General features: G+C 36.1%; 236 protein-coding genes, 10 tRNA genes, 1 rRNA gene, 3 pseudogenes, 5 riboswitches and 3 other annotated features (1 of these 258 running past the window's edge). Of the genes and pseudogenes, 172 read left to right on the top strand and 78 right to left on the bottom strand.

The genetic code is table 11. From position 1 onward, the window contains the following. The first annotated feature begins 235 nt into the window (after positions 1–235). The 10 genes from rrf to KHA93_RS18730 all read left to right on the top strand — a co-directional run bounded on the left by rrf (position 236) and on the right by KHA93_RS18730 (position 1,255). A 5S ribosomal RNA gene (gene rrf / locus KHA93_RS18685) occupies positions 236–351 on the top strand. Positions 352–363: 12 nt separating this feature from the next. Beyond that, positions 364–438: transfer RNA gene (locus tag KHA93_RS18690), tRNA-Asn, on the top strand. A gap of 1 nt (position 439) precedes the next feature. Then, positions 440–512 (top strand) — tRNA-Thr (locus KHA93_RS18695). Between the two features lie 20 nt (positions 513–532). After that, positions 533–607, top strand: a tRNA-Glu gene (locus KHA93_RS18700). Between the two features lie 35 nt (positions 608–642). Then, positions 643–718 (top strand) — tRNA-Val (locus tag KHA93_RS18705). A gap of 4 nt (positions 719–722) precedes the next feature. After that, positions 723–798: transfer RNA gene (locus tag KHA93_RS18710), tRNA-Thr, on the top strand. A gap of 19 nt (positions 799–817) precedes the next feature. Then, a tRNA-Tyr gene (locus tag KHA93_RS18715) sits at positions 818–902 on the top strand. Positions 903–965: 63 nt separating this feature from the next. Continuing rightward, a tRNA-Gln gene (locus KHA93_RS18720) sits at positions 966–1,040 on the top strand. Between the two features lies 1 nt (position 1,041). Next, positions 1,042–1,114 (top strand) — tRNA-Lys (locus tag KHA93_RS18725). Positions 1,115–1,179: 65 nt separating this feature from the next. Then, positions 1,180–1,255: transfer RNA gene (locus KHA93_RS18730), tRNA-Ala, on the top strand. 9 nt (positions 1,256–1,264) lie between these two features. Here KHA93_RS18730 and KHA93_RS18735 read toward each other — a convergent pair. Continuing rightward, the gene (locus KHA93_RS18735) at positions 1,265–1,921 is read right to left on the bottom strand and encodes a hypothetical protein (protein ID WP_213112093.1); all 657 of its coding nucleotides are present in this window, start codon (positions 1,919–1,921) and stop codon (positions 1,265–1,267) included. 163 nt (positions 1,922–2,084) lie between these two features. Here KHA93_RS18735 and rocF point away from each other — a divergent pair, with 163 nt between their 5' ends. Next, positions 2,085–2,981: an arginase gene (gene rocF / locus KHA93_RS18740; protein ID WP_213112094.1), complete on the top strand. Its 897-nt coding sequence runs from the start codon at positions 2,085–2,087 to the stop codon at positions 2,979–2,981. Positions 2,982–3,013: 32 nt separating this feature from the next. Here rocF and KHA93_RS18745 read toward each other — a convergent pair whose 3' ends face one another. Beyond that, the gene (locus KHA93_RS18745; protein ID WP_213112095.1) at positions 3,014–3,181 is read right to left on the bottom strand and encodes an aspartyl-phosphate phosphatase Spo0E family protein; all 168 of its coding nucleotides are present in this window, start codon (positions 3,179–3,181) and stop codon (positions 3,014–3,016) included. A gap of 202 nt (positions 3,182–3,383) precedes the next feature. On the opposite strand from KHA93_RS18745, the gene sigW reads away from it, so the two are divergent. The 5 genes from sigW to glmM all read left to right on the top strand — a co-directional run bounded on the left by sigW (position 3,384) and on the right by glmM (position 8,237). Then, a complete protein-coding gene (sigW, locus tag KHA93_RS18750; protein ID WP_213112096.1) occupies positions 3,384–3,947 on the top strand; it encodes an RNA polymerase sigma factor SigW in 564 nt (187 codons plus the stop codon). 50 nt (positions 3,948–3,997) lie between these two features. After that, positions 3,998–4,588, top strand: coding sequence for an anti-sigma factor family protein (locus KHA93_RS18755; protein ID WP_213113034.1), 591 nt, complete (start codon positions 3,998–4,000; stop codon positions 4,586–4,588). A gap of 197 nt (positions 4,589–4,785) precedes the next feature. Beyond that, the gene (gene cdaA, locus KHA93_RS18760) at positions 4,786–5,616 is read left to right on the top strand and encodes a diadenylate cyclase CdaA (RefSeq protein WP_213112097.1); all 831 of its coding nucleotides are present in this window, start codon (positions 4,786–4,788) and stop codon (positions 5,614–5,616) included. Then, complete coding sequence (locus KHA93_RS18765) at positions 5,609–6,853, top strand: CdaR family protein (protein WP_213112098.1); 1,245 nt, start codon at positions 5,609–5,611, stop codon at positions 6,851–6,853. Before cdaA ends, KHA93_RS18765 begins: the two co-directional genes overlap by 8 nt. A 34-nt stretch (positions 6,854–6,887) precedes the next feature. Further along, on the top strand, positions 6,888–8,237 hold the full coding sequence (glmM, locus tag KHA93_RS18770; protein ID WP_213112099.1) for a phosphoglucosamine mutase: 1,350 nt from the start codon (positions 6,888–6,890) through the stop codon (positions 8,235–8,237). 307 nt (positions 8,238–8,544) lie between these two features. Here glmM and KHA93_RS18775 read toward each other — a convergent pair whose 3' ends face one another. Then, the gene (locus KHA93_RS18775; RefSeq protein WP_213112100.1) at positions 8,545–9,384 is read right to left on the bottom strand and encodes a flagellin N-terminal helical domain-containing protein; all 840 of its coding nucleotides are present in this window, start codon (positions 9,382–9,384) and stop codon (positions 8,545–8,547) included. A gap of 116 nt (positions 9,385–9,500) precedes the next feature. Then, positions 9,501–10,607, bottom strand: coding sequence for a 5-methyltetrahydropteroyltriglutamate--homocysteine S-methyltransferase (locus KHA93_RS18780; RefSeq protein WP_213112101.1), 1,107 nt, complete (start codon positions 10,605–10,607; stop codon positions 9,501–9,503). Between the two features lie 172 nt (positions 10,608–10,779). Next, positions 10,780–10,884: riboswitch (SAM riboswitch) on the bottom strand. A gap of 158 nt (positions 10,885–11,042) precedes the next feature. Between KHA93_RS18780 and KHA93_RS23750 the strand changes: the two genes are divergently transcribed. Further along, the gene (locus KHA93_RS23750) at positions 11,043–12,149 is read left to right on the top strand and encodes a GGDEF domain-containing protein (RefSeq protein ID WP_213112102.1); all 1,107 of its coding nucleotides are present in this window, start codon (positions 11,043–11,045) and stop codon (positions 12,147–12,149) included. Here the strand turns inward: KHA93_RS23750 and KHA93_RS23955 are convergent. From KHA93_RS23955 to KHA93_RS18810, 6 genes are all read right to left on the bottom strand, one after another. Next, a complete protein-coding gene (locus tag KHA93_RS23955) occupies positions 12,146–12,274 on the bottom strand; it encodes a hypothetical protein (protein ID WP_490710554.1) in 129 nt (42 codons plus the stop codon). The two genes, KHA93_RS23750 and KHA93_RS23955, sit on opposite strands and share 4 nt — an antisense overlap. Positions 12,275–12,381: 107 nt before the next feature. Then, complete coding sequence (locus KHA93_RS18790) at positions 12,382–13,521, bottom strand: hypothetical protein (RefSeq protein ID WP_213112103.1); 1,140 nt, start codon at positions 13,519–13,521, stop codon at positions 12,382–12,384. Between the two features lie 11 nt (positions 13,522–13,532). Further along, positions 13,533–14,795, bottom strand: coding sequence for an ABC-2 transporter permease (locus KHA93_RS18795; protein ID WP_213112104.1), 1,263 nt, complete (start codon positions 14,793–14,795; stop codon positions 13,533–13,535). A gap of 5 nt (positions 14,796–14,800) precedes the next feature. Continuing rightward, positions 14,801–15,676 (bottom strand): ATP-binding cassette domain-containing protein, encoded by an 876-nt coding sequence (locus KHA93_RS18800; protein ID WP_213112105.1) that lies wholly within the window; start codon positions 15,674–15,676, stop codon positions 14,801–14,803. Between the two features lies 1 nt (position 15,677). Next, positions 15,678–16,439 carry a hypothetical protein gene (locus tag KHA93_RS18805; RefSeq protein ID WP_213112106.1) on the bottom strand — a complete coding sequence of 254 codons (762 nt, stop codon included), beginning with the start codon at positions 16,437–16,439 and terminating at the stop codon, positions 15,678–15,680. Then, the gene (locus KHA93_RS18810; RefSeq protein ID WP_233711224.1) at positions 16,432–16,989 is read right to left on the bottom strand and encodes an RNA polymerase sigma factor; all 558 of its coding nucleotides are present in this window, start codon (positions 16,987–16,989) and stop codon (positions 16,432–16,434) included. Before KHA93_RS18810 ends, KHA93_RS18805 begins: the two co-directional genes overlap by 8 nt. Before the next feature lie 198 nt (positions 16,990–17,187). On the opposite strand from KHA93_RS18810, the gene KHA93_RS18815 reads away from it, so the two are divergent. Continuing rightward, a complete protein-coding gene (locus tag KHA93_RS18815) occupies positions 17,188–17,796 on the top strand; it encodes a hypothetical protein (RefSeq protein ID WP_213112107.1) in 609 nt (202 codons plus the stop codon). A gap of 43 nt (positions 17,797–17,839) precedes the next feature. Here KHA93_RS18815 and KHA93_RS18820 read toward each other — a convergent pair whose 3' ends face one another. Further along, positions 17,840–18,385 carry a short-chain dehydrogenase gene (locus tag KHA93_RS18820; RefSeq protein WP_213112108.1) on the bottom strand — a complete coding sequence of 182 codons (546 nt, stop codon included), beginning with the start codon at positions 18,383–18,385 and terminating at the stop codon, positions 17,840–17,842. Between the two features lie 329 nt (positions 18,386–18,714). Here KHA93_RS18820 and KHA93_RS18825 point away from each other — a divergent pair, with 329 nt between their 5' ends. Continuing rightward, a complete protein-coding gene (locus KHA93_RS18825) occupies positions 18,715–19,170 on the top strand; it encodes a GNAT family N-acetyltransferase (protein ID WP_213112109.1) in 456 nt (151 codons plus the stop codon). A gap of 55 nt (positions 19,171–19,225) precedes the next feature. Here KHA93_RS18825 and KHA93_RS18830 read toward each other — a convergent pair whose 3' ends face one another. From KHA93_RS18830 to KHA93_RS18840, 3 genes are read right to left on the bottom strand one after another with little or no spacing between them, the layout of a single operon-like run. Further along, a complete protein-coding gene (locus tag KHA93_RS18830) occupies positions 19,226–20,200 on the bottom strand; it encodes a bile acid:sodium symporter family protein (RefSeq protein ID WP_233711225.1) in 975 nt (324 codons plus the stop codon). A 21-nt stretch (positions 20,201–20,221) separates the two neighbouring features. After that, complete coding sequence (locus KHA93_RS18835; protein WP_213112110.1) at positions 20,222–21,247, bottom strand: DUF2332 domain-containing protein; 1,026 nt, start codon at positions 21,245–21,247, stop codon at positions 20,222–20,224. Beyond that, positions 21,222–21,497 (bottom strand): hypothetical protein, encoded by a 276-nt coding sequence (locus KHA93_RS18840; RefSeq protein WP_213112111.1) that lies wholly within the window; start codon positions 21,495–21,497, stop codon positions 21,222–21,224. The genes KHA93_RS18835 and KHA93_RS18840 overlap by 26 nt, the downstream gene beginning before the upstream one ends. A gap of 73 nt (positions 21,498–21,570) precedes the next feature. On the opposite strand from KHA93_RS18840, the gene KHA93_RS18845 reads away from it, so the two are divergent. After that, on the top strand, positions 21,571–21,975 hold the full coding sequence (locus tag KHA93_RS18845) for a VOC family protein (RefSeq protein ID WP_213112112.1): 405 nt from the start codon (positions 21,571–21,573) through the stop codon (positions 21,973–21,975). Next, a complete protein-coding gene (locus KHA93_RS18850) occupies positions 21,972–22,454 on the top strand; it encodes a tetratricopeptide repeat protein (protein ID WP_213112113.1) in 483 nt (160 codons plus the stop codon). The genes KHA93_RS18845 and KHA93_RS18850 overlap by 4 nt, the downstream gene beginning before the upstream one ends. 20 nt (positions 22,455–22,474) lie before the next feature. On the opposite strand, the gene KHA93_RS18855 is transcribed toward KHA93_RS18850, so the two are convergent. Together KHA93_RS18855 and KHA93_RS18860 are read right to left on the bottom strand one after the other, a co-directional pair. After that, on the bottom strand, positions 22,475–23,263 hold the full coding sequence (locus KHA93_RS18855) for an HAD family hydrolase (protein ID WP_213112114.1): 789 nt from the start codon (positions 23,261–23,263) through the stop codon (positions 22,475–22,477). Between the two features lie 15 nt (positions 23,264–23,278). Further along, positions 23,279–24,298, bottom strand: coding sequence for a S66 family peptidase (locus tag KHA93_RS18860; protein ID WP_213112115.1), 1,020 nt, complete (start codon positions 24,296–24,298; stop codon positions 23,279–23,281). Positions 24,299–24,442: 144 nt separating this feature from the next. Here KHA93_RS18860 and cypC point away from each other — a divergent pair, with 144 nt between their 5' ends. The 16 genes from cypC (at position 24,443) to KHA93_RS18940 (ending at position 39,272) form a co-directional block, all read left to right on the top strand. Beyond that, positions 24,443–25,699: a CYP152 family fatty-acid peroxygenase CypC gene (gene cypC, locus KHA93_RS18865; RefSeq protein ID WP_213112116.1), complete on the top strand. Its 1,257-nt coding sequence runs from the start codon at positions 24,443–24,445 to the stop codon at positions 25,697–25,699. Between the two features lie 450 nt (positions 25,700–26,149). Continuing rightward, on the top strand, positions 26,150–27,952 hold the full coding sequence (gene glmS, locus KHA93_RS18870; RefSeq protein WP_213112117.1) for a glutamine--fructose-6-phosphate transaminase (isomerizing): 1,803 nt from the start codon (positions 26,150–26,152) through the stop codon (positions 27,950–27,952). A 503-nt stretch (positions 27,953–28,455) separates the two neighbouring features. Continuing rightward, positions 28,456–29,025: a helix-turn-helix domain-containing protein gene (locus tag KHA93_RS18875; RefSeq protein WP_213112118.1), complete on the top strand. Its 570-nt coding sequence runs from the start codon at positions 28,456–28,458 to the stop codon at positions 29,023–29,025. A gap of 245 nt (positions 29,026–29,270) precedes the next feature. Then, positions 29,271–30,488 (top strand): CynX/NimT family MFS transporter, encoded by a 1,218-nt coding sequence (locus KHA93_RS18880; RefSeq protein WP_213112119.1) that lies wholly within the window; start codon positions 29,271–29,273, stop codon positions 30,486–30,488. A gap of 199 nt (positions 30,489–30,687) precedes the next feature. Continuing rightward, complete coding sequence (locus KHA93_RS18885; protein ID WP_213112120.1) at positions 30,688–30,924, top strand: universal stress protein; 237 nt, start codon at positions 30,688–30,690, stop codon at positions 30,922–30,924. A gap of 698 nt (positions 30,925–31,622) precedes the next feature. Beyond that, entirely contained in the window at positions 31,623–31,925 is a 303-nt protein-coding gene (locus tag KHA93_RS18890; RefSeq protein WP_213112121.1) for a hypothetical protein, read from the top strand. Between the two features lie 108 nt (positions 31,926–32,033). After that, the gene (locus tag KHA93_RS18895; RefSeq protein WP_213112122.1) at positions 32,034–32,312 is read left to right on the top strand and encodes a TIGR04104 family putative zinc finger protein; all 279 of its coding nucleotides are present in this window, start codon (positions 32,034–32,036) and stop codon (positions 32,310–32,312) included. Between the two features lie 84 nt (positions 32,313–32,396). Next, on the top strand, positions 32,397–32,630 hold the full coding sequence (locus tag KHA93_RS18900; RefSeq protein ID WP_213112123.1) for a YczI family protein: 234 nt from the start codon (positions 32,397–32,399) through the stop codon (positions 32,628–32,630). 442 nt (positions 32,631–33,072) lie between these two features. Then, positions 33,073–33,729: a TetR/AcrR family transcriptional regulator gene (locus tag KHA93_RS18905; protein WP_213112124.1), complete on the top strand. Its 657-nt coding sequence runs from the start codon at positions 33,073–33,075 to the stop codon at positions 33,727–33,729. Between the two features lie 75 nt (positions 33,730–33,804). Then, a complete protein-coding gene (locus KHA93_RS18910) occupies positions 33,805–34,539 on the top strand; it encodes an ABC transporter ATP-binding protein (RefSeq protein ID WP_349772313.1) in 735 nt (244 codons plus the stop codon). Next, entirely contained in the window at positions 34,532–35,239 is a 708-nt protein-coding gene (locus tag KHA93_RS18915; RefSeq protein WP_213112125.1) for an ABC transporter permease, read from the top strand. The genes KHA93_RS18910 and KHA93_RS18915 overlap by 8 nt, the downstream gene beginning before the upstream one ends. 5 nt (positions 35,240–35,244) lie before the next feature. Beyond that, positions 35,245–35,457: a hypothetical protein gene (locus KHA93_RS18920; RefSeq protein WP_213112126.1), complete on the top strand. Its 213-nt coding sequence runs from the start codon at positions 35,245–35,247 to the stop codon at positions 35,455–35,457. Between the two features lie 159 nt (positions 35,458–35,616). Then, complete coding sequence (locus KHA93_RS18925) at positions 35,617–36,036, top strand: GNAT family N-acetyltransferase (RefSeq protein WP_213112127.1); 420 nt, start codon at positions 35,617–35,619, stop codon at positions 36,034–36,036. Between the two features lie 564 nt (positions 36,037–36,600). Beyond that, positions 36,601–37,611, top strand: a complete 1,011-nt coding sequence (locus KHA93_RS18930; protein ID WP_349772314.1) for a serine hydrolase domain-containing protein — start codon at positions 36,601–36,603, stop codon at positions 37,609–37,611. Continuing rightward, entirely contained in the window at positions 37,608–38,741 is a 1,134-nt protein-coding gene (locus tag KHA93_RS18935) for a phosphotransferase (protein ID WP_213112129.1), read from the top strand. Before KHA93_RS18930 ends, KHA93_RS18935 begins: the two co-directional genes overlap by 4 nt. Positions 38,742–39,053: 312 nt before the next feature. Beyond that, positions 39,054–39,272 (top strand): hypothetical protein, encoded by a 219-nt coding sequence (locus tag KHA93_RS18940; protein ID WP_432806326.1) that lies wholly within the window; start codon positions 39,054–39,056, stop codon positions 39,270–39,272. Between the two features lie 236 nt (positions 39,273–39,508). On the opposite strand, the gene KHA93_RS18945 is transcribed toward KHA93_RS18940, so the two are convergent. Then, positions 39,509–40,324, bottom strand: a complete 816-nt coding sequence (locus KHA93_RS18945) for a class I SAM-dependent methyltransferase (protein WP_213112130.1) — start codon at positions 40,322–40,324, stop codon at positions 39,509–39,511. A 581-nt stretch (positions 40,325–40,905) separates the two neighbouring features. Between KHA93_RS18945 and KHA93_RS18950 the strand changes: the two genes are divergently transcribed. Then, positions 40,906–41,679: an SDR family oxidoreductase gene (locus KHA93_RS18950; RefSeq protein ID WP_213112131.1), complete on the top strand. Its 774-nt coding sequence runs from the start codon at positions 40,906–40,908 to the stop codon at positions 41,677–41,679. 355 nt (positions 41,680–42,034) lie between these two features. On the opposite strand, the gene KHA93_RS18955 is transcribed toward KHA93_RS18950, so the two are convergent. Further along, positions 42,035–42,208, bottom strand: a complete 174-nt coding sequence (locus tag KHA93_RS18955) for a hypothetical protein (RefSeq protein ID WP_213112132.1) — start codon at positions 42,206–42,208, stop codon at positions 42,035–42,037. A 402-nt stretch (positions 42,209–42,610) separates the two neighbouring features. On the opposite strand from KHA93_RS18955, the gene KHA93_RS18960 reads away from it, so the two are divergent. The 4 genes from KHA93_RS18960 to KHA93_RS18975 all read left to right on the top strand — a co-directional run bounded on the left by KHA93_RS18960 (position 42,611) and on the right by KHA93_RS18975 (position 47,414). Further along, complete coding sequence (locus KHA93_RS18960; protein WP_213112133.1) at positions 42,611–44,953, top strand: glycerophosphodiester phosphodiesterase family protein; 2,343 nt, start codon at positions 42,611–42,613, stop codon at positions 44,951–44,953. 411 nt (positions 44,954–45,364) lie between these two features. Beyond that, a complete protein-coding gene (locus KHA93_RS18965) occupies positions 45,365–46,090 on the top strand; it encodes a hypothetical protein (RefSeq protein WP_213112134.1) in 726 nt (241 codons plus the stop codon). Further along, a complete protein-coding gene (locus tag KHA93_RS18970; protein ID WP_213112135.1) occupies positions 46,087–46,842 on the top strand; it encodes a hypothetical protein in 756 nt (251 codons plus the stop codon). Before KHA93_RS18965 ends, KHA93_RS18970 begins: the two co-directional genes overlap by 4 nt. Positions 46,843–46,940: 98 nt before the next feature. Further along, entirely contained in the window at positions 46,941–47,414 is a 474-nt protein-coding gene (locus KHA93_RS18975) for a GNAT family N-acetyltransferase (RefSeq protein WP_213112136.1), read from the top strand. Positions 47,415–47,650: 236 nt separating this feature from the next. On the opposite strand, the gene KHA93_RS18980 is transcribed toward KHA93_RS18975, so the two are convergent. After that, a complete protein-coding gene (locus KHA93_RS18980) occupies positions 47,651–48,001 on the bottom strand; it encodes a VOC family protein (RefSeq protein WP_213112137.1) in 351 nt (116 codons plus the stop codon). Between the two features lie 113 nt (positions 48,002–48,114). Between KHA93_RS18980 and KHA93_RS18985 the strand changes: the two genes are divergently transcribed. From KHA93_RS18985 to KHA93_RS19000, 4 genes are all read left to right on the top strand, one after another. Next, positions 48,115–48,621: a TetR/AcrR family transcriptional regulator gene (locus KHA93_RS18985; RefSeq protein ID WP_213112138.1), complete on the top strand. Its 507-nt coding sequence runs from the start codon at positions 48,115–48,117 to the stop codon at positions 48,619–48,621. A gap of 115 nt (positions 48,622–48,736) precedes the next feature. Continuing rightward, on the top strand, positions 48,737–49,060 hold the full coding sequence (locus KHA93_RS18990; protein ID WP_213112139.1) for a hypothetical protein: 324 nt from the start codon (positions 48,737–48,739) through the stop codon (positions 49,058–49,060). Positions 49,061–49,691: 631 nt separating this feature from the next. Beyond that, positions 49,692–50,300 carry a TetR/AcrR family transcriptional regulator gene (locus tag KHA93_RS18995; RefSeq protein WP_213112140.1) on the top strand — a complete coding sequence of 203 codons (609 nt, stop codon included), beginning with the start codon at positions 49,692–49,694 and terminating at the stop codon, positions 50,298–50,300. Between the two features lie 324 nt (positions 50,301–50,624). Then, positions 50,625–51,524 (top strand): glycosyltransferase, encoded by a 900-nt coding sequence (locus tag KHA93_RS19000; protein ID WP_349772315.1) that lies wholly within the window; start codon positions 50,625–50,627, stop codon positions 51,522–51,524. A gap of 135 nt (positions 51,525–51,659) precedes the next feature. On the opposite strand, the gene KHA93_RS19005 is transcribed toward KHA93_RS19000, so the two are convergent. From KHA93_RS19005 to KHA93_RS23915, 3 genes are read right to left on the bottom strand one after another with little or no spacing between them, the layout of a single operon-like run. Next, the gene (locus KHA93_RS19005; RefSeq protein ID WP_213112142.1) at positions 51,660–53,234 is read right to left on the bottom strand and encodes an alkaline phosphatase family protein; all 1,575 of its coding nucleotides are present in this window, start codon (positions 53,232–53,234) and stop codon (positions 51,660–51,662) included. A gap of 36 nt (positions 53,235–53,270) precedes the next feature. Next, positions 53,271–53,468: a YkoP family protein gene (locus KHA93_RS23910; RefSeq protein ID WP_432806327.1), complete on the bottom strand. Its 198-nt coding sequence runs from the start codon at positions 53,466–53,468 to the stop codon at positions 53,271–53,273. Continuing rightward, entirely contained in the window at positions 53,458–53,604 is a 147-nt protein-coding gene (locus tag KHA93_RS23915; protein ID WP_432806328.1) for a YkoP family protein, read from the bottom strand. The genes KHA93_RS23910 and KHA93_RS23915 overlap by 11 nt, the downstream gene beginning before the upstream one ends. A 235-nt stretch (positions 53,605–53,839) precedes the next feature. Here KHA93_RS23915 and KHA93_RS19010 point away from each other — a divergent pair, with 235 nt between their 5' ends. Next, positions 53,840–54,553 carry an endonuclease/exonuclease/phosphatase family protein gene (locus KHA93_RS19010; protein ID WP_233711226.1) on the top strand — a complete coding sequence of 238 codons (714 nt, stop codon included), beginning with the start codon at positions 53,840–53,842 and terminating at the stop codon, positions 54,551–54,553. A gap of 70 nt (positions 54,554–54,623) precedes the next feature. Here KHA93_RS19010 and KHA93_RS19015 read toward each other — a convergent pair whose 3' ends face one another. Both KHA93_RS19015 and KHA93_RS19020 read right to left on the bottom strand, forming a co-directional pair. Next, a complete protein-coding gene (locus KHA93_RS19015; protein ID WP_213112144.1) occupies positions 54,624–55,457 on the bottom strand; it encodes an SPL family radical SAM protein in 834 nt (277 codons plus the stop codon). A gap of 43 nt (positions 55,458–55,500) precedes the next feature. Next, on the bottom strand, positions 55,501–56,727 hold the full coding sequence (locus tag KHA93_RS19020; protein WP_213112145.1) for a multidrug effflux MFS transporter: 1,227 nt from the start codon (positions 56,725–56,727) through the stop codon (positions 55,501–55,503). A gap of 135 nt (positions 56,728–56,862) precedes the next feature. Here KHA93_RS19020 and KHA93_RS19025 point away from each other — a divergent pair, with 135 nt between their 5' ends. Beyond that, positions 56,863–57,120 (top strand): hypothetical protein, encoded by a 258-nt coding sequence (locus KHA93_RS19025; protein ID WP_213112146.1) that lies wholly within the window; start codon positions 56,863–56,865, stop codon positions 57,118–57,120. After that, positions 57,120–57,503, top strand: coding sequence for a retropepsin-like aspartic protease (locus KHA93_RS19030; RefSeq protein WP_213112147.1), 384 nt, complete (start codon positions 57,120–57,122; stop codon positions 57,501–57,503). Before KHA93_RS19025 ends, KHA93_RS19030 begins: the two co-directional genes overlap by 1 nt. Positions 57,504–57,841: 338 nt before the next feature. Here the strand turns inward: KHA93_RS19030 and KHA93_RS19035 are convergent, their stop codons facing one another. Then, the gene (locus tag KHA93_RS19035; RefSeq protein ID WP_213112148.1) at positions 57,842–58,714 is read right to left on the bottom strand and encodes a phosphotransferase; all 873 of its coding nucleotides are present in this window, start codon (positions 58,712–58,714) and stop codon (positions 57,842–57,844) included. Between the two features lie 340 nt (positions 58,715–59,054). Continuing rightward, positions 59,055–59,522 carry a CcdC protein domain-containing protein gene (locus KHA93_RS19040; protein WP_213112149.1) on the bottom strand — a complete coding sequence of 156 codons (468 nt, stop codon included), beginning with the start codon at positions 59,520–59,522 and terminating at the stop codon, positions 59,055–59,057. A 630-nt stretch (positions 59,523–60,152) separates the two neighbouring features. Between KHA93_RS19040 and KHA93_RS19045 the strand changes: the two genes are divergently transcribed. Beyond that, complete coding sequence (locus KHA93_RS19045; RefSeq protein ID WP_213112150.1) at positions 60,153–60,740, top strand: hypothetical protein; 588 nt, start codon at positions 60,153–60,155, stop codon at positions 60,738–60,740. Between the two features lie 240 nt (positions 60,741–60,980). Here the strand turns inward: KHA93_RS19045 and KHA93_RS19050 are convergent, their stop codons facing one another. Then, positions 60,981–62,879, bottom strand: coding sequence for an endonuclease MutS2 (locus KHA93_RS19050; RefSeq protein ID WP_213112151.1), 1,899 nt, complete (start codon positions 62,877–62,879; stop codon positions 60,981–60,983). A 731-nt stretch (positions 62,880–63,610) separates the two neighbouring features. On the opposite strand from KHA93_RS19050, the gene KHA93_RS19055 reads away from it, so the two are divergent. From KHA93_RS19055 to KHA93_RS19075, 5 genes are all read left to right on the top strand, one after another. Continuing rightward, entirely contained in the window at positions 63,611–64,252 is a 642-nt protein-coding gene (locus KHA93_RS19055; protein WP_213112152.1) for a helix-turn-helix domain-containing protein, read from the top strand. A gap of 320 nt (positions 64,253–64,572) precedes the next feature. Further along, positions 64,573–65,643 carry a beta-carotene 15,15'-monooxygenase gene (locus KHA93_RS19060; RefSeq protein ID WP_349772316.1) on the top strand — a complete coding sequence of 357 codons (1,071 nt, stop codon included), beginning with the start codon at positions 64,573–64,575 and terminating at the stop codon, positions 65,641–65,643. A gap of 590 nt (positions 65,644–66,233) precedes the next feature. Next, a complete protein-coding gene (locus KHA93_RS19065) occupies positions 66,234–66,689 on the top strand; it encodes a MarR family winged helix-turn-helix transcriptional regulator (RefSeq protein WP_213112153.1) in 456 nt (151 codons plus the stop codon). 132 nt (positions 66,690–66,821) lie between these two features. Beyond that, complete coding sequence (locus tag KHA93_RS19070) at positions 66,822–67,760, top strand: ring-cleaving dioxygenase (protein WP_213112154.1); 939 nt, start codon at positions 66,822–66,824, stop codon at positions 67,758–67,760. A 21-nt stretch (positions 67,761–67,781) separates the two neighbouring features. Then, positions 67,782–68,390, top strand: coding sequence for a flavin reductase family protein (locus KHA93_RS19075; protein WP_213112155.1), 609 nt, complete (start codon positions 67,782–67,784; stop codon positions 68,388–68,390). A 181-nt stretch (positions 68,391–68,571) separates the two neighbouring features. On the opposite strand, the gene KHA93_RS19080 is transcribed toward KHA93_RS19075, so the two are convergent. Continuing rightward, positions 68,572–69,918: an MFS transporter gene (locus KHA93_RS19080; protein WP_213112156.1), complete on the bottom strand. Its 1,347-nt coding sequence runs from the start codon at positions 69,916–69,918 to the stop codon at positions 68,572–68,574. Positions 69,919–70,041: 123 nt separating this feature from the next. Then, entirely contained in the window at positions 70,042–70,713 is a 672-nt protein-coding gene (locus KHA93_RS19085) for an ArsR/SmtB family transcription factor (protein WP_213113040.1), read from the bottom strand. Between the two features lie 369 nt (positions 70,714–71,082). On the opposite strand from KHA93_RS19085, the gene KHA93_RS19090 reads away from it, so the two are divergent. Both KHA93_RS19090 and KHA93_RS19095 read left to right on the top strand, forming a co-directional pair. Then, positions 71,083–71,505 carry an SRPBCC family protein gene (locus KHA93_RS19090; protein ID WP_213112157.1) on the top strand — a complete coding sequence of 141 codons (423 nt, stop codon included), beginning with the start codon at positions 71,083–71,085 and terminating at the stop codon, positions 71,503–71,505. Positions 71,506–71,660: 155 nt separating this feature from the next. Beyond that, on the top strand, positions 71,661–72,860 hold the full coding sequence (locus KHA93_RS19095; RefSeq protein WP_213109032.1) for an IS256 family transposase: 1,200 nt from the start codon (positions 71,661–71,663) through the stop codon (positions 72,858–72,860). Positions 72,861–73,124: 264 nt separating this feature from the next. On the opposite strand, the gene KHA93_RS19100 is transcribed toward KHA93_RS19095, so the two are convergent. Continuing rightward, entirely contained in the window at positions 73,125–73,580 is a 456-nt protein-coding gene (locus KHA93_RS19100) for a GNAT family N-acetyltransferase (protein WP_213112158.1), read from the bottom strand. 182 nt (positions 73,581–73,762) lie between these two features. Here KHA93_RS19100 and KHA93_RS19105 point away from each other — a divergent pair, with 182 nt between their 5' ends. Further along, a complete protein-coding gene (locus tag KHA93_RS19105) occupies positions 73,763–74,587 on the top strand; it encodes a dihydrodipicolinate synthase family protein (RefSeq protein ID WP_213112159.1) in 825 nt (274 codons plus the stop codon). Between the two features lie 148 nt (positions 74,588–74,735). Here KHA93_RS19105 and ileS read toward each other — a convergent pair whose 3' ends face one another. Next, positions 74,736–77,831: an isoleucine--tRNA ligase gene (ileS, locus tag KHA93_RS19110; RefSeq protein ID WP_213112160.1), complete on the bottom strand. Its 3,096-nt coding sequence runs from the start codon at positions 77,829–77,831 to the stop codon at positions 74,736–74,738. 52 nt (positions 77,832–77,883) lie between these two features. Next, positions 77,884–78,122, bottom strand: a binding site (T-box leader). Between the two features lie 197 nt (positions 78,123–78,319). Beyond that, positions 78,320–78,754, bottom strand: coding sequence for an Lrp/AsnC family transcriptional regulator (locus tag KHA93_RS19115; RefSeq protein WP_213112161.1), 435 nt, complete (start codon positions 78,752–78,754; stop codon positions 78,320–78,322). A 196-nt stretch (positions 78,755–78,950) separates the two neighbouring features. Between KHA93_RS19115 and KHA93_RS19120 the strand changes: the two genes are divergently transcribed. After that, complete coding sequence (locus KHA93_RS19120) at positions 78,951–80,117, top strand: YkvI family membrane protein (RefSeq protein ID WP_213112162.1); 1,167 nt, start codon at positions 78,951–78,953, stop codon at positions 80,115–80,117. Between the two features lie 9 nt (positions 80,118–80,126). After that, positions 80,127–81,101 (top strand): agmatinase, encoded by a 975-nt coding sequence (gene speB, locus KHA93_RS19125; protein WP_213112163.1) that lies wholly within the window; start codon positions 80,127–80,129, stop codon positions 81,099–81,101. Positions 81,102–81,279: 178 nt separating this feature from the next. Here speB and KHA93_RS19130 read toward each other — a convergent pair whose 3' ends face one another. From KHA93_RS19130 to KHA93_RS19155, 6 genes are all read right to left on the bottom strand, one after another. Further along, the gene (locus KHA93_RS19130) at positions 81,280–83,082 is read right to left on the bottom strand and encodes a beta/alpha barrel domain-containing protein (protein WP_213112164.1); all 1,803 of its coding nucleotides are present in this window, start codon (positions 83,080–83,082) and stop codon (positions 81,280–81,282) included. Between the two features lie 48 nt (positions 83,083–83,130). Then, positions 83,131–83,424 (bottom strand): RNA polymerase alpha subunit C-terminal domain-containing protein, encoded by a 294-nt coding sequence (locus KHA93_RS19135; protein ID WP_213112165.1) that lies wholly within the window; start codon positions 83,422–83,424, stop codon positions 83,131–83,133. A 137-nt stretch (positions 83,425–83,561) separates the two neighbouring features. Continuing rightward, positions 83,562–84,317, bottom strand: a complete 756-nt coding sequence (locus KHA93_RS19140) for an AAA family ATPase (RefSeq protein ID WP_349772317.1) — start codon at positions 84,315–84,317, stop codon at positions 83,562–83,564. A gap of 175 nt (positions 84,318–84,492) precedes the next feature. Then, positions 84,493–84,651 carry a hypothetical protein gene (locus tag KHA93_RS19145; protein ID WP_213112167.1) on the bottom strand — a complete coding sequence of 53 codons (159 nt, stop codon included), beginning with the start codon at positions 84,649–84,651 and terminating at the stop codon, positions 84,493–84,495. Between the two features lie 44 nt (positions 84,652–84,695). Then, positions 84,696–85,220, bottom strand: a complete 525-nt coding sequence (locus KHA93_RS19150; RefSeq protein ID WP_213112168.1) for a MerR family transcriptional regulator — start codon at positions 85,218–85,220, stop codon at positions 84,696–84,698. A gap of 45 nt (positions 85,221–85,265) precedes the next feature. Beyond that, complete coding sequence (locus KHA93_RS19155; RefSeq protein ID WP_213112169.1) at positions 85,266–86,135, bottom strand: Hsp33 family molecular chaperone HslO; 870 nt, start codon at positions 86,133–86,135, stop codon at positions 85,266–85,268. Between the two features lie 242 nt (positions 86,136–86,377). On the opposite strand from KHA93_RS19155, the pseudogene KHA93_RS19160 reads away from it, so the two are divergent. The 4 genes and pseudogenes from KHA93_RS19160 to KHA93_RS19175 all read left to right on the top strand — a co-directional run. Further along, positions 86,378–86,760: pseudogene (locus KHA93_RS19160) on the top strand (DinB family protein); the annotation flags it as partial. 529 nt (positions 86,761–87,289) lie between these two features. Next, a complete protein-coding gene (locus tag KHA93_RS19165; RefSeq protein WP_213109032.1) occupies positions 87,290–88,489 on the top strand; it encodes an IS256 family transposase in 1,200 nt (399 codons plus the stop codon). Positions 88,490–88,637: 148 nt separating this feature from the next. After that, entirely contained in the window at positions 88,638–89,876 is a 1,239-nt protein-coding gene (norA, locus tag KHA93_RS19170) for a multidrug efflux MFS transporter NorA (protein WP_213112170.1), read from the top strand. 60 nt (positions 89,877–89,936) lie between these two features. Next, complete coding sequence (locus KHA93_RS19175; RefSeq protein ID WP_213112171.1) at positions 89,937–90,779, top strand: MerR family transcriptional regulator; 843 nt, start codon at positions 89,937–89,939, stop codon at positions 90,777–90,779. A gap of 138 nt (positions 90,780–90,917) precedes the next feature. Here KHA93_RS19175 and KHA93_RS19180 read toward each other — a convergent pair whose 3' ends face one another. Then, a complete protein-coding gene (locus KHA93_RS19180; protein WP_213112172.1) occupies positions 90,918–91,499 on the bottom strand; it encodes an LOG family protein in 582 nt (193 codons plus the stop codon). Positions 91,500–91,584: 85 nt separating this feature from the next. Between KHA93_RS19180 and KHA93_RS19185 the strand changes: the two genes are divergently transcribed. From KHA93_RS19185 to aspS, 6 genes are all read left to right on the top strand, one after another. Beyond that, positions 91,585–91,902: a MazG nucleotide pyrophosphohydrolase domain-containing protein gene (locus KHA93_RS19185; protein ID WP_213112173.1), complete on the top strand. Its 318-nt coding sequence runs from the start codon at positions 91,585–91,587 to the stop codon at positions 91,900–91,902. Positions 91,903–92,530: 628 nt separating this feature from the next. Then, positions 92,531–93,934, top strand: coding sequence for a glycoside hydrolase family 76 protein (locus KHA93_RS19190; protein ID WP_233711228.1), 1,404 nt, complete (start codon positions 92,531–92,533; stop codon positions 93,932–93,934). 285 nt (positions 93,935–94,219) lie between these two features. Beyond that, the gene (locus tag KHA93_RS19195; protein ID WP_213113042.1) at positions 94,220–94,861 is read left to right on the top strand and encodes an O-methyltransferase; all 642 of its coding nucleotides are present in this window, start codon (positions 94,220–94,222) and stop codon (positions 94,859–94,861) included. Between the two features lie 437 nt (positions 94,862–95,298). Then, entirely contained in the window at positions 95,299–95,787 is a 489-nt protein-coding gene (locus KHA93_RS19200) for a DinB family protein (RefSeq protein WP_213112174.1), read from the top strand. Between the two features lie 134 nt (positions 95,788–95,921). Then, a complete protein-coding gene (locus tag KHA93_RS19205; RefSeq protein ID WP_213112175.1) occupies positions 95,922–96,812 on the top strand; it encodes a PhzF family phenazine biosynthesis isomerase in 891 nt (296 codons plus the stop codon). Positions 96,813–96,920: 108 nt separating this feature from the next. Next, positions 96,921–97,130 (top strand) — a binding site (T-box leader). A 104-nt stretch (positions 97,131–97,234) separates the two neighbouring features. Beyond that, positions 97,235–98,533, top strand: coding sequence for an aspartate--tRNA(Asn) ligase (aspS, locus tag KHA93_RS19210; protein ID WP_213112176.1), 1,299 nt, complete (start codon positions 97,235–97,237; stop codon positions 98,531–98,533). A gap of 64 nt (positions 98,534–98,597) precedes the next feature. Here the strand turns inward: aspS and KHA93_RS19215 are convergent, their stop codons facing one another. Both KHA93_RS19215 and pssA read right to left on the bottom strand, forming a co-directional pair. Continuing rightward, positions 98,598–100,742 (bottom strand): bifunctional metallophosphatase/5'-nucleotidase, encoded by a 2,145-nt coding sequence (locus tag KHA93_RS19215; protein WP_213112177.1) that lies wholly within the window; start codon positions 100,740–100,742, stop codon positions 98,598–98,600. 450 nt (positions 100,743–101,192) lie between these two features. Then, positions 101,193–101,684, bottom strand: a complete 492-nt coding sequence (pssA, locus tag KHA93_RS19220) for a CDP-diacylglycerol--serine O-phosphatidyltransferase (RefSeq protein WP_213112178.1) — start codon at positions 101,682–101,684, stop codon at positions 101,193–101,195. Positions 101,685–101,893: 209 nt separating this feature from the next. Between pssA and wrbA the strand changes: the two genes are divergently transcribed. From wrbA to KHA93_RS23920, 11 genes are all read left to right on the top strand, one after another. Next, positions 101,894–102,505, top strand: coding sequence for an NAD(P)H:quinone oxidoreductase (gene wrbA, locus KHA93_RS19225; RefSeq protein WP_213112179.1), 612 nt, complete (start codon positions 101,894–101,896; stop codon positions 102,503–102,505). 275 nt (positions 102,506–102,780) lie between these two features. Beyond that, on the top strand, positions 102,781–103,107 hold the full coding sequence (locus KHA93_RS19230; protein ID WP_349772362.1) for a VOC family protein: 327 nt from the start codon (positions 102,781–102,783) through the stop codon (positions 103,105–103,107). 424 nt (positions 103,108–103,531) lie between these two features. Continuing rightward, positions 103,532–104,005 carry a glutathione peroxidase gene (locus KHA93_RS19235; protein WP_213112180.1) on the top strand — a complete coding sequence of 158 codons (474 nt, stop codon included), beginning with the start codon at positions 103,532–103,534 and terminating at the stop codon, positions 104,003–104,005. Positions 104,006–105,359: 1,354 nt separating this feature from the next. Then, on the top strand, positions 105,360–105,725 hold the full coding sequence (locus KHA93_RS19240) for a hypothetical protein (RefSeq protein WP_213112181.1): 366 nt from the start codon (positions 105,360–105,362) through the stop codon (positions 105,723–105,725). Positions 105,726–106,214: 489 nt separating this feature from the next. After that, on the top strand, positions 106,215–106,934 hold the full coding sequence (gene aac(2')-IIb, locus KHA93_RS19245; RefSeq protein ID WP_213112182.1) for a kasugamycin N-acetyltransferase AAC(2')-IIb: 720 nt from the start codon (positions 106,215–106,217) through the stop codon (positions 106,932–106,934). Positions 106,935–107,080: 146 nt separating this feature from the next. Continuing rightward, complete coding sequence (locus KHA93_RS19250) at positions 107,081–107,395, top strand: hypothetical protein (RefSeq protein ID WP_213112183.1); 315 nt, start codon at positions 107,081–107,083, stop codon at positions 107,393–107,395. Positions 107,396–107,409: 14 nt separating this feature from the next. Next, on the top strand, positions 107,410–107,781 hold the full coding sequence (locus KHA93_RS19255; protein WP_213112184.1) for a helix-turn-helix domain-containing protein: 372 nt from the start codon (positions 107,410–107,412) through the stop codon (positions 107,779–107,781). 105 nt (positions 107,782–107,886) lie between these two features. Further along, positions 107,887–108,024: an RAxF-45 family protein gene (locus tag KHA93_RS23665; RefSeq protein ID WP_349772318.1), complete on the top strand. Its 138-nt coding sequence runs from the start codon at positions 107,887–107,889 to the stop codon at positions 108,022–108,024. Positions 108,025–108,177: 153 nt separating this feature from the next. Next, a complete protein-coding gene (gene abc-f, locus KHA93_RS19260; RefSeq protein ID WP_213112185.1) occupies positions 108,178–110,052 on the top strand; it encodes a ribosomal protection-like ABC-F family protein in 1,875 nt (624 codons plus the stop codon). Positions 110,053–110,423: 371 nt separating this feature from the next. After that, positions 110,424–110,711, top strand: a complete 288-nt coding sequence (locus KHA93_RS19265) for a CD3324 family protein (protein ID WP_213112186.1) — start codon at positions 110,424–110,426, stop codon at positions 110,709–110,711. A gap of 218 nt (positions 110,712–110,929) precedes the next feature. Next, positions 110,930–112,488, top strand: a protein-coding gene (locus KHA93_RS23920; protein WP_432806324.1) for an IS3 family transposase whose coding sequence is annotated in 2 segments (ribosomal slippage) — positions 110,930–111,563 and positions 111,563–112,488 — 1,560 coding nt in all. Because the reading frame shifts where the segments join, the coding sequence is not laid out codon by codon here. Positions 112,489–112,601: 113 nt separating this feature from the next. Here KHA93_RS23920 and KHA93_RS19275 read toward each other — a convergent pair. Both KHA93_RS19275 and ant(6) read right to left on the bottom strand, forming a co-directional pair. Beyond that, positions 112,602–113,579: a ribose-phosphate diphosphokinase gene (locus KHA93_RS19275; protein WP_213112187.1), complete on the bottom strand. Its 978-nt coding sequence runs from the start codon at positions 113,577–113,579 to the stop codon at positions 112,602–112,604. Between the two features lie 243 nt (positions 113,580–113,822). Further along, entirely contained in the window at positions 113,823–114,680 is an 858-nt protein-coding gene (gene ant(6), locus KHA93_RS19280; RefSeq protein ID WP_213112188.1) for an aminoglycoside 6-adenylyltransferase, read from the bottom strand. Positions 114,681–114,880: 200 nt separating this feature from the next. Here ant(6) and KHA93_RS19285 point away from each other — a divergent pair, with 200 nt between their 5' ends. Next, the gene (locus tag KHA93_RS19285; RefSeq protein ID WP_213112189.1) at positions 114,881–116,605 is read left to right on the top strand and encodes a methyl-accepting chemotaxis protein; all 1,725 of its coding nucleotides are present in this window, start codon (positions 114,881–114,883) and stop codon (positions 116,603–116,605) included. A 112-nt stretch (positions 116,606–116,717) separates the two neighbouring features. Here KHA93_RS19285 and KHA93_RS19290 read toward each other — a convergent pair whose 3' ends face one another. After that, positions 116,718–117,596 (bottom strand): cation diffusion facilitator family transporter, encoded by an 879-nt coding sequence (locus KHA93_RS19290; RefSeq protein ID WP_213112190.1) that lies wholly within the window; start codon positions 117,594–117,596, stop codon positions 116,718–116,720. Positions 117,597–117,897: 301 nt separating this feature from the next. Here KHA93_RS19290 and KHA93_RS19295 point away from each other — a divergent pair, with 301 nt between their 5' ends. The 8 genes and pseudogenes from KHA93_RS19295 (at position 117,898) to KHA93_RS23620 (ending at position 122,478) form a co-directional block, all read left to right on the top strand. Beyond that, positions 117,898–117,999, top strand: coding sequence for a YjcZ family sporulation protein (locus KHA93_RS19295; protein WP_213112191.1), 102 nt, complete (start codon positions 117,898–117,900; stop codon positions 117,997–117,999). A gap of 134 nt (positions 118,000–118,133) precedes the next feature. After that, positions 118,134–118,208: pseudogene (locus KHA93_RS23925) on the top strand (YjcZ family sporulation protein); the annotation flags it as partial. A gap of 553 nt (positions 118,209–118,761) precedes the next feature. Continuing rightward, on the top strand, positions 118,762–120,204 hold the full coding sequence (locus tag KHA93_RS19305; RefSeq protein WP_213112193.1) for a sensor histidine kinase: 1,443 nt from the start codon (positions 118,762–118,764) through the stop codon (positions 120,202–120,204). Continuing rightward, complete coding sequence (locus KHA93_RS19310) at positions 120,197–120,886, top strand: response regulator transcription factor (protein ID WP_432806329.1); 690 nt, start codon at positions 120,197–120,199, stop codon at positions 120,884–120,886. The genes KHA93_RS19305 and KHA93_RS19310 overlap by 8 nt, the downstream gene beginning before the upstream one ends. Positions 120,887–121,015: 129 nt before the next feature. Then, the gene (locus KHA93_RS19315) at positions 121,016–121,507 is read left to right on the top strand and encodes a hypothetical protein (RefSeq protein ID WP_213112195.1); all 492 of its coding nucleotides are present in this window, start codon (positions 121,016–121,018) and stop codon (positions 121,505–121,507) included. A 27-nt stretch (positions 121,508–121,534) separates the two neighbouring features. After that, a complete protein-coding gene (locus KHA93_RS19320) occupies positions 121,535–121,936 on the top strand; it encodes a DUF6220 domain-containing protein (RefSeq protein WP_213112196.1) in 402 nt (133 codons plus the stop codon). A gap of 5 nt (positions 121,937–121,941) precedes the next feature. Continuing rightward, positions 121,942–122,145 (top strand): SHOCT domain-containing protein, encoded by a 204-nt coding sequence (locus KHA93_RS19325; protein ID WP_213112197.1) that lies wholly within the window; start codon positions 121,942–121,944, stop codon positions 122,143–122,145. A gap of 210 nt (positions 122,146–122,355) precedes the next feature. After that, complete coding sequence (locus KHA93_RS23620; protein WP_267917541.1) at positions 122,356–122,478, top strand: hypothetical protein; 123 nt, start codon at positions 122,356–122,358, stop codon at positions 122,476–122,478. Positions 122,479–122,697: 219 nt separating this feature from the next. On the opposite strand, the gene KHA93_RS19330 is transcribed toward KHA93_RS23620, so the two are convergent. The 3 genes from KHA93_RS19330 to KHA93_RS19340 all read right to left on the bottom strand — a co-directional run bounded on the left by KHA93_RS19330 (position 122,698) and on the right by KHA93_RS19340 (position 124,348). Continuing rightward, on the bottom strand, positions 122,698–123,090 hold the full coding sequence (locus KHA93_RS19330) for a VOC family protein (protein WP_213112198.1): 393 nt from the start codon (positions 123,088–123,090) through the stop codon (positions 122,698–122,700). A 490-nt stretch (positions 123,091–123,580) separates the two neighbouring features. Next, positions 123,581–123,859 (bottom strand): DUF2277 domain-containing protein, encoded by a 279-nt coding sequence (locus KHA93_RS19335; RefSeq protein WP_213112199.1) that lies wholly within the window; start codon positions 123,857–123,859, stop codon positions 123,581–123,583. 39 nt (positions 123,860–123,898) lie between these two features. Beyond that, positions 123,899–124,348: an Rrf2 family transcriptional regulator gene (locus KHA93_RS19340; protein WP_213112200.1), complete on the bottom strand. Its 450-nt coding sequence runs from the start codon at positions 124,346–124,348 to the stop codon at positions 123,899–123,901. Between the two features lie 206 nt (positions 124,349–124,554). On the opposite strand from KHA93_RS19340, the gene KHA93_RS19345 reads away from it, so the two are divergent. The 3 genes from KHA93_RS19345 (at position 124,555) to KHA93_RS19355 (ending at position 126,643) form a co-directional block, all read left to right on the top strand. After that, entirely contained in the window at positions 124,555–125,196 is a 642-nt protein-coding gene (locus KHA93_RS19345) for an NAD(P)-dependent oxidoreductase (protein ID WP_213112201.1), read from the top strand. Between the two features lie 235 nt (positions 125,197–125,431). Next, complete coding sequence (locus KHA93_RS19350; protein WP_213112202.1) at positions 125,432–126,184, top strand: DUF5694 domain-containing protein; 753 nt, start codon at positions 125,432–125,434, stop codon at positions 126,182–126,184. A 12-nt stretch (positions 126,185–126,196) separates the two neighbouring features. Then, positions 126,197–126,643 carry a DinB family protein gene (locus tag KHA93_RS19355; protein WP_213112203.1) on the top strand — a complete coding sequence of 149 codons (447 nt, stop codon included), beginning with the start codon at positions 126,197–126,199 and terminating at the stop codon, positions 126,641–126,643. 202 nt (positions 126,644–126,845) lie between these two features. On the opposite strand, the gene KHA93_RS19360 is transcribed toward KHA93_RS19355, so the two are convergent. From KHA93_RS19360 to KHA93_RS19370, 3 genes are all read right to left on the bottom strand, one after another. Further along, complete coding sequence (locus KHA93_RS19360; RefSeq protein WP_213112204.1) at positions 126,846–127,055, bottom strand: hypothetical protein; 210 nt, start codon at positions 127,053–127,055, stop codon at positions 126,846–126,848. A gap of 201 nt (positions 127,056–127,256) precedes the next feature. Beyond that, positions 127,257–128,279 carry a nuclease-related domain-containing protein gene (locus tag KHA93_RS19365; protein WP_233711229.1) on the bottom strand — a complete coding sequence of 341 codons (1,023 nt, stop codon included), beginning with the start codon at positions 128,277–128,279 and terminating at the stop codon, positions 127,257–127,259. Positions 128,280–128,606: 327 nt separating this feature from the next. Next, positions 128,607–129,803: an MFS transporter gene (locus tag KHA93_RS19370; RefSeq protein WP_213112205.1), complete on the bottom strand. Its 1,197-nt coding sequence runs from the start codon at positions 129,801–129,803 to the stop codon at positions 128,607–128,609. A gap of 76 nt (positions 129,804–129,879) precedes the next feature. Continuing rightward, positions 129,880–129,980: riboswitch (purine riboswitch) on the bottom strand. A gap of 346 nt (positions 129,981–130,326) precedes the next feature. On the opposite strand from KHA93_RS19370, the gene KHA93_RS19375 reads away from it, so the two are divergent. From KHA93_RS19375 to hisA, 3 genes are all read left to right on the top strand, one after another. Beyond that, entirely contained in the window at positions 130,327–130,908 is a 582-nt protein-coding gene (locus tag KHA93_RS19375; protein WP_213112206.1) for a YdeI/OmpD-associated family protein, read from the top strand. After that, complete coding sequence (locus KHA93_RS19380; RefSeq protein WP_213112207.1) at positions 130,905–131,429, top strand: DinB family protein; 525 nt, start codon at positions 130,905–130,907, stop codon at positions 131,427–131,429. The genes KHA93_RS19375 and KHA93_RS19380 overlap by 4 nt, the downstream gene beginning before the upstream one ends. A gap of 123 nt (positions 131,430–131,552) precedes the next feature. Then, entirely contained in the window at positions 131,553–132,311 is a 759-nt protein-coding gene (gene hisA, locus KHA93_RS19385) for a phosphoribosylformimino-5-aminoimidazole carboxamide ribotide isomerase (RefSeq protein ID WP_213113045.1), read from the top strand. A gap of 116 nt (positions 132,312–132,427) precedes the next feature. On the opposite strand, the gene KHA93_RS19390 is transcribed toward hisA, so the two are convergent. Next, a complete protein-coding gene (locus KHA93_RS19390; protein ID WP_213112208.1) occupies positions 132,428–133,270 on the bottom strand; it encodes an aldo/keto reductase in 843 nt (280 codons plus the stop codon). Positions 133,271–133,422: 152 nt separating this feature from the next. Here KHA93_RS19390 and KHA93_RS19395 point away from each other — a divergent pair, with 152 nt between their 5' ends. Further along, entirely contained in the window at positions 133,423–134,541 is a 1,119-nt protein-coding gene (locus KHA93_RS19395) for an AbrB family transcriptional regulator (protein WP_213112209.1), read from the top strand. Positions 134,542–134,623: 82 nt separating this feature from the next. Then, positions 134,624–134,857 (top strand): hypothetical protein, encoded by a 234-nt coding sequence (locus tag KHA93_RS19400; protein ID WP_213112210.1) that lies wholly within the window; start codon positions 134,624–134,626, stop codon positions 134,855–134,857. A 146-nt stretch (positions 134,858–135,003) separates the two neighbouring features. On the opposite strand, the gene hflX is transcribed toward KHA93_RS19400, so the two are convergent. After that, entirely contained in the window at positions 135,004–136,257 is a 1,254-nt protein-coding gene (hflX, locus tag KHA93_RS19405) for a GTPase HflX (RefSeq protein WP_213112211.1), read from the bottom strand. Positions 136,258–136,785: 528 nt separating this feature from the next. Beyond that, positions 136,786–137,016, bottom strand: coding sequence for a DUF2651 family protein (locus tag KHA93_RS19410; protein WP_213112212.1), 231 nt, complete (start codon positions 137,014–137,016; stop codon positions 136,786–136,788). 192 nt (positions 137,017–137,208) lie between these two features. On the opposite strand from KHA93_RS19410, the gene KHA93_RS19415 reads away from it, so the two are divergent. Continuing rightward, entirely contained in the window at positions 137,209–137,364 is a 156-nt protein-coding gene (locus KHA93_RS19415; RefSeq protein ID WP_213112213.1) for a hypothetical protein, read from the top strand. Positions 137,365–137,437: 73 nt separating this feature from the next. Next, positions 137,438–137,662 (top strand): hypothetical protein, encoded by a 225-nt coding sequence (locus KHA93_RS19420; RefSeq protein WP_213112214.1) that lies wholly within the window; start codon positions 137,438–137,440, stop codon positions 137,660–137,662. 578 nt (positions 137,663–138,240) lie between these two features. Here KHA93_RS19420 and KHA93_RS19425 read toward each other — a convergent pair. From KHA93_RS19425 to KHA93_RS19435, 3 genes are all read right to left on the bottom strand, one after another. After that, positions 138,241–138,771, bottom strand: a complete 531-nt coding sequence (locus tag KHA93_RS19425; protein WP_213112215.1) for a GNAT family N-acetyltransferase — start codon at positions 138,769–138,771, stop codon at positions 138,241–138,243. Positions 138,772–138,915: 144 nt separating this feature from the next. Further along, the gene (locus KHA93_RS19430; RefSeq protein WP_213112216.1) at positions 138,916–140,097 is read right to left on the bottom strand and encodes an MFS transporter; all 1,182 of its coding nucleotides are present in this window, start codon (positions 140,095–140,097) and stop codon (positions 138,916–138,918) included. Positions 140,098–140,099: 2 nt separating this feature from the next. Beyond that, complete coding sequence (locus KHA93_RS19435) at positions 140,100–140,516, bottom strand: MarR family winged helix-turn-helix transcriptional regulator (RefSeq protein WP_213112217.1); 417 nt, start codon at positions 140,514–140,516, stop codon at positions 140,100–140,102. Between the two features lie 150 nt (positions 140,517–140,666). Between KHA93_RS19435 and KHA93_RS19440 the strand changes: the two genes are divergently transcribed. The 8 genes from KHA93_RS19440 (at position 140,667) to KHA93_RS19475 (ending at position 146,192) form a co-directional block, all read left to right on the top strand. Beyond that, positions 140,667–141,056 (top strand): VOC family protein, encoded by a 390-nt coding sequence (locus KHA93_RS19440; RefSeq protein ID WP_213112218.1) that lies wholly within the window; start codon positions 140,667–140,669, stop codon positions 141,054–141,056. 104 nt (positions 141,057–141,160) lie between these two features. Next, a complete protein-coding gene (locus KHA93_RS19445; RefSeq protein WP_213112219.1) occupies positions 141,161–141,688 on the top strand; it encodes a GrpB family protein in 528 nt (175 codons plus the stop codon). A 1-nt stretch (position 141,689) separates the two neighbouring features. Next, complete coding sequence (locus KHA93_RS19450; protein WP_213112220.1) at positions 141,690–142,754, top strand: nucleotidyltransferase domain-containing protein; 1,065 nt, start codon at positions 141,690–141,692, stop codon at positions 142,752–142,754. Positions 142,755–142,796: 42 nt separating this feature from the next. Next, positions 142,797–143,228, top strand: a complete 432-nt coding sequence (locus tag KHA93_RS19455; protein WP_213112221.1) for a YhfM domain-containing protein — start codon at positions 142,797–142,799, stop codon at positions 143,226–143,228. 63 nt (positions 143,229–143,291) lie between these two features. Then, positions 143,292–143,963: a ribose-5-phosphate isomerase RpiA gene (gene rpiA / locus KHA93_RS19460; protein ID WP_213112222.1), complete on the top strand. Its 672-nt coding sequence runs from the start codon at positions 143,292–143,294 to the stop codon at positions 143,961–143,963. A 32-nt stretch (positions 143,964–143,995) separates the two neighbouring features. After that, complete coding sequence (locus KHA93_RS19465) at positions 143,996–144,478, top strand: GNAT family N-acetyltransferase (protein WP_213112223.1); 483 nt, start codon at positions 143,996–143,998, stop codon at positions 144,476–144,478. Further along, the gene (locus tag KHA93_RS19470; RefSeq protein ID WP_213112224.1) at positions 144,475–145,776 is read left to right on the top strand and encodes a WD40/YVTN/BNR-like repeat-containing protein; all 1,302 of its coding nucleotides are present in this window, start codon (positions 144,475–144,477) and stop codon (positions 145,774–145,776) included. The genes KHA93_RS19465 and KHA93_RS19470 overlap by 4 nt, the downstream gene beginning before the upstream one ends. Positions 145,777–145,790: 14 nt before the next feature. After that, positions 145,791–146,192: a DUF6157 family protein gene (locus KHA93_RS19475; RefSeq protein ID WP_213112225.1), complete on the top strand. Its 402-nt coding sequence runs from the start codon at positions 145,791–145,793 to the stop codon at positions 146,190–146,192. Positions 146,193–146,357: 165 nt separating this feature from the next. On the opposite strand, the gene KHA93_RS19480 is transcribed toward KHA93_RS19475, so the two are convergent. Then, the gene (locus tag KHA93_RS19480) at positions 146,358–146,726 is read right to left on the bottom strand and encodes a YybH family protein (RefSeq protein ID WP_213112226.1); all 369 of its coding nucleotides are present in this window, start codon (positions 146,724–146,726) and stop codon (positions 146,358–146,360) included. Between the two features lie 86 nt (positions 146,727–146,812). Then, positions 146,813–147,059: a binding site (T-box leader), on the top strand. A 47-nt stretch (positions 147,060–147,106) separates the two neighbouring features. Here KHA93_RS19480 and KHA93_RS19485 point away from each other — a divergent pair. From KHA93_RS19485 to KHA93_RS19560, 16 genes are all read left to right on the top strand, one after another. Beyond that, positions 147,107–148,099, top strand: coding sequence for a tryptophan--tRNA ligase (locus tag KHA93_RS19485; protein WP_213112227.1), 993 nt, complete (start codon positions 147,107–147,109; stop codon positions 148,097–148,099). A 222-nt stretch (positions 148,100–148,321) separates the two neighbouring features. Then, positions 148,322–149,314: a phosphotransferase gene (locus KHA93_RS19490; RefSeq protein ID WP_213112228.1), complete on the top strand. Its 993-nt coding sequence runs from the start codon at positions 148,322–148,324 to the stop codon at positions 149,312–149,314. A gap of 42 nt (positions 149,315–149,356) precedes the next feature. Further along, entirely contained in the window at positions 149,357–150,100 is a 744-nt protein-coding gene (locus KHA93_RS19495) for a class I SAM-dependent methyltransferase (protein ID WP_213112229.1), read from the top strand. A gap of 315 nt (positions 150,101–150,415) precedes the next feature. After that, positions 150,416–150,901, top strand: a complete 486-nt coding sequence (locus KHA93_RS19500) for a P-loop nucleotide/nucleoside kinase family protein (RefSeq protein WP_213112230.1) — start codon at positions 150,416–150,418, stop codon at positions 150,899–150,901. Between the two features lie 193 nt (positions 150,902–151,094). Continuing rightward, positions 151,095–151,841 (top strand): class I SAM-dependent methyltransferase, encoded by a 747-nt coding sequence (locus tag KHA93_RS19505; RefSeq protein ID WP_213112231.1) that lies wholly within the window; start codon positions 151,095–151,097, stop codon positions 151,839–151,841. A gap of 614 nt (positions 151,842–152,455) precedes the next feature. Beyond that, on the top strand, positions 152,456–153,265 hold the full coding sequence (mutM, locus tag KHA93_RS19510) for a bifunctional DNA-formamidopyrimidine glycosylase/DNA-(apurinic or apyrimidinic site) lyase (protein ID WP_213112232.1): 810 nt from the start codon (positions 152,456–152,458) through the stop codon (positions 153,263–153,265). A gap of 12 nt (positions 153,266–153,277) precedes the next feature. After that, entirely contained in the window at positions 153,278–154,123 is an 846-nt protein-coding gene (locus KHA93_RS19515) for a deoxyribonuclease IV (RefSeq protein ID WP_213112233.1), read from the top strand. Positions 154,124–154,255: 132 nt separating this feature from the next. Continuing rightward, complete coding sequence (locus KHA93_RS19520; protein ID WP_213112234.1) at positions 154,256–154,393, top strand: hypothetical protein; 138 nt, start codon at positions 154,256–154,258, stop codon at positions 154,391–154,393. Between the two features lie 179 nt (positions 154,394–154,572). After that, positions 154,573–155,550 carry a Gfo/Idh/MocA family protein gene (locus tag KHA93_RS19525; RefSeq protein ID WP_213112235.1) on the top strand — a complete coding sequence of 326 codons (978 nt, stop codon included), beginning with the start codon at positions 154,573–154,575 and terminating at the stop codon, positions 155,548–155,550. 85 nt (positions 155,551–155,635) lie between these two features. Continuing rightward, entirely contained in the window at positions 155,636–156,196 is a 561-nt protein-coding gene (locus tag KHA93_RS19530; RefSeq protein WP_213112236.1) for a nucleoside/nucleotide kinase family protein, read from the top strand. A 22-nt stretch (positions 156,197–156,218) separates the two neighbouring features. Further along, positions 156,219–156,857 carry a carbon-nitrogen hydrolase family protein gene (locus KHA93_RS19535; RefSeq protein WP_213112237.1) on the top strand — a complete coding sequence of 213 codons (639 nt, stop codon included), beginning with the start codon at positions 156,219–156,221 and terminating at the stop codon, positions 156,855–156,857. Positions 156,858–157,002: 145 nt separating this feature from the next. Beyond that, positions 157,003–157,134, top strand: a riboswitch (FMN riboswitch). A gap of 143 nt (positions 157,135–157,277) precedes the next feature. Further along, a riboswitch (FMN riboswitch) is annotated at positions 157,278–157,410 on the top strand. A gap of 146 nt (positions 157,411–157,556) precedes the next feature. Next, a riboswitch (FMN riboswitch) is annotated at positions 157,557–157,688 on the top strand. A 147-nt stretch (positions 157,689–157,835) separates the two neighbouring features. Beyond that, the gene (gene ribD / locus KHA93_RS19540) at positions 157,836–158,918 is read left to right on the top strand and encodes a bifunctional diaminohydroxyphosphoribosylaminopyrimidine deaminase/5-amino-6-(5-phosphoribosylamino)uracil reductase RibD (RefSeq protein WP_213112238.1); all 1,083 of its coding nucleotides are present in this window, start codon (positions 157,836–157,838) and stop codon (positions 158,916–158,918) included. Positions 158,919–158,927: 9 nt separating this feature from the next. After that, positions 158,928–159,566, top strand: coding sequence for a riboflavin synthase (gene ribE, locus KHA93_RS19545; RefSeq protein WP_213112239.1), 639 nt, complete (start codon positions 158,928–158,930; stop codon positions 159,564–159,566). Between the two features lie 19 nt (positions 159,567–159,585). Continuing rightward, complete coding sequence (locus KHA93_RS19550) at positions 159,586–160,776, top strand: bifunctional 3,4-dihydroxy-2-butanone-4-phosphate synthase/GTP cyclohydrolase II (protein ID WP_213112240.1); 1,191 nt, start codon at positions 159,586–159,588, stop codon at positions 160,774–160,776. Between the two features lie 12 nt (positions 160,777–160,788). Further along, on the top strand, positions 160,789–161,253 hold the full coding sequence (gene ribH / locus KHA93_RS19555; RefSeq protein ID WP_213112241.1) for a 6,7-dimethyl-8-ribityllumazine synthase: 465 nt from the start codon (positions 160,789–160,791) through the stop codon (positions 161,251–161,253). Positions 161,254–161,423: 170 nt separating this feature from the next. Further along, on the top strand, positions 161,424–162,404 hold the full coding sequence (locus KHA93_RS19560; RefSeq protein WP_349772364.1) for a ketoacyl-ACP synthase III: 981 nt from the start codon (positions 161,424–161,426) through the stop codon (positions 162,402–162,404). Between the two features lie 221 nt (positions 162,405–162,625). On the opposite strand, the gene KHA93_RS19565 is transcribed toward KHA93_RS19560, so the two are convergent. Beyond that, positions 162,626–163,534: an EamA family transporter gene (locus KHA93_RS19565; RefSeq protein WP_213112243.1), complete on the bottom strand. Its 909-nt coding sequence runs from the start codon at positions 163,532–163,534 to the stop codon at positions 162,626–162,628. A 178-nt stretch (positions 163,535–163,712) separates the two neighbouring features. On the opposite strand from KHA93_RS19565, the gene KHA93_RS19570 reads away from it, so the two are divergent. The 3 genes and pseudogenes from KHA93_RS19570 to KHA93_RS19580 all read left to right on the top strand — a co-directional run. Continuing rightward, positions 163,713–164,699 carry a zinc-dependent alcohol dehydrogenase family protein gene (locus tag KHA93_RS19570; RefSeq protein ID WP_349772319.1) on the top strand — a complete coding sequence of 329 codons (987 nt, stop codon included), beginning with the start codon at positions 163,713–163,715 and terminating at the stop codon, positions 164,697–164,699. A gap of 316 nt (positions 164,700–165,015) precedes the next feature. Continuing rightward, complete coding sequence (locus KHA93_RS19575) at positions 165,016–165,564, top strand: NADPH-dependent FMN reductase (RefSeq protein WP_213112244.1); 549 nt, start codon at positions 165,016–165,018, stop codon at positions 165,562–165,564. 167 nt (positions 165,565–165,731) lie between these two features. Continuing rightward, positions 165,732–167,297 (top strand): annotated as a pseudogene (locus KHA93_RS19580) (IS1182 family transposase); the annotation flags it as partial. A 108-nt stretch (positions 167,298–167,405) separates the two neighbouring features. Here the strand turns inward: KHA93_RS19580 and KHA93_RS19585 are convergent. Next, complete coding sequence (locus tag KHA93_RS19585; RefSeq protein WP_213112245.1) at positions 167,406–168,152, bottom strand: DUF3784 domain-containing protein; 747 nt, start codon at positions 168,150–168,152, stop codon at positions 167,406–167,408. Between the two features lie 121 nt (positions 168,153–168,273). Between KHA93_RS19585 and KHA93_RS19590 the strand changes: the two genes are divergently transcribed. The 5 genes from KHA93_RS19590 (at position 168,274) to KHA93_RS19610 (ending at position 172,178) form a co-directional block, all read left to right on the top strand. Then, positions 168,274–169,266: a D-alanyl-D-alanine carboxypeptidase family protein gene (locus KHA93_RS19590; RefSeq protein WP_213112246.1), complete on the top strand. Its 993-nt coding sequence runs from the start codon at positions 168,274–168,276 to the stop codon at positions 169,264–169,266. Between the two features lie 108 nt (positions 169,267–169,374). Beyond that, positions 169,375–170,295, top strand: a complete 921-nt coding sequence (locus tag KHA93_RS19595) for an aldo/keto reductase (protein WP_213112247.1) — start codon at positions 169,375–169,377, stop codon at positions 170,293–170,295. A 224-nt stretch (positions 170,296–170,519) separates the two neighbouring features. Next, positions 170,520–170,828, top strand: coding sequence for a hypothetical protein (locus KHA93_RS19600; protein WP_213112248.1), 309 nt, complete (start codon positions 170,520–170,522; stop codon positions 170,826–170,828). Between the two features lie 64 nt (positions 170,829–170,892). Further along, positions 170,893–171,426, top strand: coding sequence for a hypothetical protein (locus KHA93_RS19605; RefSeq protein ID WP_213112249.1), 534 nt, complete (start codon positions 170,893–170,895; stop codon positions 171,424–171,426). A 143-nt stretch (positions 171,427–171,569) separates the two neighbouring features. Beyond that, a complete protein-coding gene (locus KHA93_RS19610) occupies positions 171,570–172,178 on the top strand; it encodes a LysE/ArgO family amino acid transporter (protein WP_213112250.1) in 609 nt (202 codons plus the stop codon). A gap of 6 nt (positions 172,179–172,184) precedes the next feature. On the opposite strand, the gene KHA93_RS19615 is transcribed toward KHA93_RS19610, so the two are convergent. Beyond that, positions 172,185–172,721, bottom strand: coding sequence for a putative ABC transporter permease (locus KHA93_RS19615; RefSeq protein ID WP_213112251.1), 537 nt, complete (start codon positions 172,719–172,721; stop codon positions 172,185–172,187). 139 nt (positions 172,722–172,860) lie between these two features. Between KHA93_RS19615 and KHA93_RS19620 the strand changes: the two genes are divergently transcribed. Beyond that, complete coding sequence (locus tag KHA93_RS19620) at positions 172,861–173,211, top strand: VOC family protein (RefSeq protein WP_213112252.1); 351 nt, start codon at positions 172,861–172,863, stop codon at positions 173,209–173,211. A 116-nt stretch (positions 173,212–173,327) separates the two neighbouring features. Here KHA93_RS19620 and KHA93_RS19625 read toward each other — a convergent pair whose 3' ends face one another. Then, positions 173,328–174,245, bottom strand: coding sequence for a M15 family metallopeptidase (locus KHA93_RS19625; protein ID WP_349772320.1), 918 nt, complete (start codon positions 174,243–174,245; stop codon positions 173,328–173,330). Between the two features lie 299 nt (positions 174,246–174,544). Here KHA93_RS19625 and KHA93_RS19630 point away from each other — a divergent pair, with 299 nt between their 5' ends. The 8 genes from KHA93_RS19630 to pgmB all read left to right on the top strand — a co-directional run bounded on the left by KHA93_RS19630 (position 174,545) and on the right by pgmB (position 186,146). After that, positions 174,545–176,365 carry a PTS sugar transporter subunit IIA gene (locus KHA93_RS19630; RefSeq protein WP_213113048.1) on the top strand — a complete coding sequence of 607 codons (1,821 nt, stop codon included), beginning with the start codon at positions 174,545–174,547 and terminating at the stop codon, positions 176,363–176,365. A gap of 30 nt (positions 176,366–176,395) precedes the next feature. Beyond that, entirely contained in the window at positions 176,396–178,612 is a 2,217-nt protein-coding gene (gene bglX, locus KHA93_RS19635) for a beta-glucosidase BglX (protein ID WP_213112253.1), read from the top strand. Positions 178,613–178,736: 124 nt separating this feature from the next. After that, positions 178,737–179,705 (top strand): LacI family DNA-binding transcriptional regulator, encoded by a 969-nt coding sequence (locus KHA93_RS19640; protein WP_349772321.1) that lies wholly within the window; start codon positions 178,737–178,739, stop codon positions 179,703–179,705. 172 nt (positions 179,706–179,877) lie between these two features. After that, positions 179,878–181,101, top strand: coding sequence for a sugar ABC transporter substrate-binding protein (locus tag KHA93_RS19645; RefSeq protein WP_213112255.1), 1,224 nt, complete (start codon positions 179,878–179,880; stop codon positions 181,099–181,101). Positions 181,102–181,479: 378 nt separating this feature from the next. Further along, a complete protein-coding gene (locus tag KHA93_RS19650; protein WP_213112256.1) occupies positions 181,480–182,355 on the top strand; it encodes a carbohydrate ABC transporter permease in 876 nt (291 codons plus the stop codon). Next, positions 182,355–183,191 (top strand): carbohydrate ABC transporter permease, encoded by an 837-nt coding sequence (locus KHA93_RS19655; protein WP_213112257.1) that lies wholly within the window; start codon positions 182,355–182,357, stop codon positions 183,189–183,191. Before KHA93_RS19650 ends, KHA93_RS19655 begins: the two co-directional genes overlap by 1 nt. Before the next feature lie 23 nt (positions 183,192–183,214). Beyond that, complete coding sequence (locus KHA93_RS19660) at positions 183,215–185,506, top strand: glycoside hydrolase family 65 protein (protein WP_213112258.1); 2,292 nt, start codon at positions 183,215–183,217, stop codon at positions 185,504–185,506. Then, on the top strand, positions 185,499–186,146 hold the full coding sequence (gene pgmB, locus KHA93_RS19665; RefSeq protein WP_213112259.1) for a beta-phosphoglucomutase: 648 nt from the start codon (positions 185,499–185,501) through the stop codon (positions 186,144–186,146). Before KHA93_RS19660 ends, pgmB begins: the two co-directional genes overlap by 8 nt. A 44-nt stretch (positions 186,147–186,190) precedes the next feature. Here the strand turns inward: pgmB and KHA93_RS19670 are convergent, their stop codons facing one another. The 3 genes from KHA93_RS19670 to KHA93_RS19680 form a co-directional block, all read right to left on the bottom strand. Next, positions 186,191–186,667: a hypothetical protein gene (locus tag KHA93_RS19670; RefSeq protein WP_213112260.1), complete on the bottom strand. Its 477-nt coding sequence runs from the start codon at positions 186,665–186,667 to the stop codon at positions 186,191–186,193. Then, the gene (locus tag KHA93_RS19675) at positions 186,664–187,410 is read right to left on the bottom strand and encodes a CPBP family intramembrane glutamic endopeptidase (protein ID WP_213112261.1); all 747 of its coding nucleotides are present in this window, start codon (positions 187,408–187,410) and stop codon (positions 186,664–186,666) included. Before KHA93_RS19675 ends, KHA93_RS19670 begins: the two co-directional genes overlap by 4 nt. A 70-nt stretch (positions 187,411–187,480) precedes the next feature. Then, complete coding sequence (locus KHA93_RS19680) at positions 187,481–188,254, bottom strand: arylamine N-acetyltransferase family protein (RefSeq protein WP_213112262.1); 774 nt, start codon at positions 188,252–188,254, stop codon at positions 187,481–187,483. A 346-nt stretch (positions 188,255–188,600) separates the two neighbouring features. Between KHA93_RS19680 and KHA93_RS19685 the strand changes: the two genes are divergently transcribed. The 17 genes from KHA93_RS19685 to KHA93_RS19765 all read left to right on the top strand — a co-directional run bounded on the left by KHA93_RS19685 (position 188,601) and on the right by KHA93_RS19765 (position 206,657). Further along, the gene (locus KHA93_RS19685) at positions 188,601–190,520 is read left to right on the top strand and encodes a heavy metal translocating P-type ATPase (protein ID WP_213112263.1); all 1,920 of its coding nucleotides are present in this window, start codon (positions 188,601–188,603) and stop codon (positions 190,518–190,520) included. A gap of 417 nt (positions 190,521–190,937) precedes the next feature. Continuing rightward, positions 190,938–191,237, top strand: coding sequence for a hypothetical protein (locus KHA93_RS19690; protein WP_213112264.1), 300 nt, complete (start codon positions 190,938–190,940; stop codon positions 191,235–191,237). A 26-nt stretch (positions 191,238–191,263) separates the two neighbouring features. Beyond that, positions 191,264–191,704, top strand: a complete 441-nt coding sequence (locus tag KHA93_RS19695) for a hypothetical protein (protein WP_213112265.1) — start codon at positions 191,264–191,266, stop codon at positions 191,702–191,704. Positions 191,705–191,869: 165 nt separating this feature from the next. Further along, a complete protein-coding gene (locus KHA93_RS19700; protein WP_213112266.1) occupies positions 191,870–192,352 on the top strand; it encodes an SRPBCC family protein in 483 nt (160 codons plus the stop codon). Positions 192,353–192,494: 142 nt separating this feature from the next. Then, positions 192,495–193,187, top strand: a complete 693-nt coding sequence (locus KHA93_RS19705; protein WP_213112267.1) for a response regulator transcription factor — start codon at positions 192,495–192,497, stop codon at positions 193,185–193,187. Positions 193,188–193,368: 181 nt separating this feature from the next. Beyond that, complete coding sequence (locus KHA93_RS19710; RefSeq protein ID WP_233711231.1) at positions 193,369–195,354, top strand: sensor histidine kinase; 1,986 nt, start codon at positions 193,369–193,371, stop codon at positions 195,352–195,354. Between the two features lie 305 nt (positions 195,355–195,659). Beyond that, positions 195,660–196,868 (top strand): two-component system regulatory protein YycI, encoded by a 1,209-nt coding sequence (locus KHA93_RS19715; RefSeq protein WP_213112269.1) that lies wholly within the window; start codon positions 195,660–195,662, stop codon positions 196,866–196,868. Continuing rightward, positions 196,865–197,632 (top strand): hypothetical protein, encoded by a 768-nt coding sequence (locus KHA93_RS19720; protein WP_213112270.1) that lies wholly within the window; start codon positions 196,865–196,867, stop codon positions 197,630–197,632. Before KHA93_RS19715 ends, KHA93_RS19720 begins: the two co-directional genes overlap by 4 nt. Next, a complete protein-coding gene (locus KHA93_RS19725; RefSeq protein ID WP_213112271.1) occupies positions 197,625–198,491 on the top strand; it encodes a hypothetical protein in 867 nt (288 codons plus the stop codon). The genes KHA93_RS19720 and KHA93_RS19725 overlap by 8 nt, the downstream gene beginning before the upstream one ends. A 4-nt stretch (positions 198,492–198,495) precedes the next feature. Further along, the gene (locus KHA93_RS19730; RefSeq protein WP_349772322.1) at positions 198,496–199,131 is read left to right on the top strand and encodes an ABC transporter ATP-binding protein; all 636 of its coding nucleotides are present in this window, start codon (positions 198,496–198,498) and stop codon (positions 199,129–199,131) included. Positions 199,132–199,319: 188 nt separating this feature from the next. Further along, positions 199,320–199,673 carry a PadR family transcriptional regulator gene (locus KHA93_RS19735; RefSeq protein WP_213112273.1) on the top strand — a complete coding sequence of 118 codons (354 nt, stop codon included), beginning with the start codon at positions 199,320–199,322 and terminating at the stop codon, positions 199,671–199,673. Further along, the gene (locus KHA93_RS19740) at positions 199,654–200,157 is read left to right on the top strand and encodes a DUF2812 domain-containing protein (RefSeq protein ID WP_213112274.1); all 504 of its coding nucleotides are present in this window, start codon (positions 199,654–199,656) and stop codon (positions 200,155–200,157) included. Before KHA93_RS19735 ends, KHA93_RS19740 begins: the two co-directional genes overlap by 20 nt. Positions 200,158–200,325: 168 nt before the next feature. Further along, on the top strand, positions 200,326–200,565 hold the full coding sequence (locus KHA93_RS19745) for a helix-turn-helix domain-containing protein (RefSeq protein WP_213112275.1): 240 nt from the start codon (positions 200,326–200,328) through the stop codon (positions 200,563–200,565). A gap of 302 nt (positions 200,566–200,867) precedes the next feature. Beyond that, positions 200,868–203,150, top strand: a complete 2,283-nt coding sequence (locus KHA93_RS19750; protein ID WP_213112276.1) for an ATP-dependent DNA helicase — start codon at positions 200,868–200,870, stop codon at positions 203,148–203,150. 312 nt (positions 203,151–203,462) lie between these two features. After that, a complete protein-coding gene (locus KHA93_RS19755) occupies positions 203,463–205,628 on the top strand; it encodes a YhgE/Pip domain-containing protein (RefSeq protein WP_213112277.1) in 2,166 nt (721 codons plus the stop codon). 83 nt (positions 205,629–205,711) lie between these two features. Next, positions 205,712–205,873 (top strand): hypothetical protein, encoded by a 162-nt coding sequence (locus KHA93_RS19760; protein WP_213112278.1) that lies wholly within the window; start codon positions 205,712–205,714, stop codon positions 205,871–205,873. 67 nt (positions 205,874–205,940) lie between these two features. Further along, a complete protein-coding gene (locus KHA93_RS19765) occupies positions 205,941–206,657 on the top strand; it encodes an EcsC family protein (RefSeq protein ID WP_213112279.1) in 717 nt (238 codons plus the stop codon). A gap of 37 nt (positions 206,658–206,694) precedes the next feature. Here the strand turns inward: KHA93_RS19765 and mprF are convergent, their stop codons facing one another. After that, the gene (gene mprF, locus KHA93_RS19770; protein ID WP_349772323.1) at positions 206,695–209,232 is read right to left on the bottom strand and encodes a bifunctional lysylphosphatidylglycerol flippase/synthetase MprF; all 2,538 of its coding nucleotides are present in this window, start codon (positions 209,230–209,232) and stop codon (positions 206,695–206,697) included. 165 nt (positions 209,233–209,397) lie between these two features. Further along, positions 209,398–210,015 carry a TetR/AcrR family transcriptional regulator gene (locus KHA93_RS19775; protein ID WP_213112280.1) on the bottom strand — a complete coding sequence of 206 codons (618 nt, stop codon included), beginning with the start codon at positions 210,013–210,015 and terminating at the stop codon, positions 209,398–209,400. 118 nt (positions 210,016–210,133) lie between these two features. On the opposite strand from KHA93_RS19775, the gene KHA93_RS19780 reads away from it, so the two are divergent. Then, a complete protein-coding gene (locus tag KHA93_RS19780; protein WP_213112281.1) occupies positions 210,134–212,374 on the top strand; it encodes an MMPL family transporter in 2,241 nt (746 codons plus the stop codon). 39 nt (positions 212,375–212,413) lie between these two features. On the opposite strand, the gene uvsE is transcribed toward KHA93_RS19780, so the two are convergent. Continuing rightward, positions 212,414–213,379, bottom strand: coding sequence for a UV DNA damage repair endonuclease UvsE (gene uvsE / locus KHA93_RS19785; RefSeq protein WP_213112282.1), 966 nt, complete (start codon positions 213,377–213,379; stop codon positions 212,414–212,416). Positions 213,380–213,725: 346 nt separating this feature from the next. On the opposite strand from uvsE, the gene KHA93_RS19790 reads away from it, so the two are divergent. The 3 genes from KHA93_RS19790 (at position 213,726) to mnmH (ending at position 216,407) form a co-directional block, all read left to right on the top strand. Beyond that, positions 213,726–214,091, top strand: a complete 366-nt coding sequence (locus tag KHA93_RS19790; RefSeq protein ID WP_349772324.1) for a carboxymuconolactone decarboxylase family protein — start codon at positions 213,726–213,728, stop codon at positions 214,089–214,091. Positions 214,092–214,275: 184 nt separating this feature from the next. Continuing rightward, positions 214,276–215,325, top strand: coding sequence for a selenide, water dikinase SelD (gene selD, locus KHA93_RS19795; protein ID WP_213112283.1), 1,050 nt, complete (start codon positions 214,276–214,278; stop codon positions 215,323–215,325). 20 nt (positions 215,326–215,345) lie between these two features. After that, positions 215,346–216,407, top strand: a complete 1,062-nt coding sequence (gene mnmH / locus KHA93_RS19800) for a tRNA 2-selenouridine(34) synthase MnmH (RefSeq protein WP_213112284.1) — start codon at positions 215,346–215,348, stop codon at positions 216,405–216,407. Positions 216,408–217,465: 1,058 nt separating this feature from the next. Here mnmH and KHA93_RS19805 read toward each other — a convergent pair. The 4 genes from KHA93_RS19805 to KHA93_RS19820 all read right to left on the bottom strand — a co-directional run bounded on the left by KHA93_RS19805 (position 217,466) and on the right by KHA93_RS19820 (position 219,349). Continuing rightward, positions 217,466–217,699, bottom strand: a complete 234-nt coding sequence (locus KHA93_RS19805; RefSeq protein WP_213112285.1) for a hypothetical protein — start codon at positions 217,697–217,699, stop codon at positions 217,466–217,468. 299 nt (positions 217,700–217,998) lie between these two features. Further along, on the bottom strand, positions 217,999–218,547 hold the full coding sequence (locus KHA93_RS19810) for a DUF4352 domain-containing protein (RefSeq protein WP_213112286.1): 549 nt from the start codon (positions 218,545–218,547) through the stop codon (positions 217,999–218,001). 12 nt (positions 218,548–218,559) lie between these two features. Next, positions 218,560–218,913, bottom strand: coding sequence for a DUF4064 domain-containing protein (locus tag KHA93_RS19815; RefSeq protein ID WP_213112287.1), 354 nt, complete (start codon positions 218,911–218,913; stop codon positions 218,560–218,562). A 76-nt stretch (positions 218,914–218,989) separates the two neighbouring features. Then, positions 218,990–219,349 (bottom strand): helix-turn-helix domain-containing protein, encoded by a 360-nt coding sequence (locus KHA93_RS19820; RefSeq protein ID WP_213112288.1) that lies wholly within the window; start codon positions 219,347–219,349, stop codon positions 218,990–218,992. Positions 219,350–219,582: 233 nt separating this feature from the next. Here KHA93_RS19820 and KHA93_RS19825 point away from each other — a divergent pair, with 233 nt between their 5' ends. Continuing rightward, positions 219,583–219,771 (top strand): hypothetical protein, encoded by a 189-nt coding sequence (locus tag KHA93_RS19825; protein WP_213112289.1) that lies wholly within the window; start codon positions 219,583–219,585, stop codon positions 219,769–219,771. An 8-nt stretch (positions 219,772–219,779) separates the two neighbouring features. Here the strand turns inward: KHA93_RS19825 and KHA93_RS19830 are convergent, their stop codons facing one another. Then, complete coding sequence (locus tag KHA93_RS19830; protein WP_213112290.1) at positions 219,780–220,043, bottom strand: excalibur calcium-binding domain-containing protein; 264 nt, start codon at positions 220,041–220,043, stop codon at positions 219,780–219,782. Between the two features lie 451 nt (positions 220,044–220,494). On the opposite strand from KHA93_RS19830, the gene KHA93_RS19835 reads away from it, so the two are divergent. Further along, positions 220,495–220,584: transfer RNA gene (locus KHA93_RS19835), tRNA-Ser, on the top strand. Positions 220,585–220,595: 11 nt separating this feature from the next. Here KHA93_RS19835 and KHA93_RS19840 read toward each other — a convergent pair. Next, positions 220,596–221,054: a DinB family protein gene (locus tag KHA93_RS19840; protein WP_213113051.1), complete on the bottom strand. Its 459-nt coding sequence runs from the start codon at positions 221,052–221,054 to the stop codon at positions 220,596–220,598. 108 nt (positions 221,055–221,162) lie between these two features. Next, positions 221,163–221,510 (bottom strand): hypothetical protein, encoded by a 348-nt coding sequence (locus tag KHA93_RS19845; RefSeq protein ID WP_213112291.1) that lies wholly within the window; start codon positions 221,508–221,510, stop codon positions 221,163–221,165. 171 nt (positions 221,511–221,681) lie between these two features. On the opposite strand from KHA93_RS19845, the gene KHA93_RS19850 reads away from it, so the two are divergent. From KHA93_RS19850 to KHA93_RS19875, 6 genes are all read left to right on the top strand, one after another. Beyond that, a complete protein-coding gene (locus tag KHA93_RS19850; protein WP_213112292.1) occupies positions 221,682–222,422 on the top strand; it encodes a DUF2161 domain-containing phosphodiesterase in 741 nt (246 codons plus the stop codon). Between the two features lie 23 nt (positions 222,423–222,445). Next, positions 222,446–223,396, top strand: coding sequence for a hypothetical protein (locus KHA93_RS19855; protein ID WP_213112293.1), 951 nt, complete (start codon positions 222,446–222,448; stop codon positions 223,394–223,396). A gap of 231 nt (positions 223,397–223,627) precedes the next feature. Then, positions 223,628–224,749, top strand: coding sequence for an MGDG synthase family glycosyltransferase (locus KHA93_RS19860; protein ID WP_213112294.1), 1,122 nt, complete (start codon positions 223,628–223,630; stop codon positions 224,747–224,749). Then, the gene (locus KHA93_RS19865) at positions 224,749–225,357 is read left to right on the top strand and encodes a DedA family protein (RefSeq protein WP_213112295.1); all 609 of its coding nucleotides are present in this window, start codon (positions 224,749–224,751) and stop codon (positions 225,355–225,357) included. The genes KHA93_RS19860 and KHA93_RS19865 overlap by 1 nt, the downstream gene beginning before the upstream one ends. After that, positions 225,354–226,145, top strand: a complete 792-nt coding sequence (locus KHA93_RS19870) for a patatin-like phospholipase family protein (RefSeq protein WP_213112296.1) — start codon at positions 225,354–225,356, stop codon at positions 226,143–226,145. The genes KHA93_RS19865 and KHA93_RS19870 overlap by 4 nt, the downstream gene beginning before the upstream one ends. A 138-nt stretch (positions 226,146–226,283) precedes the next feature. Next, on the top strand, positions 226,284–226,709 hold the full coding sequence (locus tag KHA93_RS19875) for a hypothetical protein (protein ID WP_213112297.1): 426 nt from the start codon (positions 226,284–226,286) through the stop codon (positions 226,707–226,709). Between the two features lie 212 nt (positions 226,710–226,921). On the opposite strand, the gene KHA93_RS19880 is transcribed toward KHA93_RS19875, so the two are convergent. From KHA93_RS19880 to KHA93_RS19895, 4 genes are all read right to left on the bottom strand, one after another. After that, a complete protein-coding gene (locus tag KHA93_RS19880) occupies positions 226,922–227,929 on the bottom strand; it encodes a DUF5050 domain-containing protein (RefSeq protein ID WP_213112298.1) in 1,008 nt (335 codons plus the stop codon). Between the two features lie 554 nt (positions 227,930–228,483). Continuing rightward, complete coding sequence (locus KHA93_RS19885) at positions 228,484–228,711, bottom strand: hypothetical protein (RefSeq protein WP_213112299.1); 228 nt, start codon at positions 228,709–228,711, stop codon at positions 228,484–228,486. Between the two features lie 3 nt (positions 228,712–228,714). Continuing rightward, the gene (locus KHA93_RS19890) at positions 228,715–229,035 is read right to left on the bottom strand and encodes a YbjQ family protein (RefSeq protein ID WP_213112300.1); all 321 of its coding nucleotides are present in this window, start codon (positions 229,033–229,035) and stop codon (positions 228,715–228,717) included. An 83-nt stretch (positions 229,036–229,118) separates the two neighbouring features. Then, positions 229,119–229,505, bottom strand: a complete 387-nt coding sequence (locus tag KHA93_RS19895; protein ID WP_213112301.1) for a VOC family protein — start codon at positions 229,503–229,505, stop codon at positions 229,119–229,121. A 181-nt stretch (positions 229,506–229,686) separates the two neighbouring features. On the opposite strand from KHA93_RS19895, the gene KHA93_RS19900 reads away from it, so the two are divergent. Together KHA93_RS19900 and KHA93_RS19905 are read left to right on the top strand one after the other, a co-directional pair. Then, positions 229,687–230,190, top strand: a complete 504-nt coding sequence (locus KHA93_RS19900) for a DinB family protein (protein ID WP_213112302.1) — start codon at positions 229,687–229,689, stop codon at positions 230,188–230,190. Between the two features lie 89 nt (positions 230,191–230,279). Further along, positions 230,280–230,686 carry the beginning of a polysaccharide deacetylase family protein gene (locus KHA93_RS19905; RefSeq protein ID WP_213112303.1) on the top strand. Its footprint extends 859 nt past the window's final position, so the window shows 407 of its 1,266 coding nt (coding positions 1–407); the start codon lies at positions 230,280–230,282; the stop codon falls past the right edge of the window.

Raw genomic sequence — 230,686 nt, forward strand, 5'->3', positions numbered from 1 at the left:
ATGAGATTTCCCATCGCGCAAGCGAGTAAGATCCCTGAAAGATGATCAGGTTGATAGGTCCGGTGTGGAAGTGTGGCGACACATGGAGCTGACGGATACTAATCGATCGAGGACTTAATCAACAAACAATCAAGTTTTGGTTTGCTTTCTCTATATCTGGTTTTGAGGGAATGAAAAATTTTCTCTTGAAAAATCTATAAAACATATTATAATAAAATATGTCGATTATGAATTGTCTGGTGACGATGGCGAAGAGGTCACACCCGTTCCCATCCCGAACACGGAAGTTAAGCTCTTCAGCGCCGATGGTAGTAAGGGGCTTCCCCTTGCAAGAGCAGGACGTTGCCAGGCAAGACCTATCATTCCGCAGTAGCTCAGTGGTAGAGCTATCGGCTGTTAACCGATCGGTCGTAGGTTCGAATCCTACCTGCGGAGCCATGCTTCCATAGCTCAGTTGGTAGAGTGCATCCATGGTAAGGATGAGGTCACCGGTTCAAGCCCGGTTGGAAGCTTCCACGAGAATATATGATATGGCCCCTTGGTCAAGCGGTTAAGACACCGCCCTTTCACGGCGGTAACACGGGTTCGAATCCCGTAGGGGTCACCATTTTTAATATAGCTTTGTGCATATGTACAATAAATGGAGGATTAGCTCAGCTGGGAGAGCATCTGCCTTACAAGCAGAGGGTCGGCGGTTCGATCCCGTCATCCTCCACCATTGTGCCGGCCTAGCTCAATTGGTAGAGCAACTGACTTGTAATCAGTAGGTTGGGGGTTCAAGTCCTCTGGCCGGCACCATTTTTTTTTTTTTTATTTCGGTGGGGTAGCGAAGTGGCTAAACGCGGCGGACTGTAAATCCGCTCCCTCCGGGTTCGGCGGTTCGAATCCGTCCCCCACCACCATTTTAATAAAGATGGATACTTATATGATTAAAGGGTATTATACATAATATAATTTTCATCCGATGGGCTATAGCCAAGCGGTAAGGCAACGGACTTTGACTCCGTCATTCGTTGGTTCGAATCCAGCTAGCCCAGCCATGAGCCATTAGCTCAGTTGGTAGAGCATCTGACTTTTAATCAGAGGGTCGCAGGTTCGAATCCTGCATGGCTCATCATTCATCTCGTTAACAGTTGTCTTGAATATTCAAGGCTTCTTTTCGTTATTTACCTTTTTTAAGGGGCCTTAGCTCAGCTGGGAGAGCGCCTGCTTTGCACGCAGGAGGTCAGCGGTTCGATCCCGCTAGGCTCCACCAATAACAATTTCAAAAATAATACGGTCCTGGACGTTGTTCAGGGCTTTTTCTTTTATAAAAGGATTGCCACGGATACAATGCCGCATTAAAAACGATCCACTGAAACAGTGTCAACATAACTCCAAACTGATCATAATCCAAAAGCCTTAAAGTAAGTAGTTGCAACGGAAAGATAAAGAAAAAAATAGTCAAGAGTGTTCTGTTAGTCCTTATCCAAAGTATTTTTTTCTTTGAACTCTTTTTCTTTAAATCACGAATGATCCAAATACAACTCAAGCTAAGAAAAAGTAAATCGAGTGGAAATAGGATTTTTCCCACAGCAAATTCTGTGCCTAGAGTGTCCCCCTTAAAATAAATTGTTTCTGCAGAATAGAACATTGCACCGGATTCGATCACTAGCAGCAAAAGCCATATAAGCAACATCCAATGGAAAGGTTTTTGAGCTCCACGCCATCCCATATAGACGACAGATAATAATACAGCTACAAAAAAGAGTAATAGCCAATAATCGCCATAAATCCCCTTTCCACCTATCCCAAGCCAACCTGACCATATGTACGAGGAGCCATCAAATAAACCTCTGATAATAGGTAACCAAAATGTGAATCCACTTATTACTACATATAATAGAATTATGTGTAATAGAAAATCGGGCTTCCACTTCATTCAAATATCTCTCCTTTTGATTTTTGTACTATTAGCTTATTTCCACTTTCAAAAGATGTTTACCTCTATTTTGCAATGTATATATATACAAAAAAATGTTGAGTTGAGCCATTGGCATTAAAAAAGTTATGATTATCATAAAAAGGGGCTAGGAGGAAAACCTATGAAAAAAATTTCAATATTAGGTGTTCCCATGGATCTTGGACAAACACGAAGAGGTGTCGATATGGGACCTAGTGCAATTCGATATGCAGGTGTTTTAAACCGACTTAAGAAATTAGATTATGATGTTGAAGATATAGGGGATATCGTCGTAAAAGTTGATAATCTTGAAGAAGATAATCATACAACATTAAAAAATTTGAAAGCGATTGCAAGAATAAGTGAAGAAATCGCTCATTCGATTCAAACTATCATTGAAAATAAACGTTTTCCGCTATTATTTGGCGGGGACCATAGCATAGCCATAGGTACAATTGCTGGTATTAGTAAATTTTATGAAAATCTCGGCGTTATTTGGTTTGATGCTCATGGCGATTTAAATACAGAGGAAACCTCTCCATCAGGAAATATTCATGGAATGCCACTTGCAGCAAGTATGGGCTTTGGCCATCCAGCCCTTACGGGCATTAGAGGATATAATCCGAAGGTAAACCCAGAAAATGTCGTGATTATCGGTGCGAGGGATCTTGATAAAGGGGAAAGAGAGCTTATTAAGAGTAAAAATATTAAGGTTTTCACGATGCATGAAATTGACCGTTTAGGAATGACGCGGGTAATGGAAGAATCCATTCATTTATTAAAAAAGAGAACGGATGGTGTTCATTTATCCGTTGATTTAGATGCTCTTGATCCTCATGATGCCCCTGGAGTTGGAACGCCAGTTTTAGGAGGAATCAGCTATCGGGAAAGCCATTTAGCAATGGAGATGCTTGAAGAAACAAAACTTATTACTTCCGCAGAATTCGTGGAAGTCAACCCGATTTTAGATGAACGGAATAAAACAGCTGAAGTCGCTGTTGCCTTGATGGGTTCATTGTTTGGCGAAAAATTATTATAAAAAAATATTGCAGTGGCATGTAGGTCGTTGGATTATCGCTTCCCTGGCCTACACACCACTGCTTGATATTTATTTAATAGTTTGTCTAATTCGTAGCTTAGTTTTACTACACGTTCATCCAAAAAAGAGGAAGATAAGCCAAGTTTCACCATTTTACTACGATGAGATTCAATTTTTACTAATAAGTCTTCTGTATCCAATCCCTCAAGCCTCCCGCATATTATTTATCATCTGTATATCCATTTTACAAAATATTAAACAAGTTACGGCGAAATTTGTTAAAATAGAAGTAATGTGATTTTTTGTCGAGAAAAAATATAAATGGTCATTATAGTGTGTGAAACCTTTTTAATATTCATACGTATGAATGGATAACCGCATAGAGCGGGAGGTAGAGAGAGAATGGATGTAATTGTAAATCAAAGAATTAGGGATGTATTAAAGGGCGATCAGGAAGCATTTGGGGAAATCGTTGAATTATTTAAAGATAAGGTATTTCAGTTATGCTATCGAATGTTAGGGAATCGACATGAGGCAGAAGATATCGCACAGGAAGCATTTGTAAGAGCATACGTGAACATCCATAGTTTTAATCAAGGAAGGAAATTTTCCACATGGCTCTACAGAATTGCAACTAATCTCTGCATCGATCGTATAAGAAAAAAGAAGCCCGATTACTTTCTAGATGCCGAGCTGGCTGGAACGGAAGGTTTGACGATGTATTCTCAAATCGCTGCTGAGGGGAAATCTCCTGATTCCGAAGTGGAGACGATGGAACTTCAAGAAATTGTTCAACAGGAAATATTGCGACTCCCTGATAAGTATAGGGTTGTAATTGTATTAAGATATATTGATGATCTGTCATTGAATGAGATCAGCGAAGTCTTGGAAATGCCGCTCGGAACGGTCAAAACCCGAATACACCGTGCGCGGGAAGCACTTCGAAAACAGTTGAACAATTTGTAGGAAAGGTGAGAAGGAAAGTGAAGGCTTGTCCTGAAGAGATTATTCTCTATATGCAAGAGTCTTTAGATAGTGATCTGTCTCATGAAAAAGAGCAAACATTAAAGGACCACTTGCAAAAATGCCCCGATTGTCAAAAACATTTTCAAGAGCTAAAAAGAACGGTAGCTTATATAAAAAGCCCGTCACATATACGAGTGTCCAGTGGTTTTACTGCCGATGTCATGGCAAGATTACCGAAGGAAAAAAGCAGTGCTGGCGTAAAGCGCTGGTTGCGTAATCATCCCATTTTAGCAGCAGCTTCTTTATTTTTAATTCTTATGGCTGGAAGCGTATTGAACATATGGAATGATGATCAAAAATTTTCTGTTACAAAACAACCTAATCTAATAGTCGAAAATGATACAGTGATAGTCCCAGAAGGTGAAGTAGTAAACGGAGACATTACGATAAAGAACGGAAACCTCCGAATTGAGGGAAAGGTTAACGGTAATGTGACCATCATTAATGGAAAACGATATATGGCCTCAGCAGGGGATGTTACAGGAGATATAGAAGAAATCAATGAACTATTTGAATGGCTCTGGTATAAAATTAAAGACGGTGGCAAAAAAGTCATAAACCTGTTTGAGGAAAAATCATAAGGAAGAAGAGGATTGCATGCAGCAGTCCTTTTTTTCATGGAGAAGTGGTTAGCTATAACGAGTCCCATTGTGTGAATCCTATTTACCTTCTGTCAAGTAGTTGGTTTATCAGAATATATGTTATAATGGATTAGTTATTATCCATACTTTTAATATAAAGCAATTCTCAATTTGAATAAATAGATGGAGGAAAGAACATGCCGTTTGCAGATCTTACCATCTTGGGTGTTTTATCCCACGTAGTCGATATTTTCCTCGTTTGGTACGTTATATATAAAATGATTATGTTTATCCGCGGCACTAAAGCCGTCCAACTGTTAATAGGGATTTTAGTCATTACCCTTATTTGGATTTTAAGTGGTGTATTTCATCTAAATACACTAAACTTTTTAATGGAAACAGTGATGACATGGGGTTTTTTAGCGATTATTATCATCTTCCAGCCTGAGTTAAGGCGTGCACTTGAGCAGCTTGGGCGCGGAAAGTTTTTTGCAAGAAGCGGTATCCATGAAGAGGAAGAGCAAAAGCAAAGACTGGAAGCTATTATAAATGCTGTCAATTATATGGCGAAAAGAAGAATCGGTGCCCTTATTTCGATTGAAAAAGAAACGGGGATGGGCGATTATATTGAAACTGGAATTCCTCTAAATTCAAATTTGACTCATGAACTGTTGATTAATATTTTTATACCGAATACACCCCTTCATGATGGAGCGGTTATCATACAAAAAACTCAAATCGCAGCTGCGGCCTGTTATCTTCCTTTATCTGAGAGTCCGTTTATTTCTAAGGAACTGGGGACAAGGCATAGAGCAGCACTAGGTATCAGTGAAGTGACGGATAGTTTAACGATAGTGGTTTCTGAGGAAACGGGTGGAATTTCCGTCACAAAAAATGGTGAATTACTACGGGATTTATCATTAGAGCAATTCCAAGTAGTTTTAGAAAAAGAGCTTACAGATGAAACTAAAACTAAACAGTCTTCCTCATCAATCTGGAAAAGAAGGGAGAAGACAAAAAATGGATAAATTTATGGAAAATCCATGGTTTGTCAGAATTATATCGATGCTTTTGGCGATTTTGCTTTTTGTTACGGCAAATGATTATTTTGGTGGAACAAAACCAGGAACCAACCCAAACGAAATGGAAAATGCAAATGCCGATACGATAACAAACGTACCCGTTGAAGTATATTATGATTCCGAAAATCTTGTCGTCACAGGGATTCCTCAAACGGTGGATGTCAAGATTGAAGGGCAGCGTCGGTTTGTAGAAGCTGCGAAAAGGCAAAGGGATTTTACAGTATATATTGATTTATCCGACGCTCAAATTGGAAGGCATCGGGTTCAATTCTTATTCAAAGATATATCTGATAAATTAAAGGTCACGATTGAACCGGCGTATGCAGATATTTCACTTCAAGAAAAAGTAACAAAGGAATTTGGGGTTGAAGCAGAATTTAACCGCAGTATTCTTGCAGAAGGATTTGAAGCTGAACGGCCTGAAATAGAGCCTAAAACAGTGAAAATTACTGGGGCAAAGGATGACATTGAAAAAATATCCTATGTGAAAGCAACCATTGATGCAAGTGGTTTAATTAGTGACACGATCAAACAATATGCAAAAGTAACCGTTCTTGACCGAGATTTGAACAAGCTTGACGTTATCGTCGATCCTGAAACTGTTTTGGTGACCATACCGGTGACAAACCCGAGAAAAAACGTACCCGTTAAGATTAATACGACTGGTACGCCACCGGATGATATTCATATTAAAACAATCAGTACGGTAACACCTGAAGTAATGATATTTGGCCGAACGGAGATTTTAAAGGACGTTGATGAGGTCGAGGTAACAGTTGATGTGAGTGGTATTCGCGAAGACACCGAGCTCGAAGTCCCAATTAAATATCCACTTGGTGTTAATAAAATTACACCAGATAAAATAAAAGTTAAAATTTTGACAGAGAAAAAGCAGGAAGAAAAAACATTAAAGGATATAAAAATTGAAAGCAAAGGCCTTAATGCAGATTTAAATATGGAGCTATTATCACCAGCAAATGGAACAGTTTCTCTAAAAGTTAAAGGTGAAAAGGACAACCTAGAAAAGGCTCTTGACAGTGATTTTCATATATTTTTGAATTTGGATGGCCTTACTGCCGGCGACCACGAAGTTAATCTTGTAGTAGATGGTTTAAAAGATGTGCAATGGGAACTATCGAATAAAAAGGCGAAAATTCGCTTAACAGAAAAGGAAAATGTGTAAATGAACATTGTTCGAAGAAGGAGCGATAGATACAATGGGTAAATATTTTGGAACTGATGGAGTAAGAGGGGTAGCAAATTCGGAGCTGACGCCAGAGTTGGCTTTTAAATTAGGTCGCTTTGGAGGTTATGTTCTAACAAAAAACTCAGAACGCCCTAAAATTCTCATCGGCCGTGATACAAGGATTTCTGGCCATATGTTGGAAGGGGCTCTTGTATCAGGATTGTTATCCATTGGAGCAGAGGTCATGCGTTTAGGTGTAATTTCTACACCTGGCGTGTCCTTTTTAACGAAAGCATTAGGAGCACAGGCCGGCGTCATGATTTCTGCTTCACATAATCCAGTCGCAGATAATGGTATCAAATTTTTTGGACCAGATGGTTATAAATTGTCCGATGAACAGGAAGAAGAAATCGAGCAATTACTTGATTTAGAAGAGGATACCTTACCTCGACCGGTTGGGAAAGATCTTGGACTTGTAAGTGATTATTTTGAAGGCGGACAAAAATATTTGCAATTCCTTAAGCAAACCGTTGATGAAGATTTCTCTGGGATTCACGTTGCACTTGATTGTGCACATGGAGCGACTTCGTCATTGGCCACCCATTTATTTGCAGATTTGGAAGCAGATATTTCAACGATGGGTTCAACTCCAAACGGCTTGAATATTAATGATGGAGTCGGATCTACTCATCCAGAGGCGCTAGCTGCATTTGTAAAAGAAAAAGGTGCAGACGTAGGACTAGCGTTTGATGGCGATGGAGATCGCGTTATCGCGATTGATGAAAATGGTGACATAGTTGACGGCGATTATATTCTTTACATATGCGGAAAACATATGAATGCAGAAGCTCGACTTAAACAATCCACTGTAGTTTCAACTGTCATGAGTAATCTCGGATATTACAAAGGCCTTGAAGAATTAGGCATTAACAGTGCTCAAACTGCCGTGGGTGATCGGTATGTCGTTGAAGAAATGAAAAACAACGGCTACAATCTCGGAGGAGAACAATCTGGTCACATCATTTTCCTTGATTACAACACAACAGGAGACGGACTTTTAACAGGACTTCAACTTATTAATATTATGAAGCTTACCGGAAAACCACTTTCAGAACTTGCAAAAGGTATGAATAAATATCCGCAAAAGCTTGTGAATATCCGAGTAACAGATAAATACCATGTGACTGACAACGAAAAAGTAAAAGAAATTATTAAACAAGTAGAATCTGAAATGAACGGAAACGGACGAATCCTCGTACGCCCATCCGGTACAGAGCCTCTTGTCCGTGTAATGGCAGAAGCACCGACAAAAGAAGCATGTGAAGATTATGTGAATCGCATTTCGGCAGTAGTAGAAGCGGAAATGGGATTGCCAGAGTAATAATGATAGAAGATGCAATAGAGTATAGTTGATGCTCTATTGCATTTTTTTGTTATTTCTAAATGAAATACTTGAGCAGTCGCCGTATAGAGTCTTGGGAAAGGTAACCAATCGCGCCCATCTCTCCTCATTTCTAGCCTGAAAGGGCACGCGAGAGCTCCTTGTGCAATCAACATTTCGAGAGAAAATTGATCACAATTCCAATTTGATCGCGAATCGCGTTATTAAAGCCTTTCAATACAAAACCGCTTGCTGAACAAGTATAAATGCACGAATCTCCAGATTCCCAAATTTGTATTTATAAAAATTACTTCAATTTATAATTGTCTCCGTTAATCTTTAATAATTGTAAAATCGAATACGCTTGTTGCATATGCAGGCTCATTACATATTGATTTGCTTGTAATAAAATATTCGCTTTCGTGTAATTCATGATTTCCTTTGCGATGTCTGCATCTCGAATTCTTGATTCCGCAGCAATGAGGTTTTCCTCCATGTTCATTGCGTTGTTATAAGCATGTTCCAGCCTGTTCATATAAGCCCCTATTTTGGAGCGTTCGGAAGAAACCTTTCGAATGGCATCGTCCAGCTGTGACATTGCTTCATTTGCTTTATCACGGGTATTTATGGAAAGGTCATTTATCCCTATCGCCCCAGCACTCATATCCCCAATCGACATTTCAATATATTGCCCGGCATTCGCTCCAGCTTGAATACGAATAGAGTTTCTCGAACCATCAAGTAAAGGCATGGAGTTAAATTGAACATCCTTCGAAATTCGTTGTATTTCTTTTTTTAGCTCTTCAAATTCCAAAGCTAATGCTTCCCGATCTGCATCTGTATATGTATCACTTGCAGCCTGCACGCTTAATTCTCTCATTCTTTGTAAAATAGCATGAGTTTCATTTAATCCGCCTTCCGCCGTTTGCAGCAAGGAAATCCCATCCTGGATATTCCGTCCTGCCATATGGAGACCACGAATTTGCGCACGCATTTTTTCCGATATTGCCAGTCCAGCAGGATCATCACTTGCACGATTAATCCTCATCCCTGATGAAATTCGCTCTAATGACCGCTGCGATATGGCGAGATGCCGATTCATTTGATTGATCATTGATAAACCAGTACTATACCATTTTCCCAGCATATTTCTTGCTCCTTTCATCAAAGATATATGGCATTTTGGATAATATCGGCATTTTTTACAAATTATGAAGTAAAAAACCTGGAGAATATGCCTCTCCAGGTTTTTATTAGCAATGCTTATCCCCAAATTTCTTTTGCAATTTCAACGATATATTTCAATTTTTCCCATTGTTGTTCTTCAGTTAATTTATTTCCATGGTGTGTTGAGGCAAATCCACATTGTGTGCTTAAACAAATCTGCTCTAATGGAATGTATTGGGATGCTTCTTTTATTCGGGCAATGACCGTATCCTGATCTTCTAACTCACCTTTTTTGGATGTTAAAACACCTAGAACGACTTTTGCTCCTCCTCGAGGAATATATTCCAAAGCTTTGAAATCCCCTGAACGCTCATCATCATATTCTAGGAAGAACCCGTCCACTTTTTCCTTCGCTAATAAAGTTGGTGCAATTAGATCGTAGCTTCCGGAAAATGCCCAGTTGGATCGATAGTTTCCACGACATAGATGGGTTGTAATATATAAGTCATCTGGTTTACCTTCCAATACGCCGTTTACGACACGGAGGGCTAAATCAATTAAATACTCCCTTGAAAAAGCTCCATCATGAAAAGGAATATCTGGAGAGGAAAGTCCCGCAATATACACATCGTCTAATTGTAAATAACGAACTCCTGCATCATAAAAAGCCTTTATCGCATCACGATATGCTTGGATGACATCATTTGCGTATTCTTCAATGTCAGGATAAATGTTTTCATTGCGGATTCCGATATTAAATAATTGGTTTGGGCTTGGAATCGTTTGTTTCGCAACCGCACGGCCACCGACAATTTCATTAAATTCAATAAAATCTTTTACATGCGGGTGATCAGGGTTGAACGAAATTTTTCCGATATTACGGATATTGTATCTTTCCGTTTCTTCATTGCCACTAAAAATATAGCCCACGTCAGGCACATATCCTTCGATTCCGTTCAAATGCTCAAGGAAATCGGTGTGCCAGAATCTACGTCTAAATTCTCCATCTGTTACTGCTTCTAACCCAACTTCAATTTGCTTATCGACAATTCGTTTAATTTCTTGTGTCTCTACTTCACGTAATTGGTCTGCTGTGATGGTTCCTTCTTGAAAATCCTTTCTTGCCTGATGCAAGTTTTCCGGTCTTAATAAACTTCCTACTTGATCTGCTCTAAAAGGGGCTTTTACTAAAGTTTTTGTCATAGTTCATTTCTCCTTTTTATATAAAATGTAATACGATTAAACGAGTTAAGTCGCAATTAGCGACCACCTCCTTGCCAATGTTGTCTCGAACCTTTTAACCGTCATGCTATTCAGCCTCCAGCCATAATAAAAAGGACCTTCTAGAAAATAGAAGGTCCTTATAAAGAACATCTTCTTATCTTCTAGGTTAAAAACCTATTGGAATTAGCACCGGTGCCGTAAAGGTCGGTTGCTGAGACTTCATTGGGCCAAATCCCTCCATCTCTCTGGATAAGAACGAACTATAAAATTTTTGAATTAGTTAATGTATCCTACTCTAATACAGAAGAAGAAAAAGTGCAAGGAAAAAAATAGAACTTTTATTATTTTCAAATATTAGATACAATGGGTATTAATACATAAGACTTTTTACCTATGAAGATAGGAGTGGGTATAGTGGAAAATGAAAGTGTTATTCGCACTGCATCTTTAGTTCGTGATATTGTAAATGCACTTTGGATTATTGTGGGAATATATGTGATTGCCACAAGTATGGACGCATTTTTCACTAATAAAGATAAGTGGCTGTTTGTTCAATATGTGATTATCTATCCCGCTATCTTTATGATGATGACAATGGGGATACTCGAAATATGTATTAGAAAGATAAAAAATCATATCGAGTACATTGTGGTTTTAGGAATTAATATTTTGGCAAGCGTCATCATTTTTACGCTATATGAAAAGCCAATCCTTATTTTTCTTCTAGTTTTCCCTGTACTAGTTTCATTATATTTTTACAAACGAAAACTATTAAAATTTGCTTGCATTACTGGAATCCTATCAGGTGTGCTTATTTATGTATTATCCGAACAAGTTCGTATGCATTTTCAACACTCGGATATGATTATTATGATTGCTGTTGTACTTGGAATATCACTGTTAATTAGCAGTTTAATGAAGCATAGCCTTCGAATTTCGAATGAGCTATTAAAAACGACAAAGGAAAAACAATATTTATTTTCACAAAACATCCATATGGAAAAGCTTACCCGCATGGACCCAGTCACTGAGCTTTATAACCATCGCTCCTTTCATGAGTATTTAGAGACATTATTGAGAATAGATACAATCGACCAATTGGATATGCATATTGCTGTTTTGGATATCGATAATTTTAAAAAAATTAATGATACATATGGCCATCAAATGGGGGATTTGGTCATTGTGGAAGTAGCAAAACAAATTAAATCTTTTATGGAAAACGATGATTTTGCTTTTCGTTACGGCGGGGAGGAATTTGCCGTCATTAATATCGGCTTATCGACCGAGGAGTTTTTAGAAAAAATGGAAAACATTCGATTAGGAATATCTAAGGTATGCATGAAGGAATTAGAGGACCATTGTGTAACCGTCAGTATAGGGCTGCAAAAATTATTGCCGGGAATGAGCAAGGATCTCTTATTTAATGGAGCAGATACTTCTCTTTACATTGCCAAAAAATCGGGGAAAAACAAAGTAATCGTGAATTCAGTAGAACGAGCGCCGGAGGGAGCTATTTAAAAAGATTTGAAAAAAGTGTTTAAGATGATAAATATAAAAATGCTAGAGGCTAAGAAGATTGCATCTAATGTCTTTCTAGATTCTTTCTTTTGTCGCATTTTTTCTTTATAATCTAATCTCTTAATAACCTCCTAGAAGTAAGAAGAAGTATAATACTATTTCTATAATTTATGAAAAAAACCTTTAAGCACTGCAAAAACGCCAAGGGGAGATGTCCCTCTTGGCGTTTAGCTTATAATACGATATCTAGTTTCTTTTCCCTATTCCATATAAATACGACGGAGCCAATTACGATTCCAATCAATGCAATATAACAAGCCGGGACAAGCCATATAGGAAGCCACATGCTGATGATGAGATTAAGCAAATAGCGTATACCGAAAATGAGCAGCGCTAATATGATGGGTACTTGTATACCAATAAGTGCAATAAAGCTTGGAACAATATTGGAAATGCCCATGGACACCAAAGTTAATAGGAATCCCAACACATAAATGGCGAGAGTTGAAAGCAGGATATATTGGAAAAACGTTAGGTTATACCAAGAGCCCCCGCCTATAAACGAGTTAAGAGGGACTTCGAAAAAAATCGAAGGGTTGTTTAATGAGTAAATACTTAAATAGATGGCAAGCAACCCAGTCATGACAATAAATGCAGAAATGAGCCCAGCAGCAAGCTTCCTCATAAAAATAGATCGTCCAATTTTAGACGTGTATTGTAAATCAACTAGATTTCTTGTTCGATCACTAAGAAAAATAGGGGAGATAACAAGTACAACGCTAATTAAAACGGCAATCGCAATATTCGTAATAATATCTTTAAAATTCATTAAGGAAACTTCCGGGTATAGATCAAATTGTCCAGTTCGTTTTAACGTAATTAAATGTTTTTGTCCGATGGAATCAGCTCTGTTTATTTCATTATTAATAATCATTTCTTGGTCTTGATGGAATTCTAGTAATCTTTCCCGCTCTTGGAGTTCCCAGAACAAATCAACCTCTTCTCCAAAGATGACTTTCTCACGAAGTTTCATTTGAACTTCGTTGCTACGGTCCATATTTTCAAATTCCTCGTATGATTGAACGCCAACCTTTTTAAAATCCTCTCTACTCTGAAAGAATTCATCTGCTTTCCGTACTTCTTCTTCGTATTTCTTTCTAAAATTAGCTTTTTCAGATTCATCCATTTCGGGTCCGTAGTTTTTAACCATTTCCGCACCAATGCGATAAGAATCTAAGGCTGGCCTCCCATTCGGGAAATGTTTAATATTAAAATCAATTAGAAAATAATATAAAATCAAATTAACAAAAGCTAAAACGAGGAGTATTTTCCAGTTTAATATTTTTCGAATTTCTAGTAATAAGATCTGCATATCATTTCCCCTTAAGAGATATCTTGTTTCGCGAATTTTTTCAAAGATACGTAACAAAAAATGATGAAAATCGCTGTCCATGCTGCAACGGTGCTTACTTCATAGTATTTAAACATCGTGAGCCCACCAGTCCCCATCCACCATTGATGAGGATTTAATACGAGACTGGATAAATTAAATCCCGCGAATAATTTTAACTGTAAAGAGCCTGGTATAAAGGCTGGTAAAATAAACAAAGCAATAAAAATAACAGCAAATAAGATAAATGTAAAATAGCTGTTCTTCAGCATGACGGATAAACTAAAAGTAAAAGTTGAAAACAATAGCATGCAAACATAAGAAACGATAATTGCTAAAAGCAGATAGGTCAAAAAGGAGAAATTCCACCAAGATATGTACGGGAAATTGTACTCCCAATTGAATCCACTGCTAATCGCCGTTTTCCATAAATAAGAATAATCAAACACGAAAAAATACGAACCAAGTGTCACGAAGAGCAAGAAAATCGTTATGATGGAGGTCACGCTTAAGGACGCAATTAGTTTATCAATCATGAGCTTCCTACCTCTACGTGCTGTATAGGTTACAAGTTGGGTTCGATTTTCAAATTCGAAATTCGTAATCAAGGCAGTCGAAAGTACGATTAAAATCATCGCTTCAATCAAGACGGTTATTAATAAAGTGCGAAATAATAGGCTATGCATGGCGTATGGCTTACCCGCAAAAAACCAGTGCATGTATTCCCTGTTCTTTTTCAATTCTTCAAAACGAGTTGAAAACTTTATGTATTCATTCCTAAGCGTTTCGGCAGCAGTACCACTCAGTCGATAACCATTTATTGCTTTTTCGCCCATCATATTTATAATAAATTCTGCATAAGTCGGATCTAGTGACTTTGCCATACCAACATACATTTCTTTCAAGTGCAGCTCGTAAAAAGATTGAAGCTCTTTTGATGTAAATAGATCTTGATTCTCATAGCTTAATTGAGCAAAAAAGTCTGAAGCATGCTCAAATGTTTGCCCGGATTTTTTTTGAGTAACGGAATTCAAATGGGACAATCCCGGCTGCAAATCATCTTCCAGCTTTAAAAGAGATTCATCCGTAATCTTTGTTCCATATTTTTTAGCAATTTGATTAACAACGCCCAATTCCTCTTTAAAATCAGAAGAATCATATACTAAAAAGACATTCCAAGCGGAAAATAAAAGTAATAATGAAAGTATGATTGGTGAGGCGAGCGCTTTTTTACTTTCCAAAAAAATAATTCTCATGATGCTCACACTTCCACTTGCAAATCATCGCGATATTCATATAAAAAGACATCTTCCAAATGTGGAATTACCGGCACCCAATCCTTGTCCATTTCACCTTTATGAACAAAGCGCACTAACACATTTCCGCGTTCTTGTTTTTCACCAATAAGAGCATATTTTTTTCGAAAGGCCTCCAATTCATCATTCGAGATGGCTGTTTCATAAATGAACCCATCCAGCGTATCGCAAATAGATTGGACAGTGTCTTTAAACAGAAGCTCCTGATTTTTTATCATAATTACTTGATTAGCAATTGATTCAATATCCGAAACGATATGGGTAGAAATGATGATCAGACGGTCTCGAGATAATCCGGTCAGAAGCTGACGGAATCGCGCCCGTTCTTTCGGATCGAGGCCAGCTGTCGGCTCATCCAGAATCAATATTTTCGGGTCATTTAATAGTGCCTGGGCGATGCCAACCCGCTGAATCATCCCACCGGAAAACTTCCTCATTTTTTTATTGGCGACATCACTGAGCGCCACTTTTTCGAGTAGCTCATGAATGATAGGAAGTGCCGCTTTTTTATCAATCCCTTTTAGAGCGGCAAGATACAATAAATACTGTTTCGGTGAGTAGTGCTTATAAAAGCCGAAGTTTTGCGGCAAATAACCAAGGATATCGCGATAATCCTCATTGAGGTCGACAATATTTGTTCCGTTATAAAGGATTTCTCCTTTTGTTGGGGAAATGAGCGTTACGAGCATTTTAATCAATGTCGTTTTCCCGGCACCGTTTGGAGCAAGAAGCCCATAAATTCCTCTATCAAATTCAAGATTAATTTGTTTTAAAGCAGTAAAATCTCCATATTGTTTACTAACATCTTTTACGACCAACATATTAAAAAACTCCCTCCGCTGGCTTCATTCGGACCAGCTTGCTTAAGTAAAGAAGATACAAAATTAGGCTGCTAGCAAGGACGATTCCATAGACAATAATCGGAATGGTCATCAAAAAATGAATATAAGCTTTATTGTTTAATAAACTTATGAGGATATTGAATCCAATCCAACCTCCTCCAACCTTAAGGGCAGCAAACCCAGAACGGCCCTTCATGAAAACCGTTAGAAAAATAACCGAAAACAAGAATAGAGCCGTTGTTGAAATCATAAACGCTCTGAAAAATTGTAGCGTGTCAAACATAGAAACAAGTGAAACGATGCTTACAGTGTTCACGATGATGGATATTACACTGAAATTGAACATCCGAAAGGCTGCCACTTGATACAGGTTATATTTTGCAACCATCTCTACTTCGAAGGTTGCACTATGCTTTTTATAGAAAAGGTCATAAAGTGAAAGTGCCATAAAAAGGAGCGGCGAGATCAAAAAGACAAATCCATACACATCTTTTTCATTAACATTTGATGGCTCGGTAATCGTAAGGAATAAAAAAACTAAGACAGCCAGAGCGGATAATGTAATCAAAATTCCATCCCGCGGATTTATAAAAAGATATCGAAATCCGATTTCTTTATATAAATTCAGTAGAAAAGAAGGGAAAGATTCGTTTCTTTTCACTCCAGCTCTGACAATCGTGTTTATTTCTTTTTGAATGATTTCATCATCAGGCATAGGAATATGGAATTTTTCTTTATTCATGATGATGCACCTGCATTTCCTTTTTAATGAGTTTGATTGCTGCATAATACCTTGTTTTTACTGTTGAAAGTGGAGCTTGTACCATTTCAGCAATTTCCTGAAGTGTATACTCCCCAAATAGCCTTAGGCGGACAATTTGCTGTGAACTTGTCTCTAATTCGTTAATAATAGAGGTAATTTGTTCAACGTCCTCTTTGTATTCAAAGGAGATCGTCATATCCTCGGATCCTTCAAAATCGAGTCCCTCTATTGAATCTGTAAGTTTCCGATATTGATAGTTTTTTGAACGGAAGTAATCAACTAGTCGATTAGATGCGATTTTGTAAAGCCAAGTCCTAAAAGAAGCTTTTTTTTCATCGAATTGTCCAATTGACTTCAATACACTGATGAAAATTTCCTGAGTTAAATCAAGAGATAGGTCAGAATCAATCGTCTGCTTATATACAAATGCATACATTTCCCGATAGTATTTAGAGATCAGTTCATTGGCGGCTTCATGGCTTCCATTTTTCTTTATTTTCTTAATCCAGCGCTGTTCTTGTTTCATCATCTCACTGCCTTCTAACCATATATTCGTAAGCAGGGGAAAAAAAGTTTTAATAAAATCAAATAAATATTATCTTACTAATGTTTAAAAACAAAAGCACATAAAAAAGAAATTGTAAACTTGGGATTAAATGTTAAAATTTATATAGTGTAAAAATTGGGGAATATTCATTGAGTTAAGTCTGTTTAAGGGGGATGGAAAATGAAGAATATTAAAGGGATATCAATCAAAATCGTTGTCGTACTACTAATCATTTCTTTGTTTTATAATTTAAAACTTATGAAAAGTACGAGAGAATTGAAAAATGAACTATACTTAACGAACAGAACTGTACTACAAGGAGATTTTACTTCCCTGTTAAAAACGATGAATAGATCCATTTCAAATAATAAAATATATATAGGAGAAAAGGGAATTGTAAAAGATTATTATGAAAGAGACTTGAGGGAAATATCTAGTACCTTACTAGATTTATCTCGTTTTCGTAGTTCAGCCTATTCTATTGACGCTTCACCTTTGCGAGATATATTAAATTCTTACACTGAATTTTTGGATTCATTACATAAGCGACAAGAAAAAAATCAAAATGATTCAGAACAATATATTGATTTAAATTCAAATGATTTAGAGGGAATTACTATAATAAAAGAAACAATGGAGGATCTTTTAAATATAATAAATAGTGATCAGGGAAATAAAGATAGATGGATTAATATATTGCAGGAATTCACGAATTACACCAAATCCAAGGAATTTGAAGAAAAACGATTAAAAATCGAGGAATTAAATAAAGCGTTGACCCAAGATTAAAAAACTAACAAAAGTGCCAGACTTCTTATGGCACTTTTGCTTTTTAAGGTCTCATATCCCAAGGTTCTACCGTTCCAATGATATGGAGAGGTTGGTCTTGTGTGATGGCTTTTATGACTCCAGCCGATATTTCCTGATGCGTTAGCCAGCGAGAGCGGTTATGTTCAATGATAAATCCAAGCTGAATCTGTCTGTAAAGGCAGGAATCAGGAACTTTTACACCATTAATGACTTCTTGTAAATTCGTGCTGCTTCCCAAAATGTGAAAAAGTTTCCAAGGCTGCTCAAATAGATTGTTTTCTTCAGCGATGATTGGAATTGCATGGCCCGCACCAGAATGAATCCAAGCAACTACCATATCGAAAGGACCGTTCATTTCTATTAATTTCTTAATTTGAGCCTTAAACAAATCTTCATCTCGATAATTGACCAAAGCAGGCGTAATCGCTGCTGGACGGTCCGCCCGCTTAATAAGTTCATCCATCCGCGCTTTGTTCCGACCAATAACAGAAACACGATAATCGTTAGCAAGAAATAAGGAGACATCGGCCAACATTCCGGTGCCGCCAACGACGAGGGCGTGTTTCAATATAAATCACCTCTCACGAATAAATCCTATGAATTTTTGACTACTGATAACGGAAAGGGCAATTAACAAAGGGACTATTATAAATATAAAGATTAAATTGAAGGAAGATTCAACTTCAATCCCAATCGTGTTAACAGCAAACTGGAGTATTTTAAAATATAGAAAAAAGAACACAACACTTAGGAACACTTTTGCTAAGGGCATGGTTTCACCTACATTATCATTATATTAACTATAGTGTGGCAGAAAAGTCTGCAAACTTCAATCTAGCTTATGGTCATTTTAGGTATTATCATAGTGTTAAAGCATGAACGAAAGAAGATGAGAAAATGGAAGTAAGCATTACAAAGGATTACGGGCTAATAGCCATCCTTAATAAATCCGTTCATGAACTACATGTCGAGTTGTATCCTAATTATTTCAATGAATATGATTTTGATAAGGTTAGGAGCTTCTTAGAGGGCATCATCCAAAAGGACAATCAGTTATTTTTACTTTTAAAAAATGAGAATGAGACTCTAGGGTATGCATGGATTGAAATTAAAGAATACGAGGAAAATGTCTTTAAAAAAGGATATAAATCGGTCTATGTTCATCAACTGAATGTTTTAAAACCTAATCGAGGACTGGGTTCAATATTAATGGATAAGATCTATGAAATTGCTAGGGAGCACGAGATTGAATTGGTTGAACTTGATTATTGGGCTAAAAATCAGGTAGCGGAGAGATTTTATCAAAAGCAGGGGTACGTAAAATATCGGGAGTTTTTATATAAGAGGTTGTAAATAACTAAGTGGTAAATCTGGTAGAAAATATTCTACTAGATTTGCCACTTTTTAGTTAGACAGATATTATTTCATATTTCATTTTATATTTTTCAACGACTTTACTATACAATGATGCTAAAACTTGTTGAAATAGCATACCGAATACAACTGGCATCGCTACTTTCGCAGGGAAATAAGTTGTGGCTACAATGACTCCGATAGCGATGTTTCGCATTCCTCCGATAAATACAAAAGTTGTGACAACCTGTGTGTCTTTCCAAAGTAAATGTCCAATGATTAGAGCCATGGCATAACCGGACGCAGCGATGAAAAGGACGAGAAGAATGACACCAACTAATTCCCAAGTAATTTGTTTCAAATATGGGGCAATAGTGCTACTGTTAATCATGACAACGCCAAACAAACATAGCTTAGAGAATGGAGCAAGCTTTGTACCAAGGGACGCTTGTATATTTCCTTTCGTTAGTTCGTTTAACAGTACACCTACTACAGTCGGTAATACAATCATCCATAGTAAATCCAATATGAGTGAGGATGTATCAATAGCAATAGTTTCCCCAACAATAAGATGCAGTAAAGCAGGCATCATGAGTGGGGATAGCAATGTATCAATCAAAATAATCGATAAACATAGAGGAAGATTGCCTCGACAAATATTTACCCAAATTACACTAGTAACGCCTGTTGGTACAGCTACCGAAATAACAAAACCAATCGTCAGTAAATGATCGTCAAAAATGATGGTTGATAAAAAATACGCCCAAATCGGCATGATAATATGTAAAAAAGCGATGCTGCACAAAATAATGACTGGATGTTTTGAAAAGCTTTTAACATCTTTAAGGTTCATACTTAAACTACTGGAAAACGTCATAAACGCAAATAACCCTGAAACTAAAAATAATAGATGAACGCCAATATTTTGAAACAATACACCGAGTACTAAGCTCAGAGGTGTCAAAATCGGCAGCCATTTTTGAAGCCGTTTATTCAAGTTGTCTAACAATGTCAATTCCTTCTTCTTCATTGGATTAGCTTAAAAATAATCTTAGTGCAGTCCCCACTCAAACCATCTTCCATGCCCATCTGTATCCCCGATAATATGTTGTTCTTCACAGCCGTTCACGTAGGAATCAAGATGTAGTTTGCGGTCCCATATATTGTTGTAGAGATGAAATACATCCCTTTGGGTGCCTAGTTTTTTAACAATATTGATGAGTTGATGCTTTAATTGTTCAGGCATTTGATTCGCCACATGAGTATGGAAGATGCAAATGGCACTATCTTCAGGAATCTGCTTAGCAATCTCAGGTAATAACGAAACCCCATCTCCTTCAATTAATTCCACTGGATTTTCGATAAAAACTTGGGCTGCTTTTTCAAAAAGTAATACTCTTTCACAATGTTCAGGCCAAATGAGAGACTTAAGCCAAAGCTCATTTTCTGGATTCATAATATCACAAACATGAAGATCTAATCCGACTCTAGACGCGACAGGTGGAATATTTTCCAGGTAAGCTGGAATTTTTCCACTCCTAATTTCCGAAGTGATTTGCATTTTAGATTGCTTATTTCCATATACAATCCCGTTGCCATAGGAATAGCTATACTGATCCCATAACAACTGAAGTCCAGCACTCGTTCCAATTTCTATTAAGGACAATGGCGTTTTCACTTTTTCATACATATAGCAAAAGCTAGGATACAAATACGCGCTGCGTCGTACTTCATTTGTCTGAACTCGCTTCGATTGCAGTAGCTCAATAATTTCACTTTTAAAAGCTAGGCAGAAATCCTTAAAATGAGGAAAAACGCCTTCTAGATTCAGCGGTTGTTCCACCAAACTAGGGTAATATTCTTTCAACGGATGCTTGAGACCCGATTGTAAAAGGTAATGGACAGCTCCTAAAAATAAATTAGGAATCGGTTGGCCTTCCTTTGCATGAAAGCTTAGCTCAAGCAAGCCTTGGTCTTCGGAGATTTTTAATGACAAGAATTCATATAACGGGTATGAACCTTTACACTCACGTTCTGCAAAGGTTTTAAATCTATTGGATAGTTGAGTGATCTCCATTTTTGCCTCCTTTAGATTTTTTGAAAAAGAAAATTAGAATCCCACAGATGAAGAAAACTCCTATAAAGGTAAAAACGAAAAAGAGAGGGTCTGCAGCGTACCCAAATGCAACTTCAGAATCCAATCCGACCGCGTTTTCTATATTAGGTGTATAATTTTTAGTAAGAATATAGCCATATAGAATTGACCCACCAAAGTATAATAAGTGAAGCACTAAGGAGGCTAGTAATGCTTGAATTAAGGTCTTCATATGTGATACACCTTTCGAAATAATATATATCTAGTATAATATTCCTCATTAAGAAAAAACAGGTGATAAGATTATGATCCATCATATTGAGTTATATGTTTCAAATTTGAAAAATTCCATAGAATTTTGGGGTTGGCTCCTTGAAGAGTTGGGGTATAGTGTCTACCAAAAGTGGGAAAAAGGCCAAAGCTGGAAGCACGGAGAAACGTATATTGTTTTCGTACAGACGGAAGAGCGGTTTTTAGATATTCCGTATCATCGTTGCCGTGTAGGACTTAACCATCTCGCATTCCACGCTCGTTCCCGTGAACATGTGGACGAAATGACCGCCAAGTTAGAAGAGATGAAGGTAAAGATCCTATATAAAGATAAACATCCATTCGCAGGCGGGCCTCAACATTTCGCGGTGTATTTTGAAGATCCAGATAGGATAAAAGTAGAGCTTGTAGCACCTGGGAGTGGAGGCGAGAACAAATGAAACAGCTGGAAGAAGCGATTGAACTTCGAAATAGTGGGAAACATGTAGAAGCGAATGAACTTCTTGTTGGTCTTGCTGGAAAGTTCCCAAATGATGCCGAGGTCCAATATCATTGTGCTTGGAGTTTCGATGTATTAGGCAAGGAAGCTGAGGCTGTTCCCTATTATGAATCAGCTCTAAAATTAGGGTTAAATGATTCAGATGCAAAAGGTGCATACGTAGGATTAGGCAGTACATATAGAACACTAGGAGAATATGAAAAAGCAAGGAAAGTACTAGAAGAGGGCATAACTCGGTATCCAGATTATCTTGCTTTAAGAGTTTTTCAAGCAATAACACTATACAATGTAAAAGAGTATGAAAAGGCAATGGAAATGATATTGCTAACCCTCACACAGACGAGCTCTGATGAATCTATTCAATCCTATAGAAAAGCAATTGAATTTTACGCTAAAAACTTAAACGAAATATGGAAATAACAAAGGTTGTCGATTTCACATTAATCGACAACCCTAATTGTTTTTAAACCATTATAAACACCTGAATCCGTGACGGCAGTTGTTTTCCGGTTTCCATACGCGAACAAATTAGGATTAGCGTTGCCCATGGCAAAGCCTTCCCCAACAGCTGATAACATTTCCATATCATTCATTCCATCGCCAAAAGCAATGGCCGCTTCTTTTTGTATCTCCATGATTTGCAGCACTTTTTTTACAGCTTCTCCTTTATTGACCGTATCTCGGATGACGTCATAGCAATGTCTCAAACCATCGACATTTACTTGTGAAAAATGGTAGCTAGAATCAATTTCGTATAATTCAACTTCCTCCGGTTTTAAATTGATTAACGTCGCACCTAATATTTGATCAGCGACATCTGTTGTGAACAATTCATTATATTTTGTTTGGAATTTTTCAATGAAAAGGTCCACATGTGGCGAATCCATTGAAGTAAAATAGTTTTTTTCGCTCGTATATAGGACGATTTCGTGTCCATGCTTTTTAGCAATTTCTATAAAACCTAACACAATATCACAGCTCATAGGTTCATCTACAATTGTTTCACCGTGATATTTAGCAAGTGCTCCATTATAGCCGATGAAGGAATCGACATTCAGCTCCTCCGCAAGATCAGAAATTTCATGGAGCGGCCTTCCGGTTGCTAGAAAAACTTGAATCCCCTTTGATTGGGCTTGTAAAATCGCATTTTTAGTTGATTCCTCATATGTGTGGTCTAGTTTTAAAATAGTGCCATCTATGTCTAAAAATAACGCTTTATAGTCTGTCATCAGTTTCTCCTTTAGCTATTTTAATTCCATTTTAACAGATGCTAGCCCATTTTCGACTTTGACCTCCGCTTTAGCTCCATTGACGAGAGTAATTTGCGGTGGGACATGGCCAATGTCCGCATCATATATAATCGGCAATCCAGTCATTTGAGAGAGTCGTTCCATCGCATCAAAAGTAGAAAAACCATTAACTTCTTCTCCAGCAGAAGTCCGCCCAAAAATGATTCCACTAGATTGTTCGAACCACCCAGCATAGTGAAGTTGCAACAATGAACGATAAAAATCGGTTGCGCTCATTTCACAGTTTTCTAAATACCAAAGGATCTTTTCATTCTTCACATATTTTTCCCGAAAAGATTTTATATTTGCATATGGTGTTCCAACCAAATTTTGCAGTGTATCGATACATCCTCCAAGAAGCCTACCATCCACATTAAGGGGTTTCCCATTCAGTGTTTTCCAACTTGTTGGTGTATCCAACTCATATACATAAGGATTTGGTTGTTTATCATGATTCCATTCAGATTGATATTTTTCAGAAGAAGATTGAATAATCGTATCGCCTTCGGTTCCCGTGAGCACATCCATAAACTTCTTCGTTGTTTCGTCCCATTCATTGCTTCTTAGATCAACTAAGTTTGTCCCGTGGGCTGTTGCAATTCCTGTTATGACCGTAATCGCAAATAATAGAGTACTAGTATCAGAGTATCCTAATATCCACTTTGGCTGAATCTGGTCCCATTGAATAAGTGGGAGAATTTCCATCAGAATTTCTCCACCCCATGGTGGAATAATCGTCTCAATATTTGAGTCTTGCAGCATATAGTTCAATTCCGCTGCACGAATGCTTGCTTCTGCTGAAGCTGTCTTTTCGTTAGTCCATGGAGTTTTTCCAACCTCGACTTTAAAGCCGCGTTTTTTAAATTGTTCAATGCCACCGGCTAATATAGGGTGTAGTGCTTCGGGTACACCAGAAGAGGGAGCGGTGATGCCTATTGTACCTCCAGCTTTTAACGGTTTTGGATAACGAATCATCGTAATCTCTCCTCTCTAATTGAGACTATTTTAGTGTATTAGCCAAGTAAAAGAAAGAGTTCAATCCAAAAACGTTTTCTAGGGAGTAATTAGGGAAGACTTTACAAAGAATAAGTTATTATCTTGTAAATGGAGATGGAACAAATGTCGAATGTTAATCCAATGCCACGTGAAGAAGGTTTGGATCATACGCTGAGCCTTGCGAGAGAAGGATATTTGTATATCCCGAACAGACGGCATAGTTTTAATTCTGATATTTTTGAAACTCGCTTGCTTGGAAAAAAGGCCATTTGTATGGGTGGTACGGAAGCGGCAGAACTTTTTTACGATGAAGAAAAATTTATGAGACAAGGTGCGGCACCCAATCGAGCATTGCAAACATTGTTTGGGGCGAAAGGTGTTCAAACCCTAGACGGGCCAGAACATAAGCGTAGAAAGGAAATGTTCATGTCGCTTATGTCTCGGGAAAGAATCGAGGAATTAATTCATTTAATTAGAAAAGAGTGGGAGTCCGAAGTATCTAAATGGGAAGGAATGGACCAAGTTATATTATATAAAGAAGTCCAGGAAATATTGTGTAGGGCTGCATGCCAGTGGGCTGGTGTACCCATTCAAGAGAATGATATAAAGGAGCGGACAAAAGAGTTTGGATCGCTATTTGAATCGGTCGCTGCCATTGGGCCAAACCATTGGCTAGGAAGAGCAGCCCGTAATAACGTTGAAAAGTGGATCGGGGAACTGATAGAAGAAGTTCGCAATCACAATTTAAAGCCATTAGAAAATACAGCGTTACATGCATTTTCTTGGCACCGTGATTTAGCAGGCAATCTGTTAGATACCGAAGTTGTAGCAGTGGAAGTCGTGAATATTATTAGACCAATCATAGCCATTTCCATTTTCATTAATTTCACTGCACTTGCCATTCACCAATATCCAGATAAAAAAGCAAAGATTCAATCAAGTGATGAAAAATATACCGAAATGTTCGTCCAAGAAGTACGCCGTTTTTACCCTTTCTTTCCTTTTATAGCAGCAAAGGTAAAAAAAGATTTTATATGGAAAGGATATAAGTTTGATGTCGATACGCTAACGCTGCTTGATTTGTATGGAACAAATCATGACCCAACTTTATGGGACAACCCAGGATTGTTTAATCCAGAACGTTTTTCTAAATGGAAAGGCGGCCCATTTTCCTTCATTCCCCAAGGGGGCGGCGACTATCTTACAGGACATCGCTGTGCTGGTGAGTGGATTACTGTTGAAGTGATGAAAGCAGTTGTTGATCAATTAATAAACAAAATGGAGTATCGAGTTCCCGAGCAAGATGTAAGTTTTAGTTTGGTCAGTATGCCAAGCATTCCAGCCAGTAAGTTCGTGATTAATCATGTAAAAAGGAAATAATTATAAGCAGACATTCCAGCTGTCTGCTCCTTTGATTTGGAAAAATTTACTCCCAACTAACTTCATATTTTCATACATTATCATTGACCAGGAAAAAATATTTATAGTATGATATTCCTGTTTCGTTTTTTTAGTCATACATAGAAAGGAGCATCGTTAGATAGGATTATAAAGCGCCAGAACTAATCGACGCGGTTATAGGGCAGAAAACATTCACAAGCTTTATGTTTATCATTCCGTATGTAAGATTAGTTGACGAGGTGGAGGTTTATCGAACGTTCGGCGGATGCCTCCCGACTGTGACACACAGTCGAAATTTCTTTCTCAAATCACTGAGGCGACTCGGTGGACAAAAGAAAGAGAATGTGCACATACAGAAAAATAAAACAGAGATAAGGGGGCAAGTATGCCCCCGTGCAGGCTTGCCTCCTTATGTAGGAGGAAAAACTTATGTGCGGCATTACAGGTTATATTGGAAATCTTGATTCGAAAGAAATTTTATTAAAAGGCTTGGAAAAGCTTGAATATAGAGGGTATGATTCTGCGGGTATTGCATTGAGCAATGAAAGTGGCGTCCATATTTTTAAAGAAAAAGGACGGATTGCCGATTTAAGAAGTGCCGTGGACGGAGAATTATTTGCACAGGCTGGAATCGGGCATACCCGCTGGGCGACACATGGAGTACCAAGTCGTTCTAATGCTCATCCCCATCAAAGTACTTCAGGTCGTTTTACTTTAGTTCATAACGGAGTCATTGAAAACTATACATTGTTGCAGCAAGAATACTTACAAGGTGTTTTGTTTCAAAGTGACACTGATTCTGAAGTGATTGTCCAACTCATCGATAAGTTTGCGGACGAAGGAATGAACGCAGAAGAAGCGATTCGTAAAACTTTGACGTTATTAGAAGGATCCTATGCGATTGCTATTATCGATTCGGAAAATATGGATACGATTTTCGTTGCGAAAAATAAGAGCCCGTTACTCGTCGGTGTCGGAGATAGCTTCAATGTAGTCGCGAGTGACGCCATGGCCATGATTCAAGTAACAGATACGTACATTGAATTGATGGATCGAGAAATGGTGATTTTGAAAAAAGATCATGTGACGATTAAAAACCTTGCTGGAGAAGTAGTTTATCGCGATCCATATAAAGCGGAAATTGATGCGAGTGATATCGAAAAAGGGACATATCCTCACTATATGTTGAAAGAAATAGATGAACAGCCTCTAGTGATGAGAAAAATCATTCAGGCATACCAGAATGAAAATGGGGAACTGGAAATCGTAAATGACATATTAGAAGCTGTTAAGGATTGTGACCGCATCTATATTGTTGCTTGCGGAACGAGCTACCATGCAGGACTTGTCGGAAAACAATTCATTGAGAAGATGGCGAAAATTCCAGTTGAAGTTCATGTCGCAAGTGAATTTAGCTACAATATGCCACTTCTATCTGAAAAGCCGCTGTTCATTTTTATTTCTCAAAGTGGAGAAACAGCGGACAGTCGAGCGGTTTTAGTTCAAGTAAAAGAAATGGGCTATAAAGCTTTAACCATTACCAATGTTCCTGGATCAACGTTATCACGTGAAGCAGACTTCACGATGCTTCTTCATGCGGGACCAGAAATTGCTGTAGCCTCGACAAAAGCTTATACTGCACAAATTGCCGTATTAGCCATCCTTGCAAATGTAACAGCTACATCCCGTGGGTTGAAACCGGGATTTGACCTAATCCATGAACTCGGAATCATCGCAAATGCCATGGAAGCCCTCTGCGATTCAAAAGAAGAATTTGAACATATTGCAAGTGAATTCTTGCCATTTACACGCAACTGCTTCTTCATTGGGCGTTCCCTTGACTACTTCGTTTGCCTAGAAGGTGCCCTAAAGCTAAAGGAAATTTCCTATATCCAAGCAGAAGGTTTTGCTGGTGGCGAACTCAAACACGGAACGATCGCTTTAATTGAGGACGGCGCACCTGTCATTGCATTGGCAACACAAGAAAACGTCAACTGGAGCATCCGTGGCAACGTAAAAGAGGTCGTCGCCCGCGGTGCGAACCCATGCATCATCTCAATGGCAGGACTCGAAACAGACGAAGATCGTTTCGTCCTACCAGCCGTAAATGAATTACTAACACCTCTTATCTCTGTCATCCCACTCCAACTCATCGCCTACTACGCATCCTTGCATCGTGGTTGCGATGTCGATAAACCTAGGAATCTTGCGAAAAGTGTGACGGTGGAGTAGGGATAAAATATATATTAGATTTGATATCTCTCTGCTTTATAGTTGGTTCTCATGCTATATAGTTCTTCCCCAATGCTAATTTCTTGGTATCCAAACGGCAAAGGAATCAGGGAAGAGCAGCGAGCAGATTATTATATAATCAATCGGTTTTTTCAATCAGAAATCAATCAAAATTCAAGGCTGGATCCAATAGTGGTCCAGTCTTTTTGTTTTGTTCAATATCTTTCCAATCCCTTGTCCAATAAGGATTCAATCCTCTTTTTTCTCAATGTTTTTCTTTCAAATATCCAGTTGTTTTACTCAATGTATAAAGCCGTAAAATTTCTGGTGTAACCCAATATTATTATGAGAGTATGTATATTTTATTACACTAAATACGTATAGTTATAAACTATAATATATAATTTAGTTTGTTTATTGTTACTTTGTAAAATATAATATATAGAGTGTTAATAATACATTTGCTTTGTATTTTTCCTTGAGATTACATATGGAGGATTAAAATGAATATAGAAACAGATGATCCAAAACAAGTTGTTCTTCAGCTTGGAGCAGCACTTAAAAAACTGCGTAAAGAAAAGCGGTTGAGTCTTGAAGATTTATCGGAAATATCGGGCGTGAGCAAGCTGACACTTGGAAATATAGAACGTGGAGAGACAAATCCGACAATCGGAATGTTGTGGAAGGTTTCAAAAAGTCTATCTATCCCACTCATGGCTTTATTTTCAACCGAAAACAGTGTGAATGTGTCTCGAGCCGGGAGTGGGTTAAGAATTGCTGGCGATGGGGGAAATTGGATAATTGAGCCGATTTTTCAAAATGCAAATAATGAGATGGAAATATATCGTGCATATTTACAACCAAATAGCTCATATTATCCAGAAAAACATCACCACAATACTACGGAACTTGCTACAGTAATGTCAGGAACAATTACAATTAATGTTAATAATGAGTCATACACCCTAAATGAATATGACTCCATTAGTTTTGCTGCGAATGGAACACATTCATATACAAATAACACTGACAATGTTGTTGTTCTCCATATTTTATTGAAATATGGTATTTAATAACCTTTCCCACAGCTTATACTACTGCCCTCTATCAACAAAATGATAGGGGGTTTATTCTTTTATTGGAATTAAAAATAATGGACATATCCAGTATTCTATATTATAGTATATATTATTCATAAAAAAGTATATTATATTATATATCATTCTGTTCAAGTGCCAAAAAACATCAGTATATAATGAATTAGTAAAAAGCAAATACTATTCAATAGACACTTGATAAAAAAACTAGGGGGAAAATCATGAGTAATCAACATATTAAATCAAATCCAGCTGTTCGCAAATCAGCAGTTTGGATGATGATTGTAGGTATTATATTTATTGCATCTAATTTACGTGCCCCGTTAACTTCAGTGGGACCTTTAGTAGGTCTTATCAGGGACGATATTCATATTTCAAATACAATGGCTGGTATGATCACCACGTTACCCTTATTAGCTTTTGCACTTTTTTCACCTATTGTGCCTAAATTAGGACGGAAATTTGGTGTAGAAGTAGTTATTCTAATTTCCATCATCTTTCTTACTTTAGGGATTATTTTACGTTCCTTGTCAGGAGTGGCTACTTTATATATTGGTACTACTGTTCTTGGATTAGCCATTTCTGTCTCTAATGTATTATTGCCTAGTCTTATTAAAAGGGAGTTTCCTAAACGAATTGGTTTAATGACGGGTGTGTATTCTATATCTATGAACTTATTGGGAGCAATCGCTTCTGGTATTAGTGTTCCAATTGCAGTTGGGTTAGGATTCGGATGGCAAGGTGCACTGGGAATTTGGGGTATTCTTTGTTTTGTATCTATTTTATTTTGGTTGCCTCAAACGAAACGTCGCAATAGAGAAACAACTGCCGTTCATAGTCAAACGACTGACAGTAAGGTGAATTTATGGCGTTCAGCACTAGCTTGGCAAGTCACCTTGTTTATGGGATTACAATCCATGGTGTTCTATGTGCTAATCGCATGGCTACCTGAAATTTTAAAACAACAGGGAATAAGTTCGGATCAATCTGGATGGTTACTTTCCATTATGCAGTTAGCATTGCTTCCATTTACTTTTATCGTTCCGGTTATCGCAGGGCGTATGTCTAGTCAACGTTCATTAGTTACGATTACGGCCATTTTGCTTTTAACTGGAACTCTAGGATTAGTTTATGGAAGTTCGAATTTAATTGTCTTGTGGATCATCATATTGGGAATTGGCGGAGGTTTTGCATTTGGTCTATCCATGATGTTTTTTGGCCTACGTACAGAGAATGCTGGGCAGGCTGCAGAACTATCCGGTATGGCTCAATCGGTTGGGTACCTACTTGCTGCTATTGGTCCAACGCTTTTCGGATATCTGCATGATGCAACTAATAGCTGGACTATTCCACTTCTAATTTTGGTTGGTGCGTCGATATTGCTCTTTATATTCGGTTTAGGTGCAGCTAGAGATCGGTATATAGGATCTGCCAAATAATAATCTAATTGAAAAGATGGATCATTATGTTTAATAAGATTCTTATCGCTATAGATGAATCCGAGATGAATAGTAAAATCCTGGAGGCAATGTTAAGTGTTTATAATAATAAGAAATCCCATGTAACATTAGTGAATGTTAGTAGAGAAATGTAATTGCGGGTTTAACATATGTCCCAGAAGAATATCTAAGAGAAATATTGAATGAATTGGAAAAGGAAAGTATTGAAAAACTGGAAAAGGCCAAATCCAAACTAATATCCGTTGGGGTAATATCCATAGAAACAGTCCATCTTAAAGGAGATCCTACTCATCAAATTTTAGAATATGCAAAAGAGCATGAACAGGAACTTATTATTATTATTGGTAGCCGTGGACTTAGTGGAATGAAGGAAATAATGCTGGGTAGTGGTGTCAGCCATAAGGTTTCACAGTAGTCAAAATACCCTTCCTAATTGTACATTAATGAAATTATGAACAAATAATAGAATAAATCGCTTTCTCTTATCTCATCTCAATTCTTTTTTCTATAATGCCTCCCTGTTACTATCCTCTTCCCTCTGCTTTATAGTCGGAATCCACTGTAACATAGTTGGTTTCTGACGGAAGGGAATCAGGGGAAAACAGGCAGCTACAAGGCCATTATATAATGATGATTCAACTGTCAATCAAACGTTTGTTTAAATACAAACCCAATAAAAATTCAAGCTGGGTCCAATAGTGATTCAGTCTTTTTTCTTTTGCCCAATATGGCCCCAATTCCTTGGCCAATAAGGGTTCCAGCCATCTTTTCTCCATTCTCTTCTTTCTATTCTGTTGTTTTCCTCACTGTATAAACCCGTAGGGTTTCAGTTCTTTTTCGTGTAGTTTTCAATCATTTTCCCGTCTTTTCACCTGACTCTTTCCTCCATAATAGGTACGAACTTAATAACATTGGCAGAATATTCTATACAATACAGAGGGGAAAAAAGAGGGCAAAAACGACCATTTTGGGTACCAACTTAGTTCCATTGCGTTCTTAAACTAACGGGCAGTTTAGTTCAAGAGAGGTTTTTAAATTGTATTCAACAATCCGGCCAATATCTGGAATAAGAAATACGTTTATGCTAAAGATATTAAGAAAAAATAGGGTGAGGTGTTTGATATTATTATTGAGTCGATTATTGGCTTCATTATTGACTTATTAGCGAATGCTCTATTTTTTATTACTCCTAAATCTAAACTCGAAAAAAATATTGATAAATTAAGGAACGAAAAATGGTTTTCCACATTGTATCAGGACTATAGATATAGTTATGTCATTTGGCATAACAGAAAAGTGAAACGTTATCTTATTAAGTCTAATAATGTTGAATTACTTATTAGAAACGAACAGGAAAAAGAAAAATTTATTAAACTTATTGAACAAGAACACATTAAATTCACTGGCTTAAAATAATACTTAATTTTTACTAACGGGCATGATAGTATAATAAGTTTTGGGATATTTTCCTTGAAGAATAAGGTTAGAGTTCATGCTAAGATTCTCTGTAAAGAGGGGGTTTTTATGAACATACAAAAGTGTGTAACTTGTGGGGTTCAATTTACATGGAAAGAAGTGCAAAAGTCTAATCGTTATAAACCACTTGTATGTAGGAAATGTGGAACTAAGCATAAAGTTACTAAGATGACCAGATTTTTAGTTGGACTTTTGATTTTAATAGTGGCATTCATTTTTTACCTAACTAATTTTTATTATTATTTATCGACAACAATTTTCATTATTGCTGCCTACCTTAGCTTTCCTTATTTCGCTAAATATGAAGCTGTGCAAAATCATAAATAGATTTTACTTGTTGAACTAACGAAGCAGGATAGTTTAACAATCAATTAGGAATATATGGTAACTTGGTTAAAGGGGGGTTTTTAATTGTTAAAGTTTTTGCAAATTATTTTATCTATAACAGTTATTTCACTTGCAGGGTATGGATTGATTACTGAGGATTTTAAGTTTCAAACATATATGATGTTGTTTTTAGGTTTAACGATGTTGGTAATGGGATTGAGAGAATTTCAAAAGGGACAAAAAGGCTACGGCTGGCTAAGTATAGTTGTATTTATATTTATTTTATTTGTATCAATCGAAAGTTTCTTATTGAAGTAACGGGTGCTTTAATCCAATAAGGATTCCTTATTGAGCTAAAGGGCAGATTAGTTCAATAAGAAGATGTTTTAATTGGATGTTAAAGTAGTATATTTATGGAAAGTTATTGAGGTTAAAAAGTTTGAAGAAAGAGTGAGTACATTGAAAACAGATATAACAATAGGTTTAATTCAATTTTCTTTCAGGATGTAATACGAACAAATTAAGCAGTGTTGAATTTACTAACCTTACACCGTTTCACCCCTTTGACAACGGATTTTTATTAACAGTTAATAAAGGACAGAATGTGAATGAAGAGTTTTAAAGTATCTCATACTGTTGAGGGGCTCAGTTATCTCTCATAGGTTAATGTATTAACTACAAAATTACTTTCTATTGACATACAAATAATTACAGCATATTATTTATACATACATATAAATGTATGTAAAGAGGTGAAGTTTTGCCACGTAATAAATATCCAGAAATAACAAAACAACGTATATTAGATACTGCAACTAAACTTTTCCTTGAAAATGGGTGGGAACAGACAACAATTCAAAATATTGTCGATGAATTAGGGGATTTGACTAGAGGTGCGTTCTATCATCATTTCAAATCTAAAGAAGATATTATCGACGCCGTTCTTTATCGATTGTCTTTAGAAAACGATCCTTTTGAACAAGCAAAGAAAATGACGGGTTTAAGTGGTTTAGAAAAACTAAAAAATGCTTTTTTGCTGTCTTTTACTAATCAAGGACAGTTAGATGCACTCGAGTCTATTCCATCTATTTTAAAAAGTCCTAAAATTATTGCCCACCAATTAATGGACTGCATCAACACAGGAGCTCCTGATATACAATCGTTTATTGAAGAAGGTGTGATGGACGGTTCACTTTCCATCCACTACCCAAAGCAGGCTGCAGAAACTCTTATGCTACTAACAAATATTTGGTTGAGTCCGATTATTTTTTCGGTAGATACAGAAGAATATATGCAAAAGGTAAAACACTTGCAGGAATTGTTTAATGGTATTGGTTTACCAATCTTCGATAAGCAAATACTAGCAGTTCTGGAAACTTTTCACAAAAAAATCTGCATTTTAAATAGACTGTCATAAGGCAGTTTATTTTTTGGAAAAATACATACATATATATGTATGTATTGAAATTTAATAATTTGGAGGAATACAATTGTGAGGAATGAACTTGCTGTAAAAACAATTGGCTTAGTTAAGACATTTGACGGTAAAGAAGTTATTAAAAGATGTGATATGACGGTTCGCAAGGGAACAATCTACGGGTTCTTAGGAGCTAACGGAGCAGGAAAAACAACTGTTTTTAAACTGTTAATAGGATTGCTTATACCTGTTGCTGGGAATATAGAAATCTTAGGGATTGATAGTTTTAGAAATAAAAATGAAATCTTAAAAAACATAGGTAGTATTATTGAAACCCCTATGTTTTATGAACATTTATCCGCAAAAGAAAATTTGGAAATTCATCTTTCTTATATGGATATAGTAAATTCTAATATTGAAAAAACTTTAGAAATGGTGGGACTTAAAGGTACGGGAAAGCAGCCTGTTTCTAAATTTTCACTTGGCATGCGTCAACGACTTGGGATCGCAAGAGCAATCATTCACAATCCCCAACTATTGATTTTAGATGAACCTATCAATGGATTAGACCCAATGGGCATTCGAGATATGAGGGAACTATTTCTTGATCTCGTAAAAAATCATAATATGACAATATTAATTTCTAGCCATATTTTAAGTGAGATTGAGCATATTGCAGACACTATTGGTGTTATTGTTGATGGCCAGATTATAGAGGAAGTTTCCCTATCATCCATCAAAGATCAATTTCCAAATGGATTAGAAGACTATTTTTTTGATCTAATGAGTGGAGGTAAGAAGAATGTATGATTTAATGAAACTTGAACTTAAACGAAATAACATTCGTACGTATCTCATTTCGACTTTTGTCATTGCAATTATCATGTTGGGTTTTATCTATTTATTTGCCTATGTACCACAATTTGACCCAAATGATGCAGATTTGGGCTTATTTGTTGGATACAATAACATTATTTCTTTATTTGGTGTAATCAATATGACTGTCTTTTGCGTATTATCCTCTGTTGTGTATTCTCGATTTATCATTGAAGAATATATGGGAAAGCGTGTAATACTTCTCTTTTCTTATCCAATAAATAGAGGGAAAATTTTTATTTCAAAAATTTTGGTTGTTTCTTTGTTTACAATCATCTCAATGATACTTTGTAATATCCTCATTTTTGTTATTTTTGGTTTGAGTGAAACTATCTCACCTTTAGTTAATGAACGTATTACATTTGAAATTATAACGAAAGCGATTAAGACTACCATAATTATGGCAGTTTCAGCCACTGGGTTAAGTATCATTGCAATGGGAATCGGATTTATACGAAAATCTATTCCTACAACTATTATATCAGCATTTTTACTTTGTTCTTTATTATGCAATATTGTAGCTGGTACTTTAACATCCGATACACCAATTTTTGTTTTTATGGTAATAACAATACTAGGTGGAATCATTGTTACAAGCATTGTAATGAAAAAAGTTAACTGTATGGAGGTCTAACAGATATGGAACAAATAATTGAAAGATATATAGACAACGCTCTTGACAATATTGCTCCTCAACTTTACCTGTTTAGTATTATTTTAGGTATCCTACTAATTTTTTTAGGAATTACTTTTATTGTGAAAAAATCTTCAACAAGGAATTTGAAAACAGTTGGATGGATGTGCGTTGGAGTCGGTGCAGTAGCAATTGTAAGTAGTTTAGTGCAGATGTGATTTCTGGGTTGGTGTGGATTTTGAATAAAGGTCGATAGTATATAAAAAAATCCGATTCTAGGATTCCCTTATGATAATGATATTATAGTATTAGATAACATTTATTATTTTACATTCAGATGCAATATTTTAATAAGAAGTAATTAGTGGAGTGAATTCATGAAAATTAGAGTGGCAAATGAGTTAGACTACCCAGAATTAAGAAATGTATATTTACAATCACGTCGTAAAACATTTTTTTGGGAAAATACCGAAGAAATGATTTTGGAAGATTTTGATAAGCACACTGTAGGAGAGTATATCATATTAGCCGAGGCGAACAATCAAATCCTTGGTTTCGCTTCATTGTACTTACCCGATAATTTTATCCATAATTTATTTGTTCACCCAGACTTCTTGGGTAAGGGTGTTGGTGGACGGTTGCTTAATGCTTCTATAGAGAAAATGAATCGTCCATTGAAATTAAAATGCGTATCTAAGAACCAGAAAGCGATGAAGTTCTATGAACGTAATGGTTGGAAAAAGGTTGTTGAAGAGGGCGATCCAAATGAAAAGTATTGGGTTATGATGTATGAATAAACATGACAATACTCTAATATCATTTAAACTAAAGTTGTGGTTTAATAAGAAATATATATAAGAATGATTTAACTTTTTATAATGAAGTTAATCGATCACATTAAAAAGAGCATGTTTTGATCAATCTTTTTCAAAATATGCTCTTCGTATTTGCTTTAATATTAAGGTTAAAAGCTTCAATTATATTAAACTTTATTTCAAAGTTACATTTGTTGATTGTCTCCCTATCTTATTGTCAGTTTCCCTGCTAAAAAGTCGGTACCTGAGCAGCAGAGAGAATGGGAGAGACACAATGATTAGTAATGGCTCGAAAGGAATCGGGAAGCATACCAATGGTACGTCCTTCTCGGTTCTTTTTTGTTAATCAAACGTTTGATTAGTTTATCAATATACTCCTTAAAATAAAGTCGTACTGTTTAAAATTCAGTGTACTATGATTATTAGAGGATAGTTAGTTCAATATAAGAGCTAATATCCTCTTTTTTAATACATATTTGAATAATAAACTATACTTATAAATTCTAGATTAATAATCATATAAATAGAAAAATGCGAGGTACTTATGTGAGTTTTAATTCTGTCATACACAACGTAATGGAAACATCGAATCAAGTAAATTGCACAGGTGCAGGCGTAATGCTGATGCATAAAGGTGAGGTTGTGGTTGAAAAGTATTGGGGTAAGCAATCTAATCATCCTAATGCACGCAACATTCAACCTGACACGCAATTTCACATAGCTTCTGTGAGAAAGTCTTATATTGGTTATGCAGTTGCGTACGCAGTTTATCATGGCTATATTCAATCAATCGATGACCCAATCACACACTATTTACCTTTAGCAAATGATGCAGTGTATAACGGTGTACTCATTCGACATTTACTAACGCATACACATGGTTTAACCAAAAAAGATCATCAAATCCAACAAGAGTTTGCACCTGGTACGAGTTGGGCTTATCGTGGAGCGGCGATTGAGATATTAACAGATTTGGTCGAGAAAACGACCGGAAAAACAGTCGCAATGATTCTCCAAGAAACTATTTTTGAACCACTGCAGTTAGTTGAAACAGGTTGGTATAGTAGTGTGAAAGAGAACTTTGTAGATGTTATTAATGCAGAACAAAATCCACATTGGTATACAAGCGAAAATGTGGATGGTAGTCAAATGAATATGTATGTATCAATTCGTGATTTGATTAGATGGGGACAATTGCATCTTCAAAAAGGTAGGTGGAATGGTCAGCAAGTAGTTGACGAAGAACTAATTGAAATAGCTACATCCATTCAATCACCTACAACGTTGCCACTAGCTCTTCCGCAAAACGGTTTTTTCTGGTTTGCGCAAAAAGATGAAGGAATTCCTTCCGATAGAATGGAATTAAGCTTACAGCTACCAGCAGGAAGCTATCAATTATTAGGTTATACAAATGTCACTTTGCTCGTTATCCCTCAATATGAAGTTGTAGCGGTACGTGCCTTTAATAGCTTTGGCTCAGCAGAAGGATTTGATTATATAAAGGATGTAAGAACGTTTGGCGATATCATTATGGAAGTTTTAAAGGATGGAATATGATGATAGATACGATTACCAAAAAAATCAATCAAAATATTGTAGCAGAATGTGTTTCAAAAATGGTAAAAAGTCGTGTTGGATCGCTCCAAGGGTTTCATATCGAGCCAATAAAGACAATTTCAAAGAACTTTATAACAAAAGGGATATATAGAATTTTTAATAAAACAGTAGTCAATCACGAGGAACAAGCTTGGTCACTCATTTTAAAAATCATTCATCCAGAAAATGATGAAAAGAATGTTCCACAGCATCATAACTATTGGAAACGAGAAGCACTTGTATTCCAATCCAATTTCTTAGTCGATTGCCCACAAAATATCCGAGCACCGCGATGCTTCGCAGTAGAAGAAAAAGAAGACAATTCTATTTGGCTTTATTTAGAAGAAATGCGTGGTAACCATGAACCACACTGGACAGAAGAGAATCTCTGTTTTATCGCGAAGGAATTAGGGAAGTTTCAAGGCGCCTATGCAGCGGGAAATAAAAAGCTGCCTGATGTGCCATGGATTTGCAAGGCTTGGCTATCATCATGGGTGAAAGGATGTCAGCAATACGCAGATCATCCTTCTATCTATTATGAGCAAATAAAAGATATACCACAAATTGATCATGTTTTTGCAGCATATGAAGCATTAAATGATAAACTAGAATATCATTTAGCGAGGCTGAAAAAATGTCCTCAAACAGTGTCTCATCAAGATTTAAGTAAGCAAAACATTTTTGTAACAAAAAATAACGATGATGAAAATCAAGTTGCATTTATCGATTGGCAGTTTTTAAGTATTTCTGCTTTAGGTGAGGATTTAGCGAAAATGTTTGGTGTTGCATTAAGTCAAGGTGATATCCCGTTAGATAAAGCAAAGAATTACGAGGAAGCTTTATTTCAAGCATACATAGAAGGTTTAGCGGAAGCAGGTTGGAAGGGAAATATTCAATTGGTACGCTATGCTTTTTGTATTAGTATAGCAGCGAGAAGTTTTTGGGAAATTCCTAAGATCTTTAAACTGCTTGCATATAAAACAAATGATACGGAACTTTCTAGAAATATCAAACAACTCTTCCAAATTGTTAATCTGCAAGTTTCTTATGCTAAAGAAACAGATGAATTAATTCATCAACTCGGATTTTAAATATTGATTAATGCTAAATTTTCGTTTGGTCTTTAAGGAGCATGAACGGGCGAGATTGTGAAGCAACACAGGCAGAAAATGATCAAACTTTCTTTCAAAGCAACATTTTGTATAGTTTTGAAAGAAAGTTTCATAATCTAAGTAAACTTGATAAAAACAATCCTTAAAGATAGTATGTTCGTAATGATTGTTTTTTTATTCTGATAAATCAGCATAGATTTTAAGCAAGGCTAAATTGTACCCTATCATCATTTGAAACTTGGAGTTAGGAATAATTACAGGAATTAAGTTGTACTCCAATATATTTCCAAAATGAAAGGAACATTAGGTATGAAAAAGTCAACAGGCACTAAAGATTTAATAGATAGTTTAATACCACTAGGAATGATTTTTGGGTGTGCTATCGGTGTAATTTTTGGCATGTTTTTCAAACCAATTTTTCAAGTGTTTACAGTTAGTATTGGAGCTGGAATAGGCTATTTATTTGGAGTTATTGCTTATGGAATTTATAGTAAAAAGGAAAAGTTATAGTTTGAGAATATGAAAAACAGAACGATATTAGAAGCATGCTGTATTTTTAGCATGCTTCTTTTTTGTCAATATATCGATAACTACGGACACAACATCTTTAATGAAGAACCCGTAACTGGTTTGACCCACCATATGGAGGAGCATGTAGATTCAGTGTTGCCATGTTTGTTCCCCAATGGTTTAATGATTTTTCTAATATCCCCATCAAAAATGTTCAATTTCATTAAGAAGTGAAATTATTTAATTCCAAGACGCATGCGATAACTAAAAAGAATATCTTGAGATTGACCAGCAAAAGCTTGGTGAACTTGACTTTGGAATTCATTGATTGCATCTTGCAGATCATTCGCCCCTAATTTTAATGCCGTCTGTAACCCGCCTTGGCTTAAGGCGATATTGGCATATCGAAAAGCATCACAACGTTCCCAATGGTGAAAAACAATTTCTTTCGAAAACAGGAATAAACCAGAATCTCGAATTTGTTGAAGGTGTTTTTCTTTGTTCCATTTAAAGGCTAATTGATCAGCTTGTGCAAGTTCGGCAACACGTGATTCAGCAAGTGAAATTAGGCTTTGATAACTCTCTTCGACTTCTTTCGTAAAAGTCGGGGGCCAGTCACAATCATAGGCTGCAAAGATCCCGCCGTTGCAGAGGACACGAGCAAACTCGCGTAAGGTAGGCTGTGGATCCATCCAATGAAAGGATTGTGAACAAGTAAGGATATCTACTGATTCAGATTCTAATTCTAGATGATCAGACAGACCTTTCATAAACCGAAGATTTTTTGGCTCCTGCTGCGCCCGCCATTGAGAAATCGCCGCTTCTCTCATATCATCATTTGGTTCTACCCCGATTATTTCGTCTGCTTGTTGTAACCAGATGAAGGAAGACAATCCCGTTCCACAGCCGACATCAACAACTCGTTTAGGCCGCTGACCAAAATATCTCGTTAAAATTTTGACGATATCATCTGGGGGAATAGGGCGATTTTGATCATAGAGCTGACTATATCCTAAAAAACGTTCTATATTATTCGTACGAATATCTTTCATATTATCCTCATCCTTCTCTATTCGTAGTTTATTGTTGGGCTGATTATACCACATGCATCTATAAGATCTTTTTACTATTAAAAAAATAGAATAAAAGCGATCTAACTAGAATCAGAAGTGAATGTCTAATGCCTCCGCCTCATCTTGAATCTTTTATCCTCCATATGGTATACATATTAAGTTTATTATTTGTTTCGCAATCATATTATTAAAGTGAACGTAAAGGCAACTAAGGCAAGAAATAAATGAACGTTAAAGCCGATTAAAAATTATTGAAATCGTAACTTTTAGAGCTCTTTACTAAAATTGATGGTTACGATACCATGAAAGCATGGAGATGTACGAAAGGAGCATGGACTTTATGGGAGATATCCTTTAATGGCGTAGTAATTGAATGGAGTAGTTGATTCCCTTTTCATTAAAAAAGGGCCTATTTTCCATATCCATTTACACCATTATAGGATAGCTGGGTTCATGTGCTATAAACACACCAAGCGAATGCCTATTTAGGGTATTCGTTTTTTTGGTAGTATACTTCTCCAATAGCACTTTGTTCAGAGCGTCCGTTAGGAGATGCTATTATGAAACGATTAAAGAATAAGATTGCGATTGTTACTGGCACTAGTCGAGTGAAGGGGATTGGAACTGCAATATGTCGAGAAATGGCTCGAGAAGGAGCAGACATTTTTTTTACTCATTGGTCAAAGTATGATCGCCAGATGGAGTATATTGATCATGATTCTGATTGGTCGCAACTTCTTATGGAAGAAATCCGCAGCTTTGGAGTACGATGCGAATCAATGGAATTGGATCTGTCACAACCAGATGCACCAAAGAAACTGCTTGATGAAGTTCATGAGAAACTAGGTTCCCCAACAATTCTTGTGAATAATGCAGCGCATTCCATTGATGTAGATTTTCGCTCTATCAATGCGGATATTCTCGATGCTCATTATGGTGTGAATGTTAGAGGAACGTGTCTTTTGACAGTTGAGTTTGCACGTCAAATTGAAGGCAAACATGGTGGTCGAATTATTAACATGGTGTCAGGTCAAGACAAATCACCTGAACCTGGCAACTTGGCTTATGTTGCAACAAAAGGTGCTGTTTCGGCTTTTACTAAATCAGTTGCTCTTGAGTTAGCACCACTTAAAATCACGGTTAATGCCGTAGATCCCGGACCAACTGATAGTGGATGGATGAGTAATGAGTTGAAGCGGGACTTATTACCGAAATTTCCGATGGGGCGACTTGGTGAACCTAGAGATGCCGCAAAGTTAATCGTCTTTTTAGCAAGTGATGAATCCGAATGGATTACGGGACAAATTATTCATTCAGATGGAGGCTTCTGGTGATTTAACGTATTAGTGGTCGCCCGCTTTATTTATTCTTCAACTAGTCTAATGTTCTATAAGTGTGAACTCTATTCAACGGCCTGAATAATTCAAGAAAAAGGCGAGATCCTTGAATAAGACTTATAGATGTAGACGACATCGCAGTTATATTTTTAAGTGCAATGAAGTAATCTACATCAAAAGTTAAACAACTTATTTTCACCCCGTCTTCTTATTAGGACGCTTGTACGAGTGTTAGATTTAAAATTATATAATTTTATAGTCACTTAACATTTTTGTTTTCCCTCTTAAATATTCCTTCCCTCTGCTAAAAATTTGGTATCTAGCAGCTGGAAGAATGGGAGAGACACAATGATTATGTAATGGCTCGAAAGAAATCGGGAAGAGTACTAATAGTACGTCCTTCTCGGTTTTTTTTATTAATCAAACGTTTGATTAGTTTATCCAATATACTTCTCAATCCCATGTCCCATAAGAGATCCATTTGCACTTCTCCCTCGTATTTATCCGCAAGATTTCTACTCTCCATTTGAGCTGACAGAATATACAATGGAACAGTTCTCTAAGTGAGCATAGTTTTATCTCAAGAGATCCAGAGATTGATATAACTGAGAATACGGAAGTCTATTTTGAAATCAATGGAAAGGCACTTGAATGGATGGAAGCAGAATAATACATATTTCTTGTAATCATTAAAATTCTCATTGTTTCGGGTTGTGGTAAAAACTTACCCGGCAGATGAATCTGAAAAGGGAATACGGAACTATTCGGAGCCATAATACTAGGGAGAAATAACTGATTTAACTGAGTTAATTGAACATTTACATAATATTAACCTTCTACATAAATCCTCAGATTATAATAGGGTCGTCATCATGAAGGATCGTCCATAAAATTCATTAATGAAATAATAATCTAAGGAGGAAGGGTTTTGAAATTATTACAATCTAAGCAAAGTATTCTTGTAACAATGGTATTTGCTGCAGTCTTGTCATTTGCCGTAGTTCCCTCAGTCTTATTCGTTAACATGAAGGTGCATGCTAGTGAAGAACAAACCGTTTTAGTTGAGGAAAACTTTGATCAAATTCCTAATGGAGCTGTACCAGATGGATGGAAAGTGATTGAAGGAAATACAAAGGTTCAAAATGGGAAGTTAACATTGACCTCACCCTCCACTTCTGCTCCTGCAAGGGTAGTTGTTCCTCTGAATGTAGAAACTGGAGATTATGTTTTTGAAGCTGATATGACTTTCCTTTCTGCTGTTGAAGATACGAGGTGGGCTTCTATGATGTACAGGATCCAGTCAAAGGACTATCCTTATTATCAATTTGCGATCCGAAGAGGTACGACAGCATTAAACGGTTTGGAGTTTGCGGAAAGAAATTCTAAAAATCAATGGGTTGTTCCAGAAGCAACGTTCTATACTGAGAAATTTGAATACAACCAATCATACCGTATCAAAATTATTGCAAGTCATAATCGTGTCCAACAGTTTATAAATAACAAACTCGTAGTAAATACAGAGCAAGCTAACAATTGGTCCACTGGGGATATCGGTTTTCAGGCGAGCGGTTCAACTGTACAATTCGATAATGTTAAGGTGACCACTTTTGAAGGAGAATTGCCGCCTATCGAAAATTCCGGAGCTTTTCTTCCGAATGAACCAGAAACAAATATTATTAACCCGCCAACATTGATTGCCAGTTCTTTAGAAGCAATTAATAAAACAGATGTTTCATCTGTACGATTACAAGTCAAAAAAGGCAACGATGATAGCATGATGGTAAATGAGAAACCGCTAGGAGAGGCTCTATCTTCTATTAATAACAAACAGATTCCAATCATCCAAATTGAAGAAAAAGGACTTGAAGAGCAAATCATTAACATTTTGAATGAGAATCAAACGACTGATTTCCAAATCGTTTCGACCCAACCTTCCATTGTAAAATCTTTTACAACGTTATATCCAACGGCTCGCGGAGGTGTTGTTTACAACAAAAGCTCTTTTAACAAGCATGATATAAACAAGCTTATTAAGGACGTCCATGCTAGCAATTCTAAAGTTGCGATTATCCGTCAGAAAGTCCTTTCTGCTGAAATCGTACATACTTTGCATACACGGATGGTTTCTGTTTGGGGTGTTGGAGCGGAATCAGAAAAAGCCGCCCATGAATTAATTCACTTCGGAGTAGACGGAATTATTACGGATCATCCTGAAGCTTCTGCTCAAGCGTTTAGTAAATACCCTGAAAACACAATTGTCCAAAGACCGATTATCGCTGCTCATAGGGGAATCCCTTCACTAGCGCCAGAAAATACAATGTCTAGTTTCCGCCTGGCGTATGAACTTGGTGCTGATATGATTGAAACTGATGTTAAAGTGACAAAAGACAATAAGTTAGTCATCATGCATGATGATACCGTCAACCGGACGACAAATGGTACAGGGAGAGTTGCGGATTTAACCCTTGAAGAAATTAAACAGCTCGATGCAGGGAGCAAATTCAGCGCGGAGTTTACAGGTGAAAAAATCCCTACATTCAGGGAGTATTTACGAGAATTTAAAGGTAAAGATGTTATTTTACTTGTAGAGTTAAAAGACATTGGAACGGAACAACAGGTTATCGAAGAAATTGAACAGGAGGATATGATCGATCAAGTTGTCCTTCAAAGTTTTAACTTAGAGAGTATGATTCTAACGAATAAACTTAAACCGGAAATTCCTGTCGGTTACTTATTCTCTGCTGCTGTTCCTGGTACTAAAAGCGCAAAAATAAAAAACACCCAAAAAATGTTGGATTACGGAACTAATTACAATGTAACACTAAACGCAAGCTATGGAAGCATTTACGATGAATTTACGAAGTACATGCGCCAAAGAGGAATGTTAAATATGCACTGGACATTTAGGGACGAAGAGCCTTTCGCGGATAAACTAAAACAAGGGTTAATCGGGCCGATTACTGACTATACTCAATGGCTAACGTACTCTCCAATCAAGATTGAAACACCGATTAAGAAAATTAATCTAAAAATAGGCAAGACAGCAACAGTACAGGCAAAAGCCTTTGTCGATTATAGAATAGATAAAAAAGAGAATATCGCATCGAAATTATTTGTTACAGGCGATACTAAAGAAGTGCTAGTAAACGAGAATACCATTGAAGCAATATCCCAGGGTAAAGCACAAGTATTTGTTAAGCATACATTTACAATGCTTGGGCAGGAATGGAATCTAGCTGCCGAGCCTATTGAGGTAAACGTATCAGAATAATAATGGTTTATTCACTAACGTACAAATATTGTAAAAGCAGCGATTAAGTTCCGCTGCTTTTTTCTATTTTATATTAGACGACCTTTAAATAACATTTAGGATCTTATTACATGTTAATTTAAGATAAAGAAATAGTAGTGGCACAATCTTAAAAAGGACTAGAAGATTACGGAAAATAGGCAATAAACATATAGACTTATGATTTTTAAAGCGAAGAGACTCACATGAAATATTGGATAATGAAGGATAGCAGTTATATATAGTAGACTGAAAGAATTTTATATAAGAGGTTCTAGGTGAATTAACATTCTGAATATATGGTAAAATAATCCTGAATGAGAGAGATTGTGAAAAAATGTTCTTAACTAACAGTCATATAATTGATTACGGAGCGAAAGAGAAGTGTTTGGGATGGGGATAAATTTTGATATCACTTTTAATGTCATAGCGGTGTTAAGTGGGACTGTAGCATGGGGTGTTATTGCACTTATAGCGTATAGAATATATAAAAAACAAATTGTAAAACCAAAAGTATGGAAGATTCTGATTGTACTATTTGTAGGTCTTTTCTCTTTTTCATTTAATTGGAATTTGTTTAATACGTTGGTGAAGTTCCCAATTTTACCTCTCGGTGTATGGATTCTATATCTTTTTTTAAGAGGAAAGAAAGAAGTGTGGCAGACTTATCGGGCTTATGCCTGGCTAGGTTTTTGGGCGAATTTTATTTTCTTAGTATCTACTTTAATTGAAATTCCAGTCGATCATGTAATATACCCAAAAGACAAACTTTCAACCTATATCGCAAATGTTGAGAACGTATACATTGTCCCCACTCATCTATCAGCGAAGAAAGGTTCACTTAATAAAGATAGACTGTTACAACATGTGCATTCAATGCAACAAGAAACGATTTATAGTGAAAAGTGGTACCTAGATACATATATGAATAGAGAATCTAATCATGTAAATGAACGGTTTCCATATCAACTTATTGGAACCTTACCCAAATGGGGAAGTAACCTACCTACAATTATTTATATTGAGGAAGACGGCAAAGGAATTTTATTATCATCACCGAATAAGCAACTTTATTTTCGCTCCGATGATTCTCTGATAGAGGGGGGCGATAAAAAGTGATGAAGAAAAAGTTATGGATTTTTGTAGGGATAATATTTACTATGTCATCAGCAATTACATATTGGTTTTATCTTTCGAAGCCTGCTCCTTTTCCAAAAAAAGAACAATTAGTTGAAGAGATTAATAGTATCTTTCCCGAAGCAGCTGCCACTGTCATTCAAGATACTATTCCCGTGGATGAGCACCATGTATTAGTGCCTTTTATTTCTAAAGAAGATCATTATGGCCTTAGCTATTGGGTGTGGCATAAACATGTATGGAAAGTTGCGTTTATTGATACAAATGGGGAGCCAAGATTATGGAAGGTTGATAGGAATAATCCTTCGTCGTATCGTATCGTGTGGAATATTCACCCGGAGGATCATATTAGTTCTATTCATTTTTATTTATTGAAAGATAGAGGGTATCTTATTACTGAAGGGAAGGAATATTACTACCCAAAGGTACAAATGAAGGAGAGTGTCTCCCTCCAAGAAAAAAATTATGGAGCGATGCAACTGCCAGAAAATTGGGTAACATTCATGAATACATTTATAAAAGTAGAGTCAGCAAAACAGCCTAATCTGTTTTTTAACGATATTTTCACTGAACAATACGTAAGTTTTGGTTGGATTTCATATGATCAAACAAATAAAGAAGCTTTTCCAGAACGGTCATTTAATGGAGGTGGCGCATATTCAAATGAAAATGTGGATTTGGAGTTTCTGATGATATTGGATAAGGAAGAACTAGAGTTTCCGGCATTACATTAGCTCAGGAGACAATCCATATAAGGGTTGGAGGATAATTGAAGAAAGAGAAAACCAAAGAAGAAAAACTTAGATCTTTTCATATATTCGGGGAGGCTCTAATGGAGATAATTATAGAAAAAGCAGAATATGACGAGGTAGAGGCATTGGTGAAAATTTACCGTGATGCATACTCAGAAAATGAAAAATTCGGTCTTCCTGCAAGTGCATCTAGGGTTACAGTTAAAGAAGTTCAAGACTGGATAAACAACACAATTTTACTCACAGCTAAAGAAAAAGGTACAAACAAAATCGTAGCTACTGTAAGATTCAAATATAGTGAAGAGTGGCAGTGCTATGTACTAAGTAGATTAGCTGTTAATTCATCAAATAAGGGGATTGGCATTGCTACAAAATTAATGGAGTATGGGGAACATAGACTTTTAGAAATGGATGAAAGAGTAGTAAGATTAACGGTAGCTCAAACTCATCCATATTTACCTAAAATGTATGGAAAAAAAGGATATAGAATTGTAGGTGAACGTTTACTTAATAATCTACCGTATGATGAATTTATTATGGAAAAATTGTTATAACTTTTTCAACAGTTTTGAAATCAGGATATGATTGTAAGGTTCTACTTAAATTAGAAGACTTGAAGAACTGGCTACTATACTCGATAAATTTGTTCTATTGTGTTAACAAAATGGGGTTAGTGCAATAAACAGGCACACTAGATAGTTGTTGGTTTGAAATAAAGTCATAATGTTTTACCCCTTCGGTAATGATTTGCCAAAGGGGTGTTTCATGTTCCTAAATATTGTAACTATATTTACTCAGGATTACTCTCATTAGAAAAATCAAGGATTCTCAGTAAGTTCCCGGAATTATCTTGAAAAATGGCATAACGACCAGGGGGAATATCAACAGGTTCTTTAATGAATTTTAGTGTTTCTTTATTATCTTCAAAGTATTTATCCACATTATCTACTAAAAAGACAGCACCAGGAGTTAACCCTATTTCATCGTTTTCAATCATTAATTGAACTTCAGAACCAGGTAATTTTAATGCAACGGTATGATCACCCTCACGCCAAGCTTCTTCAAATCCAAGAACATCACGGTAAAAAGCAAGAGATTCTTTTAAGTCCTTTACTGGATAATCCATAAAAAGTAATTTCATTGAGTTCCCTCCATACAGTATCATTTGTGCATAATTAAATTACGTATAACATAATTCAATTACGTAAAGCATAATCCGTTTACGTGAGATAGTCAATATGGTAATATGATGTTATGAAAGAATGGATACCAATACCAGGATCAAATAAGGAAAAGATTATTAAAGCAGCGATAGAAGAATTTAGCTTGAAGGGCTACCAAGAGGTTAATATTGCTGAGTTAGCAAATAAAGCGGATATGACAACCGGAGCTATTTACCACCATTTTGGTTCTAAAGCAAAATTGTATGAAATTATTAGAATGGATATGGAACAAAGAATGGTCGATAGAATGGAGGGAGCAGCGTCATTATTTGACCAAGAAGGTAAAGCTCTGGAGGCTGCACTGATAACCGGTTTAAATTTTTCGGTAAAGATGAACCTTTGTAAATTGTTAAGTGAGGAAAAGCCTTATAGTAATGTAGACAAAATAGAAGAATTTATAACTAATATGCTTAAAAGTGAAAATCTTCCATTAGAAATTATTTTGATTTCTTCATGGCGTTCAATTTTGAATGCTATTTCTAAAGACCAAATTACACATGAACAAGGAAGAGATTTAGTAAAGTGGCTATTTAAATAATATGTACCAAGTTTTTGTACTAATAAATACAATAAACGAGGATTTTTAAAATTATTTCTAAAAGTATATTTTTTGAGTGCGATTATAATTTCTTGAAAATTATCGGGGGATTAGTATGTTCGTAAAAATATATCAGTACCACATAAAAAAAGAAAAAGAAGTTGAGTATTTGAGCATTCAAGAAAAAGCTGGAGAAATTTATAAGGAGTATTTAGATTTTCATACCATTTATTTAAAAAGCAAAGATAGTGATACAAAGTGGTTAGAGATTACTTTTTATAGAGATGAAGATGACTATAAAAAAAGTATTGAAATTATTAATAAACAGCTGGAAATTCAAGAGTTATTTAAGTCTTTTCAATCTGTTTTGGTATCTGAAAAAAATGAGATTACGGAAGAAGATTTTCTGAAAATAAAAGAAAAATATGCTTTTAAATAATGATCTTTCTATATCTATAGGGTGTGTTTGTAGAGAAAAACGGGTAAAATAATCAAACTTTTTTATAAAAATCTCCTAGCTAGAAAGATTAACTTTATTTTGATCAATCTTTGTTCAAAATGGCGTTTTTTTGTTTGCTGATAAATCAGGGTTTGTAACTCCATTTTAATTAATCCTAATAAAAGTACTACAAAAAATTGTCCTCCTGTTAAAGTGTCGGTACCTACTGTTAACAAGTTGGTATCTTATCAGCCGGAAGAATGGGAGAAACACTATGATTATGTAATGGTTCGAAATGAATCGGGAAGCGTACTGAGGGTACGTCCTTCTTGGTTCTTTTTTGTTAATCAAACGTTTGATTAGTTTATCCAATATCCCCCTCAATCCCTTGCCCAATAAGGGTTTCAATTGTTTTCCCCACCACATAAATCCGCAGGATTCCCAATCATTATTATTAAATAACAGATGGAATCAGTACCAAATCCTTGACCGATATCTTGTGGCATATGGAACAACAGGAGGTGACAAGGGTACGTTTCCATTGTCGTTTTTTTTGTGCAGAAAATGGATTGACTCGGTAAAAATTTGATGTTAGCATGATTAACATCAAATTAAACAGGGGAAAAGAATTATGCCATTGGACAAACAAACGAAGTCTACACGAACCTACCAAATGAAGGCCCGAGCGCATGCTGCAGAGATGACTGGGGAGCGTATCTTAGACGCTGCAGTGGAGATCTTTTATGAGCGACCAATTGAGACCATTCCACTTGACGAAGTTGCGAGTCGTGCTGGTGTCACGGTACAGACGGTGATACGACGTTTCGGCGGCAAAGAGGGTTTGTTTATTGCAGCTGTGGAACGTGAAGCCAAGCGAATTACGAGCCAGCGCGACCAAGCAGGTGAGGGGAATGTAGAGGAGGCTTTGCGTATCCTGATCGATCACTATGAGGAAGTCGGGGATGGGATATTGCGAATGCTTGCCGAAGAGGATAGAATCCCTGCTTTGCGCGAAATCATTAAGGGAGGTCGTATTTATCACTATCAATGGTGCGAGCGGGTATTTGCTCCTGCACTAACTGGGATGGATGAGAGGGAACGAAAGCGTCGTCATTCCCAATTGATCGCTCTAACAGATATCTATGTCTGGAAACTACTTCGCCGTGATCGTGGCTTAAGTCGAAACGAAACAGAGCTCGCATTAAATGAACTACTCCAACCCCTGATTGGAGGAATGTAAATGGCTCATATACTTGCTTATACCTCGCCTGCGCGAGGGCATCTATTTCCGCTGACTCCGATTCTTGAAGAGTTGCATCGTCACGGTCACAGAATTTCACTTCGTACACTATCATCACAAGTGGAATTGGCACAAGCGCATGGCTTTGACTCAGATCCTATCGATAGTCGTATCGAAGCGATGGATCATGATGATTACAGGGCACGTTCCGCGCGAAGTGCACTGCAACGCTCGGTACGTATATTTTGCGAACGGGCACAATATGATGCACCCGATCTGCAGCGTGCGATTGCAGAGACGAACCCAGATGCTGTCATTGTCGATGTGAATTGCTGGGGTGCTGTTGCTGCTGCTGAAGCTTGGGGTGGTCCATGGGCGACATTTTGTCCTTATCCACTCGCATTGTCCTCTCGTGATGTTCCACCGTTTGGTCCCGGACTTTCTCCAGCACATGGGGTGTTTGGCAAACTGAGGGATCGCGCATTGCGACCAGTATTTACAGGTACATTTGAGAAAATCATGGTACCTCCGCTTAACGAGATACGCGCAAACATCGGGCTTAGTCCTCTACGAGGTGCCGATGATTTATTTAGCCGCCCACCACTCGTCATTTACCTTACTGCAGAGCCGTTTGAATATCCGCGCTCAGATTGGCCACAGAATATCGTAATGGTAGGTCCATGCTCTTGGGATCCGCCTGCTGAGATTCCTGAATGGTTGGAAAAGATTGATAGACCCATTGTACTCGTCACAACTTCCTCTGAATTTCAAGACGATGGACGCCTCGTAGAAACAGCACTAAATGCGCTAGCAGATGAGAATGTGCATATTATCGCTACACTACCCTCACAAAATCCAGCAGACTTTCGATCATCAACGAACGCCACGTTATTGCCATTTCTCCCGCATGGGCTTGTGTTAGACCGTGCAGTATGCGCGATTACGCATGGGGGTATGGGGGCGACTCAAAAAGCGTTAGCGCATAGAGTACCTGTATGTGCAGTGCCTTTTGGGCGTGATCAGCTGGAAGTAGCACGGAGAGTTGAAGTTGCTAATGCGGGCACACGACTTTCCGCGAAACGACTAAATCCCGATAGGCTACGAGCTAAGGTGCTGGAAGCGATCGCATGTGTAGATGGAGCGCGTCGGGTAGCAGATGGATTTAAGTCTGCAGGTGGTGCAAAAGCCGCTGCCAATGCAATAGAGGAGAGACTATTGTCATAACATATTAACTGTAGGGTGTTGAGAGGTGTTCTGTAGGAACTACCTCTTTTTTAAAATAAAGAAAGATTAGTTTTTTTATTGATTTGGAAGGTACAGTGGCCTTCTCAGTACTTGTTTCTAACTGTGTTCATTCGTTTACTGCTTTACAGTCAAATCTAAAATCCATTGATATAAATCAACTATTCGCATGTGGCTGGGTTGTTTCTCTGTACCCGTAACAATCATGGGAATCAGCGAGTCTTGCTCATGCAACGAGCCGTGAGCCGCTCCACCGGGGTGAATTGGTGTCCCTTCACCTTCAAATTCAAATCCGGGTTTTGCATCTGCAATAATGTAATTTCCGGAGTGTGAATGCAATGCGCTATGAAGTCGTTGCAGTGCATCAGGATACGTTCTAAATTCAATGAAATCATCGCTTATGGAGAGATCCAAAATGGAGGGGTCTCCTTTTATTTCCCAAGTCTGGCCGTATTGATCCATAAAGTGACCATTAGGGCGAAATGTAAAAAAATTATTGTGGCCGTTTGCAGCAACATGAATATCAGACTCATCTTTCCAGGCGAGAAAACCAATTCTTTCATCTTTTTGAAGTTTTTTTACAACTTCCTCTGGTGTAAGATGCTCATCCAAAATATAAATAAAAGCCATTCTTTCATTATGCCCCAAAACAATTTGGTCATTATCCTTAACGGGTTTATTTACTTTGTAGATAGTATAATTATCAAGTATTTTATTTAAGCGGATGAGTGAATTACTTTTGTCATTTCCCACTTCCGCTTGACCGCTATCCCCCATGATGATCCAAATGGCGGAATTTAAAGCTTCTTCCCACGAAGGATACGCGTTTAATATTTCTTGGAGCTGTTTGTCCGTTTGTTCAATGGCATCAATGTGATTTTCGGGCCCCTTTTTGTGGACTTCCTTGTCAAGTTCGGGAAAATACGCAATTGTAAAAGCAGGAAGCTTATCATTTTGAATGAAGTACTTCAATTCCTGTGCAGAAAATTTATTGTTAAAACCAAATATTTCTATAGGTCCGTTATTTTGATCGTTTTTTGGACTATATTGAGCTAGCATGCCATATGAAAATAACGCAGGCGTTTGTATTCTCAAATTTTTTGGAGCAATATTCAATGTTGATGCTATTTTAGGAAGGCTAAGGGTCCTTTCCTCATTTCCACGATATAAAAGTGCATTAACGGAAGCACTCTGCAGTCCTTTCATACCCAATGTCTCATGAACTGTCTTTGTGTTACGACTTAAATGGGTATGATTTAAATGGTAAAATGTATCTTCCGCTACATGCCTTATTCCAAGTTTAAACACTTCTTCTTTGGCGCTTCCATAATTAATTAGCCGTTTTTCATTTTCGTCATACCAAACAAGACCTGGAACCTGATGTTTATCCGGATATGTTCCTGTTAATAACGTGCTGTCAATTGTTACAGACATGGTTGGATAACTGCTAACCACGTTTGGGTAAAGTTGACCATGCTCCATTAAAAATTGAAGAGCTGGTGTGCGTCCGTTTTTTTCCGCCTGCAGCAGTGGTTTATACATCAGGGAGTCTATAATAAGCATAATCACGGGTTTTTCAGTTTGAGTAATCTGCTTTTGATCAAGTGATTGGTAATTCGGTTTTATTCCTTTTATAACAAAGATAATTGCTGCAATGACAATAACGATGATGATGATAATTGAATAAAGCATTTTCTTCATCCTTTTTCATTTCCCTTTCTTATCCATTTATTCGCCTCTATAACGGCTGATTAAAGCATCCTTTGACATAAATAAATACATAGGAGATGGAATTTCATTTCTAATTCCGCGTGACGAAGAAAGAAAATAAATGGGAAGAAGAGAAACCTTTTTGAATTTTTTATGAATTGGGCTGGCGATTGGGTGAGCTTCAAACCCCGACTTTTTACATCCTTTATATAGCACCGTGATGTCCAATCATCCTTTTAATCTGATTAGCTTTTTCCTGCGATTGAATAAAATGGATGAGGGATGGAAGTGATTCCTTTATACCTTTGTAAATTAATAAAGCCCTTCTGACTTCGTTGTCACACCTATGCATTTGCTGTAAAAATAATGGATCAATGAAATTCCATGCTGAAAGGCAATGTTTTATCCTAATGCCTCTGAAAATGCTTTTTGCACAAAAATATTATTTTTAATCGTATTTATTTTTTATAAGGGAATGTTTTTATATAAGTGGAAAAATAAGACTTCTGAATGAAAAGTCATAAACTTTACAAAAATAATGTACGAAGATTTATCGGGAATAGGTGAAAATGTTGAAGATCAAGGCTATGACTTTTAACATACATCATGGAAAAGGAATGGATAAACTAACTGATTTATATAGGATTGCTAATATAATTGATCAATGCGGAGCTGATGTCATTGCACTCAACGAAGTCGACAGCCATTTTTCCAAACGCAGTCTTTTTGAGGATCAGGCGGGGTGGTTGGCTAACGAATTAAATATGGATTATGCATTCAGTCCATCCATTTTCAAAAAAGATAAAAACCTCCAAGAACCACGTCAATACGGAAACGCACTTTTATCAAGGCATCCCATTATTGCAAAAGAGTCTCATTTATTTAAAATTTCGAGGCTTACAGAAGGAAGATCTTTGCTGGAGACAAAAATTCAGATTCAGAAATGTTCATTGAAAATGGCAGTTACACATTTAAGCCTTAATCCAATTATTCACAGAAAACAAACTGATGTTATCATAGGACGATATCAAAAAAATACCAATCCCACAATACTGATGGGAGATTGGAACATGAAACCAGGATCTAAGGGATGGGAAAAAATAACAAAGGAATTTCAGGATGTATGGGAAGAGGCCGGAAAGGGTTCTGGATATACTTATCCTTCATTTCAACCAAGATCACGGCTTGATTACATATTCGCAAGCCGTGATTTTGAAATCATACATGCAGAGGTGGTAAACAAGGTAAGTGAAGCATCTGATCATTTACCTGTAGTTGCGACATTGTATTATAGAACTTAAGCATTATTATCATCACTAAACCGGTATAGACATGTCGCTTTAATCAAAAGAATTGTATGATGAACTCCCATTACCTCGGAAACGCATCATGTTTTGAAATGCGAATTCTATCGCTAGGAAAATACTTCTTAAAATGCTTTGCCACCATGAGATGTAAATCTTTTCGATACCACTTTTGTAACCCATATTCTTCAAATAAATCTGGCATTCCTAATCTCTCTGATCGTTTACCCATTAAACCATCCCCAATATTTAGCGTATCGATCCAAATATGATCCACGATTCCATCTAATACTTTTGGAAAGTCAGGGGTAAATGGTAAAACAGGAGAAATTGAAGCTTGGGTCGGTATTCCAGCATCATGAACTTCTTTTAAAGCTTTTATTCGTAATTTAATCCCAGGTGCAAATGGTGCAAATATTTGTTTTATATCTTCTCTATCTGTTTCAATCGTCATGGATACAAGGACATCACATTTTTCTTTTAATGTTACTAACAAATCAATATCTCTTGTAATCAGTGACCCTCGTGTTTGAATTTGAAGAAAGTCAGGCGGAATTTCAATCATTTCCTCTAATATTCCTCGTGTAATGTTTGTTTTACGCTCTATTGGTTGGTAAGGATCCGTTGCAGAAGACATGAAAATGTTCACAGGATTATTTTTCTTTCGAAGTTTCATGATTTCTTGTCGATAATTTTCTGCTGCGTTTGTTTTTATCTCCAACCATTTTCCCCAAGGGATTTCTTTGAATTGCTGGATGGGCATTTCTCGTACATAACAATACTTGCAAGAAAATGCACAACCACTATATGGATTCAATGTATGGGTAAATCCAACATCCAAATAACCCTTTGCATCAGTCAGTATTTTCTTTGCAAGCATTTCTCTCACTTCAATACCCATTCAAATCACTCCTTGTGGACAAAGAGGTTCTTGATTATATTATTTAATGATTAAGTACTTGTTTTTCTGAAGCCACAACTGTTTTATCGTTTTTTACAAGGGTTACATAGGCGATAATAGCCAGCAAGCTGGTTGTAAAAATGATTACTCCAAATGGCGTTGCCGAATATTCACCGGCGATTCCCACAAGTGGGGAAGTCACGGAGCCTAATAGAAAGGGAATGACGCCTAGCAACGAGGCTGCACTACCTGCAATATGTCCTTGCGACTCCATCGCTAATGTAAAAGTAACAGGACCAACTAACCCGAGAGATGCAACAAACAAGAAGAGTGGAATGACTAACGAAAATAATGGCCCATGAGTAAGAACCACGATTAGAACAACAGTACTCGTGATAAAAGCCATTGACATCCCAATCAGGAGAATCCGACGTTCTGTTATCCGTCCTGCCAGTCGTCTTACGGTCTGCGCTCCTATTATTAAACTAATTCCATTGAGTGCAAATAACATCGCGAATACTTGCGGTGACACACCATAAATCTTTTGATAGATAAATGGAGTTCCAGAAATGTAGGCAAAGATACCTGCCATCATAATTCCCTGTGCCAGGGCGTAACCCATAAATGTTCGATTTTGAAGCAATGTTTTAAAGTTTCGCAATAACGCCTTAAAGTTACTAGGAACACGTCGTTCCACAGGTAAACTTTCTTTTAATTTCCATGTTGTGATGCTTGATAAAAATAATCCAAGCAGCCCTAAAAAAATAAATACACCATTCCATGTTGAAAAAGAAATGACTGCACTCCCTGCAATTGGTGCAAGTAATGGAGCGAGATTACCAATCATTGTAAGGAGTGAAAAAAACTTCGTTAATTCAACTCCACTATAAAAATCACGAACAATCGCACGAGAAATCACCATTCCAGCGGATGCCGCAAATCCTTGTAAAAATCGTAAAGCGATAAAAGTAGCAATGTTTGGTGAAAAAGCACACCCGAAAGAAGCAAGTGCGTATATAATCATCGCAATCAACAAAGGTTTACGTCTTCCATGAACATCACTTAAAGGCCCCATAACGATCTGCCCAACACCAACTCCTAACAGGCAGGCAGTTATACTTACTTGGATGGCAGATGCACTTGTTCCAAAAAACTTCGTCAATTGAGGAAATGCCGGAAGATACATATCAAAGGTAAATGGCCCTAACGCAGAAAAGGCTGCTAATAACAGGGCAAATCTAATCGGATGCTTTTTATCTCTCAAACTCATTTATTTTACAGCTCCTATTTAATCGTTTTGAATTGTTACTAGGTTTTAAAGACTTTGAGATATTCATTATACTAATAAAACTCAATCCAAAACATGGTAAAATATATATTAATACCTTTGGAGGTGGTGATTTAGATGAAATGGGAAGATGTGTGCCGGGCGTTCCCTGAACAATGGATGTTGATTGAAGCTGTACAAGCTTATACCAATGAGAAAAGTGAACGTATTTTAGAAGAAGTTACTCCTTTAAAGAAATTTTCTAATTCTCCAGATGCAATGAAAGCTTATCAAGAACTCCATCGTGAAAATCCTGACCGTGAATTATATGTTCTTCATACTAATCGTAAAAACCCTAACATCATCGAGAAAAAATGGGTAGGTGTGAGGCAATAGTGAAAAGGCTAGTTATTGAAGATGGACTATTGCTTACTGATATAGAAATAACATTCAGAGGACAATCTATACTTCTCAAACGAGTTTTAGTTGATACAGGTTCAGGAAGTACAATTATTTCAACAGATTTAGCTGAATCAATAGGAATCATTGCTGAAGAAAATGACATGATCTATCGAATTAGCGGAGTTGGGGGATCAGAATTTGTATTTTCCAAAACAGTTGACTCCATTAATATGGGACAAGCAGTGATAAGAGAGTTTTCGTTAGAAATTGGGGCAATGAATTATGGTTTTGATTTAGATGGTATTATTGGATTGGATTTTTTACAACAAATAAAAGCAATAATTAACATAGACAAACGAATAATAGAGTTCAATTAAAGGGCAAGTAGAGATAAACATTCTATACTTGCCCTTTTATTTATGTAAGTTGAACTCCCAAAAAGTTATATCATGCTGTATGTTTGTCATTCATTTTCATTTTCAGTTTCAAATGGATAAAAATTGGTAAATCTATATTTTTCAATATACTGACCAAAATGTTCCGTGAATCGTTTCCCGCTAAATGTTAAACACGCTCTTTGATTTTTTGTAAAAAGTTTGATCAAAATAACGCATGAACAGGAGTCCATTTTTAGAAAAAAGTTAATCAATTGAATGTAGTTGGTTTTTTTCATGGTGGTTCAATAAAACTACTAAGATAATCTATTAAAGGTTTGTTAATTTAACACAGAAAATAGCAGTTCATTATTTTCCATAGCAAATTTTAGGATACCCCACATATCTTCCACCGCATTTTCTCCATAACTTGGCATGTACATAAGCTGCATAAATATTGCCCCATGAAAAATATGTTCCTTCTCTTTTATATTCATGTCCATTCTTGAATAATAACCCTGATAAAAAGCCCTAGCATTTTCTATATTAAACGTAAGCTCACCATTTTGATACCTAACAAATTGAGTAATTAATGGATATCCAATATCTATAAATGTTGATCCATTTCCAGCGTTATCTAAATCAATAAAAACAACCTTATCTTCCGAAGACTTCACTGCATTATGCGGACCAATATCAGAATGAATAAATGATTGTCGTAAAGAATTAAAGTTAGGTAGAGACTTAATAATATTGTCGTATTCTTTTTTAAAAGGATAGTTATAAAATCTTCTGAACATATTCTCTATGCGTTCATCTATATTTATTCCTGAATGGTAAGGATAATCTTTAATCATATGAAGTGATGCAGATGCTTGACCAAGCGCATATTCGTCCTCAATTGTTTCTTTCAATTGATTTCCGGCTATATACTCCATAATGTACATATACCTGGACTGGTACTTCTTATATAATTTTCCATCAATAGTCTTCAAGATATGTGGCGAAAGTCTATATTGACACGCTCCCAAGTAGGATAAAGCACTGGTATAATGCTTGATTAGTTGTTCGCTTAATGAAGGATCAAATCCTTTTAAAACGAACATACCTTCTTTTGAATTGATTATCTTGACCATTCTGTTGCCTTTGGCTTTAATAACACGAATTACATTGACGTTTTTTAATCCCCAAAACTCTTCAATAAACGAATTCATTCATATCCTCCTATTTTTATTACACGTTACTACCTTTTTACAAGGAAGGACTTTAATAAAAATAATAGTTAGCGAACTGTCACCCTGCGATTTAATTAATCTTTTTTTTATGCGAGGGGATAGGGAGAATCAAGGGGAGGTATAAGAAACAGGAAGATGTTTTGCATTTACTATATTAATTAATGCTCATTTAATATTGAAAAAACAATTTATCTAACAAAGGAACTTTTTCAAGTCCCTTTGTCTATCTGTTTGAGTATTGTTTATTATGTCCTATATGTTCAATGCTGTTAATAAGATCCAAAATGCAAAACCATTTTAGTTGTCCCTAATCGTACATTTATACACGATTAGATATGTAGACTTTACGAAACTTAATGTAACTGGAAATTTTCCAAGGTATAAGATAGCCGCATGCAGTGACGAAGAAGAGTAGCATTCTTGAATCCGAATCCATATCAATAAATCCACGAATGGTCCACCGCATGGCGAAAAGCAATACAAACAAAATGACGAATGCCAGACTTTTCTTTACATAAACTCTTCCGTCTTCACGTCGTTCATAACCAGTCGTAAAGATCAAGGGGATGGAGAGAACACATCCTAACAATAACGCGACAGTAACTTCTGTTGGCGTTACTTCAGCATTGGGATTCATGATTAGTGCATATCCTGGTGTTAACAAGAACAGAGTTGCAATTATCCTCGTTCCTTTACCTTTGATAGGTTTGAACATTGAGATGATTTGACGATAAAAAATCAAAGCAGCAACAAGGATGATTATGAAAAGAATAGGATTATAGTTCATTATCAAACTACCTTTCTAGTTATTTATCTTTTGTACTTTTTTAGCAAGCCAAGGAAAGAAAGAAGAATAGATATAAAGATATTAGTTCACAGTAAATACTTTGTCGGTTGTTCTCATATACTCCATATCGTAAGAACAATACTACCGGTCATTTGTAAAGTGTCTGGCTTATATCGAGGCTGGACTGGCTGCTTTGGCTTCATAAAAGTTCCATGGTAAAAATAACATTTCATTTTGACAAATACAACTGTTTTTTTAATATTATTAAGTTTTTTATTCCACTGAAGATTCTGGATGTTGTTCGTGATTCTCGTACAAGATCAAAACTTATATAGCATAGTTCGTAAATCAACAATAATAAATTAATATAAGGATTTCGAGAGGAAGTTACCAGCACTATTTTTGATATGATTTTTTTATCAATCCACGATGAAAAATTTATGTAACTTAATTTCTGCAAGGTTGAAGAACGAAGAATCTCTCTTTTTTCTACAAGTAAAAGCACTTATTAATAGAAGATTATTTAAAAGCCCTTAGGAGCTGGTTAGCTAAAGAAGGACTTTACTACTGATGAGTTGAATAAAGTAATGATACGATAAAAAACGTTCTTATATAAAAAATGGGGGAAATATGAAAAAGATATTTTTGTTATTATTTCTATGCAGCTTTATGTTATTAACAGCTTGTACTCAGTCTGCCAACTCGATTAATGAGAATGACAGTCAACTTGAAGAAGAAAATAAGGATTTAACTAAAAGATTAAATGATAAAGAAATCCAGCTAAAAGAATTAACTCAAAGTGTAGAGGAACTTAATAATCAGATTGATCAATTTAATAAGGAAAAAGAAAGTTTCGCCATTATAAGCAATCTATCAAATGATTTTGTTATAGCACATACAACAGGAGATAAAGAGAGATTGTACCAATTATTGTCAGAAGACATCACTCTTGAAGAGAGAGATAACAAGTTATATGCACAAATAAAGGAAAGTGTTAGTGATTGGCTCTTATTTGATTATCATGGTGAGACTAAATTTGATAATTGGGTAATACAAGGTTATCAATATGTTAATGAAACTAATACATATAGTGTTTTCATTAGAGAATTCTATTCTGATTTAAATGGTGAGTCCGTAAGTCCTCCTACGTTCCTTGGCTTAACGTTTAAACTTCAAGATGAGGAATGGAAAATTATTAGCTTGGAATTCGATGTATAGAGAATTTTAAGATTCTTATTCAAGAAACGGAGATTTAGTGAAATAACGATCAAGAAAATGTTCGAACTTTTTTACAAAATTTCTATATCCAGCATTTAGTAAAGAAACCCTTTTGATCAATATTTTGTCAAAAAGGTTTCTTTTTAATGGTGGCTTTGATATAAAGGCTCGCAAGCATTCGACTCAATAATGTCCTTGCTGTTAGAAGAAACGAAAAATAACGTTTTGATCTGTCTTTTTTTACTTGTTTTTTCGAATTTCTTTATGAATTTTGCGAAGTGCTTTTTTCGAGCCTCTTTCAATATCATGATGTAGTTTTCTCGTTTTATAATCAATGAATAAAGTGTCTAAGTCATAACCTTCTGGATATAACTCTCCAGCTTTTAACTCTAGAGCAAGTCGTTTTTCATGTACCTCAATAAATTGATTTTGATAAAACACAGAAACATTATGATATTCATCTTTTTCTTTGTATACAATCCCGAAGTCGTCGTAGTCTAGCAGTTTTACACGGTCACCTTTTTGATAGTCGATACGATTTTCAGCTTTTTCAACAACTGCTTTTGGTTTTCGGATTTTGTTTTCATTTAATCGCTCCAAGCGATATTCTTTATTTTTCATATAATCTTCTGCTCTTTTTAGAACATTTTCTGGTACATTCATCTTTCTAGAGATCCATAAGGCATTACTGTCTCCAGATTGCCCGATAAGAAGCTTAAATAATGGTTCTAATGTTTCTTGATTGAATTGCATGGCAGCATTCATAAAGTCACTATGCATTTCGGAAAAGCGTTTTATTTCCCCATAATGCGTGGTCGCAACGGTAATACATCCTTTAAGATAAAACTCTTCTAAGAGGGAGATTGCTAAAGCAGCTCCTTCATTTGGTTCTGTTCCACTGCCAATTTCATCGAATAGTAACAGTGTATTGTTGTTTACAGATCGAAGGACCTCCGATAAGTTCTTCATATGAGAAGAGAACGTACTAAGTGCATTTTCTAAACTCTGATTGTCACCAATATCTACAAAAATGTCGTCAAATACTGCAATTTCGGTTTCTTTCGAAGCTGTAATATGAAACCCAGACATTGTTGCCAACGTAACAAGGCCAATTGTTTTTAGCACAATGGTTTTTCCTCCAGCATTAGGGCCGGTAATGATTAAGCTACGATAATGACTTCCAATCTCAAATTGAAGCGGAACAACATGACCCGATAATAAAGGATGCTTGCAATTAACTAATTTAATATGCCCATAATCATTTACGTTCGGCTCAATTCCATCCACTTGTCTGCTATATTTCGCTTTAGCAAAAATCATATCGTATTGGGATATAAGCTCGATATTAATTTTTATAGGTTGGAGATTTTCTGCAACGAACCCCGTTAAAGTAGCGAGTATTTGATATTCCAACATTGCCTCTTCGGATTTTAATGTTGCTAATTCAACACTTAGTTTTCCAACTACACTAGGTTCCATAAAGACCGTCGAACCTCTAGAAGATATTTCAATGATGGTTCCCTGTACTTGATTTTTGTACGAGGATTTTATAGGTATCGTGTAGCGATCATCTTTTATACTAATGATGAATTCCTGTATATAATTTCGATTTGCGCTGCTGTTTAAGAATTTATTTAATCGTTCTTTGATTTTTTGCTCAGTCGTTTGAATTTGGTAACGAACACGTTTAAGCTCATTGCTGGCAGCCGAGTCAACCTGGTTATTTTTAATCGAAAAATTAATTTCCTCCTCTACCTCCATGAATTCTGTCATGGATTTAGCATAGGACGCTAAAGTCGGGGCAAAGAATTCCTTGCTGGACATGAACATTTTAATTCTTCGGCAGCCTTTTAAAAAATCGGAAATATTTAATAGCTCTGATGGATCTAAAATGATGCCTTTTTCTACTTTCGCGATGATATGTTCAATGTTGGAAACCCCCATGAAAGGCACGTTACCTCCTGTATCAAGGATAGTTCGAGCTTCCGAGGTTTCTGTTAATCGATGTTTTACTACTTTTAAGTTAGAACTAGGGGTTAATGTATCAATTAGCTCTCTGCCGAGTCCGCTGACGCAATACGATTTTACGATCTCTTTTAGTTCGTTGTATTGTAATTTTTCAAAAGTATTTTCATTCATGTTTTCATTCTCCTCAATGTGATTATTTGATCAGCAATGAAGAAACCTACTTGAAGGATTTCAATGAATTGTGTATGAATATAAAAAAGCTGCGGAACATACCGCAGCTTACGTTTACAAGGCAAAAGTAAATACATAAATGAAACCATCCATTACGATAGTTCAAATTATGAAATGATGCGCTTGTTTGTAAAGTAGGGTAGGTATCTTCATAGGTAGAAATAAGTTCATAACAAAATAAGGGGCGTGAAACTAACCGAAATCCCCAATTGTTAAAACTTCCTTATTTCCTTTAAATGTTTGCCTATTTAGAAACTACCGCACTCACAAAATGCACCTCTTCTTATATGAATGATTTTCTCATTGAAATCGCTTTACAGGATTTATTATACTTTGTGATACAGAAAATGTAAATAATGTCATTTACCCAGTTAACCTTAAAATGACAGGTTGTTGATTTCTTAATAACCAATTCCCTTGGATATTTTCTCTGAGCTCTCCTATCCAAGATACGAATTGTAATTTTGTTTTTTTCAATCACTTTTTTGGGTTAAAGAATTACTCGATTAAGGTGACAGTATTTAGTTGGGTTCCAAAGTCGAAGTAATAATAGATGTAGATTGTCTTAAAATTAAAGGTGCAACTAACAGTTGCGAAATTGAAAGTTCTATTTGGTAGTATGCAACTGTAAAGATTGTTAAACTTTTTACATGAATAACGGAGGTGTTTCAATGACATTAGGTGAAAAAATTCAAAAGTGTAGAAAAACAAAGGGCCTATCGCAAGAGGGGCTAGCTTCTGTTCTTGGAGTGTCCAGACAGGCTCTGTCAAAATGGGAGTGTAACACTTCTACGCCTGATATTGATAGAATTGTTGCATTGAGCAACTATTTTAATGTTTCCACAGACTATCTGTTAAAAGATGGGTATGAAGACGAAAGTGTGGTCCTTGATACCAAAGCAAAGAACCAAAGCGAAGGTATCCCCATTGCTATTTCGACAGCAATAATCGCAATAGGTCTTATTATTGCATTAGCCATGGCTAATGATGGAACCAAATTTTTCTATTGGCAATTCAGTTCTGCTGTATTAGGCATGGGCATCCAAATCCTTGGAATATGCATTTTTGAGGTTTTATATTTTAGTAAGCATTTTGAAATTAAAAATCAGTATTTATTTTGGGGCATCAATACTTGGCTATTATCTGTGATGCCAATCATTCTTTCATCAGGTGCATTATTGAAACTATTAACTAGATTTGAAATTATTCATTATTCTTTTACTATTATGTTATTCTACTTTGTTTTTAATGGTGTACTAACGTTTATTTTATCGATTTTTTCAAAACGATTGCTTAATCAAAGTAAGCTATAAGAATGCTTACTTGTTTAAAATGAAAGAAATTCAAAGCTACACCGTTTTGGTTTTTAAATATAGTAGTGAAGCTTCACCTCTTTGGAATGTCTTTTCTAAAGGGGTCTTTTTATCGTTAAAAGAAAAGATTATCTGACGTTGAAAAGTCGGTTAAGGAACAGTTAAGTGAATATAGATGTGCTCCGTTAAATGCTTAGTTTCATGAATATCGGTTGAGGCTTTTATTTTTAAAAAAATCCCTAATTTTGAAAAATTGACAAAAATGAAACGCCAGAACATTTTTGAATAAGTTACAATAAAAGGAAAAGAGAGGTGATATTGTGACAACTACTTGGCAGCATGATAAGAAAAGCTATAAATGGATGTTCTTATTATTACTGGTGCTTGTTTCAAATTTTGTATTATACAGGTCACCTATTTCTCCTATGGTATTACCTGAGGAAACAACATGGGTCATACTCGGTTCTTTACTTGATTTAGCTATTGTTTCACCACTTTTAGTTTTAGCCATTAACAGAAAAAGGAATTTTTCTGTTAAGCGTTTTATCATTTTGATGGCAGGAGGGCTAGTCTTTGCAAGGTTTTTAATTCCAGCAAAGTACTATGAACCATTTGTAGCAATATCTTATATAGGTTTTGCAATTGAAGGATTGTTAGTGTTGTTAGAATTAACTTTGCTTTTCATGCTAGTGCGTTATATGCCAGCAATTATTCATCAAGTGCGTATGAGTGATGAAAGCTTGTTGTTTTCTTTACCGACCATAGTTGAAGAAAAAGTTCGCAAACACCCAATTGTACAAATAGTGGCATCGGAATTCCTTATGTTTTACTATGCCTTTTCGTCGTGGAGGAAAAGATCACCAATAGGCGAAGAATATTTCACCCTGCATAAAAATTCGAGCTTAGTTGCGTTTCAAATGATGATGATTCATGCAATCATTATTGAAACAATTGGAATTCATTGGTGGCTACATGAAAAGTCCATGTTGTTATCAATCTTGTTGTTAATATTGAATGTTTACTCAGTTGTATTTTTCATTGGTGATATACAGGCTGTGCGATTGAATCCAGTGAAAATAACAGATAATTACTTGTACCTATCTCTTGGGTTAGCAAAAAAGATGGTATTGTCATTAGATGACATTGCGTCTATTACCATGGATCAAAAATTGCTAGAGAAAAAAATAGATAAGAATACAACTATTGAATTTATCGCAAAAGACTTTGAAACGGTACATCCACATATGATTCTCGAATTAAAAAATCCTTGCCGTGCGACACTCTTCTTTGGGATTGAAAAAACATATACTAGAGTGGCTTTACGTATGGATAATCCTAAAAAATTTCATGAGGCATTGAATCATGGCGGATCGGAAAAATGTAAAGATTGATCACTACTAAGATATAATGAACAACTCGGAAAAAGATATAGGTTACAGCCAAAAAGAACTCCGTATGTTAATCAAACGTTTGATTAACATACGGAGTTGATTTTTTATATTCTTTTTAGACAATCATTTAGATTGCGTGCCTGTTGTTTAAAATACAGATAAAAAAAGTTAATAACGTGCAATTAAGAATTTATAAATTTTCCGTTACTTAAAAAAATGTCTATAAAAGAGGAAACGATTTTGAGGATGGGTAACAAAACTGCCGTGCAAAAAACTATTCCAATATTGAATGAACTTATTTAGCGATGTTAATTGAAAAAATCCGGATTAAGCCGAGAGAATGGAGGGGAGGGGGCATACCGTTTTGTACATGTTGTTCAGAGAGGATTTCAAAAAAAGGTAGGTAGGGATTCCTAAAGGGGGAAATAAATCTTCTTTGGAAAATACTCCATTATATGTTTTGATTTTTATGGGAATAAAAACTTAATCCGTAAAAGATTATCCAATATTTAAAATAACCTGTTGACAAAAGAAAGCGATCAATTATATAATTATCTCGAATTCGAGATAATTGAAGAGGAATGATAATCATGGACAATCAAAACAAAGATGTATTAGAAGAGGAATTGTCTCTAAAGTTATTTGTTGTCTTGACTCGAGCTTTAGAATCAATAAAGAGGCGCGTTGAAGAAGATATAAAGGGCTTAGGACTAAACCCAACTGAATTTGCTGTACTTGAGTTGATTTACAGTAAAGGCGATCAACCTATTCAAAAAATAGGTGAAAAGGTATTGCTTGCAAGTAGTAGTATTACTTACGTGGTAGATAAGTTAGAGAAGAAAAACTTATTAATGAGGAAACCATGTCCCAAAGACAGGCGTATCACATTTGCGGTAATCACAACAGCTGGAACGGATTTAATGAATGAAGTTTTCCCTAAACATAAACTGGCCATTAAAGAGATATGTTCAGGTTTAGATGCTAATGAAAAAAAGGTGATGATTGAACAATTGAAAAAGTTAGGATATCACGCACAAGGCATATAATTTTTTTATGCAATTATCTCGATTTCATAATATATTAATTGAAAGTAATTTGAATCTAAGTTCAAAGTGAATTTGTAACGAATATCAGGCAAAAATAATTAACATTATTTATTAAATAGGAGTGAAATTAAAATGACTAAAAAAACAAGTGGAATCCATCATATCACAGCAATAGTTGGTCATCCGCAAGAGAATATAGATTTCTATGCTGGAGTTTTAGGTTTACGTTTAGTAAAACAAACAGTAAATTTTGATGATCCAGGCACATATCACCTATATTTTGGCGACGAAGGTGGTAAACCGGGAACAATCATTACGTTTTTCCCGTGGGTAGGAGCTCGTCAAGGGATTATTGGTGACGGTCAAGTAGGCGTTACTTCTTATGTTGTTCCTAAAGGCTCAATAGAATCTTGGGAACGAAGATTAGAAAAGTTTAATATTGCCTTTACTAAAATGGAACGCTTTGGTGAACAGTATTTACAATTTGATGACCCACATGGTTTACACTTGGAGATTGTTGAACGAGAAGAAGGAGAAATTAATTCGTGGACTTTTGGAGGGATAACTCCAGAGGTAGCTATCAAAGGTTTCGGCGGCGCAACCTTATTTTCCGCACAGCCAAATAAAACAGCAGAATTGTTAGAAAAGGTAATGGGTCTTGAACTCATAGGTAAAGAAGGAGACTTTATTCGTTTCCGTTCTACAGCAGATATTGGAAATATCATTGACCTAAAAGCAACTTCGACGGGAAGAGGTCAAATGGGTGTTGGAACAGTTCACCATATCGCATGGAGAGCTATAGATGACAATGATCAATTGGAATGGCAGAAATATGTTGCAGAACATGGTTATGGTGTGACTCCGGTTCAGGATAGAAATTATTTCAATGCTATTTACTTTAGGGAACATGGAGAAATATTATTTGAAATTGCAACAGACCCTCCTGGATTTGCTCATGATGAATCACAAGAAACGATGGGAGAAAAGTTAATGTTGCCTGTGCAGTATGAACAATATAGAGAGCAACTTGAACACAGATTAATACCAATTAAGGTGCGAGAATTAGATTAATGTCCGAAAGGAATGATGTCGATGCTTTCTGTTGATCCCAATACAAATACGGAAAGGGAAAATTATAAGCTTCTAATTGGAAGTATTATCCCAAGACCGATCGCCTTCGTGACTACCTTATCTGGGGATGGCGTTTTAAACGGTGCTCCTTTTAGTTATTTTAATATCGTATCTTCCAATCCTCCTATGATTTCTTTATCAATCCAACGATCTGGAGGAAAACAGAAGGATACTGCTAGAAACATTTTGCAGAAGAAAGAATTTGTAGTTCATATTGTAGATGAAAAAAATGTGGAAATAATTAATAAAACGGCAGCCAATCTCCCACCTCATGAGAGTGAAGTGGAATTGGCAGAATTAACACCAGTGGAGAGTACAAAAATCACGGTTCCAGGTGTTAAGCAAGCAAAAATTCGCATGGAATGTATACTGGAGCACTCCTTGGAATTGGGAGATAATGAAAGTCCTGGTTGTGATTTGATCATCGGCAAAGTGATTCAATTTCATGTTGAAGATGACCTCTATGAAAATGGAAGAATCGATGCCAGAGGATTGGCAGCTGTAAGTCGATTGGCTGGTGCCAATTATGCGAAAATCGGAGAGATTTTTGAGATAGAACGACCTAAATAGAAAAATTTGAAATCCAAAAGAGGCTGGGAGTTCAAAACCTAATCAATTAAAGAATTCTTCTAGTAAGATTTTATTTATGTTTTCATAGCGTGGAAGTTCATTCAATAGTAAAAGAATCCATTTTGATCCTTTCAAAATGGATTCTTTTATTTTCCCCTCGGAAGGTATTATTACAAGTTTATTATGCTTCAAAATCATTCTGAGGGTTGATATTTTTAGAATTTCGATTTTTCCTCTCTCTTCTAGACCATACCACCACTGGAATCAGTAATAAGGACAAAAATCCCCCAGCAAGTGATAATGTTGTGTAACTTGAATTAGCAACAATCATTCCAGACATTGCTCCACCAGATGCACCAGCCAAAGCTATCAAAACATCTACAGTTCCTTGTGTCTTCGCACGGGTGGCTGGGTGAGTCGCATCAACGATGAGTGCTGTACCACTAATTAATCCAAAATTCCAGCCAATCCCAAGCAAGGATAGCGCAATAATAAGTACTAGCATGGAATGAGCAGGTGCAATAGCAGCTGTAACACCAGCGGCCAGTAGAGTGACACCAGAAGCGATTGCCATTTTCGTCCGTCCAATCTTATCTACGAGAATACCCGTCACGAGGGATGGAAGGTACATCGCTCCAATATGGAAGCCAATTACCATTCCTACCGCACTTAAACTATGCCCGTGATGTCCCATATGTACTGGTGTCATAGTCATAATGGCAACCATGACAATTTGGGTTAAGAGCATAACTGTAGCCCCGACAACGATGTCTCGTTTGTTTATTGCTAGAGTGCTAGAATCTGTGACTAAAAGATTACTTTCATCCGTTTTCTGTACGCTAGCAATGGCTTTTGCAACGACGAGAGGGTCTGGTCGAAGTAAAGCTAGAAGCGCCAATCCAGCAAGAATATAGGCTGCGGCTGCTAAAATGAAAGGACCAGATAGTTCCGGGACACCAATTGATATAGCAAATTTGCCCATTACACTAACCAAGTTTGGACCGGCAACGGCTCCGAATGTAGTGGATACCATTGCGATACTGATTGCAGTTGCTCTCTGTGTAGATTTTGCTAAATCGGAACCTGCATAACGTGCTTGTAAATTCGTAGCAGTACCCGCACCATAGATTAGTAATGAAATAAATAGAAGTAGAATACTATTCGTTAAAGCTGAAATAACTACTCCAATCGCCCCAATTCCACCTGCTAAGAATCCTGCAGCGAGTCCTAGACGGCGTCCATAACGTTGTGAGAGCCTTCCCACAAGTAGTGCTGCTCCAGCAGAACCAACAGTAAACAATGCAGCCGGAACCCCTGCAAAACTATCTGTACCTAGCATATCTTGCGCGAGAAGAGCTCCCACTGTTATACCTGCTGCAAGTCCTGCTCCTCCGAATATTTGTGATAAGACAACAATCATCAATGTCCGTCGATATAACTTTCTTTGCTTTTCCGGAGAATTAATATAGCTTTGTAACCAAGCCGGATGCTTTTCTAGATTATTTAAATCATCAGCTTTATGCAGCATTTCTTAGTCCTCCTTTCCGATCAACTTTATATGTAAACATTCGATCGCCTTCTCCCAAAAGTAATAACTAATACTGTATTAGCGAACCAAAATAAATTCCATCCTTTTCTGATTCTATTGTTTCTAAGGTAATACCTCATTAACTTCTTGTTTTATGAATTGATTCCAATCTTGAACGCTTTTTTCTAATCGAAGAGCATTAATTCCTTTTGTTTTTAATAATTCAACTGCTTTTACAGACATTAAGCAATAAGGGCCTCTGCAATAAGCAACTACATCACAATTCGATGGTAAAGAAGCTAATTTGTCTTCTAATTCTTCTATCGGTATTGATACAGCCCCCGGAATATGAGCCTCTTCGTATTCCTCTTTAGGTCTTACATCCAATAATAGGACTTCTCCTTTTTCCATCCGTTTTTTGAGTTCGGGTAGCGACAGTTCCTCCATTTCGAAATGATTATTTAAAAATTCCTTTTTTATTTGCTGAACTTCTACCAATTGTTTTTCTGATAATTGATGTAAAGTACCCATAAAGTCTGAAACAGCTGAATTAGCTAGTTCATAAATAACAAAATTACCTTGTTTCTTGAAATTTACTAACCTTGCATTGTGAAGAGTTTGCAAATGTTGTGACACATTGGCAACCGTCATACCTGTACTCTTAGCTATTCCTTCAACTGATTTCGGACTTTGCGATAAAAGATCGAGGATTTCTAATCTTTTAGGACTTGAGAGGCTTTTACCTATTCGAGCAAATTCTTGATACAACATATCTTTTAATGTTCTTTCTTCAATCAATTAACCCCACCTCAACTATTCAATTGTTTTATTGAATAGTTTCATTGTAATTGTCTATATCTTACAGGTCAAATAAAAAAGTCTTTCGCTTCTGTTGTTCGCAAGGCCTAGAAGACATTCAGCAAAAGGCATTAATTTTAAGGGAAGAAATATACATTGTGCTTATTCCAAGAATAAGGTTACACAAGCAGAGTTTCCTGATAATGTATCGAAAAGCAGGACACAATAGGCATGGCAGATTGTACTTAAGCCATTAGATTAGATGACATGCTGGAACTTGAAGCACATTGATAATTGGATTAATTAGATATGTAGACTAAAATTAAATTAATGATTACTAATTAAACCGAAAGAGAGTCGATTTGTGTGAACAACATAACAAAATTAAAAATATTAAAGCCAGCTAAAGATCTATTTGAAGCCTTTGTTGATCCTGCAAAAATCGGAAATTTTTGGTTTTCATCGAGTTCAGAAAGATGGGAACAAGGTAAGACGATAACATTGAGATATAATGAATACGATGCTCAAGGGGATATAGAAGTAATCGAAATCGAGAAAAATAAGAAAATTGTGTTCCAGTGGGGAGAAGGACATATTGTAACAATTACTTTAAAAGAGTTGGATAACTCAAGCACTATTATTGAAGTTAAAGAAGAAGGTTTTAAAGAAAATGATGATGAGTTTATAAGTCAGCTGATCGATAATAAAGAGGGATGGGTTTATATGTTGACTTGTTTAAAGGGGTATTTGGAATATGGTGTTAGTTTGAGAGCAGCATTAGTTAAATAAAATGGGATACACATGTCGAATTTCGATATAGATATTGGTAAGTTGAATTTAAAGAAGGACTGGACGGTGCGGAAAAAGTTGTGTAAATAGGTTTCAAATCAATCCTCCTTGGCGAGAATTAGGATAACTAATTTTGCCAAGGAGGATTTTTCGTCATGAAATTACCAAAGGAATTAATCAAAGAAATGGTAAAGGAACAAAAGTTCACTAGTACCGATCAAATTATGGAAACGATCAAGGAGATGTTTTCCAATGTCTTGGAGGAAGTGCTCAAATGCGAAATTGATGAGCAGTTGGGTTATGAAAAGCACCAACGTCGGAGTGATGGACCTAATAACTATCGAAATGGTTCAACAAAACGGAAACTAAAAACGCAATTTGGCGAAGTTGAAATAAACGTTCCTAGAGATAGAAATGGCTCGTATGAGCCACAAATTTTGGATAAATACCAAAGAAATGTGGACGGGCTGGAAGAGAAAATTCTTTCTCTTTACGCACATGGTATGTCTACCAGAGATATCAAGGAACAAGTCAAGGATCTCTATAATATTGAGATTTCCTCAGAGCTAGTTAGTAAGATTAGCGAAAAGATTATGCCACAAGTAAATGAGTGGCAAAGCCGTCCACTTGAAGCCTATTATCCTTTTATTTTCATGGATGCCATTCATTATAAAATTCGGGATAATCACCAAATTGTCTCGAAGGCGGCCTATGTGGTATTGGGTATTAACAATGAAGGTTATAAAGAAATATTAGGCATCTGGGTTGGGGGAAATGAAAGTAGTAAGTTTTGGTTAGGTGTGTTGAACGATTTGAAAACGAGAGGCGTTAAAACGGTTAATCTTTTCTGTGTAGATGGGCTTACAGGATTCAGAGAAGCCATACAAGCCGTGTATCCTTTCGCTGGAATTCAACGTTGTATCATTCACCAGATACGTTCAAGTACTAAATATGTTTCTTATAAACACTTAAAGGAATTTGTCGCTGATTTAAAGCTAATCTATACTTCAATTAACGAAGAATCGGGTATGGAAAGGCTCAAAGAATTTAAAGAAAAATGGGGTAAAGAGTATCCAACTGCAGTTAAATCATGGGAAGAAAATTGGGATATTTTAGCTACCTTTTTTGCATATCCGCCCGAAATTAGGAAAATAATATATACTACGAATGTAATAGAAGGGTTACATCGTCAATTTAGAAAAGTGACCAAAACAAAATCCATTTTCCCTAATGATGATAGCTTAAGGAAAATGCTCTATTTGGCATCTCAAAATATTACAAAAAAATGGAAGATGCGTTATCGTAATTGGGATATAATCTTGAGCCAACTTGAGATTTTAAATCAAACATCATAATTGGGGACTCTGTCCCCAAACCCCTGAAGTTTAACGCATTTGTTTTCCCTAAAACGGATGAAAAAACGGACAGATCAAGTCCGTCCGTTTTAGTGTAAAAACCATAAAATCGCTCGGGTTGCACTTCTGCATTGCCCTATCCTGTTTTATGGTAAAAGGCAATAATAGTTTTGCCAGATTGTATTTTTTCATACCTATTATTTCTTGCCTTGCGAAGATTATAGAATACTACTTACACAAGATTTTACGCAGATCCAAGGACTGTTAAAATGTTTTCTTAAAATACGTAGCGGACTCACTATAGCCGATGGATTCATAAAACTTACCTGCTCTTCTAGTAGCAAGTGCAACTAATTTAGATCCTCTTTCTTTAGATAACTTCTCTGCTTCTGCCATTAAATGCTTACCGATATTCTTTCTTCTATATGGTTCTAACACAAAAAGCTCCTCAACCCAGCTGATGATTCCGTTCGCATAGAATGCTGGATGGTGGAGTACTAATACATATCCAATTAGGTTTTGTGCCTTTTCAGCAACAACTAAATCAACATTTTTATCATCTAAAAGTGATTTGAAAACATTTGAAAAGTCAACTTCATTAACATCAAAACTTGTTGCTAAGCCCTTAGCCAACCCAAATAGTTCTTCCTTATCGTCACTTTTTGCCTTTCTGTAAATAACATCCTTGTTTGTTTCTAAACTATGCTCTTTTCGTTTCATCTAAATCACCTCATATGCTATCTACTAAAACTGGAGATGCCTTCATTAATTTTCAACAAATAAGGTACTTTATCCTTCTTGGAGATAAGCATCTTTTAATTTAGCTATATTGAATAAAGTTTGATAATTTAAAATAAATATCCTTACAAATCTATTAAAAAACAAAAATAGGAGTGATTGAGGTGTTAATAGAACCTTTACACATTGCTGTACCAACTGCATTTTTCAAAGATGAGTCTTTAAACGTGCAAGGGACTATAGACCATATAAAATATTTATATAGTCAAGGGATCAAATCTGTTCTTGTTTGTGGGTCTACAGGAGAGCAACATAGTTTGAATCTGAGAGAAAAAATTGACTTACTTAATGCTGTATTAAAAGAAGAAGAGCTTATAAACAACATGGAGGTACTTTTTGGTGTATCATCTATCAGACAAGTAGAGGCAGTTGAGCTTGCAAAAGCGATTCGTAATACAAAAATAGCAGGAATTTTACTTGGATATCCACCTTATATTCTTCCATCTCAAGAGGAAGCATTGGGCTATTCAGAGAAGATAATTGATCTAACTAATAAGCCAACTATATTATATAACAATCCAAAAAGAACAGGATTTGATTTATCCTTAGACAGTATCATTTACTTAAGTATGAAAGAGTTTGTAATAGGAATAAAAGAAGCAGGAAATAAAGATAAAATTAAAACACTGAAAAATAAGATTCATTCTAGTTTTTATTATTATGCTGGTGGGGAAATAGATTTGGAAGATAAAGTGAAAATAGGATTTAATCGTTTATCTTCAATTTCGGGAAATATATCCCCTGATGAAACAAAAAAATGGTTTATGAAGATGCTTAGAAATGAGCCAATAACTGAACAAGAAAACTTAGATATAACAAACATTTTACAACACGTGTATACAGGGTCCCCTCTAGTAAATTTAAAGAGAATGATAAATGAAAAAGGGATTGAAATAGGCATCTGTAGAAGTCCTTTAGGAAACATATAACAAAGAAAATAATAATAAAATAAAAAGTTCATAAAAAAGAATAGAAGTCTTTTGATCAATCCTTTTTTTAGTTACAGTTAAAAGTTAAAAAGCACTACGAACAACTCGCTTATTTAGCTGTTTGTAGTGCCTCTTTTTTAACAATACTCTAATATTTCAATGAGACCTTTACTATCTCATCACCAAATTTCACATCAAAATATTGTTTGGAATCATTTAGCTTTTTAAAACTAATGTGGTGAACAAGTATGCTCTCTTTAATTAGGCTCTCAAAACGTTGAATGATTTCATAAACATCTTCCGTTGCTGAAATATTGATCGATATATACATCTCGATAGGTAAGTTTAATTTTTTTCGAAAATCCTGTATGGCTCTAATTAAGTCTCTAACTTGACCTTCCTCTATTAGTTGAGGCGTGAGTGTTGTATCTACGATTACCTTTAGTTGCTGATCGCCCGCCATCTCGAAGCCAGATGAAACTATATATTCAACATTAATATGCTCTTTCTGTAAAGTTACAACTTGCCCCTTTACATTGATTTGTAGTTGCCCATCTTTTAATAACGATTTCTTCTCAGAATAAGGAATATGGTCCACATATGCTTTAACTTCGTTTACCAATTTCCCAAATGCAGCACCTGCTGTTTTAAAATTTAATTTAATGACAGTCGTTTCATATCGGGATAGGTCATCTGCGTAAACAACCTCTTTAACATTGAGCTCTTCTTTAATAATATCTGTATAGGCTTGTGAAAGACGTTCTCCTTCTTTACGATATACAATCATTTTTTGTAAGGGCTGCTTAACTTTAATGCCTTTGGTATTGCGAATACTACGACCATGCTCAACTATTTTTAAGATTGTTTGCATGTTTGCCTCTAAAGCAGGATTAATCATTGAATCATTAGCTTTTGGATAGTTTTGTAAGTGAACACTACCTTGATATAACTTTAAATGAATGTCTTCAGCTACATATGGGGCAAATGGAGCTAACAATCGGCTGATTGCGCTTAACGTTTCAAATAGTGTTGAATACGCAGCTAGCTTATCTTCTGAAAGTCCAGAAGCCCAAAACCGATGTCTTGACCTTCGAACATACCAATTACTCAATTCTTCGACTAATTCTGCAATCTCACGTGTTGATTGAGTAAATTGATAGCGATCCATATAACCTTCAACGAGTTTGATTGTACTATGCAGTCGTGAGAGGATCCATTTATCTAAGATTGTTCTCTTACCTGTGTGCTGTTTATCATACACATATCCATCTATTTTCGCGTACATGGCATAAAACTTATACGTATTATCTAGTGTATCAATCAATTTTGATTTGGCATCTTGCACTATTTTTTTGGAAAAGCGTTTCGGATTCCACGGTGAGCTATCAACTAGGAAGGCCCATCGAAGTGCATCTGCACCGTATTCTTGTATGAGTTCAGCAGGATCTAAGGCATTTCCTTTACTTTTGGACATTTTTTGGCCGTGTTCATCGAGAACATGCCCGAGAGATAGGACGCTTTTATAAGGCGCCTTTCCTGTGAATAGGGTGGAAACAGCGAGTAGGCTGTAGAAAAATCCTCTCGTTTGGTCAACTCCTTCAATAACGACATCCGCAGGGAATTGCTTTTCGAATTTTTCTTTATCTCCAAAAGGATAATGGTACTGTGCAAAGGGCATCGAACCACTGTCAAACCAAACATCAATCACTTCAGGCGTTCTTTGCATGATACCTTTACATTTTGGACAGGTACACTGTACTTCGTCAATATATGGCTTATGCAACTCGACATCATTTGGTACTGGTACTGCCGCTAATTTTTGCAGCTCCTCGATGCTGCTAGGTGCTTCTTCATGCTGGCAATCAGAACATACCCAAACATTTAAAGGTGTCCCCCAGTATCGATTTCTACTTATATTCCAATCAACGAGATTTTCGAGAAAGTTGCCAAATCGACCATCCTTAATATGATCAGGATACCATGTAACCGTTGCATTGTTCGCAAGCATTTTGTCTTTTAATGATGACATATTGATAAACCAGCTATCAGTCGCATAGTAAAGCAATGGAGAATCACATCTCCAACAATGTGGGTAACTGTGTTCATACCTTTCTTTATGATAAAGCTTCCCTTGTTCAGAGAGCATTTTAATAATCTCAACGTCACAGTCCTTTACAAATCGTCCCGAAAGTTCTAAAACGTCAGCTGTGTAACGTCCTTGTTGATCAACCACATTGATAAAGGATAAACCATTTTGCTGAACGGTTTTATAGTCTTCTTCACCATAAGCTGGTGCCATGTGAACAATACCAGTTCCACTATCTTCTGTGACAAAATCAGCTAATACGACACAATGCCCTTTCTCGATTGCTACATAATTAAACGGTGGAGCGTAATGTAAACCTTCAAATTCAAGACCACAATGCTCACTTAACACCTCTGCATGCTCACCAAGCACTTTTTCTACTAATGATTTAGCAACGATATAAATCTCATTTTCTTTTCGAGCGCGCACATACTTTAATGTTGGATTCATCGCAAGTGCAACGTTTGCTGGCAATGTCCATGGTGTCGTTGTCCAACCTAAGAAATATTCTTCGGTAGCATCAAGACGCTTGAATTTTACGGTCGCCGATAAATCTTTAACATCTTTATAGCCTTGTGCAACCTCATGTGAACTTAAAGAAGTTTGACAGCTAGGGCAGTATGGTGAAACACGATGCCCTTTATACAATCTTCCATCTTTGTGAACTTTGCTTAAGATATTCCATACACTTTCGATGTATTCATTACTTAAAGTCAGATATGGACTATCCATATCTACCCAATAGCCTAGCTCCTCGGTAAAAGAACGCCATTTTTTCTCGTAGGTGAATACACTTTCCTTGCATTGATTGATAAAAGGCTCCACTCCATAGCGTTCAATCTCTTGTTTCCCGGAAATACCGAGTTGCTTTTCAACACCAAGTTCAACGGGAAGACCATGAGTATCCCAGCCAGCCTTTCTTTCCACTTGAAAGCCCTGCATTGTTTTGTATCTTGCTACTACATCTTTAATCGTTCGACCAAATGCATGACCTACATGGGGGAGACCATTCGCAGTCGGTGGTCCTTCATAAAAAACAAAAGGAGTTTTACCTTCTCTTATTTGAACGGATTGTTTAAAAGTATCTGCTTCTGACCAATAATTGCGTATTTGCTCTTCACGCTGTAAAACTGTTTCTTTCTTTTCATTAGAGTTCATAGATATCGCTCCTAAACAATTTTTTAAAAGCACACAAAAACCCCGTCCCAAGTAAAGGGACGGGGTTAACCGCGATACCACCCTAATTCTATTGATCCGATCAATAGCACTTAGCAACGTACAATCATACGTGTTCCTTTTAACGGTAGAAACCCGGTTAGACTTACTAAAAAATTCAGCCTAACTTCTCAGAGGGGATTTTCGCGTAACACTCGAACACTGACTTGCACCTTAATGTCAGCTCTCTGTGGATCGAGACGAAACGCTACTTTTTCTCATCAACGAATTTGTGTGCTTTTATTGGAGGTTATTTTAACAAACATGAAAGCGGTTGTCAAACTGTTCTGCAAATGTTGTGATTTAAATTTTTTTTAAAAGTTAAATGTGGATTTACAAGAAAGTTGTATTGTTTATAAAAATGTTGAGTTGCTTTTTTCTCTTCTAACATTTGGGGCATTCTAGTTCACCAAGAATAATAATTTTGATATTTAGCTAGGTAATATCACACGTCTGTCAATAGGAGATCCCAATAAGATAGAAGTTCTGGTGCTTCCGAAAGGGATAAAATTTTCAATTAATCGTGTCAGTTCATCCGTTCCGTTTAATGCTGCCTTTATATAGTAATGAACATGTCCTGTAGCACGATGGCATTCGATAACATCAGGCTCGTTGGCAATCATTCGTTCAAATTCTTCCAGAGATACTCTAAGTTCACTTAATTCAATCATAACTAGTAACTTTTTTCCAACAGCCGCAGGAGGAACTAGGGCAAAGAAGCCTTCAATAATTCCTTTTTCTTGAAGACGCTTTAATCGTTCCGAGACACTAGGGCGACTAAGAGCTAATTTCTTCGATAACTCACTTATAGAGATACGCCCGTCCAACTGTAGTAGTCTAATCATATCAATATCGATCTGGTCCATCTAATCACTTCTTTCAAATTGAATATATTGATCATTATTTTCCTTCAAATAGAAGTAATTACAGAGTGAATACCTCCATTTTAGTATGTAATTAGTACTCCAATTATACTATTATTATAAATACATATAAATTATTTGAAAAATAAAAATTTAAAGATTGATATGAAAAGAGGGCGATTCTTTAACGGGTTCGGAAATGAAATTTGGAGACAAACAGTCGATAAATAAAACGATCATTGGAAATAGAAAAGAGGTTAACATGAATAATTCTTTTAAAATTATTGTCTTAGCTGGTGCCTTTGTATCATTTATCCTAGGGGCGGGAACAGCAACAGGCCAAGAGATTTTGCAATTCTTTGTATCCTTTGGTTACCTTGGTATGGGTGCTATTTTAATTGCAGCGGTTTTACATATGTGGTTTGGTGCATATGCAATGGACGTAGGCCTCCGATTAAAGGCTGACGATTCAAAAGATGTTTTTATTTATTTTTGTGGGAAATATCTTGGAATCTTTTTTTATTGGTTTTCACAGTTATTTATATTAGTAGTTTTTGTTGTGATGATTTCCGGAGCAGGAGCAACTGTTTCTGAACACTTTGGTTCGGGAATTGTCACCGGTCGAGCAATCATGGCAATTCTAGTATTAATTACAGCTTTATTACGATTAGAAACCATTATCAAAATTTTAGGAATTGCTGGTCCGATTATTATCGTTTTTGCCATCATTGTTGGAGCTGGAAGTTTTGATTCAACAGGATTTTTACATGCAGGAGAGTTGATTGAGGAACTTAGCTTATTAAAGGCTACTAATTATTGGTGGCAGTCAGGGTTTGTTTATTCCTCTTTTGTTTTACTTGTAGCGCTACCTTTTCTAGCAAATTTAGGAAAGGATGAAGTGAAAAGAAAAAACGTGATTATTGGTGGGGCTTTAGGTGGCTTAATTATGTTGGTTGGGGTTTTTGCGATCTACATTGGTATCCTATCAAACATTGAAAAGCTTCATGCAAAAGATATACCAACATTATTTTTAGCGGACCAAATTAGTCCAATGTTAGCCTTTGTTTTTTCGATCATTTTGCTCATTGCCATTTATACAACAGCGGTTGGAATGCTTTGGACTGTAGCAACCCAGTTTTCAAAAGGGAATATTATGAAATATAGAATCATCACTATTGCTTTGACGATTCTTGGCTTTTTCGGTGGTTTATTACCATTCGCTAAAATCATTGATCTTGTTTATCCAATTGTCGGATATATCGGTTTAATATTGATGGTTGGAATGTTATATCGTCAATTTATTAATAAGGGAAAAATTGAAAATACGGCTAATACACTAAGTATTAATAAAAATGTTAGTAAGTGAGGGAGTAATATGAGTAAATACGGGAAGAAGCCAGATTATAATAGGGTAAAACTAGATATGCCTTTTACAGGCATTACATCATTTAGAAAATATCCCATTTGTACTAATTTAGAAGAATTAGATGCTGATTTTGCCATTATAGGTGTTCCAAATGACATGACAACCGCATGGCGTTCCGGGGCTCGTATGGGACCAAGATCAATTCGAGAGCAGTCCTCATTATATGCTTTTGGCTCAGGTTATGATCATGAAAGAGATATCGTCTACAATAATGATGGCTGGAAAATTGTTGACTGTGGGGATGTTTCTATTATTAATGGGGATGTAGAACAGAGTCATGAAAATACTGAAGAAGTAATTAGAAAAATTATTTCCAAAGGTGCTATTCCTATTGTTTTAGGAGGGGATCACTCCATAACGAATCCTGTTGCATTTGCTTTAGAAAGTGAGGAAAAAGTGAATGTCGTCCAAATTGATGCCCATTTAGACTGGTTGAAGGATGCATCAGGTCAACTTTTTACGTTAAGTAATCCGATGCGTAGAATGTCTGAAATGAAGCATATCAACAAAATGGCGCAACTTGGAATAAGAGGAGTTGGAAGTAGCCAGAAAGAGGACTTTGACGATGCTCGCGCTTATGGGAGTACGATTTTATCACCAAAACAAATTAGAAAAATAGGAATTGAAGAAGCGTTAAAAGATATGCCATATGGTGAAAAGTACTATGTTACTATCGATATTGATGGTTTAGATGCTTCTGTTGCACCCGGGGCTGGTTCACCTTCACCAGGAGGATTTTTTTACGATGAAGTGAGTGAAATTTTAGAAGTTGTAGCAAAAAAAGGTCAAGTAATTGGTTTTGATTTAGTCGAGGTAAATCCATTATACGATCCTACAGGTGTAACTTCACAAATTGCAGCAAGACTAATAATTGATTTTATTAACTTCATAATTAGAGAAAAACAACTTAATTCAGCGAAATAATTTTTTAGGTGTGTATAGGTAGGTATAAGCTAAACATTTGATTTCTACTAGTTTTATCATTTTAAATGAATTTTTAATTCGTTGATCTACATCAAACATACGGGTAGATAGTTGAAGAATCTAACGGAGAATATCCCTAGAAAGAATATAAATAAAAAATAAGCTACTGTAATGTGGCTTATTTTTTTCTTCTTTTTATTAAAAATGGCGCAGTGCAAATGATTCCTATCATATATAGAGCTACTGCAATATAAGCGGGTAATAAGTGAACAAAATCAGTATAGCCAATAATAAAGTGAGTGACTATCCCAGATAAAAATGCAGGAATGGCACCGACTGTGAAGGTCCACCAGACCCAGCTTTCTCCTTCGCGAATTCCCCATAAGGCTAGCATCAATACGAGTAAGCCTACACTTAGTAAGGCACTTCCAAAACCGGCCCGGTCATGAGCAATAACAGGGATTAATCGTTCATTAAATTCATTAAGCATTTCCGGAGTTAGACATAAATAAGAAAGATCGGTTGGTACAAAGATAGTTGATGCTCCAATGACTGAGATTACAATTCCTCCAAGAGATAAAGCAGCTCCTAATATAACAAAGGATAGTTGTCCAATTAAGCTCAACTTCCAGGAGGGATGATTGAAAAGATTGGTGCTTGTAGGCGCTGTATAGGCATTTTTTGATTTCAAATATCCAAAAATAAATAAGGGTAATAATATAAGCCAAAACAATCCATGGAGCCAATCGAAATAACCATAACCGATAAATAAGAAAATTCCTAAAAACCCAATCATCCCTGCTACATTGACTGCTTTTCTTGCCCAATGGAGGCCATACCTAATTCCATACCTCGCAAGCTGCATATAGATGATCCCACCTGAAATCATGGTTCCAGAAAGAGTCATCCGGTCATGTGCCATAAAGTATAATATGGCGGGATTGAAATCAAATATATCCATTCTCATTATCCCTAAAAAGGATTCATCATATGGAAGGATAATGGCGGTCATGCTAAAGAACAATGCTATGAATCCAGCAATTGTAATTGCCAATCCAAACAACCAATACCAAAGCCAACCTGTAACCATCACTGATTCCTCAGGGAGCCTGTTGCTGTATGCCTCATTAATTCGCTTTGGCAGACCAGGACCAGCAAATACATAATCATAGCCTAACATGATTAGTGATACTCCGTTATCCAATAATGTAACAGCATCAAATGGTTCTCTTATTCTACTTAATGTAATAATAGGTAAGTCAGAATCAAATGATCTCCTTATTGTCTTAAGCGAATCAATCACCTTATCGGGTGTAGAACACTCTTCAAGTAGTATTCCACTTGGATCATAGTTTCTAAGCTTTTCAATAGCAGTCATATCTTCTGTTGAACAAGAAAATATAAGAGGTTCACTGATTTGTTCCTTAAAATGCTTATATTGATTAGCTGAATCAAACACATTGCTGTTCAGTATAAATCCATCACTATAAGGAAGGAGCTCTTCACAAATATGTTTTATTTCTTGAAAAGTGCCCTCAACCCTAATAAAAAAGGGAATCTTCTTTTTTTTAAGAGAGTGTAAGTGTTCCTTAACAGTAGAGAGCTTCATAGATACGTTGTTAAATCCATATATCTGCTTCTGCTCTTGATCTATATATAGCCCTTCCTTCTTTTCCGAACCGCTAATGGAAACTGGTCCAATTTCAAGAAAGCCAAAACCAAGATTTTGAAACGCTTTAAGTCCAGATAATTGAGGGTCGATTTTGCCACTTAGTCCGACAGGTGAATTAATATGGACCCCAAATATTTGTTTTCCCAGTTTTTTTGAAGGGGACATATGGCCAAGAAATTCTATAAATGCTTCACCTATTAACGTAGAAGATAGCAAGCTCATCCCACGGTGAATAAACTCTCGACTAAAGGAAGGAGAAAATTTATGGAGAATAGGCTTGAATATAGTGTGATATGACCAATCTGGCAAGGCTGAACTTCCCTCCCCTCTTTGTAATAAGACCACCTCATCTACCTTTTAGTTCCGGAATGATAATCCATTTTCCTTTAAAGCGGACCTAAGCTTCGGTAAGGACGCTGGCCCCATTCCGTGAAATTGCAAAATTTCTTTCTCGCTATATTTTGATAACATCTCTAAAGAAGTAATCCCATTATTTTCTAACGCGCGTCTTGCAGGAGCAGCGAGTATTGAAAGAAATCCGTTGCTAGGTTTGCGTTCTTGCTCACAAATAGGGCAAGTTGGACAATCGGTACTTTTATAGTATTTATGCCCTTTGTGGCAAGTCCTTAAATTTTTCTCATTAGTTGTCATTTTAAAAGGTCGCCTCTTCTTAAGAATCTATTTTTACTTTTAATGGTTAGATAATTTTGGTGCCATGTTCCGGGTGTAACAATGATATAAGGCTCTCTATATGTATTTTAACAAAAAAATATAATCAACTTTTAGAATTAATTAAATAAATGATGTAATATTCTATCTTTGTCTTCAAAAAATTGTTTCATGATACTATAATGGTTAGTTTCTTCAAGTAACGTTTCTTTTGCTCCTTCTTCACTAAGTTCTATAATCTTAGAGTTAGGATATGACATGATAATAGGGGAATGCGTGGCAATGATAAATTGTGAACCTTTACGGACTAATTCATGAATTTGGGCTAACATAGATAGTTGTCTGAGAGGGGATAGGGCTGCCTCGGGTTCATCTAGTAGATAGATGCCATTTCCCCGAAAACGATTCATAAATGTTGCCCAAAAGGACTCCCCATGTGACTGCTGATGAAGGGATAATCCTCCGAATGAATCTATGATTCGTGGTCCAGGTGCTGGTTCACTGTCTAATTCTTCGATATTGGTAGCTACATTGTAAAAAGTCTCAGCACGAAGAAAGAAGCCATCTCTTGGCCTTTCGATACCTTTTATTAGCTTAATATATTTTTCTAGTGGAGAATGTGAATCATAAGTGGAAAAGTTGAAATTAAAGGACCCTCCTTCTGGATTAAATCCAGCAGCAACCGCAATGGCTTCCAATAGCGTTGACTTTCCCATACCATTTTCACCAATGAAATATGTAACATTTGGATGTAACGATAGTTCATCCAATGTCTTTATACTTGGCAAATGAAATGGATATTCATCAAAAGAGGAAATGATATTACGTTCTAGCTTTATGCTTCTTATATAATGTTTTTCTTTTAATTCCTCCACAAGATTTACCTCCATATAATTTTTATCAATTCCATGCCTCATCCAAATAATAACATAGAATCGGTAATGGACTAATAATGTTAAAAAGATAGTATACGCTAAAAACTATTTGCTCTCCTGAGAAGCGAGGAAACGATTACCTAATATTTCCCTGGCCAGTGAAGAATGTGATAATTCATTCTAATGCTTCCTGTATATACTTATATAATTCGGCATCCATCCCAAACTGCAAACCATTTCCGGGGTTTTCAGCATGAAATTTTTCAGTTTGTTTCCTTAAATCTTGGTCATGCCCTGTGAAAGAGTAAACAATGTCACCCCATTTTTTTGCCAATGCTTGTACCTTACTACTATGAGGAGGTGTTCCTTTTTCCTTTTCTAATAGTATTTTTTCAAAATCATTCTAAATTCTTGTTCCTTTTCTTTTAAAGTATCTTCATCATATTGATCATAATAATTCTTCATCATGTCTAATTGCTCTTTTGTAAAGTATTTTCCTTGATACATTTTCATTGCTCCTAAAAGTTTTGTTAATTCTTCTACGGACATTAATTTTTTACTACGAATAGTTTTTAAAGCACTTTCTAATTCATATAGTAGATCTTGTTGAACTTGTATATCTCTCTTTATACGGGTTATTTGAGTTTCTATAATGTTAATGTTGGTGGCAGAACCTTTTTCTTTGTTCGTAATGACAGACTTTATATCTTCTAAAGATAATCCTATTTGCTTTAAAGCCAAGATCTGGTGTAGTTTAGACAAATCTGATTTTGTGTAAAGCCGATGTCCAGACTCTGTATATTGAGAAGGAGAAAACAAATCAATTTGATCATAATATCTTAAAGTTCTTATCGTTAAGCCCGTTAATGTTGCAAGTTCTCCTACTTTCCAGTATTCTTTCATACGTATTTCATCCTTATAAAATGTATTAATCACCATGATTATGATTTACCTCAAAAGTCCTTGAATTTCGTTATAATTAAAGCGATATGTCCTTCCACAGATTTGACACGCTGTATCAATAGTCTCTTTATTCTTAATTGCTTGTTTTAATTCATTTTCGCTTAAAGAATGAAGTATCCCATAGAACATTTCTTTTGAGCACCCACAGAAAAATTGGACAGGACTATATCCAATAACTTTTACATCCTTAAATAACTCACTTAGCTTTTCTTCAATATTGTTCTTGCTATATTTATTCAAGCTGGAAAAGAACCCTCGATTCGTATTAACCGTGTTTTCTACTTCATCAATAAGGTCAGGCTTGGCACCAGGAAGCAATTGAGCACATATAGCATTACTAAATAGAATACAATTATCATTTCCAAATCCAATATTGGCTCCTATATATGTTTGAGTTTGCTCACTCTGAATAAAATAATGTGAAATGTCATCAACGATGTTTCGGTATGGCATATCAGTTATGCCAGTAAATTGATTCATAGCCGAGCCTTTTATCACACGAATAGTTCCTTTATTACCAATAAGGCGATCAAGTGATATTTTATTAATATAATCATAAGGGGCTTTCAGTAATTCTCCGTTGAGATAACCACGAACATTTCCTTTTGCATCTGCATCGACAAAAACTTTATATTTGGGGTCACTCATTGTCATTTGGAGACTTATTCTTTGATCCCCTTTTATGGTTCCTGACATTAAACTCACAACCGAAATGGTTTTTCCTAATGTAAGTTTAAGAATATTATTTGTTTCTTTGTTCAGCCTAAGAATTTCATTAATTAATTTTGTATTATCAACAAAAAATAAACGAACTTGTTTGTCATAAATTAGTGTCTTAACAATTGTATTTTCCATTTTACCTTTCCTTTCTCTTTTTCACTGTTAAGTACACTATAAAACATAACCTTACGTAAGGTTCAAGCTTATTTGATCGATTTCCACATAATTATCCGATTTAGGAGTTTTTAATAGTAATTTAATTATTGTGATTTTCCACACGATAATCCGAATGCCCTTTTTTTCTAATACCATTTACGCGATATTTTAAAAAGAGGGATTTACTATAAGAGATTGTAGAATTGGGTGGAGGGTTTAAAATGCGGAAATTCTTTGAATACAATTGGCAATTAAGAGATGAATGGTTCGAATGGTGCAAACAACTAACAAAAGTGGAGTTAATGAAAAAACGAGTTGGGGGTGTAGAAAGTATTTTATTTACCTTATTTCACATTACAGAAGTGGAATATAGTTGGGTACGAGGGATTCAAGGAAAAGAAGATATTGTATTTAAGTTTAGTGATTATGACACGCTAGAGAAGGTAAAATCGCTCTCAGAGGATCTTAGATATGAATAAGAGATATTTTACATTCAAATGTGGATCATTTAAAAGAGGAGTTTGTGAGTGTTCCTTGGGATAACGATCAGTATACAATCGATGATATTTTACATCATATTATCGCCCATGAAATACATCATATTGTGTAAGAAAAGGTGTTAAATTAGAGAACTATAAGATGGTCAAAAATTTAGCCATATAAGTCTCTACACTCAATTATTGGAACCTTAATTAAATGAATAAGTTGATTTTTTATAAAATGCTATACGAACTCGTAGTTAAAGAATCTATTTTGATTAATTTTTTTCAAAATAGGTTCTTTTTTTGTGCCAAATAATGGTTTGTGCAAGATGATTAATCCAGTGTGTAGCAATCAAATAATAGAAAGTGGGAATAACAAATATAGGATGTTGGCACAATATTTTAGTTAAGTTCCAGAAATGTGGGGATTTAGTACAAAGCGAGTCAGCATTGACTCTCCTCTAAGGGGAGGATTTAAATTAAGATTGTAGGGTGTTTTAAAAGGAGTAGAACAACATGCAAAAACAAAACAGAACGTTAGCTATAGTATTAATGGACGACGGTGCGGAAAAAGTTGTGTAAATAGGTTTCAAATCAATCCTCCTTGGCGAGAATTAGGATAACTAATTTTGCCAAGGAGGATTTTTCGTCATGAAATTACCAAAGGAATTAATCAAAGAAATGGTAAAGGAACAAAAGTTCACTAGTACCGATCAAATTATGGAAACGATCAAGGAGATGTTTTCCAATGTCTTGGAGGAAGTGCTCAAATGCGAAATTGATGAGCAGTTGGGTTATGAAAAGCACCAACGTCGGAGTGATGGACCTAATAACTATCGAAATGGTTCAACAAAACGGAAACTAAAAACGCAATTTGGCGAAGTTGAAATAAACGTTCCTAGAGATAGAAATGGCTCGTATGAGCCACAAATTTTGGATAAATACCAAAGAAATGTGGACGGGCTGGAAGAGAAAATTCTTTCTCTTTACGCACATGGTATGTCTACCAGAGATATCAAGGAACAAGTCAAGGATCTCTATAATATTGAGATTTCCTCAGAGCTAGTTAGTAAGATTAGCGAAAAGATTATGCCACAAGTAAATGAGTGGCAAAGCCGTCCACTTGAAGCCTATTATCCTTTTATTTTCATGGATGCCATTCATTATAAAATTCGGGATAATCACCAAATTGTCTCGAAGGCGGCCTATGTGGTATTGGGTATTAACAATGAAGGTTATAAAGAAATATTAGGCATCTGGGTTGGGGGAAATGAAAGTAGTAAGTTTTGGTTAGGTGTGTTGAACGATTTGAAAACGAGAGGCGTTAAAACGGTTAATCTTTTCTGTGTAGATGGGCTTACAGGATTCAGAGAAGCCATACAAGCCGTGTATCCTTTCGCTGGAATTCAACGTTGTATCATTCACCAGATACGTTCAAGTACTAAATATGTTTCTTATAAACACTTAAAGGAATTTGTCGCTGATTTAAAGCTAATCTATACTTCAATTAACGAAGAATCGGGTATGGAAAGGCTCAAAGAATTTAAAGAAAAATGGGGTAAAGAGTATCCAACTGCAGTTAAATCATGGGAAGAAAATTGGGATATTTTAGCTACCTTTTTTGCATATCCGCCCGAAATTAGGAAAATAATATATACTACGAATGTAATAGAAGGGTTACATCGTCAATTTAGAAAAGTGACCAAAACAAAATCCATTTTCCCTAATGATGATAGCTTAAGGAAAATGCTCTATTTGGCATCTCAAAATATTACAAAAAAATGGAAGATGCGTTATCGTAATTGGGATATAATCTTGAGCCAACTTGAGATTTTAAATCAAACATCATAATTGGGGACTCTGTCCCCAAACCCCTGAAGTTTAACGCATTTGTTTTCCCTAAAACGGATGAAAAAACGGACAGATCAAGTCCGTCCGTTTTAGTGTAAAAACCATAAAATCGCTCGGGTTGCACTTCTGCATTGCCCTATCCTGTTTTATGGTAAAAGGCAATAATAGTTTTGCCAGATTGTATTTTTTCATACCTATTATTTCTTGCCTTGCGAAGATTATAGAATACTACTTACACAAGATTTTACGCAGATCCCTATTCATTGCCTTTTTAGGAATCGGCCTAGTTATTCCAGTTTTGCCTACCATTATGAATGAGTTGCATTTGTCTGGATCTGTTGTCGGGTATATGGTGGCTGCCTTTGCCTTTACGCAGTTAATAGTATCACCAATTGCTGGTCGTTGGGTGGATCGATTCGGACGTAAGATAATGATTATCATTGGATTAATCATTTTTGGTATATCAGAGTTGTTATTTGGAATTGGAAAAACGGTAGAAGTTCTTTTCATTTCACGTATGCTAGGCGGTGTCAGCGCAGCATTCATTATGCCAGCTGTAACAGCCTTTATTGCAGATGTTACGACTATTCAAACACGTCCCAAAGCTCTAGGCTATATGTCGGCAGCTATTTCAACAGGTTTTATTATTGGTCCCGGCATTGGCGGTTTTTTAGCCGGGGTTGGTACACGTGTACCTTTCTTTTTTGCAGCTGCTCTTGCTTTATTAGCAGCAATATTATCCTTCATTGCACTTCATGAACCAGAACGAAAGCTGGATAATGGAGAAGTAACTGCCCAAAAAACAGGAATTAAACGTATATTTGCACCGATGTACTTTATTGCCTTTGTGATTATTTTCATCACTTCATTTGGCCTAGCAGCCTTTGAATCGTTATTCTCTTTATTTGCTGATCATAAATTTGGCTTTACTCCGAAGGATATTGCCATCATGATAACAGGCGGGGGTATTGTTGGAGCTGTTTTTCAAGTTGTGTTTTTCGATCGGTTTATGAAATGGATAGGGGAAATTCACTTAATTCGTTATAGTCTAATTCTTTCAACAGTACTTGTATTTTTAATAACATTTGTGAGCTCCTACTTTACAATTTTACTAGTTACGATAACAGTATTTGTTGGATTCGATTTAATGAGACCGGCTGTAACAACCTATTTATCCAGGATTGCCGAAAATGAGCAAGGATTTGTTGCAGGGATGAATTCGATGTTTACAAGTATTGGTAACGTTATTGGACCGATGATTGGTGGGGTCTTATTTGATCTAGATTTAAGCTTCCCTTTTTATTTTGCAACAGTTGTTTTATCCATCGGTATTGGACTAACATTTGCTTGGAAGGAGCCAGCACATCAAACCGCTAAGGTAATGTAAGGAGCGTATTCTCTTGTTTAGAGAATACGCTTCATGAACGATACAAGGAAGTGAGAATGGATGGAAGAAAAGCTTTATACGATCGGGGAAGTTTCTAAACTAGCGAATATTTCAATTAAAGCTCTCCGTTACTATGATAAAATCGACTTGTTTAAACCTGCATATGTCGACCCTCATACTAACTTTCGCTATTATAAGGACTCACAAATTTATCTTTTAGATTTAATTAAATCTCTAAAATATATTGGTACACCATTAAACGATATTAAAAAAGTACAGGAATTAAAGACAGATGAATTTTTTTCTTTCTTAACTGAACAAGAACAGATTGTAAGGAAAAAAATAAATAATTTATTAGAAATCGAACAAATCATTGCTAATGCAAAAGTGGGAATACAAAGGCAGAAGGAATATCCTATACTTGGAGAAGTGTTTCTTTCGGAGGAGAAAGAAAGTAAAATAATCCAAATAAAAACGGGTGGGAATGGACCAAAAAATACTCTATATGCTTCTTATAGTAAACTTAGGAACTTTGCCGCAACGACTGAAGGGTTTAGAAACAGTGGCTACGGCGCAATTTTTCCGTATAAGCCATATACTCATATTGATGAAGTTACTTATAATTATATCTTTACACCAGTACTTACAAATAGACAGACAGTTATGTTACCACAAAACACAGAACTCGCAACAATCCCAGAAGGTACATATGTTTGTATTAGGTTTAATAGTTTATCGTTTGAAGACTATTTTTTGAACTTACAAAAATTAATTCATTATGTTGCACGCCATGAATTAAAGGTAATGAGTGATATATACGAAACATTAGTACATATTCATTATTCCCCGAAGCAAGAAGAAGAATTTTTAATGGAAATGAGAATTCGGGTTAAAGAGACGTGATAATAAGTCTTTTTGAAAAAAAATTTCTCGTTTCATAAAAAAGAATTCATTTTGAACAACATTTTTCAAAATGAATTCTACTTATTTTCTAAAAAATACGGGTCCGTAGTACCTATTCCAAAGTTAGTAGTATAATTTCTAAATTTGTTTTTCAGTAATATATGTTTTTAAGGTTGGTGGTTCATATTTATTGAATTGATCGAGCAGTCCTTGCGGTTCAACATCTACAAGAGCCATAGAACGGTATTTTTCATGTAGAAACTGTTCATCTGTCATATGATTAAATAATGTAATAAGCGGGTCAAAATAATGATTAATATTTAAAAGTCCACAAGGTTTTTGGTGAAGTCCTAACTGAGCCCAAGTAAAAATCTCAAAAAACTCCTCTAATGTTCCCGGGCCACCTGGCAAAGCTATAAATCCATCTGCTAATTCTGCCATTTTTGCTTTTCTCTCATGCATAGAGTCAACAACAATGAGTTGTGTTAAGTTCTTATGGGATATTTCTCTTTTTTCTAGAAAGCTCGGCATTATACCAATTACTTTTCCGCCCTCTTCTAAAACAGAATCTGCAACTGCTCCCATAACTCCTACACTTGCACCCCCATATACAAGGGCAATATTTCTTTTCACCAGTTCTTTACCAAGCTTTTTTGCACCTTCAATATAGGCTTCGGATACTCCGTTACTTGATCCACAAAATACAGCTATATTTTTCATACTATCCCACCTCTCAAGTATGAAATTATACATAAATTTACATACTTTGTTAAGCTTAAGGTGTAGAATTGGATGGTGAATGAAAATGAATGTATCAGAATTTCAGAAATGGGTTAAAGATTATTATGAAAGCAGGGGCTGGTCTGACTTAGACATATTTGTTCGGATTGGCTTTTTAGCGGAAGAAACCGGCGAAGTTGCCCGTGCAATAAGAGCCCTCGAGATTGGTAGAGATAGGCCTGATGAAGTAAGGGGATCTTATGAGGAAAACAAACAGGAGTTAACGGAGGAATTAGGGGATGTATTAGGTAACTTAATTGTAATTGCAAACAAGTACAATATCCCTTTAGAAGACGTGTTTCAGTCACATCAAAAGAAACTATCTGACCGTTATTCTAAATAAACTAAATACCTAATTACATATTTATTTACGCCAATATCATTACATCATAGTTAATTGTAAGGGAACGTTTTGTTCGAGCTGCGAATTAAGATATATAGAGTGCTTCAAACGTAACACGGTTTATGGAAAATAGTGGGAGAGAAGGACCGTTACTAAATACATAGATTAAATCTATTATTCCTATGTAAGAACTGAGTTTAGGCGTGACAGTAAAGTTATTAATTTTATCATTATAATACGTAATATACCGTCCAAATAATTCGAATGGTTTTTAAAAATAGTCGTTAAAGCTACAAGGAAACAAAGGGAGAAACAAATATATAAAGATCTAAAGTTCTAAAAAACTCTTAAAATGGGTTTTTATAAGTCGGTAAAAAGTCACTAGGATATGACTTTATGCCGACTTTTTAATTGAAGCGATGGCACTATGTACAGGTTTTTACATATAAATTACCATTATATGTAGATAACCTATCAACCATGTAATTCTAACCTCAAAACGGTAGCCACAATTAATTTGTAAGCGCTATCTAAAAAGGAGAGGATATATTCATGGTGTAAATAGTTGATAATATCTCGATTACCGAGCGACATCGTATATACAACGAAAATTAGGAGGAAAGAGATAATGACCAAAAAAATCTTTTCACTTTCACTCATCTTTTTATTGTTGTTAGGAAGCTCAACCTTTGCAAATGATAACGAGGAAAATGTCATGAATACTCTCTCAAACGAATGGGAAGAGAAAGCTGAACAAGCCCAAATATCCTTGTTTGAAAATTACTGGAATAATGAAACGAGCATGTTCAATAATGCCTACGAGTGTAACAACTGCAATGGTCAATTCCATTACTGGTGGCTGGCCCATGCTTTAGATACACTCATTGATGCATACGAACGTACGAATAATGTAGTCTATCTAGACAGATCAAAAGCTTTGTATGAAAGTATTTTAAAAAGAAACAATGGAGTCATCACCAATCACTTTTATGATGATATGTTATGGATGAGTTTGGCCTTACTTCGCCTCTATGAACATACAAATGATTCGAAATATGAAGCTGCAGTATTTACTTTGTGGGATGACATTAAAACAGGGTGGAGTGATCAATTTGGTGGGGGAATTGCTTGGAATAAGTCGCAGTTAGACTATAAAAATACTCCATCAAATGCCCCGGCGGTAATATTAGCTTCAAGGCTCTATCAAAAATATGGTAATCCTGATGATTTAGATTGGGCAATGAAAATTTACAACTGGCAAAAATCAACGCTTGTTAATCCAGAAACAGGTTTTGTTTGGGATGGTATTAACCGTACGGGCAATGGAAACATAGATAAGAACTGGGAGTTCACTTATAACCAAGGAGTTTATATTGGGGCAGGTGTAGAATTATATCGTGCAACAAATAGTAAGGAATACCTCGATGACGCGATACAAACTTCTGAAACAGGTATACAAAGATTAGTGGCAAACAAGACTACGAATATATTAAAAGATGAGGGAGGCGGAGACGGAGGATTATTTAAAGGTATTTTTGTCCGTTATCTAGGTGGATTAGTTAAGGAAAATCCGAATCAAAAAGATATTGCACAGTTTCTAATAAATAATGCTAAAAGTGCATGGGGCAATAAATTGGCCGAGGATAAAATATTGTTCGGCTCCTCTTGGGAAAGAACACCTAATTTAAACCTTGACCTCAGTATTAATTTAAGTGGAGTGATGCTTATGGAGCAGGCAGCCATCATGGAAAAACTGCTTGCTGACCCAGTATCGATTTCTCTTTTAAACGAACAATTGAACGGGTATATCGCAACAGATGATATTAAAGGACCACTTGTGCCTATTTTGTTAAACACCGTTAAGCAAGCGGAACACCATTTAGAAAAGGATAGAGTGGAGCAAGCGATAAAGCATTTACAAAACTTTCAAAAGCATTTGCACAATAATGCCCATCAAAACTACCTTTCAGACGATGCAAAAAATCAATTGACCATTACAACTGATCTTTTATTGGAAGAATTAAGTAAATGATTTAGACGACTGAGTTCCCACAGCTTGTTTGTGAGAGCTCAGTCTTTTTTATTATATTTTGGCTAAGTCAGCAAGTCGAGAAGTAGCAGTTAGTGAACCAGAGTTTCAATCGATTCATCAAATTTTAATAGATGAACTAAAAGCATAGGTATGGTCATTAATGAATATAATCAAGTATTTGAGATACATGGAAGGGAAATAGGGGAGAAGATGATAATGCAGTGGAAGAAATCGATGCCTTAGAGTCGGAGACTTTAATCGATGGAGAGAAAGGAATTGAATTGGATGAAACAAATTATCAGTTATATAGATTCGGTGTTTCATAATCAAGATGCTCTTTTGGAGGATGTCCTTTCCTCAATAAGAGAAAACGGTATGCCTTCCATTTCTGTATCTCCCTCTTCTGGAAAACTTTTAACGATGCTCGTATCCATTTCTGGGGCAAAAAATGTTCTGGAAATTGGAGCTCTCGGAGGCTACAGTGGGATCTGCCTTGCCAGAGGATTCGGTATGGAAGGGAAATTGACTTCTCTAGAATTAGAGGAGCGATACGCTAAGTTGGCATATAGCAATCTATCTAAAGCTGGCTTTGGCAATCAAGTAACATATTTAACTGGCCCCGCTTTGCAAAGCCTTGAAAAGCTTGTTAGAGAAAATAAGCGATACGATTTTTTCTTTATTGACGCTGACAAAGAAAACTATGAAAATTACTTAAGATATTGCATTACACTTGCGGAACCAGGTGCATTAATTGTTGCTGATAACGTACTCGCAGGAGGTAGTGTAGCAGAGCAGTCTGCAAATCCTAAACGTTATACGGAAATAATGCAAAAATTCAATGATACGGTGGCCAATCATCCCCAATTAGAATCCTTGCTTATTCCAATCGGAGATGGATTGACTATTTCAAAAGTAAGAACTAAATAAAGAAGTGAACAGTAAAGATAAGCAAGCGGCTAGGGAAGTTCGGACGAATTCATCTCGATTTCGTTCTTTTTTTTGCGTTAATGATGTTTCGAATCCAGCAAAAAACTAGTTTCTTTAAATTTTCTTATTCTAACCTGCAGCAAAGTTATTATTACAAAAAAGGATATATTGTATCATTCATAGAAGTGATAGGAAGTGTAAAAGGAGGTTCGTGATGTCAAATATTCAAATGATAGAATTAAATAGTGAATTGTTGGGAGGTGTAGGAAGCTTCTGTCTTAGAAGTAAGAAAAATTCCAGTGGATATATTAATAAAAATTAGTGGCTCAATAATAGATTTGAGGAAGGGTTAAAATATGTCCAGCTAATGGAAAATAATAAACAAGTAGGATTTATTGAATATGCGGAAAGTGACAAAATATAAAGGGGTGAAAATCATGTTTCATGTTAAGGATCTCTTATCCGATCAGTTGTTGGCAAATGCAAATGACCCTAGTTGGTATTTGCCATTTTCAGAATCCGTGGAAAATTTGTCGGAAGAAGAAGCATTTTGGAAACCTAACGAAGATTGTAATAGTATTGCTGAAATAGTGCAGCACCTACTTTATTGGAACGAAACTTGGCAAACTAGATATCAAAAATCGCATGTCAATGCTGTACCTTCTATAGAAAATAATAATAAAAGCTTCATCATTCCAGAAAAAAAGAGTTTTACTGATGTAAAAGATCAATTATTAAAGGTTCTATTGCAGTGGCAAGATTTACTTACAGAAGAAAAAGTCGAAAGCGAAGTAAATGGTTTCCCTGTACCTGCCAGCTGGTGGGAAATACTTGGAAATGTAGCAACACATAACGCTAATCATATTGGTCAAATCATTTATATTCGGAAGCTGCAAAAAAGCTGGAGAGTAACTGTTAGTGAATAGGAATTTCATATTACTCATCTTTAATCAGGCAATTAATAGAGGTTAGATTACAAAATTGATCAAGCCTTTTCTTGAAAAACGTTCTTTCATTTTGTTCTTTTATCAAGGCTTTTAAAAATAAAGGGGGGCTTGTTTTGCCAAAAGTATGTGTAAAACATATTGATGCATTCAGTTCCATTCCGGGAAAAGGAAATCCCGCTGGTGTCGTACTAAATGGTGGGGACTATACTGACGAACAAATGCTGGCTATCGCTGCAGCAGTAGGTTTTAACGAGACATCGTTTGTTGTTTCTTCTAATATTGCTGATTTTCGAATCCGTTATTTTACACCTGGACATGAGATGAATTTATGTGGCCATGCGACAATGGGAACAGTGTATGCATTAAGAATGAATGGTTTATTAAAACAATCAGATTTTACAATTGAAACAAACGCAGGTGTATTGCCTATCCATATTCATGAAGAAAATAATCAATTGCTGATTACCATGCAGCAGGCAAAGCCTCAGTTTCAAACATTTAATGGTTCAAAGTCTGAAATAGCAGCATCAATTGGATTAACGGAAGAAGACCTGCATTCCCAATACCCAATTGTTTATGGTAGTACAGGAATATGGACGTTGATTGTACCTGTTAAAGAATTAGCAAGCTTTCATAATATGGATCCTGCAACAAAAGACTTTCCGGGCATATTAAAAGAAATGCGAAGAGCTTCTGTACATCCAATCAGTTTTGAAGTTCGTGACGAAGGAAATGACATGCATGCTCGTCACTTTTCGTCTCCTTTTTCAGGAACGGTTGAAGATGCTGTTACTGGAACAGCTTCAGGCGTGATGGGAGCATATTATAAAACTTTTGTTAACGAAGATATGAGTTTACCAACAACATTTATAGTTGAGCAAGGGCATGAAATGGAAAAAGACGGACGTGTATATGTGCATGTAAATGGAGAACACGGAAACCTGGAAATATCTATTTCGGGTACTGCTGTTTATGTAAAGGACATTGAGGTCGAAATAGAATAAGCTATTCGCGTTAGGCTTTTTCGGAACTAATTGGTCATGAAATTCGCAAAAACATCAAAAAATATCTTGCATTTATAAAGATAAATAAATAAAATACTATACAATATATAAAAAGTGTTGATCAGGAAAAGTACTCATGCACGGGTCTACAGAGAGCAATCGATTGCTGGGAAGATTGCGATACCGCATGAAGGAAAGACACCTGTGAGCGTAGCTTTGAACGTGATGATTAGTAAAAGCAAACGGTGCCTACCGTTATCAGGTCTAAGTGGTCAAAATGACAATTTGGGTGGTACCGCGGAAAAATCCGTCCCTATTATTAGGGGCGGATTTTTGTATTCATTAAAGGAGGTGAGTGTCCGTGGATGATGACGATGATAATGATAATGCAAATGAATTGAAAAATATAGGAGGAGAAAACAATGGAGCAAACATTGAAGCGGTCACTCATTCGTGAATGTAAATCATCTAGCAAAAAGGTCGTTTTACTACAAGGTTGGGTGAAAAAAATCCGCCATTTGGGAAATCTTAGTTTTTTATTATTACGTGACAGAACAGGCGTTATTCAATGTGTATTAGAAAACGACTTGGCAGGATATAAGGTAGATGTAGAAAGTGTTGTTGAAATTATTGGAGAACTAGTGGAAACGACAAAAACGGAATTAGGGGTAGAAGTACTTGCAAAAGAAGTGAAGGTGTTGAACACTTCGGACCGACTTCCTTTTGAAGTGAATAAAAGGAAGCTGCAAGTTGGGTTGGATCAAATGTTAAATGAACGAGTGATCTCCCTTCGACATGAACGAGTCTCAGCCATTTTTAAGGTTCAATCCACCTTCGTAAGAGCATTTAGCGAATACTTAATAGAGAATGATTTCACGCAAATATTTACACCTAAAATTGTTTCCCAAGGAGCTGAAGGGGGAGCAAATGTATTTAAACTCCCATATTTTCAAAAAGAAGCGTATTTAGCTCAGTCTCCACAATTTTATAAGCAAATGATGGTAGCGGGTGGACTGGAACGTGTTTTTGAAATTGCTCCTGTTTACCGGGCAGAATATCACAACTCCTCTCGTCATTTAAATGAATATATCTCATTGGACGTAGAGTTTGGCTTTATCCATGATTTTCATGAAGTGATGAAGTTAGAGGCAGATGTTTTAAGGTATATGTTTAAAAAGGTAGGGCAGAAATGTGAAAAAGAATTAAATCTCTTAGAAGCTACTGTACCTATCATTTCGGAAATTCCAAAGATAACACTGGAAGAGGCTCAAGAAATTTTGAAAACAAGGTATCGAAAAGAATCACCTGTAGGAGATTTAGATACAGAAGGTGAAAAGTTACTTGGAAAATATGTGAAGGAAATGTATGACAGTGATTTTGTCTTCATTACGCATTATCCAAAAGAAGCGAGACCTATGTACACAATGCCAAATAAAGATAATCCTGCCATTACGGATTCTTTTGACTTGTTATATAAAGGGCTAGAAATTACATCGGGTGCACAGCGAATTCATGAGTATAATATGTTAATCACTTCTTTTGAAGAAAAAGGATTGCATGTAGAAGATTTTGAGTCATATATAAATACGTTTCAGTACGGATGTCCTCCACATGGCGGTTTTGCGATTGGCTTAGAAAGATTGGTATATAAGTTTTTGGAACTATCGAATGTTCGTGAAGCAAGTGCGTTTCCAAGAGACTGTACACGTCTTATCCCATAAAAATAGAAAGAATCTTCGCAGCGATTGCGAAGATTCTTTATTTATAAGGATTTGGATAGTCTAACTAACTTGCTAGTAATGACGGGAACTCGTCCCCGTTACTAACTGTTCGATGTTCAATGATGTGTTGAAGCATGATCATAATTTCTTTTTTATCCACTTCACCTAAGTGCTTATTTGGAAGTTCGCTAACACTTAGGTACATGTTTTCCAAAGATTGATAAGCTTTATCTTCTTTACCTTTTTCAAAAGTCTTACTCACATTTTCCAATTGGGCAATAAGGGATGTTTTAATTCCTTTATTCCCTTCTGCTTGTTTCACTAAAGTAATTGTATTTTCAATTGTCGCAGATGTAATAAATACTTCAAGATTTTTCGTCTTCGAAACATTATGCACTTTATCAATCGCACGGTATCGAATGGAGTTTTTACCCTCTTTATTTACAGTAAGTCCCTCTTCATAACGTTTCCATGTGACGCCGTTATCTAGGCTATACTCAATATGCGAAACTCCAATTCCTGCATCCGTTGCTTCCAGGGTTATTGTAACATCATGAAGATAGGAGCCATCTCTGAAGTCAGCCTCACGTAATATCGCATCTGCCAGTTCGGGTGCCAAGCGATCTTCCGATATTCTTCCGTCTGCTACATAGTGGATTGGCCCATTAAAGCTTTTCACGAAATTTACAGTCGCTTGTAAATCTTCAGGTCCTTGAACGGGATTTTTGCCATATTGGCGAATTTTATATTTATCAGTCGCATGTTCATACATATAATTGTTGACGGTAAGCGTATATATCCCATTTTTATCAATTGGTGTTCCATCCGGAAGATAGATATTCACTACTTTATTTGTCGCACTATTCCATGTATAAGTGAATCCACCAATTGAGACGTCTGGCCCATAGGATGATATTTGAGCATTTAATATAGGTTCCAATGCTGATCCTGGAATGGTGACCGAAATCAGTGTGTTATTAAATGGCTGGATATTGAAAAGATCCTCCCACGTAATTTCGCCTTTGTCCAGAATGTCACGAATTCCTCCACCGTTCATTAACGCAAAATCAGACTTCATTTCATAATTCATTCCGTCTGCAATCAAATTTCCAAGAGCATTGTCACCAATGATGCCTTTTACCGGATAGCCTCCAACCATTGGAACAGCAGCAAAGCCCACTATTTCATTCAATCTTGGTCCAACTAATTCTTTATATTTGGCTAAAATAGCACTGACTTCCGGATCGGGAGTTACATGTTCTTGAATCACATCAACGATTTCCGCGCTTTTTTCAACAATGTCACCTGTAGAAGGGTCAATTTTCAAATCAATGTCTGCAAAGGCTTTTCCATATTCCCAAGCTTGTACAATAAGTTTGTTGTCTACAGTTGCATTGAGTTTCACATGGTTATGTGCAGCGATTATGACATCTACTTCATCATCTGTTTTCTTCGCTAAGTTTGCAATTTGACCAGTTGCTGTTTCACCGCTTTGATTTCCAGGGACGTGAGCTAAAACGACAATTGCTTTAATCCCTTGCGCTTTTAGCTCCTCTGTATATTTATTGACAGCTGCTGCTTCGTCCGTGAAACGAATATCTTGAATACCAGAAGCCATCACCATATTAGGTGTTTCAACCGTGGCTACACCAATAAATCCAATTTTTACACCAGCCACTTCTTTAATCGCATACGGATCAAATACGAGCTTTCCAGTATCTTTGTACTCCACATTAGCAGCAACAACCGGGAAGTTCATCCCTTTGTATCCTTTAGTGCCGTTTGGATGGTCTCCGCCATGTATCATCCTAAGAAGTTCTTGTGTACCCTCATCAAATTCGTGGTTGCCCACAGTACCTACATCGAATCCGATCGAATGCATGATTTCAACAGTTGGTTCATCTTGAAGCAAGGCTGAAACTGGAGAGCTTCCTCCAATCATATCTCCAGAATGGATGATCAGCGTGTTATTTGGATTGAGTGCTTTACGGGCTTTTAAGTATGTAGCCAAATAATCAGCACGTCCATAATTCACATTATTAACTGTTCCTGTTACATCAATCTTTCCGTGTAAATCGTTCACAGAAAGTAATTTAACAGACACAGTGTCTTCTGCGTGTGCACGAATGGAAAGACTGGAGAAGATTGGTAGAACTAGAAGGGCAATAACTAGTAAATTTAATAACCTCTTAAAAACTATTTTTTTCATATTTCGCTCCCCTTACTTTATTTTGACGTCCCAATTATAAGCAGAGGATATATTAAGAGGGTTAATTTAATGTAAATTTTCAATAAAACAAATGATTTTACCTAAAAATGAATCATTTTTCCTAAGTATAATCACTCACAAATAGTTCCATAGTTTCATTTTTTAATTATAGTAGTATAGTATTTTCGTATGTAATTTTAATTGCGCGAGGGAATATTGATTTCTATGCAGTGTACTTTGGCTTAAACCTTTTGTAAAAAAACTTTGATTATCCTCAAGCTTGGTGAATAGAAATGTTAATTGCGAGGATTCTTTTTTTATTGTCAGGCTCCGTAGCGTAGGTATTTATTTAAAGAAAAAATAGTAAAACCCAACTCCTAAATTCTGTAAGGTTGGGTTTGGATCTTAATAATCTGATGTTAAAAGCTTTTTAATAATGGATCACATAAATTAAAATTTTTTCACTCGAATTGGACTTACCATTAAAAGAGCGAGGATTAAAGTAATCCATGCGTTGCTATATAAAAACAAACCCATACCTGCCAATGGCAATCCGGCAGCTGGAATAGGCAATCCTTTAAAATATCCAATGGTTGGTTTAACGCTAAATTTAGCTAATCTTAATGCACCCATCGTTGGGAAAAGAAAGAATGCTAAAGAAGTTAAAATAGACGGTGCCGCTATTGAATGAAATAGAAGTGCAGGGGCAACTCCGAAGCTAACAATATCAGCTAAGGAATCAAGTTCTACACCGTATTCACTATTCACTTTTAATTTTCTCGCAATCCTGCCGTCAAAGAGATCTAAAGCAGCTGATAAGAAAATAAAAATAGAGGCTGTTTGTAAATAACCACTCATATTAAAGGTTATTGAAAGAACACCGCATAATAAATTTCCGATTGTGAATAGATTGGGTACAACTTTTACAATCTGATTGAACAATACTGCCCCTCCTGACGTAAACAAACCCTCCTATTTTAAATAGCATTTTCTATTTATTCTTCCATTATTCCTAAGAAAGTGGTCTGTTATATTCAAATTTATCAAATGGATTTATCCTTATTTTACTCACATGAACTTTTTAGGAATAGAAATTCTAGCATAAGAAAAACTACGAGTGCTATGAACTTTTCTAAAAAGGAGAAAGAAAAATGACAAACGTTAAGCTAGCAGTTGTTTTTTACAGTATGGGTGGAACTAACTTTCAATTAGCAAAATGGGCTGAAGAAGGGGCAAAAGAAGCAGGTGCAGAAGTTAAAGTATTAAAAGTTCAAGAGTTAGCGCCGGATTCTGTTATCCAAGGAAATGAAGTATGGAAAGCAACGGTAGAGGCCACGAAGGACGTGCCAATCGCGACCTCAGCTGATTTAGAATGGGCAGACGCCATCATTTTTAGTACTCCAACACGATTTGGCAACATTGCTTCTCAAATGAAACAATTCCTCGATATTCAAGGTGGTCTTTGGGCTACTGGAAAAACAGTGAACAAGGTCGTAAGTGCCATGACCTCCGCACAAAATCCACATGGTGGTCAAGAAGCAACGGTTTTAGCTCTATATACATCCATGATGCATTGGGGTGCCATTATTGTACCGCCGGGTTACACTGACCAAGTATTGTTTGGTGCAGGCGGTAATCCTTATGGCACGAGTGTAACGGTAGGGCAAGATGGCAAAATGATTGATGATGTTCAAGCTGCAGTGAAGCATCAAGCTAAGCGCACGGTTACGGTGGCTGAGTGGGTTAAAAAAGGAAATCAATAAGATAGTTACCAGAAAACCTCTTAGGAAAGCATAATGCCCTTAGAGGTTTTTTAAGGTTTTACCTTTTTCATCCCATTCTTAAACCATTTCTGTTCCTTTATTAACTATTTTTTCAATTTATAGAAAAATTATACATTTCCCACTTTTGATGGTTTATTATGAATAATATAACCGTTATTCCAAATGTTGTAGAAGTCTTAGAAAATAACTAATTAATAAGGGGATGAATCAAAAAATGGAAAAAAAAACATAACATTGCTCCAAATGTTAGTTCAATATTTGTTCATGTAAAAGACATAGATCGGGCGGTTAATTGGTATGCAAAATTATTTGGAGTATCTGTCCCCCCGGGACCATATGATAAAGTTTTTTCAATGCAATTAAATAATCTTACGTTATTACTTGATGCACATCGTTCTGATCATTTCCAGCCTTCTGAACTCCCGTTGTTTACTGTTTCAACAGAAGATGTTGATCAGACTTACGAATACCTGAATAATAATAATATAGTTATCGTAGGAGAAATAGAACGTTTCCCTGATGTATCATTTGTAACATTACTAGACTCAGAAGGAAATCAAATCATGATAGTTCAGGAATAAAAATATCGAAAGCTCAGTACAAAAATCACATGGTGGCCAAGAAATAATGCTCTTAGCTTTATATACTTCCATGATACTGGCAGGGCGATTATTGTACTTCCAAGCTACACTGACCTAGTACTGTTTTGCTGAAAGTTGCAGTTGCGAGTGGGTTAATAAGGGAAGTCAATAAATAGCGGAATCGTAAAACCTCTTAGATGGCATTTTGTCCTTTGAGGTTATTTTTTTCAATTGATTAGTGTGCGATTTCACCCCTTTCATAACTGGCACAAACCTGTACAATTTACAATTTCCTCCTTTTTTTGCAACGGGCATTTCACCTTTGTATGAAATAAATGAAAGTTGAATTTTCGCCTTCTTTTTTAATATGTTTATATAAAGAAATCCGTTTTTTGGAAAATTCAATATGGAATGAGGGGTAATAATGAGTGTTTATCAATTTTCTGCAACTTTGATGAATGGAGAAGAAAAGTTATTAAGTGACTATGAGGGAAAGGTCCTCCTAATAGTGAATACAGCAACAAAGTGTGGATTCGCACCTCAGCTAAAAGAACTGCAGGAACTATATGATAATTATAAGGAGAAAGATTTTGAGGTGTTAGGCTTTCCTTGTAATCAGTTTATGAATCAAGAGCCTGGATCAAATGAGGAAGTCATAGAAACATGTCAGGTAAATTACGGAGTACAGTTTCCTTTATTTAAAAAGGTTAATGTGAAGGGGAAGGATGCCCATCCTCTTTATAAATATTTAACAAATGAATCAAAAGGATTTGTAACTTCTGATATTAAATGGAATTTTACTAAGTTTCTAGTTGATAGAAACGGAGAAGTAATTAAACGTTATGCTCCAACAATATCTCCATCTAAAATTGAGGTAGACATAATAAAAATGATTTAAGTATCTGCAACAGTAGGGAGAACCATAACAAATATAATGCGGATTACATGAGCCATGTAATCCGCATTATAATAAATGGAGGAGCTTATATAATGATTTTTTTACTTATCACAATCATCTTAGGTTTTGTTGCAGTAGTAAATCGTCTTAATAACTTATACAACCAAAATAAGATAATAATTGAAATTCTAGAAAATACACTTGATGAATTGTCTTCTCGAAAGAATGAATAGTAACGAGTTTTCGTGAAGGGGATTGAATATTAGGGATCCCAATAAAGACAAGCTATCATACTAAACGTGTAGATTACCACTTTGAGATCCATTCAAGCATAGTTAGAAAATATTGCGACTATCTTGAAAGACAGGGTACAATTTATTCGGTTATAGAGGATTTTTTAAGGATGATTAAATTGTACTTAGAAAAGGAATCCAATACTAAGACACTATGACTCTTGAACAAGCTTAAAAGTCAGTAATGACGTGGGATACGGAATCGTAAAAAAATCAAATTTTCAATTACTATTTGTTGATGTTGTTATTATTAAAAGGAACCAACAGCTAGTGCTATCTCTAAAATCCTTAATATAAGGTACGATGGAAATAACCTCTTTGAATATAAAGGGGTTATTTTTTATTTTCCATAAATAGGGGCGTACATTTTGGTTTACCTTTTTCTTACTCAATCGTTATACAAATATCCGACAAGACGATTCATTTTCTGATTTATCAAAGAAGGCTAGGCGAAAGTCGATAAAACGAAGCATTATCATATTCGTTTTTGTGACAAACAGCATCTTAATTCTTTTGTGGGCACTTCTGTGTATTGGAAATATTTTATGTATAGAAGAATGTATAAGGATGCGGATGAAACAAGCGAATATTATCGTATGTATAGCGAAAATGTATATCCTGGAGGAGCAACCTATGACTATTTTTTCGTAGGGGTCTTTCTAATGCATCAGCATATAAAGAGGTAAATGGTCATATGATTAATTGGAATAGGATAAGCACGTTTCATACAATCCTTGGAACAAGAGCAACTCTGAATACAACGTCTTTCATCGAAGTGAGCGGCAACACCTATAACAATAATAATAAAATTGTAAAATTTCGTTTGCCTAAGAAAGAATCAATTCATAATGATTTAAACTACTTAAAGTTATTACCATGTTTTTGATGAATTAGTGATGCAAAAGAGATACTAGGGTCTTAAAAGAAGCAGAATCTTGATCAAATCCATGCTGCAGGCGTTATTCTTACTGGAACAGTAGATAAAGTCCTACCCTACACTACAAAAGTACCTGTAAGGGTCGTTCGTACAGGTGTTATTATCCCATACTAGGAGGAAAATCATGAGAAATTTATTAATGGTGATTGTTACAGCCGGTATTCTATTTGGGACTGTTTTTTTAAGGAATGGACAAATATCACAAAATGCCATTATATTTGTTGGAATCATTGTATTGATTATGTTAATTTATGTCCTCATTGCTTCTAAATTATATCCAGTCCACAGTACCATGTTTTGCATAAGTATTTGTGGATTTAGCTTGTTGTTATTCGTTCCGTGTTTAGTAGCTTTGACAGAGTTAAAAGAACCTTTAGAAAGTGCAACATTTATTCAGTTTTTATTAACGTTTATTATTGCTCCAATTATTTATATCGGATCAGTAATATTAGCCTATCGTAGATATTTTATAATAAAAATAGAAAGATAGATATATATATGTTTGATTAAAGTAACCTCCTAGGATAACATTTCCTATAGAGGTTATTTTTATTTTTCTGAAAATGGTGAGGACATGCGAAGAAAATCAACGGTATTAGGGGTAATAGCAGGGATATTATCCATTTGTCTTTGGAGCTTTTTTTGCTTCTTTAATCCCTATTCTAATGTTACTGAAAAAGAACCGATTTTAATTACCTTTATTATGTTGTGTATTCCCGCCTGTTTAGCCATTATCTCCTCGTTAAAGTCTAATAAGAGATTGATGTTGATTTCTTTTATATGGTCATTGCCAATTAGTGTGTATCTCGTTTTTACTCCAGGAATCTTTTCGTTATTTGGTTTTACCTCCTTTGCTTATTTCCTCTGTTATCTTCAGATACGTTCACAAAGATAAGTATTTGGAGAGGTATACCTGTTTTTGAATCTAAGTTAATCAATATACAAAATACCTCACTTTTAAATTTGGAGGGATGGAAACATGATTGATCAGGAAGGAATCCAGCTTTCGGCACATAATTTGATGGAGTTGCATGTTGAGTCATTGTTTTCGCATGACCAGAACAAGCGGCTTCGTACAATAAACGAACCGTGGCCTGGAGAGGCAGCTGCTCCTAAGTTCTTTTTGGGACGGACTATTGAAGGAACTAATATTTGTCGTTTTCGGTATGACGTCCCTGCTGTGCTTATCGAAAAGTTGGAAAGATTGTCCGTTGATGAATTAATCCCTAGAGATTTCCATACGAAACCAAAACATTTTGAGGAATATATGAAACTTCTCGAAGGGGAAAGATTCACGATGGGCCCTTGTTATTTAATTCCTAATGAAGTTACTCCAGAATTGAAGGTGGTAAGCATCACTCCGGAAAACATTACGGATTATTTGTTAGACGGTTTCGAATGGCTAACTTCCGAAATAGACTATGTGCAACCATGTATAGCGCTATTGGAAGGAAGACGGGTTGTTTCAATCTGTCGTAGCGTTCGCATCACATCGAGGGCGCATGAAGCAGGTTTAGAGACATTGACCGGGTTTCGCGGAAGAGGCTATGCTGCTGCAGTTGTTGCCGGGTGGGCAGTGGCGGTTAGGGAGTTGGGAAATATCCCGTTATACAGTACTTTCTGGGACAATATCGCATCCCAAAGTGTGGCAAGAAAATTAGGGATGAGATTTTATGCAGTAAATTTTACAATCATGTAGCTAATACGCCATATTGATTTCGGTGAGATTAAGCCATATTACTCAATATGTACACTTCTAAGTTGCTGCAAAAGAAATAATATTGACCTGGAGTTAACTCCATCATTTATCGTTAGGTTATTCCAAAAAAAAAGGAGTGATCTGATATGGTATGGGGTGTGTTTGCGTTTATTGCTATCTATTCCTTACTTACAATCTTTGCAGGATATACCCAATTAAAAGAGAGAGGATTTACATTACGCTCTCTAATGTTTATCATTGTTTCAATTACATTGTTTTTAAGTTTATTTATTTCAAAAAAGGAAATGATGCTCTCAGTTATGATTGTTTCATTTATTGGATTGCATATCTTGTCAATTATGCAAGGCTTGGTCGTTAATGGAAAAATAAAGTATAGTCATCATTTTATTAGATTAGTATTTCATAGTTTCGTTATTTTGCTGTTAGTTCTATTTATATAAAAAGTGGTGAGATAGTGAAAATAGGTGTATTTTCAAAAAAGGTAGGATTGAATATAGATACCATACGTTACTACGAGAAGATTGGTTTAATAAAACCAACGATAGTAAACAGTCATAGACAATATTCCAATGAAGATGTAGATGATATTAACACGATTATTAAATTAAAAAGAAATGGGTTTACTCTACTTGAAATTAAAGCAATGTTTGATTTGTCCAATGAAGTCGATAATGGGTCTAATGATGTAAATAATCTTTTTCAGCTAAAAGAGATGTTTACAGAAAAATATCATGATATGGTTCAAAGGGAAAAACAAATTTTAGAGATTAAGCAAGTGTTGAAAAGGGCAATTGGAAAACTCGACTCCGTACTAGATGGAAACTAGTCAACGATTAGAAACAAAATGTTCATTCTAACTTGAAAACCCTTGCAAGATCATTTACTTATGATTAAAATAGAATAAATATCTTTGAGACGGAGGTGGGTAAAGGTGTTAAATCAGACTGTTTTAGTGCACGGTTTTTGGATGGAATTCTTATATTTTTGCCGTGCAAAATTTGCTGTTTTAGTTGTTAACGGGATACGTATGCCCTTTTTTAACAACTTCATAGCAAATCTAAAACGGTGAAAACATCTCTATACCCACATTTTATATGGACGGTTTGAAGAGGAGCTTTTCATGCTCTTCTTTTTTATTTCTTAAAATTCATGATTGAAAAGCTATGGGGAGTATGTGGTTTCCTATGGCTTTTTTGTTTTTAACGAAAAGGGAGGTATATGCATGCTTACATGTAGTGTTAATCAAGTCTCAAAGATGTATGGTGGCAACACCATTTTTGAAAATATCGCATTTGAAATAAGTGAAAAAGATCGGGTAGGTTTAGTCGGGAGGAACGGTAGTGGGAAAACGACATTATTAAAATTATTAGCAGGTTTGGAAACACCGGACTCTGGTCAAATCCATTGGAAAAAAGGGTCACAAATTAGTTATCTTGCACAAATTCCTGACTATCATAATGAATTAACAAGTAATGAAGTATTAATGACAGCCTTCACAAAACTATTACAGATAGAAAAAAAGATGCAGGAACTTGAATTGAAGATGAGCAAAGAAACAAATAACGTGAAACTTGAAAGATTAATTGTGGACTATGGTAAAGTACAAGACGATTTTGCGTTAAGCGGCGGTTATGAAATAGATGCGAATATAGAAAAAATCGTTAATGGTTTAAATATTGCAGACTTATTAGATAAATCATTTTCTAAACTGAGCGGTGGGGAAAAGACGAAAGTCGGATTAGCCCTTAGCCTCCTTAAAAATCCTGATTTCTTACTGTTGGATGAGCCGACGAACCATTTAGATTTACAGGCAGTTGAATGGCTTGGGAACTTTTTGCGAGATTATTCTGGAACGATCCTTGTCATTTCTCATGATCGATATTTTTTAGATGAAGTCGTTAATAAGATTTTAGATTTGGAAGATGGCGAAATCGAGTGCTATCACACAAACTTTTCAGATTTTGTGAAAGAAAAAGAAGAACGTCTACTAAGAGAATTTCAAGCATATCAAGAGCAGCAAAAGAAAATAAAGAAAATGAAAGAAGCCATCAAACGTCTTCGCGAATGGGCGAATAGAGCGAATCCACCTAATGAAGGTCTTCATAAGCGAGCGAGAAATATGGAAAGAGCGTTAGAAAGAATGGAAAAATTGAATCGACCTATTTTAAATCGAAAGAAAATGAATCTTGAGATGGAGTCTACTGCACGTAGTGGAAATGATGTGATGACGCTACAAAACGTATCTAAGATGTTTGGTGAAAAGCTTCTTTTCAAAAATGTGAATATGAATATAGCTTATCAGGAAAGAGTTGCAATTGTAGGCGAGAATGGGACAGGAAAATCAACGCTGATAAAAATGATGATTCAGCAGTTACACCCTGATGAAGGGGAAGTTCGTTTAGGTAGTAATGTGAAAATCGGTTACCTGTCGCAACATATTTTTTCGGAGGTTAAGGATGAGACGATCATTGAAGTGTTTCGTAATGAAGTTAGTGTAACAGAAGGTGAAGCAAGAAATATATTATCGAGATTCTTATTTTATGGACACACAGTCTTTAGAAAAGTTTCTCAGCTTAGTGGAGGGGAAAGAATGAGGCTCCGTTTAGCGCAGCTTATGTATCAAGATATTAACTTTCTAGTATTAGATGAACCAACTAACCATCTAGATATCGAGTCTCTAGAAATATTAGAGGATACTCTTGAACATTATAATGGAACCATTCTTGCTGTTTCTCATGATCGTTACTTCCTAAATAAGTTATTTGAAAAAATATATTGGATTGACGCTAAAGAAGTGCATGGTTTTGGAGGAAATTATCAATATGCTCGAGAAAAAATGAATGAAAAGGCGTTATGTAGCAAGGAAAATATTATAGTTAAGAAAAGATCGGAAGCACCTCCTCCTAAAAGCAAGGGAGTTGTGATCATTTCTAGGCATGATTTGGAAAAAGAATTAGAAGTGCTGGAGCGTGAAATTACGGAAGTAGAGCAGGAGTTAGGTGAGGTTCGTGATTTAGAACAGCTTCAGCAGCTATATGTGAAAAAAGAGGAGCTTGAAAAGCAGTGGGAGAAGCTTTTTGAGCAGTTACAAACATAAATATCAAAAACATCCTGACCTAGTTTTGTGGTAAAAATCAATTATAATTGTTTTCTCACTTGTTCCGATACCAATAATTATGAGTTAATTAAGGTGTCGGGCCGATAGATTTTTGGAAAGGAGGCTGATTATTTTGATCACGCATAACGAGGTGGTTTCCGCTTAAGCGGAAATCGCAAATTAGGGGTCGCACGTATTGCGGCCTCTTTTACTATTTTATATCTTTCCATAATCCAGTATACTATTACCAATAAGGGAAACACCTGCATATTTTGTAAGGGTTTTCTTAATAAAGGACGAAAGGAGTTTTTAAAAGTGGATAACACGAAAAGTTTTATATACGTACATCTTAATAAGGAGGATGTAAATTTTTGCAATACAAAAATGGAAAAGAGGTGCTTCCCCCTCATTTGCTAAAGGAGCTTCAGAAGTATATTCAGGGAGAGCTGATCTATATCCCGAAGAAAACGAATGAGCGAGCGGGATGGGGAGAAGTGAATGGTTCTCGTCGGTTAATTAAGCAAAGAAATGAAGAGATTTATCGACTATATCGAGATGGCCAGTCTTTTGAGGAGTTGGAACGGATATACAACTTATCCTTAGACAGCATCCGAAAAATCGTTTATAAAGTACGGGAAGTTAATGAGTCGAAAAACTAGTGATAAAGTTTTAAATAATATAACAGCAGTTCATAAAATGATTAGTGTTTATTAGATGGAGTCCTTAAAGTTTGATGTTGGCACCGTTTTAGGCTAACAAGGTGAAATTCTAATAATCTTAAAAATCAAAGAGAACACATTTGTATGACATGATATGCTCCCCTTACGGTAGACAGATTAAAAAATAAAAATCTGACTACCAAAAAGGGGGCATTTTTGTGTCTAAAAGAGCTTTCACAGCGGAGTATAAGTATAAAGTAATAAAAGCATGCGAGGATGGAAAATGGACATTAACTGAAATCTCTACCAAGTATAAGGTGAATATTTCCACAATTAATGAGTGGAAATATAAATTTGATAAATATGGTACCGAAGGTCTTAAAGAGTCATCATCTTGGAAAAAGTACAGTAAAGAATTAAAACTAGCTGCTGTCCGGGATTATCAGTCAGGTGAATTCTCTCTTCGAGAGATTGTGAGAAAGTACAATATCTCGGATAACTCTGTCCTCAGAAAATGGATTAACAAGTATAATAATCATAGAGAATTAAAGGATACGTCGAAAGGAAGGACGATCTCTATGACTAAAGGGAGAAAAACTACTTGGGATGAACGGATACAAATAGTGCTGGATTTCTTGGGGAACGGTAAAGATTATCAAAAAACAGCAGAGACGTTTGAAGTTTCTTATCAACAAGTGTATCAGTGGGTTAAGAAGTATGAAGATGGCGGAGATGAGGCACTTAAAGATAAACGTGGAAGAAAGAAGGAAGAAGCTGAGCTAACGCCAGAAGAGAAAATCAAACTTCAGATGAAAAAGTTAGAAAGAGAAAATGAACGTTTACGTGCGGAGAACTTATTCTTAAAAAAGTTAGAGGAGATCGAAAGGAGGCGAAAGTAAGCCGAATCCGATTTGAAACTATTTATATCGCTATTCATGAGGTTCATGTGAAGGAAGATTTGAGTCTTTTCTTGCTTTGTAAAATCGCTGGTATTTCAAGAGCTGCTTACTATAAGTGGCTTAAACGTACACCATCTGCAAGAGAACTTCAGAATGATGAAATTATAAAAGAGATGAAGGCTCTCCATGAAAAAGTGGGGGGCATTTATGGCTATCGTAGAATGATGTTGAACATAAATCGAAAATTCGAGCAGAACTTCAACCACAAACGTTATTATAGGCTGATGAGGGTTGCTGGTTTACAATCCATCATACGGAAAAAGAAGAAACGTTATAAGCGTTCTATCCCCCAACATGTTGCGGAGAATGTATTAAATCGTGACTTCAAAGCTGAAAAGCCCAATGAAAAATGGGTAACTGATGTCACAGAATTTAAATATGGTCCATCAAAGAAAGCTTATTTAAGCGCTATTCTTGACCTGTATGATGGCTCAATTGTTAGCTATGTTTTAGGACATTCCAATAATAATAACCTTGTGTTTAAAACACTTGATCAAGCTACAAAACAATTGGACGAGAATCATCCACTTATTCATAGTGATCGTGGATTCCAATATACCTCTCATGGCTTTAAACGTAGAATTGATAAAGCAGAGATGACACAGAGTATGTCACGAGTTGGTAGGTGTATCGATAATGGACCGATGGAATCTTTTTGGGGTACACTCAAATGCGAGAAGTATTATCTAGATAAGTACGAGACATTTGAAGACCTCTCTAAAGCGATAAATGAATACATTCGTTTTTATAATCATGAAAGATATCAAAAACGACTAAACGGCCTTAGCCCTCTGGAATATAGAGCTAACGCCGCTTAGATTAGTTTTTATTATTTCCACTGTCTACTTGACTGGGGGCAGTTCAACAAGTATGTGTTCTCCCTTTTTATTATATTTTTGCGTTCGATTGATTTCATAGAGAAATAGTTACATCAATCAAGGGATTTTTTATATACAGTATGAGGCGCAGAATCAAATAATGAACTGACTGATTCCCTGTTATGGATTCGTACAATCGCCTCTGCAAATAAAGGGGCAACTGAAACTATCTTCGTTTTATTGGATATTATGGATTCGTTTAATACAGAATCGGTGCTAATAAGCAACTCGATCGGGCTATTTTCTACCTTTTCTGCTCCAGATCGACTGAGCATATGATGGGAGACTAAAGCAAATATTCTTTGAGCCCCTCTTTCCTTTAGACCATTTGCTAAATCTACTAATGTTCCGCCCGAAATACTGAAATCATCGACTATAAGGGCATTTTTTCCTTTTACGTTCCCAATAATCTCTAATACCTTTGCTTTTTCATCATGGGATTTTCTTGTTTTATCCCCAATCGCAACTTGTACTTGCAGATTGGAAGCAAAATTTCTTGCTTGCTTTGCAAATCCTACATCTGGGGAAACAACAACCAAATTTTCTATATTTAAGCTTTTTACATATTCACAAAGAATAGGGAGAGCAAATAAATGGTCTACAGGTTTTTTAAAAAAACCTTGGATTTGCGGACTATGAAGGTCCATTGTTAATATCCTATCGGCGCCAGCCAGCTCAATACATTCGGCACAAACTCTCGCTCGGATTGAAACTCTGGGTTCGTCTTTTTTATCACCCTTTGCATATCCGAAATAGGGAATAATAGCTGTTACTGAGTTTGCACTAGCTCGCTTAAACGCATCCATCCAAAAAAGGATCTCTGTAAATTCATCATTAGGATTTAACCCTATTGGCTGTACAAGATAAACATCGTGATCCCTTACTGTCTCACAAATCTTTACAAAAATATTCCCGTCAGAGAATTTAAATACCTCTGATTTCCCCAAATCAATTCCCAAGTAGTCACACATTTTCTGCGCAAAGGATTTTCCGGTACTACCACCAAAAATTTTAATATCTTCATTCGGCAATAGAATGACCTCCCAGTTTTTTGTGTTAAGACCAGATAAGGAAGTATTATTTCTTATTATGATCATTTTACATATTAAATAGATTACATTAAGTACTTCTCTAAACTATTAAAAATTCCTTCAATAACTTGGATTTTGAATGGATGACTAGAATCTCTCGCTAGAACATTTTAAAAACCTTGAATGATGTTTCTTACATTTCCCTCTTGATTTTATTTTCTTTGAGTACATGAATATACTGCATTAATTTATGTATTTTTCACGAATACTCTCTATATAACTACTTACTTTTTCATCATAATCAGGGTATGGATATCCTAATGTTTCTGCAATATGGTATGAAGTTTCTCTAAATAACTCAATACTTGTATAAAGGGCATCCCACATTTTCTCATAGGAACTCATATCGTACGTAGATAACAACGTATTCCACGCTGTGTCCGAAACATATTTTTTTAGAAACTTATCTGACTTTCCGATGCTCAAGGAAAAATCAGTTTCGATCCCTACTTTCCAACGCAGCATCGTAAGTAGATTTGGTCGGAAAGGGCCGTTCATCATATCGATCGCAAAGAGAATTTCTTTTCTGGCAAGACCTTTCGCAACGTATGTAGCGGTCATCCAAAACTCATTACAGCAGTCATCAAAGGATTGATGGCCAGGCTTTTGAATATGATACATACGATCAGACGGAATGACAGGATCTTGAATGAGGTTATCTTTATCCAATAATACCTCTACTAATCCATCACTATTTTTAAAATAATCCTCATATTCGTTCAAAGGGATAAGAGTAAGATCAATTTTCGTACCATCTTCAAAAATCATAAGATACGAGAACCAGTTTCCTAGTTCAGCTGGAAATAACTCCATTGCCTCCGGTTTTTGCGTTATTATCCTCTTACCAAAATAGTCTAACCAATCGTCACTTTTTTTGAAATATTCCATGTCCGTTACAAAATAACTAAAGTCATAGTCTTGAAATTCGTCTTTCGGAATGTTCGGGTTTGTAAGTGAGCCTTCTAGTGTAAAAAGCCTAATTTTATCGCAATGACGGGCAAAGCTATTTCCTAAGTCCATCATTTCTTGCCTGCTTCTCAATAATCTCACCTCAGAGTAATTGTTATTCCAATTATAAATCATTCTAGAAAACTTCGAAAATTTGTAAAGATTGAGTCGAAAGTCCCGCTTAATATTACAAACCACATAGACAATGTGCTGAAATATTAAGTATAATTTTTAGTAATGTATGGAGTGTAAGTCACATTATGGAAATTAACGTCGAATATAGGAGAATTATGATGAAAATTAGTTTAAAGCTGAAAATGGTCTTTATTTTTTTCGTTTTACTATTACTATCTTGCTTGTTAATTAGTGTTACTGTCTACAAATCATCCATGGACTTTGTAAAGGAATCTGTTGGTAAACAAGCGTCAAACACTATTGAAAAAGCAACAAACGTAATTGATATGGAACGATATAAGGAATTGAATATTAACTCGAGTGAAACTGGTTATTACAGCGAACTACGGGAAGAGCTCAACAAAATTAGAGAACTGAATCAAATGGTGTATTTGTATACGATGACACGAGTACAAAATGGAAACGGCTATGATTACTATTATTTGGTTGATGGCGAGCCGATTGGATCAGAAGATGCATCGGAGTTGGGTGAAAAAGAAGAAAGTGCTTCTACATTCCCTGCACTTGAGCGAGCTTTTGAAACAGGAAATGTGGAATATGAAATATCGAAGGACCCAGGATATGGTCCATTAATATCCGTCTATGTCCCTATTAAAACGGAAGCGGGGGATATTATTGGAATTATGGGCGCTGATTTGGATGCAGCCGAAGTATATGACGGTATGGCTGCTAATGAAATAAAACTCATTATTATCACCATCTCCGTTTTAGCAGTCGGTTTATTAATTATCTACTTTTTTACGGATTACTTAACAAGACCTTTGCGAAGATTAACAGAACAGGTGGAGCGTGTAGGTAAAGGCGATTTGTCTGTTGAAATTGAAACAAATCGTCAAGACGAAATTGGCATGCTAACAAAGGCATTTCATCAGATGGTATCTGATTTAAAGGAAGTCATTGATGGAATCAATTCAAATTCGATTCAATTAATGAATACATCCAATCAAATACTAGAAAATAGTGAGAAGGTAAGTGAAGCAAGTCATCAAATTTCATCTTCTATTCAAGAGGTATCCGAAAGTGTATACACACAATATAAATCATCAGAAGAAAGCGCCTCAACGTTGGAGCAAATGTCTAATGGGATACAAAAAATCGCTTCCGCTTCGGCAAATGTGTTTGACTTGTCATCTTTAAGTCTAGAGCATGCGAATGGTGGAAAAAGTAAAATTGAAAATGTAATCAATCAAATGAATATTATCAATCAATCTGTTTCAGCTTCATCCAGTGCGATTAAAATGTTGGAAGAACAATCAGAAGACATTTCATTTATTATTAAAATGATTCGCGACATTTCTGCCCAAACCAATTTGTTAGCATTAAATGCTGCAATTGAGGCAGCTAGAGCAGGCGAATCTGGAAAAGGATTTGCAGTAGTTGCCGATGAAGTGAGAAAGCTAGCGGAACAATCTGAGCAATCGACAAACAGCATAGCTGCTTTAATTGAAAAAATGAATGAAAATACAAGTAGAACGGTCGAAGCGATGAATGTCGTCACACGTAATGTTGAAGCCGGGATTCAGGTTGTTGAAGAAGCAGGAAACTCCTTCGAAAACATAGTTGAATCCATTCACAGTGTGTCTTCTCATATAAAAGAAGTATCACAGACTTCTGAAGAAATGTCGGCTTTTTCAGAAGAAGTGGCTGCGGCAGTTGAAGAGACTACGATGTCTGCAAGTCAATCTGCGGATAATACGAAAAACGTTGTGGACCGAACGGTGGAACAAGAAAGCCATATTGATGATATAACAGCTGCAATTACGAATTTGACGCAAATGGCAAAGAACTTGGATGAATTGATAAAGAAATTTGTTTTAAAATGAGATATGGTTTTAAATCAATAACATTGGACGAGTAATATAAAATCGAAAAACCTGTAGGAGGAATGATCCTTTACAGGTTTTTTGTTATTTCTATAGCACTATGACGATCATTTCACTGACTACCTTTTGACTGCCGTTCATGCTCAGGTTCAGGATGTATTAAAACATGTGCATCGGGAAATCGATTAATGATTTCTCCTTCTATCTTGTCACATAGTCTATGGACCCTTTCAAAGTTATAGTGAGACGGTACTACAAGATGAAAGTCTATCCATTCATTAGGTCCAGAGCGTCTTGTTCGAAAATCATGATATTCAATAAACTCTTTTTTATAGAATCGAATGATTTTCAAAATTTCTTCTTCTTCGTTCTGTGATAGGCTTGCATCCAATAATGGAGGAAAAGATTCCTTCATCAATTTATAAGCCTCAATCATGATATATATAGCTAGGGCTATACCGATTATCGGATCTAAAAAATGCCATCCGGTAATACTTACAAGTAATAAACTGGCCGCAACACCAAGTGAAGTGTATACATCTGTAAGTAAATGAAGTGCATTAGATTTCATTGCCATCGATTTTGTTTTTTTCGCTGTTCGGCTAATGATTTTTGATACGACTAAATTTACTAGTGCCCCAAATAGCATGACAAGAATACCTAACATGGGTAGTTTAATGGGCATAGGATTAATGAGTTTATGAACACACTCATAAATGATCCAAAAACCGGCTATAAAAATTAATAAAGTTTCGATTGTTCCGGAAAGATTTTCTACTTTGCCATGTCCATATCGGTGATCTTTATCCGCCGGTTTGTTTGAAATTCGAACAGAGAAAAAAGCGATCAAAGAAGCCATTAGATCCAAAGACGAATGGATAGCCTCCGATAAAACAGCGACTGACCCTGTTAAAATCCCTACAATTATTTTTAAGATAACGATAACAGAATTACTTATGACTGAAAGAAATGCGATTTTTGCGGAATTCATTATTAAACCTCAATTTATTAGTCTTTGTTTCTATGCTAACAAATCAAAGTTGAGTGGGTCTACAGCAACCTTTTTTGTATGCTCTATAAAAATATGACCATGCAAAGATTGTTTCGCAACACCAAATTTCCATGACAAGGGCAATGCATTGCTTTTCATTTATATAATTGCATAAATGGGGATAAATCTATTAGACGAGTGACGATTTTTCTATCAGATTATACGTATGACCAATACACTTATTGAATAATTACATATTGTGTTCTATGGGATGATATTTATAGTATCCCATACATTTTCAATGGAGGTGTTAGGTAAAGTGGGAACTTCGTTTGCTTTGATCGTAGTCTTGTTTATTTTGCTTATCATTGTAGGAGCAGCTTTTGTAGGAACAGGCTATTAATAGACTGGGCTTTTTGATTAATCCATCCCTTTCGAATTAAGAAGGAAACTTATATTGATTGGAGGTGAATGCATATGTGGTACGGCGGATGTGGTGGTTACGGCTACGGCGGGTACGGCTCCGGTTACTCAGGAGGCAGTACTTTTGTATTGATCGTAGTCTTGTTCATATTATTGATTATCGTAGGAACATCTTTCATGACTTACTAATGCAAAATCACTAGGGCAGAAGTAGATTCTGCCCTTTTTTAAATTCATTAAAAGTCGTTCTAAATGTATAAAGTAGAAAACCACGCTTATATAAGCGTGGCGTTTTGCGTTAATTTACCAACGACGGAAAGGGCGTCTATGTTCGATAACTTCTCTCCTTCTAATTGGTCTTATAATGTGTCTAGGTACATCTTCAATGTGTATACGATCAACATGAACAATCGGATGGATAACTGGATGTACGCGGCGTATAAAGCGGTTTCTTACTATGTGCCTTGGGTGAACTACGATTGGCCTAGTATGATGAAACAATTATATTACACCTCCTAATATTCATATATCATATAATGTTTCATTAACTCCTTTGGAAACGGACAATTATATCATTAAGGGTACAGATAGGCTGTAAATAGTTTTATGAACTAGAGAATGAACCTGACAATTGTTTTCATTGAATGAGTTTATAAAACTTTTATACTTCATTCAGGGTTTGTTTATTGTTACATAGTATGATGTAGTGTAGGGAACTCATTATTTTTTGAAGGGGAATTTCATGTCTATTCGCAAACGCCTTTTTATCTCAAATGCTGCTATGATTGTGATGCCTATCATTATTATTGTGTTTATTATATTTTTATTAAGTATGGTTTATAGTAATGGTTCTTTCATTGGAACTCATTTTAGACAACAATGGCAAAACAATGATGAACGAACAGTAGAACTTTTTAATAAGCTTCAAAAAACAGCTTCACTAAATCAAGAAAAATTTCTTAATAAGGATTATTTTGAATCCCTATCCGAACAATTGAAGAGGGAACATGTTGAGGTTGTCATTCGTAAGGGGAATAATGTATTGTTTTCATCCAATCAGCATATTTCGAATGGGGATCTACCTACTTTTGGGAATGAAGGATATAATCCAGCTGGCGCGAGAGTCGGGGAAGAACACTATTCAATTAGGCAGCATGATTTTTACTTCAAAGATGGGATTCAAGGTTCGATTTTCCTTTTAGACGATTCAGCATCTTTTGTAAAGTTTGCCAGAACATTTTTTCCGATTCTTTTTGGTAGTTTAATTCTTTCGCTTGTACTTACGAATGTATTTTTGTCGTATATCGTGTCGCGGAGTATTTTGCGACCCGTTCGCCAATTATCCGCTGCGTCTGAAAAAATTAGCAGTGGTAATCTGAATTTTACCATCAAGTCGAAAAGTAAAGATGAACTTGGGCAGCTGATTAGGTCGTTTGATTCGATGAGGGCTCAACTAAAGGAATCATTAGAAGTTCGTGATAAATACGAAAACAATCGTAAAGAAATCATTGCGAACATTTCACATGATTTAAAAACGCCTATCACATCCATTCTCGGATATGTGGAAGGACTGCAAGATGGTGTTGCAAATTCGGACGATAAACGAGAACAGTATCTTGATACGATTCGCTCCAAAGCCACATATATGAATCGATTAATTGAAGAACTCGCCTTGTATTCCAAATTAGATGTGAATAAATTGCCCTTTCATTTTGAATCCGTTGACATTCTAGCTTTTATAAAAGACTATTTAGAGGAAATCAATGAAGAATTAATCGAGAAGGATGTCCAAATATCCTTTAATGCAATAAAAGGTCATGCTAATGTATTAATAGATAGAGACAAATTGATCCGAGTAATGGAAAACATTATTTTTAACAGTGTAAAGTTTATGAATAAAAGACCTGGGAAGATTACGATTTCAATTAGAGAACAAGAAAATATGATTAAAGTAAGTGTAAGTGATAATGGTCCAGGTGTTTCCCAAGATGACCTCATGTCTATATTCAAGCGTTTTTACCGAACTGATCCAGCTCGAAGCACTGGGGGAAGCGGGCTTGGACTAGCAATTGCCTCGCAAATTATTGAAGCACACGGCGGCGAAATATGGGCAGAAAATATGCCAATGGAAGGTCTTCGCGTAAACTTCACACTTAAAAAATCAGAGGATGGAAACCATGAATAAGAAGATTTTGATTATAGAAGATGATCAAAGTATTGCGGAATTAGAAAGGGATTATCTTGAGATCGAGGGCTTCCATGTTGAGATTGCCTCGGATGGAAAAAGTGGTTTAGATGCAGCCATAAATAAACAATTTGATTTAATTTTACTGGATTTAATGATTCCGAACATCAATGGCTTTGATATTTGTAAACAAGTGAGAAAAGTATCCAATATTCCGATCATTATGGTGACAGCCAAATTTGAAGACATCGACAAAGTACGCGGATTAGGTCTTGGTGCAGATGATTATGTTGTAAAGCCTTTTAGCCCACGGGAATTAGTTGCACGGGTAAAAGCTCACATTTCAAGGTACGAGCGCTTAATACAAACGGACACACCAAGGGATGAAATCTATGTAAGAGGTCTGCAAATAAATACGGCATCAAGACAAGTATTCCTGGATGGAAAAGAAGTGCTATTCACGACGAAGGAATTTGATTTACTTTCCTTTTTCGTCATGCACCCAAACCAAGTTTTTTCGAAGGAAGAGTTATTTGAAAAAATATGGGGACTTGATTCAATGGGAGATAATGCGACTGTCACGGTCCATGTGAAAAAAATTCGCAAAAAAATTGAAAAGGATACATCTAATCCCGAATATATTCAAACAATGTGGGGATCTGGATATCGTTTTAATGGATAAAAAACACTCATTTAAAAAAATGGGTGTTTTTTCATTCTGTACATAATAGTTTATACATTTTTTATATTTGCTTCAGAGGGAGTTTAGACTTGCTTGTTATAGTGATTGCAGTGGGACGGAGGTGAGAGATTGCAATTATCGATAACCGGAAAAAGATGGCTCCTTACGATTCATCTCATATTTTCAGCGATTATGCTTGGGAATATGGTAACCTTTCTTATTTTAAGCATTACTGCAGCTGGAACTGGGAGTGAACAACTAGTCGGCAGCTGTTATCAAATCATGCATGTTTTATCGAAAACATCTGTAAGAGCATCGACTATTGGTACATTGGTATCTGGAATCCTTCTATCCATTTGGACAAAATGGGGATTGTTTAAGTTTTATTGGATTATCGTAAAAGAGATTCTCACAGCACTCCTTCTCTTTTTAAATCTATGGGGTATGTATGCATGGACAATGAACACCTTGGCTGGATTTGAATCAAATATGAATCAATTGGATATGTATATGTTCCATATTGATTTATGGACTGGCATCGTTATTCAAATTCTTTCGCTACTATTCATATTTGTAATATCTGTCTTTAAGCCATGGGGAATGCGCAAAGCAACAAAATGATTTCATTGGAGGGGAGGGTCTTCCATTGTGGAAATAACAAAAATAGGCAAGGCAATTCGCGGTTTCTTTGCTGTACTTTCAGTAATGTTTTTTATTGCGATCATCTGCCAAGTTTTTATTGCGGGAGTGGCATTGTTCGCTGATTCTAGTCAGTGGGCTTTTCATAAATCGTTAGTCGTCTATTTTGAATTCATTCCGTTAGTGATGTTCGTATTAACATTTTTCGGAGGCATTCCAAAGAAATTGCGTTGGCATAGTTTAGGACTCTACGTAATGGTTGCATTGCAATACGTTACTGTTGGATTGTCAGGCAAAGTTCCTTATGTAACGGCACTTCATCCTGTCATCGCATTGTTATTATTCTGGCTTTCTATCGCCATGTTAAGAACGAGCTTAGCATTAATCAAAACAAATAAAAGTAGGAGTTGATTAATATGCACCATTGGGGATATTTTCACCCATTTGCTTTTGTATTCTTTTTAATCATAGTTGGGGTATTTATCATGATTTGGAGAGGAAGAGGGAGAAAATGCTATCACCCTCAAAATGATGCTTTATCTATCCTAGAAGCCCGTTTTGCAAAAGGGGAAATCAGTGCAGAAGAATTTAAGGAAATGAAAAAAACATTGAATAGTTAATGGTGGGAATTAAATAAAGGGAAGAAGAAATAACGCTCCTATGCTCGCTCAAAGCTGTCGGAGAGTTATTTCTTTTGGCTCTTTTCGTAAACTTTGTTGCTTTTAGAAGGTAATAATGAAAACATTTATAATAAAAATAGAAACTAAACTTTGGAGGGGGTTCTATGGGTGAAAATAATAAGGAACAAATGAGTTCTTTGTTGCATAAGAATGAGAGAGTTTGTAATGGAAGCTGATAAAGGTCTTTGGATACACCGACTAGATGAATTTAAAAGACTAGAGGGTAAACGCCTTGATTTACTGAACGAAATAATAATAGATGAAGTCATCTAAAGTTTTTTATTAAAAGTTAGAGAAAGTCAATTATAGTCAATAATGATAAGCAATTTAATATAATGTAAGAGATTATATTGGCGAAATAAGAGTGGATAGAGTTTTCAGAATACATCTGAATCTCTATCCATCTTTTCGTTCATTTACAATTGCATTATGACTCGGTAAAAAGTATAGCTGAATTAAACTATCGTGTCCCGTTAGCTCAATACCCTCGAATCAATTTTGTTCTTCAATTGCCCAGAAACGATTTCCGTACGGGTCATTAAACATTAGAACCTTGTCTCCGCCGCCGCCGAAAGTAATCTCTCCAACTGGGACACCACTATGAATTAAATCAGATTGCAACTGCTCGATGTTTTCAGTTGTAAATTGTATTGAATAATGTGGATTCAGCTTGATGTTACCTGTGTACCAAATGCTGCTCTCGTCCTCTTCTTCCCCAAAAAGTAAGATTTCTTGTCCGTTTGCCAGCTTAAGGCTTGCAATCCCCATCTTCCAAATCAAATTAAAGCCTAGCACATTAACATACCACTCGATTGACTTTTCATATTCTTCAAAATTCCCCGATTTCGTAACTGGAATGCCTAACACAATTTCTTTGACACCCATAAACCGTTGATACCTCCCATCATATTGCATTGATGTAATGGTAGTTATGTATCTTGAAAAGATTCGGCATTATTGTCACATTATCCTGCCCGTTAGCTCAACCTCAGAGATTATCTGAGGGTAGTTCTAAATCAAGAATTTACAGAGGAATTTGGTTCCTATACGTTTGTTAAATTTACGAATAAAAGTACATTTCTATCGTTGCGTACAAATGTTTTGCAATATACTAAAAAAGACACAGAATTCTGTGTCTTGTCTTTACTATTTAAATTGATAAATTGTGCTGTTGGTACCTATATCTACAGCAATAACTACTTCTAAATTGCCTATATGTTAATCCCCCTGCTTTGTTTTTATGAATGATATTCATCTTCAAAATATGGAAAACCTTTTTGTTAACCTGCTTTAGCTGGTACTTACAATTCCTTTATGGTCGCAAAAAATAGAATAATCTTTTGTAGGAAATGTTGAAGAACATCATTTAATCAGTTTAGATCTCTTCTATACCAAATCTTTTTGCATTTCTAGCACGAGACCGTTCAGCTTCAACCTCTCGATCACGTGGTTGGGCTGTGGTTTCTAGTGAGTTTAGTAAATTTTGTGTAGCGATCGCTATCTCCTCAATGGCACGATTAAATGCGTCTTTGTTTGCTTGCGATGGCTGATTGAAACCGGAAATCTTTCGCACATATTGAAGTGAGGCTGCGTATACTTCGTCTTCGGTAGCTGGAGGGTCAAAGTTAAAAAGTGTTTTAATGTTGCGGCACATTTCATTCTCCTCTTTCCTTTTGTAATTTTGTAAGTTGTATCATATATCATTTCTATTTTTATTTTTTTCTTTATTTGCAATCTCATTTACAACATCTGCGATCGTAACATTTTCAAGAGCTTTCTCTAAAGCTAGCTGAGCTGTAGATAATAACGGGAATATCGTATCTTGTATGTTCCTGCCTACAGGACAAGCTGGATTTGGATTTTCATGTACACTAAACAATTCTTTCTCCTGTACAACATCAACCGCTTTATATACGTCGAGCAGTGTAATTTCAGATAATTCTTTTGCTAGTTCAGCCCCAGCAATACCGGGCCGTACCTTAACTAACCCAGCATTTTTAAGCATACCCATTATTCTTCTAATAACTGCAGGATTTGTGTTTACACTTTCTGCTATAAACTCAGATGAGCTTACTCCTCCCTTATTGATTTCAATCAATGAAAGTATGTGAATTCCTACGGCAAATCGGCTGCTGATGGACATTTTAACCACCTTCCTTACGATAATAATGCTATATATTTTGAGCATGTAATTATTTTGGTTACAAGTTTATTATATCTTAAATTATTGCACAAAATATACAAAAGTTATTGTGTTGACATTCAAACAACCTGTAACTATAATGATTACATGTAACTAAAGTGGTTACAAATAGTTTAATCAAAATAATATGTATGGAGGTATAGGAAATGAAGATTGGAATTATTGGTGCATCTGGTAAGGCGGGAAACCTTATTCTCAATGAAGCTGTTGAAAGAGGGCATCATGTGACGGCAATTGTTAGAGATGCGACGAAGATTCAAAACAAACAAGTTGCGGTTGTAGAAAAAAACATTTTTGACATAAAAGCAGAAGATATAAAGGAATATGACGTAGTTGTAAATGCGTTTAATGCTGCTCCAGGCCAAGAACATCAGCATGTAGAGGCTGGTAGTATATTAATTAAAGCACTTAAAGATGCTCCACAGACTAGGTTGATAGTCGTAGGTGGGGCAGGAAGTCTTTTTGTAGATGAAGCAAAAACATTACGTGTATTTGAAACCCCGGATTTTCCTGAATCCTATCTCCCAACTGCTTCAAATATGGGAAAAAACCTTGAAGAACTACAAAATACAAGCGGGATTCAATGGACCTACATTAGCCCGGCAGGATTCTTTGATCCAGAAGGTAAACGTACAGGTTCTTATCAAATTGGAAAAGACCAATTGATCTTGAATACAAAAGGTGAAAGCTATATTAGCTATCCAGATTATGCGATTGCCGTTATAGATGAAATTGAAAAACCACAGCATATAAACGAACGCTTTTCAGTAGTAGCTGAAAAGGAATAATATTAAAAGGTGAACAGCCCCCTATTTAAAATCATTAGAGGCTGTTCACCTAATTAAATTACTGTAACATTGCTAAGATCAGCCTTAGCCCCTTGTAAAAGTTCTTGCTAATTTATCCGTAGTAATAATTGAAGCCATAAGTTAGATTGAGGATTTAATATATTTTCCAAATGAAGGAAATCCCATCCTCTTAATAGAACCTATCATTATAGGGAAATATAAAGGGGATTATGGGATGAAAAAGGTGAATAAAAAACCTACTATTTTAATATTAGGTACATTTCATATGGCACCAAGCTCTGACTTGTTTCAGTCTAAATTAGACGATTTTTTGACTTTAAAAAAACAACAGGAAATTCGAGAAGTCGTGGAACGTTTTAAACAATATAAGCCTAATAAATTAGCAGTGGAAAGAGTGACAAAAAGGGACCACGAACTAAATGAGGAGTTCAGAAGATATAAAAATGGAGACTTTGAACTACAAGTAAATGAAATTTACCAGCTTGGATTTCGAATTGCGGATGAACTGAATCATGAAAAAGTATATGCCATAGATTGGATGGAACAAGGTGCAGGAACGAGAAGTGCAGGAGAAGTGTATGAATGGGCTAAAGAAAATCAGCCAGATTTATCACAATCTATTTATGGATGGCTGGAAGCAGCGAGTCAAGGTGAAACGCAAGGTGTTGCACCTACCATCCTAGATCTATATCGAGGATGCAATGACCCTATTGAGATAAAGAAACATCATGAAATGTATATTAATATGGCTCGTATTGGAGATATTGATCACTATGTTGGAATCGATTGGCTCATTTGGTGGTACCAAAGAAACTTAATCCTTTTTTCAAATTTAGCACGATTAGCAACCTCCGCTAATGACAGAATTCTTTTTATTGTAGGTAGTGGACATGTACAGATTCTTTATCAATTTCTTGAGGAAAGCGGTCTTTTTAACTTGGAACGGGCAGATACATATCTAGGATAGGAGAGGGAAAAAATGCAGAACGTCATTGATAAGCTAAATGACTGGCTAGTAAAAGTCTCGGAAGGATTCAGTCGGTTTACTGAATCAGAAATATCAGAACGACCTTTGCCACACAAATGGTCAAAAAAAGAGATACTAGGCCATTTATGTGACTCAGCCATTAATAATCTTGAAAGGTTTATAAGAATTCAATATCAGGCTGAGCCCTTGGTCCTCATACCGTATAATCAAGATAAGTGGGTAGAATTACAGGGATATCGTGAAATGCCGATTGAGGAAGTAATGATTTTATGGAGTAGCCTGAATAAAAAAATTATCAATGTTATTAGTAAAATACCTCGGGATCAACTAATGTTGCAATGTAATATAGGCAATAACCAACTTAGGACCTTGGAATGGTTAATAAAAGATTACCTCGACCATATGGAACACCATTTGAACAACCAAATTTTTAAGTGATTAATATTCATGCGTATGGGAACTGATTATATATTTAAAAAGGGATAACCGCCATTCGTTGTTTTTGCTGGAATGGCATTTTTTTATGGCGAGGCTGCATAGGGTCCGCATGTTCATTTCTAGTTCCTAACTTGAGCTTTCTTATCCGTATAACAATCGTCTATTCCCGTTCAGATTCTTCCAATTCCCTTTCAAAGGCATTCTATTCCCGTTCACCGCAATCCAATTCCCTTTCGGAGGTTCTCCATTCCCGTTCAAATAAGGTCAATTTCCGTTCGAAGTATCCATTCTCGTTCAGAGCCTTCCAATTCTCGTTCAAAGGCATTCTATTCCCGTCCACCGCCATCCAATTCCCTTTCGGAGGTGATCCATTGCCGTTCAAATTAGGTAAATTTCCGTTCGAAGTATCCATTCTCGTTCAGAGCTTTCCAATTCTCGTTCAAAGGCATTCTATTCCCGCTCACCGCCATCCAATTCCCTTCGGAGGTGATCCATTCCCTTTCAAATAAGGTCAATTCCCGTTCGAAGTTTCCATTCTCGTCCAAAGGCACTCAATTCCCGTTCAAAGTTCCCATCCCCTTATAACGGTCCATTTCGGAGATTCAGTTCCTATTTAATTCATATCAGCGTGAAAATCCATAGAATATGTGCGATACCGATGTTTCCCACCGCTTTTTAGATTCATGCTTTGTAAGATGCGATGTGCGGATTTTATGTCATTAATCTTTAGAAACTCACGGCAATCTTTATTAGACATATTGTGTCCGAATAATAAAAACCATTCTTTAATTGCTGATCTATAAGCAAAACGGTCGTAATTTTTACAATTTTGGCAGTACCAGCTTCTATAAACTTTCTCCATTCCAATCGAACTACATACTGGGCACATTACTCCATTTTTAAAATCACTTCGAGGAATTGCATATGTTTCACAAATTGGATTTGGTATATACGGTCGATGGCTTTCAAGGAGTTGAGATGATAGCCTGTCCAACATTTTTATATCTATTTTCTGTGGGAGGTGGTAGAGGCTTTTGATGTATTGTGGAACTAAGGTTGGGAATAAAATTTTTGTGCGTTTCGGCGCAACTTTTACGATTTGCTTCGGATATGCTAAGACAACAACGCCAATAATTGGAATATCGATACAGAATTGGCTTAAAAACTCTTTAAGCAATATAACATATCTTTCTACTTGTGCGGCTGGGCTTTCGAATCCGTCCACTTGTCCATCTGCTTTTGTTCGAATTAATTGTGGTGGATTTTCTCTAAATTCCAGTATTCCCGAGATGTTTTTCACTTCTAAAATCAAGGCAAATGATCGGGTTAAAAATAACGTATCTATTTGAAATTCGGTACTGGTAATGAGAGATAGGTCGTGGAAAATGCGGTAGTCAATAGAGAAGGAGTTTCGAAGGAGTACATCTGCTACTTTGTCCTCGCCAGCAATACCTGCTTCTACAGATAATAATTTTGATGAGATGGTTGGAAATAATAAGTGGTCCTTAGGTAAGCGATTTTGTGCGGCGGTTAATCCTTGTAGAGATAGAGATTCTGATCTTATTTTTATATTGATAGCTGCTTCCTCCCTTTTATTTATTAAGGAAATCGTATCATAGAAGAGATATAGGAACAATCACTACTAATCAAACGTTTGATTAAAACAAAGCGGGTGCCATAGCGCCGCATTTATAAAAAATCTGTGCTTTTTGCAACTAATCAAACGTTTGATTAACTGAAAAAGAGACAAATTTAATTTTGTAATTTATAAAAGCTTATAAGGAATATCTAGAATAAGGATAGGACAGTTAGTATAATTAACGCTTCAATCGAATTAAGAGCTCGGCTGTTTGAATAAAGATCGGTAATAAAAGGAACAGTCCCTTTACAAAGTATACGGGACTGTTCCTTTATTTCAATGCAATTTTATCCAATTTTTTTCTCATTCCATCGGAAAAGAACGTTATTGGACTGTATTTTTAAAAAGAGATGAGGCTTCTGGCTTTTTATTTCTAGCAATAGTTGGTCTGGTTAATGAAAAGAACGCACATAATAGCGAGATAATGACAATAACACAACCAACCCACGCTGTACCGGAAATGGAACCTGTATGATTTAATACAACACCGCCAATTGCTGACCCTAATGAAATCCCAATTTGCAATGCAGAATTATTAAAACTTTGCTGTATGTCAGATGTTGCTGGATCCGTTTGAATCAAATAGCTTTGTTGGGGTGGCGCTAGACTCCAACTTAATGCACCCCAAATCATCATGATAGGAATGAAAATAAAAAGTGAAAAAGTCGTGAAAGGCAATATGCCTAGTACGATAGCAAATGCTCCAATTACAATGAGTATACTCTTAGGAGCTCCAATCCGATCTGAAAGAATTCCGCCGAAAGCTCCACCACTTATGGCAGCAATACCAAATACGAAATAGCAAATACTAATCCAATAGGAATTTAAATGAAAATTTGTTTCTAAAAATGGTGTGAAATAGGCATACAGTGTATAGTGACCTGCTAGCATAAACAATGTTGCAAGATGGGCGCTACTGATTTTTGCGCTACCCACAGCTTTTAATTGTTGTGAAAGTGGAATCGTTTTTTCACCAGGAATACGCTCTAAGAATATTGAAATAAGCACCATTGATACAAGTGCAAACAATGCGATTCCAAGGAATATTACGCGCCATCCCAATGCGTTAGAAATTAAGATTCCTAATGGGACCCCCAATACAAGAGCTGAACTAATTCCCATATATATAAGTCCTACAGCTTTTGCCTGATGAGTAGGGGATGCGACTTTTGCGGCAATCGTTAAGGATAGTACTACTATTAGTGCTGTACTCATTGCAGATAATACCCTTGCGATCATCATAAGAGTAAAATTCTGACTGAAATACGTCATGATATTACCAAGAATAAAAACAAATAGTGAAGCAATGAATAACTTTTTTCGTTCAATTTTACTAGTTAACATAAGTAAAACAGGTCCCGCAATAGCATATATAAGGGCGAACACTGTAATAAGTTGGCCGGCTGTACCTAATGTAATATTAAAATCGTCGGCGATTGTAGGTAATATCCCGCCTATAATTAATTCAACTAATCCAGCCGCGATTGTTGATAATGCTAGAATATAAACTTTCAAATTCATGATGTAGATTTCATCCTTTCTATAAAGAGAATAGGCTTTGATGTTTTTCAAAAAACAAAAAATCCTGACTACAAAAAACGAATTGTTCATTTTCTGTAGTCAGGATTTTTAAGGTTCCTGGTAGATACCCTCAAGCCTTATTCTTGAGGTTATACAGGTAATATATAGTTAAAAAGCTAGTCATTTTTATCCCATAAAAAATCACTTAAAATACATATTACTACCTTTTACTCTATTATTCTAGTGGAGACATTTGGAAAAATACAATCTACTCCATGACTCTGCTATATCATTCTCTTCATTGATAAAATGGTGTAGTTCAATATATAAAACAAATGTCTAGCTTCTTTTTACTTTTGTAGATTTTAAAGGAGATTCTTGTATTTAAGAAGAATGATATTAAGAAATAAAAAAGGAATTAAAAATGAAAAAAGCAACTGTGCAAAGAAGAGAAATCATTGATTTATTAAAGCATTTGAATGACAGGACTTGAAAGTTAGGTCATTATAAATAGGAGGTAAACATGAGTAAATTCTCCATAACTTACGTACCACAACCAGATTTTTCATCATGTGATGAAGCGTGTTTGGCAATGGTTGCACAAATTCCAATAGAAGAAGCAATTGTAGTGATGAAAGGAACGAGAGCCTCGGGATCAAGTCATTTTTATAAGGCGTTGAAAAAATATAAAATTGATTATTTAAGCTGGCGAGCAGTTGAGGATTTAAAAGAGTTTCCTCCTCTTTGTATATTATTGGTTGGGTTTCCTACTTATGGTCATAGTGTCGTTTACTATGATGGTATTTATTATGATCCTGAATTTGGAGTGCTAGAAAGTTACACACCTGAAGGACAAATTACTCACTTCATGGAACTGTTTATAGATGAAGTTTATGAAGGTAAGCAGATTGATATTAGGATCCCAAATGATTTCAAAGAAGCATTCAAGCTCGATCAAGATGCATACCAAATTTTTGAAAGATTACCTTATCCTCAGAAATCAAAATCTATTAATGGGATTAGTCATTATAAAAATCCTGTCGTTCGGAAAAAGAATATTGAGAAGATCATGGCGAGCCTTAAGAAACAAGGAGAATCGATATGAATTTTAATATAAATGAAGCGATTGAAGTTTTAGAACGTACACCCACAACATTGGATTATTTTTTATATGGTATATCAAATGGCTGGTTGGCGCGTAACGAAGGAGAAGGAACTTGGAATGCTAAGGAAGTCATTGAACATCTGATTGAAGGGGAGAAAACCAATTGGATACCAAGGTTAGAATTCATACTTCAAGAAGGTGAAAGTAAGCCATTTCCGCCATTCGATCGTTTTTCTCACCTAAGCGATAGCGAGAAGAAGTCGATAGAGGAAAAACTGCATGAGTTTAAAACAATTCGGACGAAAAACATAGAGAAACTTAAGACTCTTATTGAACCTGAATTGCATCTTGAATTAACTGGTTTACATCCTGAATTTGGAGTCGTGAAGGTAAGAGAATTAATTTCAACATGGGTTGCGCATGACTTAACGCATATTGCTCAAATAGTACGAGTAATGGCGAAGAGATACCGAGAAGACGTTGGTCCTTGGGTAGAGTATTTAGGGATATTGAAAAAGTAAAAGAAATTGAGTTTAACTAACGATTAAGATTCATGGTTATGAAAGAAAAACAGTAAAGGTTACAGGGGCTATTCCTGTTTATAAAAAGAGAATACATATTACTTTATGAAGGAATTGATTAATTTGAAGTTTAGACCGTGTATAGACATACATCAAGGAAAAGTTAAACAAATTGTTGGAGACACACTTCAGTTGGATAATGATTTAGTTACTGAAAATTTTGTATCAGAATATGGATCTGCCTTTTATGCTTCAATGTTTAAAAATGACGGTTTAACAGGTGGACATGTTATTATGCTGGGTGATGGTAATAAAGATTCGGCTATACAAGCATTAAATGAATATCCTAAAGGTTTACAAATTGGAGGGGGGATTACATCAGAAAATGCAAACTTTTATCTAGAAAATGGAGCATCACATGTAATCGTTACTTCCTACATATTTGAAAATGGTGAACTTAAAAAAGATAGATTGAATAGAATTGTTGATGCAGTTGGAAAGGATAAGTTGGTAATAGACCTGAGTTGCAAGGAAAAGAATGGAAAGTGGTTTGTAGTAACAAACAAATGGACTCAATATAGTAATTTAGAAGTCAATAGCTCAACAATTAGGGAATTAGAAAAATATTGTGATGAGTTTTTAATTCATGCAGTAGATGTGGAAGGAAAGCGTTCAGGAATACAAGAGAATTTAGTAGAGCAATTATCCAAATGGGTTTCAATTCCGACTACATATGCCGGTGGAGTAAGTTCAATAAAAGATTTGGAATATTTTTATCAACTTTCTAATGGCAAATTAGATATTACGATTGGCAGTTCACTAGATATATTTGGTGGAGATCTATCCTATAGTAAAGTAGTTGAATATTGTAGAAATAAATAAGTAAGGGACCGTAATTTTATTGGCAAAAAGGTACCTAGAAGACAGAGTATTTAGGGATATTAAAAAAATAAAGGAAAGAGCGCGTCCCTTTATGATAAGTGACACACTCTTTCCATCTAAAATTCTTGAACGGAAGCGGGGTCCTGGTTGCTTAATCTTCCATTGGGGCGAGTTAATGCTGCCAACATATTCATTTCATTTTCATCTAACGAAAAATCAAAGATGGAGATGTTCTCAAGTTGACGAGAAGGAGAAGCCGATTTTGGAATGGATATAGTACCTAGCTGATAATGCCAACGTAAAACTACCTGAGAAACGGATTTATTATGTTGTTCGGCTATTTTTTTGATTGTTTCATTTTCTTGGATGACATTTGCTTGTGCCAATGGACTCCATGATTCTGTTACTATATGATTCTCTTCATGCCATTTTCTTTGTTGCTCTTGATTAAAAAACGGATGTAATTCTATTTGGTTTACACTTGGCATAACGCCAGTTTCCTTTTCTAAACGCTCAAGATACTCGGGCAAGAAATTTGAAACACCAATCGAGCGAATGAGACCCCATTTTTTCGCATCAATCAAGGCTTGCCAAGCTTCTACATACAAATCTTGCTTCGGATTTGGCCAGTGAATTAAATATAAATCATAATAATCTAGATTTGCACGATATAGCGATTCTTGTATGGCTAAAACGGCTTTTTCATAAGAATGATAGCGTCCAGGTAGCTTAGATGTAATGATTAATTGATCTCTCGGAATGGAACTTCTTCGGATCGCCTCACCAACTGTTCCTTCGTTTTCGTAGCTGTAGGCAGAATCAATCAAGCGGTAGCCGATATCAATTGCATGTTTAATAGCGTTGGCGCCGGTATTTCCCCTTAGACTATATGTACCTAACCCTATTACTGGTAAAGAAAAGCCATCATTAAGCGTAATTTCAGGAATGGAAATACTCATCTTAAATCGCTCCTTTCTGTATTAATATAAGGTTACCATATTTAGGAATTCACATCATTTTTCTACGATTTTTCAAGGGTTTATTTCTTTGACAATGTTTTCAACAAGAACCTACAATAATAGAAAATAATCGAATTCGCAGGGTTTATTTTATGAAAAATAGATATTTTAATATGGCTAAACAAATCCTCATAACACTTATCACTGCCATAATAGGTGGTGTACTATTTAGTTTTTTTCATATCCCAGTTCCATGGCTTCTTGGGCCAATGATAGCAGCGCTAATAGGTACAACCGTAATGAAACGCCAATTTATTTGGCCAAGCTCCATCCGAAATTCTGGAATGATTATTGTTGGGTATACGATAGGACTTTCGATGACAACATCAGCCTTGCATGCAATGGTACTACAATTGCCGTACATGTTATTGATGACGGTATTGCTACTATTATTTTGTGCGGGAATTGCTTTTGTTGTGTCCAAGCTATCTGATAGTGATTATAGAACGTTACTACTGGCAAGTATTCCCGGGGGACTCTCACAAATCATAATGTTGGCTGAAGAAACGAAGGGCATTAACTTGGCTATTGTTACGATTACTCAAGTTATCCGTTTAATGATTATCATCATTGTAATGCCATTGCTTGTGCTGATCCCGATGTTTGCAGATTCTGGTGATGTTGTAAATGAACCAATCGCTTCTTTAGCCCCGACTTTATCCTCTGGAAACTGGAGTAATCTGTTTCCTAATATCATTATTTTTGCAGTTATATGTATTGTCTTCGCTCTCGTTGGTGCGAAAATAAAGTTTCCAACGGCGTATTTGATAGGACCGGCTATTGGGACAGCAATCTTTCAAGCATATATCTTAGAAGGACCTCAACTGCCATCTGGTTTAATTAATGCAGCACAGCTATTGCTTGGGACACATGTCGGCTTAATGCTGACGCCTAATCAGATTCCTAGAAAATTAAAGACATTTGGTCTTGCACTTGGGAGTGGATTAATACTCGTTTTTGGGGCAATTGGTTTTAGCATGTTACTAATAAAGCTGCAGCCCATTTCTAAGGCTACAGCTTTACTGAGTTTGGCGCCTGGAGGAATGGATCAAATGGGAATCATTGCTCACGCAATAAATGCGGATCTATCCTTTGTATCTGGCTACCAGCTGTTTCGAACCTTCTTTATTTTTTTCGCAGTTCCGTCTTTAATTAGGTTGATCTTTAATATTGCGGATAAAAAGAAAGTAAAGCATCAAAGTCAAACGTAATGAAAGAGTTTCCTCCATAGCTATTAGAGAAGAAGGGGCTAAGATACGTAATATAACTGAAGCAAATAAAAGGAGGGTTTTTATGAAAATATTATCAATATTATTCCTGATTCCAGGAACAATTGCTACGTTTATAGGAATACTTCCATTTATATTTGCTTATCCGTATTGTGATAGATGTCCAAATTCTGGTCAGTCAAACTTATGGGAACTTATCCTTATGACTTCTTATGAGGGAAAGGGATGGTATTTGGTAAATGGGATCGTGTTACTAATGCTATCAATACTTACATTTTTCAAACAAAGAAAAGCATAAACTAAAAAAAAATAGATATACAGTGTGAGGAATAAAAATAGTGAATCGGACAATGAATGTGATTGTCACGAACTATCATGAAAGAGTTTTTAACTCGTTAACCAAAATGAGCTGCCGAAAATCCTCGACAGCTCATTTTCCTATTTCTATAAAACTTTTTGTACGTATTGATAATATTTTTCCGTATCTGCTTTTTTACATTCCACAATTAGCTTTGTTCCATCTTCTTCATAATCGGTCGATATTATTTGACTGTGTTCATTAAAGTACGAAATAACCGTTCCGTCTGTGTATGGAATAAGCAATTCACAGGAAACATAGTCATTAAAAATGTGTTGACTAATAAGTTGTATACAGTCCTCAACACCTTTTCCTGTTTTTGCAGATATATAAACACTGTTTTCTTGTAATGGAAAAGGTCCGTCAACAAGATCGGATTTATTATAGACATAAATGGCAGGAATATTATCAACGCCAATATCCTTCAAAACTTTATTTGTCAGCTGTTTCTGTTCTTCATGATGTGGATTAGAGTAATCAATGACATGAACAAGCAAATCAGCTTCCGTAACCTCTTCAAGAGTTGAACGGAATGCTTTTACGAGATGATGCGGTAGTTTATTAATAAAACCAACGGTATCCGTTAATAAAAATTCCTTGTTATTGGTCAAAGTCATTTTTCTCACAGATGTTTCTAACGTAGCAAATAGCATATCTTTTTCAAAAACGTATTTTTCTAAACCAACGTTATTTAGTAAAGCATTCATTAGAGTTGATTTGCCTGCGTTCGTATAACCAACTAATGAAACAACAGGAATTTCGTTTTTGTCTCGCTGTTTCCTTTGTATCTTTCGCCTTGCAACCAATTGTTCCAGTTCTTTTGTTAAGGCAGCGATCTTGATTTCAATTTTTCGACGATCGAGTTCCAGTTTCGTTTCTCCGGCTCCTCTATTTTTTAGCCCAGAGCCTCCACCTTGTCGTCCTAATGATTCTCGACTTCCTATTAACCTTGGAAGCGTGTAGTTCAATCTCGCAATTTCAACTTGGAGCTGAGCCTCTTTCGTTCTAGCCCTACTCGCAAAAATCTCAAGAATGAGTGTAGTTCGGTCGATGACTTCGCAATCCAGCTTAGATTCCAAATTACGAATTTGAGAAGGGGAGAGCTCATCATCAAAAATGACGATATTGGCTTCTGTTTCCGCAATCAATTCAAGCAATTCCTCGACTTTGCCACTACCAATATAATAGGTTTTATCAAAGTGATGTAAATTTTGTGTGACTTCTCCAAGCACTGAGACGTCACAAGCTTGAGCTAAATTACATAATTCCTCCATGGAATAATTAAAACTTTCGGCGGACTTATTCCGATTGACACCAACAACAATTGCTTTTCTTTCCATATGGTTTACCTCCGATTTTTTTAAAAATAAAAACATAGGTACTCAGTCTATGCTTAGGTAAACAGGGATGGAGACGCCGAAAAAACCATCATGAAATGGAAATGAGTGGCCACATTGGAGGAAAGATGCGGTAAAAAAATAACCTTCATTGTTTAGAACGAATCCCCGATATTTTTAGACAACAAAAAAGGAGAGAACCGTCCCTCCCCTTCATCTTTTATTAACATTATAAAAATGAGGTTTCCTGAAATAGGCAGACCAATCCCGTAAACCCTGCACAGACAGCAGAGCTTTGAACATATTCAATTATTTGTTCAAAGTTTGGAATCGAAGTCTAATAGTTGCCACTTGGAAACCCTCCGTTCATTTAAAGTTGAGTTCATCTTAACATGCGTGTGAAGAAAGAGCAATGTGAAAAAAGTAAAATAATTACATTTTCACCCGATTAAAATGGAAGGGGATACCTTCTCACATTCAATTATATGACTAAGAAAAGAGAAGGTTTCCCCATTAAGAAAAGTCCATTGACTACTTGTTATATACATTTAGCTTCATAATAAGACTTACCGCAATTGAAAGTGCCGTATAGAATATCACGTAACTAAAAAGTGTACCTTTATAAATAGTAATAGCCAACACTGTAAAAATAATAAAAATGATGATAGGAGTTACATACCATTTCTTTAGTAATAAAAACCCAACAATTGAAACAATAAAAATAATAATAGGTAGTATTAAAACTATTAAAATCCCTTGCATAGGTACCATCCTTTTTTGAAATGAATAACCACTAATTATTGTAAAAATGGTCTAATTTCATGAGTAGCTATTTAAGCAGAGAATTTTTATTAACTTTACTAATTCTTCATAATATCAAAATACCCTTAAGTTTTCAAAAAAATTAAAATAAAAAGATTAATATGATAATATGAATGTGGGGGGAGTGATATTTTGGTTGATAAATACTTAGCATCTTATATATCTATAGGCGGAATTGTAGGGTTATTTTTTGGGGGGATGTGGGAAGGAATCAGTGCAATGGTATTAATTTATATTGCGCAAAGATTAGAGTACATTACCCGAATTTATGAAAAAAGAAATGATTGAGAAGATAGTACCAATCCAGTTGATATAAATTAAGAGGCTAATGATCGTATTTATGAAAGGAGGCAATAGACAAATGGAAAGAAAAACAAGTTTGATTCTGGGAGCATTATTTATTTTGACAAGCGGTTTGATGTATTCAGTTGAACGTGTAATTTCAATTGTTCATTGGTCGGCACTCACACATACAGGATCGTATCCAACTACACCACCTCCTCCAACATTGCTAGATAACCTTTTTATACCGTTGTTTTTATTAATTGGAGTCATCCTTATTTACGTGTCTTTTAAAAAGAAATAATGAAATAACTTGTGCAATCTTAAATGAAGAATACTTGACTATCTACAAACTCTAGCTTCAAAAGAAAGGTCTTAAAGAAAATTAATGGGAGGAATGAATAAATAATTAGAAGCGTCTGTTTCATTCATGTATTGCTTGGATTGATAATGATCATTGGACATCTGGTGGGTGGTGCAAATGGATTTTTCCTATGGATTCTTGATGCCATTCTTGTAACCTATCCCATTATATATCTTCTTTCCACAACTTTATGGGGTACTCTCATTACATTTATTGGTCTTAAGTTTTCCAAAAATAAACAAAGTTTTTTTAAACATTGGCTCTTGATGATGCTTTCCATACATTGGTTTACTATCGCTCTTTTAATGATAGATACTTTTAGTGTTTTTAATGATTTCTAAATTTTTGTGATGTTTATAAAAGAGTTTTCAATATTCTATAAGGAGAGGTCTAATAAATAAATAAAATGAACAGGCAACAGTAGTATGTAATAAATGAAAAATGATATTAGTTCACTTAATAAGATTAAAAACGCCCAGGGTTTTATTTCTGAGCGTTTTATCTTAAAATCTCTTAATCTAATATGATTTTAACAACGAGTAAACGTTCGTATCATATGGGATACCATTTTGATACATATAGCTTCTCAAAATACCTTCTTTTTCAAAGCCCAGCTTAATTAGCAATTCATTAGAAGGTTTGTTTTCAATAAAAACAACTGCCCCAATACGCGCCAAATCAAGTTCATTAAAACCATATGATATAACTTTTGAGACAGCCTCTGTTGCGTAGCCTCTTCCCCAATAATAAGGATACAGTTCGTAACCTATCTCAGCTCTTTTGTGCTTAGGAGACCAAGCATTAAACCCAATAGTTCCGATAAGGCCCTCTTTTTCTCTTAATTCAAGTCCCCATCGAACCCCTCGTTTTTCTTTGAAGTTTTTTGCGAAAAACTCAACAAACTGTTCCGCTTGCTCTAGGTTCGTTAAAGTATCTTGTCCGTAATAACGGGTTACGTCATTATTTGAAAAACAATTAAAGATTGCTTGAGCGTCCGTACTTACAATCTCTCGCAATCTAAGCCTCTCTGTTTCTAATATCGGAAACATTCGCCCACTCCATTTCGAAAAACCCTAAAATTAATAATAGGAGTTTTTCACCGTTTATCTTTTATTTAATAGCGATGTCAATATATTAGCATAAAGTTCCATTAACTTTTAAATAAAGTTAAACGCCATCAAACAAAAAATTGCCTATTGGAAAGACTTAGCACTTTTCCCATAAGCAAAATAATACATCGGATAACAAAGTAGAATCACAATCACCATCGAAAAGAAAATGGCACGGTAACCTGAATAAGGTTCGATGAAACCTAAAATATATGGTCCTAAGCCGAGACCTAAATCATACAAAATGAAATAAGTCGATGTGGCTAAGCCGAAACGGTGAGGCTCTGTTACTTTTATCGCTATTGCTTGTGCGATAGAGTTAAAATTACCGTAGCCTAAACCGATACATGCACTTGCCATTAAAAGCATCCATCCAGCTGAAGCTTCACTAAACAGAAACATCCCAACAGCAAAGGTAGCGAAACACGGGTATACTATGATGTTGGCTCCCCGTGTATCCATTAATTTACCTGTTATTGGACGGGTGAAAATAATGACGAGAGCGTAGACTAGGAAGAAATAGCTTGCCGCTGTTACGAGGTGGATTTCTTCTGCGTAAAAAGACAAGAATGACATAACGCCAGAATAGCTAAAGCCGATGACTAGGGCCACAAGTGATATTGGAGCAGCTTTTGGTTCGATAAAACGCGTAAGGATTGGCCCTTTTTCCACAATTGTCTTCTCTTTTGATGGCTCTGCAATTTTAATTTTCATAAGAGCTAAAAAGATCATACTTCCAATAGAGAAAATGACATTAATCATATACATAATCGTAAAACCGTTATCTAACTTCATGAGTAAAATACCGAAAAACGGTCCAATTGCTGTGGCTAATATAGTGCTTAGACTATAATAACCAATCCCTTCGCCCCTACGTTTCACCGGTAAAATTTGCGCGATAATGGTACCGGCTGCTGTTCCCATTAAACCAAATGCAATACCGTGGAATAAACGGTTAAGGAGTAAAGTTGTCGTATTAAAAATACCAAAGTAAAAAATCGAAGCGACTGTAAGCAAAATCAAACCGGTCCAAAACACTTTTTTTGTTCCAATTTCATTAATATAACGGCCAGCCACAAGTCGTCCAAGTAGTGAACCGATAATGAAAATACTTGATACAAGACCAGCTGTACTCGTCGATAGATGAAACTCATTTTTAGCATAGGTCGCGATGGTCACCATTAATAGGTAGAACATCAATGTTGCTAAAAAATTGATCGTTGAAACAGCGATAAATTCTTTCGTCCATAATTTTTCTGTATTCAATATTATCCTCTTTTCTTTACGTTGTTAGTTAGTTGCTCTAAAACTTCGTTAACAACTTTTATTTGTTGTTCAGATACTCCTTCCAATAATTTCGATTGATACAAATCAACCGAAGCTTTACATTCTCTATATTTGATTTGTCCTGTCTCTGTTATATGCATGACTTTTTGCCGTTTATCTTTTCCGGGACGAACTTCAATAAGACCAAGGTCCATAAGTTTTTGGCCGACTGGTGTAACAGAAGGTTTTTCTACCTGCCAATACTCGGCGATCTCAGAAAACGTAGTAGGTCCATCTTCTTGTAAATAACGAAGCAAGCCCCATTGCAATTCCGTTAGCTCATGCGGCTCAAGCACCTTTTGTATCTGGTGCGTATAAGGCTTATATAGTAATTTAATTTTAGAAAAAATAGAGTACAAGGAAATCCTCCTCGAATAATAGTTAGTTAACCTAACTAATATTATAATATGTCATTTTATTTGTAAATGGAAAAATTTTTAAAGGAATTAGGTTACATTTGTAGAATTTACATTTTGTATTAGAAAATACCGATAGGGGTGTGCATAAAGTTGAGTTTAGGAAAAATTAACGGTTCATCCATTGTGTTTTTAGTAAAAGATATAAAAAGGTCTTCTGAATTTTATAGAAATTTGGGATTTGATTATGAAGAAATTGGAATTGGAGAAATCAAACATATCCACGTAACAAGGGATCAATTAACATTTATTTTGCACGAAGCAAGTAATCCAGAAGACGTTCGTCCTTTTTCGTTCCTTAAGGGTGGACCACAATGGGATGCCTTTGCTTATTCGAATGAGGTAGATGTATTGTTTGAAGAATTTAAAACAAAAGGTGCCGAAATCGCATACGGCTTAAATCAAGATCCTTATTGGAATGAATTTGCGATAAGAGATGTAGATGGATATGTCGTTGCATTTGGCGGGGGAGTGAGTAAGTAATAAAATAACGAGTTTCCAAATGGTGTTTCTGAAATATTCAGAAATGCCTTTTTGCTTAGTCGGTAGATTTTTAAGTAAATGAATTTCTTGGGGGAATTGATTTTATGAGAAAAACCTTGATACTTCCCTGGACCGAAGATTGGGCAATATTATATATACGTGAGGAAAAAATATTAAAGGAAATATTTAATGATAAAATAGTTGATATTTTTCATATCGGTAGTACGTCTATACCAGGAATTGGTTTTGCCAAACCAATTATAGACATTTTAATCGTTGTTAAGGATATTAAAATAGTGGATTCATTTAATGAGCAATTACAAGATATAGGCTATGAGCCTAGAGGTGAAAATGGCATAGCAGGTAGGAGGTACTTTCCGAAGGGGCAAGAACATAGAACTCATCACGTACATATCTATCAAGTTGGTCATGTAAATATAAAAACACATTTAGATTTTAAAGATTATTTAATGGCACACCGAGAGGATGCCGCAAGTTATGGGGATCTAAAAAGAAGATTAGCAAAGCAGTTTCCTGAAGATCATTACAAGTATCAGGAGGAAAAACAAGTAATTGTTGATGAATTGGTCAAAAAAGCCATTAAATGGGCTTTAGAGTGTAAGGGGGGCTAACATGGAAAAACACCATAATGAACTACTTGAATCAATAATGGATGTAATTAAAGCTAAATATTCAAATGATGTTAGCATACTGTTTATTTATGGATCAGTTGTTAATGGTACCGCAAATGAAAATTCTGATTTAGATATGATCTTTGTTCCAAAAACTGAGCGTGGGTGGAATCTTGCATCAACATTTATTCTCAATGGCACTGGTAATGATCTTTGGTGTGTAAATTGGGAACGCCTTGAAAGCTTTGCAAATTTCGATGATATGAGAGTGTCTATACTCGCAAATTCCCACCTTGTTTACTATGCTTCAGAAGAGGACAGGGAGCGCTATGAAAAATTAAAAAGACAAATCGCAGAGATTCAAAACGGACCTCTCACGCCGAAACTTATTGAAAAAGCTAATCAACACCTTATAACTGCTAAACGATATTATGCTGAGCTATGTCTCAGTAATAATCTTTCAGCGGCCGGTGAGATACTTTTTGAAATAAGTGATACACTTTGTCTTTTGAACCATACCTTTCTTCACTTCGGTGGAAAGCAAATGCTTAAAGAACTTTCTACGCTAAATCGATTACCAGAAGGATTTATTGAAACCTTCCAAAAAGTAGTTGCTGTGAAGGATGACGAACAAACTCAAAAAGCTTGTTTCGATTTAATTAATTGTGTTGACGCTTTTTTCAAAACGATAAAAAATGAGATTATACTACCTGTATCTATGTCTCATTTTACTGGGCTTTACGAAGAGCTATCCTCTCATTGGAATAAAATCCGCTATTCTTGTGAAAAAGGAGATGTATTAAGCGTTTTTTTAGCGGCATCTAATCTTCAAGCTGAGCTTAATTATGTTCAAGAACAAACTGGAATTCATAACCCCGATTTGAATTTTATCGATTATTACAATCCAGATAATCTCTCTAGTTTCGCACTCGCAGCGAACAAAGCAGAAGAAACATTTGTAAAGATCTTGAAAGACGGGAATGTTCCAATTGTCAGCTTTAATAATGTTGGAGATGTTAAGAATATGCTGATGAATCTTGTAGATTCGTCTAGTTCATCTGGATAAAATGAAAGTCCATACATTATCAATTTTACTAGGAGGAGCTTCTTGAAAGTATTAATGTGGGTAGCATCTATTTTATGTTTGCTACTGTTAGTAGGCTGCCAATTTCGTCCTACGGAAACAATGTCTCTTTTAGATGAAAAAATAGCGGTCATTCATATAGCAAAATCAAAGGGAATCGGAGAGATGAATGAAGACATTTTGATATCCTTCAAAGATAAGCAGTCTTTGGATATTTTTGAAAAGGCGATTAAAACAGCAGTTAAGGAGCCTGGAAAGGTTAATGTTTTAGAACCGGAGTATGATGTAATGGTTGAATATAAATCGAAAGAAGGGGGCTTACCCGTTCATGCCCTGCATTTGTGGTTGGGTAAGGAAAAGGAAAAAAGTACCTTCATGTATATGATGGACGATTATATTTATCATACTTCCCCACAAATGACGAGCAAATTAAGAAAGTTGATTTTATCGGAGTAGTACAAATAAACAATGGTAGTTCCGCTTTAATACAACTCATAAAATTTCGCTTGGAGTGTTAATATGGATGCAAAAAAGCTAGCAGGAGAAAAAGCCATTGAATTTGTCAAAAATGACATGATAGTAGGTCTCGGAACAGGCTCAACGGTTTATTGGGCAATTTTAAAAATAGGTGGACTTGTAAAACAGGGGCTCAGAATTAAAGGAGTTCCCACTTCAATACAAACCGAACAACTTGCTAATGAATTAGGTATACCTCTAGTAGGTCTGTCTTCCATTAATCAAATAGATTTGACGATAGATGGAGCGGATGAAGCCAATGAGGAATTTGAGCTCATAAAAGGTGGTGGAGGAGCCTTATTACGAGAAAAGATGGTCGCATCTATTTCGAAACGCATGGTAGTAGTGATGGACGAGACGAAATATGTACCGAATTTAGGTAAGTTTCCTCTACCTGTTGAAATCACTCAATTTGGTTGGGAAATGACAAGAAGACAGATTAGTGCTTTAGGTTGCGAACCTGCATTGCGACTTAAAGACAATATTCCTTTTATTACGGATAATGGGAACTATATATTAGATTGTCATTTTGGAGAAATTCTTGATGCTAATAAACTAAACCAGACATTAAATATGATTCCCGGTGTAGTGGAAAATGGGCTTTTTGTTAATATGGCAGATACGATGGTCATTGGAAACAGAAACGGACATGTTGATATCTTCTATAAATCATAGAAGTGTGGATTTCCGATGTGAGGAGGTAAGGGATGAAGGGGTATGAAGTCAAACGAATAAAAAACTTAATGGATGAGAGTATACACCCGTTGGTTGATGAAAGCCAAAAAGCTGGTTTTCGTTTTATTCAAAAATTAGTAAACGATTATAAAGACGGGTCCAATACTTTCAACAAGCCTGGTGAAGCTTTATATGGTGTATATGATCAGGATGGTATGCTGATTGCTGTTGGGGGAATTAACATCAATCCTTTTTCCGACGATGCACGTATTGGTCGAGTAAGGAGATTTTATGTAGCCAAAGATTATCGCCGAAAGGGGATAGGTAAGCTCTTATTAGAAACGTTAATTTCCAAAGCAATGAATCATTTTCAAATAATGGTGTTAAACAGTACGCCACAAGCAGATGCATTTTACACTTCATTTGGGTTTATAAAAAGCGATAAATACCCGAATTCAACTCATTTAATGGATTTAAAAGAATATGATGTACACCACAATGAGGCTAAACTATGAAACTCACACAGAATCGCTTAGGAATCGTCATTATTATTTTCCTGATAGCAGTAGTTTGTTTGATGTTTTTTTATCCAAAAAGTGAAAAAGAGATTATCGGAAATATACCGAACGACGAATTTAACGAAAAAGCAATTAATAAGAAATTACCACTTTCAATAACGGTAAGTGAAGAGGATATAAAACCTGAGACCATTGCTTATCGTTTGTGGTTTGATTTAATGCAATCCTTTAAAGATGACGGGTTGATTAAGAATGCTTATTTTAAAAGATTCCATTTGTTAGAGGGAGACGAAGATAAATTCGTCGTGGCGGTTGTTTATCAAGTTGAGCTAGGCGAAGGCGTACAAACTAGTTATGGTGGGGAAAATGATGAGGGTCTTGTTGATAATATTGTCTGGAAATTGAGGATAAGAAAGGATGCAGAGCAGTCATACACGTTGGAAAGCTTTGAGAATTCAAATGACAGTTTGATTGGCCTCCCTCCTGTACAAGATAAGGAAAGCTACCAAAATGAAGCCGGAATAGGATCAAACGAAGACTTTCGATACGAAATTGCAAATGAGATTTTAAAAATAACATACGATAACGGAAAAATTTGGGTAAAAGTACCAGCTACAATAGAAGAATTATTCGGGGGAGATTATAGCGGCTCCAAAAAATATTTAATAGACGGCAGCTATATTATTAATCCCAAGAAAACCGTTTTTGCGCTATTTTCAAATCAAGAACTGCTCCTATTAATGACAACTGATAAAGGAAAAACATGGGACAAAGTATTGATAAAAGATCAATTACCGTCCGTTCGCCAAAGATTCGTAGGTTTTACCTCGGAAATGGATGGTTATCTCATTTTTACATGTGATCGAACGATGTCCAGTGAAGCGAACTTTGTGATGAAAACAAATGATGGCGGAAGTACTTGGGAAACTGCGGGATCTGTTGATGAGATATACTCACTAGTTACGAGTGGAGGCTTTATAAATGATAAGCTGGGCTTCATTTCATTTGGATCCTATAACACAATGGATGAACCGCCAAGACCATGGCTTTTTCGTACGGATGATGGAGGAAGTAATTGGGATGAAGTAGAAGTTCCGATCCCAGATGAGTATAAAGGTATATTTACAGTTGCGGAAGTGCCTGTTTTTAAGGATGGTCACGGAACTTTATTAGTTAATCAAGGGCCGGATGGAGATTATCTCGGAGGTAATGTTCTGGCAAAATTTACATCCGAAGATGAAGGGAAAACGTGGATTTTCTCTAGCTTGGTTGATCCGGATAATGTGTTGGATTAAGGAGGGGTTTAATTTTGAGTTACAAAAATACTCTCATTACGATTTCAGCAGATTCAAAGGTTACATCTGCAAAAGTACCTGTCGCTAAAAATGATAAACCTACGATTGCTTCCATTGGGTATGATTTGATCAAGAATAATCCTTATAAATATACTCAAGACGATGTACAGTTTAAAACCTACTTAATTAAGAATCAAATTGAGGAAGTTAATGTAGATGAGCTACGGGAGCAATTTTTTTCAAAACCGAAGGCGTGCTTCAGAGCCTCTCCTTTAGTAAAAACTTATGGATGGGGAATCCATTATAATGAGGAAGGAAAAGTGGCCATATATGATGCCGAAAGTGATGCCTATCAACAATTATTTGATCGCGAAGATATAACGAAGCAAAAAGGAATGCGTTCGAAAAGAAAATAAACGATGAAAGCTCCCCTAAACTAAGGGAGCTTATCAATTTTAATTGATTTTGGGTATTCATAGTTATTCCGTTAAATCAGCTGCTTCCTCCGCAATTTCCGCCATTTGTTCGGATTGAACGGTATCTTCGCGTCCATAAACATTAGAAAGTCGACTGCCTTACACTTATTCAACTGGACTGCTTAGATGTTCATGAATCAGTTTCCACTTATGATCTGCAAAAGTAAACACATTTGTAGCTCTTCCACTGCCGGATATAAATTTTCCTTTGTAGTAACCTTCGTAATGATATGTATATATACAGGCCGCAGATGTGTCACTCACTGTGAGCCATTGCACATCCTTTGCAGAGTATACTTCATTTTTAATCGTGTCCCATGCATTGTTAAAATAGCGTTCTATTTCTTCCAATGATGTACACGATTGGTCCGTAAACCAATAAACAGCGTTTGGATGCAATAAATCTTTTACATTATTAAAATCATGAGAATTTGTAGCGTCGATATATGCTTGTAAAGCCTCTATATAATTCATTTTCATCACCTCCAGTAAGTACCTGACAATATAATATCAGGTCTTGTTATTTATTATTTCATATTATAAAATACTACGTAATATATTCGTAAGCGATGAAGAAGAAGAGTAATCTATATGAACGCTTTAGAGAGCTGATGGTTGGTGGGAATCAGTGCGGAATTATGGGTGAATGGGCTTCTGAGCATCTAGATTGAATTAGCAGTATGTCTAGCGGAATGTCTTACCGTTAAAAAAGACAACGTATCGAAACGGTTTATCGTTTCCGTACGGAATAAGTGCGTTTACGTTGTAAACGAATGAAGGTGGCACCACGGGTTACTCGTCCTTTTTAGGCGGGTAGCCCTTTTTGTATTTAATAAAAAGTTTGGAGGAATATCATGAAAAAGACGATTTTAACAGGTATAAAGCCAACTGGGAAAATACATTTAGGAAATTATATTGGAGCAATCAAGCCAGCCCTGGAATTGGCAAAGGTGGAAGATTATCAAGCGGCTTATTTCATTGCAGATTATCATGGTTTGACAAAAATTCATGATGCTTATGAATTTCGACAGCTATCTTATGGAATCGCCGCAACATGGCTTGCATTAGGGCTCGATCCGGAAAAAGCTATCTTTTATAGACAATCCGATGTACCTGAGATATTCGAGTTAACTTGGATTTTGGCATGTTTTTCTCCTAAAGGATTGATGAATCGGGCACATGCATATAAAGCGATAGTAGAAAACAATAAACAAGCGGATAAGGATGTAGACTTCGGCGTCAACATGGGAATTTTCACTTATCCAATATTAATGGCAGCGGACATATTACTGTTTAAAACAAATATTGTCCCAGTTGGAAAAGATCAAGTTCAGCATGTAGAAATCGCCCGTGATATCGCGGAGAGCTTTAACAATGTATACGGAGAAACTTTTTTACTGCCGGAATATCAAATTCAAGAAGACACAGCAGTATTGCCTGGGCTGGACGGACGAAAAATGAGTAAAAGCTATAATAATACGATTCCGCTTTTTGAAGATGAAAAGAAATTAAAAAAGCTCATTAATAAAATTAAAACGGATTCGTTACCGCCAGAAGCACCAAAAGACCCTGATTCTTCTATCTTATTTTCTCTCTATCAAGAGTTTGCTGCACTGAAGGAAATTGAGGAATTGAGAATGCAATATGAAAAGGGAATTGGGTGGGGAGAGGTAAAACAAGAATTATTTCGTGTCATGAATAGTTATTTAGAACAGCCTCGAGAAAAGTATAACGAATTAATGGCTTCACCTGAGGTTTTGGATGACATTCTGCTAAAGGGGGCGGAAAAAGCGAGAGCTGTTGCAGCTCCGTTTTTAAAAGAAATTAAGAAAAAGGTGGGATTGTAGTAAGCATTGTTTATATGAAAAGCCATTTGCTAGTGCAGGAACATTATTATGTGCGTCTATTATGTATGATTCTTCGTTATGAAGGATCATTTTTTTATGCAGGTTTTAAGGAGGGGGTATGTGTTAATTTTATAAGACTCTTCTTTTTAAAAGGTTTTTTAGTAGAAATGCAGAATAAGTGTACATTAAGATACAACCTGCTGGGTTTGGAGTGAAATATGTATGGCTGTGATTGAATCTGAAGAAACAACGATACTAAACGATATCATTAAAAAATGTAAAAGCTTATTCGGTTTTCAAGTCTTTGAGGTTATGCCAATAAAAAGAGGCTGGCTTAATCTAAAGTGGAAAATAACGACGTCAGAAGGTGTTTTTTTAGTAAAACAATACAATAAAGAGCGATTTAAGCATTACAACCTGGAAGTATTATTACTAGCATTTTCACAACAACAAAGATTACATAAGCAAGGATTTCCATGTCCAAGGCTGCTTTCTTATCAAGGTAATGTCATGTTCGAAACAGATAACGGTGAACTTTTTATCGTAATGGAGTTTTGTCATGGTCAAGTGTTTCCTGCAGGAATGCTGAATACCAATCAAATGTATGATTTAGGTCGATTTACTGGGATGATGCACCGGGTGTTAAATGACGGCACACTTATGAAAAAGAAATTAACTAATTTCATCCCACCTAGTCGAGAGGATAGACTGGAGTACTGGAATTCGGTTTTGGGAAATATTGATAATTCCTCGCTGGAGCATTTAGTACCTATTATGGAAAGACAATATCAACTAACAAAAGAACTTTCTATCGATGAATTTGCATTGATTAAAGCAGGTTGGGCTCATAGGGATTTGTGGGTAGATAATCTACTGTTTGAAAAAAATCGTCTAGGTGCAATACTAGATTTTGACAGATTAAATTATGACTACCCCCAACTAGATATTGCTAGAGCTATCATATCTTGTGCCTTACATGAAAATTGTCTGAAGCTTGATACAGTTGAAGCTTTTAAAAATGGCTATAGCGAACATATTTCAATAGATTCTCAGTCGCTTATCAGTTCATTAAGGTTTTTGTGGTATTTGGAAAGTACTTGGTGGATTAAAATCGATATGGATCAATTTACTGGACCGCCAAACCGTTTTAAAAAGGAAATGCTTTGGCTATCTGAAAACTATAATGAGTTAGATTCATTGCTGAGAGGATGTTAATCTTCAATAGTTTAAGACGGCAAATATAGTATGGAGGAATGTATGGTGAATGTTCTATCTACAAATAAACAAAGCTGGGATGAAGCAGCAGAACGATTTTTTGGAAGGAATCCACTTCCTGAATATGGACCAATGGCACCATGTGAAGATGAACTAAATTTATTTGGCGACGTTAAGAATTTAAAGGTTTTAGATATCGGTTGTGGCAGTGGGCATTCGTTGCAATATATGAAGGAAAGAGAAGCAGCTGAATTATGGGGATTGGATTTATCAAAAAAACAAATAGAATTAGCGACTACATTACTTGAAAATAGTGCGCAACCCGTTAGGTTATTTGAGTCACCAATGGAGGTAAACCCAGGCTTACCATATGATTACTACGATATTGTGTACTCCATTTTTGCAATTGGCTGGACTACTAATCTAGAAAAAACATTGGCAAATATTAATAGCTATTTGAAAAAAGGTGGTATTTTTATATTTAGTTGGGAGCATCCACTATACAGCAGAATAGGAAATAAAGATGGAGTTTTAACTTTCGGTAAATCATATCACGAAGAAGGTTCTTATGATCATGAAGCATGGAATAGCACAGCAATTATGCAGCAGTTTAGAGTTAGTACATATATAAATGCATTAGTTGATAATGGATTCCAAATTGAGAGAGTGATCGAGGACGCTCGTTGGTCAGAGGAAGACGCCCAGAGACATGAAAAAAGATGGTACACATATGAAAAGGCAAAGGCGATTCCAACTACACTTATTGTTAAGTGCCGGAAATTATAGTTTATTTTTTCTCTCACAGGTTGAAAGGAGAGTTGTTTTGTCATATACCCGATAGAAATCTACTGAAGGCTATTATCATATATTAAATCTTTTTAAGGAGCTTGCTGTATTTGTTGGAAAAAAGCGATATAGTACGGATTAATCGTGTGGGAAATTTTAATCAAACGTTTAATTAAATTAAAAAGAGCGAACCATAAGTCTTAATTAATCGTTTGATTAGTTTCAAGTCTTTCGTCTAAGGCCCCTCGATTCGTAATAAGACTCTTGTATAATAGTAATTTAAAAATAATCGTTAGCATAGAACAAGGTGATAATGTGGGAACAATTATAATGATTTGTGGGAAAGTTTGTAGTGGAAAAAGCACTTATACGAAAAAAGTAAAAGAAAAGTACAATGCAGTAGTATTATCATGCGATGATTTGATGCTAACTTTGTATGACGAACAACTAGGAAGTAATCATAATGCTATTTTAAATAAATGCAAAGAATATTTATATGGATTAGCCGAGCAAACTGTAGAAACGGGGACAAATGTTATTCTCGACTTCGGCTTTTGGTATAAATCTGAACGCGATGATATTAGGAAGTATTTTAACGAAAAACAAATTAAAACTGAAATTCATTTTATCCATATTGACGACGCAACCTGGAAACGGAATATCGAAAAAAGAAATCAGGAGGTAAAAGAGAATAATGTTAAAAGCTATTATATCGATGGAAATATGATATCCCGATTTGAAAAGGAATTTGAAACGCCTGATAATAGTGAAGTCGATTATATTGTGGATCATAGCCAGTGATAATTAAGTAAATAGAGATTGAAAATTTCAGCAGAATTGCATAGATAGTTGTAGAACGATTACGAATCAGCCTGAGGAATTGCACAAACATTTGTAGAGATAGAAAGAGAAGTTATTTATCGCATGTTCCATGAAATAATATAAGGTGGGCAATCCAATTCACTTTCTATTAATATATTTTGGAGTGATGAAAATGTCTGAACATATCAGTATCCAGTCGTACAATAAGCTTGAAAGAGCCGCTGATTATAATACAAAAAAAGGATTCGACCCAAAACGTAAAGAAGAAATGCTGGATGTAGCTCTTAGCTTATTATTAGATTTAACTCCCAAAGGTACAACCATATTAGAGCTGGGTGCAGGCTCGGGATTATTCACAAAAAAGCTTATAAACACAGAGCACTTTAATGAAATATTAGTGACTGACGGCGCTGAAGCAATGTTGGATATTGCTAGAAATGAACTAGAAAGTGACTCAACTAATCTAGTATTTACAACCTTAGATTTTACAAGGAAAAATTGGTCCGAGAAATACATGGAAAATAAGGTAGAGGCAGTTACTAGTTCCATGGCCCTTCATCATGCCGATGATAAAAGGGTTTTGTTTAAGGAGATTTATAATGTATTAGATGACGGAGGCTCTTTTGTTTTTGCTGATCATATGGCAGGAAGCTCACCTTTAGTTGAAAAACTTATTGGTAATAAAAGAGCTAGGATAAAACTTGCTTCTTCAGGCGAAGACATAAATGCTGAAGACAAGATAGAGAATTTTATAATATCAGATAAAGCAAAGCAGCAGTCAGAAGGCAATAAATGTGAATCTACCACCCAATACCTAAATTATTTACATGAAGCTGGGTTCGTTGATGTTGATTGCATATGGAGAGACTATTGGCTTGCCGTGTTTGTTGCAATAAAACCTCGATATAGCGAGCTTTAATCGAATAGAAATGTTAATCAAACGTTTAATAAACATTAAGAAGAACAAAAAAATTCTTAACTAAACGTTTGATTAATTTTTAAGACTTTATAGACAATAACCAATTTTGACCGATAAAAGGAAAATTTCAATAACTCCTTTCAAGCCCTCGAAAAAAAATTAGCCTTAATAATTTTACCAATTCCAAATCTATTCCTGCTTAACTACTATTTTGTAATGATTTTCCCCATTTGAGGAATAATGTGCTTATAGTCATTAACTCCGCTCGAACGTCAATAGAACTCAGATAAACGTCATAAAAACCTGTTCGAAGGGTAATAGAAGCTGCCTGAACGAGAATAGAACCCTCCCGAACGGAAATAGAAGCTGCCTGAACGGGAATAGAACTCTTCCGAACGGGAATAGGATGCTCGAACGTCAATAGAATCTGTTCGAACGGAAATAGAAGCTGCCTGAACGGGAATAGAACTCTTCCGAACGGGAATAGGATGCTCGAACGTCAATAGAACTCAGTTAAACGACAATAAAACCTGTTCGAACGGAAATAGAAGCCGTCTGAACGAGAATAGGACCCTCCTGAACGTTAATAGAACTCACTTTTTGGAGGAAAGTCCATGCCTGAACTGCCGGAAATGGAAACGTACAAATCATTGCTCCAACAAAAAATTGGGGGTCAAACGATTACAGATGTTGTCATTAATCGCGAAAAATCAATTAATATTCCTGCGGATGATTTTACCCGGAGTGTAGTTAATCAGAAGATCCAATCGATTACTAGAAGGGCCAAATATTTAATCTTTCAGCTTCAAAATGGCTCCTGTTTACTATTGCATCTTATGCTAGGAGGGTGGATGTTTTATGGAAAGAAGGAAGATAAACCAGATAGAACCGTGCAAATACAGTTATCCTTTGGAGATTACAACCTTTATTTCATTGGATTGCGATTAGGATACTTGCATTTACTAACACCAGAATTACTTGAAAAAGAGCTTCAGAAAATTGGACCAGAGCCGCTGGATCCGAGTTTTTCATTGGACACTATTCTTGCTGCATTGAGAGGGAGAAGAGGCAATTTAAAAACAACGTTACTTAATCAAGAATGTATTGCAGGAATTGGAAATCGCTATTCAGATGAAATTCTCTGGCAGGCACAACTTTTGCCTGAAAGAAAAATACATAAATTGGAACACGATAACATCGTTCATTTATATAACTCAATTAAATTTATTCTTCAAAAAGCGATACAAACTGGAGGTTATATGAGCGAGCCTTTTTTTCATGGGGATTACAAAACTGGTGGTTATATAAATATGATGTATGTTCATGATCGTGAAGGAAAGCCGTGTTATCGTTGCGGTGAGTCCATTGTGAAAACAGAGATTTCCTCTAGAAAAACGTATTTCTGTGAAAACTGTCAGTACTAAGGAGAATGTCCCATGATATTTGGTTGTCACCTTTCTATAAAAGATGGTTATTTAGGAGCTGCAAAGCAGGCATATTCAATGAATGCTGGTGCTTTTCAATACTTCCCAAAAAATCCCCGTAGTTTATCAGTAAAAGACTTCAATCATCATGACGCTGCTTTGTGTAAGGCATTTTGCAAAGAAAAGTCTATCTTGTCTGTTAGTCACTCTCCTTATCCTACTAGTTTAACTCCCATTAATGAGCAAAAGCGAAATCAAGTCATTCAATCTCTGTTAAATGACCTAGAAATATCCGAAGCTTGTGGTTCAATTGGGGTTGTCGTTCATTTTGGTAAGGAGGTTAGTCATCTTCCACTCTTAGAAAGTTATCAATTAATCATTGAAATGCTAAATGAAATTCTCAGTGAGTGGGAAGGAAATGCAAAAATATTATTAGAAAATAATCCAGGATTGCCTGGAACATTTGGGACAACTTTAGAGGAACTTGTTCAGGTTCGAAAATTATGTGAAGCTCCTGAAAAAATTGGATTTTGTTTTGATACGTGTCACGCTTTTTCCTGCGGTTTATGGGATGGTGAAAACGTGGGTATTTTATTAGAAAAAGGGACCGAGCTCGGATATTTAGATGAATTAAAGGTTGTTCATTTTAATAATTCTAAATATGACACCCGTCTAGGGAAAGATCGGCATGCCCCTATTTTTGGTCCAGGTTACATAAGAGAAACGCAATTTGATCAATTGGTTAAATCTCCACAGTTCGCAAACATTCCATTTATATTGGAGACACCTAAAGAAGAAATACCTCATGAAAAGGAAATACAACTTTTACAGGAAAAATGGGGCGACCATTTAAGTTAAGATAAACGTACTTTTAATCTTATTACTCTCCTATAACAGATATTAACTCTCGTATAAACAGTTTCAATTCTTGCATAAGCTGTCTCAACTCTCGGATGAGGGCTTTTTATTCGTGTAAATTTTTTGCTTCTGATGGATGACTCTTACTTAATCATTCAGCCATTAAACAAACGATTGAATGAAATGAATAGATGGCCGGATGTTTTAATCAAACGTTTGATTGAAATAAAAATGCAAACCGATGTTTTAATCAAACGATTGATTAAGTGAAGCTCTGGTCCTTAACCAAACGTTTGATTAAATAGAAAACACCCTGTCATTGAAACCACTCTACTACATAGCACCCGCTTTGATATTCTTTCGAAAAGTCATATAGCTAAAATAAGGCAATTACTAGAAAGTTGAGTTATAATTTAGAAAATACATATTACTGGAAAGGGGAAACAAACATGTCAGATCGTAAAATCAAATGGGGAATTATGGGTCCTGGTAATATATCCCGTAAATTTGCTTCTGATTTGGTACAATCAGAAAATGCAGAGCTTGTCGCGGTTGCTTCTAGAACTGAAGGGAAAGCGGCTGCGTTTGCAAGCGAATTCAATATTCCAAAATCCTATAATAGTTATGATGAGTTTGTTCAAGATCCAGAATTAGAGATTGTATACATAGGAACTCTTCATCCTCAGCATAAAGAATGTGTACTGCAATGCTTAAATGCAGGTAAAGCGGTATTGTGCGAAAAACCATTTACGATGAATGCAGAAGAGGCTGAAGAATTAATTAAGGTAGCTAGAGAAAATAATACATTTTTGATGGAAGCGATGTGGACACGTTATTTACCTGCAGTTGTTAAAGCGATGAATTGGATTAAGGAAGGTAAAATCGGTGAAGTGAACATGCTGACTTCCAATTTTGGCTTTAACGTTGGTTGGGCGCCTAATAGCCGCTTGCTTGATAAGAAGTTAGGCGGTGGGGCAATGCTTGATGCGGGTATTTATCCTATTTCTTTTGCTTCATTGATTTTTGGAACGCAGCCTACCAACATTAAAAGTAGTGCACAAATTGGAGAAACTGGTGTGGATGAGTGGTTTTCAGCTCTATTTGAATACGGAAATGGAAAAACAGCCATGTTGAATGCAGGCGTCCGTTTAAATCTATCCAACGATGCATTTATTTACGGTACGGAAGGATATATTCATTTACCGAATTTCTTGTTTGGAGAAGGAGCTTATTTACATCGTCCTGGTTCAGATGTGGAAGCATTCAAAGATGATCGTGAGTTAAATGGTTATATTTACGAAGCCGAGGAAGCGATGAAATGCTTACGTGAAGGTAAAATTGAAAGCTCCATCATGCCATTGGATGAAACTTACGACATTATGGAAACAATGGATACATTACGGAAACAATGGGGCTTGGAATATTAAGCTTTACTATAATATTAGATTTGCAAAAAGCGAGATTCTCACAACAAAGAGACTCGCTTTTTTTATAGGGAAGGGAGCGATGAAGGTGAGTCGAAAACCAATGATTATATCCGTTGCGGCTGTTTCAGGCGGTGGAAAGACGACCATAACGAATCAATTAAAGAAAAGACTAGATAACTCTAGGGCTCTACATTTCGATGATTATGAATTCGAGGAAAGTCCAGCTGATATTTGCAAATGGGTGGAAGATGGAGCTGATTATAACGAATGGAACTTAGCGCCGTTCATCTCTGACATTCATTCCATACTGAATGACCATGACGTTCATTATATTATTCTTGACTATCCATTTGCATACTTAAACAGCAGTATGAGTGATTTAATAGACCTAGCGATTTTTATTGATACTCCATTGGATATAGCCATGGCAAGAAGAATGATTCGGGACTTTTCAGATAGTACACTAGAGAATATTCAACGTGATGTATCTCATTATTTATTACGTGGAAGGCCAGCATATTTAGAAATGGATATGTCCGTAAAGCCTAATTCAGATATCATACTGGATGGCACTTTACCGCCTGAAATAATTGTAGAGCAAATCATAAAAGGGATTAGAGAGAAAGAGAAGAATTCTATTAACTAAAAAGTTTTGCAAGGGAGCTAAAATGAATATATTAATCATTCAACCGAAGCTTGAAAAAACGATTGACCAGCTTAAAGCCGAATTGGAAAAGAACCCTTCCGTGGATATCGTTATATTTCCTGAAGGATATCTAAATGAAAATGTGGAGGAAGCATGTGCTTTGGCAAGAAAACATAATACTATTTTGATTGGAGGCTACCGAAGATTAAAGGAACATCCAAAAGATAGAGCCATCATCATCAATCGACAGGGGGAAATTATTTTAGATCGTATTAAATATAGTTCCACAGCTTTTATCACAGAAGAAGGGCTGAAAATGGGGCATATTCTATGTGATGAACTAATTGTTCAAGGAATAAAGGTAGAACAGGAGAACCTAGATAGGGAGATTGATTTAATCATTCATCCGATCGGTGTTGGAATGTTTAGTAAAGCCCAATTCGAAGAGTGGATAACAGAAGCGCAAAAGATTGCAATTGCACACAAGACGATGATTATAGGAACAAGTCACGCAGATGGTTCGTATCGGAATTCAAGTATATCGATTCCTATTGCCTATTGCATTGATTCAGACGGTTCAACTGTGTTCATTTCTGAAAATGATGTTCGAACACGAATCTTTAATATGAATACAAAAAATATCTTATTTACTAATACATAATCATATATTATTCTGAGATACTAAACAGTACTAACTTAACTTGTTCTTTAACTTAAAAAGAAAATGTTGTTTGATTTTTAATTAATTGATATATTTTACAGATGAATTTCAATACACAGAGTGTTATAATAACCTTTATAATTTCATAGTCCTTCGGGGTCGGGTGAAATTCCCAATCGACGGTGATGAAGAAATTCTAAGCCCGTGAGCCTTGTAAAAGGCAGGATTTGGTGAGAATCCAAAGCCGACAGTATAGTCTGGATGGGAGAAGGATGTATGAGCATGACTTATTTCCTTGGAAGAAAAAATACTTCTAAAGCTTATTTGACAATGCTTAAAATACAAAAACTCCTAATCACCCCGTAGACCTAATCTATGGGATTTTCTATTTTACGAAAGCTCCAACAAAATTCAATAGGCATAGTCCTTCGGGGTCGGGTGAAATTCCCAATCGACGGTAATGAAGAAATTCTAAGCCCGTGAGCCTTGTAAAAGGCAGGATTTGGTGAGAGTCCAAAGCCGACAGTTAGAGTCTGGATGGGAGAAGGATGTATTGAGCACAGTTTATTTCTTTGGAAGAAAAATGTACTTCTAAAGGCTTATTTGACAATGCTTAAAATACAAAAACTCCTAATCACCCCGTAGAGCTGATCTATGGGGTTTTCTATTTTACGAAAGCACCAACAAAACTTAATAGGCATAGTCCTTCGGGGTCGGGTGAAATTCCCAATCGACGGTGATGAAGAAATTCTAAGCCCGTGAGCCTTGTAAAAGGCAGGATTTGGTGAGAGTCCAAAGCCGACAGTATAGTCTGGATGGGAGAAGGATGTATTGGGCACAGCTTATTTCTTTGGAAGAAAAAATGCACTTCTAAAGGTTTATTTGACAATGCTTAAAATACAAAAACTCCTAAAACCTCGCAGAGATCCTTCTACGGGGTTTTATTTTTGTAAAAAACATTTGATTGGAGGTGGAAAAGTGACCGACGAGTTTTATATGGATTTCGCCTTAAAACTTGCTCAAGTATCAGAAGGACAAACCTCTCCAAATCCTACTGTAGGGGCTGTGATCGTAAAAAATGGGGAAATTATCGGATTTGGTTCTCATTTAAAAACTGGATTTTCACATGCGGAAGTCAACGCTTTAAAAATGGCAGGAGATAGAGCTGAAGGCAGTACGGTTTATGTAACGCTTGAACCTTGTAGTCACTATGGGAAAACTCCGCCTTGTGCAATGGCACTAATAGAATCTCGTGTGCATCGTGTCGTAATTGCTTCAATGGACCCTAATCCACTAGTCGCAGGTAAAGGCATTGCCCTTTTGAGAGAAGCTGGGATTGAAGTGAAAACAGGTATTTTGAAAGAACAAGCAGATGAGTTGAATAAAGCTTTCTTTCATTTTATTCAACAAAAACAACCGTTTGTCACATTGAAACAGGCAATTACATTGGATGGAAAAATTGCAGCAGAGGCTGGTCTCGATCAAAAAATCACTGGTAAAGAAGTACAAGAAGATGTCCACTTAGATAGAGAGAAGCATGATGCTATTTTAGTCGGAATTGGGACTGTTATAGCGGATAATCCAATGTTAACGAACCGGTATGGGAAGACGAAAAGGCAACCGATACGAATCATTTTAGATACTCAATTAAAAATAACGCCTGATAAGAAAGTAATAACGGACAATCAATCGAAAACATGGATTTTTACTGGTTCAAAGGTTGAAAAAGATAAAATTGCTAGCTTTACACAGCCACACGTAGAGATCATTCAACTTTCGAAACCATTAATTGAAATCGACGAGTTACTTAAAATCCTTGGAAAACGCCAAGTGAGCAAACTTTATGTAGAAGGTGGTAGGGCTATTAATGCAAGCTTTTTGAAGTCAGGTAAGGTAAATCAATTGATTACGTATGTGGCGCCGAAAATAATCGGAGGAAATTCGGCCATTTCCATGTTCGAAGATTTAAACGTAAAAGAAATGAACGAAGCATACGGATTAACGTTTCAAAAAGTGGCAGTAATTGGGGAGGACTTGAAGATAACATCTACATTGAAATGAGGTTATATCATGTTCACAGGGATTGTAGAAGACATAGGTAAAGTGACAGCCATAAAAAACGGACTTAAAAGCATGCAGCTGACGATAGAATCTAAAAAGATATTAGAAGACATTCATCTTGGGGATAGTATTGCGGTAAACGGAATATGCTTGACCGTCGTTGAATTTTCGAATACGACCTTTACGGTTGATGTTATGCCCGAAACAGTAAAATCGACAAATATCCAATCTTTACAAATAGGGCATAAGGTTAATTTAGAACGTGCTATGCCGCCAACTGGTCGATTTGGTGGCCATTTCGTCTCGGGCCACGTTGATGGAACAGGTGAAATTTTGCGAAAAAGAAAAGTGGAAAATGCAGTCTATATCGATATTGGGATTGGTGAGGAGATGAGCCAATATTGTATGCTAAAGGGTTCAGTTGCCATTGATGGTATAAGTTTAACGATTTTCGATGTTCAACCTACAAAGTTGACTGTTTCCTTAATACCTCACACCTTTAAGGAGACGATTTTAAGAGATAAAAGAGAGCATGAATTAGTCAATATAGAAACTGATTTGCTGTCTAAATATGTAGTTAATCATTTGAATCGAACTCAAAAAGGCTCTTCCATTACAATGGATTTTTTAAAACTGAATGGTTTTTAAGAAAGGCGGTGTATAGATATTGTTTAATACTATTGAAGAAGCAATAGACGATTTGAAAAAAGGTAAAATAATTATTGTTGTAGATGATGAAGACCGTGAAAATGAGGGAGATTTTTTTGTGCTAGGGGATTACGCTACGCCTGAGAATATCAATTTTATGGCAAGGCATGGACGTGGGTTAATCTGTACACCCATCACGGAACAATTGGCAAAGCAACTTAAATTAACTCCAATGGTTGATGAAAATACGGACAATCATCAAACAGCCTTTACGGTAAGCATTGATCATAAGAACACGAAAACTGGAATTAGTGCATTTGAAAGGTCTGAAACAATAACTAATCTTTTAAATTCAGAATCAATAGGCGAAGATTTCCGTCGACCTGGTCATATTTTTCCACTAGTAGCAAAAGAAAATGGTGTACTTAAGAGACAAGGACATACGGAAGCTGCGGTAGATTTTGCAAATCTTTGTAGTGCAAGCCCTGTAGGTGTCATTTGCGAAATTATGAGTGACAACGGTGAAATGGCGAGAGTACCAGAGCTAATTAAATTGTCTAATGAATTTAATCTGAAGTTAGTAACCATTTCGGATTTAGCTACTTATCGATACAAGCATGATCAACTGGTAAAACGTGAGGCGTCTGTAAAGCTTCCTACTTCATTCGGTGAATTTCAGATGATTGGCTATTCCAATCAGATAGATGGTGAAGATCACGTAGCAATCCTTAAAGGAAGTGTTGGAAAAGATGACGTTCCTCTTGTTCGTATTCATTCTGAGTGTTTGACAGGTGATATTTTTCATTCAAAACGCTGTGATTGCGGCCCTCAATTAGTTCAATCATTGGCTATGATTGAAGAAGCAGGACAAGGAGTCATTCTTTACATGAGTCAAGAAGGCAGGGGCATTGGATTAATTAACAAATTAAAAACTTATGAGCTGCAAGAGCAAGGTTACGATACGGTTGAGGCGAATGTAAAATTAGGATTTCCGCCAGAAATGCGTGAGTACGGGCTATGTGCTCAAATGCTCCGTGATCTTGGTATATCACAAGTACGCTTAATGACGAACAATCCGGAGAAGATTGAAAGTTTGACAAAATACGGAATAAAAGTTGTGGAGCGAGTTCCTATAGAAATTCCTGCAGTGGAAGAAAACAAACAATATTTAATGACAAAGAAAGAAAAAATGAATCATATTTTAGCATAGGAGAGATTTAAAATGGGACAAGTATTTGAGGCACAATTAATTGGAACAGGGTTGAAAATAGGGATAGTGGTAGGTAGATTTAATGAATTTTTAACAGGAAAATTATTGGGCGGTGCTTTGGACGGCTTGAAACGCCACGGTGTTTCCGAGGAAGATATTGATGTAGCTTGGGTGCCAGGTGCTTTTGAGGTTCCTTTTATTGCGAAAAAGATGGCGGAAACAAAAACGTATGATGCCATTATCGGTCTAGGGACCGTAATCCGTGGATCCACGTCTCATTATGATTATGTATGTAATGAAGCAGCAAAAGGTATAGCTTCTGTAGGTTTATCAACAGGTGTACCTGTAATTTTTGGCATTGTGACAACAGAAAACATCGAACAAGCCATTGAGCGCTCGGGGACAAAGTCAGGCAACAAAGGTTACGATGCTGCAGTATCAGCGATTGAGATGGCTAATTTGAATCGTTTATTTTAACATTGTTCGATTTAAGTTAGACTACGATTAAAAATAGACAGAAGGATTTCATAAACAATCAATAAACAATTGACTATATCCATGAGGGTATAGTTTTTTTGTTCAATTAATTATTACCAGGTACTAATACTTGGTGTTATAATAGAAGCAAAAAGGAGTGAAATCGTATGATTCCATCTAAAGCTCGGATAACCGCCATTGGTACCTACGTTCCTGAGAAGAAATTAACAAATGAAGATTTGGAAAAAATGGTTGATACAAATGATGAATGGATTGTACAGAGGACAGGAATGAAGGAAAGAAGAATTGCAGGTGAAGAGGAATTTGCATCCCACTTGGCGTATAAAGCAATAGAAAATTTGATTGAGAAATATAGTAAGGATGTAAAAGACGTTGATTGTATCATAGTTGCCACGACCACATCAGACTATGCGTTTCCTAGTGTTGCCTGTCAAATTCAAAATCACTTTAAAATTCCTTGTACAGGAGCATTTGACTTGAATGCTACGTGTGCGGGCTTTACGTATGGTTTGCATCTAGCCAATAATTTAATAACTGCAGGAGCCCATAAAAAAATATTAGTTGTAGCAACGGAAACTTTATCAAAAGTGACTGATTATGAAGATAGAACAACTTGTATTTTGTTCGGAGATAGTGCTGGGGCTATGCTAGTCGAGTATGATAATGAAAATCCTAGTTTCTTGGCCGCTCATATGGGAGCAAATGGTGAAGGGGGCATTCATGTTTACCGTACATCATTTTCAACAACGATGGACGGAAAACCATTAAGCGATTCAGGAAAAATCGTTCAAAATGGCAGGGAAGTATATAAATGGGCATCGCGAACTGTACCAGAAGGAATTCAAGCATTAGTAGGTATTGCTCAGTTAAATATAGACAATATTGATTGGTTCATCCCCCATAGTGCTAATTTAAGAATGATTGAATCAATTTGTGAAAAATCAAATGTTTCGATAGAAAAAACATTAACGAGTGTGAAGTACTTTGGAAATACCTCATCTGCATCTATTCCTTTAGCTCTTAACCTTGGCATCGAAGACGGTAAAGTGAAAAATGGGGATACATTATTACTTTACGGTTTTGGTGGAGGACTTACACATTTAGGTCTATTGTTAAAATGGAACCTATGAAATAGATAAAGACTCTTTTCTTAAACTTTGTTTTTTTCGTGATGAAAATCTTATATACATCCTCATTGGGGTTAGAAGTGACTATCCATTTTAAGAAAAGATGCCCCGAATTATGGCTACTTTAGGATTTATTACAGTTTACGAAAGGCAATAATCTATCCGAAAATAGTCCAGATAAAAAAGAGGAAAGGATAAACAATTTCCTTTCCTCAATGTAATATTTATTTTGCTAACTTATTTATCGAAAGTGGATTTGCGCTAGGTTTTGAACTTTGTACATTCCCGAATATAATTCCACCTAGTATTAAAACAACTCCAAACCATTGAGACAAGCCGACATGTTCAGCTAAAATGATTGAAGCCATCGTCACAGCTACTGGAAGCTCGGACGCAGATAAAATTGTTCCAAGACTTGGTCCAACATGAGGCATCCCGATTGAAAATAACAGCGGAGGTAAAGCTACACCGAATAATCCTAGAAATAAACCATATGGAGCAACCCCCATCGCGACATGTATATCTGCTAAAAATACAGGTGGGAATATGGCGCTGGCTGTGATAAAAGCACCTGTAGCTATAAGAGTGCTTCTTTGGACAGGTGGTAATTGCTTTTCGACTGAACCACTTAGAAAAATTGAAACGGTAAAAGTTATAGCTGAGAGTATGCCCCAAACTGAACCTTGCCACGTAACATTTATCCCTTTTTCAACGACAATCCCTGCTGCAAGAACAGAGCCGAGGATTAAGATGATAATTGAAATAATTTTATTGAAATCGGGCTTTTTCTTGAACAAAGCCCAATCTATAAATGTTCCAATCCATACGAATTGAAATAGGAAAATGATCGCTAAAGATGCGTTCAATGATTGTAAAGCTTGGTAATAAAATACACCTGTTAAGCCGAAGGGAAGTCCCGATAATAAAAGTTTCCCTAATTGTTTATATTTCATTTTTTGTTTCTTTGTAAATAGGAAAATCAGCCAAATAAGTAATACGCCAAAAAAGTATTGGCCACCAATTACTTCTGTCACTGAAAAACCAGCTCCATAAGCTAACTTCACAACAGTTGATAGCACTCCGTAAGAACATCCGCCTAAAAACACAATTAAGGCATATTGCCATGTTTTCATATGTTCCATCCTTTCTACACATAAAAAAGCCACGCAACTGTTTTTATACAGTTGTGTGGCGAAAATAGAGAATCTCTAGAAAAGTCCACAAATCATTTTTTAGTATTTAAGTTACGATAATAGTATAAAATTGGCGAGAGGTCATGTCAATGGAAGATGTAAGTAAAAGGAGCTTTTAATGATGGAAGCTAAATGTGTGAAATACTATGATTTTGGCAATCCCCAAGATGTGCTGACAATTGAAAATAGGCATATTCAAAATCCTGGTGCTGGGGAAATTTTTGTTCGAATGATTACGCGTCCAATCAATCCTTCAGATCTAATTCCCATTTATGGATCATATTCACATCGAATTTCTTTACCGGTGATTCCGGGCTACGAAGGTGTTGGTGTTGTAGAAGAAGTGGGTCCTTCAGTACCGAAGGAACTACTTGGTAGGCGTATATTACCACTTCGCGGGGAAGGAACGTGGCAAGAATATGTTCAAGCACCTGCGGAATTGGCAATTCTAATTCCGGATACAATAGATGATTTTACAGCAGCTCAGCTATACATTAATCCTGTCACCGCCTGGATTGTTTGTACGAAAATATTACAGATGCAACCGGGGGAATTTTTACTTGTTAATGCCTGTGGTTCTTCGATCGGTAGAATCTTTGCCCAGTTATCAAACATTCTTGGCTTTAAGCTAATCGCGGTCGTAAGAAAGGACCTTCATATTAAAGAGTTGCTCGAACTTGGAGCTACATACGTTATCAATACATCCGAATCATCACTAGTTAATGAGGTTCGGGAAGTAACGAATGGACGAGGAGTAACGGCTGCAATCGATTCTGTCGGAGGTCAAGATGGCCTAGAATTAGCTTATTGTCTTCAACCTAACGGCAATTTCTTATCAATCGGACTTTTATCAGGTAAACCCGTCGATTGGAAGAAAATCTCTCCATTAGCAAATGTAAAGCTGTTTCATTTGCGTCATTGGAATCAAAAAGTATCTGTAAAAGAATGGCATTATACATTTAATCAGATGATTTCTTTTATTAGCGAAAAAAGATTGACACTCATGACCCCATGCAATCATTACGACTTAATGCATGTAAAAGAAGCAGTCCGTGCAGTTCAATCCCATGATAAAAATAGAGGAAAAGTATTCTTGAACAGTTAATTATTTCAACGTTGATAACGGATTACAAATGAGCCATCCATCGTGCCCGTAAAGAAGAAAAAACGAACTCTTAGGTCTTTGAAGCAATTATTGTGACAATATGCAAGAAAACTTGACTCTGAGGTCACTATGAAAAAACCAATGTGCTTGTAAATTAGAGAACGGATAACTTTTATTGGATGTAAATCACAAAGCTTGACATTCCCGGATTGTATAAATATAATTACTTACATAAAGTAACCAACTGATAATACTCAAGCGAGTGTTATGTTCGTTAGTACTTTATCATCAAAGAGTCATTTAGGAGGAAAAATACATGGCACAAGAAAAATTAAACATCGGAATTATTTTAGGAAGTACTCGTCAAGGACGCGTTAGTCCACAGGTTGGAGAATGGGTAAAAGGGATCGCTGATAAGCGTGAAGATGCTAATTACGAGATCGTAGATATAGCAGAATATAAATTGCCATTTTTAGGAGAAGGTACTGGTACCGAACCAGGATTACAAGCTTGGAATGAAAAGCTTGCTAGTTTAGATGGATTTGTTTTTATTGTTCAAGAATACAACCACAGCATTACAGGAGCTTTAAAAAATGCTTTGGATTCAGCTCGTGATGTATGGTATAACAAAGCTGCTGGAATCGTAAGTTATGGTTCTACAGGTGGAGCTCGTGCAGCTGAACATTTACGTGGAATCTGTGGAGAATTGAAAATTGCTGATGTTCGTACACATCCAACACTATCATTATTTACAGACTTTGAAAACTTCAGTGAATTCAAACCAGCTGAGTTACATCTACAAAATGTAAATACTATGCTTGAAGAAGTTGTTTCTTGGAGCGGCGCGTTAAAAACAGTAAGATAAATACAAAATAAGGAGGTTGGGACAAAACTCACCTCTGAATGAAAAAGCCGGAGAAATTTTACAACGAGTAAAATTTCTCCGGCTTTGAATATTTTTGCAATAAAATAAGGACAACTTCTGATAAAATTAAGTTACCACACCAAATCTAATCAGAAAGAAGTGTCCTTATGTTTAAAAATTATAACATGAATCAAATAGTTTTGCCTTTAGATTTAGAAGTAAAATTACAAAGTAATGATATTGCCTTCCATATCCATCATTTAGTTGAAAGTATTCCTCATGAAGCGTTCGAACCATTTCTACGAAATGAGGGCTGTCCTGCCTATCACCCACGCATGATGCTTAAACTTATCTTATGTGCCTATTCGCAATCTGTCTTCTCAGGGCGCAAAATTGAAGCCCAATTAAAAGACAGTATCCGTATGATGTGGCTGGCTCAAGGGTATGAACCGAGCTACCGCACAATCAACCGATTCCGTGTTCAAGCAGAAGTGAAAGAATTAATACGCCAATGTTTCGTCCAATTCCGTTGCCAATTGATCGAAGAAAAACTTATCGATCAAGAAGCTGTTTTTATTGATGGTACAAAGATAGAGGCAAATGCGAATAAATTTACCTTTGTATGGAAGAAATCTATCGAAAAGTATCATATTGGATTAATTGAAAAGTCAAATGAACTATACAACGAGTTACTTGAAAAAGAAATTATACCTGAAATTGAACGAGAAAGTGAAGAACAGTTATCACTTGAAGAACTTACTCAATTAGCCAAAAAGGTAGACGATGTCGTTACTGAGTATGACAAAAGAATCGGAGATTCTTCAGATGTAGAAGAACGTAAAGTTTTAAGAAATAAGCGGAAATTCCCGAAACAAGCACGGAAACAATTAATGGATTATATTGTTCGAAAACAAAACTATCAACGAGACTTTGAAATCTTTGGCGAACGAAATAGTTATTCAAAGACGGATCACGATGCGACATTTATGCGCATGAAAGATGATTATATGAAAAATGGTCAATTGAAGGCAGGCTATAATGTACAAGTCGCAACAGAGGGTCAATATGCGCTTGCCTATAATCTATTTTCAAATCCCACAGATACACGTACATTAATCCCTTTCTTAGACACAATTGAGGAAGATTATTTTAAGTTACCAAAGCATATTGTCGCAGATGCAGGTTATGGTAGTGAACAGAATTATGATGATGTCATTTCGAATCGTAAACGAGAAGCTTTAATTACGTATGGCATGTACCTCAAAGAGCAAAAGAAAAAATATAAACAAAACGAATTCAATCCAGACAACTGGCATTATGATAAAGAAAACGATACATACACTTGCCCAAATCAACAAAGCGTAGTTTTTAAATATCATTCTGTACGTATGGATAAAACAGGCTTCAAACGAGAGTTTAAGATCTATGAATGTGAAGACTGTTCAGGCTGCCCTTTCCGTTCATCATGTACAAAAGCAAAAGAGGGAAATAATCGAAAATTAATGGTGAATGAGAAGTGGGAACAACAAAAAGAATATGTGAGAGCGAAGCTTTCAGAAGAAAAAACGAGTTCCATCTATCGTAAACGAAAAATCGATGTGGAACCAGTTTTTGGATTCTTGAAGGCTAATTTGCGTTTCACTCGATTTTCTTTACGAGGAAAATCGAAGGTTGAAAACGAAATGGGTCTAGCGTTAATGGCTGTGAATTTACGAAAATTCGCAGCCAACAACTAAGAATGAATAAGCATTAATATAGAAAATAGAAAAAAGCGAAATTAAGTACGCTCAATTTCGCTTTTTTCGTTAATTGAAGCTAGTTATGTCCCAGCCTCTTTTAAATTACTTATTATTTTCCCAAACTTTAAGTAGAGACTCATAAATATTTTTCGTATCTTCACTATTTTTTCGATTTAAAATTAAGTAGTCCTTTTTTGTAGTTACATATAAATAAGGTTTGTTTTTCCCATTCACAAATAATAAGCCACTACCGTACGGTTCTTCTAATTGAAAACGACCCTTTAACTGACCAGATGCTGCAAAGCCATTTGACTTCATAATCACTTCCGGAAGTTCTTCTAACAGTTCAACGGACGTTATATCCTCGATGGTCCATTCGACTCCGTACATTCCCGATATTTTGAAGTTTTCTTGATTAACAGTAACCTCGTTGTCTACCCAGCCTGCGATTGTGAGGCCGCCAACTAATGCAATGGTTACAGCCATGATCCCTCCTGTAATCCAGTACATTTTCTTACGTTTGTGAGGGACTTCGTATTTTTGCATCCAAATGAGGCCGCCAAGCAAAGCAAGTAAAAAGATGGCAAGGCCAATCTCAAAACCATATGGGATAGGTAGCAGCCCTGCTATAAACGTTGCTGCAAACAAATAAAACGTTATTTTGAAAATATTCCCAAGCGCCTCCATGTACCCATTTTGAATTAAATATTCCTGTTCTTCTTTCGGCCTGTTCAAAAAACCAGAAATGAGGCTATATTCCTTTTTCTTCACGATTAAATACGTTAAGCCACCGTGAATAATCAATGCCCAGCCCATTACGATTATAAAAATAATTGTACCAGTACTCATACTCAACACCATCGCTATGCCATATTTCCTATTTATACGAAATCGTTTAATAAAAAGTTTCATCCAAAAAATGAAATTTTTGCTATAGTGGATATGACAATCTGTATCTCGGGAGGTTTTCATGAGGCAATCTAAAAAAATTACTATACTAATCTTGTTGTTAATGATTGGATGTGGCCTGTATTTTTTCATAAAATCGGCAAACGAATCAAATACTCAATTGCCCGTCAGTTTTTTGCCACTTCAACAACATGAGGTAGAGTCGAAAGAATTTTCGATAAAAGTCATTCATCCGTTAACGGAAATGAATATAAATGCAAAAGCTGCTATGTTGATTGATACGAGGGATGGAAGTATTCTTTATGAAAAAAATAGCGATGAACCTTTCCCTACTGCAAGTATGTCGAAGATGATGACGGAGTATTTGGTGTTGGAAGCAATAAAAGAAGGTAAACTTGCTTGGGAGCAATCCATTACAGTCAGTGATTATGCATATACCATTTCCAATACCCCTGGTTTCGCTTCAGTTCATTTACAAAAAGATCAATCGTATACGATTCGCGATTTGTTTCATGCAATGGCCATTCATTCGGCAAATGGTGCGACGATTGCATTAGCGGAGACAGTTTCAGGCAGTGAGAAAGATTTTGTTGAGAAAATGAATGGAAAAGCAAAAGAACTTGGTTTGAATAATTCAAAGTTTGTAAACAGTACAGGCCTAAATAATGAAGATCTTGGAGAATATTATTCTACTGGCGCACCACAAGATGCTAATGAGATGTCAGCAAAAGATTTAGCGATTTTAACGAGATCTTTAATTACTCAATTTCCAGAAATTCTTAATGTTTCATCAACACATAAATTAACATTTGGTGATCAAACTTACATTAATACAAATTTGATGTTGCCGGGAAACAATGAACAAGTAAGCTTCGAGGGAGTGGATGGTCTTAAAACAGGTTTTACAGATGAAGCAGGCTATTGCTTTTCGGGTACTGTGGAAAGAGACGATATCCGGCTTATTTCTGTAGTCATGGGAACACAGACATCTTTAGAACGTTTCATTGAGACAAAGCGGCTTTATGAGGCTAGTTTTGGTCAATTGGAAAATTAACACTGTAAACGTAAACTATCAATACCAAAAACTAGTGGAAAGGCTTTCCGTTATGGTATAAATATAGTATGAAAGCATTACCAAAATATGAGTGTAGGGGTGTTGTTTGTGAAGTATAGACGCTTAGGAAAAACGGATTTAAATGTTTCCGTCGTCGGGGTTGGCACTTGGCAATTTGGTGGTGACTGGGGTAAGGATTTTAACCAAGATGAGGCAGATGCGATTCTGACACGTGCTAAAGAATTGGGGATAAACTTGATTGATACGGCTGAATGTTATGGTCCCCATCATATGTCAGAGCGTTTTATCGGCGATTTCCTTAAACGCGACCGACGCGAAGATTGGGTAGTCGCTTCCAAGTTTGGTCACAAGTGGCACGACCATTGGGAACATGCATGGAGTGTTGATGCCATTCGCGTACAACTGGAGGAATCCCTAAAAGCGTTGCAGACTGATTATATCGACCTTTATCAATTCCACTCTGGCTCAGATGAAGATTTTGATAACGATGATTTGTGGACGATGTTGGACAAGCAAGTACAAGCAGGCAAAATTAGAAACCTAGGCATCTCGATTGGAAGTAACGCTAATATTTATCAAACATCTAAAGCAACTGAGGTAAATGCGAAAGCGATCCAAGTTGTTTATAACCGAATTGATCAAGTCCCTGAAAAGGAAGTTTTCCCTTCTTGTATTGAACAAGACTTAGGTGTACTAGCTCGTGTTCCTTTGGCTAGTGGATTTTTAAGCGGTAAATACAAGCCTGGAGCTGTTTTCAGTGATAATGTTAGAAAAGGACGTAACCGTGATGAAGTAGACGAAAAACTTCGTCTCGTAGAGGAAATCCAAAAAAATGAAGTGCCTGAAGGTGTCAATATGGCTGAATGGGCGTTGGCGTGGTGCCTGAATCATCCAGCTGTTACATGTGTAATTCCTGGCTGTAAGAGCCCGGAACAAGTGGAAGTAAATGCAAGAGCAGCATCGCTTGATATAGTAAAAGAGGATCATCCAGCTGCAGTGAGGATATAATTGTATCTTACAAGACATGAAAATATGCAGTCCTGTGAATTGCCACAGGGCTGCATATTTTTTTAAAAGTGAAGAGCCATTATTTATTCATTACTTGTGGGACAATGTATCTAGTGCATAACACTTTTAAGCTATAAGAGAATGAACGGCCAGTAAACAATGATGATTGGCCAGTAAAGTGGAGATGCCTGCAAGTAAACTGGGACGAGTGGACAGTAAAGGAGATGCCGGCCGGTAAACTGGGACGAGTAGCCAGTAAAATAGAGATACCAGCCAGTAAACCTAGTCGAGCGGCCCGAAAAGTAGAGATACCATCCAATCAACACGCTATGAGCGGAATCGGAAGCAGTTTTTATTTATTTTTATTTCTTGGATTTCTTTATATGGCCATAACTTTGGAGCCTAGTAACCCTGAAAACGATACGTTTATGGCATTCATTGGTCTTGTGCTTGCCATGTTTGTTTCTGTAGTCGCTATGATAGTATGTTTTATCCTTACAGGATTAATAAATTTACAAAAACGTGCTATGTAAAAAATACTGTGCAGAATATTTCCGGTGCATCATATACTTGTACAAAAACGCCGGAGATGATACAGTGTCTAATTCCTTAATCCTGTTGTCTTTTCTTTTGTTCGTCTTTTCAGCTGGAGCTGGAATTTCAGCTTTTATTGTGAGAAAGAAAGTGAGCAAGATGCACGGAATGTTGTTTACTATGTCTATTGCCATGGGAATTGGATTATTTATAGGAACATTAATGGGGATATTATTTCAAAGCAATATGTTCTTGGCCACTGTGATCGGAATGGGAGTCGGCTCAATAATTGGAATTGTTATAGGAATATGTTTTTCATTTCTAGCTGTTTTTGAGGGATTTCTCTCTGGAATCATGGCAGGGATGATGGGAGCCATGCTAGGAGTGATGCTGAAACCAGCTGATTGGGATCGAATCATTATGATCATGTTTACAATTGTCGTATTTATCAGCTTGATGATTCTTTTTGAAGTTATTACGTATGTTAAAAAACAGAACCTTCTTATTAGCATCCTTCAAAAACCATATTTAGTCGGTCCAATATTTTTTCTTCTATGCTACATCCTATTTTTACAAGCCCCTTTTTTCAAGGGGTGATTTTCTTAGTTAATGAAAAAATATTTTATTCATCGTGGACTCTCTTTTGCAGGGAGTCTATTTTCATTCATTTGAACGAATTTTTATTTACATGATAAAATGACTTATTCATATATTGGAATGGTTTAGGAGTGTAAGTTGAAATGTTGTTAGCTATTTTTCACGGAATTGCATTAGCTTTTGGACTCATACTACCTCTTGGGGCACAGAATATATTTGTATTTAACCAAGGGGCATCACAAACAACTTTTAGAAGGGTATTGCCTGTAGTGTTAACAGCTTCACTGTGCGATTCTTTCCTCATTTTATTTGCTATTTTAGGAGTTTCCGTCGTTGTGTTAACGATTCCTATTTTGCAAACCATATTATTTGTAATAGGATTGCTTTTTCTTCTTTATATGGGGTGGGTTATTTGGAAAAGTAAACCTACAAAAATGAATAAAAAAGAAAAAGCAATGTCACCTAAAAAGCAAATGATGTTTGCTATGTCAGTTTCATTGCTTAATCCTCACGCTATCCTTGATACGATCGGTGTCATCGGAACGAATTCACTTAGCTATAGTGGTCTTGATAAAATTGCTTTTACTGCCTCAACCATTTTAGTGTCATGGCTATGGTTTTTTGGACTTGCCATTGCAGGAAAAAAGCTAGGAGACATAGATATCGAAGGAAAGCTGCTCAATACGATTAATAAAATTTCCGCTATTATGATTTGGGGAGTAGCTTTATACATAGCCTATCTGCTATTTTAGTACATTCTATCGCTGAATTTGTTCTACCAAATCCTCGTGCTTTGATGAATGTTTGAGGGTAGCGTATATAAGGTCTACGATGAAATATAAAATAACAAAAGGAAATAACCAAATCCAATATGGTTGCAAAACTCCATAAATGTCAGTCAATAATGGTTGAATAAATTTTAATACGAAAAGGGAAAGAAAAGTCCAATATATTGAGAATAATAAGCAGATGTGACCATGTAATTGGAATGGATGTCCCGAGTAGTCCCACCATCTACGACGAAAGAAAGTGTGAAGGAGCAGGCCACTCGTATACTCCACAAATGTAGGAATACATAAGCAATATAATAAAATGATTGACCAATGAGTATCCTTTGCAATCAAAGCAATTAATAGTAGTGGCGCAAAACCGTACATTGGTTTAAATGGGCCTCTCAAAAAATTTTCTTTGAAAAACCTTTTTTCAGTCATAAAGTTATACGTATTCTCTAGCAACCATCCTAGAAATGAGTAGATAGTGAAATAAAAAACTAATGCCACAAACCCTAAATTCATTTCGATTATCCTTCCTTTTTTTAGTATATATTTAGCTAAAATTTCCTTATTATGCAAAATACTGAGAAGAATATGAAGGAATTATATCGAACATGTAGAAACTTTTACGTAATAAAACTTTATGGGGTAGGTGCTCGAAATGGGTAGAGTAATCGGATTTGAACTCAATAGTCAAGATCCTGAAAAAGCGGCTGAATTTTATTCTAAAGTATTTGGATGGGAAGTAGCTGAGCCACACTGGGATTATCGAGAAGTCGCTACAGGAAGTGGTGTGAAAGGTATAGACGGTGGAATTGCTAAAGGTCCGCATGACTATCCATTTGGAACTAGAATACAAATTGAAGTTGAATCAATGGATGAGTCTATCGCCAAGGCCGTTGAAAATGGGGCTATGATTGTAAGGGATAAGATGGAATTTGATGATTTTTATTTGGCGTATTTAGTGGATCCTACGGGGCTCGGAATCGGTCTTATTGAAAACAAGAGATAAGTCTTTAGATAAGGTTTGGAATATTTTCGCTTATGAGGAAGGGCTCATGAGCTTTTCATAAATACATAAAAAGCAGATCCTGGGTTAAACCCAAGATCTGCTTATTTTACTTTAGACTATTTATTTCCGCTAACAGGAATAGCTGAGTCAAAATACTCTTCTAATGTGATATTTTTTTCAAAAGTTTCTTTTGCAATGTCAATGCCAACATAACGCATATGCCATGGCTCATATTGATATCCGGTAATATGTTCTTTTCCTTTCAGGTAACGAACGATATATCCGTATTCGTGAGCATGCTCAGTCAACCAATTTGCTTCGGGTGAACCTCCAAAACAATCCATTGCGGCACATTTGCCGTTGATGCCTGATACATCCATTGCTAACCCGGTCTGGTGTTCGCTATGACCTGGATTTGCACTATATCGCTCCGCTGCTGCCTTTCCGTCCCTTTTCACATAGCTGTTATACAGTATTTCTTGTGTAGCTTGTGAGCGATATCCTGATGCTCCAGCTAATAGAATCCCATCTTTTTCAGCACCTGCGAACATTTTCTCTAATGCTCTTGCTGCCTCTTTCCGCATTTTATTTTTATCAAAATTGCCTCTATTAATAAACCGGACATTAGGGATCACTAAATCTTCCGGCGCGTAATGATCAGGAAGTTTATTTTGTTTATTGACGAGTACCGCAATTGCCTCGGGTTGACTTATAACGTGAATGGCATTTTCATTTTCTTTATTAGTTTGCTCTAGTTTATTGCTCTTATTATCACTAGAATCCTCTTTGGGTTCAACTGCCTTTTCTTCTTTGTTTTTATCCTTTGTGTTTTGTTTTTCTTCTGGAGATGAATTATCCTTCGTAGCCTCTCTGTGATTTTTTATTGATTCGGAAGTTTTAGCTCTGCCATTTTCATTAGAAACGATATTTGATCGATCTTGATTTCCTCTTTGAATTAAGCTACAACCGCTTTGAAGACTAACAACCATGACCACTAGAAGTATCGTCAAAATACGTATAGGGGTTGAATTCACTTTTAGCTTTCCTCCTACTTGGTGGGAAAATGTCTTACACTTTAGAATAACACGTTATTTTGGACTATCTCTATAGGAATATTATCAGTTTTTCAACATGTTCTTGTCATACATACCCGAAAAGGAGATTTAATAATCTATCGGTAGTAACCTGTGCTTGTTCGGAAGCAAATCCCACCTTTACGGTAATAAATCTAATAAAATCGGTAGTAAAGTCTATAAAATAAAAATCATGATTGATAGAAGAAGATATCTGCCGTAACATTAAAGATGCAATGATGGATGGGGGAAAGTGGCAAATGAGCCAATTTAATATAAAAATAGCAATTCAGAAGCTAGGAAATGTTTTAAGTTCGATGGTCATACCAAATATTTCAGCTTTTATTGTATGGGGTCTTTTTGCAGCTCTGTTTCTGCCGGCAGGACTTTTTCCAAATGAACATCTCTCTACTATAGCCCATATGATGATCACGTATTTACTACCGCTATTAATAGCATATACAGGTGGTAAATTAGTATATGATCAACGTGGAGCGGTTGTTGGTTCGATGGCTGCGGCAGGTGTGATTGCCAGTGCCGACATTCCGATGATTATAGGAGCTATGATCATCGGTCCACTGGGAGCCTTTTTAGTAAAAAATATAGATCGTATCGTTGAAGGAAAAATAAAATCCGGTTTTGAAATGCTAGTTAATAATTTCACAGCAGCAATCATTGGCGGGTTACTCGCCATTGTAGCATTTTTTACGATAGGTCCAACTTTCACCATAGTGACAAAGACTCTTACGACCGGAATCTATTGGCTGACAGAAACAGGATTGCTTCCTTTTACAAGTATTTTGATAGAACCAGCAAAACTATTATTTTTAAATAACGCACTCAACCATGGGTTATTATTGCCAATCGGGATTGAACAAGTGGTGGAGACCGGAAAATCCATTCTTTTTCTAATGGAGGCAAATCCAGGACCTGGCGTTGGTGTTTTACTAGCTTATAGCTTATTTGGGAAAGGCACGTCCAAACATACAGCACCAGGAGCGGCGCTTATACAATTTTTTGGCGGGATACATGAGGTATATTTTCCATATATATTCATGCGCCCATTGTTAATTGTAGCTGTTATCTTAGGTGGAATATGCGGGATTGCAACATTTGTTTTTTTGGGGGGAGGAGTGTATAGCCCTATATCACCGGGCAGTATTGTTTCCATACTAGCTTTGACTCCTCATCATACTAGCGCATATATAGCAAATCTTGCCGGAGTATTAATCGCTGGAATGGTGTCCTTTCTCATCTCAATCCCCATACTGAAAACGGTTAAAGATGAAGAATTAGAGGATGCCGATCTAGTCCCAAGCATTCCTGTTGTCAATAAAATTTACTTTGCTTGTGATGCAGGGATGGGTTCAAGCGTAATGGGGGCCTCACTTCTTCGAAAAAGAGTACAAGATATAGATGCAAATATAGAAGTTTTACATTCTGCGATCAACGACCTTCCTTTGAATGCTCAACTTGTCATTACGCAGAAGGAGTTGACGGAAAGGGCTAAAAAGAAGGCGCCAAACGCGTATCATATATCAGTTGATCATTTCTTATCAAGTCTAGAATACGACCAATTAATGGAACATCTGCAAAATAATAATAGGAAGGATACGATGATGATTATTGAAAAACAGCCTAAGTCAGAAATCAATCTACTTTTAGAAGAAAATATTTTTTTAAATCAAGAGTTTACTAGTAAGGGAGAGGCCATTCGTTTTGCTGGCAACGCTTTAGTGCAAGCAGGATATGTTAATGAAAGCTATATAGATGCCATGATTGAAAGAGATGAAATGCTTTCGACGTATATGGGGCATGGCGTGGCTATCCCACATGGTACGGAAGAGGCGAAGGAGGATGTCTTATATTCTGGAATCACGGTCATTCAGGCACCAAAGGGAGTGGATTTCAATGGCCAAAAAGCTCAACTGATATTTGGAATCGCTGGCAAAGACGGTACTCATCTTGAAATCTTATCTAGAATCGCAGTGGTGTGCTCGGATTCTGATAATATCGAAAAAATGCTCGAGGCTAAAACGGTCAATGAAATTATACGTATTTTGTCCATAGATGATCAATAACATTAAATTTATAAAATAGGAGGGTTGACGATGAATCAAGCTAAATTAAATGAATTTATATCGAACATGACGTTAGAAGAAAAAATTGATCAATTGTTGCAGTTAACGGGGGATTATTATAAGGGGTCTGATATTAGTACAGGACCTTCTAGCTACATGAAATTTGAAGAAGATACTGTGAATAATACAGGATCAATTTTAAATGTATTAGGTGCGAAAAAACTAAAACAGATCCAAACGGAATACTTGGAAAAGAATCGCCACAAAATCCCTTTGCTTTTTATGGCGGATATCATTAACGGCTATAAAACTATTTTTCCGATCCCGCTTGGACTTGGTAGTACATTTAATCCAGATTTGGTGCAAGAGAGTGCTGCAGTTGCTGCGAAGGAATCTGCTGCTTCAGGATTACATATTACTTTTTCACCAATGGTTGATTTAGTAAGAGACCCGCGTTGGGGAAGGGTGATGGAGTCAACTGGGGAAGATGTGTATTTGAATGGTCTTTTTGGTGCAGCGATGGTGAAAGGCTATCAGGGTGATTCCTTATCCGAAGAAGGTACACTTGCAGCCTGTGTAAAACACCTTGCCGCGTACGGTGCTCCAGAAGGTGGCCGTGACTACAATACAGTGGATATGTCTGAAAGAACATTAAGGCAGCAATATTTACCGGCATATAAAGCTGCACTTGATGCAGGATGTGCAATGGTAATGACAGCATTCAACACGGTTGATGGAATCCCTGCGACAGGTAATAAATGGTTAATGAGAGATCTTTTGAGAGATGAGTGGGGCTTTGAAGGTGTATTGATTTCAGATTATGCCGCGATTGCAGAACTGATGGCACATGGTGTAGCTGAAGATGGAGAAGAGGCGGCGAGACTTGCAATTGAAGCGGGCGTCGATATTGATATGGTTACACCTGTATATGTTCATAATTTGAAAAAGTTGGTCGAAGAAGGAAAAATTTCGGAGCAATTGATCGATGAATCTGTGATGCGTGTCCTGCAATTGAAAAATCAATTAGGGCTCTTTGAAAATCCGTATCGTTTCGCGGATGAAGAAAAAGAAAAGGAATTAATTTTATGTGATGAACACCGTAGCTTAGCGAGAAAAATTGTAGGTGAATCATTAGTCCTTTTGAAAAATGAAGGTGCTCTACCTTTAAGTAAAAATAACCAGAACATTGCCTTTATAGGTCCGTATGTAGATAATAAAGCGCTAAGTGGTTTATGGTCCATCCATGGGGATACAGATCAAGTAGTCACATTAAAAGAAGCAGTATTGGAAAAAGTTGAAGGGTCACAATTTAGCTTTGCAAAAGGCAGTGAGATTTTAGATCCAGATACGAAAATTAGTGGATTCGCAAATGTGGTAGAACAAAAGGAATTCGATCCAAAAGCGGCTGAGGCTGATTTAAAGGAAGCGGTAGAACTTGCTCGTAAGGCTGATGTTGTCGTTCTTGCGTTGGGCGAGCATTTTATCCAAAGTGGCGAAGGCGGAAGTAGGGCGGAAATCACATTACCTGAGATTCAACTAGAATTATTTAGGAAGGTCCATGAAGTTAACCAGAATATTGTAGTCGTTTTATTTAATGGGAGACCACTTGATATAAAAGAAATTAATGAGAAGGCAAACGCAATTGTAGAAGCTTGGTTCCCGGGAACAGAGGGTGGAAACGGGATTGCAGATGTTCTATTTAATGATGTAAATCCTTCTGGGAAATTGTCGATGAGCTTTCCATACAGTGTTGGACAAATTCCTGTTTACTATAATGCTTTTACCACAGGTAGACCTTTAAAAAAGGGAGAGACTGGCCATCGCTTCCAATCAAGATATACAGATATCCCAAATGAGCCATTATTTCCTTTTGGTTTTGGATTATCGTACACAGAATTCGAATATTCTGGCCTAACACTTGATAAGAAGCTACTGTCAGAAAATGAAAAACTAACTGTTTCTATATGGGTAAAAAATATAGGGAAGTATATAGGAAAAGAAACTGTCCAATTATACATCCAAGACTTGGCAGGAAGCGTTGTTCGACCTGTAAAAGAGTTAAAAGCAATCAAAAAGATCGAGCTTCAACCTGGTGAATCAAAAACGTTAGAATTTGATATTACGGAAGAAATACTAAGATTTTATACAGCAAGCATGTCATTTGAAAGTGAAAGTGGCAAATTTAAAGCTTACATAGGTTCCGATAGTGATACAGAATTGTTTGAAGTTTTTGAGCTGAAAAAGTGAAACTGAAAGTAAGAAGGACTCGCCTTTACAAAGGTGAGTCCATTTTACTAAAACAAAAAGTAAATTTTACAAAATATATTTTTTGTGTTTTACTAAAGGCAGAAAATAACTCGAAGCGAGGGGCATGGAATTGGTTGGCATAAAGGACATTGCGAAAATGGCAGGTGTTTCTGTTTCTACAGTTTCCAACGTGATCAACGGAAGGAAAAATGTTGGAAAAGAAACGAGGGAACGTATTTTACAAATTTGTGAAGAGGTAGGTTACCAGCCTAATTTAATTGGGAAAAGTTTGAAATCGGGAAAAACAAATACGATTGTCTTTAATTTCAGCGATTTTGAAAGAAATTTTTATTTAAAAATTATAAAGGGGATCAATGATTATTTATCTGAAAATGGCTTTGATTTAATCGTATGTACGACAAGTTCTAGCAAAAATTTCATGCGTAATAATTTTGCTAGAGGGGCTATTGTTTTAGATAAAAAAATGGATAATGAATTCCTTGTTTCTGTTGCAGATGAACAGTTTCCAATCGTAGTCATGGATAGAATTGTTAACAACGATTACATTCAAAGCGTAATTGTTGAGAACTATACTGTTATGTCTGAGCTTGTCCAAACCCTCATAAATAAAGGATTCCGTAATTTTGGGTATATTGGCGGGATTGAAAGTTCACTTGATCACCAAGAGCGATTTCAAGCATTTACTGACACGTTGAAGAATAATAATATTCCATTTCAAAGAACTCATTATTATTTTGGTGACTTTACTGAAGAAAGTGGATACCGTGCGGCCAATATTATTACTTTAAGTAACAATCTTCCTGAAATATTAGTTTGCTCAAACGACAATATGGCGATAGGTGCGATGAAAGCATTGAAAGAAAGTAATTATTCTGTACCAGGGGATATTTCTGTTACAGGATTTGATGATGCGACTGCTGCGGAGACATATGAGCTAACTACAGTAGCGATTCCCCGTTATGAGAGTGGCTATTTAGCAGCTAAGGAATTAGTGGAAATGATTCAAGGGACAAGAAATAAAGATATCTTTAAAATTTCAGCAAAAATAAAATGGCGAAATACAGTAAAATAAAAAACTTCATTCGGTAAAAAGTTTTACTAGGAAAACGAATGCACATGCCTATATTTTATTAAAAACCCCCGAAAAAGTGGTAAAAAATAATAAAAAGATAAAATTTATTGACTTTTTTATTACAGGACTTAAAATATAGGTATAACGTTTTATCAAAAAAGGGGGACGCATGATGAAGAAAGCGTTTAGCTTAATATCTATTATTCTACTGATGTCGATGGTCTTATTAGCAGCATGTGGTGGAAAAAACTCAAAAGCTGGAGATAAGATTGTTATTTTTCAATCAAAGGTTGAAATTACCGATCAATTGAAAGCACTTGCGAAGGACTACGAAAAAGAAAAAGGCGTCAAAGTTGAAATTTGGGAAACAACTGGTGATGACTATTATCAACAGTTGAAAACAAAATTATCTAGTAAACAAGGTCCTACGATTTTCACGCTGGGAGGACAAACAGAAGGAGAACAACTTAAGTCATACGAATATGATCTTAGCAATCAAGATTTCATGAAAAATGTTGCTCCTGAAAAAGAGTTAGTAATCGATGGTAAAAAAGTTGGGCTTCCATATGGGATTGAAGGATATGGCCTCGTTTACAACAAAAGCTTAGTAAAAGCTGAAAATGTAAAAGACTATGATTCATTCAATAAAACATTAAAAGATCTTAAAGCTGAAGGCGTTAACGGTCTTGGATTGTCACAAGAAAGCTATTTCTTAATCGCTCATATTTTAAATACTCCATTTGCACTTTTAGATGACCCAGAAGCTTTTATTGAAAAACTAAATAAAGGCGAAGTGAAAATGGCAGATACAAAAGAGTTCCAAGAGTTTGCTAAGTTCATGGAATCCATCAGAGCAGAATCATATAACCCACTTGAATATAACTATGATAAGCAAATTGGGGATTTTGCTACAGGAAAAACAGCTATGATTCACCAAGGAAACTGGGCATATGGAATGTTTAAAGACTATGGTGATTTAGGTTTTGACATGGGTATGCTTCCATTACCATTAATGGGCAATGATAAAATTTCAGTTGGTGTTCCAAGTTATTGGGCAGTAAATGCGGATGCAGACCAAAAAGAAATTGATGCAGCATTAGATTTCTTGAATTGGTTTACAACTAGTGAGACTGGACAACATTATATTGTTGATGAATTTGGATTCATTCCAGCGATGACTAATATCGAAGCGAAAAATTTAGACCCACTTTCAAAAGACCTTTTACAAGCATCTAACTCTGGGAAATCAATTCCTTGGACATTTAATTTATGGCCAGCTGGAATTGTAGATGCGGACCTAGCTCCTGCTACACAGGAATTCTTTATCAATAAAGATATGACGGGTCAACAATTCATAGAGTCTCTTGATGCAGCATGGGCAAATGCGACTAAATAATAAGTTATAAGAATAGCGCAAGCGCTTGTTTATCGACGTACAAACTTCAGGACCCAAGACTTGCTATAAAGGAAACACTCAGCGATGTTGACTTAACGTAGGGAAGAGGAAAAGGAGTTTAAAAGTCTATAGGTGCTTAAGCTAGACAAAATAAAAAGCCTAACATCGAGTATAGCAATAGATGATGTTAGGCTCTTTTATTACATGGACAGATTGCTGATCTTAAAAGTCCCATTTAATAATGGAGTCTTTCATTTCCGACGCATAGCCCCATATGGTTAAAAAACAGTTAAAAATTCCTCAGGTCTTATGTGTATTAAGGCTTCCAAAGATACTTCCGCTATTCTTGTTTCTTAAGAATTTGAAAGAAGGGTTAATATGAAACGAAAAAAAGATAAAGCGTGGTTTGCTTTATTCACCGTGCCAACACTGATTGTCTTTGTGACAGTAGTCATCATTCCTTTTTTTATAGGGATCTATTATTCCTTTTTTAGCTGGGATGGAATTCCGGCAAACCCGAAGATTTTTGTTGGATTTGAAAACTATGCCAAGTTATTTGGAGAAAAACGCTTTTTGACTTCTGCTTGGTTGACAACTAAGTTTACGGTCATGACGCTTATAGCTGTCAACGTCATAGGACTCGGTCTTGCATTACTCGTAACGACAAAATTAAAGGTTCGAAATGTAGCTCGATCGATGTTTTTTATGCCTAACCTAATTGGTGGATTAATTCTAGGTTATATCTGGAAATTTATTTTCTCGGACGCTTTTCTCATCATGGGTGAAGTAACAGGATTTAAGTCCATTTTCTTTAACTGGATGATTGATCCAAAATACTCTTTATATGCAATGGTTATTGTGTTTACATGGCAAATGGCTGGATATGTAATGATCATTTACATTGCCGGAATCGGCTCAATACCGGAAGACGTATTAGAAGCTGCGAAGGTTGATGGAGCGAATTTTTGGCAAAAGCTCACTAAAATTACCTTCCCACTGTTAATGCCATCCTTTACGATTTGTTTATTTTTATCAGTATCAAACTCATTCAAAATATTCGATGTGAACCTCTCGTTAACGGGCGGTGGTCCGAACAATGCTACAGAAATGATGGCAATGAATATTTTTAATGAGATTTTTGGATATAACAACTTCGGTTATGGTCAATCGAAAGCAATTATTTTCTTTATTATTGTTGCTGCGATCACATTGACGCAAGTGGCCATTACGAAAAAGAAAGAGGTTGAAATGTAATGAAGAAAATAGGGAGGTTTTTATTAGGATTCTTAGTTATTGCCCTCGGACTTGTCTATTTGTCACCTATTTATATTATGTTGGTCAACTCTTTCAAAAACCGAGCAGAATTATACGAAAATACTTTAGCTTTACCTTCGTCTTTTGACTTTAAGTATTATGTACAAGCAATGGAGAAAATGGACTTTCTACAGTCATTTTTCAATTCCTTGTTCATAACAATCGTTTCTTGTTTGTTAATTGTACTATTCTCATCGATGACAGCGTGGATGTTAGTAAGAACAAATGATAAGCTCAGTAAAATTATCTTTATGACGTTTGTGGCGACGATGCTTATTCCATTCCAAACTCTCATGATGCCTTTGATGCAATTTATGGGAAAAATCCGAGATGTATTAGGAATCCCGATGCTGAATACTCATGGTGGGTTGATTTTCATGTACATTGGTTTTGGTGCAAGTATGGCCGTTTTCCTGTACCACGGATTTATCAAATCGATTCCAGTGTCATTGGAAGAAGCGGCGCTTTTAGATGGTTGCTCAAAATTCGGGATTTTTTGGAGAATCGTATTTCCACTTCTCAAGCCGATTACCGTTACAGTCATCATCTTAGACGTAATTTGGATTTGGAACGATTACTTACTTCCATCTCTTGTACTTTCTGATCGTGCTTTACGAACCATTCCGCTTTCTACTGCTTCCTTCTTTGGACAGTTTACAATCCAATGGAATTTAGCAATGGCGGGACTTACATTAACAATCATTCCGGTTGTCATTTTCTATGCAGCTGCTCAAAAGCATATTATTAAAGGCGTTGCCTCCGGAAGTGTCAAATAAAATATCCGAAAGGGTTTGTCATAATGAATAAGTATCTGTTTGAAATTAATGATTTTAGTACCGACAATGACGACTTAATGCTTCATGAAACATTATTTCATAACGCAAATGGTTACTTAGGAATACGTTCTAATTATGAAGAAGGATATCCGGAGCGTTACAACTCGATTCGAGGTACGTATATTAACGGATTCTACGATTTTGCAGAAATGAAACAGGCTGAAAAGCTATATGGCTTTGTGGAAGAAAAACAAACGATGGTAAATATCGTGGATACACAAGGAATCAAGCTAGTCATTGATGGGGAAGAATTTAGTCTATTTCAAGGGACTGTTTTAAAAAGCACGAGAACATTGGACATGAGAAAAGGGATTACAAAAAGAACGATTCTTTGGCGTTCACCTAGTAATCGCGAAGTAGAGATCGTCATTACAAGAATGGCATCCTTTACGATGTTGCCTCTGTTTACGATTGATTACAAAGTGACAGCTAAGAATTTTTCAGGTGAAGTAACATTCATTTCTACTCATATCGGCAATGTGCAAAATTATTTTAATCCCGACGATCCGCGAGTTGCTGCGGAAAGCTTTCAGCACATTCATGTTGAAAATACAGAGGTGCAAGATGGTGTTTCCATCATTTCATCGAAAACGTCAAAATCAAATCTGAATGTTTGGTCTGCTGTGAAAAATGAATTGTCAAAAGAGGCAAAAGTTCAACAACATGTTCATCCTCATTCGATAGAATGTGAGATTACAGCAGAGATTGATCAGGACGAAGCAGTGTCACTCTATAAATATACGATTTTGTGTGATTCCATTCGCTATGAAAATGGACAAGAGCAAGCTTTGAAGTTAATGAACGAAGCTACGACAAAGACATTAGTGGGATTATACGAAGAACAAGAAGAGTTTTTAAATCGCTATTGGGAAAGTGCGAGTGTTGATGTAGATGGTGATGATGAGCTAAGCATGGCCATTTATTATAATCAGTACCAACTACTGCAATCTGTAGGAAAAGATCGCTTCAGTAACGTTGCGGCAAAAGGCCTTAGTGGTGAAGGATATGAAGGTCATTATTTCTGGGATACAGAGATGTATATCCAGCCTTTCTTCTTATTAACTCAACCGGATATTGTAAAAAATTTGATTGAATACAGGTACAATATTTTGGATTCAGCAAGAGAGCATGCAAAAATCATGGGCCACAGCAAAGGTGCTTTATATCCATGGAGAACGATTATGGGGAAAGAGTGCTCCGGCTACTACCCTTCCGGCTCAGCGCAATACCATATTAATGGTGATATCGCTTATTCCGTCATTAATTATTATCTCGTTACGAAGGATCTTGATTTTATTGCAGATAAAGGTGCGGAAGTAATATTTGAAACAGCAAGGTTATGGCTTGATGTAGGACATTTCCACGACGGCAAATTTATGATCCACAATGTAACTGGGCCAGACGAATATACTTGTGTTGTGAACAATAACTACTACACAAATACACTTGCTCAGCATAACTTGAAGTGGGCTGTGAAGTTTTACGAGCTTCTAGAGGCGGAAAATCTTACATCATCCGTAATTGAAAAAATCGGCTTGGAACGTAGCGAAATTGAAACGTTTAAACAGGCAGCTGAACAAATGTATTTGCCTTATAATGAGGAAATGGATATTAATCCTCAAGATGATTCGTTTTTATCTAAGAAAGTATGGGATTTTGAAAATACACCAAAAGATAAATATCCATTGCTTTTACATTATCATCCGCTTCATTTATATCGCCATCAAGTTTGTAAGCAGGCGGATACCGTGTTGGCGCATTTTATTTTAGAAGACGCTCAAAGCTTAAGTACAATTGAAAATTCCTTTGCTTATTATGAAAAAATTACAACGCATGATTCATCCTTATCCACTTGCATTTACAGTATTGTCGCGTCGAAATTGAAACAATATGACAAGGCGTATGAGTATTTTGGAGAATCTGCAAAACTCGATTTATTTAATACTCATAAAAATACAAAAGACGGCATCCATACTGCTAATATGGGTGGGAACTATATGGCAATTGTCTATGGTTTCGGAGGTTTGCGTATTAAGGAAAACGGCTTGCATTTTGCTCCTGCCTTGCCAGAAAAATGGACAGGTTACAACTTTAAAGTCCGCTTTGAAGACAGTGTGATTTTTGTGAAAGTCGAAGGCGACAATTGCACATTCTCATTACAAAATGGAAGTGAGAAGTCTATTCATGTTTATGGGAAAACGTATGAACTGAAGGACAGCCTCGTCATTCCGTTGGAGGAGAAGAGTCATGCCTAATAAATGCGCGATTTTTGACTTAGACGGTGTGCTTGTCGATACAGCAAAATATCATTACCTAGCATGGAAAGAACTTGCTGAAAAATTAGGTTTTGAATTTACCCTTGAGCATAACGAAATGCTAAAAGGGGTCTCAAGAATGACCTCTTTGGATATTTTGCTAGAAGTTGGTCATATGAAAGACGCTTTTACAGAAGAAGAAAAAGTAAAAATGGCAACTGAAAAAAATAATCGATATGTCGAATATATTTCCAATATCGATGAATCAGAAATTTTGGACGGTGCCCTTCCTTTATTACAGGAGTTAAAACAAAAGGGAATCAAAATCGCTCTTGGCTCAGCAAGTAAAAACGCCCAAATCATTTTGAAAAATGTGGGGCTTGAAAAATACTTTGATGTGATCGTGGACGGAAATTCAGTTTCTAAGGCGAAACCAGACCCTGAAGTATTTACGCTTGGGGCTAAAACGCTGGGCATTCCTTATGAAGAGTGTGTCGTTTTTGAAGACTCACAGGCAGGTTTGGAAGCAGCTAAAATTGTTGGGATGCTCGCGGTTGGTGTCGGTCAAGAAAAGGATTTAACCAATGCAGATGTCGTGTATTCATCTTTAAAAGATTTTAAGATAGAGCAATACTTTTAAACAAAAAGATCGTAAGGGAGGAAGTATCTAACCTTACGATCTTTTTACATTTCTGGAATACGAATCAAAAGGGATTTGTCTATATACGCCAGGTCTTCTTCAGTTAAAAACATCAAAAGATTATCTCCATTATCTTGCGATGTGAAAATAGGTATTCCATCTTCGTTGATAATGTCAAAATGGAAAAAGGGAGATATGAACACGTGATTATCAGTCATGTTTTTTTGGAAAAATTCTATTACTCTCTTATTTATTTCCGCATTAACGATATGAAGTTCATCTGTATCTATTTCTTTATAAGCATTTTCGTCCGATTCAAAAATTTGCTTAATCCCATACTCTGAATAACCACTAGGAATATCATCTGGCCAATATTTTAGCTTAATTCTTTTCCCTTTTTTCAAAAAATGATTTGTGATGTTATTCCATGAATCTTTAATCAGTTTCTGTCTAGCTTCGTGCTTTTCCTCTGAATCTTCAATATTACTCGTATCAAGTCTAAAGTTAAATATATTGCTCACCCACTAATAAGAAAGATAATCGGCACTACTGAAAAAGCGGTGTTCACGATAAAATGACAAACGATGAGTGGAAATAATCTTTTCTGCTTGTAATAAATAATTCCACTGCCGACTCCCCAAAGAAAAAATGCGACAAAATAAACAACGGCTCCTTGCCAGCTAGGTGCGAGCATGATGTGCTGTAAGGCAAAACCTAAAGAAGGGATCACGATCGCTGGTGCAATTTTTAGATAGTGCTTGAGAAAAATGGGTTGTGCATATCCTCTGTACATCACCTCTTCAATCGGTGCATTTAAAAAAGGAAATATAAGAGCTACAAAGGCTGACAGCCATAATAACCATTCGGGGCGCGCGAAATTAAGATTTTCAGCATTTCCGGTGAATACAGTTTGAAAGTGCATGTAAAAATCCGAACCGAACATGATATACATAGTGACAAGAACAGCTGTGATAAAAGGAATATACAATACAAATAGCCATAAAAATCCGAAAAGGATATCCTTCCATACTCTCTCTCGTTGAAAGTCTACTAATTCCTTAAGGGAACGACTATCTTTTTTTAATATATGATGCAAAAGGATAAAACTTATGATGTTCACGATTGTAAAATAGATGGGTGAAATGTCATTGAGGAATGGAAACTGAAAGTCTAAGCCCATTAACATAAATAATATCGAAAAAACAAGTAAACCTATAATAAGCATTGGAAAACGAATGAAAGACACGATCCATGCATTTTTCATAGGTAACCCCCTAAAAAAACCTGAAAAAGGATTACGGTATCCATTATTCAGGTTAGCTTCTTTTAATATTCTATTCTAATATAATTCCAAAATACGTTTTTAATGCTTCCTTATATTCCTCATCCGTTTCTGGTGTAAAAGCTCGAACTGAATCGTTGGAAAAGATACGAAACTCTTTTCCATCTACTGAATTTCGTCCCTCAGCTGTACGGACTGCAACCATCGCATCGTTAATAAAGATGGAATCTGGAGCATTTTCACACCAAAATGAAGCCATAATGAAATCTTTCGGTAGCTGAGGTTCTTCTGTAAAGGAATAAAGTTGTCTCCATTCTCCTCGCTTTTTCTCTAATAACATCCATCCGAAGTATGGATCCATCTCTAATTTGTAAAATTCGTCACCTTGCTCATGAACAAGACCTTCAACCATTTCAATAGGTTGACGAGGAACGATTCCTCCTACGCCGACATCACATAAGAAAAACTTTCCGTCAGCTTCTACTTTTAAAACATGATGACGTCTTTTCGGAGGGGCGTTTGGCTCATCGCGCCAGAAACGTGCAAACAAGCTTGTCACCTTATAACCTAACTCCTGCAATAGCCAGCTGAAGAGCGCGTTCAATTCGAAGCAATAGCCGCCACGCTGACGAGTGACAATCTTGTCGTATAAATCCGGGATTTCTAATGATAACGGTATACTGTTTAAAATATCAAAATTTTCATAAGGAACCGTATGGAGATGGCATTCTTGTAACTTAGAAAGTGTTTTTGCACTTCCATCCAGTGGACCTGTGTATCCAATACGATTCAAATAAGCGCTTACATCGAGTTTGGTCTCTGTCATATCATCTTTACCCCTTTTCTCATAAAAATTATCTCTTCCAACACTATACCATTCATTGTCAAAAGGATAAATCCCGAAATAATAAGGTGCTTGTAATGTGTTGGTAATAAATCCAATATGATAACAAGTTTAAATTACTTGATAATGATTATCATTAGTAATTAGGCTCATTCCCTTTAGGTTTATGGTGAATGAAGCGAATTAACATTAATAATCATTATCAATTAGAAATAAAAATTCTCATTTAAATTTGACTTACCTGTTCCCTTTTAATATAATAGTCATATAATAATTATTATAAATTAGCTTTCGCAAAATACTAAGCTTATACGCAGGAGGTGCGGAAATGAGTGCTCTTGTACCATTTTTAGAGAACAGAAAAGAAGCGACGCAAGGAAGTATTTTGGAAAAGATTAAGGTTAATGGAGAGTTAATTGCGGCTATTACATGCGGCATCCTCATTTTTTTAGGATGGTTAATGGATAAGCATGGCTCTGCTACATCATCTGTGATTTTGTTTTTACTTGCTTTTGTCATAGGCGGATTCGCCAAGGCAAAAGAAGGTATTGAAGATACGATTGAAAATAAGGAATTGAACGTTGAGATGTTGATGATTATGGCTGCTATCGGGTCTGCCATCATTGGTTATTGGACGGAAGGTGCGATTTTAATTTTTATCTTTGCGTTAAGTGGCGCACTTGAAACATACACGATGAATAAAAGTCATAAAGAAATTTCCTCATTAATGGAACTGCAACCAGAAGAAGCGTTACGAATTACAGGGGATTATGAAGAAAGAGTTCATGTTTCAGAGCTTGTAATAGGAGATCTCATCTTGATTAAGCCTGGGGAAAGAGTCCCTTCAGATGGAGAGATCGTTAAGGGAACTTCTACTTTGGATGAAGCAGCGATAACAGGTGAATCCATTCCGGTATCTAAAGGGCTGAAAGATGAAGTTTTTGCAGGAACGGTCAACTTAAATGGTTCAATCACAGTACGTTTAACAAAGCCGAGTCACGAGACATTATTTCAAAAAATCATTGAATTAGTACAATCAGCGCAAAGTGAAAAATCTCCTTCTCAACTTTTTATTGAAAAATTTGAAGGGACATATGTAAAAGTAGTGCTTGCTGTTGTTGCATTAATGATGTTCCTTCCGCATTTTATACTTGGATGGAGCTGGACTGAGACTTTTTATAGAGCGATGATTTTATTAGTTGTAGCTTCTCCATGTGCCCTTGTAGCATCAATCATGCCAGCAACCTTGTCTGCCATTTCTAACGGAGCAAGACACGGCATTCTTTTTAAAGGCGGAGTTCATCTAGAACAACTAAGTGATTTACAAGCCATTGCTTTTGATAAAACAGGTACGTTGACAAATGGAAAACCTGAAGTGACGGATGTATTGGTTCAAGACGATCTTTCCTCCGATGAGGTATTACTAGTAGCAGCTTCTATTGAAAGGCATTCAAACCATCCGTTGGCGAACGCCATCGTAAAATATGCACAGCAAAGATTAAATGAGAAATTCATTGATCCAGATAGCATTGAAGATGTGCCAGGATGGGGAGTAAAAGCAAGAATTGATCTAATCGAATGGAAAATCGGAAAAAGCAAATTTGTAGGAGAAGAAGCAGTAAAACAGTTTAAAAATAATAAAGCAAAAGAATTAGCTAGAGAAGGAAAAACCGTAGTATTTATTCAAAGAGGCGAAGAGCTTGTTGGTATGATTGCCCTAAAAGACTTAGTACGTGCAGAATCTAAGAAAGCAATCGATCGATTGAAAAAACAAGGCTTGTACACGATTATGCTAACTGGCGACAATACCCAAACAGCACAAGCCATTGCTTCTGAGAGTCATGTCCAAGAATATATTGCCGAGTGCCTGCCTGAAAATAAAGTGGACCACATCAAGCAGCTAAAAGAGAAATATGGAAATGTAGCAATGGTAGGTGATGGTATCAATGATGCTCCTGCACTAGCCACTGCTAACGTAGGTATTTCAGTAGGAGATGGAACAGACGTCGCACTCGAAACAGCGGACATGATCCTTATGAAAAACGACCTTTCCCGTATATCTGACGCTGTTAACCTATCAAAACGAATGAACCGAATCATTAAACAAAACATTGTGTTTTCAATCGGTGTCATCATCTTACTGATTTTATCCAACTTCCTGCAAGTACTAGACTTGCCATACGGAGTCATTGGCCACGAAGGCAGTACGATATTAGTTATATTGAATAGTTTAAGACTGTTAAAATAGTGATTGAGTAAAGCGGTGGGGGTAGCCTCGCCGTTTTTATTTTTTTGCGTTAATCGAGGTGGCACTCTTTTATTGCAGTCACCCCGAATTTCTAATTAATGTGGGTAATGGACTAAATGCCGATGATTTATACCGTATTGTCTAATTTAAAGTCGTTAATGGACAAAGTCTGTGCTCGGACAAGTCTTTTGTCCAATATAAGGAGGATGATGGACTAAAGCTTGTGTTCAGATGAGGCTCTTGTCGGTTATAGAGTGGATATTGAAACTTGTATTTCAAGCTATATAAAATCACGCAGACACAGATTGTCGGATTTCCTGCCATCTATCATTAACTTCAAATTTTTAGAGAAGCCTTTCAATTTTAAAAGATAAGTGTAGAATTAAGGAAATAATAATGGTAGAAAGGAAGTTAGATTTGGTTTCTGCGCTTTTTTTCATAGGAATAATCGTTTTAGTTATTAGTGTTATCACCGGATTTTTAACAGGAACATTTTTCGGATTCATTGTTGCGCTTTTGAGCGGGATTGTGTCGGGTATGATATTTTTTGCATTATCACATATATTAAATAACCAGCAATCTATATTATTCAAACTACATCAGCTTGAAGAAATACATAAAAAACAAATGAAACAAGAAAAGAAAAAATGTTCTAATTGCAAGTATGAATATGAAAGCGATTTAGGTTCGTGTCCATATTGCGGAAGGAGAGAATGAAAGCATAAGGAAGAGGTATGTAACTTATGATAAACGTAAATAAACCAACGTTTTTAAAGGCGTTGCTTTTTCTTGTATTAATTTTCGGTATTGGCTTTATTTGGACTATAAGTGAAAAAATTAAAATCCAAGATTTAAATTTTAATATGTTTTTAACAATTATTATTTCTCTAATCTGCATTTTTCTCGGTATTTTATTAGAGTGGGAAAAAGTCACTCAACTTGTGAACAGCAAACCTGCCAAACGTAATAAGCTTTATATTCCGTCTCTTGTCTTATTTTTCTATGCGATGTTCCCGTGGTTTTTGATTTATATACTTGGGCATAGGATAGGGATTAGTATGATTAGCTTAGAAAAATATTTAGGATGGCTAATAGAACCAGGTCCTTCTCGGTTTATAATTAATTTGCTAACAGGTGTAATGATTGTTAGGTCATTTAATGGGGAAAAAAGAACTGATTATTAGTCTTTCTGAGTTATATTACTATAAAAATTAAAGAAGAAAAAAGATACTGGAATCAGACAATTTTTAGTATAGTTTCTATTTTTATTTGTTTTCTCATGTACATATCTTTTGGCTGGGATACACTGATAATAATACATACTTTCACAAAATCTTGGAGGAATGACAATGCTTGCAAAACTACAAAAAACAGATCAAGGTTATCTAGCTCAATTTAATCGCAACTTAAATCACCCAGTTGAAGACGTATGGGCTATGTTGACAGACAACGATAAATTAGCACAATGGTTTCCTGAACTTCGTGTAAAGGATCTTCGTGAAGGTGGGGCTTTTACCTTTAATATGGGAGAAGGAAACCTCATTGAAATGCCAATTCTCGAATTTAAGATGCACTCCGAATTAGAATTTACCTGGGCAGACGATGTCGTTCGCTTTGAACTTCATCCGGAGGCAGAAGGGTGTCAGTTGATTCTCAAAGAAAAGATTAATAAAATGACTGATCATACGCCGAGGGATCTTGCAGGATGGCATGTGTGTCTTGATGTGATTAGCGCATTATTGGATAGAAAAACCATAGAAAATCGTAAAGCAGAATGGGAGAAATGGTATCCAAAGTATGTTGAAGCAGTGGACGAAATAACCCAATCGTAAGGGAATAATTACATATTATCGTAGGACTGAGCCATAGGATCAGTCTTTTTTTATTAGGATAATATTGCCTAATATTGTAATTATTGCCTAATATAAAAGAGAGGTTATAGTTAATTCAATATCGGAAGCAGGTGTTGACATAATGAATACATACAATGTTCTTGTCGTTGATGATGAACAGGAAATTCGGGATGCGATTGAAATTTACTTAAAAAACGAAGGGGTCAAAGTATTAAAGGCAAAAGATGGTATCGAAGCACTAAATCTCCTCGAAGAATGCCAAGTCCATTTAATTATATTAGACATAATGATGCCAAAGCTTGACGGGATTTCCACTACATATAGAATACGTGAAAAGAAAAATATTCCTATCATCATGTTGAGTGCTAAAAATGAGGACACAGATAAGATACTTGGCCTTCAGGTCGGAGCGGATGACTATGTTACCAAACCGTTTAATCCTATGGAGCTTGTAGCTCGAGTTAAATCGCAGCTTAGAAGATATGTTACATTGGGAACATATGAGGGAGCCAATAAAGTAGTTGATTTAAATGGCCTTATATTAGATCCAATGGCGAAAGAAGTTACTCTCCATGGAGAAGTAGTTAAACTTACTCCCCTTGAATACAAAATTGTGGAACTCCTCATGAACAATGCTGGTCGAGTTTTTTCCATCAACGAAATTTATGAGAGGGTATGGAATGAACCCTCCTTCAACGCAGAAAACACCGTAGCCGTTCACATCCGGAAAATACGAGAAAAAATAGAGATTAATCCAAAGGATCCAAAATACTTAAAGGTGGTGTGGGGAATTGGCTACAAAATGGAAAAGTAGATTTCTAATGTTATTGTGGTCCACTTTCCTAACTATTGGCCTTACAGGTATATGTGTGCTTTTACTCTATGGTAAAGACTATATTTATCCTAATTATTTTCATACTCCCAAATTTCAAAATGAAATTAACGAGTTTTCCTACCTATTATATATATCCAATAATTTAGATTGGGAGTCTACAATGACCATTACCAATCAAGAAATTGAGGAATTTCGTAATCGATATGGAAACTTAGATAATGAAGTTAAAAAGATTCAAACACAATATAAAAATAGAATCAAAAGTGTACAGAATACAATAAATCAAGATACAGAAAATATCATCAAGTCAGAGAGAGACGACAGGATTGAAGATCTTTCAAAAATTTTTTCTAGTGATGATTATGTCCAAGAAAAAATTATTCAGGAAAAAGAGGAAAGGTACAAAGAATATCAACGAAACTTGGAAAACTATGATAGAAAGTTTAAATATTATTTCCGGAATAGCCAGACAGGGGAAATTTATACGAACTTATCATATTCTGATAGTCCTACTGTAGAAAACTATTTGAAAAACGATAATATGATATATATTACCGACTACATTGTATATGGGGATGACCCATCCATTTTCAACTTATCCAACAAGAATAAAATATCATTAGATAGCTATGATAGTTGGTATGAAGGGAAAATAGGGATTCCAAAATCGTTACCTTCTTATAGTCCTATTATAAGGGACAATAAAGAATATATGAAATCGCAGGTAGTTGTATGGTTGTTCGTCCTTTTGAGTATTGTTGCATCGATATTTTGTTATAACATTGGTAAGAAAATCAAAAGAAATTCATTTGGTTCAGAAAAAGCTGCAATATTTTATAACAGGATTCCAATAGACATACGTTCCGGTATATTTATCATAACAGGAACAGTTGGAGGGGTTTTCCTAGTAATTGGTACAAGACAATTACCGTACATATTACAAAACTCTTCTTTTCAAGGAAAAAGTACATTGGTCGCATTGGGACTTGCTGTTCTACCTGTAGGATTAACTGCTGTCCAAGGTGAATTTTTGTTCCGTGAAATATCTGAGTGGGAAAATTTTAAAATAAAAATCAAAGATTCATTTTTGAATAGAAAGGTTCAACAAGTACGGAATAATTTTCAAGACGCCTTTCTAAATCGTAGATCTGGAACGCAATTATTTCTGATTCTTGGATTGATTTTTTTCCTAGGAGCAGGATTGATAACCTTGTATATTCATCCGATTGCATTTCTTATTTACGCATTCATCTTAGTGATTATCGGTTTTCCATTAGTGACTGTACTAGTTAAAAAAGTAGGTTACTTCAATTATATTTTGGAAGCCACAAATACGTTATCAGTTGGAACATTAGATAGCGATATTCCTGTCAACGGAAAATTTGTCTTATCAACCATTGCTAGTAATCTAAATAGTATTAATCAAAAAGTTAAAACAACGCAAAGTGAACAAGTGAAAAGTGAACGTCTTAAAACGGAGCTCATTACAAATGTTAGTCATGATTTGCGTACTCCACTCACGTCAATCATTACTTATACAGATCTTTTGAAACAACGAAATTTGTCTGTAAAGGAGAGGGAGCATTATCTATATATAATTGATCAGAAATCGAAGAGGCTAAAAGTACTTATTGATGATTTATTTGAAGTATCCAAAATGGCTAGTGGAAATATTAAGTTAATCCTAGCGAAGGTGGATCTTGTTCAATTACTTCAGCAGGCACTAGGAGAATATAATGACAAGATTAAGGAATCTAGTTTACTATTCCGGGTGTCAAAACCAGAGAAACCTATCTATGCTAGTGTGGATGGGCAAAAACTATGGCGAGTATTCGAGAACTTAATCGGAAATATCTTGAAATATTCGTTGGATAACTCACGTGTATACATTTCTGTCTGCAAATCAGAGGCAGGAAACGAAGGATTCATTACATTTAAAAATGTGTCCAAATACGAATTGAATGGCAATCATGAAGAATTATTTGAGCGATTCAAACGAGGAGATATGTCGCGTCATACGGAAGGATCAGGGCTTGGACTTGCCATTGCAAAATCTATTGTAGATCTACATGATGGAAGTTTGGAAATCGAAACGGATGGGGATTTATTCAAAGTCACTGTCATCTTAAAGCTATACGAAGTGTAATTGGCTTTTTTAAAAGGATTATAAGACGTTACAACGTACATGAACACAATGAAACTATAAAAATAATATTGGAGAGATGAGGATGCTATGATTAGTATCCTCTTTTTTTATTTAATTCTACAGATCATTAGGGACATCATTTTACATCAATCTTAAGAAAGTCTTAAGAAATTTAATGAATATATATTAAGATTTACAATTTACGATGTTGTTACCTAGATTATGGGTTCACTTTATAGTTACTCCATCAAACTAGCAAGTCCATTTTTTGTCTGAAAATATACTTTCAGGAAAGGAGAACAGTCGTGAAAAAATTTATGATTTCTTTTTATTGTTTAATTTTGCTAATGGCTACTTCGGCTTGCCAGACATCAAAGGGGAGAGCTAACTATGAGAAAATTGATTCTGATTTAGGAGCTTATCTCCAAACTGTTACATTACCAAAAAACTTGACCATTGGCTTTAATCCTAGTGAAGTAAAAAAAGTTCAATCAGCTAAAACCTATATAGCTTCCATCCTAAAGTTTGACGAAAATAGGGTGATTGAGAATTTGTTGCAAACAGATATTATAGCTACCAATAATTACGCCGAAGGTCCTTGGTATGAGGCGGGTGACGATGAATTGAGGGAATATCTTAGCGTTTATGACGGTGGAAGAAGTTTAGGGATGAATTCAGGCGTGCAGGGAGGAATTTCTTATTCAGCAGTTAAAGATGGGATACATCTCGGTAGTAAGCTGTCAATACTAGTGGGAAATGCCCCGGGACCACCAGACAATAACGCGCAAGAATACGGATTTAACCTAAAAAGTGACTATGGTTCCTTTAAAAATCTATCTTTTAAGGACTACGATGATGTTCTTTCGGAATTAAAAGAAATTTTATCTGCTGTTGGTTTTCCTGAGTTTACAGTTGGGGAAACGTATTCACTAGATTTGCAAACTATGCTTGAGCATAGGGCTGTTTATCAAGAGGCAATAACTGATTTTAACAATGAGGACGAAAGTGAAGAATATACTTGGTCAAAGGACGATGAGGCATATTTATTTTTCTTTCAACAAGTAATTGATGACATTCCATTATCGAATATTTATTGGCAGAGGCCAAACCAATCAGCGTTACCTGAAGAGGTAGGTGCAACCTCTATTGAAGTTTTTTATTCTAAGGATGGTATTAGGAACATTATTGCCAAAGACTTATTGGATGTTAAGAAAAGTGTGGAGGAAAAAACACTCATAAGTACTGTCGATGCTTTAAAAAAATTAATTGATTCCTATTCAGAAATTCTACTTGAAAACAAAACCACAGTATTCTCTATGGAGTTATGCTACGTGGCAATCTTGAAAAGTGAAAGCAGCTTTGAACTTGTTCCTGCTTGGATTTTCGGCATTGCCGAAACATCCAGCTGGAAAGACCAGCGCAAGGGTAAAGATATTTCACTAGAATCATATAGTTATTATGTTTTGAATGCTATTAGTGGCGAAAGAATAGAAAAGGCAAGTGATATTCAATGAAGACATTTTCCCATCTTTTTATTGTTAACATCCGACAGGCAATCTTTTCTGTACGGTTTTTACTTAGTGCTTTAGGTGTTGCTGTAGCAATACTTTTTAGCATTGGGGGTTTAGTTGCTGAAGCGCATGATGTCTTATACCTCCTGATAATGGGGTTTGGTGGAGGAAATGTCGTCCTCATTATAGGAATTTTGCCACTATTTCCGTTTGCGACAACTTTTGCTTCCGAATGGGAGCAACGCTCAACTAGCTTTTGGATTATCCGTACGGGAGTTGGTTATTATTCAGTGTCAAAGGTTTTCGTAAGTGCTCTGTCCGGTTTTTTAACTACCGCAGTTGGCGTCATTTTATTTGTAGTAGCCATGCAAACGAAATTACCTTTATTTTCCTATAATAGTTCCGGAGATGGCTATTCAGTTTTACTAGATGCTAATAAACCTTTAGAATATTTGACTTATTTCGTTACTCACATTTCTCTAACCTCTGCTTTGTTTGCTGTGATTGCTTTATGGGTTTCAACTTATTTCCCTAATAAATCTGTGACGATAGCAGCACCTTTAGTTGTATATTTTGTCATAAATCGACTTACTACTGACTTAGATATTCCCCGATATTTTAAAGCTATGGGAATAGTAGAGGAAATAATTAGTATAGGCTCACCGCTGGCATCACTTTTACTGAAACTCGGAATTGTTTCTATACTGTGTTTGCTAATGGGATACGGAACGGTAAGACAAATACGAGGGAGGGTTCGGCATGAATAATCTTAAAGTGATTCTTCTTTGTTCTCAAGTAAACTTTCGGAAATGGCTAGTGAACCCGCGGATTTATACACTTGCTGTCATAACAATTGCCTTTTTATCCTATCATTCTTTGGGGTTATCAAAGTTTGCCGCAGAGAAAGAAATAGCCATAACACCATGGGTTTTTCCGTTTCTTAGTATTCCACCTACTATGCAGGTTTTTGCGTGCTTTATCGTATTATTATTCTGCGACGCTCCGTTTGCAGACAGACATATGCCCTTCCTCACGATCAGAACAAGTAGACGCAATTGGATAATTGGACAGCTAATCTATATTATACTAGCATCCTTTATCTATACTATCTTTGTATGTGTTATGTCTGCCATCGTATTAATTCCCAATCTTCAGTTGTCTACTGGCTGGGGCGTTTTGATTAAAACTCTTGCAGTAAAACCTGATATAGCACCTTCTGTATTGGTTTTCTTTGATGAAGAGATTATTAAAATGTTTTCTCCTATAAAGGCCATATTAATTAGCTCCGGATTGTTTTGGCTCGTGGCAGTATTTATTGGTGTCCTTATTTTTTTCTTCAATGTTGTAATTAAAAAAATGAGTGGATTGGTTGCAAGTGGTTTTTTCATTTTTATGTCTTTCTTTTCAATTATTCAAGGAATATTAATTTTTGGAGAGTGGATTCGCTACCTGTCACCTATTAGCTGGATGAATATCTCTTATTTGTACTGGAATGGTTTTGGCTTTGCCACTGCGTCACCTACTTTTGCTGTGCTTTGTCTTTTAATAGCAATACTTCTAATGGGTATTATCTCCACAATCGTATTTTGCAAAAAAGATATGAACATCCATGGATGGGGGGATTAATTTGGTGAAAAATATAGTAGAAGTTATCGATGCAGTTAAGAATTTCAAAGAGACAAAGGCATTAAAGCAAGTCTATATTAAGTTTGAAACAGGGAAGATTCATGGTGTTATTGGGCGGAATGGTTCAGGGAAAACGGTTCTATTTAAATGTATTTGCGGTTTTATGACTCTTGATGCAGGAACTATTTTAATAGATGGAATACCTGTAAAGCCAGCAGTTTCACAAGACATCGGAATAATAATAGAGGAGCCAGGTTTTATCGGCTCTCTAAGCGGATTCAAGAATTTAAAATTACTAGCATCCATACATAACAAAATATCAGATAACGAGATTCGTAAAACATTGGAACTTGTAGGACTTGATTCGAACAGTAAAAAGCACGTGAGCAAATACTCGTTGGGGATGCGTCACCGTCTTGGCATCGCACAAGCCATTATGGAAAAGCCAAAGCTATTAATTTTAGACGAACCGATGAATGGTTTAGACAAGCAAGGTGTGTTGGGAATTCGTGAAGTATTCAAGGAATTGAATCGAAAAGGGACTACCATTATTTTGTCTTCTCATTATGCAGAGGATATCGAGACGCTTTGTGATACTGTGTGTGAGATGGATAATGGGGTTTTAATTCAGTTAAGATAATGAATTTTAAAACTATATGGCTAAGACAAACCTCAAGCGACAATCATAGTCGCTTTTTTATTTGGTGGAAAAGTAGAATGGACTTTCCGTGCCCAATATTAAAAAACCTCTTGCCAACATAACATGCAATTTGCTATTATATCGTTAAACGATATATCGATAGTCGATATAAAAGTGGGTGAACCTGGATGAAACGAATTGAAGACTATTTGCCATTATCGCAAGCGACGTACTATATATTATTGTCACTTAGGGAAGTCCGCCATGGGTATGCAATTATGCAGGATGTAGAAGAAATTAGTCATGGCGAAGTTACGATGGGGCCAGGAACGTTGTACGGGGCACTTGGAAAACTCGAGAAACAAAAAATTATTGTGAAAGCAGATGTGGATGAAGAGGACAGACGTAAGTATTACCACCTTACTCCGCTCGGTAAAGATATTCTCCAGATGGAGTATAAACGCCTTGAATCTCTCGTAAAAAATGCAAGCAGCATCATAAAGGGAATGGAAGGTGAACACGATGACAGTCAAAAAGTTTAAATTATTTTTAGCCTCAGACGTTGAAAAAGAAGAACAATGGTTAACGGAATTGTCGAGTAAAGGACTTCATTTAATTAAATATCGTTTAGGACTGTATTATTTCGAAGAAGATCCTAATCATTCATACGTCTATCAAATTGATTTTCGTGACGCTGATGATGATTATTTTCAATTATATAAGGACACTGGCTGGGAGCATATTGAATCTTTTATTCAAAAGTTTCATTATTTCCGGACGCCTGCTAACAAGGAGAGTTTGAAAAAATTATATTCTGATCGCGAGTCAGTGAAAGAAACATTTCAGAGAATGGTCCAATTTTATATGGTTATATTTTTTGCCATGATTGTTTCGCAGCTTGGGTTAATCTTAACGTGGAAAGGTTATGTCATTCAAATAGTCGTGGCTAGCTTGGTAGCATTCATTTTTATTATCTATTTGTATTTATTTTTCGCGCTTAAGCGAAAAATTGATTTTTATAAATAATTTTAGAATCGAAGTAGTTAGTTATGTCCGATTTACCTTTTTAAAAATAAGTTTTTTAAAAGTTCATTTTTTATTTGCCGCTATGTTGCGAAAATCAACATAAAAGACTAATAGACCTAAATATAAAGTTCTAGCATTATGATCTAACAAAGGATGGAGGAATAAAGTATGAATCTCACTCCAACACGACAATCCGTGTTACTCGTATTAACGACTGAATGGCAGACGCCGAAACAGATTGCTGATCAGCTTCCGGAAGCAGGTGGGAATACATCCCCCGTAAACGAGTCTCTAAAAGACTTAATGCGTGAAGGTCTGGTGCAAGCTAATCCAATTGTATTCGGAATGTATCGATTAACTCCGAATGGTATGGAAATCAAGGTAATGAAATTGGATAAGAACCAATGAAATGTAGGCAAGTTACATGATTTCTTAGCAACTTAGAAAGAAACGGCATGGAAAACAGGATCATACGTATTGGTCCTTGCGAACGCATGTGCTACAATGTTTGTATATCCCATTAGGCTATTTTCGTAAAGTTTGTTGCTGTGTAAAAGTCCAAAATCCGGCTTTTACACCTAATAAGGAAGTTTAGCGGTTCTTAAGATTTTGGCAGCTCTTTTCTCAGCTGAATAATGAATGTTGATGTCCATATCCTTTTTTCAGGAAACAATGTTCGAGAAAAGAGCTCCATTAAAATAGGTGAGAAAATGGATTATCAAATAAAAATAGCAGTGCGTCCTCTCGTAGAATATGTGTATAGAAGTGGAAGCATTGAATCAGGTTTTAGAAGTGTGACCACATTAACAGAAGGAACGAAGGCACATCGTAAAATTCAAAAGGAATATAGTGAAAGCGATGAAAGTGAAGTGTTTCTTCAAACAGAGATGGTTTATGATCATCTCCTTTTTGTTATGGAGGGAAGATGTGATGGATTACTCCATACAGAAGAAGGATTCATGATTGATGAGATCAAGTCAACATCTGGAAGTCTTCAAGATATTACTGAAGAATCCTATCCGGTTCACTGGGCTCAGGCAAAATGTTATGCCTATATGTACGCTAAACTGAATAACCTTAGTGAAATGAACGTCCAGCTCACCTATTTTCAAAAAGAAACGGAAGAAACGAAAAAATTTAAGAACCAATTTAGTTTTCAAGAACTAGAAGACTTTATGTTTATGCTTTTAAAAAGCTATGCTCCTTATGGAAAATGGATGAAGGAACATGAACAGGAATTGAAAAAGAGTGCTCGTCATCTCCAATTCCCTTATGAAGCATATCGAAAAGGTCAGCGGCAATTAGCTGCATCAGTCTATAAAACAATTGTTGATGAAAAAACATTATTTGCAACGGCGCCAACAGGGATTGGGAAAACAATCTCTACCTTATTTCCTACAGTGAAAGCAATTGGGGAAGAGGTCATCAAAAAAGTTTTTTATTTAACCGCCAGAACGACGACCCGCCAAACAGCAGAGGAAGCTTTTCATTTAATGAGGAAAAATGGATTGAACATGAAATCTGTTACCATCACGGCAAAAGATAAGATCTGTTTCACTGAGGAAAAGATATGTACAAAAGAACACTGTCCGTTTGCTGATGGCTTTTACGACCGAATTAATGATGCCGTACTTGATATTCTTTCAAATGAAACCGAGATGACTAGAGAGATCATTGAGAAATATGCCAGAAAGCATATGGTATGCCCATTTGAATATTCCCTGGAACTTGCCTATGCCGTAGACGCTGTTATTTGTGATTATAATTATATTTTTGATCTTCGTGTTTCATTAAAACGAATCTTTGATGAGTCGAAAAAACAAACGGCTCTTCTTGTTGATGAGGCTCATAACTTAGTTGATCGTGCGCGGGATATGTACTCGGCGAACTTAGAGAAAAGGATGTTCCTAGAATTAAAGCGTTTATTTAAACATAGTCATGTTTTTGAATCTGCAAAATTAATCAATGATTACTTCATCCATCTTAGAAAGCAATCTAATGGAGAGCAATATCAAGTTCTACAAGAGGTTGATGAAGAATTTAACGAGCTTATTGAAACATTCATTGAAGATGCGGAGCAAGAATTATTTAGGGGTGCAGAAGGAGAGAGTGGGCAAGCTTTACTTGATTCGTATTTTGCAGCTTTAAGCTGGTCTCGCATCTCAAAGCTGTATGATGAGCAGTATGTCTCCTATGTTGAAGTAAACCGAAATGAAGTTACGATTAAAATGTTTTGTTTGGATCCTTCTACCGTTGTTCATAAAGCTGGAAAGTCATTCAAAGCGAGGATTTATTTTTCGGCCACTTTGTCACCATTAAATTATTTCATGCTTATGCTCGGTGCTCAAGAAGATGATTACACTGTATCCATTCCATCACCTTTTTCGAAAGAACAAACGGATGTTAGGGTCCAGCCATTGTCTACACGGTACCGTGATAGGGAAAGATCAGTTTTGCCGATTGTTCAAACACTTGAAGCCGTCGTCAAGGAAAAACCCGGAAATTACATCATTTTCTTCCCCTCTTATCAATATATGAATCGTATATTTGATGAATGGACAGCGCGTGATATTGGAATTCCGACAATCATCCAAGGTCCTGGAATGACGGAAACGGAACGGGAAGATTTTTTATTAAAATTCCAAGCAGATCAAAAGGATTCTCTCATAGCTTTTGCTGTCCTCGGTGGCATCTTTTCAGAAGGAGTCGATTTAAAAGGTGATCGATTAAATGGGGTTTTATTGGTTGGTGTTGGTCTCCCGCAAATAGGTTTTGAACGCGAATTAATAAAGGATTACTTTTCGAAAACTGGACAAAATGGCTACGATATTGCGTATGTGTTTCCTGGTATGAATAAAGTTCTTCAAGCTGGCGGGAGGCTCATCAGGACTGAAACAGATACAGGTATTATTATGCTTTTCGATGACCGCTACCTCCAGCCAAAGTACAAAAAAATGATGCCGGAGGAATGGAGAGATTTTCGGGTTTTCTAATGGTTATATAATCCTTTTGTGGGTAAATTAAAAGAAAAGCGGAAGAGCCTTGCTCATCGACGTACAGGCCCACAGGATGTGGGTCCGTCGACGTCGCCACAGGACGTGGCGGTTTTAGTCGACGTTCCTTACTTGGCCTCTGACTGAGATAAAGGAAACACGGCGAGGGACGAGCAGATGTTGACTTATCGTAGGGAAGAGGACAAGAAGTTTGATAGTCGATAGGCTTTGGAGCTAGACAAAGAAAAGCGGAAACGCTCGATAGGCGCTTGCAACTAGACAAAAAACCACACTCCATAAAAGGATTTAGCCATGAACAACATCATAAAGATTTACACAAACGACTTGAAAAATATTGTCACTAACTGGGCTGCCGCTATTCTAATCGGCGGCCTTATTGTACTTCCTTCCCTTTATGCTTGGTTAAATATTGCAGCAATGTGGGATCCGTATTCAGAGACAGGTAATCTTCCTGTCGCGATAGTGAATGAAGACGCGGGTGCTAAAATTCGTGACCAAGAGATTAATGTTGGGAAAGAGTTAGTCAACACGTTAAATACAAATAAAAACATGGATTGGCATTTTACAAACCGAGAGAGGGCAATGGATGAAGTCAATTACGGTAATTATTTTGCGGTTATTATTATTCCTAAAGATTTTTCGGGAAAATTGGCCTCCGTCATTTCGGTTAAACCAGAAAAAGCTCAAATGGAATACTATGTAAATGAAAAAATCAATTCTGTTTCGCCAAAAATTACCCAAAAAGGGGCTTCACTTATAGTTGAGCAAGTGAGCAGCAAGTTCATCTCCACTGTAAATGGGGTTATTTTTGATCTGTTCAACGAAATAGGCATTGAATTGGCACGTGATCTTCCGGATATTGAAAGATTTGAACATTATATTTTTATACTTGAAGAAAATTTACCAGAAATTAATAGGGTTTTAAATGAATCATTAGCTGATGCAACATCAGCCCAGAACATTCTTAATAAAGCGGAAGGGAAAATTCCTGAGGTTAGGCGGCTCACAAATAATGGACTTGATACGATAAATAAAACAACAGATTTTATAACGGCAGCAGAAGACCGTCTTAATGCAATCGCTCCAAAAATTAAGGAAGATGTGGAGAGGGTTCAGAAGATCTCCGATGATATTAACCGTTTTTTAAACAATGCACAAAACGTCAATATTGATCTAAGTAAGGGAGATGAAATACAAAAAAACCTTCAAACTCACTTTGATAATGCTCTACAAACTATTGATGTGATTGAATCATCTTTGCTTCAGCTTAAAAAGATAAATTCCGAGCAACAAAACAATGCTGGTGCGGAGCAATTGGATCAGGCAATTGCCAAAACAGGTGAGTTAAAATCAATGCTACAAACTGCGCAAAGTGATGTAGCAGGTATCAATCAATTATTAAGTCAAAAAAGGCAAGAATTTAAAGATACATTAGCAACAATTAAAAATAAGGCATCAACCGCCTCTGCAAAATTAGATACGTTTATTCAGGAATATAATAATACGATTGAACCGACGATTTTAAATGAAGTAGCTAAGGCGAAAAAAACATTGTTAAACGCAAAGACGTTGTTAACCGAGGCTCAGTCAACCTTACCGGAAGTGGAAAGGATCTTAAGCAGCACGCAAGGAAACTTAAAAGAAGGCAAAAAGGCCTTAGATTACGCCCATGGTCAGTTTCCGTATGTGAATGCAAAAGTGAAAGAACTTACAGATAAAATCCGGAAACTAAAAAACAAAGCGGATATTAATGAGATTATTCATTTACTTCGGCATGATCCGAATGCAGAACGTAATTTTTTTGAAGAGCCAGTGAAGCTTAATGAGCATAAACTTTTTCCTATTGAAAATTATGGAACCGGAATGACTCCTTTTTATACGGTGCTTTCGATTTGGGTTGGTGCGCTTTTACTGATTTCGTTACTCGCAATTGATGTTCATCATGATTCGTATACAGGAAAGCAAATTTACTTTGGTCGCTTTTTGACCTTTTTAACGATAGGGTTTTTACAAACTCTTATCGTCACGTTAGGTGATCTATTAATACTCAAGGTATCCGTCAGTGCTCCCGTATGGTTTGTCATTTTTGGACTTTTCATTTGTCTTATTTTTATGTTGATTGTTTATTCACTTGTTTCTGTTTTTGGAAATGTCGGAAAAGCGATGGCGATCATTATGCTTGTTTTGCAAATTGCAGGCTCAGGCGGGACATACCCAGTCGTGCTTTTACCAAAATTCTTCCGGATGATCAGTCCATTTTTACCTTTCACCTATGCTGTCGATTTAATGAGAGAGGCCGTAGGGGGGATTGTCTGGCAAAGAGTTTTGCATGATCTTCTTTTTCTTTCCATATTCGGAATAATCGCGTTGTTGTTTGGCACGTTTTTAAAAGAACCTCTTAATAATAAAACGAAAGCATTACTAAAAAAATCGAAGGAATCCGGTCTTTTTCATTAATCGTATTGTAAACATTCCTGATTCATTATATGATTACTATATATTCTTTATTAAGAACGAAATGATGAATCAGGAGGAGCGAAATGGATTTAAAATCAGTTCGACGTTTTCAAGAAACAGTAATACGAAATGAGGACTCATCAAAAACAGGTGTTCATTATAATGAAAAAACGATAGAAGATTTTTTGCAAACATTGAAAAGAATCGAAACGAAAATTGATGTGTTATTGATGCAAAAGAAATAGGAAATGAATCTTTTTCACCCGTCACGCGTATACTTCTGTACTAGTGAACATAAGAGGATGATAGGACATGACCGATTATAGTATTAAAGTAAAGGATGAGCTGCGAGCTTGGAAGAAAAAGATGCTGAAGAAGTCCAGCCTTATTAATCAATTATCGAAAAAAGCGCAAACGAAAGTGAATAAACTTATTCCGGAAAAAGTACATTCAGTGATGACAGAAAGCATAAAAAACATGGTAAAAGCAACGTTGATTGGTTCAAACATTACGACGAAGAAGCATCAAACTTTAGGCATGAGTCTTTACGAGAAGGACGAATTATTGAAAGAAAAGCTGTCAACATATCGAAAAACAGCAGTCATTGAAGGTGCTGGTACTGGTGCTGGTGGTATTTTGCTCGGTTTAGCGGATTTTCCATTGCTCTTGTCGATTGAGATGAAATTTTTATTTGAGGCGGCTGCCATTTATGGCTTTGATACTAACGAGTACGAAGAGCGGTTGTTCATTCTTCACGTTTTTCAGCTTGCTTTTTCTAGTGATGAAAAACGGAAGGAAACGTTCCGTATCGTTGAAAATTGGGAGGATGAAAAGCAGTTTTTAGTGGATATGGACTGGAAAAAATTCCAACAAGAATACCGTGACTATATTGATTTCGTGAAGATGTTGCAACTGATTCCTGGTTTTGGTGCGATTGTAGGGGCGTATGCCAATTATAATCTTCTAGATCATCTTGGAGAAACAGCGATGAACGCGTATCGATTAAGAACTTTGCAAGATTCAATTTAGGCCGATTACCCGTAAGCGAGTAATCGGCCTTTAATGTTCAATCTCTTTTTTTACTAATTAATAGGGTAACTTGAGCCATCGTGAAGGTTAATGATGACTTTTTCCGATAAGCCAAATATTTTGGTTTCCACGTGTCGGCATATTTTTCTTTGAAATTCCTTAAGCCCTTGAAGTGATATAAGAAATGGCCATGTAAAAATAATTGAGCTGCCATTCTTTCGCTTAAAAACGAAAACTTTGATTGGCCGACATTGGAAAGAGGGGCCATGCCTAAATTAAATGTATGATAGCCAGTCTCTTTTGCCCATCCGAACAGGGAGATAAAAATAAAATCCATCGTACCTGATGGTGCTCCCGGAACAAAACGCATCAAGTCTACCGAAGCGGTGTTACCATCATCATACATAGGCATAATGCTTGCGAAACCAACGATTCCTTTTTCCCCACGCAAGATAATCACTTTTGACTGGTTCAAATAATGTTCATCAAAAAAGCCGAGTGAGAAACCTTTTTCACTTCTACCATGAAGCCATTTATCCGAAACCTCTTTTATTTCATGTAAAAGTTCGGATGAGAAAGGTGGATCCATAATCTCTATTAAGTAATTTTCCCTTTCGAATTTATTTTTTATTACTCTTTTACCCTTCATTTTCTTACCTGTAAGCGTGAAATTGTCTAAATCAACAAATGCCTCCTCGCCCAATTTGAAAAAATCAAATCCATATTCATGAAGATGAGGAATCACTTTATTGCTTACTTCATAGAAAACCAGCCTGTATCCAAAGCGATCAGCCGTTTCGAGAAATTCTTCAATAGAGGAAGGAAGATCTTCCCTTTTTCCGACAGGGTCTCCAAGGACAATAATTTTATCCGCATATGTTTGATAACTAAATAGGACGGTTTCGTTTTTATTCCAGAAAACATATTTATCATGTAAAAAAATGAGATGTGAAAGAACGGTCCCCTCATATTTTGCAAGGTGATCCTTTATTTTTTCTTCTTGATTGGTTGAAGGTTCGCTTGCAATCAGTTTAGGTTTCCGAACAAAATATCCTAAAACTAATATAACTCCTGCAATGATAACCCCTATAAACGCACTGTAAAATAAATCATGATAATCAGTAATAATAAATGGTCGAAGCTTTGATGGGATACTGAGCTTTGACGTTGGTAAATTCAAATATCCGATTATGATATACATGGCAGTAATGAATAGGACTACTGCTATATCAAAAAATGCTTTCCCCCAAGTCATGACATAACTTTCTCGATAAAACCGCTTTTTTGACATAAATAGAAGTAACGCTACGAATAACATAAAGATCGTTTCTTCATAATCAATCCCTTTTAATACAGAGAAGATGGCGGCAAGGGATAAAACTAAAATCGATAAATAGTAAGCCCTTTTTACCTTATATTCAATCCCTCTGCATAAACCCAATAAAATAAAACCAGCAGCAACGGTCAATTGATGAGAAACCTGCATAATCGGCTGTGATAAAAATTCTTCTGCGATTTTTAGCCTGTATAAAACACCTGGGACAGCAGCTGAAAGCAGTAGAATAATTCCTGATATAAAAATAAGAACGGTCAAAGAAATATGACTAACTCGTTGAAAGAATATATTCGGTAAGTTATTCCACGAACGATTCCATTTATCCCAGTATTCCTTAATGAATAGCACTGCAGCTAATAGGAATGGAAAAATAAAATAGCCAAGTCGATATAAGATAAGCAAGACGAGTACTTTTTCATCAAGAATACCAAAGCTTTGCATTCCCCAAAGGAAAACAAGGTCAAATGATCCCATTCCACCGGGAATCATACTGACAATCCCTGCACATGAAGCAATGATGAAGATTGGGATTAAGCTCGATAATGGAACAGGAATATTTAATAGGTGGGTCAAATACCATATGACAATAAATACTGCCGCCCATTCAAGCGCTGAAACAAGTACAAGTCTACCTGCTATTTGGAGCTTTAAATGCGAACCACTTTTGCGTTTATTTTGCAAAATATATAAAAAGATAAAGATTGGTAGGTATAAAATGACAGCTAAAACCGCTAGCATAAGCCACTTAGTATTATGTAGCAAAGGAAAATTTCGATATCCAATTGGAATGATCCATGCTAAAAGTGAAATACCGGTAAGATAAAAAAGAGTGACGGAAGCAATTGTTTTCAATAAACCTTGTTTTTCTACATCGTATTTTGTATAAAAATAACTTCTTAGCATTAAGCCAACGAGTCCACCGAATCCAATAATATTGGAAAATGTATTCACGATAAATGATTGTTTAACTAATCTCTTAGGAGTAATTTTAATACCTAATAATTTTACAATCGTGGTATCGTATAAAAACATTGGTGATACAGCGCAAAGAGCAACAATGAAAAACAAAGCCACTTCCCATATTTGAAGCTGGCTTATTTCCTGTTGAAGTAAATTCAAATCTACCCCTCTAACCGATTTTAATATTTCGACGACCGCCAAAATCAACAGAAGGAGAGGGAATAATATTTTTAGCACCTGAAATAGCTGCTTTTTCCGAATCTTAATAATGGTTAACACCTCATTGCTGCTTGTATAATCTTGTATCGTCTATTGTACTATTATAAAAAAGAAGCCTAAAGTTGGAGCTCGATATAGAGAATAGATGGCAGTGAATTCTTTCGGTTTCACTTACAGTGTTAGTGCTTTATTTCAAGTGGGTGCAATTCCAAACATAATATTTATTTAAGCTTTACCCAATCCGTTCCAATAAAATTCTACAATTTGGTCCGCCATTTCTTCAATTGGAAGAAGAGGCTGGTTTTGGGCGTCTTTATAGTTTCCGATTGTTAACATTGCTACAAAAGCATGTGCAGCAAATTTCGGATTTACATTGGATATTTCACTCTTCAATATCCCCTCATTTAGTGCTTCTTCAATTACAGTATACATTTGTTCTTCAGCATCTTTTATTTCTTGAATCTGTCCAGTTGATAAGGAAGTATTGGCCTCTTTAAAAAAACTTTTTAAATCAATATCTATAGTCGCTCGTAAAAAAGTGCTTGCAAATGTATGTAAACGTTCTTTTAATGGGTGATCACCGGATAATAAATAATTCATTTGTTTCCTGATTCGAATCATCATTTTGACCATAGCATCTGTAAACAGGTCAGCTTTTGTTGAATAATGGTAATAAATTGTTGCTTTCGTAACTCCACATGCTTGGGCAACATCGTCCATCGAAACGATTTTGTAGCCATGTTCCAGAAACAAACGAGTAGCAACATCTAGTATAATTTCTTTCGTTGGTTTGGCCTTTTCGTCCTGCCTTGGCCTTCCGATTGGACGCTGTTTCTGTTCCACTATTTTCTCTCCTTACTACGCAAATTATTAATTATTATAACATAAATTAAATTGATACTTGAAAAATTAACTGACCAGTATATATAATTAAAGCAAAAATGTGGAGGGAAGTGTTTAGATGAAACTTTACCCTTTTAATACATGGGGAAAATACGTTGGTGGTTCAATATCTAGATGGATTACTCTTGCCACTTGGGTTTTATTAACCGTTGTTTTATCTTTTGCCTGGCCAGCTGTGAATGAAGTAGAGGATGATGCAGCTCAAGATCTTCCTGCTACAACGATGTCCCAGCAAGCGAACGCCCTGATCAATAAGGAGTTTCCTAATGACGCTGGGAACCCTGTCTTAATAGTCTGGCATAGAGATGACAAACTAACAGATCAAGATTATGAAGCTATCCAAACACTATATTCTTATTTAACCGATAAACCGTTAAAAATGCAGTCAACTTTACCTCCACTTGGTAATATTCCAGTTCCTGCACTTGCTCAGAGTGCATCTAAAGACGGTACATCCATAGTGACTCCTATTTTTTTCGATAAAAGCGCGGGAACGGAAATTTTACAGGATAATATGGTTACATTAGAAAAAATGATTAATCACACGTTAAATGAGGATCCATTTGAAAAGATGCTTTCGGAGCCTGGTTTGCATGTACGCTTATCTGGCCCTGTTGGTATACAGACTGATGCAGTCAATTTGTTTAGCCAAGCGGATGTTAAATTGTTGATCGCAACAGTATTATTAGTTTTAATTCTATTAATTCTTCTATATCGATCTCCGTTTATGGCGATCATTCCTTTAATTGTAGTGGGCTTTGCATATGGCTTGATTAGCCCAATTCTTGGATTTCTAGCGGAACATGATTGGATTACCGTGGATGCCCAAGGAGTTTCCATCATGACGGTTCTGTTGTTTGGAGCAGGAACGGACTATTGTTTGTTCTTAATCTCTAGATATCGAGATACATTGCTTCATGAGGAAAACAAATTTAAAGCACTTCAAACGGCAATTAAGGAATCAAGCGGAGCTATTACAATGAGCGCATTGACCGTTGTAATTGGGTTGGGAACGCTTGGGCTTGCTCATTATGGTTCTTTTCATCGGTTTGCTGTGCCTTTTAGTCTAGCTGTTTTTTTGATGGGAATAGCTGCTTTAACTCTTCTCCCTGCTTTACTTGCGATATTTGGAAGAGGAGCTTTCTATCCTTTTATCCCTAGAACACCAAAAATGACAGAAACACTATCTAAACTGAAAGGAAAAATAATAAAACAAAGGAGAGAGAAGGGGAAAATTAGTAAAGGGTTAGGACGAATCGTTACTCGTCGTCCTTGGACGATTATATTGCTTTCACTAATCCTATTAGGAGGTCTCGCCTCTTTCGTTCCACGCATTCATTATACGTACGATTTATTGGAATCTTTTCCAAAAGATATGCCTTCAAGAGAAGGTTTTGACCTAATATCGAGCCATTTCTCAGCTGGGGAACTTGCGCCTGTCAAAATTGTGATTGATACGGAAGGGAAACAGGAGCCCTGGAAGGAGAGGCTAGAAAATATTCCGTTTATTACAGACGTGATGGAACCAATGCAAGGTAAAAGTAATCCACAATTATTCTTATATGAAGTATCGTTGAAAGAAAATCCTTATTCGGTAGAGGCGATCAATCGTATCCCCGAGTTACAGGACCATTTGAAAGACATACTAGATAAAGCGGGATTAAAAGATGCGGAACATTACTTTTGGGTTGGTGGAGAAACGGCTGCACTTTACGATACAAAAGTGACAACGGACAGGGACCAATCTGTCATTATTCCAGTTATGATTAGTATCATCTCGTTATTACTATTATTTTACTTACGTTCACTGACAGCCATGGTGTATTTGGTAACAACTGTTGTTTTATCATTCTTTTCAGCACTTGGAGCAGGATGGCTGATCCTCCACTATGGTTTTGGAGATCCTGCGATTCAAGGAGCTATTCCGTTATATGCCTTTGTTTTTCTTGTCGCTCTTGGAGAGGACTACAATATTTTCATGGTTTCGGAAATATGGAAAAACAAACGAATACAAAACCATCGAGAGGCCGTAGCCAATGGTGTAATCCAAACAGGAAGCGTCATTACATCAGCCGGATTAATTTTGGCAGGAACATTTGCAGTATTGGCAACACTTCCGATTCAAGTCCTCGTGCAATTTGGAATTGTTACTGCTATAGGTGTATTGCTCGATACATTTATTGTTCGGCCACTTCTCGTACCGGCTATTACAACTGTCCTTGGCCGCTATGCCTTTTGGCCAGGCAAGTTATGGAAAAAGAAAGAAGTTTCAACTGATAATTCATCCATTTCATCATGACATACGGATTCCGGGGATCTTTGTGGTTCTCGGAATTCGTTATTTTAAATAAAAGGACGATCCATCTACTATATCAACGTCATTCCTTTTTCTACAATCATCCATTAACTTTAACAGGGCTTCATCTTTTTTCTTTGCCTCAATCATGCAGTCAATTTGCGGAATCGTCGCTTTTATTTCGTTTAAAAAAGTGAAAAACATGTCAACATCCACATAATCCGAATGATGACGAAAAGCCTTATCACTTTTTGGACTTGATATGTGCATTTTTATTGGGAAAGGAGAGGTTGTCCATGTTTGGATCACTCGTTCCCAATTGGATTGCCAATCGCTATTTTGATGGTGTGCTAGGTGATGGTGATAATCAAATACAAGAGGAATCCCTAGTTTTTCACATAAGTATAAGGTGTCTTCTAAAGTAAAGGACTTGTCATCATTTTCGAGCATAATCATTTTTTGTATTACTTGGGGAACAACCATCCAATTTTCCACAAAGCGCTCAAGAGATTTCTCCGTATCCTTGTAATTTCCTCCAACATGCATAACACAGCGATGGGTTGGATTAAGTCCCATCCCCTTTAATAATAAATAATGGTGTTTTAACGTATAAATCGAGTTTTTCAATACTTCCGGTTTTAATGAATTAATAAGGACAAAGTGGTCGGGATGAAAATCTACTCTCAACTCATGTTCTTTGATGAATGTACCTATTTCACGTAGTTTTTCACGTATTGGATTCATATAGTCCCAATCTTGAAGTGCTTCATGAGTTGCCAAAGGAATTAGACGAGACGTCATTCGATAAAAATGAATGTCATATGCAACGTTATGCCTTAAAAGTCGCAAAGTATTTTGTAAGTTGGTTAAAGCAATATGTTCTAGTTTATGTATAGCTGCTTCGCGATCCTTGAGTTTTTGGAAATTCGCATATGTCATTGTTTTGGATGGAGAAGCATTTTGAAGCTCCATACTTAAAGCTACATAACCAAGACGTACAAGTGTCATGTTTCCACCTCCATCTTTAGTATGTAAAATTGAAGGATTGCTAAACAAGGAAAAAATGTAATTTGATCTAAAAAAGTAAAGTGAAAGGATTGTACATAAGCACATCAACACTGTATAAGCAAAAAGGTATCAGCTTTGTAATTTTGCACGTAACCTTAAATCAAAGGGGCGGAGAGCATTCCTAATGGTAATCATCAATAAGGAAAAAGACATTAGTTTTCATGCTGAAGCTATATGATGGGCTCTGTCTTCATCGTGTAATTTCATTTTCCATTATAGTTTTTTCCTTGGATAAGGAGTGTCTATTTGCTTCATAATAACAAAAAAATAGGGAGTGATTTTGATCGTGGAATACCAACAAGAAACAACCATTGAACAACATTTAATTCATTATAAAGAAGGACTTGGCAATTACCAAAAAAGTATGCCAGAGCTTGTGAGTGCATTTAATCAATTTACTGAAGCAGCCTTTAGTGACGGTGAAATACCTCAAAAATATAAGCAATTGATGGGGTTATGCATCAGTATATATTCCCAAAATGAACACTGTATGATATACCATACAAAAGGTTGTTTAGATCAAGGGTGTACGGAGCAAGAGATTATGGAGAGTATTGGTGTTGCCGCCGCCATTGGTGGAGGAGCGGTAATGAGTCAGGCTGCTACGATTGTAAGAGACAGCATTGATCAATTAAAGCAACAAAGACACTAGAGTATCAAATGAGCAGTGGGTAGTCTAATTAGAACTACCCACTTTCTAATTTTCAAAATATTGGTTTCATTAAGAATGATAGTATGTAAAAATCATAGTAAAAATAAGTTGTAATAGCTGGGAATTATATCAATCAAGTTTTATTATTAAAGTATAATGTCCAGCAAAGAAAGGTTGGTGCCGTATGGTACACACTAATTCGGTTAAACTTACTTCACTATCTTCAAAAGGAGGTTGCGGTTGTAAAATAGGTCCTGCCGACTTAGCGGAAGTGATACGAATGCTTCCTCCTGCAACCCAAAATCCTGATTTACTTGTCGGTCTTGATACGAGTGACGATGCAGGAGTATACAAACTGAATGATGATTTGGCAATTGTACAAACCGTTGATTTCTTTACGCCGATTGTAGATGATCCGTATTCCTTTGGACAAGTTGCGGCAGCTAATGCGATAAGTGATATTTATGCGATGGGTGGAAAGCCATTGACTGCCCTTAATATTGTAGCTTTTCCGATTGCTACATTAGATAAAAGTATATTAGCTGATATTTTACGAGGAGCAGCCGATAAGTTGAAAGAAGCTGGAGCAACACTAGTTGGCGGTCATTCTATTGATGATAAGGAGCCAAAATTTGGTCTTGCAGTAACTGGCTTGGTGCACCCCAAAAAAGTTAGAACTAACGCAGGCGCAAAGCCAGGAGATAAGTTAATTTTAACAAAACCAATTGGTGTAGGAATATTAACCTCTTCTCTTAAAAAAGGGCTCTTAAACCAATCAGAAATTGACCGTGTCACACAAGTAATGACGACATTAAATAAGAAAGCAGCCGAGACAATGGAATCTTTTGAGGTCCATGCTTGTACAGATGTGACCGGCTTTGGCTTATTAGGTCATTCATTAGAAATGGCGAAAGGAAGCGATGCAGGGATACGAATTATAAAAGAGCAAGTTCCGATTTTAGATAGAGTAAGGGAGCTGGCAGAACAAGGCGTTATCCCTGGTGGAACGAAAAACAACCATGCTCATATACAGGGTTCTGTATCTTTTCCGGAAAATATGGATACAATTGACCAATGGATTTTATGCGATGCAGTCACATCTGGTGGCCTTTTGATTTCTGTTGATGGTGAGGATGCTGAAAAGCTATTATCGGAACTCCATCACGTAAAAGTCGAGGCAGCAATAATCGGCGAAGTAACGGACGAACATATTGGTAAAATTGTTGTAATTTGAAGGCTGTGAGGAGAGGTTATATGTTCCGCGATATAGCGATTGAAGATATGATGGCAGTAAGGGAAAAAGGCGAAATGGTGCTTATTGATGTTCGGTCGCCTTCCGAATTTAATCATTCCACCATTCCAGGCAGCTTAAATATACCGTTGTTTAACGATGAAGAAAGAGCAGAAATCGGAACATTATACAAACAAGTGAGTCCAGAAGCAGCACAAGATCGCGGTCTTGAAATTGTTTCTGCAAAGCTTCCGGATTTTATTAAAGCATTTAAACAACTAAATAGGGAGATAACTGTTTTTTGTTGGCGCGGCGGCATGCGAAGCAAAACATCCGCAACAGTTTTAGATTTAATGAATGTGAAAGTGAATCGTTTACAAGGAGGAGTACGCGCTTATCGGAAATGGGTTGTCGATAAAATGGAGAGGATGGATCTTTCTAAGAAAGCATTCATTCTTAATGGAAATACAGGAACAGGGAAAACACTCATTTTACGAAAGCTCCAGAAGGAAGGCTACCCTGTAATTGATTTGGAGCAAATGGCTAATCATCGCGGATCTATTTTCGGACAAATTGGTTTAAACCCTCATAATCAAAAAACATTCGACTCCCTTTTAGTCGAGCGTTTAGAGCAATTACAAGATTCATCTTATGTATTGTTTGAAGGAGAAAGCAAACGAATTGGAAAAGCGGTTCTTCCTCAAGCTTTATACGATATGAAAGAAAAAGGCACCCAGATTTTTATCGAATTGCCAATGGAAGAAAGGGTCCAACAAATTTTAGATGACTACAGTCCTTGGGAATACAAGTCTGAATGTATGGAAGCATTTCGGAAAATAAAATCACGCATCCACACTCCCATAGCTACTCAAATAGAAGAGTGCTTACATTCTGAGGAATTTTCCTTAGCAGTCAGGCTACTGTTAGAGTATTATTATGATCCGCGCTATAAATTTACAGCGGACCAATATCCTGAAAGTCAAAAAGTAATGTTGCATGTCCAACATGTGGACGAGGCGGTAGAGCAGATCAAAAAGTTAATTGGGCAGAGCGTGAAATCGGGACATAAAATGGCGTCAATTTGATAGAGAAAAATAAGGATTCTGCTTTGGTATAATATTTTGGAGTAATGGTGCTCTTAAGTCTTATTTCACTTTCTATCGAGGCAGAAATCGGAAGAAATCCGAGTTTAAATCTCGATTCGTCGTCAATCGGGACAGAAATCTGAAGAATGCGTTGATCTTGCTGAATGTACGATTATTTATGTAATTCGACAAATTATAGGTAAATCCCCCGGGATAAGGAAGATATTTCCTGGTTAAAAATGTAAAGAAGATACGGTATTCCCCGTATCTTCTTAAACTGTTTATTAATAATGCTTCTTCTTATGGTGATGCTTGTGATGGTGGTCGTAGTGCATCATTTGTGGTGAGATTGACATATTCTGAAGCTGAACTTGGGTTTGATGATCATAGTGGTGATGCCCATGATAGTGTCCGTGATGATGATGTACATAAGGTTGCACCATTGGGTAGCTTGTGCAACCTGTGCAACCCATAGTACCCATAGTACCCATAGGGTAGGACATAGGCATTCCAGGATATCCGTAATATTGTCTTTCCATTTAATCACCTCGTTTGTCATTTTCACTATCCAGTTTATGTCCACAGGCAAAAGATGAAACCCGTATTGGTGGAAATGGGTGAAAAACGATGATTTTGGGGAAAGTGCCGTTAAAATAGCTGGGTGGATACAACAAATTACAAGCGGTTTTACCAAATTTCTCATGAGAATAATCATTTGAAATGATATTAATAAAGTATTATTATGTTTATGTAATGGTCTATGTTGGTCTAGCATAGTTGTTATTGTGCGTCACTCGGGTCGTGGGTTCGAGTCCTAACACCAGTATTTCGAGTAAAATTTGATATAAAGCGATTTCTAGCAGCATTAGGAATCGCCTTTTTCTTTTTGGAAAGGAAAATAACGACATTTTGACGACGTCTTTCTAATTTTAATGGTTTATAGTGGTTTTAATTGTTCCTTGATAATGCTAAATCTAGAATTTCTTTAGCTATCCCATTGGCTTGTCTCACTTGCATGATATATTTAACCAAATCAAGGCTATAAATTCCAATCAGAACTATTCAGAGCGTGCATTCCAGTTGAATTTACGATATAGAAATGTTAACGAATACCAATATAGAATTAATTGACCATTTACAAAGTCATAATATAGTTGTTGTTGCGTCATTGAAGCATGAAGGAGGGACACAAAGTGAATATAAGAAGTTGTTACTTTAACATCTTGGTATAACACAAAACTCATTGGCATTTTTTGCTGATAGCCTTCATGTTGAAAAACATGGCAACTCATGTCCGATATTCTGCTATTGTTCTTTTTGTCATAAAAATTTATTTAGTATAATCTAAAATTCGCTATTACTCTCGACAGCTTCACTCGATTCAGAGTTGAATATTTAAAAAAAGAGTTTCTATAACTCCATGTTATATTCTTTTGGCTTAATAATGTTCATTGGTTAACATCTTTCTTTTGCAAAATCTTCTAAGTCGCTAGTGTATAGTTTTTATTAATCTCCCACTATTACAAACATACGTTCTTAATTATGTAAAAAGAATATCCCTACGATTAAGCAGGGATATTGACTTTTGGATTTATTTTAGTTCGCTAGCAGGAATAACCCATATTGCTTTGCCTTTTTTAAATGGATTTCCAAAATGTAATTGATATTCGTCTGAATCAGGCACGTCAAAAGGTATTTCACCTCTTAATTTTCCGCCAGCTTCAATAGATCCATCAAATTGTGCCTGTATTCCTTCCATAAGGAATGTTGTGTTATATGAATAGCCATCTGCATCTTTTAAATCAATGTTCATAACAGAGGATACAACTTGTTCTTCATCTGAAGTATTTTCTGCAGTTATGTTAACAACAATGAATTTGTCCTTTTCAGGTGTATCAAATTCTCCACCTTTTTCGATTCGCGCTTCGTTTAGTGTAATCGTAAGACCATCAAAGTTCACAGACTCACCAATCTTTAATTTTTGTTCTGCTGGCTTTTCTTTTTTCTCATTATCTTTTTTCTCAGTTTCTTTGCCTTTACTATCAGCATCGACTTTTGATATTTCAGCCTCTCCACATGCCGACAACACTAGTGCTAAAATTGCTCCTACTACTAATAAACCAAACTTTTTAAGATTCATTTTTATCTCCTTTTATGCTTCTACACCAATATTTTTAGACTTATCTTTTCTGAATACACCCATCAATCCCGCAATCAACAATAGTACACACGGTAATAAATAGAATAGTGAGATGGAGATAATTCCGCCGATTGCCGCAATCAACATAAGTATTCCACCAACTTTAGGCTTTCCTTTTACCATCGCTGAACCTACAATACCAACAATAGATAGAATAATAGCAGCCCAACCTAATCCGATAATATCACTTTCTCCAGAATTACTAATAGCAGCGTCAACTCCGCCTATTAATAGAGCCATAATCGCTCCGATAAATCCAAAGATACCACCTAATAGACCGAGCACAAATTCGGTTGTTCTTTTCATACTAATCCCCCTCTAAAATATTGTTTATGTAAGAAACATACACACTTTCTTATTAGTGTGATATTTGATACCAGAATTAATCTTTTTCGCCCTTCATAATTTCCCACATCTTACGAAGTTTCAGTAAATCTTCTTCTGGTGATTGTGGTAATTCTCTGTGCCATCGTCTTAGTTCAGGATCGTGTATAAATGCTTTTAATTCTTTTTCTCCATCGTCATCTATGTATCCTGCAGCAATCATCAATTCGTTTTGCGGTACATCTAACGGACCTGAAAGTTTTTTAAGAATTTCAGCAGAGGGAATTCCTCTTTTACCATTCTCTAATTGTGATAAGTATGAATTTGAGACACCAGAATATAATTCTAATTGACGAATAGTTAAATTTCTTTGTTTCCTAAATTTTTTAATATATTCTCCAAATTCTTCTACCTTCATTTGCAGTCACCTACCCACATTATAGTAAACTTTTTTACATTTAATAGAAAATATTAAAAAAAGTGCTTTCAAAAGTAAATTTATTAGGTTGATGTGATTACAACAGCAAGATTACAAACACTGGCTGAAAAGGCGTTGATAGTATGAAAAATAATTTAAGGACGTTGATAGTTGCAGGGAGAAGACTAAAGAAGAGAGGGGGCATTTTTATATGTGTGGGATTATGCAAAAGAATGAACAAGATACATACAGCAGGAACACATACAGCATTTATTAGGAAAAAGAACTTTATTTTAGATAAATTGCTAGCTGTTGGAGTGACGCATTCGCAACAGGGACAGTACATTAGAAACCTAGATTATGAGGAATTGTGTCAAAATACTCATTTTCAAATTATTTCTAATTTAAAAATAGCCCACTAAGGGCGTTATCATTTTTCACATGCAATTCCATCTTTATCTCTATCTAACTTCATGTTTGCGTTATAGAGGGAAGAAGAAACAAATGGTTTATATTTTGTTTTTCCTCCTTTATTCTTCACTTTTGATGATTTAGCAACCCCGCCCTTGTAATCTTTATTTAATGCCGTGCAATTTTTGTAAGTTTTTACTTTTTGTTTTGCTTCCACTGTGTCAATAGTAGATAATCCAAAAACTAATCCTAAACCTAGAAGAACAGCTATTACTTTTTTCATTTCAATCCCCCTTATTTTGTGTGAATTTCCCATTTATGGCTTATTATACAATTCTATAAAGTAGAAAGAAACTACTAATATATAACAAAATAGAAGTAAATCGTAATGGTAATTGTTAGAACAGGAAATTATGAAACATTAGGGGCTTTCTCTCAGGAAGATGAATAGAGTATAAAGAGCACGCAGAAACAGAATAGATTTTTCCGAAAAGCTAAATATTCAATATAAATATATTAAAAAGCCCCATCTTATTTTCAGAGGAGCTAAATTATATACAAGCTATCCGCCAATAATTAGTGGCAAACAGTTGATTTATCCAATTTTTACTTATCCTATGGTGGTGTTAAAATGTTGTGAATTCAACTGATTAGGAGTAAAATGTTTTCTGTAATACGGTGCATTAACGATGGGGACGTAGGTTTGAGTCCTATCACAAGCATTCTTCAATAATGGAGAAGTACCCAAGTCCGGCTGAAGGGGGCGCACTCGAAATGCGTTAGGGCGGGCAACTGCCGCGTGGGTTCGAATCCCACCTTCTCCGCTTTCAAAAACCTATATTAATTTCTTAATATCTAAGATTGTTTGTAAGTGCATTCCTTCGTGAAAAATCGTGCGAATCAATACTTGCTCGATCGTATGCATCCCCATTTCTGTTGGTGAAAATTCCTCTTCTAATCTATTTCCGTATTCTCTTTTTATTTCATTAGGCTGCTGCTCTAGTAAAATTTTTAGCTCGCTATAGGAAGGAGTGTCATTCGTAAAGTCCTTAGGTGTTGTACCAAACCCGAACCATTTATTGAATTCTTCTGGGACGGCTGTTTCTTCTTTTGTAACAGCTTGGATCCATAAATATTGGTCTAGATAAAGATGACCTAAATTCCAGCGAATATTATTGTTGAATCCTTTTGGTATGATTTCTGCCTTTTCTTCTGATACATTTTCTAGAACACCTAACACATAGCTCCGATACGATTCCATCTGATTAAATAATATTTCATGCCGTTGCTCCATCATAAACACCTCTTTGTTATTGATACCAATAAATTCAAGTAAACTATCAATTTTTCCTGCATAAAATTAAAAAAGCTCTAATCTCAAAAAGATTAGAGCTTTCATTTATTATTTTTCTGGACGAAAAATTTTGTTATAAGTCAAACGATCTTCTTCAAGATCTCTGATTTGTAAAATATTTCTCGTTTTTAAATATGAACTTTTGAAGCTTTTCCCATTCGCATTTTCAAACAAAATTACACGCTCATCATCATTGTCACTTTCAAGGCTTTCTTTGTATGTAGCGTTAGGAATATATTCTTTGACAATGGAATATTCAGGGAATTTTGCTGCTTCACTTGTTTCGGATGCGTTATTTTCAACAGCGACATCCTTTTTATTTGTTGGCTGTTCGCCATTACTACAAGCAGCAGTTAGCAATAAAGTAGCCATTATTAAAAACAATAGTTTTTTCATGTTGTCATCTCCGTTCTTATAAAGATTTTTCCAAAAATAAATGCCACACATTTATAATTGGATTAGGCACTTTTGTTATAATAACGCCTATGAAATTATATTGCAATAATTTTGCATTATTATTAATAATTCTTTAAATTAGTAAAAATCCAATAAAGAGTAGGCGGAATAATGGGAAAAATGTTAGAAGTCGATCTATTTGAGCCAATTCAAAATTATTTTAAAAAAATAGGATATGCGGTTCATGGTGAGGTTCACCATTGTGATGTCGTGGCAGTAAAGGATGATCAGTTAATCATCGTAGAGTTAAAGCTAACCCTAAATATTGATCTCCTTATCCAAGCAACAAAGAGACAGCGTCTTACAGATATGGTGTATATTGCAGTTCCAAAACCTAGATTTGGTTTTCGTACGAAAAAGTGGAAAGATATTTGTTATTTGATTAGACGATTGGAATTAGGGCTGATTATTGTGTCATTTCAAACGTCTGGTGCATATGCGGAGGTTAAAATACATCCGAGTCCTTTCGATCGCAATAAGAGTATGCGTTTAAGCAAGAAGAAAAGAGACAATCTCATAAAAGAAATAAATGGTAGGAGTGGAGACTATAATGTTGGTGGCAGTACTCAGACTAAAATCATGACAGCTTATAAGGAAAATTGTATATACATTGCGTGCTGTTTTGAACGTTTTGGACCACTTTCTCCAAAAAGATTACGCGAAATAGGAACTGGAGACAAAACCCTTTCAATCCTTCATAAGAATTATTATGGCTGGTTTGAGAGAGTAAAAAGAGGGACTTACATAATTAGTGAAAAAGGAAAAAAAGAAATAAAGTTATTTCCTGAATTAGTTACATATTATTACAAATCCATCGGTGAAACTGAATCTTCTTCCTCAACTAGAACGTAATTCCTAGATAAGGGGGTGTCTCTATGAGGCAAGACATATATGAACGGCAAATGGAACTGACTACGAAGAGGTCTGAGCGGGACCGTATTAAGCGTCGATTAGATGGAGCGGAAAAAAGATTACACGAGGCGATGGAACTTCGTGACAGATTGTATAGACAATTAACGAAGGAACAGCAAGATATCGCAAAGCTCGGGAGGTTTTCATTTATCAATAAAATTAAGACATGGACCGGAAAATGGGATGAAGAAATGGAGAAGGAAATGGCTGAGGCCGCGGAAGCCGAGTTAAAATATAATGAAGCAGAAAAGACAGTGACGGACCTTAAAGAGGAAACAGAGGAATTTCAAAAAGAAATGCGAAATCCCGACTTCACTTACATTGATGAGGACTGGGCCGATTTTTTAAAGGAAAAAGAAACATGGATAAGACAAAATGATTCGATTGCTAGTGGCACATTACAAAAAATTGCAGATGAGAGAGTAATGCTTCGATCGATGCTTCGCGAAATAGGAGAAGCGCAAGGCGCAGGTCAAAAAGCAAACAATCTGCTCAATGCAGCAATTGACAAGTTAGGCTCTGCGGAAGGAACGTCATTATGGGATACTTTTCTAGGTGGAGGAATAATCGTATCCGCCATTAAATATTCTCAAATTAACAGCTCTGAAGATTTGATTCATCTTGCGCAGCGTGCTTTACGCCATTTTGAAACTGAATTGATGGATGTGCAAAACATTGCAACGGAATCACTCACAATAAATAAAAAGGATTTTTATAATTTTACAGATTTATTTTTTGATAATATCTTTTCTGATTGGATGGTTCATTCTAGAATTACAGATTCAAAAGGTAAGCTTAAACAAGTCCTGATTGATGTTCGCCGCATTCAAGAGGGACTGGCAAGGAAGCACGACGAAATAATCCATGAACTAAAAAGGCTGGATAATCAGGAGCAGGACATCATAATTTCATAAAATTATATTAATACTAACACGTATGAAACAAATACACTTTTTCATACGTGTTTTTTTATGTGTGTAGGGTTTAGCTTTTCTGTTCCGTCTATAGAAGTGTCATGATTAAAAAATATGATCCTACTTAAAAAATCAGTCTCAGGTCTTAGCTAATCATTAGTCTGTGGCGGGGTTCATCTGTTAATAAAATTTCGTATGCTAAAAGAGAACCAATGAAAGGGTTGAATAGCATTGAAAAAGATTTTACTTTTTCCACTGTTAAGAATGCCATCAGGACATCATCAAGTTGCCGATACAATCTCAAGCTATATACAAAAAAGAAACCCAACAACTATATGCAAAAAAATAGATTTACTGAGTGCTTGGAATCCGTTTGTAGAAAGTGTTGTAACACGTACTTACCTGGAATGGATTCATTATTTTCCAAAGTCATATGCTTGGACTTATCGTCAAATGGCGCATACTTCAAAATCACAGCGTTCTTATAAATACTATGAAATTCTATTTATTAAAAAAATGAAGCAAATATTATTAGAGGAAAATCCCGATCTTATCATATGTACACATGGCTTTCCATCTTATATCCTCAGTAAATTAAAAATGAAAAATCCAGATATCGCTCCTGTAATCAATGTTTATACAGATTTTTTCATTAATGATGTGTGGGGCAAAGAGGGAATTGATTATCATTTTGTGCCTAATCAAAAAATGAAGAAAGAACTCGTGCATAGGAATAATATCCCAGAAGATCTAATATATGTAACGGGAATACCGACTGCTGAACAAATAGAAGAAAGCTATAGAACGAAGAAGACAAATACAAATTACCGAGTTCTTGTTTCAGGAGGAAGTGTCGGTCTTGGCAATATTAAAGAACTAATGAAGCAACAAACGAATCAATCGAACGTTGAATATTTCGTTTTATGTGGAAAAAATCAACATCTATTTCGCAAAATAGAAAAGCTAAATAGTATAAATATCCATCCACTTCCATACATCAATTCCCGAAAAGAAATGAACCATTTATACGATGAGGTGGATGCTATCGTAACAAAGCCAGGTGGTGTAACGATTAGTGAGGCATTGAAAAAAAGGTTGCCAATTTTTATCCATTCTGCGCTTCCTGGACAAGAGGAAATCAATTTACAGCAATTAAAAGAGCTGAAACTAGTCTATGAAATTAAGCAAAATCAATCCTTGTCAGAGCAAATAATAGATTTTTTCAGTCGCTCATCATTTGATCATTTTCAGCATTCATTGAGATCTTACTTAATGGAATTGAAAAATGGAAATCCCGATGATATTTCAAATATGATTCAGTCCGTAATGGAACAAAAAAGGATTACAGTCTAATGATTCAACAATTTTTAGAATGGCTCAATACAATTGGAATACCAGGGTTATTTATCGTGATGTTTTTAGAGGGTTCTTCTTTGCCGTTTCCGGGATTAATTGTTGTTTTGTCATATGGCTATGTCTTGTCCCCAGGATATGTACAGACAATATTTTTAGCCGTTGGGATGGCAATCTCATATAGTCTTTCAAGTTTAATCCCGTACTTTTTGGGACAGAAGCTCGAGAAGCATTTTCCGAAACGATTTAAACAAGGATTGGAAAAAGGGACCGCCTTTTTTAAACGATATGGGATCTGGAGTATCGCGTTGTCCCGACCTTTTGGAATTGGAAATTATATTTCTTATGTTGCTGGTATGAGCAAAGTGAACGTATTAAAGTATTTAATTTTAACATTTATCGGTATCTATCCTTGGTCTTATGTCATGGTTTTACTTGGGGATTATTTTAAAGGGAATTATGAAGCATTTAAATCGTATTTTAGCTCTTTTGGAATTTATGGATATGGAATTGCCATTATAGCCATTTTATCGATTTTTACACTTTTTTTAATAAAGCGAAGAAAAAGGGTTTATACAGGATTAAGAGAGGGAGGTCACAGCAATTGAAAAAAACAGGACTTTCATTAGGGGGTGGCTCTCTTAGGGGTGTTGCCCATATCGGAGTATTAAAGGAATTAATGAATCAGAATATAGAAATTACACATATAGCAGGAACGAGTGCAGGAGCGGTAGTCGGAGGGCTGTTTGCAAGCGGGATGCATCCCGAACAGATGAAAAATGTTCTTCACGATTTATCAATCCGTCGGCATATTGATATTGGATTTAATCGTAAAGGCTGGATCAAAGGAGATCGGATTTATCAGACTCTATTAAAGCTGACAGAAGGGAAGCACTTTTCTGATTTGGATATTCCTTTTGCCGTTATTTGTGTCGACTTAGTATCCGGGGAGATGATGGTTATTGATTCCGGAGAAGTGGCAATCGCAATCCGTGCTAGCATTGCCATCCCTGGTGTCTTTTCACCTGTTGAAATAGGAAATAAAATTTTAGTAGACGGATATATTTTGAATAATAATCCGGCTGATATCGTCAGAAAGATGGGAGCTGAAAAAGTAACGTCCGTTAAAGTACAAAGCTCTCATGTTCATCAGCCTACAAATCTATTTTCAATGTTAAATAGATATATTGATATTGCAAGTGACCAAAACACGGATCGCTGTCTCGAAGAGCATGCCGATCTGCTAATTGACATCGATTTACAAGACATCGGTCGATTTGAAACAAAATCTTTATCGAAAGTCATTGAGTTAGGTCAGCTCGAAGCGCAAAAGGTTCTTTTCCAAAGGCAAAGTAAGGTCATTTATATTGATCAGTGGATGCAGAAGGTCCATTAAGATTTAATAATAGCTAAAGATAATACCTTGTCCATGTGGGCAAGGTGTTTATATTTTTGTGTGATAAATTTGAAAAAAAATATAACTTAATGAAACAAAGTCCAAAATTTTCCGTCTTTAGATTTGGGAGGTTCTGGGATGATAAAAAAGTTTTCACTAATCATAATCACATTTGCACTTTTTGGAGCTTTTTTATATGGATATATGGTTTTGCAATATAAAGAAAAAAAGATAAATGAAGTTGCAAATATACAGTATGGTGATATTACAAAAATAGTTTTTTTTGATGGGAGAGGTAACAATCCACCGATAACTCTTGAAGATAAACAGAAAATAACTGAATTTGAACAACTACTGGACAGATGTAAATTAAAAAAGGAAAAACTACACGATCATTCTAAGGAATGGATTTATAGAGCGGATTTCTATAAAGGCGATAATCAACTGACGAGTATTACTTTTTCAAATCTATTACAAATTGATGGGAGATTCTATAACATTGTGGAAGGCGATTTATCTCCAGATACAATCCATCATTTTTTAAAATCCGCAAATTTGGATTAAAAAGTAAATAAGTTATTTCAATTGAGTTTTAATAAATAAAAAGTGGCGAATAAGAAAGCTACTATACTGAATCTAATTTGAAATCACGCTAGTTGGGTAGTATCGACAGGTTTATTTAGCAAAATCACGAAGGTGAAGAACAAATATATACAACCAGGAATAAGAAGAATAATATTCACCACTTTAAAGGGACTTTCGAAAAAGTCCCTTTTTCAATTAACTTTCCTTGACGTTTCGCGCTTTGTATACGGATAAATGGGGACAGCACCACTATAATAATAGGGGGTGTCATCAATGACATTTACATAGTGTATTTTAGATAGATCGAGTCCTTTTATGATACTAGTCGAATCGGAAGAAATCGTGTATTTATAATTTTTATCAATATCACGAAATCCATTTTCCATTTCACGAAGTGTAGCATAAAAAATTGTATTTTCATCGAAATACATATTTCTTATAATGAATTGATCTTCTTCAATAAGAGTCTTCCAATTGTTATTAGCTACGTCGTAACTAACTATCCTATACTGCGGATACGGGTCCGTGGGAAAAAAGTAAAATTCTCCATTCATAAAGCAACTAATAGGATTGACATCTTTCCCTAAAACTATAGGTTGTAAATTTTTTAATGAAATAGAGACAAACTGATTATCAGAATCGACGTAATAAATAGTGTCATTGTAATAAGCGAAATTGTATGAATACACATTTGTTGCAATTAGCTTCTTATTCGTTCCATTTGTTGTGATGGAATATATTGTTTGGGTTTCCTCGGTTGCTTCAAAAGGATCCTCTGAGATGTCCGAATCATCCCATGGCATATAGTAAATCAAATCTTTTACAACGACGAAATATTGTAGTGGTTCATCTACTACAATGTTCGTTTCTTCTGTTTTAATATCATATTTCAATAATTTATTTTTAAATAAATAAAAAAGTTCATTTCCTATGATACTGATCGGACTTCCTTCATCTCCATCGGAAACAAGTAAGATTTTTTTATTTGATTTTTTCTTCTGAGCATAAATACCTGAATTATTTTCATAGTCGTTATAAAAAATCCATTTGTCCTGTGAGGTTGTATGGCTGTGATTCAAGTAATTAAACATCGTATTACCAATAGTATTCGTTTCGGAAAAAGCAATTTTAGTATTGTTTGAGCATGCAGTTAAAAATAGACAGCTGATGAAAATAAATGAAAAAATCAACTTTTGCATAGCCCATCCCTCCAAAAGGTTTTTAAATAGTAAAGGTATTATTTTACAATTTAGTTATAATTTATATTTTCTTAATTCTAGAATAACACTGAAGGATTTATTACACAAAAACTATGATAAAAATTCCATTGTTTAAATGACTTAAACCATTTTCTGTGCATAAATGAATTTCATGTTTAAAGTTTTTTTGAAAAAAAAGAAAGCCCGTCATAGCAGGCTTTCTAAGCTTTTTTGGTATTTCTACACTGAAAGAATCCATTCTGAAATATCATAAATAACTTGCTTATCTACGCGTTGAGCAACCTTATACTCTCGTTTTGCTTTTAGTATCTATTTAACATGTTAAATAAGCGAAAATTCCTATTGCCCTAGAGAACCTCGGAATAAACACAAAAATCCCTTTTCACTTAAAAGAAAGGGATTTTTGTGTTACTATCTGTGCTAAATTAATTGATATTTGTGAGTAAGTGATGATGTAAATTATACACACATCTTTTTCTTCATATAAATGAATTTCTCTCCAACATTACGGAGCCGATATCATAAGACCAGGGTTATTCTTCTTCCTTATAAAATCGTTCTCCGGTATCCGGATTAAAATAAACGACCAATCTTTTTTGGGTTGTTGGATCAATGGAGACTTCTTTTGTACGGACAAAACCCTCAGGCACCTTTTGTCCGTGCTTTGTTTTAAAACGGCGATCCCAAATAAACCAAGAACCGAAAATTAAGATGATCACAATGATGATTTGCAAACCGTAAAATCCAAGAAACCACTTCATTTTTTATTCCTCTTCAGCAACAACAGCAGTTCCGTATGCGACGATTTCACTCATGTTTTGGCCAATCTCACCTGAATCAAAGCGCATCATAATAATCGCGTTTGCACCCATTACTTTTGCATTTTCAACCATACGATCCATCGCTTGTTTTCTAGCATCTTCTAACATTTCTGTGTACTGGTTAATTTCTCCGCCGATTAACCCTTTTAATGATGCGACAATATCCTTTCCAATTCCGCGAGCCCTCACGGTTAATCCAAAGACTGGACCTTTCACTTCTTTTATTTTATAATTGGCGATATTTTCTGTAGTGACAATTATCATGATGCGGTCAACTCCTTATTGGGTAATGTATCCTTATTTTAACGGAATATTAGTGGATAGTCATTATTGTATTTTGCCGGAAATTAATTGTTTTTTCTATGCCACTCAATTAAATTGATCGCATTTCCATCCGGATCATATACATCAAAGTCGATATGATCATTCAACACTGATGACCATTTATTAACCTGCCCCACTTTATATCCCTGACTTTTAAGACGATCATAAATGCTTAACACATCATTACAAAATAAATTAAATGCTGGTTGTTTTAATATATGTAAATCGTCCTTCGTTTCAATTAATGTAAGTCCAGGAGAACTTTCACCAATAATGTAATTAGCGCCTCTACCGTTTTCCCATTGTTCAACATCACGAAGCTCAAGACCTAGAACATCAGAATAAAAACGCATTGATTCCTCTAAGTTACTTACTCTCAAAAAAACAGCTCCCAAAAATTGCACTGTCATAGATTGCACCTCTCACTGATTCATTTATTGTATACTTCTGTAGAACTTATATAAATTCCTTCCTATTTATTACGATAAAAGCTTCAGGCATTTGATAATGCTTTAAAAATGGAGAATAATAAAGAAGGAATTTGATCATCTATAGCGAATTAATTGTCTATAAAAACCTTGGAGGCGACATATGTATACAACAATTGAAGACTTTTTGGTAGATTGGGGACACGAAAGTGGATCAACGCAAAAAATCTTGGATGTGTTGACAGATGAATCACTTGCTCAAGAAGTATCTCCACAAGATCGAACTCTTGGACGGATAGCTTGGCACATCGTCACAACTCTCGATGAGATGATAGGGCGAACTGGACTAAAGTTTGAAGCAGCCCCGCATGATTCAAAAGTTCCACATTCTGCAAGTGAAATCGCTGAAGCTTACAAAAATTCGAGTAATGCTATGGTTACTGCGATACGTGAACAATGGACGGATGATTCACTAAAGGAAGAGAAGGATATGTATGGGCAAATGTGGCCAATTTCAACCACGGTTAAACTGCTTATTACTCACCAAGCCCATCACCGTGGTCAAATGACGGTTCTTATGAGACAAGCTGGGTTAGTCGTTCCAGGTATATACGGTCCTGCAAGGGAAGAATGGGCGGCATTTGGTGGACAAGCGCCTGAGGTATAAATTTTGTTAGAGCCTATTTTGAGAAATTTTCAGAATAGGCTCTTCATTGTTATAATCAGGTAAAAGCTTTTTTCAGTGAGGAGCAGATTATGCGTACACCAATAATGTTGCTAATTATTATATTATTCACAATTTTATCAGGTTGCTCTGCAAAGAAATCTTTACCAAACGAAGAATTGCCATCGAACAGTAATGAAGTACATCCAAAGGAAGTTTCTCTTTCCTCCTTTGAGATAGAACAAATCATGAAGTTAGCCAGTAATGGCATGGTGATAGATTCGCCATTCAGTATTTTTGAAAGCTCGATACAGCAGGTGAAGTCTAGTTGGGGCGAACCTGATCAAATAGATGAGGTAGCCGGCGGTTCTTATGCAACTTATAAAGAAAGAAATACTGTTTTTGGCTTTAACCAATACGGAGAAATCTACGACGTACGTTCATATAATAAGAATCTACAAGAATTAAAGATGGAAAAGATTAAACATGAACTTGGGCA

The sequence above is a fragment of the Lederbergia citrisecunda genome, from assembly GCF_018343695.1.
GTDB classification, from domain to species: domain Bacteria; phylum Bacillota; class Bacilli; order Bacillales; family Bacillaceae_C; genus Lederbergia; species Lederbergia citrisecunda.

Excerpts from the sequence above, each read along its gene's own strand:
- KHA93_RS18735 (WP_213112093.1), bottom strand. The coding sequence starts at position 1,921 with ATGAAGTGGAAGCCCGATTTTCTATTACACATAATTCTATTATATGTA.
- rocF (WP_213112094.1), top strand. The coding sequence starts at position 2,085 with ATGAAAAAAATTTCAATATTAGGTGTTCCCATGGATCTTGGACAAACA.
- sigW (WP_213112096.1), top strand. The coding sequence starts at position 3,384 with ATGGATGTAATTGTAAATCAAAGAATTAGGGATGTATTAAAGGGCGAT.
- KHA93_RS18755 (WP_213113034.1), top strand. The coding sequence starts at position 3,998 with ATGCAAGAGTCTTTAGATAGTGATCTGTCTCATGAAAAAGAGCAAACA.
- cdaA (WP_213112097.1), top strand. The coding sequence starts at position 4,786 with ATGCCGTTTGCAGATCTTACCATCTTGGGTGTTTTATCCCACGTAGTC.
- KHA93_RS18765 (WP_213112098.1), top strand. The coding sequence starts at position 5,609 with ATGGATAAATTTATGGAAAATCCATGGTTTGTCAGAATTATATCGATG.
- glmM (WP_213112099.1), top strand. The coding sequence starts at position 6,888 with ATGGGTAAATATTTTGGAACTGATGGAGTAAGAGGGGTAGCAAATTCG.
- KHA93_RS18775 (WP_213112100.1), bottom strand. The coding sequence starts at position 9,384 with ATGCTGGGAAAATGGTATAGTACTGGTTTATCAATGATCAATCAAATG.
- KHA93_RS18780 (WP_213112101.1), bottom strand. The coding sequence starts at position 10,607 with ATGACAAAAACTTTAGTAAAAGCCCCTTTTAGAGCAGATCAAGTAGGA.
- KHA93_RS18790 (WP_213112103.1), bottom strand. The coding sequence starts at position 13,521 with ATGCAGATCTTATTACTAGAAATTCGAAAAATATTAAACTGGAAAATA.
- KHA93_RS18795 (WP_213112104.1), bottom strand. The coding sequence starts at position 14,795 with ATGAGAATTATTTTTTTGGAAAGTAAAAAAGCGCTCGCCTCACCAATC.
- KHA93_RS18800 (WP_213112105.1), bottom strand. The coding sequence starts at position 15,676 with ATGTTGGTCGTAAAAGATGTTAGTAAACAATATGGAGATTTTACTGCT.
- KHA93_RS18805 (WP_213112106.1), bottom strand. The coding sequence starts at position 16,439 with ATGAATAAAGAAAAATTCCATATTCCTATGCCTGATGATGAAATCATT.
- KHA93_RS18810 (WP_233711224.1), bottom strand. The coding sequence starts at position 16,989 with ATGATGAAACAAGAACAGCGCTGGATTAAGAAAATAAAGAAAAATGGA.
- KHA93_RS18815 (WP_213112107.1), top strand. The coding sequence starts at position 17,188 with ATGAAGAATATTAAAGGGATATCAATCAAAATCGTTGTCGTACTACTA.
- KHA93_RS18825 (WP_213112109.1), top strand. The coding sequence starts at position 18,715 with ATGGAAGTAAGCATTACAAAGGATTACGGGCTAATAGCCATCCTTAAT.
- KHA93_RS18830 (WP_233711225.1), bottom strand. The coding sequence starts at position 20,200 with ATGAAGAAGAAGGAATTGACATTGTTAGACAACTTGAATAAACGGCTT.
- KHA93_RS18835 (WP_213112110.1), bottom strand. The coding sequence starts at position 21,247 with ATGGAGATCACTCAACTATCCAATAGATTTAAAACCTTTGCAGAACGT.
- KHA93_RS18840 (WP_213112111.1), bottom strand. The coding sequence starts at position 21,497 with ATGAAGACCTTAATTCAAGCATTACTAGCCTCCTTAGTGCTTCACTTA.
- KHA93_RS18845 (WP_213112112.1), top strand. The coding sequence starts at position 21,571 with ATGATCCATCATATTGAGTTATATGTTTCAAATTTGAAAAATTCCATA.
- KHA93_RS18850 (WP_213112113.1), top strand. The coding sequence starts at position 21,972 with ATGAAACAGCTGGAAGAAGCGATTGAACTTCGAAATAGTGGGAAACAT.
- KHA93_RS18855 (WP_213112114.1), bottom strand. The coding sequence starts at position 23,263 with ATGACAGACTATAAAGCGTTATTTTTAGACATAGATGGCACTATTTTA.
- KHA93_RS18860 (WP_213112115.1), bottom strand. The coding sequence starts at position 24,298 with ATGATTCGTTATCCAAAACCGTTAAAAGCTGGAGGTACAATAGGCATC.
- cypC (WP_213112116.1), top strand. The coding sequence starts at position 24,443 with ATGTCGAATGTTAATCCAATGCCACGTGAAGAAGGTTTGGATCATACG.
- glmS (WP_213112117.1), top strand. The coding sequence starts at position 26,150 with ATGTGCGGCATTACAGGTTATATTGGAAATCTTGATTCGAAAGAAATT.
- KHA93_RS18875 (WP_213112118.1), top strand. The coding sequence starts at position 28,456 with ATGAATATAGAAACAGATGATCCAAAACAAGTTGTTCTTCAGCTTGGA.
- KHA93_RS18880 (WP_213112119.1), top strand. The coding sequence starts at position 29,271 with ATGAGTAATCAACATATTAAATCAAATCCAGCTGTTCGCAAATCAGCA.
- KHA93_RS18895 (WP_213112122.1), top strand. The coding sequence starts at position 32,034 with ATGAACATACAAAAGTGTGTAACTTGTGGGGTTCAATTTACATGGAAA.
- KHA93_RS18915 (WP_213112125.1), top strand. The coding sequence starts at position 34,532 with ATGTATGATTTAATGAAACTTGAACTTAAACGAAATAACATTCGTACG.
- KHA93_RS18920 (WP_213112126.1), top strand. The coding sequence starts at position 35,245 with ATGGAACAAATAATTGAAAGATATATAGACAACGCTCTTGACAATATT.
- KHA93_RS18925 (WP_213112127.1), top strand. The coding sequence starts at position 35,617 with ATGAAAATTAGAGTGGCAAATGAGTTAGACTACCCAGAATTAAGAAAT.
- KHA93_RS18935 (WP_213112129.1), top strand. The coding sequence starts at position 37,608 with ATGATGATAGATACGATTACCAAAAAAATCAATCAAAATATTGTAGCA.
- KHA93_RS18940 (WP_432806326.1), top strand. The coding sequence starts at position 39,054 with ATGAAAGGAACATTAGGTATGAAAAAGTCAACAGGCACTAAAGATTTA.
- KHA93_RS18945 (WP_213112130.1), bottom strand. The coding sequence starts at position 40,324 with ATGAAAGATATTCGTACGAATAATATAGAACGTTTTTTAGGATATAGT.
- KHA93_RS18950 (WP_213112131.1), top strand. The coding sequence starts at position 40,906 with ATGAAACGATTAAAGAATAAGATTGCGATTGTTACTGGCACTAGTCGA.
- KHA93_RS18955 (WP_213112132.1), bottom strand. The coding sequence starts at position 42,208 with ATGGAGAGTAGAAATCTTGCGGATAAATACGAGGGAGAAGTGCAAATG.
- KHA93_RS18965 (WP_213112134.1), top strand. The coding sequence starts at position 45,365 with ATGGGGATAAATTTTGATATCACTTTTAATGTCATAGCGGTGTTAAGT.
- KHA93_RS18975 (WP_213112136.1), top strand. The coding sequence starts at position 46,941 with ATGGAGATAATTATAGAAAAAGCAGAATATGACGAGGTAGAGGCATTG.
- KHA93_RS18980 (WP_213112137.1), bottom strand. The coding sequence starts at position 48,001 with ATGAAATTACTTTTTATGGATTATCCAGTAAAGGACTTAAAAGAATCT.
- KHA93_RS18985 (WP_213112138.1), top strand. The coding sequence starts at position 48,115 with ATGAAAGAATGGATACCAATACCAGGATCAAATAAGGAAAAGATTATT.
- KHA93_RS18990 (WP_213112139.1), top strand. The coding sequence starts at position 48,737 with ATGTTCGTAAAAATATATCAGTACCACATAAAAAAAGAAAAAGAAGTT.
- KHA93_RS18995 (WP_213112140.1), top strand. The coding sequence starts at position 49,692 with ATGCCATTGGACAAACAAACGAAGTCTACACGAACCTACCAAATGAAG.
- KHA93_RS19005 (WP_213112142.1), bottom strand. The coding sequence starts at position 53,234 with ATGCTTTATTCAATTATCATCATCATCGTTATTGTCATTGCAGCAATT.
- KHA93_RS23915 (WP_432806328.1), bottom strand. The coding sequence starts at position 53,604 with ATGCATAGGTGTGACAACGAAGTCAGAAGGGCTTTATTAATTTACAAA.
- KHA93_RS19010 (WP_233711226.1), top strand. The coding sequence starts at position 53,840 with ATGACTTTTAACATACATCATGGAAAAGGAATGGATAAACTAACTGAT.
- KHA93_RS19015 (WP_213112144.1), bottom strand. The coding sequence starts at position 55,457 with ATGGGTATTGAAGTGAGAGAAATGCTTGCAAAGAAAATACTGACTGAT.
- KHA93_RS19020 (WP_213112145.1), bottom strand. The coding sequence starts at position 56,727 with ATGAGTTTGAGAGATAAAAAGCATCCGATTAGATTTGCCCTGTTATTA.
- KHA93_RS19025 (WP_213112146.1), top strand. The coding sequence starts at position 56,863 with ATGAAATGGGAAGATGTGTGCCGGGCGTTCCCTGAACAATGGATGTTG.
- KHA93_RS19035 (WP_213112148.1), bottom strand. The coding sequence starts at position 58,714 with ATGAATTCGTTTATTGAAGAGTTTTGGGGATTAAAAAACGTCAATGTA.
- KHA93_RS19040 (WP_213112149.1), bottom strand. The coding sequence starts at position 59,522 with ATGAACTATAATCCTATTCTTTTCATAATCATCCTTGTTGCTGCTTTG.
- KHA93_RS19045 (WP_213112150.1), top strand. The coding sequence starts at position 60,153 with ATGAAAAAGATATTTTTGTTATTATTTCTATGCAGCTTTATGTTATTA.
- KHA93_RS19050 (WP_213112151.1), bottom strand. The coding sequence starts at position 62,879 with ATGAATGAAAATACTTTTGAAAAATTACAATACAACGAACTAAAAGAG.
- KHA93_RS19055 (WP_213112152.1), top strand. The coding sequence starts at position 63,611 with ATGACATTAGGTGAAAAAATTCAAAAGTGTAGAAAAACAAAGGGCCTA.
- KHA93_RS19065 (WP_213112153.1), top strand. The coding sequence starts at position 66,234 with ATGGACAATCAAAACAAAGATGTATTAGAAGAGGAATTGTCTCTAAAG.
- KHA93_RS19070 (WP_213112154.1), top strand. The coding sequence starts at position 66,822 with ATGACTAAAAAAACAAGTGGAATCCATCATATCACAGCAATAGTTGGT.
- KHA93_RS19075 (WP_213112155.1), top strand. The coding sequence starts at position 67,782 with ATGCTTTCTGTTGATCCCAATACAAATACGGAAAGGGAAAATTATAAG.
- KHA93_RS19080 (WP_213112156.1), bottom strand. The coding sequence starts at position 69,918 with ATGCTGCATAAAGCTGATGATTTAAATAATCTAGAAAAGCATCCGGCT.
- KHA93_RS19095 (WP_213109032.1), top strand. The coding sequence starts at position 71,661 with ATGAAATTACCAAAGGAATTAATCAAAGAAATGGTAAAGGAACAAAAG.
- KHA93_RS19100 (WP_213112158.1), bottom strand. The coding sequence starts at position 73,580 with ATGAAACGAAAAGAGCATAGTTTAGAAACAAACAAGGATGTTATTTAC.
- ileS (WP_213112160.1), bottom strand. The coding sequence starts at position 77,831 with ATGAACTCTAATGAAAAGAAAGAAACAGTTTTACAGCGTGAAGAGCAA.
- KHA93_RS19115 (WP_213112161.1), bottom strand. The coding sequence starts at position 78,754 with ATGGACCAGATCGATATTGATATGATTAGACTACTACAGTTGGACGGG.
- KHA93_RS19120 (WP_213112162.1), top strand. The coding sequence starts at position 78,951 with ATGAAATTTGGAGACAAACAGTCGATAAATAAAACGATCATTGGAAAT.
- speB (WP_213112163.1), top strand. The coding sequence starts at position 80,127 with ATGAGTAAATACGGGAAGAAGCCAGATTATAATAGGGTAAAACTAGAT.
- KHA93_RS19135 (WP_213112165.1), bottom strand. The coding sequence starts at position 83,424 with ATGACAACTAATGAGAAAAATTTAAGGACTTGCCACAAAGGGCATAAA.
- KHA93_RS19150 (WP_213112168.1), bottom strand. The coding sequence starts at position 85,220 with ATGAAAGAATACTGGAAAGTAGGAGAACTTGCAACATTAACGGGCTTA.
- KHA93_RS19155 (WP_213112169.1), bottom strand. The coding sequence starts at position 86,135 with ATGGAAAATACAATTGTTAAGACACTAATTTATGACAAACAAGTTCGT.
- KHA93_RS19165 (WP_213109032.1), top strand. The coding sequence starts at position 87,290 with ATGAAATTACCAAAGGAATTAATCAAAGAAATGGTAAAGGAACAAAAG.
- norA (WP_213112170.1), top strand. The coding sequence starts at position 88,638 with ATGGTAAAAGGCAATAATAGTTTTGCCAGATTGTATTTTTTCATACCT.
- KHA93_RS19175 (WP_213112171.1), top strand. The coding sequence starts at position 89,937 with ATGGAAGAAAAGCTTTATACGATCGGGGAAGTTTCTAAACTAGCGAAT.
- KHA93_RS19180 (WP_213112172.1), bottom strand. The coding sequence starts at position 91,499 with ATGAAAAATATAGCTGTATTTTGTGGATCAAGTAACGGAGTATCCGAA.
- KHA93_RS19185 (WP_213112173.1), top strand. The coding sequence starts at position 91,585 with ATGAATGTATCAGAATTTCAGAAATGGGTTAAAGATTATTATGAAAGC.
- KHA93_RS19190 (WP_233711228.1), top strand. The coding sequence starts at position 92,531 with ATGACCAAAAAAATCTTTTCACTTTCACTCATCTTTTTATTGTTGTTA.
- KHA93_RS19195 (WP_213113042.1), top strand. The coding sequence starts at position 94,220 with ATGAAACAAATTATCAGTTATATAGATTCGGTGTTTCATAATCAAGAT.
- KHA93_RS19200 (WP_213112174.1), top strand. The coding sequence starts at position 95,299 with ATGTTTCATGTTAAGGATCTCTTATCCGATCAGTTGTTGGCAAATGCA.
- aspS (WP_213112176.1), top strand. The coding sequence starts at position 97,235 with ATGGAGCAAACATTGAAGCGGTCACTCATTCGTGAATGTAAATCATCT.
- KHA93_RS19215 (WP_213112177.1), bottom strand. The coding sequence starts at position 100,742 with ATGAAAAAAATAGTTTTTAAGAGGTTATTAAATTTACTAGTTATTGCC.
- wrbA (WP_213112179.1), top strand. The coding sequence starts at position 101,894 with ATGACAAACGTTAAGCTAGCAGTTGTTTTTTACAGTATGGGTGGAACT.
- KHA93_RS19235 (WP_213112180.1), top strand. The coding sequence starts at position 103,532 with ATGAGTGTTTATCAATTTTCTGCAACTTTGATGAATGGAGAAGAAAAG.
- KHA93_RS19240 (WP_213112181.1), top strand. The coding sequence starts at position 105,360 with ATGAGAAATTTATTAATGGTGATTGTTACAGCCGGTATTCTATTTGGG.
- KHA93_RS19250 (WP_213112183.1), top strand. The coding sequence starts at position 107,081 with ATGGTATGGGGTGTGTTTGCGTTTATTGCTATCTATTCCTTACTTACA.
- abc-f (WP_213112185.1), top strand. The coding sequence starts at position 108,178 with ATGCTTACATGTAGTGTTAATCAAGTCTCAAAGATGTATGGTGGCAAC.
- KHA93_RS19285 (WP_213112189.1), top strand. The coding sequence starts at position 114,881 with ATGAAAATTAGTTTAAAGCTGAAAATGGTCTTTATTTTTTTCGTTTTA.
- KHA93_RS19290 (WP_213112190.1), bottom strand. The coding sequence starts at position 117,596 with ATGAATTCCGCAAAAATCGCATTTCTTTCAGTCATAAGTAATTCTGTT.
- KHA93_RS19295 (WP_213112191.1), top strand. The coding sequence starts at position 117,898 with ATGGAGGTGTTAGGTAAAGTGGGAACTTCGTTTGCTTTGATCGTAGTC.
- KHA93_RS19305 (WP_213112193.1), top strand. The coding sequence starts at position 118,762 with ATGTCTATTCGCAAACGCCTTTTTATCTCAAATGCTGCTATGATTGTG.
- KHA93_RS19310 (WP_432806329.1), top strand. The coding sequence starts at position 120,197 with ATGAATAAGAAGATTTTGATTATAGAAGATGATCAAAGTATTGCGGAA.
- KHA93_RS19325 (WP_213112197.1), top strand. The coding sequence starts at position 121,942 with ATGCACCATTGGGGATATTTTCACCCATTTGCTTTTGTATTCTTTTTA.
- KHA93_RS23620 (WP_267917541.1), top strand. The coding sequence starts at position 122,356 with ATGAGAGAGTTTGTAATGGAAGCTGATAAAGGTCTTTGGATACACCGA.
- KHA93_RS19330 (WP_213112198.1), bottom strand. The coding sequence starts at position 123,090 with ATGGGTGTCAAAGAAATTGTGTTAGGCATTCCAGTTACGAAATCGGGG.
- KHA93_RS19335 (WP_213112199.1), bottom strand. The coding sequence starts at position 123,859 with ATGTGCCGCAACATTAAAACACTTTTTAACTTTGACCCTCCAGCTACC.
- KHA93_RS19340 (WP_213112200.1), bottom strand. The coding sequence starts at position 124,348 with ATGTCCATCAGCAGCCGATTTGCCGTAGGAATTCACATACTTTCATTG.
- KHA93_RS19345 (WP_213112201.1), top strand. The coding sequence starts at position 124,555 with ATGAAGATTGGAATTATTGGTGCATCTGGTAAGGCGGGAAACCTTATT.
- KHA93_RS19350 (WP_213112202.1), top strand. The coding sequence starts at position 125,432 with ATGAAAAAGGTGAATAAAAAACCTACTATTTTAATATTAGGTACATTT.
- KHA93_RS19355 (WP_213112203.1), top strand. The coding sequence starts at position 126,197 with ATGCAGAACGTCATTGATAAGCTAAATGACTGGCTAGTAAAAGTCTCG.
- KHA93_RS19360 (WP_213112204.1), bottom strand. The coding sequence starts at position 127,055 with ATGGATACTTCGAACGGAAATTTACCTAATTTGAACGGCAATGGATCA.
- KHA93_RS19370 (WP_213112205.1), bottom strand. The coding sequence starts at position 129,803 with ATGAATTTGAAAGTTTATATTCTAGCATTATCAACAATCGCGGCTGGA.
- KHA93_RS19375 (WP_213112206.1), top strand. The coding sequence starts at position 130,327 with ATGAGTAAATTCTCCATAACTTACGTACCACAACCAGATTTTTCATCA.
- KHA93_RS19380 (WP_213112207.1), top strand. The coding sequence starts at position 130,905 with ATGAATTTTAATATAAATGAAGCGATTGAAGTTTTAGAACGTACACCC.
- KHA93_RS19390 (WP_213112208.1), bottom strand. The coding sequence starts at position 133,270 with ATGAGTATTTCCATTCCTGAAATTACGCTTAATGATGGCTTTTCTTTA.
- KHA93_RS19395 (WP_213112209.1), top strand. The coding sequence starts at position 133,423 with ATGAAAAATAGATATTTTAATATGGCTAAACAAATCCTCATAACACTT.
- KHA93_RS19400 (WP_213112210.1), top strand. The coding sequence starts at position 134,624 with ATGAAAATATTATCAATATTATTCCTGATTCCAGGAACAATTGCTACG.
- hflX (WP_213112211.1), bottom strand. The coding sequence starts at position 136,257 with ATGGAAAGAAAAGCAATTGTTGTTGGTGTCAATCGGAATAAGTCCGCC.
- KHA93_RS19410 (WP_213112212.1), bottom strand. The coding sequence starts at position 137,016 with ATGCAAGGGATTTTAATAGTTTTAATACTACCTATTATTATTTTTATT.
- KHA93_RS19420 (WP_213112214.1), top strand. The coding sequence starts at position 137,438 with ATGGAAAGAAAAACAAGTTTGATTCTGGGAGCATTATTTATTTTGACA.
- KHA93_RS19425 (WP_213112215.1), bottom strand. The coding sequence starts at position 138,771 with ATGTTTCCGATATTAGAAACAGAGAGGCTTAGATTGCGAGAGATTGTA.
- KHA93_RS19445 (WP_213112219.1), top strand. The coding sequence starts at position 141,161 with ATGAGAAAAACCTTGATACTTCCCTGGACCGAAGATTGGGCAATATTA.
- KHA93_RS19450 (WP_213112220.1), top strand. The coding sequence starts at position 141,690 with ATGGAAAAACACCATAATGAACTACTTGAATCAATAATGGATGTAATT.
- rpiA (WP_213112222.1), top strand. The coding sequence starts at position 143,292 with ATGGATGCAAAAAAGCTAGCAGGAGAAAAAGCCATTGAATTTGTCAAA.
- KHA93_RS19465 (WP_213112223.1), top strand. The coding sequence starts at position 143,996 with ATGAAGGGGTATGAAGTCAAACGAATAAAAAACTTAATGGATGAGAGT.
- KHA93_RS19470 (WP_213112224.1), top strand. The coding sequence starts at position 144,475 with ATGAAACTCACACAGAATCGCTTAGGAATCGTCATTATTATTTTCCTG.
- KHA93_RS19480 (WP_213112226.1), bottom strand. The coding sequence starts at position 146,726 with ATGAATTATATAGAGGCTTTACAAGCATATATCGACGCTACAAATTCT.
- KHA93_RS19485 (WP_213112227.1), top strand. The coding sequence starts at position 147,107 with ATGAAAAAGACGATTTTAACAGGTATAAAGCCAACTGGGAAAATACAT.
- KHA93_RS19490 (WP_213112228.1), top strand. The coding sequence starts at position 148,322 with ATGGCTGTGATTGAATCTGAAGAAACAACGATACTAAACGATATCATT.
- KHA93_RS19495 (WP_213112229.1), top strand. The coding sequence starts at position 149,357 with ATGGTGAATGTTCTATCTACAAATAAACAAAGCTGGGATGAAGCAGCA.
- KHA93_RS19505 (WP_213112231.1), top strand. The coding sequence starts at position 151,095 with ATGTCTGAACATATCAGTATCCAGTCGTACAATAAGCTTGAAAGAGCC.
- mutM (WP_213112232.1), top strand. The coding sequence starts at position 152,456 with ATGCCTGAACTGCCGGAAATGGAAACGTACAAATCATTGCTCCAACAA.
- KHA93_RS19515 (WP_213112233.1), top strand. The coding sequence starts at position 153,278 with ATGATATTTGGTTGTCACCTTTCTATAAAAGATGGTTATTTAGGAGCT.
- KHA93_RS19520 (WP_213112234.1), top strand. The coding sequence starts at position 154,256 with ATGGATGACTCTTACTTAATCATTCAGCCATTAAACAAACGATTGAAT.
- KHA93_RS19525 (WP_213112235.1), top strand. The coding sequence starts at position 154,573 with ATGTCAGATCGTAAAATCAAATGGGGAATTATGGGTCCTGGTAATATA.
- KHA93_RS19535 (WP_213112237.1), top strand. The coding sequence starts at position 156,219 with ATGAATATATTAATCATTCAACCGAAGCTTGAAAAAACGATTGACCAG.
- ribE (WP_213112239.1), top strand. The coding sequence starts at position 158,928 with ATGTTCACAGGGATTGTAGAAGACATAGGTAAAGTGACAGCCATAAAA.
- ribH (WP_213112241.1), top strand. The coding sequence starts at position 160,789 with ATGGGACAAGTATTTGAGGCACAATTAATTGGAACAGGGTTGAAAATA.
- KHA93_RS19565 (WP_213112243.1), bottom strand. The coding sequence starts at position 163,534 with ATGAAAACATGGCAATATGCCTTAATTGTGTTTTTAGGCGGATGTTCT.
- KHA93_RS19570 (WP_349772319.1), top strand. The coding sequence starts at position 163,713 with ATGATGGAAGCTAAATGTGTGAAATACTATGATTTTGGCAATCCCCAA.
- KHA93_RS19575 (WP_213112244.1), top strand. The coding sequence starts at position 165,016 with ATGGCACAAGAAAAATTAAACATCGGAATTATTTTAGGAAGTACTCGT.
- KHA93_RS19585 (WP_213112245.1), bottom strand. The coding sequence starts at position 168,152 with ATGAGTACTGGTACAATTATTTTTATAATCGTAATGGGCTGGGCATTG.
- KHA93_RS19590 (WP_213112246.1), top strand. The coding sequence starts at position 168,274 with ATGAGGCAATCTAAAAAAATTACTATACTAATCTTGTTGTTAATGATT.
- KHA93_RS19600 (WP_213112248.1), top strand. The coding sequence starts at position 170,520 with ATGCCGGCCGGTAAACTGGGACGAGTAGCCAGTAAAATAGAGATACCA.
- KHA93_RS19610 (WP_213112250.1), top strand. The coding sequence starts at position 171,570 with ATGTTGTTAGCTATTTTTCACGGAATTGCATTAGCTTTTGGACTCATA.
- KHA93_RS19615 (WP_213112251.1), bottom strand. The coding sequence starts at position 172,721 with ATGAATTTAGGGTTTGTGGCATTAGTTTTTTATTTCACTATCTACTCA.
- KHA93_RS19620 (WP_213112252.1), top strand. The coding sequence starts at position 172,861 with ATGGGTAGAGTAATCGGATTTGAACTCAATAGTCAAGATCCTGAAAAA.
- KHA93_RS19630 (WP_213113048.1), top strand. The coding sequence starts at position 174,545 with ATGAGCCAATTTAATATAAAAATAGCAATTCAGAAGCTAGGAAATGTT.
- bglX (WP_213112253.1), top strand. The coding sequence starts at position 176,396 with ATGAATCAAGCTAAATTAAATGAATTTATATCGAACATGACGTTAGAA.
- KHA93_RS19640 (WP_349772321.1), top strand. The coding sequence starts at position 178,737 with ATGGAATTGGTTGGCATAAAGGACATTGCGAAAATGGCAGGTGTTTCT.
- KHA93_RS19645 (WP_213112255.1), top strand. The coding sequence starts at position 179,878 with ATGAAGAAAGCGTTTAGCTTAATATCTATTATTCTACTGATGTCGATG.
- KHA93_RS19650 (WP_213112256.1), top strand. The coding sequence starts at position 181,480 with ATGAAACGAAAAAAAGATAAAGCGTGGTTTGCTTTATTCACCGTGCCA.
- KHA93_RS19655 (WP_213112257.1), top strand. The coding sequence starts at position 182,355 with ATGAAGAAAATAGGGAGGTTTTTATTAGGATTCTTAGTTATTGCCCTC.
- KHA93_RS19660 (WP_213112258.1), top strand. The coding sequence starts at position 183,215 with ATGAATAAGTATCTGTTTGAAATTAATGATTTTAGTACCGACAATGAC.
- pgmB (WP_213112259.1), top strand. The coding sequence starts at position 185,499 with ATGCCTAATAAATGCGCGATTTTTGACTTAGACGGTGTGCTTGTCGAT.
- KHA93_RS19675 (WP_213112261.1), bottom strand. The coding sequence starts at position 187,410 with ATGAAAAATGCATGGATCGTGTCTTTCATTCGTTTTCCAATGCTTATT.
- KHA93_RS19680 (WP_213112262.1), bottom strand. The coding sequence starts at position 188,254 with ATGACAGAGACCAAACTCGATGTAAGCGCTTATTTGAATCGTATTGGA.
- KHA93_RS19685 (WP_213112263.1), top strand. The coding sequence starts at position 188,601 with ATGAGTGCTCTTGTACCATTTTTAGAGAACAGAAAAGAAGCGACGCAA.
- KHA93_RS19695 (WP_213112265.1), top strand. The coding sequence starts at position 191,264 with ATGATAAACGTAAATAAACCAACGTTTTTAAAGGCGTTGCTTTTTCTT.
- KHA93_RS19700 (WP_213112266.1), top strand. The coding sequence starts at position 191,870 with ATGCTTGCAAAACTACAAAAAACAGATCAAGGTTATCTAGCTCAATTT.
- KHA93_RS19705 (WP_213112267.1), top strand. The coding sequence starts at position 192,495 with ATGAATACATACAATGTTCTTGTCGTTGATGATGAACAGGAAATTCGG.
- KHA93_RS19710 (WP_233711231.1), top strand. The coding sequence starts at position 193,369 with ATGACCATTACCAATCAAGAAATTGAGGAATTTCGTAATCGATATGGA.
- KHA93_RS19720 (WP_213112270.1), top strand. The coding sequence starts at position 196,865 with ATGAAGACATTTTCCCATCTTTTTATTGTTAACATCCGACAGGCAATC.
- KHA93_RS19725 (WP_213112271.1), top strand. The coding sequence starts at position 197,625 with ATGAATAATCTTAAAGTGATTCTTCTTTGTTCTCAAGTAAACTTTCGG.
- KHA93_RS19735 (WP_213112273.1), top strand. The coding sequence starts at position 199,320 with ATGAAACGAATTGAAGACTATTTGCCATTATCGCAAGCGACGTACTAT.
- KHA93_RS19740 (WP_213112274.1), top strand. The coding sequence starts at position 199,654 with ATGACAGTCAAAAAGTTTAAATTATTTTTAGCCTCAGACGTTGAAAAA.
- KHA93_RS19745 (WP_213112275.1), top strand. The coding sequence starts at position 200,326 with ATGAATCTCACTCCAACACGACAATCCGTGTTACTCGTATTAACGACT.
- KHA93_RS19750 (WP_213112276.1), top strand. The coding sequence starts at position 200,868 with ATGGATTATCAAATAAAAATAGCAGTGCGTCCTCTCGTAGAATATGTG.
- KHA93_RS19755 (WP_213112277.1), top strand. The coding sequence starts at position 203,463 with ATGAACAACATCATAAAGATTTACACAAACGACTTGAAAAATATTGTC.
- KHA93_RS19760 (WP_213112278.1), top strand. The coding sequence starts at position 205,712 with ATGGATTTAAAATCAGTTCGACGTTTTCAAGAAACAGTAATACGAAAT.
- KHA93_RS19765 (WP_213112279.1), top strand. The coding sequence starts at position 205,941 with ATGACCGATTATAGTATTAAAGTAAAGGATGAGCTGCGAGCTTGGAAG.
- KHA93_RS19780 (WP_213112281.1), top strand. The coding sequence starts at position 210,134 with ATGAAACTTTACCCTTTTAATACATGGGGAAAATACGTTGGTGGTTCA.
- uvsE (WP_213112282.1), bottom strand. The coding sequence starts at position 213,379 with ATGACACTTGTACGTCTTGGTTATGTAGCTTTAAGTATGGAGCTTCAA.
- selD (WP_213112283.1), top strand. The coding sequence starts at position 214,276 with ATGGTACACACTAATTCGGTTAAACTTACTTCACTATCTTCAAAAGGA.
- mnmH (WP_213112284.1), top strand. The coding sequence starts at position 215,346 with ATGTTCCGCGATATAGCGATTGAAGATATGATGGCAGTAAGGGAAAAA.
- KHA93_RS19805 (WP_213112285.1), bottom strand. The coding sequence starts at position 217,699 with ATGAGTTGCCATGTTTTTCAACATGAAGGCTATCAGCAAAAAATGCCA.
- KHA93_RS19810 (WP_213112286.1), bottom strand. The coding sequence starts at position 218,547 with ATGAATCTTAAAAAGTTTGGTTTATTAGTAGTAGGAGCAATTTTAGCA.
- KHA93_RS19815 (WP_213112287.1), bottom strand. The coding sequence starts at position 218,913 with ATGAAAAGAACAACCGAATTTGTGCTCGGTCTATTAGGTGGTATCTTT.
- KHA93_RS19820 (WP_213112288.1), bottom strand. The coding sequence starts at position 219,349 with ATGAAGGTAGAAGAATTTGGAGAATATATTAAAAAATTTAGGAAACAA.
- KHA93_RS19825 (WP_213112289.1), top strand. The coding sequence starts at position 219,583 with ATGAACAAGATACATACAGCAGGAACACATACAGCATTTATTAGGAAA.
- KHA93_RS19830 (WP_213112290.1), bottom strand. The coding sequence starts at position 220,043 with ATGAAAAAAGTAATAGCTGTTCTTCTAGGTTTAGGATTAGTTTTTGGA.
- KHA93_RS19840 (WP_213113051.1), bottom strand. The coding sequence starts at position 221,054 with ATGGAGCAACGGCATGAAATATTATTTAATCAGATGGAATCGTATCGG.
- KHA93_RS19845 (WP_213112291.1), bottom strand. The coding sequence starts at position 221,510 with ATGAAAAAACTATTGTTTTTAATAATGGCTACTTTATTGCTAACTGCT.
- KHA93_RS19850 (WP_213112292.1), top strand. The coding sequence starts at position 221,682 with ATGGGAAAAATGTTAGAAGTCGATCTATTTGAGCCAATTCAAAATTAT.
- KHA93_RS19855 (WP_213112293.1), top strand. The coding sequence starts at position 222,446 with ATGAGGCAAGACATATATGAACGGCAAATGGAACTGACTACGAAGAGG.
- KHA93_RS19865 (WP_213112295.1), top strand. The coding sequence starts at position 224,749 with ATGATTCAACAATTTTTAGAATGGCTCAATACAATTGGAATACCAGGG.
- KHA93_RS19875 (WP_213112297.1), top strand. The coding sequence starts at position 226,284 with ATGATAAAAAAGTTTTCACTAATCATAATCACATTTGCACTTTTTGGA.
- KHA93_RS19880 (WP_213112298.1), bottom strand. The coding sequence starts at position 227,929 with ATGCAAAAGTTGATTTTTTCATTTATTTTCATCAGCTGTCTATTTTTA.
- KHA93_RS19885 (WP_213112299.1), bottom strand. The coding sequence starts at position 228,711 with ATGAAGTGGTTTCTTGGATTTTACGGTTTGCAAATCATCATTGTGATC.
- KHA93_RS19890 (WP_213112300.1), bottom strand. The coding sequence starts at position 229,035 with ATGATAATTGTCACTACAGAAAATATCGCCAATTATAAAATAAAAGAA.
- KHA93_RS19895 (WP_213112301.1), bottom strand. The coding sequence starts at position 229,505 with ATGACAGTGCAATTTTTGGGAGCTGTTTTTTTGAGAGTAAGTAACTTA.
- KHA93_RS19900 (WP_213112302.1), top strand. The coding sequence starts at position 229,687 with ATGTATACAACAATTGAAGACTTTTTGGTAGATTGGGGACACGAAAGT.